Below are 230686 nucleotides of genomic sequence, written 5' to 3'. Positions count from 1 at the left end.
GACCGCATCGCCCGTGACCTGCACGATCTGGTGGTGCAGCGGCTGTTCGCCACCGGCATGATGCTGGAGTCCACGCAGCGCCGCCCCGGTGCCGACGACGTCCGCGACATCCTCGGCCGGGCGGTGGACGAGCTGCGCTCCACGGTCCAGGAGGTCCGCACCACCATCTTCGCGCTGCGGCAGCCCCCGGCCGAACCGCCGGCCGGACTGCGCGTCCGGGTGCTGCGCGAGACCGCGTCGGCCGCCGCCCGGCTCGGTGCCGCGCCCTCCACGCACTTCCGGGGCGCCGTCGACACCCGGGTGCCCGACCGGGTCGCCGACCGCCTCCTCACCGCCCTCCGCGACGCCCTGGCCGACGCGTCCGCGCGTCCGGGCGTCTCCCGCGTCGAGGTCACCGTGGAGACGCCCGCCACGTCGCCGGAGGGCCGGGAGGGCGTGCGCCTGAGGGTCGCCGACGACGGCGAGGGCGGCGGGGACGAGGGACGGGGCACGACGGTCACCTGGTGGGCGCCGCTGTAACGGATGGTGGCAGCGTCCCGGACGGGGTACTCGGCCCGCGACCCGACCGGCAGGAGGAGGCACCACCATGAGCGAGCCCACCCCGTCCCAGGCCGAGGGCGAACGCGACGACGAACTCGAACCGGACGCCCCCGACGTGCCGCACACCACGCCCTCGCAGGCGGAAGGCGAACGCGACGACGAAGTCGAGAACATCGGGGAGGAACCGGAAGGCCGGGAACAGGCCTGACCGGTTCGCGCGCGCCGCAGGTGAGAACGTTCCTGCGGCGAAGCGCATGAGTGGGGCGGGTGGGACTCGAACCCACGGCCGACGGATTATGAGTCCGCTGCTCTAACCGGCTGAGCTACCGCCCCAAAGCGGCGTGTCGCGTACATGTGTGCGCGCCGTCTGCCGCAGCATAGCCGCTCATACGATCTCCTGCCTCGGATGGTCGGCTTCCACGGCTGCCTTCATGACCTTGAGGACTCCGCAGCGTGCCGCGTGGTTCCCGGGACTTGAGAACACATGAGGGGCACATGAAAAAGGACCCCGAAGGGTCCTCGTTCACGGTGCTCCCCCGACTGGACTCGAACCAGTAACCTGCCGGTTAACAGCCGGCTGCTCTGCCAATTGAGCTACGGAGGACCGAGCTCCCCGGACTGGACTCGAACCAGTAACCTGCCGGTTAACAGCCGGCTGCTCTGCCAATTGAGCTACCGAGGAATGTCGGTGTCGCATCGAACGCGTCTGCCTGGGTATTCGCCAGGGGGCGCGCGCTCGCTGCGACACATACATTAGCGCAAGCAGGGGGGTGCTCCGCCAATCGGTACTCTCCAGCACCCCGGAGCCAGTGAAGGGAAGGGTGGCCGCCATGCGTTACCGGCTCACGTTCGTCGTCGGACTAGCGGTGGGTTACGTGCTCGGCACGAAGGCCGGGCGAGAGCGTTACGAGCAGTTGCGGAAGTCCGCGCAGCAGGTCGCGCAGAACCCGGCCGTGCGCAACACCGCGGAGTCCGCGGCCCAGCAGGGCAGGCACTTCGCCGACAAGGCGTACCACGTGGTGAGCGACAAGGTCGGTGACCGGATGCCCGACTCGGTGGCCCACCGGGTCCGCTCGCTGCGGGAGCGCGGCACGAACGGCAGCGGTCCGGACGACTGGGGCACCAGCAACACCTGAGGTCCCGGTACGGCCACCGCACCCGGTGCGGCAGAATTTCGGGTATGGCAATAGTCGCCGGGTTGGACAGTTCGCCCGATTTCACTCGTATCGTCGTCTGCGATTCGGACACGGGTGCCGTGCTGCGCCAGGGCTACGCGCCGCACCCGCTGGAGAGCCCCGAGGGCGGGGGCCGGCCCGCGGACGTCGATCCGCAGGCCTGGCTGCTGTCCCTCGGGGATGCGGCCGGCGGCGGGCTCCTCGAGGGTGTGCAGGCCATCGGCGTGTCGGCGCAGGCCAACTCGGTCGTTCCGCTGGACGCGCAGGGCAACACCGTGCGCCCGGCCCTGGTCGGCGGCGACAAACGCTCGCAGGTCGCGGCGGCCGATCTGATCGACGCGCTCGGCGGGCGTGAGGCGTGGGCGCAGGCCGTGGGCTCGGTGCCGCAGACCGCGCAGCCGGTGACGAAGCTGCGCTGGCTGGCACGGAGCGAGCCGGAGGCCGCCGCGCGGACCGCCGTACTGCTCCAGGCCCACGACTGGCTGGTGTGGCAGCTGCTCGGGCGGCCGGCGCGGCGGACCACCGACCGGGGCGGGGCGTCCGGCACCGGGTACTGGTCGGCGGCGACCGGCGCCTACCGGCCCGACCTGGTCGAGCTGGCGCTCGGCCACCAGGTGATGCTGCCCGAGGTGATCGGCCCGGCCGAGGCGGCCGGTACGACGCCCGAGGGGCTGCTGATCTCCGCCGGGACCGGCGAGACCCAGGCCGCCGCCTTCGGGCTCGGGATCGGCCTCGGCGACGCGGTGGTGTCGCTGGGCGCCTCCGGGTCCGTGATGGCCGTGCACACCGAGCCGCTCGTCGACCAGTCCGGGATGATCACCGCCCTCGCGGACGCCACCGGCATGCACCTGCCGGTCGTCACCACCCTGAACGCCGTACGGGCCCTGCGCGGTACCGCCGAGCTGCTCGGCGTGCCGGACCTGGAGAGCCTGTCCGAGCTGGCGATGAAGTCGACGCCCGGATCGCACGGCCTGGTGCTGCTCCCCTACCTGGAGGGCGAGCGGACGCCGAACCTGCCGCACACCGCCGGCACGCTCGCCGGCCTGCGGCGCGAGTCGATGAAGCCCGAGCACCTGGCGCGGGCCGCGTTCGAGGGCATGCTGTGCGGTCTCGCGGACGCCCTGGACGTGCTGCGGGTCCGCGGTGTGGACGTACGGCGGGTCTTCCTGCTGGGCGCGGCGGCCGAGCTGCCGGCCGTGCAGGCGGCGGCGCCCGCGCTGTTCGGGACGCAGGTCGTCGTGCCGCAGCCGGCGGACTACGCGGCGATCGGCTCGGCCCGGCAGGCGGCCTGGGCGCTGGGCGTGTCCCAGGGCACGCTGGACCCGCGCACTCCCCCGGTCTGGCAGGGCGCGGTGGCGCAGGTGCTGGAGCCGGGCGAGGAGCTGGCGGTGGGGCAGGCCGTGCGGCAGCAGTTCGTGTCGGTGCGCGAGCAGACGCACCCGGGCGCGCTCTGACGCCGGGGGCTTGCCGCCCATAGGCCGGAATTTGCCGCGCTCTTGGGTTAATCGGTTGAGGTAACGCGGGTGGAGTGTTCGACGATAGGGGCCAGGGGCAACCAACCGCGGCCCCTGTCGCCGACTCCGAGAGACTCAGTGTGCTCATACGACTACTGCGGACCTATCTCAGGCCCTACAAGAAACCCATCGCCCTGCTGGTGGCGCTGCAGTTCCTGCAGACCTGCGCCTCCCTCTACCTGCCGACCCTGAACGCGGACATCATCGACGACGGTGTCGTGAAGGGTGACTCGGGCTACATCCTGAGCTACGGCGCTGTGATGATCGGCATCTCGCTGGCCCAGGTGGTCTGCAACATCGGTGCCGTCTTCTACGGCGCGCGCACGGCCGCCGCCCTCGGCCGGGACGTGCGCGGTGCCGTCTTCGACCGGGTGCAGTCCTTCTCGGCGCGCGAGGTGGGCCACTTCGGCGCGCCCTCGCTGATCACCCGGACCACCAACGACGTGCAGCAGGTCCAGATGCTGGCCCTGATGACGTTCACGCTGATGGTGTCGGCGCCGATCATGTGCGTGGGCGGCATCGTGATGGCGCTCGGCCTGGACGTGCCGCTGTCCGGGGTGCTGCTCGGGGTCGTGCCGGTGCTGGCGATCTGCGTGACGCTGATCGTGCGGAAGCTGCGCCCGCTGTTCCGGGCCATGCAGAAGCGTCTGGACACGGTGAACCGGGTGCTGCGCGAGCAGATCACCGGCAACCGCGTCATCCGCGCCTTCGTGCGCGACGAGTACGAGCAGCAGCGCTTCCGGAAGGCCAACACCGAGCTGACCGAGGTGGCCCTCGGCACCGGCAACCTGCTCGCGCTGATGTTCCCGGTGGTCATGACGGTGGTGAACCTGTCGTCGATCGCGGTGGTGTGGTTCGGCGCCCACCGGATCGACAGCGGCGGGATGCAGATCGGCGACCTGACGGCGTTCCTCGCCTACCTCATGCAGATCGTCATGTCCGTGATGATGGCCACCTTCATGTTCATGATGGTGCCGCGCGCGGAGGTGTGCGCCGAGCGCATCCAGGAGGTCCTGGAGACCGAGAGCAGCGTGGTGCCGCCTCTGGCACCGGTCACCGAACTGCGCCGGCACGGGCACCTGGAGATCCGGGGGGCGGGCTTCCGCTACCCCGGTGCCGAGGAGCCGGTGCTCAGGAACATCGACCTGGTGGCCAGGCCGGGCGAGACGACCGCCGTCATCGGCTCGACCGGCAGCGGCAAGTCGACGCTGCTGGGGCTGGTCCCGCGGCTCTTCGACGCCACCGACGGCCAGGTGCTGGTCGACGGGGTGGACGTGCGGACCGTCGACCCGAAGAAGCTGGCCAAGGTCGTGAGCCTGGTGCCGCAGAAGCCGTACCTCTTCGCCGGCACCGTCGCGACCAATCTGCGCTACGGCAATCCGGACGCCACGGACGAGGAGCTGTGGCACGCGCTGAAGGTGGCGCAGGCCAAGGACTTCGTCTCCGAGCTGGAGGGCGGGCTCGACGCACCGATCGCACAGGGCGGCACCAACGTGTCGGGCGGTCAGCGGCAGCGGCTCGCGATCGCCCGGACGCTGGTCCAGCGCCCGGAGATCTACCTCTTCGACGACTCCTTCTCCGCCCTCGACTACGCCACCGACGCGGCGCTGCGGGCCGAGCTGAGCCGGGAGACGGCCGAGGCGACCGTGGTGATCGTGGCGCAGCGGGTGGCGACCATCCGGGACGCGGACCGGATCATCGTGCTGGACGAGGGGCGGGTGGTCGGCGTGGGCCGGCACCACGAGCTGATGGCGGACAACGAAACCTACCGGGAGATCGTGCTCTCCCAGCTGACGGAAGCGGAGGCCGCCTGATGGCCGGGCCTGCGGGTCGCATGATGGCCGGGGCCGGCCGCCCCGACCAGCGTTCGATGGACTTCAAGGGGTCGAGCAAGCGGCTCGTCGCCCAGTTCCGGCCGGAACGGGCGACGCTGTTCACGCTGCTTGCGTGCGTGGTCGTCAGCGTCGGCCTCAACGTGGTCGGGCCGAAGATCCTCGGCCGGGCCACCGACCTGGTCTTCGCGGGCATCGTCGGACGGGACATGCCGTCCGGGGCCACGAAGGAGCAGGTGCTGGACTCCATGCGCGAGCGCGGTGACGGCAACGTCGCCGACATGCTCCGCAGCACGGACTTCACCCCGGGCCAGGGCATCGACTTCGGCGCGGTGGGCGAGGTGCTGCTGCTTGCGCTGGGGACGTTCGCGGTGGCCGGACTGCTCATGGCGGTGGCCACGCGCCTGGTGAACCGGGCGGTCAACCGGACGATGTTCCGGCTGCGCGAGGACGTGCAGACGAAGCTGTCCCGGCTGCCGCTGTCGTACTTCGACAAACGCCAGCGCGGCGAGGTGCTCAGCCGCGCCACCAACGACATCGACAACATCGGGCAGACGCTCCAGCAGTCGATGGGCCAGCTGATCAACTCATTGCTCACCATCATCGGCGTGCTGGCGATGATGTTCTACGTCTCCTGGATCCTGGCGCTGGTCGCCCTGGTGACCGTGCCGCTGTCGTTCGTGGTGGCCACGCGGGTGGGCAAGCGGTCGCAGCCGCAGTTCGTGCAGCAGTGGCGCTCCACGGGGCAGCTGAACGCGCACATCGAGGAGATGTACACCGGGCACGCGCTGGTGAAGGTGTTCGGACGGCAGGAGGAGTCGGCGAAGCAGTTCGCCGAGCAGAACGACGCGCTGTACGAGGCCGGGTTCAAGGCGCAGTTCAACAGCGGGATCATGCAGCCGCTGATGATGTTCGTGTCCAACCTGAACTACGTGCTGGTCGCGGTGGTCGGCGGGCTGCGGGTGGCCTCGGGCCAGCTGTCCATCGGCGACGTGCAGGCCTTCATCCAGTACTCCCGGCAGTTCTCGATGCCGCTGACGCAGGTCGCGTCCATGGCGAACCTGGTGCAGTCGGGCGTGGCGTCGGCGGAGCGGATCTTCGAGCTGCTCGACGCCGAGGAGCAGTCGGCGGACCCGATCCCGGGCGCCCGGCCCGAGGACCTGCGCGGGCGGGTGGAACTGGACCACGTGTCCTTCCGCTACGACCCCGAGAAGCCGCTGATCGAGGATCTGTCGCTGAAGGTGGAGCCGGGGCACACGGTCGCCATCGTGGGGCCGACCGGTGCCGGCAAGACGACCCTGGTCAACCTGCTGATGCGGTTCTACGAGGTCTCCGGCGGGCGGATCACCCTGGACGGCGTCGACATAGCGAAGATGTCCCGGGACGAGCTGCGGGCCGGCATCGGCATGGTGCTCCAGGACACCTGGCTGTTCGGCGGCACCATCGCGGAGAACATCGCGTACGGGGCGTCGCGGGAGGTAACCCGCGGCGAGATCGAGGAGGCCGCGCGGGCCGCGCACGCCGACCGGTTCGTACGGACGCTGCCCGACGGCTACGACACGGTGATCGACGACGAGGGCACGGGGGTGAGCGCGGGTGAGAAGCAGCTGATCACCATCGCGCGGGCGTTCCTGTCCGACCCGGTGATCCTGGTGCTCGACGAGGCGACGTCGTCCGTGGACACGCGGACCGAGGTGCTGATCCAGAAGGCGATGGCGAAGCTGGCGCACGGGCGGACGTCGTTCGTGATCGCGCACCGGCTGTCGACGATCCGGGACGCGGACACGATTCTGGTGATGGAGAACGGGGCGATCGTGGAGCAGGGGGCGCACTCCGAACTGCTGGCGGCCGACGGGGCGTATGCGCGGTTGTACAAGGCGCAGTTCGCGCAGGCCGTGGCCGAGGTGAATTGACGGGTTGCCCGGCGGCGGGGTGCCTCCCCAGGCGGGGGCACCCCCGGCGCCTCAGTCCAGGTAGCCCCTCAGCTGGTCCGCGTAGGCGTGGTCGCGGAGTTTGTTGAGGGTCTTGGACTCGATCTGGCGGATGCGTTCGCGGGTCACGCCGAAGAGGCGGCCTATCTCCTCCAGAGTGCGGGGGCGGCCGTCGACCAGGCCGTAGCGGAGCTGGACGACCTTGCGTTCGCGTTCGCCGAGGGTGGAGAGCACCGCGTCCAGGTGCTGGCGCAGCAGCAGGAACGCGGCCGACTCGACGGGGCTGGCCGCGTCGCCGTCCTCTATCAGGTCACCGAGGGCGACGTCGTCCTCCTCGCCGACCGGGGCGTACAGCGACACCGGCTCCTGGGCCAGGCGCAGCACCTCGCCGACGCGTTCGGGGGGCAGGTCCAGGTGGGCGGCGACCTCCTGCGGGGTCGGCTCGTAGCCGCGTTCCTGGAGCATGCGGCGCTGGACGCGGACGACCCGGTTGATCAGCTCCACGACGTGGACGGGGACGCGGATGGTGCGGGCCTGGTCGGCCAGGGCGCGGGACATGGCCTGGCGGATCCACCAGGTGGCGTAGGTCGAGAACTTGTAGCCCCGGGCGTAGTCGAACTTCTCGACCGCCCGGATCAGGCCCAGGTTCCCCTCCTGGACCAGGTCCAGCATGGTCAGCCCGCGCCCGACGTACCGCTTGGCCACCGACACCACGAGCCGCAGGTTGGCCTCGATCAGGCGGCGCTTGGCGAGGCGGCCCATGACGACGAGCCGGTCGAGGTCGAGGGCGAGGCGGCTGTCCAGGTCGGGGGTGCGCCGCAGTTTCTCCTCGGCGAACAGCCCGGCCTCCACCCGCCGGGCGAGGTCGACCTCCTCGGCCGCGGAGAGCAGCGGGATCCGGCCGATCTCGCGCAGGTACTGCCGGAACAGGTCGGAGGAGGGCCCGCCGGACTCCGTACGGGTGGGCGGCGGCGGTTCGGCGGGCTCGGGGGCGTCCGCGGGGCCGCCGGGGTGGTACACGGCCGGCCCGGCACCGGGCTGCGCGGGCATCGCGACGAGCATGCCGCGCTCCGCGCCCGGCTCCGCACGGCCGGTACCGGTGTCGGTCTGGGTGAGGGTCTGGGTCTGCACGGGGGCGACCTCCAGGATGGACGCGGCCGGCGGGGGCCGGCGGCGGTACGACGGGGGCGGAGTCGGCTCGCTCGCCGCCGTCCGCCTCGCACGCGTGCACTCAGGTACCGCCCCCAGTGTGGGGTACGACACATCGCCGCCACGAGGGGCGTGCGGTGACTTTTTGCGTCCGGGCCGTGACCGACGGGTTACCCGCCGGTGTTCCCGGGCCTGTCCTAGAGGGCGGCGGCGCCGTGTTCGCGCAGGTTCTGGTCGTACTGCTGGAGGATCCACAGCTCGTTCTGCACGGCGGCCAGTTCGGCGGGGTCGCCGTGGCCGGAGAGGCGGGCGAGGCGGCCGGTGATGTCGCGGATACGGCGCTCCACGGCCCGGCGGCGGACCGTGACCAGCTGGGCGCCCGCGTAGACCTCGTCGACGCCCTTCACGCCCCGGTGCAGCATGATCGCCTCGACCGCGAGTTCGGTGACCATGGCGCGGACGGCGTCGTCGGGGGCGGCCTCGCGGACCCGGACCAGGTAGTCCTGCGGGTCCTGGACGCCGAACTCGGCGCCGCCCGCCTCCATGATCGCCTCGCGTACGGCGGCGTAGGGCGGGGCGGTGAACTCGTCGACGCCGTACGCGTCGAAGGCCGGGGAGACCAGCTCGGGGCGCTGGAGGGCGAGCTTGAGCAGCTCGCGTTCGGTGGCGAAGACCGGGTTGCGGAGGTTGAGGGCGGGGCCGCGGGGGTGGGTCCGGGTGGGCCCGGCCTGCTGCTGCGGGCCGGTGCCGCGCTGCCGCTGGTCGGGGGCGGGGCCCTTGCCGCCGCGGTCGCGGGCCCAGCGGGCCAGCTGGGCGATCCGCTTGACCACGAACTGGGTGTCGAGGATGCCGAGCATGCCGGCGAGCTGCACGGCGACCTCGTGCTGGGCGCCGCTGTTCTTGATCCGGGCGACGACGGGGGCGGCCTCGTCCAGCGCCGAGGCGCGGCCGGCCGGGGTGTCCAGGTCGTAGCGGGAGACGATCTGGCGCAGCGCGAACTCGAAGAGCGGGGTGCGCGGCTCGACCAGGTCGGCGACCGCGTCGTCGCCCTTGGCCAGGCGCAGGTCGCAGGGGTCCATGCCGTCGGGGGCGATGGCGATGTAGGTCTCGGCGGCGAACTTCTGGTCGTCCTCGAAGGCGCGCAGGGCCGCCTTCTGGCCGGCCGCGTCGCCGTCGAAGGTGAAGATGACGCGGGCCGAGCCGTTGTCCATGAGCAGCCGGCGCAGGATCTTGATGTGGTCGCCGCCGAAGGCGGTGCCGCAGGTGGCGATGGCGGTGGTGACGCCGGCGAGGTGGCAGGCCATGACGTCGGTGTAGCCCTCGACGACGACGGCGCGGGACGCCTTCGCGATGTCCTTCTTGGCGAGGTCGATGCCGTAGAGGACCTGGGACTTCTTGTAGATCGCGGTGTCGGGGGTGTTCAGGTACTTCGGGCCGTTGTCCGCCTCGTAGAGCTTGCGGGCGCCGAAGCCGACGACGTCGCCGCCGATGTCGCGGATGGGCCACATCAGCCGGCCGCGGAAGCGGTCGATGGGGCCGCGGCGGCCCTCCTGGGCGAGGCCGGAGAGCAGCAGTTCCTTGTCGCTGAAGCCCTTGCCGCGCAGGAAGCGGGTGAGGTGGTCCCAGCCCTGGGGGCTGTAGCCGACGCCGAAGTGCTCGGCGGCGGCCTGGTCGAAGCCGCGGTCGGCGAGGAAGGCGCGGCCGGTGTCCGCCTCGGGGCCGGTGGCGAGCTGCTCCGCGTACCACTGGGCGGCGATCTTGTGGGCCTCGACCAGGCGGATGCGCTCACCGCGCTGGTGGGAGGGGTTGTAGCCGCCCTCCTCGTAGCGCAGCGTGATGCCCGCCTGGCCGGCCAGGCGCTCGACCGCCTCCGAGAAGGTGAGGTGGTCGATCTTCATCACGAACGTGATGGTGTCGCCGCCCTCCTGGCAGCCGAAGCAGTGGAAGAACCCCTTGCTCGGGCTGACCTGGAAGGACGGGGACTTCTCGTCGTGGAAGGGGCACAGCCCCTTCAGGTTGCCGCCGCCCGCGCCTCGCAGCTGGAGGTACTCCGAGACGACGGCGTCGATCGGGACCGCGTCCCGTACCGCCTTCACGTCCTCGTCGTTGATCCGTCCTGCCACGCGTGAAGTCTACGTGGGAGGACCGACAGCTATGCGATGAGGCTTTCGAGGGATACGTGCGGGTTCGCCAGGGCCTCCGTGTCCACCCGGGCCTTCGAGCGGATCAGCTGCTGGATCGGCTCCGTGACGTCCCACACGTTGACGTTCATCCCGGCCAGCACGCGGCCCTCCTTCACCCAGAAGGCGATGAACTCGCGCTTCGCCGCGTCCCCGCGGATCACCACCTGGTCGTAGGACCCGGCCGGCGCCCAGCCGGAGTACTCCATGCCCAGGTCGTACTGGTCGGTGAAGAAGTAGGGCACGCGGTCGTGGGCGAGTCCCTTGCCGAGCATCGCGCGGGCCGCGGCCGGTCCGCCGTTGAGGGCGTTGGCCCAGTGCTCCACGCGCAGGCTGGTGTCGAAGAGGGCGTGGTGGAAGGAGGCCACGTCACCGGCCGCGTGGACGTCGGGGTCGGAGGTGCGCAGGTTCTCGTCGACGACGATGCCGCCGCCGTGGGCACGGTCGGCGATCTCCAGCCCGGCGGCCTGGGCGAGCGCGGTGCGCGGGGCGGCGCCGATCGCGGCGAGCACGTCGTGCGCGGGGTGCTCCTCGCCGTCGTCGGTGCGGGCGGCCAGCACCATGCCGTCCTGGCCGACGATCTCGGTCAGCTTCACGCCGAAGCGGAAGCGGACGCCGCGCGACTCGTGCAGCTCGGCGAAGACGGCGCCCAGCTCGGGGCCGAGGACGCCGTGCAGCGGGGTCGGGGAGGGCTCGATGACGGTGACCTCCGCCCCGTACTCGCGGGCCGCGGCCGCGACCTCCAGGCCGATCCAGCCCGCGCCGGCGATCACGAGGTGGCCGTTGTCCCGGCCGAGGGAGGTGAGGACGCCCTTGAGGCGCTCGGCGTGGGCCAGGCGGCGCAGATGGTGGACGCCGGCCAGGTCGGTGCCGGGGACGTCGAGGCGGCGGGGCTCGGCGCCGGTCGCCAGGAGCAGCTTGTCGTACCTGACGTGGGTGCCGTCGTCGCCGTAGTGGACGGTCTTGGCGGCCCGGTCGATCGCGACGACGGTCTGGCCGAGGTGCAGCTCGATGTCGTGCTGCGCGTACCAGGCGGGCTCGTGCACGAAGACGCTGTCGCGCTCCTCCTTGCCGAGGAGGTAGCCCTTGGACAGCGGCGGGCGCTCGTAGGGGTGGTCGCGTTCGTCGCAGACGAGGATCACCCGGCCGGTGAAGCCCTCCGTGCGGAGCGTCTCGGCCGCCTTCGCGCCCGCCAGGCCGCCTCCGACGATGACGAATGTCTGATCCGCGTCGACCACTTGTCTGCCTCCTCGTCAGGGTGCCGCCACATGCGAGCGTCCCGCACGTGGCGTGGTGCGGGAAGGGCAGTGACCCGATCAGGCCATGGAATGCCGCGTTTCGGGCGCCCGGACACCGCGTTCCGGGCGCCCGGGGCATGCCGGATCACACCCGTCCCGCCGCCAGTCTCATGGATGCCCCGTCAGGCGGGCGTGAAGCGAGCGGGCCGAGGCATCGGTGAGGGAGGCGATCTGGTCGACGATCACCCGTTTGCGCGCCCGGTCGTCGGCGGCCCGGTCGAAGAGGGCGCGGAACTGGGGGTCGAGCCCGTCGGGCGCGCGGGCGGTGAGCGCCTCGGCCAGCTCGGCGACGACGATCCGCTGGTCGGCGCGGAGCCGCTCCTGCTCGGTGCGCTGCATGACGTACCGGACGGCGACCGCCTTGAGGACGGCGCACTCCATGCGGGTCTCGCGGGGCACGACCAGCTCGGCGGTGTACCGGGTGAGCCGGCCGTCCCCGTACGCGGCCCGGGTGGCGGCCTCGGCGGCCAGGCAGAAGCGGCCGATGAGCTGGCTGGTGGCGTCCTTCAGCCGGGCCTGGGCGACCGCCGAGCCGTCGTAGCCGTGCGGCCACCAGTCCTGGGCGAGGAGCCGGTCGAGGGCGGCGGCCAGCTCGGCGTGGTCGGTGCCGGCGGGCACGTACCGCCCCACGGCCGCCGCGAAGACCGCCTCGCGTTCGGGGTCGGCGAGCAGGCAGTTCGGGTCGATGTGGCCGGCGTGCAGGCCGTCCTCGACGTCGTGCACGGAGTACGCCACGTCGTCGGCCCAGTCCATGACCTGGGCCTCGAAGCAGGTGCGGGCGCCGGGGGCGTCCTTGCGGAGCCACTCGAAGACGGGCCGGTCGTCGTCGTACACGCCGAACTTGGGCGAGAGCGGGTCGCGGGGATGGGCACCGCGCGGCCAGGGGTACTTGGTGGCGGCGTCGAGCGTGGCGCGGGTGAGGTTGAGGCCGACGGAGCCGTCCTCGGTGAACCGCTTGGGCTCGATGCGGGTGAGGAGCCTGAGCGACTGGGCGTTGCCCTCGAAGCCGCCGCAGTCCTCGGCGAAGGCGTTGAGGGCCTGCTCGCCGTTGTGCCCGAAGGGCGGGTGGCCCAGGTCGTGCGCGAGGCAGGCCGCCTCGACGAGGTCCGGGTCGCAGCCGAGGGCGGCGCCCAGCTCCCGGCCGACCTGGGCGCACTCCAGGGAGTGCGTGAGGCGGGTACGGGGGCTGGCGTCCCAGACGGGACTGCCCTCCCCCGGCGCGACGACCTGCGTCTTTCCGGCGAGGCGGCGCAGCGCGGCGGAGTGCAGGATGCGGGCGCGGTCGCGCTGGAAGGCGGTGCGGCCGGGGCGTTTGTCCGGCTCGGGGGCGTAGCGGGCCGCTGACGTGGGGTCGTACGGGGGTGGGGGTTCGGTGCCTTCCATGTCATGAACAGTATGCGGAAGGTGTGACAGTTGGGGGCCCGTGCGTCTGCCGGGTTCCGCAGTCGCGCGGCTGCGGGCCGTCCGTGGCCGGTCGCGCCCACGCGGTGGAGCCGCACATCGAGACAGTCCCGCGCCCCTCAGGGGGTTGCCGGCGCCCTGGACGTCAAGCCGCTGCCCGTCTTCACCGCCTCGTCGTAGCGGTGGAGCAGGAGGCGGGCCATCGACGGGTGGGTGCCCAGGGGAGCCGACGCGATCCACGGGGCCCGGGCCGCGCACTCCGTCGCGAAGCGGCCCGGGGCGGTGAAGCAGGAGGCGATGGCGGTGCGGTGGTGGCCCCGCGCCGTCAGGGTGCGGACCGCGTCCGGGACCGTCGGGGCCGCCGCCGAGGCGTACGCGGGGACGACCGGGACGCCCAGGCGGGTGGCGAGGAGTGCTGCCGTGCGGGCCGTGTCCGCGCGGGAGGCCGGGGCGCGGGAGCCCGCGGAGGCGAGGACGACTGCGTGGTCCGGGCCCGCGTGGGCAGGCCAGCCGGACTCCAGGAGGCGGTCGTGCAGGGCGTCCACGAGGAGGGGGTGCGGGCCGAGCGGGGCGGCCACGCGGGTGCGGGCCGGGGAGGCGGCGGCCATGTCGGGGATGTCCCGTTCGACGTGGTGGCCGCGGCTGAGGAGGAGTGGGACGAGGACCGCCTCCCCGTCGCCGAGCGCGGCCAGTGTGCCGGGCAGCGGGGGCTCGTTCAGCTCGAGGTGACCGAGGCGCACCGGCAGGGCGGGGCGCAGGGCGCGGACCCGGCCGAGGAGCGCCCGTACGGTGCTCAGGGCGCGCGGGTCGCGGCTGCCGTGGGCGACGACGACCAGGGCGGGGGTGCCGCCGGGGGTTCCCGTGCTCGTCGTGCTGCCCGTCGGTCCCGTCATTGTCGTCGCCGTCATGCGTCGAGGGTGACGGCCGGACGTTGCCTTCCCGTTGCACGGGTGTCACAGGGGTTTTCCGTCGGTTCACACGGCGCCGGGGCGTCCGTGTGAGCGGGCGGCGAACCGGACGGCCCGCGCGGGCGTCCCTGGGGGCAGGAACCGACCGGGGAGGGAACCCGTCCGATGCTCCGCCCGAGACTCCGCAGACCGCGTCTGCCACGCACCCGTGCCGGGCAGCGGCGGCTGATCCAGCTGGTCGTGGCCGGGTGCGTGCTGGCGCTGCTGCCGAGCGCGTGGCTGCGCGTCGTGACGGACGACCGGCTGCGCACCACCGCCGACGTGCCGCGCACCGAGGTCGCGGTCGTCTTCGGCGCCGGGCTGTGGGACGGGGAGCCGTCGCCGTACCTCGCGCACCGGCTGGACGCGGCGGCCGGGCTGTACCGGGCGGGGCGGATCGAGGTGGTGCTCGTGACCGGGGACAACAGCCGTGCGGAGTACGACGAGCCGGACGCCATGCGCGCCTACCTGGTCCGGCACGGGGTGCCCGACGGGCGGATCGTCAGCGACTACGCGGGCTTCGACACCTGGGACTCCTGCGTCCGCGCGAAGAAGATCTTCGGCGTGGACCGGGCCGTGCTGATCAGCCAGGGCTTCCACATCCGGCGGGCGGTGGCCCTGTGCCAGGAGGCGGGGGTCGCGTCGTACGGCGTCGGGGTCGACGACAAGCACGACGTGACCTGGTACTACGGGGGCGCGCGGGAGGTCCTGGCGGCGGGCAAGGCGGCGCTGGACGCGGTCTTCGAGCCGGATCCGCACTTCCTCGGGCCGAGGGAGCCGGGGGTGGCACGGGCCCTGGCCGACGCCGGGTGACGCGTTCCTCACCACGGCCCCGCCGCTGCGGGGAGGCCGCCGTCCCGGCGGTGTAACAGAGCGCCGACCGGTGGCGTAACACGCGCGTCGCACGCTGGCCGCATGCAGAACACCACCACCCCCACGCACTGCCCGTACTGCGCCCTGCAGTGCGGGATGAATCTGACGCCCGTCGAGGGCGGGACCGTCGAGGTGTCCGAGCGCGTGGACTTCCCCGTCAACCGGGGCGCGCTGTGCGGCAAGGGGCGTACGGCGCCGGAGGTGCTCGCGTCGGGGGCGCGGCTGGCCTCGCCGTTGGTGCGGGCCGCCGACGGGACCCTGGCACCGGCCGGCTGGGACGAGGCGCTGGACCGGATCGCCGGGAACCTGGCGCGCACGCGGGCGGAGTACGGGGCGGACGCGCTCGGGGTGTTCGGCGGGGGCGGGCTGACCAACGAGAAGGCGTACGCGCTGGGCAAGTTCGCCCGGGTGGTGCTGGGCACCTCGCAGATCGACTACAACGGGCGGTTCTGCATGTCGTCGGCCGCGGCGGCCGGGACACGGGCCTTCGGGCTCGACCGGGGGCTGCCGTTCCCGCTGGAGGACGTCCCGAGGACCGGGTGCGTGATCCTCGTCGGGTCGAACCCGGCGGAGACGATGCCGCCGTCCCTGCGCTACTTCACCGAACTGCGGGAGAACGGCGGCACGCTGATCGTCGTCGACCCGCGCCGCACGAGGACCGCCGAACAGGCCGACCTGCACCTCGCGCCCCGCCCCGGCACCGATCTGGCCCTCGCGCTGGGCCTGCTGCACCTCGTGATCGCCGAGGGGCGGGTCGACGGGGCCTACGTCGAGGAGCGCACGTCCGGCTGGGAGGAGGCGCGGGCGGCGGCGATGGCGCACTGGCCGGAGTACGTGGAGCGGATCACGGGGGTGTCCGTTCCCGAACTGCGGGAGGCGGTGCGGCTGTTCTGCGCGCCCGAGGCGGCGATGGTGCTGACCGCGCGCGGGCCCGAGCAGCAGGCCAAGGGCACGGACACGGTGGGCGCGTGGATCAACCTGTGCCTGGCCACGGGGCGGGTCGGGCGGCCGCTGTCGGGGTACGGCTGTCTGACCGGGCAGGGCAACGGACAGGGCGGGCGCGAACACGGGCAGAAGGCCGACCAGTTGCCGGGGTACCGCAAGCTGACCGACCCGGTGGCGCGGCGGCACGTGGCCGAGGTGTGGGGCGTGGCCCCGGACTCGCTGCCGGGGCCGGGGCGCAGCGCGTACGAGTTGCTGGACGCGCTGGGGACCGACATCAGGTCGCTGCTGGTGATGGGCTCCAACCCGGTCGTCTCCGCGCCCCGCGCCGCGCACGTCGAGGAGCGGCTGCGGTCGCTGGACTTCCTGGCCGTGTGCGACGTGGTGCTCTCCGAGACGGCGGAACTGGCGGACGTGGTGCTGCCGGTGACGCAGTGGGCGGAGGAGACGGGGACCACGACGAGCCTGGAGGGGCGGGTGCTGCTGCGGCGGCGCGCGATCACACCGCCGGAGGGGGTGCGCGGCGACCTGGAGGTGCTGCACGGGCTGGCCGCGCGGCTCGGCGTCGAGAAGGGTTTCCCGACGGAGCCCGAGGAGGTCTTCGAGGAGCTGCGGCGGGCGAGCGCGGGCGGCCCGGCGGACTACTCCGGGATCGACTACCGGCGGCTGGCGGAGGAGGGCGGCGTCTTCTGGCCGTGCCCGGCGCCGCCCGCGGACGACGGCGCGGACGACGACACGGACCCCGTGCCCCACCCGGGCACCCCGCGCCTCTTCCTCGACCGCTTCGCCACCGACGACGGCCGGGCCCGCTTCGCGCCCGTCGCGCACCGTCCGAGCGCCGAGGAGCCGGACGAGGAGTACCCGGTGCTGCTGACCACGGGACGGGTCGTGGCGCAGTACCAGTCCGGGGCGCAGACCCGACGGGTGGCCGAGCTGAACGCCGCCGCGCCGGGCCCCTTCGTTCAGCTGCACCCGCGGCTGGCGGCGCGGCTCGGGGCGGCCGAGGGCGACCCGTTGGCGGTCGTGTCCCGGCGGGGGCGGGAGGTGGCACCGGCCCGCATCACCACCGGCATCCGGCCCGACACCGTGTTCATGCCCTTCCACTGGCCGGGCGAGGGCCGCGCCAACACGCTGACCAACCCGGCCCTGGACCCGACCTCGCGGATGCCGGAGTTCAAGGTGTGCGCGGTGCGGGTGGAAACGGTGACGTCTTAGCGGCGTCATCCTCTCCTCTCATGATCTCCACGCAAGCGCTATGGACATGTCATGTCTCGGGTCCTTGAATCCGAGTCAGCACCAGCGCCCGCAAGCGCCGAAAGGCGCGCCTGTCCCGAGGAGATCGATGAGCCGAATACGGCACGTCAGAGGTTCCCGTCTCGTCATGGCCGGTACCGCGGCCACCACCGCGACCCTCCTGGTCGCCGCTCTCGCCCCCGGCGCCACGGCCGCCGACCGCCCGTCCCCGGCCGCCGCCCTCGACCACGCGGCGGCCGCCCTGTCGGACCACGCCGCCGCCCTGGACCTGACGGACGCCCAGGACACCGAGGCCCGCGACGTCATCGTCGACGAGGACGGCACCCAGCACGTCCGCTACGACCGCAGCTACCGCGGGCTCCCGGTCCTGGGCGGCGACTTCGTCGTCCACCTCGCGCCCGACGGCGGTTTCCGGGGCGCCGACCGCGCGACGGACGCCGCCCTTTCCCTGCCCACCGTCACCCCGAAGCTGTCGGGACCCAAGGCCGCCGACCTGGCCGCGCACGCACTGCGCGCCGCCAACCCGGGCGAGCTGCTGAAGAAGCTCACGGCCAAGCCGGAGCTGGTCGTCGACGCCCTGCACGGCATCCCGAAGCTGGCCTGGCGGACCAACGCCGCGGCGCTGGACTCCCTCGGCAACCCGGTCGCGCGCACCGTGCTGACCGACGCGGGCACGGGCGCCCGCATCGACGCCTGGGACACCATCGAGTCGGCGTCCGGCGACGGCAAGTCGCTGTACGGGGGCACGGTCCCGCTGGAGACGACGCAGTCGGGGCCGTCGTACCAGCTCAAGGACCCGACGCGCGGCGGCACGTACACGGGTGACGCGGAGAACCAGACCGACCTGTGTTTCCTCACCATCTGCCTGGTACGGGCGCCCGCGACGCTGTTCACCGACGCCGACAACCACTGGGGCACGGGGAACGCGGACGACCGCGCCTCGGCCGCGGTGGACGCGCAGTACGGCACCGACGCCACCTGGGACTACTACGCGGACGTCCACGGGCGCAGCGGAATCGCGGGCGACGGCAAGGGCTCGTACAACCGCGTGCACTACGGCACCCGGTACAACAACGCCTTCTGGGACGACAGTTGCTTCTGCATGACGTACGGCGACGGTGACGGGACGACCTTCGGGCCGCTGGTCTCGCTGGACGTCGCCGCGCACGAGATGTCGCACGGGGTGACGTCGAAGACGGCGGCGCTGACGTACTCGGGCGAGTCCGGCGGCCTCAACGAGGCGACCTCCGACATCTTCGGCACCCTGGTGGAGTGGCACGCGGGCAACTCCGCCGACCCCGGGGACTACCTGATCGGCGAGAACGTCGTCCGGGACGGTTTCGGCCGCGAGGCGCTGCGCTTCATGGACAGGCCGAGCAGGGACGGCAGTTCGGCCGACTGCTGGAGCACCTCGGTGGGCGACATGGACGTCCACTACTCCTCCGGCGTCGCCAACCACTTCGCCTACCTGCTGGCCGAGGGCAGCGGCGCGCGCACCGTGGGCGGCGTGGCCTACGACTCGCCCACCTGCGACGGCTCCACGGTCTCGGGGATCGGCCGGGACAAGCTCGGCGACATCTGGTACCGGGCACTGACGGTGTACATGACCTCGTCGACCGACTACGCGGGCGCCCGCGCCGCCACCCTGAGCGCGGCCGGTGACCTGTACGGCGCCGACAGCGCCGAGTACGCCGCGGTCGGCGCGGCGTGGAGCGCGGTGAGCGTGGCCTGACGGCCCCTCGCCTCTCGCCCGTCTCGCCCTCGCCCGTCTCGCCCCTCACCCCTCGCTCCCGTGCTCGCTTACGCTTGCGAGCGAGACCACGAGCGAGGAGTGACGGAGCCGATGAGCCTGAGGCAGTTCGAGTACGCCCTGGCCGTCGCCGAGGAGGGCTCGGTGACGGCCGCGGCGGAGGCGCTGCGCGTCGCCCAGCCCTCGGTGTCCCAGCAGATCCGCGGCCTGGAGCGGGACCTCGGCGTGGAGCTGTTCTCCCGCACCCCGACCGGCCTGGTGCCCACCGTGGCCGGCCGCTCCTTCCTGCGGGAGGCGGAGATCGCGGTGAACGCGGCGCGCCGGGCGCGGGCCACGGCACGGGCCGGCGCCGACGAGCTGGTGGGCGAGCTGGTGGTCGCGGTGCAGATGGGCCTGGGCACGCGGCAGCTGCCGGGCGCCCTGAGCGCACTGCGCCGCCGCTTCCCGCGGCTCGAGGTCACCGTCTTCGAGGAGCCGAACCCGACCGAGCTGGAGCGGCTGGCCCGCGGGGGCGTACTGGACCTCGCCATCATGGCCGGACCGTGCGAGGAGGGCCTGTACGACGGCCACCACCTCGGCGACGAGGAGTTCGTGGTGGTGCTGGCGGCCGGGCACCCGCAGCTCGCCGCGGACCGGGTCGAACTGCGGGACCTGGAGCGGGAGCCGTGGGTGCGGTTCGACCCCGCCAGCGCTCTCGACGGCGTACTGGTGGACGTGCTGCGGGACAACGGACTCGCCCCGACCACGGTCGCCCGCGTCTCCCAGACGGCGACGGCCGTGCGCTGGGCCGCCCACGGACTGGGGGTGACGTTCGTCCCGGCCTCCGCGGTGCCGCCCGGACACGAGCACCTGGTCCGCCCGGTGACCCCGGCCGTGTCCCAGCCCGTCGTCGCCGCGGTCCGGCCCGGCGCGGGCCCGGCGGAGACCGCGCTGCTTGAGTTCCTGCGGCAGGAGACCTGGTACCGGTTCGGTCAGAGCTGGGTGGCGCCGCCGTCCACGGCCAGCTCGGCGCCGGTCGTGTAGGTCGCGTCGAAGGCGAGGAAGGCGGCGGCCCTCGCGACCTCCTCGGGGGTGCCGAAGCGCCGCATGGGGTTGTCCGCGACCCGCTCCGCCTTGAACCGCTCGGCCTCCGCCGCGCTCATCGTGGCGTCCAGGGCTCCCGTGTCGACCGGGCCGGGACTGACCGCGTTGACCCGGATCCCGCGGGGCAGCAGCTCACGGGAGAAGTTCCGCGCCATCGAGCGCAGCGCCGCCTTCCCGGCCGCGTAGACGCTGGTGTCCGCCATACCGATGACATTGGCGACCGAGGTGGTGAGGACGACGCCGGCGCCCGTGGTCAGCAACGGGGCGAGCTTCTGCACGGTGAACCAGGCGCCCTTGACGTTGATCGAGAACAGTTCGTCGTACGCCTCCTCGGTCGTCGACTCCAGGGGCGTGAGGGCTGCGACGCCGGCGTTGACGAACAGGGCGTCGACCGTGCCCAGTTCGGTCTTCACCCGGTCGGCCAGGGTGTCCAGGTCGGTCAGGGAGGCCACGTCGCCCGGCACCGTCACCGCGTTCGCGCCGAGCCGCTCACGGGCGGCGTCGAGCGTGGCCCGGGAACGTCCGGTGATCACGACGCGGGCTCCGCCGTCCACCAGTATTTTCGCCATCGCGAAACCCATACCGCTTCCGCCGCCCGTGATCACGGCGTTCTTGCCGCTGTACTCACCCATTCCCAGGGACCCCTTTTCCTTTCCGGCCCTCATTTTCGGCCTTCTCTCTGTTCCGGAATTCCACGGGGTGTCAGCCCCGCGGGAATTCCCCGCCGTCCACGACGAGGTTGGTCCCGGTCACCCAGCCCGCCCGGCCGGAGGCGAGGAACAGCACCGCCTCGGCGATGTCCTCGGGCCGGCCGTCGCGTCCCAGCGGTGCGGTGCCGGTCGGTCCCGGTCCCGCGTTCAGGCTCGCCCAGTTCTCCCGGGTCTCCTCCCCGCCGGGGGTGGAGGTCCGGCCGGGGCTCACCGTGTTGACCCGGACGCCGGAGGGGGCCAGCACCGAGGCCAGTCCCCGGCTGTAGGTCTCCAGTGCCGCCTTCGCCGCCTGGTAGTGCAGGAACGGGGGCACCGGCGGGACCACCGCGGCCGACGAGATGTGCACGATCGCCCCCGAGCGGCGCCCCCGCATGCTCGGTGCCAGCAGCGAGTCCAGCCGGACCGCCGCGAGGAGGTTCAGGTCCAGCGCGTCCCGCCACTCCTCGTCCGGGACGGCCAGACCGTCCTTGTGCGGCCGCGCCCCGCCCGCGTTGTGGACCAGGACGTCCACCCCGCCGAGCAGCTCCTGCGCGGCCGTGGCGAGCGCCTCCGCCCCGGCCGGGGTGCGCACGTCGGCCGGCACGAACGCGGCCCCCTCCGGCGCCGTGCCGGCCGCCGACCTGGCGGTGGTGATCACCTCGGCGCCCGCCGCCAGGAGCCGGCGTACGACGGCCGCTCCGATCCCCCGGGTGCCGCCCGTGACGAGGGCCCGTTTTCCGGCGAATTCCCGATTTTCCGATGCGTTTTCGTTCGCAGTCATTCCACTGCCCTTTCCGTAATCTCGTGATGACGCACTCACGGTAGATCCGGGAAAGAACCAGGAGCAAAGACGAAATTGCAGCGGGCGCCATAGGAAGTTCCTATGACGTCCCTACGGCGTCTTACGCGCCGCCATAGGGCCGCTTCTCCTTCGCCTCCCGCAGGGCCTGCCCCCACCACACCAGCTGGTCGAGCATCGTCTTGGCCGCCGCGTCCGGCCCCGACGGGTCCTTGAGCCTGCCCTCGTCGTCGAAGGACGCACCCGCGTTGTGGAAGGAGACGGTGTCGCGGACGGTGACGGCGTGCAGTTCGGCGAAGACCTGGCGCAGGTGCTCCGCGGCCCGCAGGCCGCCGGCCAGGCCGCCGTAGGAGACCAGGCCGACGGGCTTGGCCCGCCACTCGGTGAAGTGCCAGTCGATGACGTTCTTCAGACCCGCCGGGAACGAGTGGTTGTACTCGGGGGTCAGCACGACGAACGCCTCGGCGTGCGCCAGTTTCGGGGTGATCTCCGCCAGTGCGGCGGTCGCTTCCGGGGTCGGGGCGAAGGTCGTGGGCAGGTCGGTCCCGGCGACGTCCACCACCTCGGGAACCAAGTCGTCGTGGGCCCGCAGGTGGTCCAGGAGCCAGTCGGCGACGACGGGGCCGAAGCGGCCGTGGCGGTTGCTGCCGACGAGCAGGGTCACGCGGAGCGGTGCGGTCGTTGTGTTCATGTGGGAGAGCCTCGTACCTCAAGCTTTCTTGAGGTCAAGCCGCGTCACTCTTCGGGCCCGTTCGGAGGCACCGGTCACCCGTTCACACCGCTCGGGGGGCGGGCCGGGCCCGGTGCCACTTTCCTCGGTAGGGCAGGGGCCACCGAAGAGCTCAAAGGAGCACCGATGCGACGTACCGCCCGCCTGCTGACCGGTACCGCGCTCGCCGCCGCGGCCGTCGGTCTGACCACCGCGGCCCCGGTGTACGCCGGTCAGGCCGTCGCCGGTGGCGGCCTGACGGTGTATCCGTCCTCGGTCGTGCCGGGCGAGCGGGCCGTGGTGACGACCGCGGCGTGCGGAAAGGGCGGCTCGGCGGCGGGTGACGCCAGCGCGGTCGGCGCGGGCGCGTTCCCGCTGGCGCCGGGTACGGGCGAGGGCGAGGCGACGGGGCACTTCGAGGTGCCGCCGAGCGCGCAGCCGGGGACGTACGAGATCGTCGCGACCTGTGGGGACGACGAGCGGCGGGTGACGGGGGACCTCGTGGTCACGCTGACCTCGGCCGCCGAGCGGGTGTACCCCAGAGGAAGCGTGAAGACGGGGGTCGGCGGCGCTCTTGGCCCCGATCCCGTGCAGACCGCGGCCGGCGTGGCGGCTCTCGCCGTCGCCGCCGCGGGCGGTACCTGGCTCCTGCATCGCCGGGCGAGAGGCGACGGGATCTGACGGGCACCCTCCGCTGCCCGTCCGCCGGTACCGCACTTCCCCACCCCCTCCGGGTCCGACGCCCCTCGCGGCCCGGAGGGGGCCGGGTTCCAGGGATCCGAGGGAGAGGGGACGTCATGCGCAGGGTCAAGGACACCGCGATAGCGGCCGTCACCGCGGTCGCCCTCTGCTCAGGGGGGTGGCTGCTGCTCGGCGGCGCCCGCACCGACGCCCCGCCGCAGCCCTCGGCCGCGCAGTCAGGCACCACCGGTGAGGCCGACCGGACCGGCCGGGGCGCCGCCGCACCGGCGCTGCCGCCCTCCCCGCCGGACCGCGTCCGCATCCCGGCGATCGGCGTGGACGCCCCGCTGACGGGCCTCGGCCTGACCGGGACGGGCAGCCTGGACGTGCCGCCCGCCGAGAGGAAGAACCTCGCCGGCTGGTACGAGGCCGGCACCACCCCCGGCGAGACGGGCACCGCGATCGTCGCCGGGCACGTCGACAACGCCGAGGGCCCCGCCGTGTTCTACAGGCTCGGCGCCCTGAAGAAGGGCTCGACGATCGAGGTCGACCGGCGCGACGGCGGCGTCGCCGTCTTCACGGTGGACGCGGTGGAGGTCTACGCCGCCGACGCCTTCCCCGACGACAAGGTCTACGGCGCGGCCGACCGTCCCGAACTGCGGGTCATCACCTGCGGCGGCGCCTACTCACGCAGCACCGGGTACCAGGGGAACGTGGTCGTCTTCGCGCACCTGACCGGGAGCCGGTGAGAGCGAAGCGCCGTCCCCGCCCGCAAGGGCTACGCCACCCACTGCTCGTACGCCAGGTTCGCCACCAGGGCGAAGACGACCGTCAGCAGGACGACGCGGACGAAGCCGCTGCCCTTCTTCAGGGCCGTGTGGGCGCCGAACATGCCGCCGGCCAGGTTGAAGACGGCCATCAGGGCGGCCAGCTGCCACAGCACCGCGCCCTGCCAGGCGAACGTGGCGAGGGCGCCCGCGTTGGTGCAGCAGTTGACGATCTTGGCCGTGGCGGACGCGGTCACCAGGTCCAGGTGGAGCAGGGCGGTGAGGGCCAGGACCAGGAAGGTTCCCGTGCCGGGGCCGATGAGGCCGTCGTAGAAGCCGATGCCGAGGCCCGCGAGGCCGATCGCGGCGAGGATCCGGCGGCGGGTGGCCGGGCCGGTGGCGGGCGCGGTGCCGAAGGCGGGGCGCAGGATCACGAAGGCCGCGACCGCGAGCAGCACCACCATGATCACCGGCTTCAGGACCTCGGTGCTCATCCCGGCCGCGAAGAAGGCACCGCCCGACGACCCGGCCAGCGCCGCCAGACCGATGCGTACGGCGGTGCGCACGTCCACCGGCGCCTTGCGGGCGTACGTCACCGCCGCGCCCGTGGTGCCGACGATGGCGACCGCCTTGTTGGTGCCGAGCGCGTGCGCGGCCGGGGTGCCGGAGGGCAGGCCGAGCAGCAGGGCGGGCAGGAGCAGGAGGCCGCCACCGCCGACCACGGCGTCGATCCAGCCGGCCGCGAGCGCGGCGAGGCAGAGCAGGACGACCGTGGTCAGCGATATGTCGGGCATGATCGCGACCCTATGGACGGGATGGATGTGCGGTCCATCGAGATGAGGGACTTCTGAGGTTCCCGCCCCCCTCACAGGGACCGGCCGCCCCCGCTGAGGGCAGCGTTCCCCGTGGGAAACAGAAGGGATGCGGCCGGGTAACACCCGCGTCGCACGCTCGGTGCCATGACCTCGAAGACGCGTGTGGTGGTGATCGGCGCCGGGCTCGCGGGCGTGACGCTCGCCCGGCGGCTCGGTGAGCTGGGCACGCCCGCGCTGCTGGTCGGCGACGAGGAGCACCGCCCGTACAACCGGGTGCTGCTCGCCGAGGTGCTGGCCGGACGGTACGGCCCCGAGGTGACCGCCCTGCCGGCGCCCGCCGGGCTGCTGCGCGGCCGGGTCACCGGCATCGACCGGGCCGGGCGGACCGTGCGCTGCGCCGACGGATCCGTGATCGCGTACGACACGCTGGTCCTGGCCACCGGCTCCAACGCCGTGCTGCCGCCCCTGCGCGGCCTGTTCACCCCGGACCACGGGCTGCCCGAGGGCGTGCACGCGTTCCGGACCATGGACGACTGCCTGGGCCTGTCGAAGGCGGTACGGCCGGGGACGAGGGTCGTCGTCGTCGGCGGCGGGCTCCTCGGTGTGTCCGCCGCCCGTGCGCTGGCCGTGCGCGGCGCCCAGGTCGTCCTCGCCCAGCAGTCCGAGCGGCTGATGGAGCGGCAGCTCGACCCGGCGGCCTCGGCGCTGGTGCGGCGGCACCTGGAGGGCCTCGGCGTGGAGGTGCACACCGAGTGCCGGGTACGGGACGTGCGCAGCGTCGGCGGGGCGGTGCGGTCCGTGGAGATGGGCGACGGGTACGCCCTCGGCGCCGACCTGGTCGTGCTCGCCTGCGGGGTCCGCCCCCGGGTCGGGCTCGCGCGGGAGGCGGGGCTCGAGGTCGGCGAGGGCGTCCTCGTGGACGACGAGCTGCGCACCTCGGACCCGCACATCCGCGCCGTCGGCGACTGCGCCCAGCACGGGGGACGCGTGTACGGGCTGGCCGCGCCCGCCCTCGAACAGGCCGGCGTGCTGGCCGAGCTGCTCGCGGAGGGCGGGGCCGCTCCCCGGTACTACACCGGCACCCGCGCGCTGACCCGGCTCACCCTCACCGGGTCCGACAGCCCCTTCGACCCCCTCGACCTCGCCGCGTTCGGCGAGACCGACCCCCGCCCCGGGGACGACGTCGTGCAGCTCGCCGACGCCACCCGGGGCACCTACCGCAAGGTCGTCGTCCGCGGTGACCGGCTGGTCGGCGGGGTCCTGGTCGGCGAACTCGGCACCGTCGGCGCGCTGGCGCGCGCCTGGGAGGGAGCAGAGCCGCTCCCCTCCGACGGCGGCCCCCTGCTCCACCTGCTCACCCAAGACGGAGGCTCCTGATGACCGCCACCCCGGGGCACACCCCGACGATCGTGCTGGTCGGCCACGGCATGGTCGGCCAGCGCTTCCTGGAGGCCCTCGCCGAGCGCGGCCTGACCCGCACGCACCGCGTGGTCGTCCTGTGCGAGGAGCCGCGCCCCGCCTACGACCGCGTCCACCTCACCTCGTACTTCTCGGGGAAGACCCCCGAGGACCTGTCGATGACCGACCTCGCCTTCCTCGACGAGCACGGCATCGAGCTGCGCGTCGGGGACCCGGCGGAGACCGTCGACCGGGAGGCGCGCAAGGTGACCGCCCGCTCGGGGCTGGTCGTCGACTACGACGTCCTCGTCCTGGCCACAGGCTCCTACCCGTTCGTGCCGCCGGTGCCCGGCAAGGACGCCGAGGGCTGCTTCGTCTACCGGACGATCGAGGACCTCCTCGCCATCGAGGAGTACGCGAAGACGCGGGCGGCGACCGGTGCCGTGGTCGGCGGCGGGCTGCTCGGCCTGGAGGCGGCCGGTGCGCTCAAGGGGCTCGGGCTCACCTCGCACATCGTGGAGTTCGCGCCGCGCCTGATGCCGGTGCAGGTCGACGAGGGCGGCGGCGCGGCGCTGCTGCGCACCATCGAGGAGATGGGGCTGTCCGTCCACACGGGCGTCGGGACGCAAGAGGTCGTGGTGGGCGAGGACGGCGCCGTCACCGGCATGCAGCTGTCCGACGGCTCCGAACTCGCCACCGACCTCGTGGTGTTCAGCGCCGGTGTCCGGCCCCGCGACCAGCTGGCCCGGGACTGCGGGCTCGCGGTCGGCGAGCGCGGCGGGATCAGCGTCGACGAGCAGTGCCGCACGGTCACCGATCCGCACGTGTTCGCGATCGGCGAGTGCGCGCTGGCGGCCGACGGCCGGGTCTACGGGCTGGTGGCGCCCGGGTACGAGCAGGCCGAGACAGCGGCCGCCACGATCGCCGACGACGAGGCGTCCTTCACCGGCGCCGACCTGTCCACCAAGCTGAAGCTGCTCGGCGTGGACGTGGCGTCCTTCGGCGACGCGCACGGCACCGCCGAGGACTGCCTGGACGTCGTCTACTCCGACTCCCGCACGGGCCTGTACAAGAAGCTGGTCGTCGGCCGCGACGGCACGCTGCTCGGCGGCATCCTGGTCGGCGACGCGGAGGCGTACGGCACCCTGCGCGCCTTCACCGGCTCGGTCCCGCCGGTCTCCCCCGAGTCCCTGGTACTGCCCGCCGGTGCCGGTGCCCCGGCCCAGCTGGGCCCGGCCGCGCTGCCCGACGACGCGGTGATCTGCTCCTGCCACAACGTCACCAAGGGCACCATCCGCGGCGCGGTGACGGAGCACTCCTGCACGACCGTGCCCGAGGTGAAGAAGTGCACCAGGGCCGGCACCGGCTGCGGCTCCTGCGTCAAGGTGCTCGGCCAGCTGGTCACCGCCGAGCTGGAGGCGAGCGGCGTCGAGGTCGACAAGGGGCTGTGCGGCTGCTTCGCGCAGACCCGCGAGGAGCTGTACGAGATCGTCCGCGCCCTGCGGATCACCTCCTACCGCGAGCTGCTGGACCGGCACGGCCGGGAGGGTGCGCGGGGCGGTGAGGGCTGCGAGGTGTGCAAGCCGGCGGTCGGCTCGATCATCGCCTCGCTGGCCCCGGCGATCGGGGCGAGCGGCTACGTCCTGGAGGGCGAGCAGGCCGCGCTCCAGGACACCAACGACCACTTCCTGGCCAACCTCCAGCGCAACGGCTCGTACTCCGTCGTGCCGCGCATCCCCGGCGGTGAGATCGCCCCGGAGAAGCTGATCGTCATCGGCGAGATCGCCCGGGACTTCGGGCTCTACACCAAGATCACCGGCGGTCAGCGCATCGACATGTTCGGCGCCCGCGTCGAGCAGCTGCCGCTGATCTGGGCGCGGCTGGTGGACGCCGGCTTCGAGTCGGGGCACGCGTACGGCAAGTCGCTGCGCACGGTGAAGTCCTGCGTGGGGCAGACCTGGTGCCGCTACGGCGTCCAGGACTCGGTGCGCATGGCCATCGACCTGGAGCTGCGCTACCGGGGCCTCAGGTCCCCGCACAAGCTGAAGTCGGCGGTCTCCGGGTGCGCCCGCGAGTGCGCCGAGGCCCAGTCGAAGGACTTCGGCGTGATCGCCACCTCCAACGGCTGGAACCTGTACGTCGGCGGCAACGGCGGCGCCACCCCGCGCCACGCGGACCTCCTCGCGCAGGACCTCTCGGACGCCGAACTGGTCCGCCTGATCGACCGGTTCCTGATGTTCTACATCCGCACCGCCGACAGGCTGGAGCGCACCTCCACCTGGCTGGAGCGCATCCCGGGCGGCCTGGACCACGTACGGGACGTCGTCGTGCACGACTCGCTCGGCATCTGCGACGAGCTGGAGTCCCTGATGTCCGCCCACGTCTCGCACTACCGGGACGAGTGGGCGGAGACCATCCACGACCCGGAAAGACTGGCCCGGTTCGTGTCCTTCGTGAACGCGCCAGACACCCCGGACCCGGTCGTGGGCTTCGTGCCCGAGCGCGACCAGATGAAGCCCGACCTGCCGCTGCTGGACATCGGCCTGCGGCGCCCCTCGGAAGACGACCTCCTGGAAGGAAGCACCCGGCGATGACCCTGGCATCCGAGACCCTCGCGCCCGAGACGACCGACCTGAAGGTCCGGCTCCGGCTGGCGGACGACTGGTTCACGGCCTGCGACCTCGGCGCCCTGCTCCCGGGCCGGGGCGTGGCGGCCCTGCTGCCGGACGGCGGCCAGGTGGCCCTGTTCCGCGACCGGGACGGCGGGCTGTACGCCATCGACAACCGGGACCCGTTCACCGGCGCGGCGGTCCTCTCCCGCGGCCTGACCGGCACCCACCGGGGCCGCCCGTTCGTCGCCTCCCCGCTGCTCAAACAACGCTTCGACCTCACGACCGGGGAGTGCCTGGACGACGAGGCGATCCGGGTGGAGACGTACGAGGTGAAGGCCGCCTGACTGAAGGCCGCCCGACGCGGCCCCTGCGCGGCCTCGGGACGCTCAGGGCACTCAGGGCACTCAGAGCACTCAGGGCAGCAACGGTTTGTAGACGACCCCCGTCAGCCGCTCGGAGGCGGCCCACAGCCGCTCCCCCATCGCGTCGTCGGTGGTCCAGGGCGCCCGCCAGGACGGTGCGGGCGCCCCGCGCCACATCGCGAAGGACGGGCCGGTGAAGGAGTCGGAGGGGACGCCGGGCGCGGTCGCCGCGTACAGGACGGGCAGCGCGCCGGCCTCGGCCGACTGGGCGACGACCCGGTTCCCGAGCCGTGCCAGCCGCTCGGCGAGCCGGCGCCCCTCGGCACGGGGTCCGGCGGTCTGGAGACCGGTCTCGGCGTAGCCGGGGTGGGCGGCGACGGCGCGTACGTCCGAGGCGCCCTCGCGTGCCGCGAGCCGGCGCGCCAGCTCGTGGGTGAAGAGCAGGTTGGCGGACTTCGAACGGGCGTAGGCGGTCCAGCGCCCGTACCGCCGCACGCTGTTGAGGTCGCGCGGATCGACCTTGGCCAGCACGTGCAGGAAGCTGGAGACGGTCACGATCCGGGCCCCGGGCGCGGCGAGCAGGGAGGGCAGCAGCAGCCCGGTGAGGGCGAAGTGGCCCAGGTGGTTGACGCCGAACTGCGTCTCGAAGCCGTCCGCCGTCGTCCCGTGGGGCAGCGCCATCACCCCGGCGTTGTTGACGAGGAGGTCGACCCGCTCGTACGGCAGCCCGTAGGCGAACTCCCGGACCGATCCCAGGTCGCCGAGGTCCAGCCGCGCCGGTTCCACGGCGGCGGAGGGCACCTCGCCGAGGAGACGCTCCACGGCCGCGCTCCCCCGCGCCTCGTTCCGGCAGGCGAGCACGACGGTGGCGCCCTTGCGCGCCAGCTCCCGGGCGATGACGTAGCCGAGGCCGCCGTTGGCGCCGGTGACTACGGCGACGCGCCCGTCCAGGTCGGGGATGTCACTCGTGTTCCAGCCGGTCATCCGCGGCTCCTTCGCTGGTCCGGACCCGCCCCACCGTACGCGCTCGGCGCCTCTGAGCGGAGAGCTACCGTCCGGTCACGTCACGTTCTCGTCACGACTCCTTCATATCCCCACCACATCTCGCGCACCTCAATAGCTTCGTCACTTCATATCCGCTCCTCCACACCAACGACACCACTTCCGGGACTCCTGATGAAGCTGCTCCGCAAGCCCGCCGCCGTGACCGTCGCCGCACTGGCCCTGGCCGCCCTGCCGGCCGCCGCCGCCCAGGCGCACGACGGCACCCACCCGTTCAAGAACTGCTCCGAGGCGTACGAGAACGGCTACTCCAACATCAAGAAGGGCGACGCGCACTACGGCGAGCGCCTGGACCGCGACAAGGACGGCGTCGGCTGCGACAAGCCGCCGGCCGACTTCGTGCCCGCGAGCGACAAGGACACCGACGACGCGGCGGGCACCGGGAGCGGAGAGGACTCCGGGAGCGGGACGGACTCCGGGAGCGAGGCGGGCGGCGGGGACGAGGCCGCCGGGCAGCAGGGCACCGACCTGGCCGAGACCGGTGGCGACGACAGCACGCCGTACATCGCGGCGGGCGGCGCGGTCGTCGTGCTCGCCGGCGGCGGACTGCTGCTGGCCGTGCGCCGGCGCCGCGGCGACGGCGGCGCGGCCTGACCCCCGGCCCGGCCCCGCTTCACGCGTCCTCGGAGCCCCGTCCGTTCAGCGGCGGGGCTCCGGGGCCTTGAGGCTGAAGGCGGCGCTGCTCAGCCAGCGCCGTGCGGCCCTGGCCACCGGGCGCTCGACGAACCGCTGCACGACGTACGACAGCGCGACCAGCGCGGCGACGGTGACGCAGACCAGGGCCCAGGCGTCGGCCCGGCCGCCGAAGCGGTGCAGGACGTTGACGCCGATGGCGTCGTGCAGCAGGTACAGCGGGAAGGTCAGCGTGCCCGCCACGGTCAGTCCGCCCCAGCGGACGCGGCTGGTCCAGCCGAGGGCGACGGCGGCGATCAGCAGGAAGAACACCGTGATCACCAGGACCAGCCAGGCGCGGTTCGGCTGCCACGAGTCCCAGTTGAGGCGGCCCCCGTCGGGCGTCAGCAGGTAGTGCAGCGCCACCAGCCACGACATGGCGACGATGCCCCACAGCAGCGGCGTCGGCCGGTAGCGGTACATGAGGTAGAAGGCCATGCCGGCGATGAAGTACGGGGCGGACGGCGGATTCACCAGCAGCGTCAGCAGGTGGATGTCGGCACTGGGCGCGAGCACGGCGGCGACGGTCCACAGCCCGCAGTAGATCACCACGCGCTGGTAGGTCAGGCCCTTCCACACCACGACCGCGAAGGTCAGGTAGAAGCACAGCTCGGGCCAGAGCGTCCAGTAGACGGAGTCGAGGTTCTCCACGCCGAGCGGGGTCTGGAGCATCGTCAGGTTGGCGAACAGCACGCGCGGGTGCGGTTGTCCGAACGGGTTGTCGGCGAAGTAGACGACGCAGGCCGTGATCGCGATGGCCGCCCAGTACATCGGGTACAGCCGGGTGACGCGGGAGATGAAGAAGTCGCGCGGGGTGCGGCCCCACGCGCTCATGCAGATGACGAAACCGCTGATCAGGAAGAAGAGTTCGACGCCGAGCCGGCCGTAGGCGAAGTAGCCGTGGGCCTCGGGGAAGACGGTGTCGACGGGGCGGTCCCAGATGGTCTCCATCGTGGAGGGCACCTGCCCGACGAAGTGGAAGAAGACCACGGACAGCGCCGCCAGGAACCGCAGTCCGTCCAGGGCCGCGAGCCGGTTCCTGCGAACGGGAGGCCCGGCCTCGGGGACCCGCTCCTGCGCGCCGGCCCGGGGGCTGGGCACCGCGTCGGCGGTTCTGTCCCCGCTTCCGCCCCGGTCGGTCGTGCCGGCCGGTTCCCTGTGCTCCGTCTGCGTCATCCAACCACCGTTCCGGGTGCCGGCCGCTGTCCGCTGCCAGGGCGCTCCAATTCTGCTGACAGCTTGCTGCTGCTCAGCACACGGGAATTCACACCGTTGAACGCGTCACAAAAGGCGGCCGTACGTGAACGTGCCGCACGAGGCGGCCGGACGGCGCGCGAAAGGCGGCACCCCCGCACGGGTGCCGCCTTTTCTCGTGGTCCGGAGCCGCCGCCGATCGGTGAGGGTGGTCGGGTGACAGACGGCGGCTCCGGGGCTCGATGCCCCTCCGGGGGTTACCGGTGGTCGCTGCCCTTCGACTGCGACGCCGCCCGGCCCGCCTCCAGACGGGCCACGGGGATCCGGAACGGGGAGCAGGAGACGTAGTCCAGACCCACCTCGTGGAAGAAGTGCACCGACTCCGGGTCGCCGCCGTGCTCGCCGCAGACGCCGAGCTTCAGGTCGGGACGCGTGGCGCGGCCGGCCGTCGCGGCGGCGGCGACCAGGGAGCCGACGCCGTCCTTGTCGATGGTCTCGAACGGGGAGACGCCGAAGATGCCCTTCTCCAGGTAGGCCGTGAAGAAGCTGGCCTCGACGTCGTCGCGGCTGAAGCCCCACACGGTCTGGGTCAGGTCGTTGGTGCCGAAGGAGAAGAACTCCGCGGCCTCGGCGATCTGGCCGGCGGTCAGCGCGGCGCGCGGCAGCTCGATCATCGTGCCGATCGACAGCTTGAGCTTGGCGCCGGTGGCCGCCTCGACCTCGGCGATGACCTGGTCGGCCTCCTCGCGGACGATCTCCAGCTCCTGGACGGTGCCGACCAGCGGGATCATGATCTCGGCGCGCGGGTCGCCCTTGGCAGCCTTGCGCTCGGCGGCGGCCTCGGCGATGGCGCGGACCTGCATGGTGAACAGGCCGGGGATGACCAGGCCGAGGCGGACGCCGCGCAGGCCCAGCATCGGGTTCTGCTCGTGCAGCCGGTGCACGGCCTGGAGCAGCCGCAGCTCGTTCTCGTGCGGCTCCTGACGGGACTCGGCGAGCGCCACGCGGACCGAGAGCTCGGTGATGTCGGGCAGGAACTCGTGCAGCGGCGGGTCGAGGAGGCGGACGGTGACCGGCAGGCCGTCCATCGACTCGAAGAGCTGGACGAAGTCCTGCTTCTGGAGCGGCAGCAGCTCCTTCAGGGACTCCTCGCGCACGGCCTCGGTGTCGGCCAGGATCAGCCGCTCCACCAGCTCGCGCCGGTCGCCGAGGAACATGTGCTCGGTGCGGCACAGGCCGATGCCCTGGGCGCCGAACCGGCGGGCGCGCAGCGCGTCCTCGGCGTTGTCGGCGTTGGCGCGCACCCGCAGCCGGCGCTTGCGGTCGGCGAAGGCCATGATGCGGTGCACGGCCTCGACCAGTTCGTCGGCGTCCTCGGCGCCCGCGTGCATGCGGCCCTCGAAGTACTCGACGACCGGGGACGGCACGACCGGCACCTCGCCGAGGTAGACCTTGCCGGAGGAGCCGTCGATGGAGACGACGTCGCCCTCCTCGACGACGTGCCCGCCGGGCACGGTCATCCGGCGGCGCTTGGTGTCGACCTCCAGCTCCTCCGCGCCGCAGACACAGGTCTTGCCCATGCCGCGCGCGACCACGGCCGCGTGGGAGGTCTTGCCGCCGCGCGAGGTGAGGATGCCCTCGGCGGCGATCATGCCGTCCAGGTCGTCGGGGTTGGTCTCGCGGCGGATCAGAATGACCTTCTCGCCGGAACGGGACCACTTGACGGCCGTGTACGAGTCGAAGACGGCCTTGCCGACGGCCGCGCCCGGCGAGGCGGCGATGCCGCGGCCGACCTGCTCGACCTTCGCCTCGTCGTCGAAGCGCGGGAACATCAGCTGGGCGAGCTGGGCGCCGTTGACCCGCTGGAGTGCCTCGGCCTCGTCGATGAGGCCCTGGTCGACGAGCTGGGTGGCGATGCGGAAGGCGGCGCCCGCCGTGCGCTTGCCGACGCGGGTCTGGAGCATCCACAGCTGACCGCGCTCGATGGTGAACTCGATGTCGCACAGGTCCAGGTAGTGGTTCTCCAGCGTCTCCATGATCTGCATCAGCTGGTCGTACGACTTCTTGTCGATCTGCTCCAGCTCCGCCAGCGCGACGGTGTTGCGGATGCCGGCGACGACGTCCTCGCCCTGGGCGTTCTGCAGGTAGTCGCCGTACACGCCCTGGTGTCCCGAGGCGGGGTCGCGGGTGAAGGCGACGCCGGTGCCGGAGTCGGGGCCGAGGTTGCCGAAGACCATGGAGCAGACGTTGACGGCGGTGCCGAGGTCGTGCGGGATGCGCTCCTGGCGGCGGTAGAGCTTGGCGCGCTCGCCGTTCCAGGAGTCGAAGACCGCCTTGATGGCGAGGTCCATCTGCTCGCGCGGGTCCTGCGGGAAGTCCCGGCCGGCCTCGGTCTTGACGATCTTCTTGAACTTGGTGACGAGCTTCTTGAGGTCGGCGGCCTCCAGCTCGGTGTCGACCGTGACCTTCTTGGCCGTCTTCGCCGCCTCCAGCGCCTCCTCGAAGAGGTCGCCGTCGACGCCGAGGACGGTCTTGCCGAACATCTGGATCAGGCGGCGGTAGGAGTCCCACGCGAACCGGTCGTCGCCGGCCTGCTTGGCCAGGCCCTGCACCGACTTGTCGGACAGGCCGATGTTGAGGACGGTGTCCATCATGCCGGGCATGGAGAACTTGGCCCCGGAACGCACCGACACGAGGAGGGGGTCGTCGGCCTGGCCGAGCTTCTTGCCCATCTTCTCTTCGAGGGCGTCGAGGTGCGCACTCACCTCGTCACGCAGTGCCGCGGGCTCCTCGCCGCTGTCGAGGTAGGTCTTGCAGGCCTCGGTGGTGATCGTGAAGCCGGGAGGGACCGGGAGACCCAGGTTGGTCATCTCGGCGAGGTTGGCGCCCTTGCCGCCGAGGAGGTCCTTGAGGTCCTTGTTGCCCTCGGTGAAGTCGTAAACGAACTTCGGCGCGTTCGCTACCTGGGGATCTTTGTTTTCCGACACGGGTCTCGACTCCTCGAGGACGCGGTGGCTGCCCTGACGGCGAGGAATGTACCCAGATCAAAGGCGCCTGGGTACGTCCACTTGCGCGTCGTACGCCCGTAACCACTCGTCCGCCACCGGATCGAAAGTCAAGGCTTGGCAAGCGACCGACCGCTTGTGTTTTCACTTCTTGAACGTACGGACTCACGAACACCCAGGTTGAGCGCTCACCTGAGCGTCATTCTCCACGTTTGAGTTCGATCGATGAACGATCAAGGCATGGCACTCAGTGCCACACCTTGGAGAAGTGGAGTCGCCCAAGATCCGCTCATCTGAGCGCCGCTTCTATCAGAGGTGGCGAGAATCACGCTGCCACAGGCCGCCGGATTTCACCATGCGGACCGGTGAACGGACCGCTCCCGCCGGACGTACGAGAGTGCGGCGGGCCCCCGGCCCCCTCGCCGGGGCCCGCCGTCCACCGGGTTTCGCACGGAAGGACCTTCGGGTGCCCGTCATCACGCCTTTCCGCCGGCCGCCGCAGACCGCCGACGACGACCCCGACACACCCGGCGCACCCGGACCGGCCCTGCTGGAGACCCTCAGGGCCCGCCTCGCCCACTGGCGCGCACGGCGCACCCGGCACCCGCGCGCCGCCCTCGTCCTCCGCCGGGTCACGACGGCCTTTTCGGCCATTCTCGTGCTCGGGGCGCTCCTGCTGCCGAACACCCTCGTCGCCCTGGAGCCGAACCGCTTCGCGCGGATCCCGGCGGAGGCGGTCGTCGCGGCGGTGCTGCTGCTCTGCCTGCCCCGGGTGCCGCGGCTGGTGGCGGCGGCGCTGTTCGGGACCGCCCTCGGCGCGCTGACCGTGCTGAACCTGCTCGACATGGGCTTCACCGAGTACCTGGGACGGAGCTTCAACGTCGTCCTGGACTGGGGTCTGCTCGACGACGCCCAGTCGTTCGTGGCGGACTCGATGGGCGGGGCGGCGGGGACCTGGGCGGCCGTGGGCGCGGTCGCGCTGGCCGTGCTGCTGCTGGTGCTCATGGCGCTGGCGGCGGTCCGGCTCGGCGAGCTGCTCGCCGCGCACCGGGAACGGGCGGCGCGGGGCGCGCTGATGGCGGCCACCGTGTGGATGACGTGCGCGGCGCTGGGCGTGCAGACCTTCGGTGTTCCGGTCGCCACCACGAGCGCCTCCAGGGCCGCCGAGGCGCAGGCGCACCGGGTGATGGACACGCTGCGGGACGAGGCGGCCTTCGCGAAGGAGGCGAAGGCGGACCGCTTCGGAGCCACGCCCGGCGCGCAGCTGGTGCCCGACCTGCGCGGCAAGGACATGATCTTCACGTTCATCGAGAGCTACGGCCGCAGCGCGATCGAGGACCCGGTGATGGCACCGGGTGTCGGCCGGACGCTGGACGCGAGCACCGAGGCGCTGGCGAAGGCGGGCTTCCACGCCCGCAGCGGCTGGCTGACCTCGGCGACGTACGGCGGCAGCAGCTGGCTCGGCCACTCCACCTTCCTGTCCGGCCTGTGGGTGGACAACCAGCAGCGCTACCGCACCGTCACCGCCGGCGACCACCTCACCCTCACCAAGGCGTTCCAGAGGACCGGCGACTGGGACACGGTCGGGGTCATGCCGGGCGTGCAGAAGGCCTGGCCCGAGTCGGACTGGTACGGCCTCGACAAGGTCTACGACGCGTTCGACGTGGGCTACCGGGGGCCGAAGTTCAGCTGGTCGACGATGCCGGACCAGTACGCATTGGAGGCCTTCCAGCGCCTGGAGCACGGCAGGAAGCGGGACAAGCCGCTGATGGCGGAGGTCATCCTCACCTCCAGCCACCAGCCCTGGGCGCCGATCCCGAGGACGGTCGGCTGGGACGAGGTCGGCGACGGGTCGGTGTACGACGGCATCGAGGCGGCGGGCGTGAAGGCGTCCGACATCATCACCGACTCCGCCCGCTCGAAGGAGGAGTACGGCAAGTCGATCCAGTACTCGGTCACCAGCCTCGCCCAGTGGCTGGAGCGCTACGGCACCGCCGACACCGTCCTCGTCTTCCTCGGCGACCACCAGCCGCTCGCCCGCGTCAGCGGGAACCACGCGAGCCGGGACGTCCCGGTGTCGGTCGTCGCCAAGGACCCGAAGGTGCTGGACGCGCTCGACGGCTGGAACTGGACGGAGGGGCTGAAACCCGCCCACGACGCCCCGGTGTGGAAGATGAGTTCCTTCCGCGACCGCTTCCTGACGGCGTACGGCTCCACCCCGCACCCCACCGGGGGCTGATCAGCCGCCGGAGGTGTCCAGCTCCGCGTCCTCGCCGACGCCCGCGCAGTCGTACGGGTCCTTCAGCCAGCCGTCGGGCAGGACCACCCGGTTGTTGCCGGAGGTGCGGCCGCGGGGGCCGTCGGCGCCGGTGGGCCAGGGCTGGTCGAGGTCGAGTTCGTCGAGGCCGGCGCGCAGCGCCTCCAGGGAGGAGGTGATCGCGAGCCGCTTGCGCATCTCGGAGCCGACGGCGAAGCCCTTGAGGTACCAGGCGACGTGCTTGCGGAAGTCGATGACGCCGCGCGCCTCGTCGCCGATCCACTCGCCGAGCAGCGTGGCGTGCCGGACCATCACGTCGGCGACCTCGCGCAGGGAGGGCCGCACACTGCACCCATCAGTGCCTGCGGCACGGTCGTCGGTGCGCCCCTCGCAGGCGGCGACCAGGTCGGCGAAGAGCCACGGCCTCCCGAGGCACCCACGTCCGACCACGACGCCGTCGCAGCCCGTCTCCCGCACCATCCGCAGCGCGTCCTCGGCGGACCAGATGTCGCCGTTGCCGAGGACGGGGATCTCCGGGACGTGCTCCTTGAGGCGGGCGATGGCGTCCCAGTCGGCGGTGCCGCCGTAGTGCTGGGCGGTAGTGCGGCCGTGCAGGGCGATCGCGGTGACGCCCTCCTCGACGGCGATGCGGCCGGCGTCGAGGTAGGTGAGGTGGTCGTCGTCGAGGCCCTTGCGCATCTTCATGGTGACGGGCAGGTCACCGGCGCCGGTGACGGCCTCGCGGACGATGGCGCGCAGCAGGTTCCGCTTGTACGGCAGCGCCGAGCCGCCGCCCTTGCGGGTCACCTTCGGCACCGGGCAGCCGAAGTTCAGGTCGATGTGGTCGGCCAGGTCCTCCTCCGCGATCATGCGGACGGCCTTGCCGACGGTCACCGGGTCGACGCCGTACAGCTGGATCGAGCGCGGGGTCTCGGTCGCGTCGAAGTGGATCAGCTGCATGGTCTTCTCGTTGCGCTCGACCAGCGCCCGGGTGGTGATCATCTCGCTCACGAACAGGCCCTTGCCACCACTGAACTCCCGGCACAGGGTGCGGAACGGCGCGTTGGTGATCCCGGCCATCGGTGCCAGCACCACGGGCGGCGCGACGGTGTGCGGGCCGATCCGCAACGGTGCGGCGGTGGTGCCGGGGGCGGGCGTGGTGAGCGTGGACATTCCCCCATTGTCACGCACGCGCGGCGGTGCCCGTCGCGCCCTGTGGACGAAGATCGTGCATCAGTCATTAGTTAGCCGCACTATTGAAATGAGCGTACGATGGAGGTCATGCCCGAGCTCACCCATCGCCGCCGCATGCTCGTGCTCGCCATCTGCTGCATGAGTCTGCTGATCGTGAGTATCGACAACACGATTCTCAACGTCGCCCTCCCCTCCATGCAGCGCGACCTCCACGCGAGCACGTCGGGCCTGCAGTGGGCGATCGACGCGTACACGCTGGTGCTGGCCGCGCTGCTGATGCTCTCCGGCTCCACGGCCGACCGGATCGGCCGCAAGCGGGTCTTCATGACCGGCCTGGTGATCTTCACCCTCGGCTCGCTGCTGTGCTCGCTGGCCCCCGGTCTGTCCTCGCTGATCGTCTTCCGGATGATGCAGGCGGTGGGCGGTTCGATGCTCAACCCGGTCGCGATGTCGATCATCACCAACACCTTCACCGACCCGCGCGAACGCGCCCGCGCCATCGGCGTCTGGGGCGCCGTGGTCGGCATATCCATGGCCGCCGGTCCGCTGGTGGGCGGGGTGCTCGTGGAGTCGGTCGGCTGGCGCTCGATCTTCTGGGTCAACCTTCCGGTGGGCCTGGCCGCCCTCCTCCTCACCCTCCGCTTCGTCCCCGAGTCCCGTGCGCCGAAGGCCCGCCGCCCCGACCCGCTGGGCCAGCTGATGGTGATCGTGCTGTTCGGTTCCCTGACGTACGCGATCATCGAGGCGCCGAACGCCGGGTTCACGACCGTGCTGCCCTTCGCCGTGCTGGCGCTCGCCGCGCTGATCGGCCTGCTCGTCCACGAGCCGCGCCGCGCCGACCCCCTCATCGAGCTGCGCTTCTTCCGGTCGGCGCCGTTCAGCGGGGCCACCGTCATCGCGATCAGCGCGTTCGCCGCGCTGGGCGGCTTCCTGTTCCTGTCCACGCTGTACCTGCAGAACGTGCGCGGGCTGAGCGCCCTCGAGGCCGGCCTGTGGATGCTGCCGATGGCCGTGCCGACCTTCCTGTGCGCCCCGCTCGCCGGGCGGCTGGTCGGCAGCCGGGGGTCGCGCCTGCCGCTGCTGATCGCGGGCGGTGCGCTGACCGTGAGCGGGACGCTGTTCGCCGCCTTCGAGGCCGAGACCTCCGACGTCACGCTCTTCATCGGCTACGTGCTGTTCGGCATCGGCTTCGGCTTCGTCAACGCGCCCATCACCAACACCGCGGTCTCCGGCATGCCCCGGGCCCAGGCCGGGGTCGCGGCGGCCGTCGCCTCGACCAGTCGCCAGCTGGGTCAGACGCTCGGCGTGGCGGTGGTCGGCGCGGTGCTGGCGGCGGGCGTGGGCGCGTCGTCGTACCGCGACACCTTCGTCTCCGCCGCCCGCCCCGGCTGGTGGATCCTGGCCGCCTGCGGCCTCGCGGTCCTCGTCCTCGGCGCCGTCACGAGCGGCCGGTGGGCCCACCGCACGGCGGAGCGGACGGCCGAGCGTCTGCAGTCGCCGGAGGTGCGGGAGGCGGCGCGGACGGGGGTGTGACGGCGCCTCACACGTAGTCGACGTACCTGTTGCCCCGGACCGGCCGCATGTCCTCGTCGGGGTCGGCCGTCGTACGCGTCGGGGCCGGGCCGTCGTACGGCTCCAGCAGGCGCTCGAGCGGGACGAGGACGCACCCCGCCCCCTGACAGACCTCGTCCAGCCGCCTCGCGAACCCCTCGCTCAGGCCCGCCGCGGAGTCCGCGGTCCAGTCGGCGCCGGGCCGCTGCCGTCCGCGGGGACCGGGTACCTGCCGGACGGCGTCACCGCACCGCCTGCGGCAACCGCTCCGCCACCTTCGGCCAGTACTTCACGATCGCGTCCTCCACCCCCGGCAGGGCCCGCTGCCCCGCCAGCGCCAGCGCGATCGCCGCGGCCACCCCCGTCCAGGCGACCGGGCCGAGCGGGGTGCAGCCGAAGAGGCGGCTGACGCCCGGGGTCTGGACGAGGGCGACCAGGGCGGCGGCGGAGCCGAGGGACGTGACCTGGACCAGGCGGCTGTCGCGGCGGTCGGCGAGGGTCTGGGCGAGCTGGGTGCCGACGACCGCGCACAGGGCCATGGTCGTCGAGCGCCGCTCCGTACCCGGCGTGAAGCGGCCCAGCAGCCAGGCCGCGGTCGCCCCGAGTGCCGTGGTCAGGGCCCGGTGCCGGATCTGCCGGATCAGGGGCTCGCCGAGCACCGCCGTGCCGAGCGGAGCGCCCGCGTCGGCGGCCTCCTGCTCCGGGTCCCCCGTCTTCGTCACCGCGACGGCCATCGCGGGGAACAGGTCGGTGAAGAGGTTGACCAGCAGCATCTGGCGGGTGGACAGCGGGGCGGCGCCGCCCAGCACCGTGCCGAGGATGCCGAAGCCGACCTCGCCCGCGTTGCCGCCGATCAGGATGGCGATGGCGTCGGCGACGCTGTGCCACAGCGCCCTGCCCTCCCGCACCGCCTCCACCAGGACCAGCAGGTCGTCGCCCGTGACGACCAGGTCGGCGGCGTTGCGGGCGGCGGCCGAGCCGCGGGCGCTGATGCCGACGCCGATGTCGGCGGCCCGGATCGCGGCGGCGTCGTTGGCCCCGTCGCCGACCATGCCGACGACGCGTCCGGCGTCCCGCAGGGACTCGACGACCTGGAGCTTCTGCTCGGGCGCCACCCGGGCCACGACGTCCGCGTCGCGCAGCATCCGGGAGCGGGCGGTGCGGTCGGCGGCGGCGAGTTCGTCGCCGGTGACCACGACCGCGTCCTCGGGCCAGCCCAGGTCGACGGCGATGGCGTGGGCGGTCTGCGGATGGTCGCCGGTCAGCACCACGGGCCGTACACCCGCCTCGCGCAGCCCGCGCACCAGTGCCGGGGAGGTCTCGCGGGCCACGTCGGCCAGCGCGAGCAGCCCGGTGAACTCCAGCTTCGACGGCTGCTGTTCGAGGACGTCGGCCGCGTTCTCCCCCCGGCCCAGCGGCCGGCAGGCCACCGCGATGATGCGCAGCCCGCCACCGGCCAGGCGCTTGGCCACCTCGGTGGTGTGGGCGGGCAGGTCGGCGCAGGCGGGCAGCACCGTCTCCGGGGCGCCCTTGACCACCAGCACCGCGGGGCCGGAACCGCCCTCGCGTCCGACGGCGGCGGCGTAACCGCGGGACGTCTCGAAGGGCAGGCCCTCCTCCTGCGTCCACTCGGGATCGTCCCCGGCCGCGTCCAGGACGGCCTCGTCGGTGGCGTGGGTGGGGCGGGCACCGTCGCCGTTCAGCCGGGGGCAGGCGCGCGCGGCGACCCGTACGGCGTCGGCGGTCTCCGGGTCGCCCACCCGGCGGACCGTGCCGTCGGTGCCCGCGACCCGCGACAGCCGCAGCTTGTTCTCGGTGAGGGTGCCCGTCTTGTCGAAGCAGACGGTGTCCATCCGGCCGAGCGCCTCCAGCGTGCGCGGAGTGCGCACCAGGACGCCCCGGCGGCTCAGCCGGCGGGCGGCCGCGAGCTGGGCCACCGTCGCCACCAGCGGCAGCCCCTCGGGCACGGCGGCCACCGCCACCGACACGCCACCGGCGACGGCCTGCCGGATCGGCGCCCCGCGCAGCAGCGAGAGACCGGTCACCGCGGCCCCGCCCGCCAGGGTGAGCGGCAGCGCCTTGCGGGTCAGCTCCTGGAGCCTGGCCTGCACTCCGGCCGCCGACGGCGTACGGGCCGCCAGCGCCACCGCACGCGCCGCCTCGGTGTGCTCGCCGGTGTCGACGACGACGGCGCGGGCCCGCCCGGCCACCACGGTCGTGCCCTCGAAGACCATGCAGTACCGCTCCGCCACGGGGGCGCGGGGCGCCGGGTCCACGCACTTGTCCACCGGCAGCGACTCACCGGTCAGCGCGGACTCGTCCACCTCCAGCCCGTCCTCCCACAGCAGCCGGGCGTCGGCGGGCACCACGTCGTCCGCCTTCAGCTCGATCACGTGGCCGGGGTGCAGCTTGGCCGCGTCCACGATCCGCGGCTCGCCGTCCGTGGCCGGCTCCCCGGCGGCTTCCCAGGGCCCCTCCCCGTCCGGCACCTCGTCCCGGGCGGTCCCTGCTGTCCCGGCGGTCGGCGACATCCCCGCGGCCGGGACCGAGGCCGGCCCGCTCGCCCGCGCGGGGCTCTCCGCAAGGCGGGCCTTCTGCTTCTGCTCCGCCAGCAGCCCGGACAGCGCCCGCTCGGCGCGCAGCCGCTGGAAGCCGCCGACCAGCGCGTTCAGGTCGAGGGCGCCGACCACGAGCAGCGCGTCCACGACCGAGCCGAGGATCGCGGAGGCGGCCGAGCCGACCGCCAGTACCGGGGTGAGCGGATCGTCCAGCTCCCCGCGTACGGCGCGGGCCAGCTGCCACGACCAGCGGACCGGGGCCAGCACCGGCACCCGGCCCGCCCGGTCGGCGGCCGCCCGCAGCCGGGCGGTGGCCTGCTCCACGACGGTCGGCTCGGGTTCGCGCTCCCGCTCCAGCCGCTCCCGTACGTCGTCCGGGTCCAGCGCGTGCCAGGCCACCCGTGGCCGGGGGTGCGGGGCACGGGCCATCGCCACCCCGATCGCGGCCCGGGTCCCGGACAGCAGGGCCACCGCCGCGCTCGCGTCCACCGGCGCGTGCCGCATCCCCAGCAGCGACGACACGCCGCCCCGGCTCCTGCCGCGCGCCTCTCCGACCGCCACCAGCAGTCCGGACAGCGCGGCCCCGGACCGGGCCAGCGTCTGCGACCGGCTCCCGATCCCACGGGCCGCCGGCACCGCCCGCAGCACCCGCCACACGTCGGCGAGGCCCTGCGGCGCGAGCACGTCCGCGCCCCAGGCCACCGGGCAGTCCGCGTCGGCCAGCGCGACGGCCACGTCCCCGGCGAGCAGTCCGGCCGACACGGTCCCGTCGTCGCCGGGCAGCGGCCGTACGACGGTGATGACGCCGCCCTCGGCGCGCAGTTCGCTCACCACGTCCGCGAGCGGGCGCCGGGCGGAGACGACCTGGTCGGCGAGGCCGGTGAAGTCGGCCAGCGCCGGATCCTCGACCATGACCACGCGCAGTCCCGCGCGCCGCGCCGCGTCCAGCACGTCCTCGGTCCACGGGTCCGCGCCCGCGTCCGGCGCCCGCAGCGCGCTGGGGTGCAGCACGACCGTGCGGGCCATCTCCAGCTGCCGCAGCCGCCCGGGGTCGCGCACGAGCACACCGGTACGGGACAGCGCGGCGCTCAGTACGGCGTGGAAGGCGGCGGGACCGTAGCGCGCGGCCTTGGGCGACCCGGCGAGCACCGCCTCCGCCGCCTCGGTCATGTCGTGCTTGACCAGCAGGGTCGCGGCGGCGCCCGCCACACTGCCCGCCGAGGCGTGGGCGGCGTAGTCCTGGGCCGGTGAGGTGCGCGGCGGCGGGCGCAGGGCACCCGCGGCGGGCAGGCTGCCCCGGCCGGGGACGCACAACTGGTCGTGCACGATCTCGAAGGCGGCCCCCCGCGCCACCGCGTCCGTCAACTGGCAGACGCGCAGCGCCCCGTCGAGCACCAGCGAGGTGGGGCTCTGCCCGGCGCCGTGGACGGCGGCGTTGGCGGCGGCGAGGGCCACGTCCATGCGGTGGTCGCCGAGCCGCTCGCGCAGCCAGGCGCGGAACGTCGGGTTCTCGCGCAGCAGCGTCGCGACGGCGGTGACCAGGCGGGGCGAGGCCGGCAGCCTCAGGCGCGCACCGGTCACGGCGGCGGCGATGCCCAGCACGTCGGCCCCGAGCGCGGTCGCCGCGACGCGCACCGCGGCCGGGTCGCCTGGGTGGTCCGGCTCGTCCACCAGGTCTGCGGGGCCGCCCTGGTCCGCCGGGCCGCCCTGGTCCCCGGGGTCGGCCTGGTCCGCCCGGGTGAGTCCGTGGCGTTCGGCGAGTTCGGCGGCGCGGTCCACGACGCGGTCGGTGAGCGTGTCCTCGGTCGCGGTCACCACCAGTCTGGCCAGACCGGTGTCCCAGTAGGCGAGCAGCACGTCCGGGTGCTCGGCCAGGGCCGCCGCCACCCGCCGCGCCACGCGCTCCGTACCGCCCGCCCGGCGCACCTCGTCCGTCGCGGCCGGCCGCAGCGCGAGGTGCGCCCGCGGTCCGGCCCGCCAGTCCCGCGACCCGCCGGGCAGCGCCGCGCGGGCCACCCGTGCCGCCCGCGCCGCGAAGTCGGCGCCGCGCACACCGGCCCGTGCGGTGCCCGCCGCCGCACCGGCCGCGGCGCCCACGGCGGGCGCGGTGCCGCGCGCGAGCAGCCGGGGCCCGGCCAGTACGAACCCCGTCACGGCGTCCTGGGAACGCGTCAGCAGTCCGCCGACCATCACACTCCCTCAGCCGGACTTACGGGTGCGCGACGCGGCGGCCGTCTTGCGGCCGCGGCTCCCACCCGTGGTGGAGGGCCGGCTCGAGGACGCCTTGTTCCCCGACTGGCTCTTGCTCCGCGTGGGGGACGCGGTCTTCTTCGCGGTCGACTTCTTGGCGGCGGACTTCTTGGCGGCGGCGGACTTGGCGGTCGTCGACTTGGCGGCGGTGGACCTGGCGGCTGCGGACTTGGCGGTCGTGGACTTGGCGGCCGTGGACCTGGCGGCGGTCTTCTTGGCGCCGGTGGTCCTCTTCGCCGCAGCCGTCTTCGCCTCACTGCTGCCCGTACCGCCGGTGCTGCCTGCGCTGCCTGCGCTGCCTGCGCCGCCGGTGCTGCTCGTACGGCCCGCCCCGGCCGTCTTCGTCGCGGCCGCCCTGGCGGTGGTCTTCCTGGCCGGCGTCCGGGCGGGCTGCGTACCGGCGGCACCCTGGGCCCCTGCCCCCGCCTCCTCGCCGCCCTTCGCCGCGTTCCCGTTCCCGCCCTGCCGGTCCTGCCCGTTCCGCCCACGCGGCTGCGTCAGCCAGGCCACCGCCGCACCGGTGACCGCCACCGGCCACTCCACCAGTCCGGCGACACCCAGCACACCGGCGCCCGTGTAGACGAGCACGCGACGCCCGCGTGGCGACACCGCCCCGATCCTGTCCAGCGCGCCCTCGGCCGCCCTGCCCACCGTCCCGGCACCCGGCACCTTCCGCACCGCCGAAGCGGCCGCGTGCAACGGCCGCGGGAGTGTCCGCGCCGACTTCTGCTCAGCCATGACTGTTCGTCCTCGCCCTGTCCGTGCTGTGGGAACCCAGGGCAGTGGAAACCCTGGGAACATCACCTTCCGCATTTCCCCGGGTTCCCGCACTTCGGGCGCTCATCCCGACGGAGTCGGCTCCCGCTCCAGGGCGATCGCGTGCAGCTTCTCCAGCCGCTCCCGGGAAACCTCGTCGGCCGGTGCGTACGTCACCATCCGGGGCCCGGGTTCCGGTCCGAGCCACAGGTCGGTGTGGTCGACGCGGATGCGGCCGACGTGCCGGTTGAGGAACTCCTTGCGCTTGCCGCGGTGCGCGACGACCTCGTGCCGCTCCCAGGCCTCGCGGAAGTCGGGCGACTGGGTGCGCAGCCGCTTGAGCAGCATCTTCCAGGCGGGCTCGGCGAGATGACCGGCCATCGTGGCGCGGAACCGGGCCGCCATCAGCCGCTGGGTCTCCTCCAGATGGACGATGGAGGACCGCCAGTCCTCGTGGGTGAAGGAGAGGATCATGCAGTTGCGGTCCTCGGGCGGCACCGCCTCCAGGTCGCACAGCAGCAGCCCGTACGTCCGGTTGTGGGCGAGGATGTCGTACCGGCTGTTCTGCACACAGGCGGGGTAGGGCTCGAACTGCTCCAGCAGGGCGCGCACCGCCGGTGTGATGGCCGGGCAGACCGTCGCGGGCGTCGGGTCGACGGCCCCCGCCAGCTGGAAGAGGTGGGCGCGCTCGGTCGGGTCGAGCAGCAGCGCGCGGGCGAGGGCGTCGAGGACCTGTACGGAGACCTGGATGTCCCGGGCCTGCTCCAGCCACGTGTACCAGGTGACGCCGACCGCCGAGAGCTGGGCGACCTCCTCGCGCCGCAGCCCCGGGGTCCGGCGCCGACGACCGCGGGGCAGTCCGACCTGCTCGGGGGCGATGCGTTCGCGGCGGCTGCGCAGGAAGGCGGCGAGTTCGTGCCGCCGGATCTCCGAGCCGGTCTCCCGGGGCGCGGGCTGCGCGGCCGCCTCCCGGACCCGAGCCTGTTCCTGAGCCCCTTCCCGGGCCTGAACCTGAGCCGTCATCGTGGTCATGCCTCCAGCATGCCGCGCCCGCGCGCCGCACGGACCCTGTTGCCGGGTACTCCCGCTACCAGGACAAAGAGACTCTGGTACCACCTTGAAGACGGTCGCAGGCTCGACCACGTGACCGAAACCATCACTTCACGTCCCGTCCGTACGGGCGCCCCGGAGGGGCCACCCGCGCTGAGCGGCATCGGACTCTTCACGGTGCTGCTGGCCGCGGCGCTCCCGCTCGTCGACTTCTTCATCGTCAACGTCGCCCTGCCCACCATCGGCGCGGACCTGTCCGCGAGCGAGGCGGTCCTGGAACTCGTCGTCGCCGGATACGGGGTGGCGTACGCCGTCCTGCTCGTCCTCGGCGGCCGGCTCGGCGACCTGTTCGGCCGGCGCCGCCTGTTCCTGGGCGGCATGGCGGCCTTCGGGCTGACCTCGCTGGCCTGCGGTCTCGCCCCCGACGCCTGGTCCCTGGTGGCGGCGCGGGTGGCGCAGGGCGCCTCGGCCGCCGCGATGCTGCCGCAGGTGCTGGCGACCATCCAGGCGACCACGGCCGGTCCCCGGCGCGCGAAGGCCATGGGCCTGTACGGGGCGACGGCCGGCCTGTCCATGGTCGCCGGCCAGATCCTGGGCGGCGTACTCGTGGCCGCCGACATCGCGGGCACCGGCTGGCGTTCCGTCTTCCTGGTCAACGTGCCGGTCGTCCTCGTGGGCCTGTTCCTGGCCGGCCGCGCGGTCCCGGAGACCCGCTCCGCGCGGCCCGAGCCGGTGGACGTCCCCGGCACCTTCCTGCTGGCCGCCTCGATCCTGACCCTGCTGGTCCCGCTCACCGAGGGCCGGGCCGCGGGCTGGCCGCTGTGGACGTGGCTGTCGCTGGCGGCGTTCCCGTTCGCGGTGGCGGCGTTCTACGCGGTGGAGCGCCGGGCGGACCGCGCGGGCCGTACTCCGCTGGTCCCGCCGAGCCTGTTCGCGATCGTCTCGCTGCGCCGCGGCCTGCTGCTGATCGTGCCGTTCTCGATCGGCTTCAGCGGCTTCATGTTCGTCATCGCGGTGGCGTTGCAGCAGGGTGCGGGCCTGGGCCCGGTGGCCGCGGGCCTGTCCCTCGCCCCGCTCGCGGTGGTGTTCTTCCTCTTCTCCGTCGCCGGCCCCCGGCTGGTCGCCCGCTACGGCACCCGTGTCGTGCCCACCGGCGCCGCCCTCCAGGGGCTGGGACTGGCCCTGATGACGCTGGCCGCGTGGCGCTCCTGGCCCGACCTCGGTCTGGTCGAACTGCTGCCGGGCGCGGCGGTGGCCGGTGCGGGCCAGGCGCTCCAACTCCCCGTCGTCTTCCGGGTCGTCCTGTCGGAGGTACCGGCCGAGCGCGCGGGCGTGGGCGGCGGCGTCATGATCACCACCCAGCAGTCGTCCCTGGCCCTGGGGGTGGCCACCCTGGGCAGCCTGTTCCTGTCGCTGATCCCGGGCATGGGCATGCGGGACGCCCTGGTGACGACGCTGCTGGTCCAGTTGGCGGCGGTGGCACTGACCGGCCTGCTGAGCCTGCGCCTGCCGCGGACGATCGACTGACCGCACCCGCTTCTTGGTCCAGACCTCTTGACGAAAGGTCTGGACCACAGCACTGTCATGCCTACGACATACGAACTCCCTCACCGAACCCCCACCGGGAGGCCCGGCATGATCCGCCGCACGTTCCGTCTACTGGCCGCAGCACTGGCGGCCACCGTTCTGGTCCCCCTGGGTGTCGCCACGGCGTCCGCCGCCCCCACGAACGCGGCCGCCGACACCTGCGCCGTGAAGTCGAAGCCCGCCGGCAAGGTCCTCCAGGGCTACTGGGAGAACTGGGACGGCGCCGCCAACGGCGTCCACCCGCCCTTCGGCTGGACCCCGATCACCGACTCCCGCATCGCCGCGCACGGCTACAACGTCCTCAACGCGGCCTTCCCGGTGATCCTCTCCGACGGGACGGCGCTGTGGGAGGACGGCATGGACGCGGGCGTGAAGGTGGCCACGCCCGCCGAGATGTGCGCGGCCAAGGCGTCCGGGCAGACGCTCCTGCTCTCCATCGGCGGCGCGACCGCCGGCATCGACCTCAACTCGACGGCGGTCGCGGACCGTTTCGTCGACACGATCGTGCCGATCCTTCAGGAGTACAACTTCGACGGCATCGACATCGACATCGAGACCGGCCTGACCGGCAGCGGCAACATCAACCAGCTCTCCACGTCCCAGGCCAACCTGATCCGCATCATCGACGGTGTACTGGCCCGCATGCCCGCCGGCTTCGGCCTCACGATGGCCCCGGAGACGGCGTACGTCACCGGCGGCAGTGTCGTCTACGGCTCGATCTGGGGCGCGTACCTGCCGATCATCAAGAAGTACGCGGACAACGGCCGCCTGTGGTGGCTGAACATGCAGTACTACAACGGCAGCATGTACGGCTGTTCCGGCGACTCCTACTCGGCCGGCACGGTGCAGGGCTTCACCGCGCAGACCGACTGCCTGGACAAGGGCCTGGTCATCCAGGGCACGACGATCCGGGTGCCCTACGACAAGCAGGTCCCGGGCCTGCCCGCCCAGCCCGGCGCGGGCGGCGGCCACATGTCACCGTCCCTGGTCTCCCAGGCCTGGAACCACTACAACGGCTCCCTCAAGGGCCTGATGACCTGGTCCCTCAACTGGGACGGCTCGAAGAACTGGACCTTCGGCGACAACGTGAAGGTCCTGCAGGGCCGCCGAGCCGGGGGCTGAACCTGGAATCCAGGCCCCCGAAAACCCGAAACGCCCACCCCTCACCCGACCGACTCGGGTGGCGGGTGGGCACAGGCCCGGGGGCCCAGGGGGCGAAGCCCCCTGGCACCTCAACCGGAACGGACGTTCAGCAGCCGACGAGCCTGGAGGCGAGGTACCCCTCGATCTGGTCCAGCGACACGCGTTCCTGCTTCATCGTGTCCCGCTCCCGCACGGTCACCGCGTTGTCGTCCAGCGTGTCGAAGTCCACCGTCACACAGAACGGCGTCCCGATCTCGTCCTGGCGCCGGTACCGGCGCCCGATCGCACCGGCGTCGTCGAACTCGATGTTCCAGTGCTGCCGCAGCGCCTGCGCCAGCCCCTTCGCCTTCGGCGACAGGTCCGGGTTGCGGGACAGCGGCAGCACGGCGACCTTCACCGGGGACAGCCGCGGGTCGAGGCGCAGCACGGTGCGCTTCTCCAGCTTGCCCTTGGCGTTCGGGGCCTCGTCCTCGATGTACGCGTCGAGCAGGAAGGCGAGCATCGCCCGGCCGACACCGGCCGCCGGCTCGATGACGTACGGCGTCCAGCGTTCCTGGGCCTCCTGGTCGTAGTAGGAGAGGTCCTGGCCGGAGGCCTTGGCGTGCGAGGAGAGGTCGTAGTCGGTCCGGTTGGCGACACCCTCCAGCTCGCCCCACTCACTGCCGCCGAACTGGAAGCGGTACTCGATGTCGGCGGTGCGCTTGGAGTAGTGGGAGAGCTTCTCGGCCGGGTGCTCGTACCAGCGCATGTTCTCCTCGCGGAGGCCAAGGCCCGTGTACCAGTTCCAGCGCTGCTCCATCCAGTACTCCTGCCACTTCTCGTCCTCGCCCGGCTTGACGAAGAACTCCATCTCCATCTGCTCGAACTCGCGGGTGCGGAAGATGAAGTTGCCGGGCGTGATCTCGTTGCGGAAGGACTTGCCCATCTGGGCGATGCCGAACGGCGGCTTGCGGCGCGAAGTGGTCTGCACCTGGGCGAAGTTGGTGAAGATGCCCTGGGCGGTCTCGGGCCGCAGGTAGGCGACGGAGCCGCTGTCCTGCGTCGGGCCGAGGTGGGTGGAGAGCAGGCCGGAGAACTGCTTGGGCTCGGTGAAGGTGCCCTTGTTGCCACAGTTGGGGCAGTTGAGGTCGGCGAGCCCGTTCTCCGGGGCCTTGCCCTTCTTCTCCTCGTACGCCTCCTCCAGGTGGTCCGCGCGGAACCGCTTGTGGCAGGAGGTGCACTCGGTCAGCGGGTCCGTGAAGGTGGCGACGTGACCGGAGGCGACCCAGACCTCGGGGGCCAGGATCACGGAGGAGTCGAGACCGACGACGTCCTCGCGCGAGGTGACCATGTAGCGCCACCACTGGCGCTTGAGGTTCTCCTTGAGCTCGACACCCAGCGGACCGTAGTCCCAGGCGGCGCGCTGACCGCCGTAGATCTCACTGCAGGGGAATACGAAGCCACGGCGCTTGCTCAGGCTGACGATGGTGTCGATCTTGTCGGCGGCCACGGTGCTCTCTTCATTACGACGACGGGCGACGAAGCGAGATGCTTCCAGAGAATGCTTCAGGTTACCGGCGCGGGTCACCCCTCGGCCAAATCGGGGCCTCCCATCTGCGGAGTCGACCGCTTGTTGACAACGGTTTCCATATTTGTTGAAAATGAGTGTCATGAACGTACGACGACGCCGCATATCCGGCATAGCAGTCACCGCGGCCACCGCGCTCGGCCTCGGGACCCTCTCCGCCTGCTCCAGCGACAGCTCGGCGGCGGGTACCGCGGGCAATACCGACAAGTTCGACGTCGTCGCGTCGTTCTACCCGATGGAGTACCTCGCCGAGCAGATCGGCGGGGACCACGTGAACGTCACCACGCTCACCGAGCCCGGCCAGGAGCCGCACGACCTGGAGCTGAGCGCCAAGCAGACCGCCCAGATGGGTGAGGCGGACGCGGTGCTCCACCTCAAGTCCCTCCAGCCCGCCGTGGACGAGGCGATCGCCCAGTCCGACGTGAAGACCAAGATCGACGCGGCCACGCTGACGAAGCTCGAGGACCACGGGAACGTCGAGCACGACCACGGCGGCGAGGAGCACGCGGACGAGCACGCCGAGGAGGAGCACTCCGAGGGCGGGGAGCACGCCCTCGACCCGCACGTCTGGCTGGACCCGGTGAAGTACGCCGAGATCGCCCAGGGCGTCGCCCAGGCCTTCGAGAAGGCCGACCCGGACCACGCCGACGACTACCGCAAGAACGCCGAGGCGCTGGCGAAGAAGCTGGGCGGCCTGGACACGGCGTTCAAGAACGGCCTGGCGAAGACCGACAGCAAGGTCTTCTTCACCAACCACGCCGCCTTCGGCTACCTCGCCGAGCGCTACGGCCTCACCCAGGAAGCCATCAACGGCCTCGACCCGGAGAGCGAGCCCAGCCCCGCCCGGATCAAGGAGCTCCAGGAGGAGGCCAAGGCCGACGGCGTGACCACCGTCTTCTACGAGACACTGGTGTCCGACAAGACCGCGAAGACCCTCGCCAAGGACGCGGGCCTGAAGACGGACGTCCTCGATCCGCTGGAGGGCATCACCGACAAGTCCAAGGGCGAGGACTACGTCGGCGTCATGGAGTCCAACCTCAAGGCACTCGAAACCGCCCTCGGCGCCAAGTAAGCAGCTGGGCCGGCGGCCCGACCAGGCAGCTCGACCCGTTCGATCGTTACGGAGGACATCGTGAGCGACGAGTCCGTCATATCCCTGCGCGGCGTCCGCGCCGAGCTGGGCTCACGCCCCGTCCTGCGCGGCATCGACCTCACCGTGCGGCGCGGCCAGGTGGTCGCGCTGCTCGGCGCCAACGGCTCGGGCAAGTCCACGGCCGTGCGCACGATCATCGGCCAGGTACCGGTGACGGCCGGCGAGATCGAGCTGTTCGGCACCCCGCGGCGCCGCTTCCGCGACTGGGCGCGCGTGGGCTACGTCCCGCAGCGCACCACGGCCGCGGGCGGCGTCCCCGCCACGGTGACCGAGGTCGTCTCCTCGGGCCGGCTCTCCCGGGCCCGCTTCGGCGTCCTGCGCAAGGCCGACCACGAGGCCGTACGCCGCGCCCTCGACCTGGTCGGCATGGCGGACCGCGCCAAGGACTCGGTGAACGCCCTCTCCGGCGGCCAGCACCAGCGCGTGCTGATCGCCCGCGCGCTCGCCGCCGAACCCGAACTGCTGATCATGGACGAGCCGATGGCGGGCGTCGACCTGGCCAGCCAGGAGGTGCTGGCGGCGACCCTGCGGAAGCAGGTCGCGGCCGGCACCACCGTCCTCCTCGTCCTGCACGAGCTGGGCCCCCTGGAGCCGCTGATCGACCGGGCCGTGGTGCTCCGCGACGGCTGCGTCCTGCACGACGGCCCGCCGCCCGAGGCGGTCGGCCAGCACGCGCTGCCCGGCCACGACCACGTCCACCCGCACGCACCCGCGGGCACCGAACCGATCCGTACGGGACTGCTGAGCTGATGGAAATCCTGAACTACGCCTTCATGCAGCGGGCGCTGCTCGCCGCCGTCCTGGTCGGCATCACCGCCCCGGCCATCGGCATCTACCTGGTCCAGCGCCGCCAGGCCCTCATGGGCGACGGCATCGGCCACGTGGCGATGACCGGCGTCGGCCTCGGCTTCCTGCTCTCCTGGTCCCCGGTGTGGATGGCGACCCTCGTCTCCGTCCTCGGCGCGGTCCTCATGGAGCTGATCCGCTGGTACGGCAAGACCCGCGGCGACATCGCCCTCGCCATGCTCTTCTACGGCGGCATGGCGGGCGGCGTGATGTTCATCAATCTCGCGCCCGGCGGCTCCAACGCCAACCTCACCTCGTACCTCTTCGGCTCCCTGTCGACGGTCTCCGAGTCCGACGTCACCGCGATCTGCCTGCTGGCCGCCTTCGTGGTCCTCGTCACGGTCGGCCTGCGCCGCCAGCTGTTCGCCGTCAGCCAGGACGAGGAGTTCGCCCGGGTCACCGGCCTGCCGGTGCGCGCCCTGAATCTGCTGACGGCCGTCACGGCGGCGGTCACGGTGACGGTCGCGATGCGCGTCGTCGGGCTGCTGCTGGTGTCGGCGCTGATGGTGGTCCCGGTGGCCGCCGCGCAGCAGCTCACCCGCAGCTTCGCCGCCACCTTCGCGATCGCCGTCGCGCTCGGCGTGAGCGTGACGATCGGCGGCACCGTCACGTCGTACTACCAGGACGTGCCGCCCGGCGCGACGATCGTGCTGCTCACCATCGGCGCGTTCATCGTGCTGAGCGTGCTGGCCGCCCCGCTGGCCAGGCGACGCGCGCGGGCACTCGCCGCCGCGCAGCCCGCCGCGGATCCGGCGGAGTGCAAGATTCCGGCCACCAGGGGGGCCGCCGACGAGGTCGGCGTCTGACCGCGGGCGTACCGGGCTGGCACAATGGCCCGGCAAGCCGCGAAGACGTGAGGAGGAATCCAGTGACCACCGCTGGACCGCCCGTGAAGGGCCGCGCCACCCGGCAGCGGGCTGCCGTGTCGGCCGCCCTCCAGGAGGTCGAGGAGTTCCGCAGCGCGCAGGAGCTCCACGACATGCTCAAGCACAAGGGCGACGCGGTCGGGCTCACCACCGTCTACCGCACCCTGCAGTCCCTCGCCGACGCCGGCGAGGTCGACGTCCTGCGCACCGCCGAGGGCGAGTCCGTCTACCGTCGCTGCTCCACCGGCGACCATCACCACCACCTGGTCTGCCGCGCCTGCGGCAAGGCCGTCGAGGTGGAGGGCCCCGCGGTGGAGAAGTGGGCCGAGGCCATCGCCGCGGAGCACGGCTACGTCAACGTCGCGCACACCGTGGAGATCTTCGGCACGTGCGCCGACTGCGCGGGTGCCTCCGGCGGCTGAGCCGCTGGGGCCGGGGCTGCGCCCCGGCCCCGCTGTTTCGGCCTGAACGGCCTCGTCCTCAAGCGCCGGACGGGCTGATTTTGCCCTCCATGGCCAGAAGCTCCTCGTTGGGGATGGCCCCGCCGAACCGCCGGTCGCGGGAGGCGAACTCCAGGCACGCGCGCCACAGGTCGCGCCGGTCGAAGTCCGGCCACAGGACGTCCTGGAAGACCATCTCGGCGTACGCGCTCTGCCAGATCAGGTAGTTCGACGTCCGCTGCTCCCCGCTCGGCCGCAGGAACACGTCCACGTCCGGCATGTCCGGGTAGTACAGGTACTTCGCGAGCGTCTTCTCGTTCACCTTCGACGGATCGAGCTTCCCGGCCCGCACGTCCTCGGCGAGGGCCTGCGCCGCGTCGGCGATCTCGGCACGCCCGCCGTAGTTCATGCAGAAGTACAGCGTGAGCCGGTCGTTGTCCTTGGTCTGCTCCTGCGCGACCTGGAGCTCCTTGGCCACCGACTTCCACAGCCTGGGCATCCGCCCCGCCCAGCGCACCCGCACCCCGAGCCCGTCGAGGGTGTCGCGGGACTTGCGGATGAAGTCGCGGTTGAAGTTCATCAGGAAGCGCACCTCCTCCGGCGAGCGCTTCCAGTTCTCGGTGGAGAAGGCGTACAGGGAGATGTTCCCGACACCCATCTCGATCGCGCCCTGCAGGACGTCCATGACCTGCTCGGCACCGACCTTGTGCCCCTCGGTGCGCGGCAGCCCGCGCTCCTTGGCCCAGCGGCCGTTGCCGTCCATGACGATCGCCACATGCTCCGGGACCAGATCACCGAGCTTCGGCGGACGCGCGCCGGACGGGTGCGGCTCCGGCGTCCTGTACTCCCGGCGCTGCCGCCCCAGGATCCCGCGTACGGCCATGTGTCTCTCGTCTCCTCGTACTGTTCTTTCTAGGACTTCTCGACGTACCGCAGGGAGCGCAGGCCGCGCTCCAGGTGCCAGTGCAGGTACGCGGACACCAGCCCGCTCCCCTCCCGGACGTACCGCGGCTCGCACGCGTCCGCCGTCCCCCAGTCCCCCGCGAGCAGCGCCCCGAGCAGTTCCAGGGCCTGCGGCGAGGGTACGACGCTGCCGGGCACCCGGCAGTCGACGCAGACGGAGCCGCCCGAGCCGACCGAGAAGAACCGGTTCGGACCGGGCATGCCGCACTTCGCGCAGTCCCCGAAGGTCGGGGCGTACCCGTTGACGGCCAGCGAGCGCAGCAGGAACGCGTCGAGCACCAGGTTCGGCGCGTGTTCACCCCGGGCGAGGGTTCTGAGCGCGCCGACGAGCAGCAGGTACTGCTGCACCGCCGGCTCACCCTCGTGGTCGGTGAACCGTTCGGCCGTCTCCAGCATGGCGGTCCCCGCGGTGTACCGCGCGTAGTCGGTGACGATCCCGCCACCGTACGGGGCGATCGTCTCGCTCTGGGTGCACAGCGGCAGCCCGCGTCCGACCAGCTCGCTGCCCTTCGAGAAGAACTGCACGTCCACATGCGAGAACGGCTCCAGCCGCGCCCCGAACTTCGACTTCGTGCGCCGCACCCCGCGCGCCACGGCGCGTACGCGGCCGTGACCGCGCGTGAGCATGGTGATGATCCGGTCCGCCTCACCCAGCTTCTGGGTGCGCAGCACGATGCCGTCGTCGCGGAACAGACTCATGCCGCCCATTCTCGCGCATGCTTCAAGGCACCTCGCCACGGCTTCGGGCGTTGGTGTACGCCATCGCCGCGCTGAGCCGCTCGGACGCGGTGGCGTGGCGTACGTCACCCGGTTCGGCGTCCCACTCCCGTCCTCCGCCGTACGGCCGCAGCTGCACGTACGGACCCTCGTGGCCCATGACGATCCCGACCCGTCCACTGCGGGTGTCCACGGCGCAGACCCCGACGGGCGGCGTCGTCGTCATCGCAGTACCGCCGCGAGGCGCTGCGCGGTCTCGACGGAACACCGGCCCAATTCGACGAGCGGGCAGGGCGCCTCCCGCACGAGACTCACCGGGTCGAGCCCGAGTGAGGGCAGAGTAATTCCTGCCTCCGCGAGCGCCGCGCGCAATTCTTTCACCGTGTCCTCCGCTCCTTCGACGCAGAGCGCCGAGTGTCGTGCTTCCACCGCGTTCCCTTCCCTTTACGTTTTCACTCTTCGTGTCCCCAGAATGCCGCGACGTGCCTACACTCGGCAGGAGTACGTGCACTACAAGTGCGGGTCAGCGCATGGGGGGTTGGTTATGGCCAATGGTTCACGGCAGGCCGCGTGGGAGTTCTTCGGGACGGAACTGAAACGACGGCGGGAGGACGCCGGAATCACCCAAGTAGAGCTGGGGGCACGGGTTTTCGTCTCGGGTGGCTACATCGGCCAGTTCGAACAGGCAATTCGGAAACCACAGCTGGATGTGGCGCAGAGGATTGACGAGGCGTTACAAACCGACGGTATTTTCGAGCGACTGTGCCGGAAGCTGATTGATGATCCGCGGTATGCGAGTTACTTCGCCAAGGTGGCGGAACTGGAGGGGCTGGCGACAACGATCTGCGAGTTCGCTCCGGCGCTGGTACCGGGACTGCTGCAGACCGCGGACTACGCGCGAGCGGTCACACTCGCCATGAACCCCTTCGCGCCGGACGAGTACATCGAGGAGAAGGTGTCCGGCCGCATCGATCGGGCAAAAATCCTCGCAGACGCTACACGGCCCGTGTATTGGGTGGTGCTGCACGAGAGCGTGCTGCAAATCCCCGTCGGCGGTCCGTTGGCCATGGCCGAGCAACTGGAGCACGTCGCCGCGCTGGCACGGGCGCGTACGGTGCTGGTGCAGGTGCTGCCGCTGGCGGCTGGAGCGCACCCGGCCATGACGGGATCGCTGAAGCTCATGGATTTCGAGGACGCTCCCCCAACGGCCTATACAGAAGCCGTGTATTCGGGGACCCTGCTGGACGATCCGCCCGTGGTGCAGCGTATCCGCTCGGCATACGATCTGATCAGGGCCGCTGCGCTGTCACCTGAGGCGTCCCTGTCCAGGATCAAGTCGGCGGTGGAGGACCACAGACGATGCGCGAGTACGAGCTGAGCCACGCACGCTGGCGCAAGAGCAGTTACAGCGACGGCAACGGCGGCGACTGCGTCGAGGTCGCCCACGGCGTCCCGGGGGTCATACCCGTCCGGGACAGCAAGGTGGACGGCGGCCCAGTGATCGTCGTCGGGCCGGCGGCCTGGACGGAGTTCGTACGCACCGTGGGGGCCACTCGCTTCCTTGCCAGTGTCGTGCCTCCACGACCCGAGTAAAGGGCGCTGCGCGTCGGCTCCGCCGATGGCCCTGCGGGCCACCCTTGACCCGGCTCGCTCCAGCACGAGGGAGAAGCGAGCGAGCGGCCCGGAAAGGCGGGTGGCCGAGGCCCGCCGGTCCCTCGGGCCGGCCACCCAGTCCCCGGCACGAGGGAACGCGTCAGCACCTCGCACGCACGCCGGGCCGCCTCAGCGTCCGACGGCCGGTGGGTGGTTCCGTCTCGGCACGAAAGCCCTCGGGCGGGACCCCTCTCAAAAACCGAGGACAAAAACGCGATTTTGTCCTCGGTTTTTCGAAGGGGTCCCCCACCCACCGGGCGGCAGACGCCGAGCCCACCCGGCGTGCCGGCGAGGCGCCGACGCGCCCCTCACGCCGGGTGACCGGGCAACCCGCCCAAGGGACCGGCCCACCCGGGACACCCACCCTCCCCCGGCCGCCCGCACGCTTCTCACCCGTGCTGGAGCGAGCCGGGTCAAGGGTGACCCGAAGGGTCATCGCCGAAGGCGACGCGCAGCGACAGCGGAGCGCCCTTGACGCGGATCGCGGAAGCACGACACTGACCAAGAAGCGGGCGGCCCCACGGCCACTCCTCCAACACGCGCCGCCTCCGGCCAGCCAGAGTTGCCCCAGCGAGTCACGATGGAGGAGGCACACCATGTCGTACCCGGAGCCGCGCTATCTCGGTGAGAAGGGCGAGATCAACGCCGTGTTCAGGCCGGCCGGCACCCCGCCGGACATCGTCTCCCCCGGCGGCACGACCACCCACTACCTCGCGAGCCACGCCTCCACCGGGGGTGAGTTCGGGCTGTACAAGGTGGACATGGGGCCCAAGGCGCCCGGTGCGAAGACGCACTTCCACCGGGGCATCTCCGAGTCCTTCTACGTCCTGTCGGGAGAGGTGGAGCTCTACAACGGCGAGCGCTGGGTCACCGGCCGCGCAGGCGACTTCCTGTACGTCCCGGTCGGCGGGCTGCACGCCTTCAAGAACGACAGCGACGACCCGTTGTCCATGCTGATGCTCTTCTCGCCGGGCGCCCCGCGCGAGGAGTACTTCGAGCGCGTCGCCGAGTTCGCGCAGCGTGGCGGCGAGGAACTGCGGGAGTTCCAGGTTCGGCACGACAGCTTCTTCGTCGAAGACTGATGGTCGAGTACAACCTGGCCGACGCCCCGCGGCGCACCGTCTCCGCCGTGCTCTTCGACGTCGACGGAGTCCTGCTGGACTCGGCGGCCGCTCCCCGCAGGGTGTGGGACTCCTGGGCGCTGTCCCGTGGCCTGGATGCCGAGAAGGTGTGGCGGCTCACCTTCGGTCGGCGCCCGGAGGACACCGTGCGGGACGCCGCCGCCCACCTGGACCCGACGCTGGAAAGACAGGCGCTCGACGAGCTGTTGGCCAGTGAGAGGGACGGCATCCTGCCGGTCGACGGAGCCGCGGAGCTGCTGCGGGCCCTGCCCGGGAGTGCCTGGGCGACGTGACCTCCGGCGACCGGGCCTTCGTCGAGGCCCGTTTCGCGGCGACCGGGCTCCCCCTGCCCGCCGTACGGGTCTACGGCAGCGACGTCGAGCACGCGAAGCCCGCCCCGGACTGCTTCGCGCTGGCCGCGGCCCGGCTCGGCGTGGACCCGTCGGCGTGCGTGGTCGTGGAGGACGCACCGGCGGGCATACGTGCCGCGGTGGCGGCCGGGTGCACCGCGATCGGCCTGACGACGACCCACGCGGCGACGGCACTCGGCCAGGCCCACATGTGCGCGGCGTCCCTCGGGGAGGTGCACGAACTTCTCATCGCGCGGGGGCTCTTGGGTGGCTCGTGACCTACTGCCAGGGACGGCGCCGGCCTGCCGTCCACCGCCGTCCGGTCCTTGAGCGGAGATCTGGGGACCGTTGTTCAGTCCTGCGAACCGGGTGCCTGAACAACCCGTCGGGCGCTTGAGTCGTGGATGCAACCACCCTGGCCGCCCTGTGGCCGGGGCCTCACGCCACGGCCGCACCGAGACGGGACCCCATGATCACGCACCGATGTGCCATCGCCCTGTCCGCAGCTGTCACGACGATCCTGACACTGTCCGCCTGCGGCGGCGGTGACGGGAAAACGGCCGACGAGCGGAAACCGGCCCGGGCGTCTTCCTCCACCCCTTCGGACTCGGGGCAGCCGTCGGGAGCCGACCCTTCCGACGACCCCAGGACCCCGGCGGAGATGATGCCGATCTACAAGATCGCCTACGGCGTGAGCGGGTCCCCGATGTGCAGCCGCGTCGCCTGGGACGACGCCGGGTGCGGAGAGGACCTCACTGCGGCCGGGGAGCTCGCCGACGCCATGGCCGAGAAGATCGAGCGGGACTTCCCCGGCGGTGAGTACACCGACGCCGAGAAGTCCGCAGGCCAGGTGGTGAAGGCGGTGAACACCATCCGCAAGCTCGGCTGCTACCGGATGGGTTCCACGCCACCCAAGACCGACTCGGCCAAACTCCGGGAGCTGTGCCCCTCGCTCAGCACTGTCGCATCCCTGAGCTGGCTCAACTTCGAAAGCAACGTGAGCTCCTTCTAGCGTCTACTGCCGCTGACCACCCGTTCCCGGCGCCACCAGGCCAGACTCGTAGGCCACGATCACCAGTTGCGCCCGGTCCCTCGCCCCCAGCTTGCCCATGATGCGGCTGACGTGGGTCTTCGCGGTGAGCGGGCTCAGGCCCAGGGCGTCGGCGATCTCCGTGTTGTTGAGGCCCCGGGCCACCAGGGTGAGGACCTGGCGTTCTCGGTCCGAAAGGCAGTCGGGGCCCGATCCGGCCGTCTGCAGGGCCGAGGGGCTGCGCAGGAAGCGCTCGATCAGGCGGGCCGTCGGGCCGGGTGAGAGGAGGGCGTCGCCCGCCGTCACCGTGCGGATGGCGTCCAGGAGTTCGGCCGGCCTGGTGTCCTTGACCAGGAACCCGGAGGCGCCCGCGCGCAGCGCCTCCACGATGTTCTCGTCAGTGTCGTATGTGGTGAGGACCAGCACCTTCACACCCGCCAGGTCATCGTCGGCCGCGATCAGCCGGGTCGCCTCGATGCCGTCCAGGTCGGGCATGCGCACGTCCATGACGACGAGGTCGGCGCGTTCGGCGCGGGCCAGTTCCACGGCCTCGCGGCCGGTGGCGGCCTCGCCGACGACCTCCATGTCGGGGGCCGACGCCACGAGCAGGGCGAACGCCGCGCGGACGAGATTCTGGTCGTCCGCCAGCAGTACGCGTATCGTCATCCGGCTCTCTCCGAGGTCAGGGTTGTCCGGGGCGTGGCGGGGGTCGGCAGTACGGCCGTCACCTGGAAGCCGTCGGCGCCCTCTCGCGGTCCGGCGTCGAGTGTGCCACCCACGCTGCGGGCCCGCTCCCGCATGCCGACGAGGCCGAAGCCGGGGGTGCCCGCCGGGTCGGGGCCGGTGCCGTCGTCGGTGACGGCCAGGCGCAGGGTGCCGGGCTCGGCGTGCACCTCGACGCGGACGGACGGTTTCGGCCCCGCGTGGCGTACGACGTTGGTCAGCGCCTCCTGTGTGATGCGGTAGACGGCGGCGCCGACCGCCGGCGGGACGTCGGCAGCCCGGACCGACAGGTCGACGTGGGCTCCGGCGACGCGGGCGCTCTCCGCCAGGTCGGGCAGCCCGCCCAGGCCGGGCAGCGGGCCGCGGGCGTCGGGGACGCCCGCGGTGTCCTGTGCCCGCAGGACCTCCAAGGTGGTGCGCAGTTCGCCGCGTGCGGTGCGGCAGGTCTCGGCGATGTCGTCGAGGGCCTTCGCGACGGCCGTCCGGTCCAGGCGATCGGGGTCGGCGGTCAGGACGTGCGCGGCGACCGAGGTCTGCACGCCGATGAGGGTGATGCTGTGCGCGAGCAGGTCGTGCAGGTCGCGGGCGACGCGCAGGCGTTCCTCGGCGACGCGGCGCCGGGCCTCCTCCTCGCGGGTGCGCTCGGCGCGTTCGGCGCGCTCCACGATGGAGGCGACGTACTGACGGTAGTAGCGGATGTCGATGCCGCAGAAGAGGATGGCGATCACCCAGCCGGAGATGCGGAGCAGTTCGAGGGCCTGGTGGGTGTTGACGGTGAGCATGATGCTCACGGACACCGTGAGGACCGCGATGCCGGCCACGATCGTGCGCAGGGGGCGGCCGGTGACGGCCAGGGTGTACAGGGCCACGTAGGAGGCGGGGCTCACCGCGGTGTGGTTGTTGTCCATCGCGTGGTACGGCGCGACCAGGACGACCAGCGCCGCGAGCGCCAGCAGCGGGCGGCGTCGCCGCCACACGATCGGGACGTGGGCTGCGACCAGCAGCGTCCAGCCGAGGGCGTCCGGGCGCTGGGCCTCGTGGGTGAGGAGCGCCAGGCAGACGGCGACGACGAGGAAAACCGCGGCGAGCACGGCGTCGTTGCGGGTGCCGTGCGGGGCGGTGCGCGGGTCGCGGTTGATGGCGGCGATGATCCGCTCGCCGACGCGGGGGCGGGACGCTGCCTCGGTGGTTGCCTGCACGCGTCCATACTCCGCGACCCGCGCGCCCCACCGGGAGGGGAGGGGCGCGCTCCGGTCGTCGGGCACCTCAGACACCGACGGGTTCCCGCACGTCGTCCGGCGAGGACGGTCCGGGCTCCCGGGACAGCCGGCCCGGCCACCACACCCGGCGGCGCAGGGCGACGCTCGCGCTGGTGACCAGGTAGGTGCGGACGAGGAAGGTGTCGAGCAGGACACCGACCGCGATGACGAACCCCAGCTCGACCAGTTGCACCATGGGCATGCTGGTGAGCACGGCGAAGGTTGCCGCGAGGACCAGCCCGGCGGAGGCGATGACGCCGCCGGTGGTGCGCAGCGCGGAGAGCGCCGCCTGGGTGGGTCCGGCGCCCCGCAGGGCCTCCTCGCGCATCCGGTGCATCAGGAAGATGCCGTAGTCGACGCCGAGGGCGACCAGGAAGACGAAGGAGAGCAGGCCGAGCCCGGGGTCGGTGCCCTCGAAGCCGAAGAGGGGCTCGAAGACGAGTCCGGCGATGCCGAGGGCCGCGCCCCACACGGCGACGACGGCGGCTACCAGGATCAGCGGCGCGACCAGCGAGCGCAGCAGCACCGTGAGGATCAGCAGCACCGACAGCAGCACGATCGGTACGACGATGACGGTGTCCCGGGCGTTGGTGTCCTCCAGGTCGATCTGCTGGGCGCTGGGGCCGCCGACGTAGGAGCCGTCGAGCTTGTCGCGCAGGTCCTCGATGGTGGCGGTCTCGGCGGCCGACTGGGGCGGGGTGGAGGCCAGTACGGTCAGCTCGGTCCAGCCGCCGCCGCTGCGGCCGGCCTCGGCGCTCTCGACGCCCTCGGTGGCGCGGATCTCGGCGAGCGCGGTGCCGGCGCGGTCGGTGGGGCTGATGACGCTGATCGGCTGGGTGCCGGACTCCGGGAAGGCGTCGGCCAGGGTCTCCATGGCGGCGATCGCGTCGGGGCGGGTGGTGAAGGAGTCCTCCTGCTTGATGCTGCCGGGCAGGGCGAACGTGCCGAGCGCGAGCGCGCCCAGCAGGACGGCGCCGCCCACCAGGACGGTGCGGGGCCGGCGTTCGGCGGAGCTGCCCATCGCGGCGAACAGCGACCTGCGGGCCTTGGGGGTGCTGCCGTAGCGGGGCACGAGCGGCCAGAAGACGCGGCGGCCGAGCAGGACCAGCAGCGCGGGCAGCAGGGTCAGCATGGCGGCCAGCGCGCACAGCACGCCGACGGTGCCCAGCGGGCCCATGCCCCGGCTGGAGTTGAGGTCGGCGGCGAGCAGGCACAGCAGTCCGGCGGCGACGGTGCCCGAGGAGGCGAGCACGGCGGGGCCGCAGCCGCGCAGGGCGGCGAGCATGGCGTCGTACGGCCGCTCGACGCGGCGCAGTTCCTCGCGGTAGCGGGAGACCAGCAGCAGCGCGTAGTCGGTGCCGACGCCGAAGACGAGGATGGTCATGATGCCGCTGCTCTGGCCGGAAACGGCGGTGCCGAACCACTGGTTGAGGCCGTAGGCGACGCCCATGGAGAGGTAGTCGGCGAGTCCTGCGACGGCGAGCGGGACGAGCCACAGGAAGGGGCTGCGGTAGATGAGGATCAGCAGGAGGGCGACCACTGCCGCGGTGGTGTAGAGCAGGGGGCCGTCGAGGGAGTTGTAGACCTCGGCGGAGTCGGTGGCGAGCGCGCCCGCACCGCCGACCTGGACGCTGAGCCCGTCGCCGCCCCGGGCGACGTCCCGTACGTCGTTGACGAGTGCGTCGCGCGCCTTCTCGTCCGTGCCGGGCTCGGTGGAGGCGACCGGGTACATGAGGGTGGTGCCGTCCTTGGACGGGATGCCCGCCGGGCGGCCGGTGAGTTCGTGTGCGCCGGCGATCTCGGCGACCTGCTCGGCGGCGGTGGCCCGGTCGGCGGCGGTCAGTCCTGCGTCGCGGTGGTAGACGAGGACCATCTCGGTGGCCTCGCCGCCCGGCAGCCGTTCCTGGATCTCGGCGACCTGGGTCGAGTCGGCGCTCGCCGGCAGGTAGTCGACGGCCCGGTCCCGCTGCACGTCCCCGAGCTTCGCCGCGAACGGCGAGGCGATCGCCAGCACGGCGACCCACAGCCCGATCACCAGCCAGGGCACGGCCCGCCGCCGCCCCCCGCCTGTCGTTGTGGCCCCCATCTGACGGGCCTCCCTCCGGTGAATGTCTGGATCACCCTCCAGACTTCCGCCACCCGCACACCGACGCGTCGGGCGTGAGACCGACCCTGCGGCTACTGCCCGGGGTGACGTGGGGCGTTCGTTACTCCCCCGGGAGTACGGCGGGCGGTCGGGCCCGGTCGGCCATCCGCTCAGTCAGGGAGCCGGTTCCACCTACCGGTGGTCGACGCTGCTCCCTGGTCTCCGTGGCTGAAGGGACCCTCGCAGACCCGTGTCGATCGGTAACATGCGGGGCCTGGGACCTCGAGCTGACCGGAACGGACGAACATGCCTGCATGGTCCACCAGGAAAGCCGACCCTTCCGACAGGGCCCGACTGCACTCTCTGCTCATCGACTCGTGTGCCGCGGCGGCCATCCCTTCCTCGGACTGCCTGGACACCGCCGTGGCCCGCGGCCTGGTGCGAGTCGCGGAAATCGACGGCGCGTTGACGGGGTGTCTCGTGGCCGAGGCACCGTCACAGGGGCATGTGCGCCTGTCCGTGATAGCGGTTCGCCCGACGTCGCGCCGGCGGGGCATCGCCGCCCGACTGCTGACCGACGCCGTGAAGGAACTCTCCCACCAGCAGTCCGAACCACCGCTCATATCCGTTTTGGCCGACCCGCGGGACACGGCACTGTCGCGGCTCTTCCTCTCGTGCGGCTTCCTGGGCACCCGGCTCATGCGCACCGGCGGTCCGGAGGAAGAAATACGCATTCACTACCAGCACAAGCCACGTATCGCGTATGTGGACCCGGATGCGCGGCATCTCGTGCCGGTGGAGGACAGGGAGCAACTCGCCGAGTCTTTGGCCCCGTCCGACCACGCGGTGACGGCGCTGGTGCCCCTGGGCGACGGATCGGCGTTCGAAGTGGCCAGATTCGAGCAGGACGACCCGGCCACGCTTCAGTCCGGGGAGGCAGCGGCGGGCATCGCGTTCGCGGGATCCATTCTCGCCGCCATCACCTTCCTCCTCGGCTTCGCCTTCTCATCAACCCGCTTCCCTGATGACGTACGCCTGCTCCTCATCGGGGCGACGTTCAGCACGGTGCTCTCCCTGATCGTGTACGCGAGTGCTTCCGGCGAGCTCGCCCGCATCCGCTCCAACTCGTTCGGCAAGGTCATGAAGTGGGGCAACGTGCTGTCCGAGTACGGTGGCGTACTCCCCTTCCTGATCTCTCTTCCCGTGACCTACGCACAGGCCAGCGGGAACCTCTGGACAACGATGGTTCTGGCCGTCGCGCTCAGTGCCGCCATCGCCTGGTACGAACGGTCCGAGTTCTCCATCGCCCGCCGCTTCCGACGGAGCCTGGGTGAACAGGCGTTGATGGTGCTCACCGCGGCTTCACCGGCAGTCGGCGCCGGCCTGGTGGCCGCCGATGCCACAAGCTGGCCGTGGACCACCGCTCTGGTCCTCACCCTTTCGGCACGCACATGGCTGTACCTCTTCCGCAGGGGGGCCGAGGCCGACATCGCGGAGCGTCGGCAGTGGCGCATCAGTTAGTCACGCGGCTGCCCTGCACCCGTTCCACCACTTCTTGCGCACAGCCCCAGGAGAGGGTCACTCCGGCCCCGCCGTGGCCGTAGTTGTGCACCAGCAGCGCGTCCTTGTGCCGCTCCTCCGTCAGCCGGACGCGCTTGCGCACCGGTCTCAGGCCCACGCGGTGTTCGAGGATGCGGGCTCCGGCGAGGGACGGTTCCACGGCAACGCACCGATGGACGATCTGATCGGCGGCCCTGTCGTCGGGCGTCACGTCCCAGTCGTCCCGGTCCGACGTTCCGCCGAGCACCACGGTTTCGGAGTGCGGGTAGACGTAGGTGAGTTCGTCTGCTCCCGGAGTGTCGTCGCAGAAGAACGACTCGATGCCGGGGTTCTCCACCACGACGAGTTGACCGCGCACCGCCTCGACCTCGGGGTCTCCCGCCAGAGCTCGCGCTCCGGAACCGGAGCAGTTGACGACCACGGGTGCCTCACGCATCGCCTCCGCCACCGTCTCGTAGCGATGACGGCGGAACGATCCTCCCGCCTGAGCGAATCGCCGGGCGAGGTAACCCAGGTAACGAGGCATGTCGACGACAGGAGCACGGTATCGCCATCCGGTGACGAAGCCGTGCCTGAGTTCTTCCGGCGTGCACTGACGCGCCCCCACGGCGCTGCCCCATGCGGGCAGGGGGCAAGGTGTCCTGGACTCCTGGGTCCCTTCCACCATACGGATGCCCGTGTCCTTGTCGGAGCTCAGGGCGGTGAGTTCCGACAGAGTCGTCCGGGCCCAGCGCTCCACCAGGTCCCGGGGCTCGGCGAGGTACGGATCCCACATCGCGCCGGCGGCCGCCGAGGTTGTCTCACCGGGGGCGAGGTCGGCGTCCACCCTCACCTTCATTCCCGACTCCGCGAGACACACCGCTGTCGTCAGGCCTGCGACTCCGGCACCGATCACCACCGCGTTGGCCGACACTGCTCGCCTCCGTCATGAGCGCAGTCGAAACCGGCCGGGTCGGAACCGGTTCCCTGGTCGTCGAGGCTAACCGAACCAGGTCCCTCGACAGCGAACTGCCCAACGGATCGGCGCACCGCTCCGCGATCCGACCGCCTTCACACCCTGTCAGGACGGCGTCCCCGCCGACTCCAGGAGGCGGGTGACGTCGTCGGAGCAGATGGTCAGGGCCGCGCCGACGGTGGCCAGGGCGTCGCGTTCGGCGGGGGTGTAGGGGCCGTCGGCCAGGGCGATGCGGGCGCCCTGGAGCAGGATCGACTCGCGGCCGACGGCGGCGAGGTGGGGGGCCAGCGGGTCCAGCGCCTCGTGCAGTTCTATCGCCAGGCCCGGCACGCAGGGTTCGCCGCGGACCCGGCCCGTGTCCGCCTCCAGCGCCTCGACGAGCGCGTTCAGCTGGTCCTCGGTGCAGTCCTCGAAGCCGGCCGCGCGCACCGCGACGGCGGCGGTCTCCAGCGAGGTGCGGGAGCAGGTGCCGCCCGCGGTCAGGACCGCGAGGGCGACGGTGTGGACGGCGTCGCGGAGCATCGCGGAGAAGCGGGTGGTGGTCGGGTGGTCGAGGACGTCGGTGCCGTAGTGGCGGCGGCAGGCGGCGCACTCGACGGCCGGCGCGGACTCGCCGCGGGGCAGCACGGGCACGCCGAGCACCGTGAAGCGGCGGTGGCCGGTGAGCCGGGTGTAGTTGCGGTCGCCGCCGCAGCCGGGGCAGAAGAACTCGCCGTCGCCGACGGGTGTCCACGCGGTGCGGGTGCCCAGGATGCGTGGCAGCCGGGCAGCTCGGCTGGTTCGTCCCCGTCCAGGCAGCACGTCGCACCTCCATAACGGCGCGACAGCATCGTCGCGCTGGCGTGATGTTAGCCACATCACCGACGTGGAGTCAGTACCCAGGAAGAGACCTTTCCGTGACCATCACAGATATATGGCCGGTATATGACGGGGCCCCGCCCGCCGATTTCCGGCGAGCGGGGCCCCAAACCACCGATTCGGCTGGTCAGCGCGCCGCGCGGTTGACGGCGGAGACGATGGCCTTCAGCGAGGCGCGCGTGGTGTTCGCGTCGATTCCGATGCCCCACAGCACCTTGTCGCCGATGGCGCACTCGATGTAGGAGGCGGCCTGCGCGGAGGCGCCTTCGCTCATCGTGTGCTCCTGGTAGTCCAGCAGCCGTACGTCGATGCCGACGCCCTGCAGCGCGTGGAAGAACGCCGAGATCGGGCCGTTGCCGGTGCCGACCAGGGTGGTCTCCTCGCCGTCGACCGTGGCGTCCACGGTGAGGGTGTCGACGCCGTCGCGGTCGGTCGTGGTCTGCCCGTTGGCCACCTGGATGCGGCCCCAGGGGTTGTCCGGGTTGGGCAGGTACTCGTCCTGGAAGACGTCCCAGATCGCGGTCGGCGTGATCTCGCCGCCCTCGGCGTCCGTCTTGGCCTGGATGAGCTTCGAGAACTCGATCTGCATCCGGCGCGGCAGGTCCAGGCTGTGGTCGTTCTTCAGGACGTAGGCGATACCGCCCTTGCCGGACTGCGAGTTGACGCGGATGACCGCCTCGTAGGAACGGCCGACGTCCTTGGGGTCGATGGGCAGGTACGGGACGGCCCACTCGATGTCGTCGACGGTGACGCCCCTGGCGGCCGCGTCGGCCTCCATCGCGTCGAAGCCCTTCTTGATGGCGTCCTGGTGGGAGCCGGAGAAGGACGTGTAGACCAGGTCGCCCACGTAGGGGTGGCGCGGGTGGACCTCCATCTGGTTGCAGTACTCCCACGTGCGACGGATCTCGTCGATGTCGGAGAAGTCGATCTGCGGGTCGACGCCCTGGGAGAACAGGTTCATGCCCAGGGTGACCAGGTCGACGTTGCCGGTGCGCTCGCCCTGCCCGAACAGGCAGCCCTCGACGCGGTCGGCGCCGGCCATGACCGCCAGCTCGGCCGCCGCCACCGCCGTACCGCGGTCGTTGTGCGGGTGGACGGACAGGCAGACGTGCTCGCGGCGGGACAGGTTGCGGCCCATCCACTCGAAGCGGTCGGCGTGCGTGGACGGCGTGGAACGCTCCACGGTGGCGGGCAGGTTGAGGATGATCTCGCGGCCGGGACCGGGCTGGTAGGTGTCCATCACCGCCTCGCAGACCTCCAGGGCGAAGTCCAGCTCGGTGTCGGTGAAGATCTCCGGCGAGTACTGGTAGCCGAACTCCGTCTCGGGGCCCAGCAGCTTCTCGGCGTACTCCATGACCAGCCGGGTGCCGTCGACCGCGATCTGCTTGATGTCGTCCTTGGAGCCGCGGAAGACGACCCGGCGGAAGACGGGGGCGGTCGCGTTGTACAGGTGGACGGTGGCCCGCCTGGCGCCCTTCAGGGACTCCACCGTGCGCTCGATCAGGTCCTCGCGGGCCTGGGTCAGTACGGAGATGGTGACGTCGTCCGGGATGGCGGCCGGGTCCTCGATGATGGACCGTACGAAGTCGAAGTCGGTCTGGCCGGAGGCCGGGAAGCCGACCTCGATCTCCTTGTAGCCCATCTTGACCAGCAGGTCGAACATGGCGCGCTTGCGGACGGGCGACATGGGGTCGATCAGGGCCTGGTTGCCGTCGCGCAGGTCGGTGGAGAGCCAGCGGGGGGCGGTGGTGATCCGCTGGTTCGGCCAGGTGCGGTCGGCGATGTCGACCTGGTCGTAGCCGCGGTACTTGGCGGTCGGCATGGGGCTGGGCTGCTGGCGGTTGGCCATGATGGCGTGGGCTCCTCGTGATGTCCGCGGTGTCAGCGGGTGACGGCGGTGTCACCGACCTCAGCGTGTGACGTCCGCGTGTCCGGAAGGACGGCCGACGGCACCACCAAGCTCCGCGGGGAGGGAGTCGGCCTCTACAGGCCCTCGCCGCGGCAGCTAAGGAGAAGCAGCCCGAATCGCATGATGCCCAGCACCTTAGCCGAGTCACGCGGGTCACGCGGGTCCGTATCAGTATGCGGGACCGAGGGGGGAACCGGGACAAAAAGTGCCGTATACCACTCGCGGCCGGATCACGGAGTCGTCTTGGTGCCGCTGTGCACCGATCGTGGTTGCGGGTAGTGACAGGGTGGTCACCCAGTGCGAAAGTGCCGGACATGACTGCATACGGGGGCTTCCAGCCCGTCTTCTGCACCATCGTGCCGCCCCACGTCCTCGACCGACTCTCCCGGAACGCGGATCCCGTGCTCTCCGGGCCCGCCCGCCGCACCCTCCAGCGCGACGCCCTGGAGCGCACCCGTCGCGGTCTCACCACGGTCATCGGCGCTCCCGCCGTGGCCCCGCGCGCCGGTGCCGAGCCCGAGCAGCCGCAGCGCACGATCTACGACGCCCGGCACGGCACCGACCTGCCGGGCCGCGAGGTGCGCGGCGAGGGCGAGGAGCCCGGCCGGGACGCCACCGTGAACCGCGCCTACGCGGGCCTGGGCGCCACCTTCGAGCACTACCTCAAGGTCTACCGGCGCAACTCCATCGACGGCCAGGGCCTGCCGCTGGACGCGACCGTGCACTACGACCGCGAGTACAACAACGCGTTCTGGAACGGCGAGCAGATGGTCTTCGGCGACGGGGACGGCGAGATCTTCCTCGACTTCACCATCGCCCTGGACGTGATCGGCCACGAGCTGACCCACGGCGTCACCCAGCACACCGCCAACCTGACCTACTACGGCCAGCCCGGCGCCCTCAACGAGTCGGTGTCCGACGTCTTCGGCTCCCTCATCAAGCAGTACGCGCAGGGCCAGAGTGCCGCCGAGGCCGACTGGCTGATCGGCGCCGGACTGCTCGCCCCGCGCGTGACGGGCGAGGCGCTGCGCTCCATGAAGGCGCCGGGCACGGCCTACGACGACGACGTGCTCGGCAAGGACCCGCAGCCCGCGACGATGGACGGCTTCGTACGCACCGGCCGCGACAACGGCGGCGTCCACATCAACTCCGGCATCCCCAACCACGCCTTCTACCTCCTGGCCACCGCGCTCGGCGGCCACGCCTGGGAGCGGGCCGGGCAGATCTGGTACGACGTGCTGACCGGCGGCGAGCTGGCCGAGGACGCGCTGTTCGCGGACTTCGCGACGCTGACGGTGAAGGCCGCCCGGGAGCGCTACGGCGACGCGGACGAGCTGGAGGCGGTCGGCAAGGCCTGGGAGCAGGTCGGGGTGCGGACGCTGTAGTTCCGTACTAGACACGGGTCCATGCGGATTCAGGTGAGGCGCACAGGAGGCTTCGCGGGCATCGAACGCCACGCGGAGGTCGAGACCGCGGGACGCCCCGACGCGGACGAGTGGCACGCGCTGGCCGAGCGGGCGGTCGCCGACGGCCGCAGCACCCCGCCGGTCGGCGTGCCGGACGGGTTCAGCTACCAGCTCACCGTGGACGGGAGGACGGTGTACGCCGCCGATCCCCGGCTGACGGACGAGCAGCGCGCGCTGATCTCGCGGGTACTGAAGGAAGGGGCGTAAGTCGGTCTAGTCGGTTGTCGCGCACGGGCGTTGACTTCCCTTACCGGGGGTACGGATGATCCGCGCATGGCGACTGACGACGCGATGCCGACGAAGCCGATGCCGCGGTTCCCGGACGGCTTCCTGTGGGGCGTGTCCACGTCCGCGCACCAGATCGAGGGTGCGGCCGAGCTGCGGGGGCCGTCCGTGTGGGACGCCTTCACGGCCGGACCCGGGCGGGTGAAGGACGGCTCGACGGCGGCGGTGGCCTGCGACCACTACCACCGCTACCGCGAGGACGTGGCCCTGCTCGCGGACCTCGGCGTGGACGCGTACCGCTTCTCGGTCTCCTGGCCCCGGGTGGACTCCCCCGGCGGCATCGACTTCTACGACCGCCTGGTGGACGAGCTGTGCGCGGCGGGCGTACGGCCGGTGCCGACGCTGTTCCACTGGGACCTGCCGGCGGGCCTGGACTGGCTGGAGCGGGACACGGCGGCCCGGTTCGCCGAGTACGTGTCGGTCGTCGCGCGGCGGCTCGGCGACCGGGTCGGCAAGTGGATCACCCTCAACGAGCCCGCCGAGCACACCCTGCTCGGCCACGCCCTGGGCGTCCACGCCCCCGGCCGGAAGCTGCTGTTCGACGCGCTTCCGGTCGCCCACCACCAGCTGCTGGGGCACGGTCTGGCCGTGCGGGCCCTGCGCGCGGCCGGTGCCGCGGACGTCGGCATCGCCAACTCGCACGGCCCGACCTGGCCCGCCTCGGACGATCCGGCCGACCGGGAGGCGGCGGAGTTCTACGACCTCCTGCTGAACCGCATGTTCGCCGACCCGATCCTCACCGGGCGGTACCCGGAGGGCATCGGCGAGCTGATGCCGGGCTCCGCCGAAAGGGTGGACGCCGATCTGAGGATCATCGCCGAGCCGCTGGACTGGTACGGCGTGAACTACTACGCGCCGACGCGGGTGGGCGCCCCGCGGGGCGCGGAGATCGAGTTCGGCGGGGTGACGCTCCCGGCGGAACTGCCCTTCTCGGTGCGCGAGATCGAGGGCCGGCCGCTGACGGACTTCGGCTGGCCGGTCGTCCCGGAGGGGCTGACGGAGCTGCTCACCGGCTTCGGCGACCGCTACGGCGACCGGCTCCCGCCGGTCGTCATCACGGAGAACGGCTGCTCCTACGAGGGCCTCGACGACCGGGAGCGCATCGCCTACCTCGACGGGCACGTGCGTGCCCTGCACCGGGCGGTCGAGGCGGGCGTGGACGTGCGTGGCTACTTCGTGTGGTCGCTGCTCGACAACTTCGAGTGGGCCGAGGGGTACGCCCGCCGCTTCGGACTGGTCCACGTGGACTTCACGACGCTCGAACGCACGCCCAAGGCGTCGTACGGCTGGTTCCGTGACCTGCTCGCCGAGCAGCGGCGGGCGCCGGTCGGATAAACGACTCGGTGCTGTCGGCGGGGAGTCGTACGCTGGATACAGCAGACACACCCGTCACGCGGCGCACGCCGCAGAGGAGGACGAGCAGGCCTAGAGCGCCGGCCCATGACTCAGACACCCTCAGCCCACAGCCCCGCGCAGGGGCAGGCGAGCGCACGGATCACCGTCCCCGCCCAGCACCCCATGGTGACCGTACTGGGCTCCGGAGATTCCCTCCTGCGCGTGATCGAGAAGGCCTTCCCGGCGGCCGACATCCATGTCCGGGGCAATGAGATCAGCGCCGTCGGCGACACCCATGAGGTCGCCCTCGTGCAGCGCGTATTCGACGAGATGATGCTGGTGCTGCGCACGGGGCAGCCGATGACGGAGGACGCAGTGGAACGCTCGATCGCCATGCTCAAGGCGAGCGAGAACGGGGAGAGCGACGGCCAGGAGACCCCGGCCGAGGTGCTCACGCAGAACATCCTGTCCTCGCGCGGCCGTACGATCCGCCCCAAGACGCTGAACCAGAAGCGGTACGTCGACGCGATCGACAAGCACACCATCGTCTTCGGCATCGGCCCCGCGGGCACCGGCAAGACCTACCTGGCGATGGCCAAGGCGGTGCAGGCCCTGCAGTCCAAGCAGGTCAACCGCATCATCCTGACCCGTCCCGCGGTCGAGGCCGGCGAGCGGCTCGGCTTCCTGCCGGGCACGCTGTACGAGAAGATCGACCCGTACCTGCGCCCGCTGTACGACGCGCTGCACGACATGCTCGACCCCGACTCGATCCCGCGGCTGATGGCGGCGGGCACGATCGAGGTCGCGCCGCTGGCGTACATGCGCGGCCGCACGCTGAACGACGCCTTCATCATCCTGGACGAGGCCCAGAACACCAGCCCCGAGCAGATGAAGATGTTCCTGACCCGCCTCGGTTTCGACTCGAAGATCGTGATCACGGGTGACGTGACCCAGGTCGACCTGCCCGGCGGCACGAAGTCGGGTCTGCGGCAGGTGCAGGACATCCTGGAGGGCGTCGAGGACGTCCACTTCTCCCGGCTCACGTCCCACGACGTCGTCCGGCACAAGCTGGTGGGCCGTATCGTCGACGCCTACGAGCAGTACGACAGCAGGAACGGCACCGAGAACGGCGGCCACAACGGCGGCCGGACACCGAGAACCGGTGCCAAGGCCAAGGGGAAGTAGACCAGCACGACCATGTCGATCGACGTCAACAACGAGTCCGGAACCGAGGTCGACGAGCAGGCGATCCTCGACATCGCCCGCTACGCGCTCGCGCGGATGCGCATCCACCCGCTCTCCGAGCTCTCGGTGATCGTCGTGGACGCCGGCGCCATGGAGCAGCTGCACATCCAGTGGATGGACCTGCCCGGCCCCACCGACGTGATGTCCTTCCCGATGGACGAGCTGCGTCCGCCGTCCAAGGACGAGGAGGAGCCGCCGCAGGGGCTGCTCGGCGACATCGTGCTCTGCCCGGAGGTCGCCGCCAAGCAGGGCACCGAGGCCGAAACGCAGCACTCCATGGACGAGGAGCTCCAGCTCCTGACCGTCCACGGGGTGCTGCACCTGCTCGGGTACGACCACGAGGAGCCGGACGAGAAGGCCGAGATGTTCGGTCTGCAGGCCGCCATCGTGGACGGCTGGCGTGCGGAGAAGGGCCTGACCGGCCCGTCCCCGGCCCCGACGGTCTCATGAGCCTCCCGCTCGTCGCCGGCGCCGTCGCCCTGGTGGTGGTCGCCTGGCTCGCCGCGTGCGCGGAGGCGGGGCTCGCGAGGGTCTCCAGCTTCCGCGCCGAGGAGGCGGTACGGTCCGGGCGGCGCGGCGGCGAGAAGCTCGCCCAGGTCGCCGCGGACCCGACGCGCTACCTCAACGTGGCGCTGCTGGTCCGCGTCGCCTGCGAGATGGCGGCCGCCGCGCTGGTCACGTACGGCTGCCTGCGGCAGTTCGACGGCACCGGCGAGGCGCTGATCATCGCCATCGCGGTGATGGTGCTGCTCTCCTACGTCGCCGTCGGGGTGTCGCCGCGCACCATCGGGCGCCAGCACCCGCTGAACACGGCGACCGCCGCGGCGTACGTGCTGCTGCCGCTGGCCCGGATCATGGGCCCGATCCCGTCGCTGCTGATCCTCATCGGCAACGCGCTCACCCCCGGCAAGGGCTTCCGCCGGGGCCCCTTCGCCTCGGAGGCGGAGCTGCGGGCGCTGGTGGACTACGCGGAGAAGGAGTCCCTGATCGAGGCCGAGGAGCGCCGCATGGTGCACTCGGTGTTCGAGCTGGGCGACACGCTCGTGCGGGAGGTCATGGTGCCGCGCACCGACCTCGTCGTCATCGAGCGCTACAAGACCATCCGGCAGGCCCTCACCCTCGCCCTGCGCTCCGGTTTCTCCCGGATACCGGTGACCGGCGACAGCGAGGACGACATCGTCGGCATCGTGTACCTGAAGGACCTGGTCCGCAGGACGCACATCAGCCGGGACGCGGAGAGCGACCTCGTCTCCACCGCGATGCGCCCGGCGTCCTTCGTGCCCGACACCAAGAACGCCGGTGACCTGCTGCGCGAGATGCAGAAGGAGCGCAACCACGTCGCCGTCGTCATCGACGAGTACGGCGGCACGGCCGGCATCGTCACCATCGAGGACATCCTCGAGGAGATCGTCGGCGAGATCACCGACGAGTACGACCGGGAGCTGCCGCCGGTGGAGGAGCTGGGCGGGGACCGTTTCCGGGTCACCGCACGTCTCGACATCGGCGACCTGGGCGAGCTGTACGGCCTGGACGAGTACGACGACGAGGACGTGGAGACGGTCGGCGGTCTGCTGGCGAAGGCGCTGGGCCGGGTCCCGATCGCCGGTGCCTCGTCCATCGTCGAGCTGCCGGACGGCCGTGAGCTGCGGCTGACGGCGGAGGCCGCCGCGGGCCGCCGGAACAAGATCGTGACGGTGCTGGTGGAGCCGGTCGCCGCGGCGAAGCCGGCCGAGGAGGCCGTGTCGGAGTGACCCCCGGGGAGCTGCGCGACCTCTGTCTGTCCTTCAACGCCGCGGTGGAGGACTTCCCCTTCGGTCCGGAGACCTCGGTCTTCAAGGTGCTGGGGAAGATGTTCGCGCTCACCTCGCTGGACGGGCGTCCGCTCACCGTCAACCTCAAGTGCGACCCGGACGACGCGATCCGGCTGCGCCGCGAGCATCCGGGCCTGATCGTCCCGGGCTGGCACATGAACAAACGGCACTGGAACACGGTGACGGTGGACGGCGGACCCGACGGGCGACCCGACGGCGGGCTCCCGGACCGTGTCGTCCGGGAGCTGGTCGAGGATTCGTACGACCTGGTGGTCGCCGGCCTGCCGCGCGCGGAGCGGCTCCGCCTCGACCGTCCCTGAGCCCGCCCGGGCCACCGGGGGTCCCGCGCGGGCGGGTGCCCGACGGGGCTCCGTATGCTCGCCTCATGACCGAGACTCCCGACCTCGACCCCGAGGACCGCAAGATCGTCACGCTGGCCCGCTCCGCCCGCGCCCGCAACAGCGTGCCCGAGGGCGCGGCCGTACGCGACGAGACCGGCCGCACGTACGTCGCCGGCACGGTCGCCCTGGACTCCCTGCGGCTCAGCGCGCTGCGCACGGCGGTGGCGATGGCGGTGGCGTCCGGCGCGAAGTCGCTGGAGGCGGCGGCCGTGGTGACCGAGTCGGAGGCGGCGTCGGAGGAGGACCGGGCGGCGGTACGGGATCTGGGCGGGCCCGGGACGCCGGTGCTGGTGGCGGGACCGGACGGGACGGTCCGTGCCACGGTGAGCGCGGGCTGACGGCCGCGGGCCCGGCGGACGACCGTGGTACGGCGGGGCTTCGTGGATCAGGGACAATGGGCGCCATGAGCGTTCGTACCCAGTCATCCGAAGAACCGGCCGAGGCTGTTCACCGGGCCGGCTTCGCCTGCTTCGTGGGCCGCCCCAACGCGGGCAAGTCCACCCTCACGAACGCTCTGGTCGGGCAGAAGGTGGCGATCACCTCGAACCGTCCGCAGACCACGCGGCACACCGTGCGGGGCATCGTGCACCGCGAGGACGCCCAGCTGATCCTGGTGGACACCCCGGGGCTGCACAAGCCGCGCACGCTGCTGGGCGAGCGGCTCAACGACGTGGTGCGCACCACGTGGGCCGAGGTGGACGTCATCGGCTTCTGCCTGCCGGCCAACGAGAAGCTGGGCCCCGGTGACCGCTTCATCGCCAAGGAGCTGGCCGGGATCAAGAAGACCCCGAAGGTCGCGATCGTCACCAAGACCGACCTGGTGGACTCCAAGACCCTGGCCGAGCAGCTGATCGCGATCGACCAGCTCGGTCAGGAGCTGGGGATCACCTGGGCGGAGATCGTCCCGGTGTCGGCGACCGCGGGCCAGCAGGTGGGCCTGCTGGCCGATCTCCTCACCCCGCTGCTGCCCGAGGGCCCCGCGCTCTACCCCGAGGGCGACCTGACCGACGAGCCCGAGCAGGTCATGGTCGCGGAGCTGATCCGGGAGGCCGCGCTGGAGGGCGTACGCGACGAGCTGCCGCACTCCATCGCGGTGGTCGTCGAGGAGATGCTCCCGCGCGAGGACCGCCCCGCCGACAAGCCCCTGCTGGACATCCACGCCAACGTTTTCATCGAGCGCCCCAGCCAGAAGGGCATCATCATCGGCCCCAAGGGCAAGCGCCTGAAGGACGTCGGTATCAAGTCCCGCAAGCAGATCGAGGCCCTCCTCGGCACCCCGGTCTTCCTGGACCTGCACGTGAAGGTCGCCAAGGACTGGCAGCGCGACCCGAAGCAGCTGCGGCGGCTCGGGTTCTGAGGCCCCGGGGCCGCTCCCGCGGTCAGGCCGTCGGGCGGCGGAAACCGATGGTCGGGACGGCTCGGCGCAGCGGCCAGGAGCCGGGCAGGTCGTCGGGGACGAGGTCGGCCAGGAAGGCGTAGCGGCGCAGGGCCGTAGGGTCCTGGCCCTCGACGGACTGGACCTTGCGCCACCAGGTGGCGATCTCGCCCCAGCCGGGCGCCGACAGCGAGCCGCCGAACTCCTGGACGGAGAGCGCTGCGGTCAGGCCGGCGAAGGCCAGGCGGTCGGCCAGCGGCCAGTCGGCCAGGGTGCCGGTGACGAAGCCGGCCACGAAGACGTCCCCCGCGCCGGTCGGGTCCAAGGCCTCCACCTCGATGGCCGGGACCTCGGCGCTCTCCCCCGTGCGCCGGTCCACCGCGTAGGCGCCGTCCGCGCCGAGGGTGACCACCGCGAGCGGCACGTGCTCGGTCAGGGCGTGCGCGGCGGCGCGCGGGCAGCCGGCGCCGGTGTAGCGCATGGCCTCCTCCGCGTTCGGCAGGAAGGCCTCGCAGTGCGCGAGGTCGGGCAGCCCCGCCAGGTCCCAGGCGCCGGTGTCGTCCCAGCCGACGTCGGCGAAGACGCGGGTGCCGCGGGCGGCGGCCTGGGCGATCCAGGGGGCGCGGACGCCGGGCGTGAGCGAGGCGACGGCGGCACGGGCGCGGGGCGGGCAGTCGGGGGTCGGTTCCTCCGGCGGCGGCTCGTGGCCGTGGGAGACCATCGTGCGCTCTCCCTCGTACGCCATCGAGACCGTCACCGGCGAGTGCCAGCCGGGCACGGTGCGGGACGGGGACAGGTCGATGCCCTCGCCCTGGGCGAGCGCGTCCCAGCAGTAGTCGCCGTAGTGGTCGTCGCCGAAGGCGGCGGCCAGCGAGGTGCGCAGGCCGAGGCGGGCCAGCGCGGTCGCCATGTTCGCCACTCCGCCGGGGCTCGACCCCATGCCTCGGGCCCAGGACTCGGTGCCGCGCACCGGGGCGGAGTCGAGCCCGGTGAAGACGACGTCGAGGAAGACGGTGCCCGTCAGGTACACGTCCCAGGGCGGGTCCTGCGGGGTGCGCAGGGCGGCGAGGGGATCGACCTCGGGCCGGCGGTGCGATCCCTCGCCCTGGGTGTGGCGGTGTGTCCTCTCGTCGGCCGGCACGACGGGCATGGCGGGCACGTCGGACGCCGTCGGCACGGGCATGGCGGGCACGTCGGACGCCGTCGGCACGGGCCTGGTGGACACGGACGCGGTGGACACAGTGGACACGGTGGAGGCTGTCACGGTGCGCTCCCTGGCATGGTGCGGATCAGGCCAGTGTGCACCACGCCGCCGGCAACCCGGCGGAGGAGGCGGAACCGTCGGTCACCAGCGCGGCATGGACGGGGTGACCCACGCGGGGTCGGCGATCCGCATCGCGGCCGCGTCGTCGCGGTCCCGCAGGGCGCCGTCGTCGTCGAGCCAGCGCCGGTGCAGGAACGCCAGCCGGTCACGGTCGAGTTCGACGCCGAGGCCGGGGGCGTCGGAGACGGTGACGCGGCCGCCGTCGAAGGTGAGCCGTTCGGTGAGCACGTCCTCGGACTGCCAGGGGTAGTGGGAGTCGCAGGCGTGGTGGAGGTTCGGCACGGTGGCCGCCACGTGGGTCATGGCGGCGAGGCTGATGCCCAGGTGGGTGTTGGAGTGCATGGAGACGCCGACGCCGAAGGTGCGGCAGACGGCGGCGAGTTGCTGGGTGTTGCGCAGCCCGCCCCAGTAGTGGTGGTCGGAGAGCACGACCTGGACGGCGCCCTCGGTGAACGCCTCCTGGATCTCGGCGAACGTCGTGACGCACATGTTGGTCGCGAGCGGCACCCCGGTCCGGGCGGCGACCTCGGCCATGGCCGGGGTGCCGAGCGCGGGGTCCTCCAGGTACTCCAGGACGTCCCCGAGTTCCTCGGCGACCCTCAGCGAGGTCTCCACGGACCAGGCGCCGTTGGGGTCCAGGCGCAGTGGGTGTCCGGGGAAGGCCTCGGCGAGGGCCTTGACGGCGGCGATCTCCTCGTCGGGCGGGAAGACGCCGCCCTTGAGCTTGAAGGAGGTGAAGCCGTACCGCTCGGTGAAGACGCGGGCCTGCTCGACCACGCCGGCCGGGTCGACGGCGGCATCCCAGTCGTCCTTCTCGCAGGCCACGCCCTCGGGGTGGCCGGCCCACTTGTAGAAGAGGTAGGCGCTGTACTCGACGGCATCGCGGACCTTGCCGCCGAGCAGCGTGTGCACGGGCAGGCCGAGCGTCTTGCCGAGGGCGTCGAGGCAGGCGACCTCGAAGCCGGAGAGGACGGACAGGCGCAGTTTGTCGGCCGTCTGGACACCGCGCAGCCCGCCGACGTCGACCTGTCCGGAGACCCGGGAGGAGTCGACGGCGACCTCGTCGGCGAGGGCGAACAGGCCGTTGAGGTCGCCGACCCGGCGGCCCACCAGCTTGTCGGCGAACGGGCGGGCGAGTTCGAGGTACTTGGTGTCGCCGTAGGTCTCGCCGACGCCGGTGATCCCTTCGGCGGTCTCGACCTCGACGATCAGGCGGGGGGTGTACGGCTGGTGCACGCCCTGGGTGTTGAGCAGCGGCGGGTCGGCGACGAGGATCGGCGTGAGGCGGACGGCCGTGATGGTGAGGTCGGCGGTCACAGGGCGGCTCCTACGAGGTCGAGTCCGGTGGCGAGCAGGGTCTTCAGGTCGGCCAGTTCGGCGGCCGTGGGGTCGGTGAGCGGGGCGCGCACGGGGCCGACCGGGCAGCCGCGCAGCCGGGCCGCCGCCTTCACCAGGGACACGCCGTATCCGGGGACCCGGTCGCGCAGTTCCACGAAGGGGACGTAGAAGTCGCGCAGCAGCGTGTCGGCCGTGCGGTGGTCGTCGGCGCGCAGGGCGGCGAGGAAGGCGTGCGCGATCTCGGGGGCGAAGGCGTGCACGGCGGAGGAGTAGGCGGGGACGCCGACGGCGGCGTAGGCGCGGGCCTGGATCTCGGCGGTGGCGGCGCCGTTGAAGAACAGGAAGTCGTCGGGTGCGGCGAGGACCGTGCGCTGGAGGCGGTCCAGGTCGCTGTGGCCGTCCTTGAGGCCGATGACGCCGGGGACGGTGGCCAGGCGCCGGACGGACTCGGCGGTGTAGGCGACCTGGCCGCGCTGGTAGGCGATGAGCGGGAGCCGGGTGCCGGCGGCGATCCGCTCCACGTGGGCGACCAGACCGTCCTGCGGGGCGGCGGTGAGGTAGTGCGGCATGACGAGGAGGCCGTCGGCACCGGCGTCCTCGGCGATACGGGCGAACCGCAGGGCCTGCGCCCAGCCGTAGCCGGTCCCGGCGACGACCGGTACCCGCCCGGCCGTCTCCTCGACGGCGATGGTGACGACCTGCCGGTACTCGTCCTCGTCCAGGGAGAAGAACTCGCCGGTGCCGCAGGCGGGGAAGAGGGCGCCGGGCCCGGCGGCGAGGCGTGCGGCGACGTGGGTCCGGTAGCCGTCGGGGTCGAGGGAGCCGTCGTCGCGGAAGCTGGTCAGCGGGAAGGACAGGACGCCGGCCGCCATGCCCTCCCGCAGCCGTCGGACCACGGCCGAGTGATCGGTGCCCGTATCGAGGCTCACCCTGGCTCATCTCCCCATGTAGATGTTATCCATGTATGAGAATGGAGATTAGGTAAGTGAATGGATGACGTCAATGGGCGGCGCAGCGGGTGGCGTCCGTGACGCGCCGGCGCCCGCCTACGATCGGCTCATGTCGGAGACCGGGGACGCGACAGGCGGCGTCCGTGAGGTGAAGTCCGCGGCGCGCACGGTGGAACTGCTGGAGGTGCTGGCCGCACGCGGTGACCGTCCGGCACGCCTCCAGGAGCTGGCGGACGAGCTGGGGGTGCCGCGCAGCTCGATGTACGCGCTGCTGCAGACGCTCATCTCGCGCGGCTGGGTCCGCACCGACGTCACCGGGTCCCTCTACGGCATCGGCATCCACGCCCTGCTGACCGGCACCAGCTACCTCGACTCGGACCCGCGGGTGCGGGCGGCGCGGCCGTTCCTCGACGAGGCGTCCCAGGCGCTGGGCGAGACGATCCACCTGGGGCGGCTGGACGGGCGCGACGTGGCCTATCTGGCGACGCGCGAGTCGCACGAGTACCTGCGCACGATCAGCCGGGTGGGACGCCGGCTGCCCGCCCACGTGGGCGCGCTGGGCAAGGCGCTGCTGGCGGAGCGGCCGGACGCGGAACTGCCGGACGGGCCGTACGAGGCGCTGACCCCCAACACCCGCACCACCAGGGAGTCCCTGGCGGCCGACCTGGCCCTGACCCGGGAGCGCGGCTACTCCGTCGACCGCGAGGAGGGCGTGACGGGCATCGTCGGTTTCGGCTTCGCGCTGCGCTACGAGGTCCCGGCGCTGGACGCGGTCAGCTGCTCGGTGCCGGTGGCCCGCCTGACGCCGGATCACGAGGCGCGGATCGTGGCGGTGATGCGGGAGACCAGGGCCAAACTGGAGGCGACGGTTCCGGCCGGGAGCGGCTCGATCCACTGGCGTTAGCGCGCACTGCTACCCAGCTTCGAAACACCCAAACGAATATGTGACCTAGAACACGCCGGGTCGCCTGTTTCACGCCTCCCCGCGCTTGATACAAATTGCCCGCGCGTTCCTGTCAGTCGACGGTCGTCGCTCCCTCTCTTCCCACCGTCCCTTTCGCATGCCCCGGGAACGCCCGTGTTCGCCCCCCGCACCACTCCCTGGCCCCTCGTCGCCCTTTTCACGGCCGGGTACCTGCCTCCGTATCTGCTGCCCACCACCGTCGGCAGACTCGACACCAGCCTTCCGCTGTCCACCACGCAGGCGGGCGCCGTCGGCAGCGCGCTGCTGCTGAGTTCGGCGACCGCGGGCTTCCTGCTGGCCTCCCGGGTCCAGCGGGCCGGCGCGCGGACACCGGCCCGCTTCGGGCTCGCGCTGGCCGTCCTCGGCTACGGCGCCGCCGCGCTCACCACCGTCGTCCCGGCCGTCGTCGTCGGCGCGGTCGTGGGCGGTTTCGGGTCGGGGACCGCCATGACGGTCGCCGCCACCCGGATCGCCGCCGAGCGTGATCCCCACCGGGCCTCCACGATGGGCCTGCTGAGCGTGTCCGCGCTGGCCGGCGCGGTGTATCTGACGGTGCCCCACCTCGGCCGGGCGCACGGGCTGCCGCTGGCCGCGATCGCCCTGACCGCGCTGGTGGTGTGGCCGCTGACCGGCCGCCTGCCGGGCGCGGCGGCCGACGCCCCGGCCACGCACGGCACCGACACCACCACCCCGCTCCCCCGCCGCCGTTCGGGACTGGTCCTCGCCGTCACGGTGCTGTGCTGGTCCCTGGCGCAGAACTCCCTGTGGGGCGTCAGCGGCCGGATCGGGCTGACGCAGGCCGGCCTGGGCGACGCCGCCCTGGGGCTCGTCTTCGCCGTCGCGCTGGGCGCCGGGCTGGTGGGCGTGCTGGTGGCCGGCGCGCTCGGGCCGCGGCTGGGGCGGGCGATGCCCGTCGGCGCCGGCACGGTGCTCATCGCCGGCTGCATCGCGGTGAGCGCGTCCGCGACCACCCCGGCGACCTTCGCGACCGGCGAGATCGCCTGGAACACCGTCTACCCGGTCGTCCTGTCGTACCTGATCGGCCTCGCCGCCTCGCTCGACCCGCGCGGCCGGTGGGCGGTGCTCGTCGGCTCGGCGTCCTCGCTGGGCACGGCGGCCGGGCCGCTGACCGGCAGTGTGCTGTCGGCGCAGGCCGGCTACCCCGTCATGGGCCTGGTGCTCGGCGCCGGACTGCTGCTGGTCGCCGCGCCGATGACCGCCGTCGCCCTGCACACCGGCGGGCGGCCGCTGCTGCCCGGCGCGATCCGCCGCCGCGGCGGCACCCCGGCCGCGCTGGTCGCCGCCGCCACGGGGACGCCGAGCGGTGCGGTGCCGGAGGTCGGCGCCGTGGAGCAGCCGGTGGTGGAGATCGACGTGGAGGCCCCGGCCGTGGCCGTGCAGGGCGCCTACGACACGGCGGGACCCCGGCAGGCGGCGGCCACACCGGGGTCCGGGACGGGCTGAGTCGCCCGGCGTCGGGTCACGCGCCGGCTCACCCGGCGGGGAACTCGTACGCCTCGACTTCCGCGAGGTACCGCGCCCGCAGCTCCTCGTCGTCCTCCAGGAAGGAGGCGAGGAAGGAGTTGCGGGCCAGCTCCCGCAGCCGCTGCTCGGTGAGGCCGAGGGCCTGGCGCACGGCGTCGAAGTTGTCTCCCGCGTAGCCGCCGAAGTAGGCCGGGTCGTCGGAGTTGACGGTGCACATGAGGCCCGCGTCGAGCATCGCGGGCAGCGGGTGGCCGGCGAGGGTGTCGACCGTGCGCAGCCGCACGTTGGACAGCGGACACAGGGTGAGCGGGACACGCTCGCGCACCAGCCGCTCGACCAGCGCCGGGTCCTCCACCGAGCGCAGCCCGTGGTCGATCCGCTCGACGCCGAGGACGTCGAGGGCCTCGACGACGTACTCGGGCGGCCCCTCCTCGCCCGCGTGCGCGACCCGGCGCAGCCCGAGGGCGGCGGCGGCCTCGTACACCTCGCGGAACTTGACCGGCGGGTGGCCGACCTCGGCGGAGTCCAGCCCGACACCGGTGATGCGGTCCAGGTACGGCTTGGCGGCGTCCAGGGTCTCCAGCGCCGACTCGGCGGACTCGTCGCGCAGGAAGCAGAGGATCAGCCGGGTGGAGACACCGTGGTTCTCACGACTGGCGCCCAGTGCCCGCCACAGCCCCTCCACCACCGTGCCCATCTCCACGCCCCGGGCGAGGTGGGCCTGCGGGTCGAAGAAGATCTCGGCGTGCCGGACGCCCTGCGCGGCGGCGCGGGCGAGGTAGGCGTTCGCGAGGTCCTCGAAGTCCCGCTCGGTGCGCAGGACGGCCATCAGCTCGTAGTACAGGTTCAGGAAGGACTGGAGGTCCTCGAAGCGGTACGCCTCGCGCAGGGCGTCCTCGTCCGCGTACGGGAGCGCGACACCGTTGCGGGCGGCCAGCGAGAAGGCCAGCTCGGGTTCCAGGGTGCCTTCGATGTGGAGGTGCAGTTCAGCTTTGGGCAGGGGCATCAGAGCATCGTACGACCGTATTACCGGCGTTTCGGAACCGGGACGCGGGTGAGGTCGCGGGCCACGGTCAGCTCGCCCGCGTAGCCGGCCGCCCGCGCCTGTCGCTCGAACTCCTCGGGGTCCGAGTAGCGCTGGCTGAAGTGGGTCAGGACCAGGTGGCGGACGCCCGCGTCCCGGGCGACCCGCGCCGCCTGCCCGGCGGTGAGGTGACCGTGGTCGGTGGCGAGCGTCTCGTCCTCGTCGAGGAACGTCGACTCGATGACCAGCAGGTCGCAGCCCTCGGCGAGCGCGTGCACGCCCTCGCACAGCCGGGTGTCCATGACGAACGCGAACCGCTGGCCGCGGCGGACTTCGCTGACCTCGTCGAGCGGGACGCCGTTCAGCGAGCCCTCGCGCTGGATGCGGCCGACGTCGGGGCCCTCGATGCCGTGCGCGGCGAGGCGGTCGGGCAGCATGCGGCGGCCGTCGGGCTCGGTGAGCCGGTAGCCGTACGACTCGACGGGGTGGGACAGCTTGCGGGCGTCCAGGGTGTAGCCGGGGGCGACCGCGAGGGGCCCGTCCACGGCGACCGGGGCCTCGGTGAGGGCGACGGTCTCGCGGTAGGCGGTGGCGTACCGCAGCCGTTCGAAGAACCGCTGCCCGGAGCGCGGGTAGTGGGCGGTGATCTCGTGCGGCACCTGGTCGAGGTTGATGCGCTGGATGACGCCGGCCAGGCCCAGGCTGTGGTCGCCGTGGAAGTGCGTGACGCAGATCCGGTTCAGGTCGTGGGCGGCGACCCCGGCGCGCAGCATCTGGCGCTGCGTGCCCTCGCCGGGGTCGAACAGGATGCCCTCGCCGTCCCAGCGGAGCAGGTAGCCGTTGTGGTTGCGGTGCCGGGTCGGGACCTGGCTGGCGGTGCCGAGGACGACGAGTTCACGTACGGACACGGTGCCTGTCCAGGCCTATCCGGGCGGCCATTCGAGGCCGCGGCCGCCGAGCACGTGGGCGTGGGCGTGCCAGACGGTCTGTCCGGCGCCGGTGCCGGTGTTGAAGACCGTGCGGTAGCTCTCCAGCTGCTCGTCGTCGGCGACGGCCTGGGTCTCGCGCAGGACGTCGGCGGCGAGCTGCGGGGCGTCGGCGGCGAGGGCGGCGGCGTCCTTGTGGTGGGCCTTGGGGATCACCAGGACGTGGGTGGGGGCCTGGGGGTTGATGTCCCGGAACGCGACGGTCGTGTCCGTCTCGCGGACGATCGTCGCGGGGATCTGCCCTGCGACGATCTTGCAGAACAGGCAGTCGTCCTGTGGCTCGCCCGTCATCTGGCTCTCCTCACGCCGGTGATCTTCCAGGGGGCATCGTATCCGCCGCCGTGGCTGCGGGCAGTCGTGCCGCCGGGCGGCACGACTGCCCGCAGCTACGGGAGCGTGGGCGGCGTCTTCGCCGGGGATTCCTCCAGTGCGGCCAGCGCCAGCGCGATCGCCTCGTCCAGTTGGGGATCACGGCCCGCCGCGTGATCCTGCGGACGCTGCGGCACCTCCACGTCCGGATCGACGCCGTGGTTCTCCACGCCCCAGCCGTAACCCTCCAGCCAGAACGCGTACTTCGGCTGTGTGATCAGCGTGCCGTCCACCAGCCGGTAGCGGCTGTCGATGCCGATGACGCCGCCCCAGGTGCGGACACCGACGACCGGCCCGATCCCCAGCGCCTTGATCGCCGCGTTGACGATGTCGCCGTCCGAGCCGGAGAACTCGTTGGCGACGGCGACGACCGGCCCGCGGGGCGCGTCCTGCGGATAGCTGGTCGGCCGCATGCCGCGCGGCAGGTCCCAGCCGACGATGCGCCGGGCCAGCTTCTCCACGACCAGCTGGGAGGTGTGCCCGCCGCGGTTCTCGCGGACGTCGACGACCAGGCCCTCCCGGGCCACCTCGACCCGCAGGTCGCGGTGGATCTGGGCCCAGCCGGGCGCCTGCATGTCGGGGACGTGGAGGTAGCCGAGCCGGCCGCCGGACTTCTCGTGGACGTAGGCACGGCGGTCGGCGACCCAGGCGTGGTAGCGCAGCGGCTCCTCGTCGGCGAGCGGGACGACGACGGCGTGCCGCACCTCTCCGCCGCCGGACGGGGAGACGGTCAGCTCGACCGGCTTGCCCGCCGTGCCGACGAGCAGAGGGCCGGGTCCGGTGACCGGGTCGACGGCCTGGCCGGCGACCGCGACGACGGCGTCCCCGGCGCGCACGGCGACACCGGGCGCGGCGAGCGGGGAGCGGGCGTCGGGGTCGGAGGTCTCCGAGGGCAGGACGCGGTCGATGCGCCAGGTGCCGTCCTCGTGCCGGGAGAGGTCGGCGCCGAGCAGGCCCTGCCGGGCGCCGGAGCCGGCGCCGCCGCGCGGGGTGACGTAGGCGTGCGAGGTGCCGAGTTCTCCGTGCACCTCCCACAGGAGGTCGACCAGGTCGTCGTGGGTGGCGACGCGGTCCAGGACGGGCCGGTAGCGGTCGAGCACGCCGTCCCAGTCGACGCCGTTCATGTCGGCCCGCCAGAAGTGGTCGCGCATGATGCGGCCGGTCTCGTCGAACATCTGCCGCCACTCGGCGGCCGGTTCGACGGTCTGCCGGACCCGCCCCAGGTCGACGCTGATGTTGGTGTCACTGTCCTCGTCGCCGGAGGCCCGCCGGTCGCTGGGTACGACCTTGAGCCGGCCGTCGGTCCACAGCAGCACCCGCTTGCCGTCGCCGCTGACCTCGAAGTGGTCGGCGTCGCCGCCGAGGTGCTCGACGCGCTGCTGGGCGAGGTCGTACCGCTCCAGCTCGGTGTTGGGGTCGGGGTCCTCCGGGGTGGCGCGGGAGGCGCCGAGGACACCGGTGAGCGGGTGGCGCAGCCACAGGACGCCGTCCTTGGCGGCGCGCAGCCGGGAGTAGCGGGCGGCCTCCACCGGGAAGGGCACGATGCGGTCGGCGAGGCCCTCGATGTCGATCCGGGTGGTGGGGGTGCCCTCGCTGTCGGGGGTCTCCTCGCGGTCCGGCGTCTCGAAGGGGCGGCCGTGGCGCTGCGGGCCGAAGGGCGAGGGGGTGGTCGCCGCGAGGGTGATCAGGTAGGGCCGGGCGCCCTCGACGAAGGCCAGGTCGAAGACGTGCTCGTCGTAGACCGGGTCGAAGGAGCGGGTGGAGAGGAAGGCGAGGTGCTTGCCGTCCAGGGTGAAGGCCGGCGAGTAGTCCTTGAAGCGCAGCGGGGTCGCCTCGCTCACCGACAGATCGGTGGTGTTGGCGAGTTTGAGCTGGCGCAGCGGTTCCGGTCCCGGGTGGGACCAGGCGAGCCAGGCGGAGTCGGGCGAGAAGACCAGGCCGGAGGCGTCGCCGTCCTCGCTGCGGTCGACCTCGCGGACCTCGCCGCTCTCGCGCTCGACGAGCAGGACCCGCCCGTCGTGCGAGGCGACGGCGACGCGGCTGCCGTCGGGGGCCACGGCGAGGTGCAGCACCCGGCCGAGCTGCCCGGCGGCCAGGCGCCGCGGGGTGGCGCCGGGGGCGAGTCCGGTGGCGGGTGCGAACTCCAGGGCGTCGTCGCCCTCGGCGTCCGTCACCCACACCACCCACTCCTCGCCGTCGGTGCGGAAGGTGCGCGGCAGCCGGGTGCGGACGCCGGGCATGGCCGCGAGGGCGCGGGCCGGTCCGGCACGGTGGGTGACCCAGTGCACGCCGCCGCGTACGGCGACGGCGCTGCCGCGCGCGGTGTGGTCGGGGGACGCGGAGCCGAACCAGCGGGCGGCGTTGACCGGGTACGGCTGGAGGTCGACGCGGGCGCCGCCGAGCCGGATGTCCAGGCGGCGCGGCTCGGCGCCGTCGAGGTCGTCCAGCGTCCACAGTTCACCGGCGGAGGAGTAGACGACGCGGGTGCCGTCGGTGGCGGCGTGCCGGGCGTAGAAGCCGTCGACCGGTGTGTGGCGGCGCAGGTCGGAGCCGTCGGCGAGGGAGGAGTAGAGGGCGCCGGTGCCCTCGTGGTCGGAGAGGAAGGCGATCCGGTCGCCGACCCAGAAGGGGTACTCGATGTTGCCGTCGAGATCGGCGTGCAGGCGCACGAACTCGCCGTCGTCCTCGCGGTCGATCCACAGCTTGCCGGCCGTGCCGCCCCGGTAGCGCTTCCACCAGGCGGCCTCGCGGCCCATCGGCGCGGACAGCAGCACGGTGTGCGGGCCGTGGGCGACGTCGCCGACGGGCCCGTACGGCAGGGTGGTGGCCGGTCCGCCGTCGAGCGGGACGGCGCGGGCCCAGCTGCGGCGCAGGCTGGCCTCGCCGTAGGTGCTCAGGGCGAGGACGCGGCCCTCGGCGGTCCAGCCGCGGACCTGGGTCCTGATGCTGCCCCAGTGGGTGAGGCGCTTGGCGGGTCCGCCGTCGACGGGCGCGACGTGCACCTCGGGGGCGCCGTCGCGGGTGGAGGTCCAGGCGACCGTGGTGCCGTCGGGCGAGATCCGCGGGTGGTTCACCGGTACGTTGTCGGCGCTGACCCGCCAGGCGCGGCCGCCGTCGAGCGGGGCGAGCCACACGTCGTCCTCGGCGGTGAAGGCGACCAACTCGCCGTGCGGGTGCGGAAAGCGGAGGTAGGCAGGCGCTGCGGGCTGAGTCACCCCCTCACCCTATGCAGGGGTGCGGCCCGCCGACAGAGGTTTGGATCACTTACCGGCCGAGGAGCCCGTCCGGCTACTTGCCCTCCACCGGGCGGCAGTGCGGGTCGTCCGGGCACCAGATGGTCCGGGTGACGGTCACGGTGGGCCCCGGCCCGTTCCGGGAGGGCCCGTTGGCGGGCGGAGCGCTGGTGGCGTCGCAGTTGCCCAGCCCCTTCACCCGGAACCACTCCTTGCCGTCCACCTTCGCGGTCAGGTTCCCGCGCACGCAGGCGCCGTTGACGACCCGGGTGACCTTGCCGTCGACGGTGATGTCCTTGCCGTCGTCGGTCCTGCCCTCGCAGTGCACGGAGGCGACCGCGTTCTCGCTCGCCGGGGCGGTGGTGCCCTTGTCGCCGTAGGAGGCGGTGCAGGTGAGCCAGCGCACCTCCGCCTTCTGCCGCTGCAGTTCGCGGGTCACGGTCTGGTCGGTCGTGTAGGCGACCGTCGCGGAGCCGAGCCCGCCCGGCTCGCACGCGACGACCCCGCCGACGGCGACGGCCGCGCCGACGACCACCGGAGCCATGCGCCGGATCCGCCTCATTGCCCACATGAAGGGCAGCGTCCCACCGCCCGGGGGCCGGGGGTAGGGCGCATACGGCCACTCCTCACTACCGTGGGCGCCATGGGCAACGACCGCAGGCAGCGCAGGCTCGTCATGGACGAACGCACCACCTGGCTGTGGAGTCACCGGCAGAAGCGGGGGCGCGACGGCGTCTGGCGGGACGCGCTGACGCTCTACCGGGACGGGCTCCGGGTCCGGTTCGTCTTCCTCGCGGGCGCGCCCGACTCCGGCCGGTACACCTCGGAGGGCGACTACTGGTGCGAGGGCTGTGTGGCGGACGGTCGCGGCAACCTGCTCAACCTGCGCGAACCCGGTGTCGTACGGGCGCTGGTCGAGGAGGCCGGGCGGCGGGCGCTGCTGCCCGGACCCGGGGGCCGGCCGGTGGAGCTGGACGGCTGGGAGCTGTTCCCCGCCGTGGCCGCCGCCACCGACGGCTGACCGGGGCCGTCACAGGACCGGACCCGGCACCGTCTAGAAGCCGGCTTTCGGCGCCGTCAGGACCAGCGGCCGGTGCGTGCCAGGAGTACGGCGGTCGCGGCGGTGCCCGCGGTGGAGGTGCGCAGGACACTGCGGCCCAGGCGGAAGGGGCTCGCACCGGCCTCGGCGAAGAGCGCCAACTCCTCCGGGGACACGCCCCCTTCGGGGCCCACGACCAGCACGATGGCGCCGGTGGCGGGGAGTTCGGCGGCGGACAGGGGCGCGTCGCCGCTCTCGTGGAGTACGGCGGCGAAGTCGGCCTCGGCCAGAAGTGAGGCAACCTGCTTGCTCGTCGCCGCGTCCGCGACGTCGGGGAAGCGGACCCGGCGGGACTGCTTGCCGGCCTCCCGGGCCGTCGCCCGCCACTTGCCGAGTGCCTTCAGGCCGCGCTCGCCCTTCCACTGCGTGATGCACCGGGACGCCGCCCAGGGCACGATCGCGTCGACGCCGACCTCGGTCATCGTCTCGACGGCCAGCTCGCCGCGGTCGCCCTTGGGCAGGGCCTGCACGACGGTGATACTCGGCTGCTCGGCCGGCTCCTCGCGCACCCCGTCCGGGACGGTGACGACCAGGCGGTCCTTGCCCTCGGCGGCCTTCACCACGCCCTCGGCCCAACGGCCGCTCCCGTCGGTGAGGACGACGTCCTCGCCCGCCCGCAGCCGCTTCACGGAGACGGCGTGCCGCCCCTCGGGGCCGTCGAGGACGTACTCGCCCGCGGGCAGGTCCTGGGGCCGCAGGGAGTCGACCACGAACACCGGTGCCGTCATCGTGCGCCGCCTCCCGTCGCGTAGCCCGACAACGCTGTCCCGGCGGCGGCGAGTTCGGCCGCCAGCACCTCCACGAGCTGTCCGGCGGGCAGCTCCCGGGCCATCCGGTGGCCCTGTCCCGCCCACAGCGCCAGGCCCTGCGCGTCGCCCGCCTTCGCCGCCGCCTTGCGCACCGGCGAGGTGAGGTGGTGCACCTCGGGGTAGGCGGCGGGGGCGTAGGGGCCGTGCTCGCGCAGGAAGCGGTTGACCAGGGCGCGGGCGGGGCGGCCGGAGAAGGCGCGGGTGAGTTCGGTGCGGACGAACAGCGGGTTGGTAAGCGCCTGCTTGTGCAAATCGTGCGCGCCGGACTCGGGGGTGGCGAGGAAGGCGGTGCCGAGCTGGGCCGCGCTCGCGCCGGCCGCGAGGACCGCGGCGATCTGGCCGCCGCGCATGATGCCGCCGGCGGCGACGATCGGCAGGCCGACCGTCTCCCGGACCTGGGCGACCAGCGACAGCAGCCCGGTGCCCGCGCCGCCGGTCTCCGGGTTGTCCCGGTGGGTGCCCTGGTGCCCGCCGGCCTCGGCGCCCTGCGCGATCACCGCGTCGGCGCCGGACTGCTCGACGGCCCGGGCCTCGTCCGCGGTGGTCGCGCTGACCAGGGCGAAGGTGCCCACGCGGTGCAGGGAGTCGACGACCTCACGGCTGGGCACGCCGAAGTGGAAGGACACCACCGGTACGGGGTTGTCCAGCAGTACGGCGAGCTTGGTGTCGTAGCCGTCGTCCCGGCCGCAGTCGGGGTCGCCCAGCTCCGTCTCGTACCAGGCGGCCTCGCCGGCCAGCTGGTGGGCGTAGACGTCGACGGCGGCGGGGTCGGCCGTCTCCGGCTGCGGGAGGAAGAGGTTGACGCCGAAGGGGCGGCTCGTCAGTCCCCGCAGATGCTTGATCTCCTGGTACATCCCGTCCGCGGTCTTGTACCCGGCGGCCAGGAAGCCCAGCCCGCCCGCCTCGCACACCGCGGCCGCGAGCTGCGGCACGGAGACGCCGCCCGCCATGGGCGCCTGCACGATCGGGTAGGGGAAGAGATCGGTCAGTGCGGAGGACATGACGGCATGTTGTCACGTCCTCCGCACAAGTCCGAATCCGGGCTTCCGTTGGCATACGCCAGGAGCATCCGCATCCCCGGAGGTGCTTTCAGCGCCCGTCGAAGGCCCGTCAGCGCCCGTTGAAGGCGTCCTTCAACCGGGAGAACAGCCCCTGCTGCCCCGGCTGGAACTGCCCCGTCGGGCGTTCCTCGCCGCGGAGCTTGGCCAGCTCGCGCAGGAGGCGTTCCTGCTCGGGGTCGAGCTTGCCCGGGGTGGTGACCTCGACGTGGACGATGAGGTCGCCGCGGCCGCCACCGCGCAGGTGGGTGACGCCCCGGCCGTGCTTCGGGATCGACTGGCCGGACTGGGTGCCCGGGCGGATGTCGACCTCCTCCATGCCGTCGAGGGTCTCCAGCGGCACCTTCGTGCCGAGGGCCGCCGCCGTCATCGGGATGGTGACCGTGCAGTGCAGGTCGTCTCCGCGACGCTGGAACGTGGAGTGCGGCAGCTCGTGGATCTCGACGTACAGGTCACCGGCGGGGCCGCCGCCGGGGCCGACCTCGCCCTCGCCCGCGAGCTGGATCCGGGTGCCGTTGTCCACACCGGCCGGGATCTTCACGGTGAGGGTGCGCCGGGAGCGGACCCGGCCGTCGCCCGCGCACTCGGGGCACGGGGTCGGGACCACGGTGCCGAAGCCCTGGCACTGCGGACAGGGTCGGGAGGTCATGACCTGGCCCAGGAAGGACCGGGTGACCTGCGAGACCTCACCGCGGCCGCGGCACATGTCACACGTCTGGGCCGACGTGCCGGGCGCCGCGCCCTCGCCGTTGCAGGTGTTGCAGACGACCGCGGTGTCGACCTGGATGTCCTTGGTCGTACCGAAGGCGGCCTCGTCCAGCTCGACCTCGATGCGGATCATCGCGTCCTGGCCGCGGCGGGTGCGCGAGCGCGGCCCGCGCTGCGACGCCGTACCGAAGAACGCGTCCATGATGTCCGAGAAGTTCCCGAAGCCACCCGCGCCGAAGCCGCCGGCCCCGCCGCCGCCCGCCTGCGAGAGCGGGTCGCCGCCGAGGTCGTAGACCTGCTTCTTCTGCGGGTCCGACAGCACCTCGTAGGCGGCGTTGATCTCCTTGAACCGCTCCTGGGTCTTCGGATCGGGGTTGACGTCCGGGTGCAGCTCGCGCGCGAGCCTCCGGAACGCCTTCTTGATCTCGTCCTGAGACGCGTCGCGGCGCACGCCGAGTACGGCGTAGTAGTCCGTGGCCACCTACGACTCCGCCAGGATCTGTCCGACGTACCGTGCCACTGCGCGTACCGCTCCCATCGTTCCCGGGTAGTCCATGCGGGTCGGTCCGACCACGCCGAGCTTGGCAACCGCCTCGCCGCCCGAACCGTAGCCGACCGACACGACGGACGTTGAGTTGAGTCCCTCGTGGGCGTTCTCATGACCGATCCGTACGGTCACGCCCGGATCCTTCGCCTCGCCGAGCAGCTTGAGGAGCACGACCTGCTCCTCCAGCGCCTCCAGCACCGGCCGGATCACCAAGGGGAAGTCGTGCCCGAAGCGGGTCAGATTGGCGGTGCCGCCGATCATCAGCCGCTCCTCGTTCTCCTCGACCAGCGTCTCCAGGAGAGTGGAGAGCACGGTGGAGACCGTACCGCGATCCTCGGCCTCGAACGCCTCCGCCAGATCTTCCACCAGAGACGGCACGTCCGTGAAACGGCGTCCCGCGACCCGGCTGTTGAGCCGCGCCCGCAGATCGGCCAGCGAAGCCTCGCCGAACGGCGCCGGGCAGTCGACCATCCGCTGCTCGACCCGGCCGGTGTCCGTGATCAGCACGAGCATCAGACGCGCGGGCGCGAGCGAGAGCAGCTCCACGTGCCGCACGGTCGAGCGGGTCAGCGACGGGTACTGCACGACGGCGACCTGCCGGGTGAGCTGCGCGAGCAGCCGCACCGTGCGGGCCACCACGTCGTCGAGGTCGACGGCGCCCTCCAGGAAGTTCTGGATGGCACGCCGCTCGGGCGCGGTCATCGGCTTGACGCCCGCCAGCTTGTCGACGAAGAGCCGGTAGCCCTTGTCGGTCGGGATGCGCCCGGCGCTGGTGTGCGGCTGGGCGATGAACCCCTCGTCCTCCAGTGCCGCCATGTCATTGCGCACGGTGGCCGGGGAGACGCCGAGGTTGTGCCGCTCGGTGAGGGCCTTGGAACCGACCGGTTCCTCGGTGCCGACGTAGTCCTGGACGATGGCGCGCAGCACCTGAAGCCTGCGTTCACTGAGCATTCGGCGCGCACCTCCAGCTGTCGTCCGCCCGTTTCGGCCTGTCTGACCTGTCTGTCCTGGCACTCATGGCTCGCGAGTGCCAGACTTCCCCGGGCCAGTGTACGGCCGTCGGGTACGCACCCGGCAAGGCCGTGACGATGCCGTTAGCGTCGTCGCCGTGAAGGTGACTTGGGAAGAGCTGGGCTGGGAGCGGCTGGCGGACGGGGTGGGGCGGTGCCGGCTGCCGGGGTGGGACTGCACGGCGGGGCTGGTGCTCGGCGCGGACACGGCGTTGATGGTGGACGCGGGGTCGAGCCTGGAGGAGGGCACCCGGCTGCACGAGGCGGCGCGGCGGCTCGCCGGCCGCCGTGTGACACATCTCGCGCTGACCCACCCGCATTTCGACCACGTCTTCGGCGCCGCGGCGTTCGCGGGCGCGGAGGTGTACGGCGCTGCGGGTACGGGCGCGCTGTTCGCGCCGGGCGGACAGGGGCGTGAGGCGCTGCGCGCGGACGCGGTGGCGGAGGGGCTGGACGCGCGGGCGGCGCGGGCGGCGGCCGACGCCCTCGTCCCCGTCCCGCGCGAGGTCGGCGGCGAGTGCGTGCTCGGCCTGGGCGCCGGGAGGCGGGTGCTGCTGGCCGACGTGGGACCGGGGCACACCGGACAGGACCTGGCGGTGCTGGTGCCGGGCTCCCCGGCGGTCGTCTTCTGCGGCGACCTGGTCGAGGAGTCGGGCGAACCGCAGGCGGGCCCCGACGCCGTACCGGCGCGCTGGCCCGCGGCCCTGGACCGGCTGCTGGAGCTGGGCGGCGCGGACGCGCTGTACGTACCCGGTCACGGAGCGGTGGTGGACGCGGCGTTCGTCCGTGCCCAACGCGACGCGCTGGCCGCCCGGTTCGGCGTGTCGCGCTGATCACGGGGCGGGCGTTCCTCGTATCGTCGGCAGAATGCGCCAGTACTCCGCCGACCTGACCCCTCCGTGGAAGAAACCGCAGCCCGTTCCCGAGGTACCGGCCGATCCCGGCCTGGTGGTCGAGGAGCCCGGCACCGGGTTCTGCGGCGCGGTGATCGGCTGCGAGGCGGGCACGGTGACCCTGGAGGACCGCTTCGGCAAGCACCGCGTCTTCCCGCTGGAACCGCGCGGCTTCCTGCTCGAGGGGCGCGTGGTGACGCTGGTCCGCCCGTCCTCCTCCGGTCCGGCGCGGCCCTCCCGTACGGCGTCCGGGTCGGTCGCCGTCCCCGGCGCACGCGCGCGGGTGGCGCGCGCCGGGCGCATCTACGTCGAGGGGCGGCACGACGCCGAGCTGGTCGAGAAGGTCTGGGGCGACGACCTGCGCGTCGAGGGCGTCGTCGTGGAGTACCTGGGCGGCGTGGACGACCTGCCGTCGATCATCGCCGACTTCGCCCCCGGCCCCGACGCACGGCTGGGCGTCCTGGTGGACCACCTGGTCCCGGGCTCGAAGGAGTGGCGGATCGCGGAGGCGGTGACGAGCGAGCACGCGCTGGTCGTGGGCCACCCGTACATCGACATCTGGGAGGCGGTGAAGCCGGCGTCGGTGGGGATCGAGGGGTGGCCCAGGGTGCCTCGCGGTCAGGACTGGAAGACGGGGGTCTGCCGGGCGCTGGGGTGGCCGTCGGAGAACACGGGCGCGGTGTGGCAGGCGATTCTGGCGCGGGTGGGGTCGTACAAGGACCTGGAGCCGGAGCTGCTGGGCAGTGTGGAACGACTCATCGATCACGTGACCATGTCCTGAACGTCGCCCGGTCGTTGACAGACCGGGCCTGGTGGTCTGCTCTCCGCCCCTGCGGAGATGGTCCGTCGATCAGCTCGTCCTCACGGCCGAGCAGTTCCTGCTCCCCGCCGAACCGGGGATGACCCCTCAGTCCACCAGGTCCCGCACCACCGCGTCCGCCAGCAACCGCCCGCGCAGCGTCAGCACCGCGCTCCCCGCCTCGTACGGCCCCTCCTCCAGCAGTCCGTCGGACAGCGCCCGCCGCGACGCCCCGAGCCCCGCCTCCCGCAGCAGCGACAGCGGGACGCCCTCCCGCAGGCGCAGCTCCAGCAGGATGCGCTCCACGCGCCGGTCCTCCTCCGTCAGGATCTCGCGCCCCGCGCCCGGCGACTTCCCCGCCGCCAGCGCCCCCGCGTACGCCCCCGGGTGCTTCACGTTCCACCACCGCACCCCGCCCACGTGGGAGTGGGCTCCGGGTCCCGCGCCCCACCAGTCGGCGCCCCGCCAGTACAGCTCGTTGTGCAGGCACCGCCCGGCGTCGGAGGTGGCCCAGTTCGACACCTCGTACCAGTCGAAGCCCGCGGCCGCGAGGGTCTCCTCGGCGATCAGGTAGCGGTCGGCGTGCACGTCGTCGTCGGTCATGGGGACCTCGCCGCGCCGGATGCGCCGGGCCAGCCGGGTGCCCTCCTCGACGATCAGGGCGTACGCCGAGACGTGGTCGGGGCCGGCGCCGAGCGCGGCGTCCAGGGAGGCGCGCCAGTCGTCGTCGGACTCCCCCGGGGTGCCGTAGATCAGGTCGAGGTTGACGTGGTCGAAGCCGGCCGCGCGGGCCTCGGCGACGCAGGCCTCGGGGCGGCCGGGGGTGTGGGTGCGGTCCAGGATCTTCAGGACGTGCTGCTTGGCGCTCTGCATGCCGAAGGAGATCCGGTTGAAGCCGCCCTCGCGGAGGGTGGCGAGGTACGCCGGGTCGACCGACTCCGGGTTGGCCTCCGTCGTGATCTCCGCGTCCGGCGCCAGGCCGAACTCGTCGCGGATCGCGCCCAGCATCCGCACCAGGTCACCGGCGGCCAGCAGGGTGGGCGTACCACCGCCGACGAAGACCGTACGGACCTCGCGGGGGTCGTCGCCGAGGACCTTGCGGGCCAGGCGGACCTCGTCGACGAGGGTGTCGGCGTAGTTGTCGCGGGAGGCGAGGACTCCGCCGGTGCCGCGCAGCTCGGTGGCGGTGTAGGTGTTGAAGTCGCAGTAGCCGCAGCGGGTCGCGCAGTACGGCACGTGCAGGTAGAAGCCGAGGGGACGGCCGGCGGCCCCGGCGAGCGCGGACGCGGGCAGGGCGCCGTCGGCGGGGACGGGTTCGCCGTCGGGGAGTGCGGAGGGCATGCGTTCCATTGTCCCGCACCCGGCGGGATCCCCCTGCCCGGCCGGATCCCCTGTCCGCCCGCTCACTCCGCCTGGAGCACCAGCAGCGCCAGGTCGTCTTCCGGCGGCCGGGGCCCGAACTCGTGCACCAGTCGCCTGATGCGCTCGGCGACCAGCCCGGCGTCCAGGCCCGTGCACCCGGCCAGCGCCGCGGCGAGCCCGTCGCCGTCGTCGAACTGACGGGAGCCGCTGCGCCGCTCCGTGACCCCGTCCGTGACGCACAGCAGGGTGTCGCCGGAGCGCAGCTCGAAGGTCTCGCTGACGTACGTCGCGTCCTCGACGACGCCGAGGAGGGTCTGCGGGCACGCCACGGTGGACACGGTGCCGTCGGGCCCGAGGAGCAGCGGCAGCGGGTGTCCGGCGGACGCGAGGGTGCAGCGGACGCCGCCTTCGAAGGGGACCAGTTCGCCGTAGAGCAGGGAGAGGAAGCGGGTCTGCGGTCCGTCGCCCGGGGCAACCGGTGGGCCGCCCGCGGCGACCAGGGCGCGGGCGGCGGCGTCGGCGGCCTCGGTGGCGTCGTCGAGGAGGAGCTGGTTGAGGCGGTCGAGGACGTCGGGGACGCCGTACTGCTCGCGGGCCAGCAGCCGCAGCCAGGGACGGGCGAGCCCGATGACGACGGCGGCCTCGGGCCCCTTGCCCTGGACGTCGCCCACGGCGAAGCACCAGCGGCCGTCGCCGGCCGGGAAGAGGTCGTAGAAGTCACCGCTGGGGCCGCCCTTGTCGCGCGGTTCGTAGACGAGGGCGCTGCGCACGCCGGGGATCTCCGCGACGGCGCCGGGCAGCAGGCCGCGCTGGAGTACGGCGCTGATGGTGGCCTGCCGGGCGTACTGGCGGGCGGCGCCGATGGCGAGCGCCACCCGGCGGCTGAGGTCCTCGACCAGCCCGGTGATCTCGTCCGGGAAGCCGGGAGAGCCGGGGAAGCCGCTGCTGTCACGGGTGTCCGGGCTGCCCGCGGTGTCCGAGGCGCCCGAGGTGTCCGGGGGGTCGGCCCGTCCGATGACCAGGCTGCCCAGTGGCCGGCCGCCGGCGACCAGGCGGTAGGCGAGCGCGGTGCCGTGCGTGCCGAGCGCCTCGCCGGGCCAGGGGTGGCCGACGGGACCGGAGCGCCACGGGTCGCGCGGGCGGGGCGGCTCCTTCTCCAGGGCCGCGCGCAGCTCGTCGAGGTGACCCTCGCCGGCGTGCCACACGCGGGCCAGCCGGGCGCCGACGGCCGCACCGGAGTCGTCGCTCCAGGCGCCCCGGCCCAGGGTCTCGTCCTCCAGCCACACCCCGCACCAGTCGGCGAGCCGGGGCACGATCAGCTGGCCGGTGAGGGAGGCGACCAGGTCCTCGTCGAGCTGTCCGGCCAGGAGGTCGGAGGCCTCGGCGAGGAAGGACAGGGCGCCGCGGCCCAGCCATTCCCGGTCGCGGGGGCGGCGGCGTCCGGGCCTTCCGGGCGCACCGGAGGCGCTGTCCGCACCGTCGGGGGCTCCCCCCGGCTCCTCCGCGCCCGTGGGCAGCGTTCCGTGAGGGCCCCCGGCGTACGCCGCGTGCCCGGGGGGCTCGACGGCCTCGACGCCCGGCCGCGCGGCCGGGGTCTCGACGGCCCCGGCGCCCGCCCCGGCACCGTCTGCGGGCTCCGCACCGCCGGCCGGCAGCCGCGCCCACACCGTCTTGGTGCCCGGGCGGTACGTGACGCCCCAGGCCTCCGCGAGCGCGGCGACGAGGTGCAGGCCGCGCCCGTACTCGGCGGGCTCGTGCGGTGTCTCGTGGTCGCCGCCCCTCGGGGCCCGGGAAGGGTGCTGGTCCGCGACCTCGACGACGAGGGTGCCGGTCTCCTCCACCTGGAGACCCACCTCGACGTCGGTGCCGGCGTGCACGACGGCGTTGGTGACCAGCTCGCTGACGACGACCAGGGCGTCGGCGGCGAGGTGCTCGGTCAGGTGTTCCGTGCCGGGCAGGCACAGCGCGGACCAGTCGGTGAGCGCGGCCCGCACCATCGCGCGGGCGGCGCCCGGTGCCAAGGAGCTGCCCAGCAGGGTCACGCGCGCCCGCGCGCACTCCTCGAAGCCCTCGGCGGATGCCTCAGCGGATGCCTCAGCGGATGCCTCGGCGGATGCCTCATCGGTGTGCGCGGGCGCCGCGCTGGCGCGGGAGACGGTCTCCCGCTGCGTCGGAATGGCCCCCATGGACGTCTCCCCGGGCAGTTCGTGCGATTTCCTCGCAGTCGATGCCGACAGAGTGACAGACCGACCCCGCCCATAAGCACGGAGTTACCGAAGTGGGCCGCGATGGGTGAGAACCGTGCTAGGCGTATGTTCGAAGACGGCCGGAAACCGACCGGAAACCGGACATCTTCGAACATCTGCCGCACGGGCAGCGACACCCCTCGGGCGCTGCGTCAGGGACCGCGACCCCTTGCGGCCCGCGACGCGCCGCGCGCTACGCCTCGCGCGAGCCCTCGTACATCTCCTCGATCAGGTTCTTGTACTCCCGCTCCACCACCGGCCGCTTCAGCTTGAGGCTCGGGGTGATCTCGCCGTGCTCGACGTCGAGGTCGCGGGGCAGCAGGCGGAACTTCTTGATGGTCTGCCAGCGCTGCAGGCCCTCGTTGAGCTGCTTGACGTAGCCGTCGACCATCTCCACGGTCGCGGGCGCCGCGACGATCTCCTCGTACGGCTTGCCCTCCAGGCCGTTCTCCTTCGCCCACTCCGTGATCGCGGCCTCGTCGAGGGCGATGAGCGCGGTGCAGAAGTTCCGGTCGGCGCCGTGGACCAGGATGTTGGAGACGTAGGGGCAGACCGCCTTGAACTGGCCCTCGACCTCGGCGGGCGCGATGTACTTGCCGCCGGACGTCTTGATGAGGTCCTTCTTGCGGTCGGTGATGCGCAGGTAGCCGTCGGGCGAGAGCTCGCCGATGTCGCCGGTGTGGAACCAGCCGTCGGACTCCAGGACCTCGGCGGTCTTCTCGGGCAGCTTGTGGTAGCCCTCCATGATGCCGGGGCCGCGCAGCAGGATCTCGCCGTCGTCCGCGATGCGCACCTCGGTGCCGGGCAGCGGCTTGCCGACGGTGCCGGTGCGGTAGGCCTCGCCGGGGTTGACGAAGGAGGCGGCGGAGGACTCGGTGAGGCCGTAGCCCTCCAGGATGTGGATGCCGGCGCCGGCGAAGAAGTAACCGATCTCGGGCGCGAGGGCGGCCGAGCCCGACACGCAGGCGCGCAGTCGGCCGCCGAATGCCTCGCGGATCTTGGCGTAGACGAGCTTGTCTGCGACGGCGTGCTTGGTGCGCAGGCCGGCGGGGGCGCTCGCGGTGCCGGTGCGCTTGAAGTTGTCCTGGGTGACCTTGGCGTACTCGCGGGCGACCCCGGCGGCCCACTGGAAGATCTTGTACTTGGCCCCGCCGCCCGCGCGGGCCTTGGCGGCGACGCCGTTGTAGACCTTCTCGAAGATGCGGGGCACGGCCGCCATGTAGGTCGGCTGGACGACCGGCAGGTTCTCGATGATCTTGTCGACGCGGCCGTCGACGGCGGTGACGTGACCGGCCTCGATCTGGCCGGAGGTCAGCACCTTGCCGAAGACGTGCGCGAGCGGCAGCCACAGGTACTGCACGTCGTCCTTGGTGACCAGGCCGGTCGCGGCGATCGCCTTGGCCATGTACGACCAGCAGTCGTGCGGAAGGCGGACGCCCTTGGGCCGGCCGGTGGTGCCGGAGGTGTAGATGAGGGTGGCGAGCTGGTCCTTGGTGAGCGCGCCGACCCGCTCCTTGATCAGCTGCGCGTCCTTCTCCAGGCGGGCCGCGCCCCTGCGCTCCAGCTCGTCGAGGGTGAGGATCCACTCCTCGGTGATGTCGGCACCGGCCGCGTCGATCACGACCACGTGGGTGAGGTCGGGCAGCTCCGCCCGCTTCTCCTTCGCCTTGGCCAGCTGCGCGGCGTCCTCCGCGACCAGTACCCGGCTCTCGGAGTCGGAGAGGATGTACGCCGACTCGTCGGCGTTGGTCTGCGGGTAGACGGTGGTCGTGGCCGCGCCCGCGCACATGATGCCGAGGTCGGCGAGGATCCACTCGAGGCGGGTGGAGGAGGCCAGCGCCACCCGCTGCTCCGGCTGCACGCCCAGCTCGATCAGTCCGGCCGCGATCGCGTAGACCCGCTCGGCGGCCTGCGCCCAGGTCAGCGACTTCCAGTCGTCGGGGCCCTCGCCCGCGGCCGGCGGCACCGGGTAGCGGTACGCCTCGGCGTCCGGCGTGGCCGCCACCCGCTCCAGGAAGAGTCCCGCCACGGAGGGCGGGCGGTTCTCGATCAGTGTCTGTGTGTCGCTCACGACATCCTCCGGGCCCGCGACGGTGCGGCTGGCTCGTTGCGGCTGGCTCAGGTGTGGCTGGTTCACTCTCCGGGACGTTGCCCGATCACTTGTTTAACTCACGAGTAACTACCGGGCAGGCATCAGAGTAAAGGGCGACCGGCCCCCGCGTAAGAGCCCGCGCCCTGTCACTTCCTACAGATGCGCGCCCGTGACATGCGAAGGGACCCGCCGCACTTTCGTACGACGGGCCCCTTGGTGTCCGTTTTGACCGGACTCGACGTGCGGTGCTGCGGTTACTTCTTGCCCTTGCCCGACCCCGCGCTGTCGTCACTGGACAGGACCGCGATGAAGGCCTCCTGCGGAACCTCCACGGAACCCACCATCTTCATCCGCTTCTTGCCTTCCTTCTGCTTCTCCAGCAGCTTCCGCTTGCGGGAGATGTCGCCGCCGTAGCACTTGGCGAGGACGTCCTTGCGGATGGCGCGGATGGTCTCGCGGGCGATCACCCGGGAGCCGATGGCGGCCTGGATGGGCACCTCGAAGGCCTGGCGCGGGATCAGCTCGCGCAGCTTGGCGACGAGCCGCACGCCGTACGCGTACGCCGCGTCCTTGTGGGTGATCGCCGAGAACGCGTCCACCTTGTCGCCGTGCAGCAGGATGTCGACCTTGACCAGGCTGGAGGTCTGCTCGCCGGTGGGCTCGTAGTCGAGGGACGCGTAACCGCGCGTCTTGGACTTCAGCTGGTCGAAGAAGTCGAAGACGATCTCCGCGAGGGGGAGGGTGTAGCGGATCTCCACCCGGTCCTCGGAGAGGTAGTCCATGCCGAGCAGGGTGCCGCGCCGGGTCTGGCACAGCTCCATGATCGAGCCGATGAACTCGGTCGGCGCGAGGATCGTGGCGCGCACGACCGGCTCGTAGACCTCGTTGATCTTGCCCTCGGGGAACTCGCTCGGGTTGGTGACGGTGTGCTCGGTGCCGTCCTCCATGATCACGCGGTAGACCACGTTGGGCGCGGTGGCGATGAGGTCGAGGCCGAACTCGCGCTCCAGGCGCTCCCGGATCACGTCCAGGTGGAGCAGGCCGAGGAAGCCGACGCGGAAGCCGAAGCCGAGGGCGGCGGAGGTCTCCGGCTCGTAGACCAGGGCGGCGTCGTTGAGCTGGAGCTTGTCCAGTGCCTCGCGCAGCTCGGGGTAGTCGGAGCCGTCCAGCGGGTACAGGCCGGAGAAGACCATGGGCCTGGGGTCCTTGTAGCCGCCGAGCGCCTCCTCGGCGCCCTTGTGCTGGCTGGTGACGGTGTCGCCGACCTTGGACTGGCGGACGTCCTTCACGCCGGTGATCAGGTACCCCACCTCGCCGACGCCGAGCCCGTCGGCGGAGAGCATCTCCGGCGAGTTGGTGCCGATCTCCAGCAGCTCGTGCGTGGCGCCGGTGGACATCATGCGGATGCGCTCGCGCTTGTTGAGCTGGCCGTCGATGACACGGACGTACGTCACGACACCGCGGTAGGAGTCGTAGACGGAGTCGAAGATCATCGCGCGGGCGGGGGCGTCCTTGACGCCGACCGGTGCCGGGATCTCGGCGACGACCTTGTCGAGCAGCGCGTCGACGCCGAGACCGGTCTTGGCGGAGACCTTGAGCACGTCGTCGGGGTCGCAGCCGACCAGGTTGGCCAGCTCCTCGGCGAACTTCTCGGGCTGCGCGGCCGGCAGGTCGATCTTGTTCAGGACGGGGATGATCGTGAGGTCGTTCTCCATCGCCAGGTAGAGGTTGGCGAGGGTCTGGGCCTCGATGCCCTGGGCGGCGTCGACGAGGAGGATGGTGCCCTCGCACGCGGCCAGCGAGCGCGACACCTCGTAGGTGAAGTCGACGTGCCCCGGGGTGTCGATCATGTTGAGGATGTGCGTGGCGCCCTTGTCGTGGGTCGGGGCCCACGGCAACCGCACCGCCTGGGACTTGATCGTGATGCCGCGCTCGCGCTCGATGTCCATGCGGTCGAGGTACTGGGCGCGCATCTGCCGCTGCTCGACCACACCGGTCAGCTGGAGCATCCGGTCGGCGAGCGTGGACTTGCCGTGGTCGATGTGCGCGATGATGCAGAAGTTGCGGATCAGCGCGGGGTCGGTACGGCTCGGCTCGGGCACATGGCTGGGGATCGCGGGCACGCAGGGTCCTGATTCTTGAGGCGTCCGCAGTCTCTGCGGTCTCGGGTCTCGGGTCGGATCGATACGTAGCCTCCATGGTCCCACGGGTGGGGACCCGGTATGGGTTTGGGACCCTCGACGACCCGCTGGTAGTGTGGGTGGCTGTGTCTCTTGCCCTCTCAGCGTGAGGCACTCCTTCAAGAAATCATCGGCACGGGACCCTCGCGGCCTCGTGCCTGAACCTGCAAAGGCTCATTCGTGGCGAACATCAAGTCCCAGATCAAGCGGAACAAGACCAACGAGAAGGCCCGGCTGCGCAACAAGTCGGTCAAGTCCTCTCTGAAGACCGCGATCCGCAAGGCCCGCGAGGCCGCCGCCGCGGGTGACGTGGAGAAGGCCACCGAGTTCCAGCGCGTCGCTTCGCGCGAGCTCGACAAGGCCGTCTCCAAGGGCGTCATCCACAAGAACCAGGCTGCCAACAAGAAGTCGGCGCTGGCGCAGAAGGTCGGCGCTCTCAAGGGCTGAACCCCTTATCTGGTCTGATCGCCGGAGGGACCCCGAGCGGGCCCTCTCTCATCCGCTCCCGTCCGGCACTTAAGGATCCGTGCGCGGCCTGCGTTCGCCACGCGGGCATGGATCCGCGAGCTTGATCCGAAGGCCCCGGTGGCCGTCCTTCCCCAGGACGGACGCCGGGGCCTTCGGTGTGCGCGTGTTCGGTGAGAACGTGTTCGGTGAGAAGGTGTTCGGTGTGAGCGCGGCTGTCTGCCGTCTGCCCGGGGGTTACGACCGTCCCCGCGAGCGTGCCGCGCGGGCGATGGTCACCACGGCCTTCTCCAGGGCGTACCCGGGATCGTCCCCGCCGCCCTTCACCCCCGCGTCCGCCTCGGCCACCGCGCGCAGGGCCACCGAGACGGCGTCCGGGGTCCAGCCGCGCATCTGCTGCCGGACGCGGTCGATCTTCCAGGGGGGCATCCCCAGCTCGCGAGCGAGGTCGGCGGGGCGTCCGCCGCGGGCGGAGGACAGCTTGCCGATGGCCCGCACGCCCTGCGCCAGGGCACTCGTGATCAGCACCGGTGCCACCCCGGTAGCCAGCGACCAGCGCAGCGCCTCCAGCGCCTCCGCCGCACGTCCCTCGACCGCCCGGTCGGCGACCGTGAAGCTGGAGGCCTCCGCCCGTCCGGTGTAGTACCGCCCGACGACCGCCTCGTCGACGGTCCCCTCGATGTCGGCGGTCAGCTGGGACACCGCCGAGGCCAGCTCCCGCAGGTCGCTGCCGATCGCGTCGACCAGGGCCTGGCACGCCTCGGGCGTCGCCGACCGCCCGGCCGTACGGAACTCCGAGCGCACGAAGGCCAGCCGGTCGGCGGGCCTCGTCATCTTCGGGCACGCCACCTCGCGCGCCCCCGCCTTGCGGCCGGCGTCGAGCACGCCCTTGCCCTTGGCGCCGCCCGCGTGCAGCAGGACGAGGGTGATCTCCTCGGCGGGGGCTGCGATGTAGGCCTTGACGTCCTTGACGGTGTCGGCAGACAGGTCCTGCGCATTGCGTACGACCACGACTTTGCGCTCGGCGAAGAGCGAGGGGCTGGTGAGCTCGGCGAGGGTGCCGGGCTGCAGCTGGTCGGGGGTGAGGTCGCGTACGTCCGTGTCGGCGTCGGCGGCCTTCGCGGCGGCCACCACCTCCTGCACGGCACGGTCGAGCAGGAGGTCCTCCTGGCCCACGGCAAGGGTCACCGGGGCGAGAGGGTCGTCGTTCGCAGTCTTCCTGGCCATCGCGACAAGCATCGCACGCACCACTGACAACGCCGGACGAGCGTTGCCGGTCCGGCGCTGCCGGTCGGGCGCTGCCGGTCGGGCGCTACGGCTCCTCGCGCCAGCCCTCCCACTCCTCCGCGAACGCGTCCAGCTCGCCGGGGTCCAGCGACTCCCGCTCGTCCCGCAGGACGACCAGCCACTGGGCGTCCTCGGCGTCGTCCTCGCCGGCCAGGGCGTCCCGGAGGATCCGGGGCTCCTCATCGATCCCGAACCGCTCTCCGAGCGCCTGGGCCGCCTCCTCCGCGGCGTCGCGGTCGGGCAGTACCAGTACATGTCTCACGTCGCTCACGGGAGCCATTGTCGGTCAGCCCTTGGGCACGATCTGCACGTCGAGGTCGATGCGGATACTGGGGCCGACCACGGCGATGCCGCGGGCCAGCATCGTCTGCCAGCTCACGGTGAAGTCGTCGCGGTGCAGCTCGGTGGTGGCGCGGCAGGCGGCCCGCGTCTCGCCCTCCATGCCGTTGCCGAGACCGAGGTACTCCGTGTCCAGCGTGACCGTGCGCGTCACACCGTGCAGGGACAGCGCCCCGGTGACGGCCCAGCGGTTGCCGCCGCGGTGGGTGAACCGGTCGCTGTAGAACTCCAGGGTCGGAAACCGCTGTACGTCCAGGAAGTCGGCCGACCGCAGGTGGTCGTCGCGCATCTTCACGTTGGTGTCGATGGACGCCGCGCCGATCACGACGTGCATCGCCGACTGCTCCATGTCGTCGGCGATCCGCACCGCGCCCGCGAAGGAGTTGAACCGGCCGTGGATCCGGGCCAGCCCGATGTGCCGCGCGGTGAACGCGATAGAGGAGTGCGCCGGCTCGATCTCCCAGTCGCCCGACGCTGGCAGCTCCGGCGGCTGGGCCACCTGGAGCGTCACGTCGCCGAGCGAGGCCAGCGTGTCCTCGACGACCGTCGCGGAGGCGCGGTACGGGGTGTAGCCCTCGGCGGACACGGCGAGCCGGTACTCCCCCGCGGGCACCGTCGCCACGAACGACCCGAAGGGGTCCGTACCGCCGCCGACCACCTTGCGCCCCATGGTGTCGCTGACCGTGAACTCCGCGTTCGGTACCGGATCGTTGACGGGGTCGAGGACGCGGCAGCTCAGCACTCCCGCGTCCGGCGGGGTGCGCACCGCCGCCAGGGGACCCGTCCGTTGCATCCGCTTCGTTCGGCTTCCCAGCAAGCGGCCGATCATTTGCGACACCCTCTGTACGACATGAGAAAACCAGTTGACGGAGAAACATTCGATCACCGATGTGGCTTTCGAGGCAACACGGGACCACATCACAGGAAACCGTCGCATGTGCTGGGAGTGGGTATGAGTAGCCCCGTGTGATCTGGTTTCACCACACCGGACGGGATTTCTCACAGCGGGGACACAGATGGCCCGGCGGCCGACACGGCTGAGCCGACCGTCCCCGAGCCGGATTCTCGTCACGCCTCCCAGTACGGGCCGCGGATCTTCGCACTCGTGACCGTGATCGGGGCCCGGTCGCCGGAGTCGGCCGGGTAGCAGACGAACTCGAAGCGCAGCCGTTCGTCGGCGACGATCGAGCCGGTCGGTGGGGCGTCCGTCGACGAGCCCGTCGTGGTGAAGTCGGCGCCGGCCGGATGGCTTTCGAGCCCCTGAGGTGTGGGGGGTGCGACCGTGGCCGGGCGCGTAGGCTGCACGGCACGGTGACGTCTTCCGCGCCTCCTTCCGTGCCGGACTGGAAATTCCCGGTGCCCGCCCGGCCTACGCCTCCCAGGGCACAGCGGAGACCGGAACGGCTCGCGATCCGGCCAGTACCGGGCCTCTGCGATCCGGTGAGTGCCGGCGCGGCGGACGCGAACGGTCCGCCGTCCGCCCTCAGTCACCCGCCACCCGCAACTCCTTCCCCGTACCGGCGACCGCCAGCGCCCCGTCCCGGTCCGTGCGAAGCACCGTCGCGCCCTGGGCGCGCAGGGCCGCGACCGTGCCGGGGGCTGGGTGACCGTAGCTGTTGTCCTCGCCGCAGCTGATGAGGGCCAGGCGTGGGGCAACCCGACGGAGGAATGCGAAGTCCTGGTGCGCCGAGCCGTGGTGGGCCACCTTCAACACGTCGACACCGTTCAACGCCGCTGCCGCCGGGGAGCGGGCCAGCTCCCGCTGGGCCGGGGGTTCCAGGTCGCCGAGGAGGAGCAGGCGTATGCCCGCCGTCCGGACCAGGAGGGTGACGCTGGCGTCGTTGGGGCCGCTTTCCGTGCCCGGTGCCGTGCCTGGTGCCGTGCCTGGTGCCGTGGTTGTCGGTGGGCTCGGCGGGGGCCACACCACCTGCCAGGACAGCGGGCCGGAGCGTCGCTGTTCTCCGGCGGCGGCTGGCCGCAGAGGGATGCGTCGGTCCGCTGCCTGTCTGCGGACGAACTCGGCCTGGTCCGCGGGATCTTCGAGAGCGGTGGTCTCGATCGCGCCCACCGAGCGGCCCCGCAGCACCCCAGGGAGCCCGGCCACGTGGTCGGCGTGGAAGTGGGTCAGCAGCACGAGGGGGACCCGGGTGATGCCGAGGGAGCGCAGGCAGTGGTCGACCAGGGCGGGATCGGGGCCCGTGTCCACCACCACGGCCGTCCCCTCTCCCGCCGCGAGGACCAGCGCGTCGCCCTGGCCCACGTCGCACATCACCATCCGCCAGTTCGGTGGGGGCCAGCCCTTGATCACCCGGGCCAGCGGGGGCGGCTGCACCACCACGAGGAGCAACAGCAGCGCGCAGACGCCGCACCACCACGGGTGCCGCAACAGGCGCCGGCCTGCCAGCAGCACGCCCACCGTGGCGAGGGCGAGCAGCGCAGCGCCGGTCCAGCTGCCTGGCCAGTCCACTCCCGCGCCCGGCAGCCGGGCACCGGTGCGGGCGATTCCCGCGATCCACTCGGCCGGCCAGCCTCCGCACCAGGCCAGGCTCTTGGCCAGCGGCATCGCCGCCGGCGCCGTCGCCAGTGCCGCGAAGCCGAGCACGGTGGCCGGGGCCACCGCGAACTCCGCCAGCAGGTTGCACGGCACCCCCACCAGGCTCACCCGCGCCGACAGCACCGCGACGACCGGCGCGCACAAGGCCTGCGCGGCACCCGCGGCGGCCAGCGCCTCCGCGAGCCTGGGCGGCACCCCGCGCCGGCGCAACGCCGCGCTCCACCGTGGGGCGATCGTGAGCAACGCCCCCGTGGCCAGCACGGAGAGCAGGAAGCCGTAACTGCGGGCCAGCCAGGGGTCGTACAGCACCAGCAGCAGTACCGCCGTCGCCAGAGCCGGGAGGAGTGATCTGCGGCGTCCGGTGGCCAGGGCGAGCAGGGCGACGGATCCGCAGGCCGCTGCCCGCAGCACGCTCGGGTCGGGCCGGCACACGACGACGAAGGCGAGCGCGAGCAGTCCGCCGAGCAGGGCGGTCGTCCGCAGGTGCAGGCCGAGACGGGGGGCGAGCCCCCGGCGCTCGCTGCGCTGGGCCAGGCCCGGCGGGCCGAGGAGCAGGGCGAGCACGATCGTGAAGTTGGCACCGGACACGGCAAGGGTGTGTGTCAGGTCGGTCTCCTTGAAAGCTTCCTCCAGCTCCGGCGTGACTCGCGAGGTGTCGCCGACGACCAAGCCCGGCAGCAGTGCCCTCGCGTCCGTCGGCAGGTCCTCGGTCGCCTCGCGCAGGCCGGTCCGCAAGCGGCCCGCGAGCCGTTGCGCCGTCGAAGGCTCCGACGTCAACTCCGGTGCCTGCCGGCCCGCCTGCACACGCAGCACCGCGGCGATCCGGTCGCCGCGTTCCCTCGGGGGTGACAGCCGGGCGGAGACGCGGAGCCGGGTGGTCGGCAGCAGGTTCAGCCAGCGGGAACGTGTGGGCTGTGTGCTCGACTGCTCGTCCTCCTCGCCGACGTCCACGAGTACGAGGACCGGCGTCCGGGTTGTCACCGACGTCCCGTCCGTCTCGCTCACCCGCCGCACGTCGGCCTCGATCAGCACCGTGGGCGGCACGGCACGGTCGCCCCGGACGCGCGGCCGGGTGAGGCGGGGGTCGGCCGTGACCTCCACCTCCGCTGTGACGGTGGCGTACTGCCGCGCCAGCTCCGGCACGGGCCCCCTGCGCAGGTCCGCGCCGTGCAGTGCGGCCGAGGCGGCGGACGCGGCGACGCAGAGCAACAGGGCGGCGGCCACCGGTGCGTGGGGCCGTCCGCGCGTCGGCCCCAGCAGCAGTGCCCCGGTCAGGAGCAGCGCGCCCGTGACCACGCCCATCGCCCAGTCGGCCGGCGCCTCCAGCACCAGTGCCGCCGTCGCCCACGCCGCCAGGGCGGGTGGTACCAGGCGCAGGTCCGCGGGGCCCTCCTGCTGGGGGTGGGCCGCACCCAGCCGGTGGCCGGATGCGGCGTGCACGGCAGCGCGCGGGGGCCTCGTACGTCGCTCCCCCGGTCCGTCGAGCCCGTCGAGCCCGTCGAGCCCGTCGAGCCCGTCCGGCCGGTCAAGCCGGCCCGGCCCGTCTACTCCGGTCACGTCCGTGTTCATGGCCGTACGAGGTCCCGCAGGTCGGCGAAGCGGCTCTCGCCGATGCCGTTGACCTCGCGCAGTTCGTCCACCGAGCGGAAACCGCCGTGCTGGGTGCGGTAGTCGATGATGTGCTGGGCGAGGACCGGGCCGACGCCCGGGAGGGTGTCTAGCTGGTCGATGGTGGCTGTGTTGAGGGAGACCGGTGCCGCGGGCGCAGCTCCCGCCGGTCCACTCGGGGCGGGACCTGCTCCGGCTGGGGGCGCGGGCGCCCCGACGATCACCTGCTCGCCGTCCACCAGGAAGCGGGCCCGGTTCAGCCCGTCGGTCTTCGTGCCGGGCCGCACCCCTCCGGCGGCTCGCAGGGCATCCGCGACGCGTGAACCGGCCGGGAGGCTGTGGACGCCGGGTTTGCGGACCTTGCCGCCGACGTCCACCACGATCTCGGTCCCGGCCGTGGCCGTGGGCGCGGCCTTGGACTCGGGCTCGCCGGTGGTGGCGCGGTCCCCGGCCGCCGGCCCCGGTTTCCCCGCTCCGTACGCCGCCGCCTGCCGCACCACCTCGGGTGCCGCCACCGGCTGGGTGCGGCCGGACCAGAAGTGCTGCACCGCGAAGACCGCCGCGACGACGAGCAGCACCGAGACCGCGGCCACGCTGCGCCGCTCCAGCCCGCACCGTGTCTGCAGCCACAGCGGCATCCGCTCCCGCAGCGCCTGCCCGGTCCGCTCCCGCCAGGTCGTCCCGGCGCCGTCGGAGAGAGGGAGGGCGGTGTCGGAGAGGGGGACCGCGGTGTCGGCACCGGCAGGGGCATCGGGACCGGCGGTACCGGCAGGAGCGACGGGGCCGGGCAACGGCGGCCCCTTCCCCGGCCTCCCCTGCGGCCCGTCGTGTCCTGCGCGGTCGAATCCTTCGGCGCGGTCGGCGAACAGCGCCTCCGCCCTCCGCCGCAGTTCCTCCGGCGGCGCGTGCCGGCGGCCGTGCCTGGCGTGCGGGCGGGAGCGCGCGTGGGTGCGGGAGCCGGGTGCGCGGCGGTGGACGACACGGCCGTCGGAGGCCGGGGCGCGGCCCGGGCCGCTGGTCGCGGACGTGATGCGTGAGCGTGAACGAAGAGCCATGCGACGAGGATCGGGCCCCTCGGCGTCCTCGCGATGATCATGGTCAATTCCCGGGGACTACCCACGGGTTGTGGAAAACTCCGGCCCCCTCACGGGTGACCCGCCGGCACACACCACGACCCTCGCCACGCCGCGCGATACCACGCCACCCGGCAGCCAGCCCTCACCGCGACGAGACCACAACCCCCAACAAGCCCGGCCCCGTATGCGCGCCGATCACCGCACCGACCTCGCTCACATGCAGGTCCGCCAGCCCGGGCACCCGCTCCCGCAGGCGGTCCGCCAGGGCCGACGCCCGGTCCGGGGCGGCGAGATGGTGGACGGCGATGTCGACGGGTGCGCTGCCCGCCCGGTCGGCGGCGATCTCCTCCAGCCGGGCGATGGCCTTGGACGCCGTCCGGACCTTCTCCAGGGGTTCGATACGGCCGCCCTCCAGCTGCAGCAGCGGTTTCACGGCGAGCGCGGAGCCGAACAGCGCCTGGGCCGCCCCGATCCGGCCGCCGCGGCGCAGATAGTCGAGGGTGTCGACGTAGAAGTAGGCGGAGGTGCCCGCGGCCCGCTTCTCTGCGGCCGTGACGGCCTCGTCCACCGTGCCGCCCGCCTCCGCCGTCTCCGCGGCGGCGAGCGCGCAGAACCCGAGGGCCATCGCGATCATCCCCGTGTCCACGACCCGTACCGGGATCGACGCCTCGCGCGCCGCGACGACGGCCGCGTCGTGCGTGCCGGACAGTTCGGCGGACAGGTGGAGGGAGACGATGCCGTCGGCGCCGGATTCGGCGATCCTGCGGTAGGTCTCGGCGAAGAGCTCGGGGCTGGGGCGGGAGGTGGTGACCGGCCGGCGTTTCTGCAGGGCCTGGGCCAGGGAACGGGTCGAGATCTCGGTGCCCTCCTCCAGGGCCCGGTCGCCCAGGACCACGGTCAGGGGTACCGCGGTGATGCCGTGCCGCTCCATCGTCCGGGCCGGGAGGTAGGCCGTTGAATCCGTGACGATAGCGACATGGCGGGACATGAGCTGGAGGTTACCTGGCGTAGTGCCCGTACGGCAGTCCGGCCCCGACGACGGGGCGTTCACGGGACCGCGACCGGGTCGGTCGGCCGAGTCGGCCGGTCGGGTCGTCGCGTCGCCTCGGTCGAGTCGGTCGGTCGGGTCGTCGAGTCGGTCGGTCGGTCGGTCGAGTCGGCCAGCCGATCGAGTCAGTCGGTCAGCCGATCGAGTCAGTCGGTCAGCCGCTCGGTCAGGTCGTGCTCTCCGGGCGGGCCTTCTTCTGCCAGGGGTACACCGGGCTCGCGGCGGGCGGGGTGATGGCGGGCCGGGCGGAGTCCCCCTTCGCCGGCTCCTGCGCCGGGGAGCCCGGCCAGGTCTGCCGGGCGGACGCGGCGTCGGCGGGCGGGGCCTCGGGCCAGGACGGCGACGCGGCGGCCGGTCCCGCCCCCGGCCCTGTCCCGGTCTCCGTCTCCGTCGCCTCCGTCCAGTGCCGCAGTGCACCGGCCTCCACGTCGATCTGCGCGCTCAGCGAGTCCAGGTCGTCGTCCGCGAAGCGGCGGGCGCGGTCGCGGGCCGCCCAGCGCAGTGCGTCCGCCGACCGGGTGATGCGCTCGGTGCGCTCACGCAGTCCGGGCAGGCGCTCGGCGAGGGTGGCGCGGTCGGGCTCGGACTCCAGCCGCCGCAGCTCGCCGTCCAGCTCGAAGCCGTGCGCGCTGAGCCGCTCGAAGAGGGCCAGGGACTCCTTGAGGGATTCGTCCTCGGCCACGCGCGCGTGCAGGGCGTCCTGCGTGGCCCGCATGGAGGTGCGCAGCGTCAGCCGCAGCTGTGCCAGCTCGCCCGCCGGCCCCACCTGGACGAAGGACTTGGCCCGCAGGGTGTGGTCCTCGACGGTGCGGCGGGCCTGGGTGATGCCGCGGTCCACGCTGCGCTTGGCGGCACCGACGGCCTTCACCGTGGCGTAGACACCCAGCACGACGGCGAGCAGGAAGAGCAGGGCGAACACTGTGAGCGCTGCTTCCACGAGGCTCCTCCTTCGGACGTCCGGCCCGCGCACCGGCGGTCCACGGCACGTGTCGCGCCGCTCTTCCACGGTAAACGCAACGGGCAGGCCCAGGGTTCCGCAAGAACCCGGAACCTGCCCGTACCGGACCCGGCACCAGCCCCTAGGGGACGCCCCGAAGCGCCTCCCGACCAGCCCCGGACACCGCCTACGCCGGCACGATGTTCACCAGCTTCGGCGCCCGCACGATCACCTTGCGGATCCCGGCCCCGCCCAGCGCGGCCACGACCTTCTCGTCGGCCAGCGCGGCCTTCTCCAGGTCGTCGCCGGAGATGGAGGGGGCGACCTCCAGCCGCGCCTTGACCTTGCCCTTGATCTGGACGACGCAGGTCACGGTCTCGTCGACGACGTAGGCCGGGTCGGCGACCGGGAAGTCCTCGTGGACGACCGAGGACTCGTGTCCCAGCTTGCGCCACAGCTCCTCGGCGACGTGCGGGGCCAGCGGCGCGACCAGCAGCACCAGGCGCTCGGCGACCGACCGCGGGACCGGGCCGCCGGCCTTGGTCAGGTGGTTGTTCAGCTCGGTGACCTTGGCGATGGCGGTGTTGAACCGCATGCCCTCCAGGTCCTGCCGCACGCCGTCGACGGCCTTGTGCAGGGCGCGCAGGGTGTCGGCGTCGATGTCGCTCTCCGCGACGTCCGCCACGGACAGCTCGCCGGTGTTCTCGTCGACGACGTTGCGCCACAGCCGCTGCAGCAGCCGGAACTGGCCGACCACCGCGCGGGTGTCCCACGGCCGGGAGACGTCCAGGGGGCCCATCGCCATCTCGTACAGGCGCAGCGTGTCGGCGCCGTACTCGGCGCAGATCTCGTCGGGGGTGACCGCGTTCTTCAGGGACTTGCCCATCTTGCCCAGCAGTCGGGAGACCTTCTCGCCCTGGTAGTAGTAGGCGCCGTCGCGCTCCTCGACCTCGGCGGCCGGCACCGCGATGCCGCGGCTGTCGCGGTAGACGTAGGCCTGGATCATGCCCTGGTTGAACAGCTTGTGGAACGGTTCGGCCGAGGAGACGTGCCCCAGGTCGAACAGGACCTTGGACCAGAAGCGCGCGTACAGCAGGTGCAGCACGGCGTGCTCGGCGCCGCCGACGTACAGGTCGACGCCGCCGTGCGGCAGGCCCTCGCGCGGGCCCATCCAGTACTGCTCGATCTCGGGGTCGACCAGCCGCTCGCTGTTGTGCGGGTCCAGGTAGCGCAGCTCGTACCAGCAGGAACCGGCCCAGTTGGGCATCGTGTTGGTCTCGCGGCGGTACTTGCGCGGGCCGCGGCCGTCGCCCAGGTCCAGGGTGACGTTGACCCAGTCCTCGTTGCGGGACAGCGGGGTCTCGGGCCTGGTATCGGCGTCGTCCGGGTCGAAGGTCCGCGGGGAGTAGTCCTCGACCTCGGGCAGCTCCAGCGGCAGCATCGACTCGGGCAGGGCGTGGGCGATGCCGTCCTCGTCGTAGACGATCGGGAAGGGCTCGCCCCAGTAGCGCTGGCGGCTGAACAGCCAGTCGCGCAGGCGGAAGTTGACGGTGCCCTCACCGGCGCCGGTGCGCTCCAGCCACTCGGTGATGCGCTCCTTGGCCTCGACGACGGGCAGGCCGTCCAGGGTGACCTCGTCGTTGGACGAGTTCATGATCTTCGCGTCGTACGACGAGAAGGCGTCCTCCCACGTCGCCGGGTCGGTGCCGCGGCCGTCGGTCGGCTCGACGATGCAGCGGATCGGCAGCTCGAAGGCGCGGGCGAACTCGAAGTCGCGCTGGTCGCCCGCCGGGACGGCCATGATCGCGCCGGTGCCGTAGCCCATCAGCACGTAGTCGGCGATGAAGACCGGGACCTGCTCGCCGTTGACCGGGTTGGTGGCGTACGCGCCGATGAAGACGCCGGTCTTGTCCTTGGCCTCGGCCTGCCGCTCGACGTCGGACTTCGAGGCGGCCTGCGCGCGGTAGGCGGCGACGGCCTCGGTCGGGGTGGCGTGACCGCCGGTCCAGGCGTCGTGCGTGCCCTCGGGCCAGGCGTCCGGGGTGAACTTCTCGACCAGCGGGTGTTCGGGCGCCAGCACCATGTAGGTCGCGCCGAACAGCGTGTCGGGGCGGGTGGTGAAGACGGTGATGCGCTCGCCGTCCACGGGGAAGTCGACGCGGGCGCCCTCGGAGCGGCCGATCCAGTTGCGCTGCTGCAGCTTGATGGCCTCGGGCCAGTCCAGCTGGTCCAGGTCGTCCAGCAGCCGGTCGGCGTAGGCGGTGATGCGCATGTTCCACTGGCGCAGCTTGGACTTGAAGACGGGGAAGTTGCCGCGCTCGGAGCGGCCGTCGGCGGTGACCTCCTCGTTGGCCAGCACGGTGCCCAGTCCGGGGCACCAGTTGACCGGCGCGTCGGAGGCGTAGGCCAGGCGGAACTCGCCCAGCACGTCGGCGCGCTCGGCCTCGCTCAGGGTGCTCCACGCGCGCCCGGGGTGGCCCGGGACCGCCCGCTCACCGGAGGCGAACTGGGCGACCAGGTCGGCGATCGGGCGAGCCTTCTTGGCCTCGTCGTCGTACCAGGAGTCGAAGATCTGCAGGAAGATCCACTGGGTCCACTTGTAGTACTCGGGGTCGATCGTGGCGAACGACCTGCGCTTGTCGTGACCCAGGCCCAGCCGGCGCAGCTGGGACTTCATGTTCTCCATGTTGGCTTCGGTGGACACGCGCGGGTGCGTGCCGGTCTGCACCGCGTACTGCTCGGCGGGCAGGCCGAAGGCGTCGAAGCCCAGGGTGTGCAGGACGTTGTGGCCGGTCATCCGCTGGAAGCGGGCGAAGACGTCGGTGGCGATGTAGCCCAGGGGGTGGCCGACGTGCAGGCCCGCACCGGACGGGTACGGGAACATGTCCATGATGAACTTCTTGGGCTTGGCGACCAGCTCGGGGTCGCCCGCCAGGTCACCCTTGGGGTTCGGCGCGGCGTACGTCCCCTCGGCGTCCCAGAAGTCCTGCCAGCGTGCCTCGATCTCGGCGGCCATGGCAGCCGTGTAGCGGTGCGGCGCGGCGTCCGCCGACACAGGGGCGGTCGCCGCGGGGTTCGTCTCGCTCATGATCCTCAAAGCTCCATCGATCGTCTCTGCCAGCGGCTGCGACCTTCATGACCAGCGGCTGCGATTGCCGGGAAATGAAAAATCCCCTCGCACAGGAGGGGACGCCGCGCCGATTCCGGCCACCGGACTACGACCGGGGTCGGGACTGATCAGCGCGGCTCGCTAAGCAGAAGGCGTACGGCACGCATGGCGTCAGGGTACCGCAGTCGCCGAGCGGGCCGCGACGGGCTTCCGGGGCACCGGAATCCGGGGCCCGGGTTCCGGAAACCGGGGGCGAACCTGAACCAAGGTCAAAGGTTACTTCGCGTAACGACTGCTAAGGGACACCAGCACGAGTGCGCAGTCATTTGATAACAACGCAATAACTCAAACCTCCTACCCACGGGTATGGCGCCACTTAGAGTGCGGCAGCGGGACCGCTTTCCCGAACCGCTCCGGAGTTGCCCCCATGAACCCTCCCCCGATCCACCCGCGCGGCACCAGCTCGCCGCCTCCCCTCACGTCCCTGACGTGGGGAGGTCCGTCGTCATGACGAACGACAGCACGATGGACGACACCTTCGCCCAGTTCCTGAACTTCGGCGCCGGCGTCCTCTCCCTCGTCTTCCTCAGCTGCTCGGTGATCTGGGGACTCCTCGCCCAGGACCGGATCGTCCTCGACACCCGGCAGCGGATCCTGGCCCAGGCGGTGCACCGGACCACCGCGGTCGCCTCGGTCGTGTTCCTTCTGGTGCACATCGTGGTCAAACTCGTCCTCGACCACACCACCTGGGTCGCCGCGGTCCTCCCGTTCGGGCTCCTGGCCACGGACGACGAGGCGTTCGGCGGCCGGGCCGTCCTCATCGGCTTCGGCACCCTGGCCAGCATGCTCATGATCTTCGTGGGGGTCACCGGAGCCCTGCGCAACCGCTTCGCGTCCCCGGCCCCGGTGGCGGCCCGCTGGCGGGCGATGCACATGCTGGCCTACCCGGCCTGGTGCCTGGCCCTGGTGCACGGGCTCTACGCGGGTCGAGCGGCGAAGCCGATCTTCATGATCCTCTACGCCCTGTCCGTGGTCGGCGTCATGGCGGCCCTGGCCCTGCGTGCGGCGCCCCGCCCGGTCAAGCGCAAGGTCGCCGACCGGATCACCGGCCTCCTCGGGTCCGGGGAGCGGCCCGCCCGCGAGGAGAGCGAGGAGGGGGCGGAGAGCCGGTCGAGGGGCTCCGCCGCCCTGCCGGGCTACGAGCGTGCCGCGGCGTCCGCGGCACGCGGCGCGTCCCCGTCCGCCCCGCTGTACGAATCCGCGGAGCGCCTCACTCCCCCGGAGCCCGCGGGCGGCTTCGCGGCGGCCTACCGCGCCGTGTCCGCTCCCTCGGGCGCGCGCCGGCCGCCGCTGACGGCCGACCCGGCCGCGTCCGGCGGGCCTGCGGACCTGCGGCCCACCGAGGCGATGCCCGTCGTGGACGGCGGCGGCAGCACCTCGGGCAGCTGGCCCATACCGTCGCCGCCCCCGGTCGGCGAGGCACCCCCGTCCGTCTACGACCCGCTCAACGACACGGGCCACACCATCCCGGTCTACGGCAGCACGGACGCGGCGGACCACTCCGCGAGCTACTCCGCGCAGTACTCCTCGGGCTACGGCTCGAGTGACGTGTACGACACCCGTGAGACGAACGCGGTCTACGACACGTACTACCCGGGCGACACGTACAACAGCGGTCCCGCCCCTGAACCACCCCCCGGTGCGCCGTCGTCGTCCTACGACTTCGACGCACCGGGTTCCGGCGAACCTTGGAACACGCCTTCCGGAGGCTTGAATTGAACGAGGCCCTGCCCGACGTCCCAGAGGTCCGGGTGGTCGGGCTTCCTCAGCTCACGTCGGGCTTCGACCTTGTCGAGCGCCTGGATCTGCCGATGCACCTCAAGGTGCACGGTCCGCTCGAACCGATGGGCGGGGAGCAGCTCGCGCAGCTCTCCGAACGCATCAACCTGAAGGGCCGCGGCGGCGCGGGCTTCCCCTTCCACAAGAAGCTGCGCTCGGTCGCCGAGGCGGCGATCAAGCGCGGCGTACGGCCGGTCGTGGTCGTCAACGGCAGCGAGGACGAGCCGGCCTGCCGCAAGGACACGGTGCTGATCAACCGTGCCCCGCACCTCATCCTGGACGGTGCGCTGCTGTGCGCCGAGGCCATGGGCGCCCGCACGCTGGTCATCGGGGTCACCCGCGAGTCCACGCAGCGCTCCATGGAGGCCGCGCTCGCCGAACGCGGGCTGAGCAACGGCCGCCGGTCCGCCCTCCGCGCGCGCGTGCAGCGCAATCCGGTACGCATGGTCACCGGCGCGGCGGCCTCGCTGATCCGCTCCATCGACGGCGGCCCGGCGATCCCGCCGGGCCGCAAGGTGAGCGCCTCCAGGAGCGGCGTCGGCGGCGCGCCGACCCTGCTGTCCAACGCCGAGACCTTCGCGCAGCTGGCGATCGCCGCCCGCATCGGCCCGGAGCGCTACGGCAACACCGGCCTGTACGACGAGCCGGGCACCGTGATGCTCACGGTCTCCGGCGCGGTGGCCCGCCCCATGGTGATCGAGGTCCCGACGGGCGTGCCGCTGCGCTACGTCCTCCAGCTGGCCGGCGCCCCGCCGGTACCGCAGGGCGTGCTGACCGGCGGCTACCACGGCAAGTGGATCGACGCGGCGACCGTCGACGAGGCGATCGTCTCCCGCAACTCGCTGCAGCAGGTGGGCGGCTCGCTCGGCGCGGGCGCGATCCTGCCGATCAGTCAGGACACCTGCCCGCTGGGCGAGTCGCTGCGGGTGGCGCAGTGGCTGGCCGAGGAGAGCGCGGGCCAGTGCGGCCCCTGCTACCTGGGCCTGCCGGCGGCCGCGCGGGGCCTGGAGGACATTCTCAACGGCGGTGGTCCGGCCGCTCTGGAGGCGGTCAAGCAGGTCGCGAAGAACGTGAAGCGGCGCGGCGCCTGCTCGCACCCGGACGGCTCGGCGATGTTCCTGGAGTCGACCGTCAAGGCGTTCACGGACGACCTGGCCGCCCATGTCCTCGGCAACGGCTGCGGACGGCCCGTGGAGGGCGTTCTGCCGCTCTTCGAGGGCGGCAGGGCCCCCACGGGCATCCCGGGCGGCGGCGGGGAGGAGAACGGCCCCAGCCGCCAGAAGATCTACGTCGACTGGACGCTGTGCCGGGGGCACGGGCTGTGCGCGGACATCCTGCCGGAGGTCTTCCAGCTCGGCGCCGACGGCTTCCCGACCGTCGCGCAGGCCGAGGTGCCGCGCTTCGCGGAGGCCAAGGCGGTGCGCGCGGTGCGCCGCTGCCCGGCGCTGGCGCTGCGCATCGAGGAGGACACCCGCGCGCAGGCGCCGTCCTCGCGCACCAACCTGCCGGTGCTGTCCCAGGGCCGCGGCCGCCGGGCGCTCGGCCGCTGAGGCACGGAGACGAACGAACCCCCCGGATCGAGGATCCGGGGGTTCGTCTGTGTGATGTGGAGCTAAGGAGAATTGAACTCCTGACCTCCTGCATGCCATGCAGGCGCTCTACCAACTGAGCTATAGCCCCTTGCCGTCTGCCGCCCGGTCTCCCCGGCGGCGACGCCAACATTACACGGTCGACCGGGCACAACACCAAATCGTTTCCGGTATGCCCGTTCCGTCCTCTTGTGGGGGTGTCAGGCCGTCACGAACGAGTAGAACCGCTTGAGCGTGCAGTGCTCCTCGAGGAGCCGGCCGTAGATCGGCTCGCCCTCGAGTTCGCGGTACGTCTCGATGGGGTCGCCTTTTATGATCAGCGCCCGCGCGCATTCCTCGCACCAGTACTGGTAGTCGGGGTTGACCGGTTCCATGTCGCGCACGATGGGCGTGCCCCTGCCGCACCAGTCGCACTTCCGCCTGTGTGCACCCATCGATCAGCTCCAGCTGTGGCCGCAGGCCGTGCACACGTAAGAGATTCCGCCGTTGTCGCCGAGGACTTGGGCCACGTGCCCAGAACCGCAGGAAGGGCAGCTGAGACGGGTGAGCGTGTTCCTCGCCACCGCTCCGCCGAGGAGGTGACCGACCTCCTCGAGGATGCTCCCAGGCATCGCCACTCCCTCCCGTCGGGCCGCGGTCCCCTTCCGGCCGTTTGATTCTGCCACGACCGGGCCGACCCGGTCAGCGACGCCTCAGTACCGGTCCGGACACGGAGTCCACAGACGTATACGCCTGTGGGACGCGTGTTGCTCAAGCGAGCGGAGACGAAAAATCCCGCCCCCCGAAGGGGACGGGATTCGTCCGTGGGCTGTGGAGCTAAGGAGAATTGAACTCCTGACCTCCTGCATGCCATGCAGGCGCTCTACCAACTGAGCTATAGCCCCTGGTGCCACGCGACCCGGGCCGCATGGTCCTTCACTTCGTCCGCTCCGCTCGGCGGGGCGAACAAGAAGAACTTTAGCCTGCGACCTGCCGGAAAGTGAAATCCGGGTCCCGGGCCCACCGGCCACGGCTGGAGGGCCGGCCGTCGTCGCTCAGACGTCGTCGCCGATCACCGGTTCCGGCAGCGTGCCGGCGTTGTGCTCCAGCAGGCGCCAGCCGCGGGCGCCCTCGCCGAGGACGGACCAGCAGCAGTTGGTCAGGCCGCCGAGGCTCTCCCAGCTGTGCGGCTCCAGGCCGAGCAGGCGGCCGATGGTGGTGCGGATCGTGCCGCCGTGGCTGACCACGACGAGGGTGCCGTCCTCGGGGAGCTTCTCGGCGTGCCGGAGCACCACGGGGGCGGCGCGGTCGGCGACCTCGGTCTCCAGCTCGCCGCCGCCGCGGCGCACGGGCTCGCCGCGCTTCCAGGCCGCGTACTCGTCGCCGTACCGGGCGATGATCTCCTCGTGGGTCAGGCCCTGCCAGACGCCCGCGTAGGTCTCCCGCAGGCCCTCCTCCAGGGTCACCTCGAGGCCGGTGAGGACGGACAGCTCGGCGGCCGTGTTCGCGGCGCGTGCGAGGTCGGAGGCGACGATCGCGTCGGGCCTGAGGTGCACGAGCAGTCCGGCCGCGCGGCGGGCCTGGGCGACGCCGGTCCCGGTCAGCTCGACGTCCGTGCTGCCCTGGAAGCGGCGCTCCACGTTCCACGCGGTCTGGCCGTGCCGCCAGAGGATGACGCGCCGGCCTCGGCCCGGCTTTCCCGCCGTCACCTCACCGGTGGCGCTCATCGCCAGTCCTCGTCGGTCCGCGTCGCCTCCTCGGCGGCCTGGAGCTTCGCGTGCTCCTCCGCCTTGCCGCGGGTCTCCTTGGCGTCGGCGGGCAGGTCCAGCTCGGGGCAGTCCTTCCACAGCCGCTCCAGGGCGTAGAAGACGCGCTCCTCGCTGTGCTGGACGTGGACGACGATGTCGACGTAGTCGAGCAGGACCCAGCGGGCCTCGCGGTCGCCCTCGCGGCGCACCGGCTTGGCGCCGAGTTCCTTGTTCAGCCGCTCCTCGATCTCGTCGACGATCGACTTGACCTGGCGGTCGTTGGGCGCGGAGGCCAGCAGGAAGGCGTCCGTGATCGACAGCACGTCGCTGACGTCGTAGGCGATGATGTCGTGCGCGAGCTTGTCGGCCGCTGCCTGGGCGGCGGCGTTGATGAGTTCGATGGAGCGGTCGGTCGCGGTCACTGCCTGGCTTTCGGGTCGGCGGTCGGTTGACCTCAAGGGTCTCACGACCGCCGGCACGGGCCCACGCGAAGAACCTGCGCCCCCTACGACGCCGGCTTGTAGTCCTGGCCGAGCACCACCGAGACCCGCGCGTTCGCGGAGACCTTCCCCTGGGATACGGAGCCGGTGGGCAGGCCCAGGGTCTTGGCGACCTGGACGGCGTTCTCCTTGTCGGCGGCCTCCGCGTAGACGACCTCCGACGTGGCCTCGGTGCCGGAGGCGGTGCCGCCCGACACGAAGGTGAAGCCGCCGTTGAGGAGGACGACGCGGGCCTTGCCGGTGCGGTCCTCGACGCCGGTGGCGTTGCGGACCGAGACGCTGACGGCCGCGTCCTTGTCGGGGCTCTTGGCGGTGCCGCCGAGGACGTCCTTGACGACGCTGTCACTGGCCTCGGCGCTGAGCCCGCCGCCGTCCTGGACGGGCAGCAGCGCGGTCTTGAAGTCGCCGCCCTTGGCGCGGTCGGAGAGCCCGGCGAGGAAGGTGCCGAGGTCCTTCTCGGTCAGCGGCGGGTCGAGGATCATCCCGAGGGTCTGGACGGTGGTCGTCGCGGCCTGCGGGTCGGAGGACAGCTTGCGCAGCACGCCCTGCATGACCTGCCCGAACCGCTGCAGCTGGGCATTGGCTTCCTCGCCCTTGCCGCTGTAGGTGGCGTAGGCGACGGCCATCTTGCCGCTGAGGGTCTGGCCCTCGCCCTTGTGCACGAGGGGCGCGGCGCCCTTGTCCTTGGACTCCGGGTCGGGGACGTCGGCGTCGGTGTCGACGTCGATGTTGCCGACCAGGTCGACGAGGATCTGGAGGTAGGGCGTGTCCAGGCGCCAGGTGCCCTCGATGTCGGTGCCGAGGGCGGAGTCGAGCGCGGTGCGGGTCGCGTCGGGGCCCTCGTCGTCGACGGACTTGGCGAGCGTGGTGGTGCTGCCGTCGTCGCCGGTCAGGGCGAGCGCGTTGGGCACCAGCACGGCGGTGCCCTGCTTGGTGGTGGTGTTGTTCACGAGCAGCGCGGTGGAGGTGCCGCCGCCCTTGGTGTCGTGCAGGTGGACGGCGATCACGTCGCGCTTCTGGGCACCCGCCGTCGTCGTACCGCCCGTCTTGTCGTCGGAGGAGGACAGTCCGGGCAGCTTCCCGGCGTACCAGAGGTAGCCGACGCCGCCGACCGCGACCAGCGCCAGGACGACGACCAGGGCGACGATGCGCGAGCGTGCGCGGCGTCGGGCCTCCTCGCGGCGTTCGGTGCGGTTCTCCGTGAACTTCATCCAGTCGATGACGTCCTCGGAGTCGCCGGTCGGCTCCTCGACGAAGGCGAACTGCTCGGTGCGGTAGTCCCCGCCGGAAGCGGGAGAGGGCTCGTCGGTGTCCGTCCACTCCCGCTCCTCGGGCGGGCCCGCCTGTTGCGGGATGTGGGCGGTCTGCTCGGCGACCCTGGGCTGCGGGCCGCTGGTCGCGGCCCGGCCGTAGGGGTCGTACGGCTGCTGCGGGGCCGGAGCGCCGCCGTGCGGACCGGTGGGGTGGCCGCCGTAGGCGCCGTAGCCGGGCGCGGGCGGCTGGGGCGGCTGCCGGCCGGTGTCGTAGCCGCCCTGGGCGCCGTAGGGGTCGTACGGCTGCTGGACGGGCTGCTGGGTGCCCGTGGCGTACGGGTCGTAGCCGTAGCCCTGCTGCCCGTACTCCTGTCCCTGCTGCCCGTACTGCTGCCCGTGCTGCCCCTGCTGCTGGGCGTACGGGTCGTACTGCTGCTGCCCGCCGGGCTGGGCCGGCACCTGGCCCTGGGTGTGGCCGTGGCCCTGGGTGTGCCCCTGGGCCTGGCGGTACACGGGGCGGCCGTACTCGTCGTAGCCGACCAGTTCGTACTGGTCGTCGCCGTATCCCGCGTCGTATCCGTCGTTCACCGGTGCCCCTCTCGGCTCACTCGCCGCGGTACAGCTGGCGTTTGTCGATATAGCGCACGACTCCGTCGGGCACCAGGTACCAGACGGGTTCGCCCTTGGCGACTCTCGCACGGCAGTCCGTGGAGGAGATGGCGAGGGCGGGGACCTCGACGAGCGAGACACCGCCCTTGGGGAGTCCGGCGTCCGTGAGGGTGTGGCCGGGCCGGGTGACGCCGATGAAGTGGGCGAGGGAGAACAGCTCCTCGCTGTCGCGCCAGGTGAGGATCTGGGCGAGGGCGTCGGCCCCGGTGATGAAGAACAGGTCCGCGTCCGGGTTGAGGGCGCGCAGGTCGCGCAGGGTGTCGACGGTGTAGGTGGGGCCGCCGCGGTCGATGTCGATGCGGCTGACCGAGAACTGCGGGTTCTCGACGGTCGCGACGACCGTCATCAGATAGCGGTCCTCGGCCGCGGAGACCTCGCGGTGGCTCTTCTGCCACGGCTGCCCGGTCGGCACGAACACCACCTCGTCGAGCTGGAACTGCGCGGCGACCTCACTGGCCGCCACGAGGTGACCGTGGTGGATCGGGTCGAAGGTGCCGCCCATGACGCCCAGGCGTCGCTTGCCCGACGGCGGGCCGCCGCCCGGACCGTTGACCGGGCCGGTGGCGCGGGCGGGCACCGCGTTCTGCGTGCCGCGCGCCGACGCGTGCGCCGGGCCGGTAGGCGTGTCGTGCTCTCCCATGCGAGCAGACCCTACCGGCCCGCCCGGAGCGACCCGGTCGCGCCCACGGAGCCGGGCGCTCAGCGGTCGCGGTTGAACCGGGTGGTGATCCACAGCAGGAACAGCAGGATGGCGAGCGCACCGAAGCCGGTGACGTAGGGGCTGAGGCTCTCGTGGTTGCCGCCGTGCTCCTCGCCGCCCTCGGCGGCGAGGGTGACGAACTGGGCGGCGCTGAGGGGAAGGCTCATCTTCGGCAGGACCTATCCGGTGTGGGCGGGACAAGACGTCCGCTCATCGTATGCGGGCGCCCCGCGGGCGATCACGCCGACTCCGCCGTTGGGGACGGGGCGACGCCGGGGCGCGGCGGGTCCGGGGGGAACCTTCGGATCTCCTCAGTCGTCCTTCTGCTTGTACCCCCGCAGCAGGAACCACGCGGTCAGCACACAGCCCACCACCATCACGATCAGGACGATCCGGAGCAGATTCCCCGGCCCCTGCTGCTCGGCGGCGGTCGCGGCCCCGGCGAGCCAGTCGGCGTGGGGGATGTGCTGCATGGTGTGGACTCCTTCGACGTACTGCCCGTCCACGGTATATCCACCTAGGCTGGACCCGGCTCCGGGGGCGCAAAGGACCGCACAAGGGTTCGTAAAGGCCAGACATACGTACAGGTCACACATACGCACATGGGGGAAGAGATGTCCGACGGCCACGACAACGGGCACGAGAACGTGCCGAGCAGGCAGCGCAGGCGCTTCCCCGGAATCTCCTCGCGTGCGTACGAGCATCCGGCCGACCGCAGCGCGCTGGTGGCGCTGCGCAAGCTCAGCGGCTTCGACACGGTCTTCAAGGCGCTGAGCGGCCTGCTGCCCGAGCGGAGCCTGAGGCTGCTGTTCCTGTCCGACTCGGTGCGCGTCTCGGACCGGCAGTTCGCCCATCTGAACGTCATGCTGCGCGACGCCTGCTACATCCTGGACCTGGAGAAGGTCCCCGCGATGTACGTCAAGCAGGACCCGGCCCCGAACGCGATGTGCATCGGCCTGGACGAGCCGATCATCGTCGTCACCACGGGCCTGGTCGAGCTCCTCGACGAGGAGGAGATGCGGGCGGTCGTCGGGCACGAGGTCGGCCACGCCCTGTCCGGGCACGCGGTCTACCGGACGATACTGCTCTTCCTGACCTCGCTGGCGGTCCGGGTCGCCTGGATCCCGCTGGGCAACGTGGCGATCATGGCGATCGTGACCGCGCTGCGCGAGTGGTTCCGCAAGTCGGAGCTGTCCGCCGACCGCGCGGGCCTGCTGGTCGGCCAGGACCTGCAGGCCTCCATGCGGGGCCTGATGAAGATCGCGGGCGGCAACCACCTGCACGAGATGAACGTGGACGCGTTCCTGGAGCAGGCCGAGGAGTACGAGGCCAGTGGCGACCTGCGCGACTCCGTGCTGAAGATCCTCAACGTGCTGCCCCGCTCGCACCCGTTCACCACGGTCCGGGCCGCCGAGCTGAAGAAGTGGGCGGCCTCCCGCGAGTACCAGCGGACCATGGACGGCCACTACCCGCGGCGCGACGAGGACAAGGACACCTCGGTCCGGGACTCCTTCCGGGAGTCGGCGTCCAGCTACGCCACGCATGTGCGCAACTCCAAGGACCCGCTGATGAAGCTGGTCAACGACATCGCGGGCGGCGCCGGTGACCTCGGCGACCGGATGCGGCGGGGCTTCGGCGGCTTCGCGGGCTCCCAGCCGAGGCCGCCCAAGGACGGGGGCGGGCCGGCGGAGGGGCCCGATGACGGTCCCCAGGGGCCTGAGGGGCCTGGGGAGCCCGAGGGCGGCGCTCCCGAGTCTCCGCGGGACGGCGCACCGCGCGACGGCGCCTGATCCCGCCCCGCTCACACCTTCGGCTGGGCACCCTCGGCGAGGCTGCCGCACAGGGCCGTGGCGTTGTCCGTGGTGTACGGGTCGGTGCCGGCGGGGACGCCGGCCCCGGCCTCCTGGCCGGCCAGCAGCGGGCGCAGGTGGTTCGCCGAGTCCTCGGCGCAGGACAGCGGCCCGGCCTGGACGTAGGAGGCGACGAGCCGGGTCTGGTGCAGCCGGAGGTCGTCCCGGTCGAAGCGGAAGTGCAGCTCGCGCCGGACGGTGAACAGCGACTCCTCGGCCCGGGCGTCGCCGGCCGGCCGCAGCGCGTAGACCATGGTGTGGTCGGCGGTGACCTCCAGGGTGGACGCGTCGCTCTCCACGATCCGCAGGCTGCCGTCCACCCGGATCTCGGGATCGGCCAGCTCGGCCCGGGCGGGGTCGAAGCGGATCAGCCATCCGGTGGGCGCGTGCCGGCCGTCCGCGGCGGGAGCGTCGAAGCTCTCGTCGAACTGCCGGAGCTGGTCCGGATCCAGCAGCACCCGCACCGAGCGGGCCTGGCCGCCGCCGAGCACGTCCGGGTCGAGCGCCGAGCGCACGATGTAGTTCTTGGCGGTGGTGAGCGCGTTGAGCACCTGGTCCTCGGAGAAGTGCGCCGTGCGCCGGGCCCCCGGCAGCGGGACGCCCTCGGCCGCGGTCCGGAAGTGCGCGGCGGGGCTGTGCGCGTACAGGAACGCGGCGTCGTCGGCGCCGGGCACCCGGTCCCGCGGGGCGAGCGGGACGAGGGTCATCCGCGCCGGCTCGGCGGCCCGCTCCCCTGCGGGGCTCTGGTACGGGTGCCGTACGCCCATGTAGATGGCGGTGCCGAAGGCGACGGCGATCAGCAGGACGAGGATCAGTGCCTGCCGGGACAGTCCGGCCCGGCGCAGGGGCGGGCGGCGGCGTACGGCGGGCGCGTGGTCGGTGATGCGCTCCTGGGCGGAGAGCTCCTGGAGCCGGGCAGCGCGCACGAACGATTCGTCGAAGACGACGGATCGGTACTCGTCCTCTCCGCCTCCGGGGGCGCCGTCGGGCGTTCCTCCGGGCGGACCGCCAAGCCCTGCCATACCTTCAGAGTGAGTCTGCGCAGGGGCGCGTAAACGCGCCGGTGCCAGTCAAGTTGGGACAGCTTGGCGCCGTCCGAGGGGCAGGTCAGGGGCTGCGCGGAATCACCGACACGGCCGGCTGGGAGTAGTCGGCGGAGGCCGAGGGCGTCACGGTGCCGCCCTGTTCGGGGCCGGTCGAGGCGGGCGGCGGCACCTGCTGCGGGCCGCTGCCCGAGGAGGCGCCCCGGTAGACGGCCACGAAGGCCAGCGCGACCATGCCGATGCCCATCGCCAGGGCGAGCAGCCAGGCGACGGGCCGGTGCCAGCGGACCTGCTTGCCGTAGGCCGCGGGAGCGCCGTACGGGCGGTCGAGGAGGTCGCGGTCGTCGTCCGGGTCGTCGAGGTCGGGATCATGGCCGAAATCGCCGTACCCGTCGTCGTAGCGCTCGGCTCTGCTGCGGCCGCGGCGGGCCGCTTCCGCCTCGGTGGCCTCGGCTCTCGCCTCAGCGGCGGCCAGGAGGCGTTCGACGGCGGTCGGCTCGTGCACCGCGGCCGCCTGTACGAAGGCCTCGTTGAAGACCACGGAGGCGAACTCTTCGTCCGACACCCCGCGGTCGTGGTCGTCGTCGGGCTCCCTGCCGTCCGGGAACGGCGTGCCCCCCACGTCCTCCGGCACGGGACCAGACTAGACCTGGGGGGTCGTTTTGGGCAGACGGCGGGGAAATTCATCCGGTGGGTGAGATGCCCCGATCGGTGCGCCTGCCGCCGGCCGTCAGCGGCGTACGTGTCCGTCACCGGTGACGATGTACTTGGTGCTGGTCAGCTCCGGCAGCCCCATCGGGCCCCTGGCGTGCAGCTTCTGCGTGGAGATGCCGATCTCGGCGCCGAAGCCGAACTGACCGCCGTCGGTGAAGCGGGTGGAGGTGTTCACCGCGACGGTGGTGGAGTCGACCAGCTGGGTGAAGCGCCGGGCGGCCTGCTGCGAGGTGGTCACGATGGCCTCGGTGTGGCCGGAGGTCCACAGCCGGATGTGCTCGACGGCCCGGTCCAGGGAGTCGACGACGGCGGCCGCGATGTCGTACGACAGGTACTCGGTCTCCCAGTCCTCGGGGGTCGCCTCGACGACGGTCGCGCCGGAGTCCTTGGCGTAGGCCATCACGCGTTCGTCGGCGTGCACGGTGACCCCGGCCTCGGCGAGGGCGTCCAGCGCGCGGGGCAGGAAGTCGGCGGCGATGTCCTGGTGGACCAGGAGGGTCTCGGCGGCGTTGCAGACGCTGACGCGCTGGGCCTTGGAGTTGATCAGGATGTCGACGGCCATGTCGAGGTCGGCCTGCGCGTCGACGTAGACGTGGCAGTTGCCGGTGCCGGTCTCGATGACGGGGACGGTGGACTCCTGGACGACCGTGTTGATCAGCGAGGCGCCGCCGCGCGGGATGAGCACGTCGACCAGGCCGCGGGCCCGCATCAGCTCGCGCACGCTGTCACGGCTCTCGCCGGGCACCAGCTGCACGGCGTCGGCGGGCAGCCCAGCACCGCCCACGGCGTCGCGGACCACCCGGACCAGCGCGGTGTTGGACTGGTAGGCGGAGGAGGAGCCGCGCAGCAGCACCGCGTTGCCGGACTTCAGGCACAGGGCGGCGGCGTCGACCGTCACGTTGGGCCGGCCCTCGTAGATGATGCCGACCACGCCGAGCGGCACCCGGACCTGGCGCAGGTCGATGCCGTTGGGCAGGGTGGAGCCGCGCACGACCTCGCCGACCGGGTCGGGCAGCGCGACGACGTCGCGCACGTCGGAGGCGATGGCGCGGACCCGCTCCGGGGTGAGGGTGAGCCGGTCGATGATGGCCTCGCTGGTACCGGCGGCGCGGGCCTTGGCCACGTCCTGGGCATTGGCCTCGACGATCTCGCTGGTACGGACCTCGAGCGCGTCCGCGACGGCGAGCAGCGCGTCGTCCTTGGCGGCCCGCGGCAGCGGCGCGAGGTCGGCCGCGGCGGACTTGGCCCGGTAGGCGGCCCGGGCGACGGGTGACATCGAGTCGTACGGCGAGAGCGTGGTCATGGGGGAAAGCGTAATGGGCCGGGCAGGGACGCCCACGGGTCGTTCCGAAGCCCGAGACACACGCCTTCCGCGACCGAACCGGCGCCGCACCCTCAGGCGAGCCGCTCCGCGTAATGACTGGGCAACCAGTGGTCGCGGGTCCGTGATCAGCCGGGGACGACGCACACACCGGACCGTGATCAGTGGGTGCCCCCCCGGAGGCGCCGACGATCCGGATCAGCCACGCCCCGCCGATGCCGGGAGCGGTCGGGGACGGTCGGCCGGGCCCGTCTTGGCCGCGGCGTCGTCCGTCAGACCACTCGCCGGCGACCTCAGCAGCAGCTTCTCACCGGTGGTGAGCCCTTCCCCGGATCGCGCGTTGCCCGAGGGGACGGCGGTCTCCCATGCCTGGAAGAACCGTGCGCACAGCGTTGCGACGACCGCCGGCCCACGCGTGCACAGGGCGCCACGGCGGGTGTTCTCGGGATCGAGCGGCACCACGGCAACCTGACGGTCGCAGACCAGGAAGCGGAGCAACGGCCTCGCCTCGCCTCCCGCACCGAAATCGGCACCGGCGGCTGGTGAGACGCCCTAGAACGGATGCACCCCGACGGGCGTCGCAGGTGCCGGTCCGTACCCCGCCGCGATGCGCTGGTGGTACGTGGCCCGGTCGATGACCTCCAGGCCGACGATCTCCCAGGGCGGCAGTCCCGCGGTCTGCCGGTGCTCGCCCCACAGGCGCAGGGCGACGGCGGCGGCGTCGTGCAGGTCGCGGGCCTCCTCCCAGTACCGGATTTCCGCGTGGTCGTCGGCGTACCGGCTGGTCAGCAGGAAGGGGTGGTCGTGCGCGAGCTGTTCGAGCGCCCGGCGCACCTCGGTGAGCGGGGCGCGGGCGCCGGAGACGCTGAGGGTGACGTGCCACAGGCGCGGGGTGTGCTCGGGCTCCTCGCCGCGGAACCGGTCGCCGGCGGCGACGCTGGTGAGGGCACGCTCCTCGCCCGGCGCCCGGTTGGCACCCCGGGCGCCGCCGGGGCGCGCGCCGGTGGCGCCGCGGGCGCCCGCACCACCGCGGGAGGCGGTACCACCGCGGGGTGCCGCCGTCCCAGGGCGTACTCCGCTCACGACGGCCTCCTTCACGCACACGGCTCGGCCCGGTGGTCGGCCGGGCTTGTCCCTGAGGAAAGTTGAGCAGGCCGCGCGAGATCGCGGGGCGGTTTTGCGGAACGTCCACCGCCGATTCGGGGACGTTTCGACCCATTACGGGTGCAGGATCACCAGATCGTCCCTGTGTACGACCTCGCGTTCGTACGCGGGTCCGAGTTCGCGCGCCAGTTCCCGGGTCGAGCGGCCGATCAGCCGGGGCATCTCCTTGGCGTCGAAGTTGACCAGTCCCCGGGCCACCGCCCGGCCCGTGCCGTCCCGCAGCTCGACGGGGTCGCCCGCGGCGAAGTCTCCTTCGACGCCCGCGATACCGGCCGGCAGCAGCGACTTGCGGCCCTCCACGACCGCCCGTACGGCACCGTCGTCGAGGACGAGCGCCCCCTGCGGGGCGGAGGCGTGCTGCAGCCACAGCAGCCGGTCGGCGAAGCGCCTGCCGGTGGCGTGGAAGTACGTGCCGGTGTCACCGCCGGTCAGGGCGTCGGCCGCGTGGACCGCGCTGGTCAGCACCACGGGGATGCCGGCGGCGGCGGCGATCCGGGCCGCCTCGACCTTGGTGACCATGCCGCCGGTGCCGACGCCCGCCTTGCCCGCGCTGCCGATGTCGACGCCCGCGAGGTCGGCCATGTCCCGCACTTCGGCCAGCCGCGACGTGCCGGGCCTGCTCGGGTCGCCGTCGTACACGCCGTCCACGTCGGACAGCAGCACCAGCAGGTCGGCGCGGACCAGGTGGGCGACGAGGGCGGCGAGGCGGTCGTTGTCGCCGAAGCGGATCTCGTCGGTGGCGACGGTGTCGTTCTCGTTGACGATCGGGAAGGCGCCCATCGCCAGCAGCTTGTCGAGGGTGCGGGAGGCGTTGCGGTGGTGGGCGCGGCGGCTCATGTCGTCGCTGGTCAGCAGCACCTGGCCGACGCGGACGCCGTAGCGGGCGAAGGAGGCGGTGTAACGGGCGACCAGCAGCCCCTGGCCGACGCTGGCGGCGGCCTGCTGGCGGGCCAGGTCCCTCGGGCGGCGGCGCAGGCCCAGCGGGGCGAGGCCCGCGGCGATGGCGCCGGAGGAGACGAGGACGATCTCCTTGTCGGTTCCGCGCACCTTGGCCAGCACGTCGACGAGCGCGTCGACCCGGTCGGCGTCCAGGCCGCCCGCGGCGGTGGTCAGCGAGGAGGAACCGACCTTGACGACGATCCTGCGGGCCTCGCCCACGGCCTGCCTTGTCCCCGGCCTTGCCCCTGCCACGGCCCCGTCCGCCTCTCCCGTCGACACGCGCCGATCCCTGCGCTCGCCAGGCAATCTACGCGAAGGGGAACGCGCGCCGCACCACAGTTCAGGCTGCGGACAGGGGGCATGAAATCCGTCGCGTCCCGGTCCGTGCTCCCGCCGTGCGTCTCCGCCTGCCGAGGGGAAAGGTCAACACGCGCGTGTCGTCGGGCGGTCACCGGGCGTTAACCCGGTTGTCCGATGCGCGACGAGCCTGGAGCGACCGCAGTGCCCACGACCCCGCCCCGCCGCCGTCTCCCCCGCCTGCCCCACCCGCCCCGCCTGCCCCGGCCTCCCCGCCTCGGCCTGCCCGGGCGGCGCACCGCCGTGAAGCTGCTGGTCCTCGGCGTGCTGGCGGCCGCCTTCGCCGCACAGGCCCTGGGCGCGCTGCTGCCGCACGTGCCGCTGCTGCTCGCGGCGAGCGCCGGTTCGCTGGCCGCCGAGGGGGCGCTGCACCGATGGCAGCGGGGCATGGTGTCGCTGTTCGCCAAGTCGCACGCCGACGTCACGGTCCGGCACGTGCTGCGGGACCTGCTGCTCGTGGTGGGCCTGCTGCGCCTCGGCGAGCAGCACCGGGAGGGCGCCTACGCCCCGCTCGTCGCCGGGCTGCTCGTCTTCTACGCGCTGCACTGGGCGATCCAGGCGGTCTCCGTCCTGGTCCGGCGCACCCGCACGCTGCCCGTGGTGACCCGGAACATCGACGCCTCGGCGCTGCGGCTGACCCCGGCACCCACGGTGCTGCTGCGCCGCCCCGGGCACCGGCTGGCGGCCTTCGGGCTGCCCGCGACGGCCGGGCTGCTGGTGACGGCGGCGACCGACGCGCCGGTGTACGGGGCGGCCGGGCTCACGCTGTCCCTGGCGGCGGCGCTGACGGGCCTGGGCGCGCTGCTGCTGCGGCTGCTGCCGGGGCGCCGGCCCGCCGGTGAGCAGGAGGTGCTCGACTGGTTCGACGCGTGGCTGGCCCGGTACCGGCCCACCGTCGGCCTGTACTTCTCGGGCGGGGCTTCCTCGGCGTACCAGGCGAACATGTGGCTGGAGCCGCTGGCCGGGCTGGACGGACGGCCGGTGATCGTGCTGCGGGAGCGGCACATGGTGCAGCGGATCGCGGCGACCGACATCCCGGTGGTGTGCCTGCCGAAGGTGTCCACGCTGATGCGCCTGGAGCACTCGACGCTCCGTGTCCTCCTCCACCCGTCCAACTCCGGGAAGACCTCGCAGGTCCTGCGCATCCCGACCATCAAGCACGCCTTCGTGAACCACGGGGAGAGCGACAAGCTGTCCTCGTGCAACCCGTACGCGAAGGCGTACGACGAGGTGTGGGTGGCGGGCCCCGCGGCGCGCGAGCGGTACGCGCTTGCGGAGGTCGGCGTCGAGGACAAGGACGTGGTGGAGATCGGCCGCCCGCAGCTGGACGCCGTACGGCCGTACGCGGGGCCGCCCGCGCCCGGGGCGTTCACGACCGTCCTGTACGCGCCGACCTGGGAGGGCTGGGACGGCAACCCCGGCAACACATCGGTGGTCGCGGCCGGGGAGAACCTGGTGCGGGCGCTGCTGGCGGACCCGGGCGTACGGCTGCTGTACAAGCCGCATCCGCTGACGGGGTCGGTGGATCCGCGCGCCCGGGCCGCAGATCTGCGCATCCGGGAGCTGGTGCGGGCGGCGAACCGGGAGCGGGGCGGACCCCGGCCCGACGCCTCGGCCGCCACGTGCCTGTCCCGGCGGACGGCGGAGCTGGACCGGCTCACCGCGGCCGGTTTCCGGTCGGCGGCGGACCAGGCGGAGCGGATGCTGCGGCAGCCGGCGCCGGAGCCCGGGCGGGCGGAGGCGGTACGGCGGGCGACGGACGCGTGGGAGGAGGCGTACTGGGCGTCGCTGCCCGAGTGGGAGCACCAGGTCGTCACGGACGCCCGGCCGCCGCTCTACGCCTGCTTCAACCGGGCCGACCTGCTGATCAGCGACGTGTCCAGCGTGATCAGCGACTTCCTGGCGAGCGGCAAGCCGTACGCGGTCGCCAACACCAGCGCGCTGGCCGAGGACGTGTTCCGCAAGTCGTTCCCGACGGTGGCGGCGGCGACCGTGCTGACGCCGGACGCGTCCGGTGTGCCGGCGCTGCTCGAGGCGGTGCGGCATCCGGAGCGGGATGAACTCGCCGGGGAGCGCGCCGTGTTGGCCCTGCGTCTGCTGGGTCCGGCCGAGCCGCCGTCCCGGGACCGTTTCGCCGGTGCGGTACGGGACCTGTGCGCGGCGGCGGTCCAGCACCGGGCCAGGATGGCGGAGCGGCTGTCCGCGGACCTCCCGCTCCCCGGCCCGCGCCGCGAACCCGCCCGGCCGTCCGCCCCCTCGGCGGCCCCTGAGCCGCACCGCCGCATCTGAGCCCGGCCGCCCCCGGCCCGGCCCACCTGGTCTCGACGCAGGGCCGGTGAGGTTCTCGATGTACACACCGCGCCTGTCACAGCATGGTCACGAATCACGCCCTCCAGGAGGGGTCGGCGCCGACGGGGGCAGGCCGCAGACATGACAAATCACCCTCACGTCGGCGTACACGACCACGTCGGCGTACACGACCACGCCTTCGCCGCCCTCGCACGCCTTCGCAGCACTCGGCCGGGGCGCGCAGCCCATGCGCGCCGCCGGATCCGGCTCCGCCCGTGACCTGCCAACTCACTCTCACGCCTTCCGGGCCTCCGTCGCCGCGTGCAGACTCGGTCATGGGTCACGGAAATCGAGTCGGGCACATGAGGCGGAACCCGACGCAAGTCGGTGAAGAGGACAGGGGGGCCGAATGTGAGGAAGTTCTCCTGCCGCCTCCGAGCGGCCCATTCGGGCAGCCGATCCGGCCATTTCCCGCTGTGCCCGCGCACAGATTGCCCGGCTACCGTGCCCACAGAAACTCCACTTGAATCCTCTACGCTGATGCGGCGGCGCACTCCATGCCCGAGCGGTGTCCGGAGCGCGTTCCGGTCCCAGCCCGCAGTCCCCTGGTCAGTTCTCGGAACAGGTTGTAAGGATGCCCAAATTCTCTCTCGTCGCCCCCGTGTACAAGGTTCAGGGTTATCTGCCGGAGTGCCTTGACTCGGTACTTGGTCAGGACTGCACGGACTTCGAGATCATCGCGGTCGACGACTGCTCGCCGGACGGGTCAGGGGCCATTCTCGACGAGTACGCGAAACGTGACTCCCGGATTCACGTGATTCACCTCACGGAAAACGTGGGCCTGGGGCGCGCACGCAACGCCGGACTGGACAAGGCCACCGGCGATTACGTGTTGTTCCTGGACAGTGACGACACGTTGTCCGACGGTGCCCTGTCTGCCATTCGGGACCGGCTCGAGGCCACGGGCGATCCCGAGATCCTTGTCTTCGACTACGCGCGCACCTACTGGGACGGCCGCGTCCGCCCGAACCTGCGGGCCGACCTGCTCAAGGAAAAGGGCCCGGACGCCTTCTCCCTCGCCGAGCGTCCCCAGTTGCTCGACCTGCTCCAGATCGTGTGGAACAAGGCCTACCGGCGCGACTTCATCACCCGGACCGGGCTCACCTTCCCGTCCGGGTACTACGAGGACGCCCCCTGGACGTTCTGTTCCCTGATCAGCGCCGAGCAGATCGCCGTGCTGGACCGGGTCTGCGTGCACTATCGGCAGCGGCGCGAGGGCGGCAACATCCTCAAGACGGTCAGCCGCAAGCACTTCGACGTCTTCGACCAGTACGGGCGGGTCTTCGACTACCTCGACGCGCACGAGGAACTCGCCGAGTGGCGCGGCCCGTTGTTCCGCAAGATGATCGACCACTACCTGACCGTCCTGGAGCGCCCGGGCCGCCTGCCGCAGAACGCGCGCGCAGAGTTCTTCCACCGTGCTTCGGCCGACTACCGCGCCCGCGTGCCGAAGGGCTTCACCCGGCCGGGCGGCGGTCGCGGCATCAAGTACGGGATGCTGGAGCGCGACGCCTACACGACGATGATGAGCGCCCTGAGGGCGGTGAAGCTCCGCCAGCAGGTCAAGACCCGCGTCCGCACCACGCTCAACCGGTCCAAGCGCGTCGCGATGGGCGCCTTCTACCGGTCGCAGCGCAGGCTGCCGCTGGACGAGAACCTGGTGCTGTTCTCCGCCTACTGGAGCCGCAGCGTCTCCTGCAACCCCGCCGCCATCGACGCCGAACTGGCCCGGCTGGCCCCGGACATGCGCCGCGTCTGGGCGGTTCGCGCGGAGAACGCGGACCGGGTGCCCAAGGGCGTGCGGGTCGTCCGTGTGGGCTCCCGCGAGTACTGGGCGGCGCTGGCCCGCGCCAAGTACCTCGTGAACAATGTGAACTTCGCGGACTCCGTGATCAAGCGCGAGGGCCAGATCCACGTGCAGACCCACCACGGCACGCCGCTGAAGACGATGGGCCTGGACCAGCAGAAGTACCCGGCCTCCACCGACATGGACTTCGAGAAGCTCCTGGAGCGGTGCGACCGCTGGGACTTCAGCATCAGCGCCAACCAGTTCTCGACCGTGATCTGGGAGCGGGTCTACCCCTGCTCGTACACCACGCTGGAGACCGGCTACCCGCGCAACGACGTCCTCGTGAGCGCCACGTCCGCGGACGTGCGCGCGGCCCGCGCCGCGCTCGGCCTGGCCGACGGCACCAAGGCCTTCCTGTACATGCCGACGCACCGCGAGTACCAGCCGGGCTTCACGCCCCCCTTGAACCTGGCCGTGTTCGCCCGCGAACTCGGGCCCGACGTGACCCTGCTGGTGCGCGGCCACTACTTCTACGGCAACTCCCCGCACGTCGACGAGTTGCGCCGCACCGGCCGCATCGTCGACGTCTCCGGGCACGCCCGGGTGGAGGAGCTGTACCTCGCGGCCGACGCCCTGATCACGGACTACTCCTCGGCGATGTTCGACTACGCCGTACTGGACCGCCCGATCATCAGCTACGTCCCCGACTGGGACGTCTACTCCGCGGTCCGCGGCACCTACTTCGACCTGCTCCAGGAACCGCCCGGCGCGGTGGCCACCACACAGGCGGAGCTGCTGCGGCTGCTCGCCTCCGGCGCGTACGACAGCCCGGAGACGACCGAGCGCCGTGACACGTTCCGCCGGCGTTTCTGTGAATTCGACGACGGGCACGCAGCGGAACGGGTCGTACGACGCGTCTTCCTCGGTGAGGAGAGCCTGCCGCCCGTCGTCCCCTTCGACGAACGCCGCCACGCCCCGACCCCCACCCAGGCTCTCGAACTGGTCGAGCGGGCCTGACCCCGAAAGGAGATCACCAAGCCATGGCCCCTCGGCTCAGTGTCATCGTCCCGATCTACAACGTCGAGCGTTACCTGCCGGCCTGCCTCGACTCGCTCGCCGCGCAGACCTTCCGGGACCTCGAGGTCCTGATGGTCGACGACGGTTCGCCCGACGGATCGGCCGCCATCGCCGCCGAGTACGCCGACCGCGACGCGCGGTTCCGGCTGATCCGCAAGGAGAACGGCGGACTCGGAGCCGCCCGCAACACGGGCATCTCTCACATATCGGCCGATTCGGAGTATCTGACCTTCGTCGACAGCGACGACGTGATCCCGCCGGACGCCTACCGGCTGATGGTCACCAGCCTCGACGAGTCCCGCTCGGACTTCGCCACCGGCAACGTCTTCCACCTCAAGGGCGAGAAGTCCTGGCAGGTGCCGCTGCTGCAGATGCTGGCCGGCGAGGCCCGCAAGCGCACGCACATATCGAAGAACCCCCGCCTGGTGGCCGACCGCATCGCCTGCAACAAGGTCTTCCGGCGCGCCTTCTGGGAGAAGCACCACTTCTCCTTCCCCGAGGGCATCCTGCACGAGGACATACCCGTGGTGCTGCCCGCCTACTACCGGGCCGAGGCCATCGACATCATCGGCGAGCCGACCTACTTCTGGCGGCTGCGCGAGGGCGAGTCCGCGCCGTCGATCACCCAGCGCCGCAAGGAACCCCAGGCGGTCCGCGACCGGGTCACCGCTGTGAGCATGGTCAGCGACTACCTGTCGCGGCAGCCGGGCACCGAGTTCACCGCGTACAAGAACCAGTACGACGACCGGGTGCTCCGCGACGACCTGCGGCTGTTCCTGCGGGTGCTGCCGGACGCGACGGCGGAGTTCCACGAAACCTTCCTGGAAGCCGCCAACCGCTACCTCGACACCGTCGACCCGAAGATCGTGATGGGTCTGCCGACGGATCTGCGGGTCCAGTGGCTGCTGGTGCGCAAGCACGCCATGCCCGAGCTGATCGCCCTGCTCGCCTCCCAGCGCCGCAAGGAGCCGGTCGAGGTGTCGGGTTCCTTCCGCAAGTACGCCAGCTACCGCACGCTGGAGGAGAGCGGTCTCGAACTGCCCAAGTCGGCACTGCGCATCGACGGCGACCTCGCGCTGCGCGCCCCGCTGCAGTCGGTGACCTGGCACGACGGCAAGCTCCGGCTGTCCGGCAACGCCTACATCGACAAGATAGACCTGCCGTCGAAGCGCAGCAGCGTCAAGGTCGTGCAGATCAAGCGGGAGGGCTCGCGCCGCCGCATGTACCTGCCGGCCAGGAACGTCCACCGTCCGGAGTGCACCACCGACTCCGGCCAGGAGCGCTACAACTACGACTGGGCCGGCTGGGAGCTGGAGCTCGACCCCGCCAAGCTGCGCAAGGGCGGCAGCTGGCAGGAAGGGCTCTGGCACGTCGGCATCAACGTCTACGCCTCCGGCCTGGTACGTCGCAGCGGTGTCTGGGCCCGCGGCGGCTCCGCCGCCAACTTCCCCCCGTACCAGTGGCTCGACGAGAACTTCCGGCTGCTGCCGACCGTCACGCGCGGCGCCCTCAAGCTGCGGATCGAGAAGGTCCGCGCCCTGATCACCGACCGAGGGCTCGACGGTGACTCGATCGCGGTGGCCGGTGAGATCCGGGTCCCGCTCAAGCCGGGCGAGACGCTGGCGCTTCGGCTGACGAACGCCAAGAGCGGCGAGGTCCGCAAGTACCCCGTCGCCGTGGCACAGCAGGGCACCCGGACCACCTTCGACGCCCGGGTGCCGCTGGCCGACGTCGCGCTGCTCGGTGACGACACCGTCGACGAGAACGCCCAGCTCGACCGTCGGCTCTGGAGCACGGCCCTGCTGGCCACCGCGGTGGACGGCACCGAGCGCCAGTTCGGCAGCGTCGTCAAGGACGGTCTCGAGGATCTCTCCTTCGACCTGCCCGCGTCCTTCGGTGAGCCCGGCGCACACCGGGAACTCGCCGTCGTCTCCGGCCACAACGGCTATCTGAAGATCTTCGGCCGGACCCGCCGGGCCACGATCACGGACGTCGCCCTGCGCGACGGCCGCATCGCGATCGAGGGCCGCACCAGCCCGAAGCTGGTCGGCTCCGAGCTGGTCCTCAAGGCCCGCAACCGCTACGACGAGCGCGCCACACCGGTCGACTGGTCCGACGACGGCAGCTTCCGCACGTCCTTCGACCCGTCGGTGATGGGCGGCTCCGGCGGGGTCCCGCTCAAGGCCGGCCGGTGGAATCTGCTGCTGCGCTCGGCGGACGCGGCCGTACCGGACACCGAGTTCGTCATCGACCGCCTGGCCGTGTCCCAGTTCCCGCTCCACGCGGAACTGAACGGTCGCCGCTACTGGTTCGAGAACCGCTGGGGTGACTTCCCGCAGCTCAACTGCCGCTCCGAGCTGAGCGACCTGGAGCGCGGACCGTACCGCCAGCTCCAGCACCGCCGCGAGGTCTACGAGCCCGCCCGGGAACTGCCGCTGCGCGACCAGGTCTTCTTCTTCAGCTACAACGGCAAGCAGTACTCGGACAGCCCGCGGGCGATGCACGAGGAGCTGCTGCGCCGCAACAGCGGCCTGAAGTACCTGTGGGCCGTGCGCGACGGCCAGGTCGTCCTGCCGCCGACCGCCGAGAAGGTCCGCATGTGGGGCCGGGAGTGGTTCGAGGCACTGGCCACCTCTCGCTACATCGTCACCAACGGACACCTGCCCGAGTGGGTCGTGCGCCGCCCGGGTCAGGTGATCGTGCAGACCTGGCACGGCACGATGCTGAAGAAGATCGGCCACGACATCGAGACCCTCCACTTCGACCGCGAGTACCAGAACCGCCTGGCCCTCGAGGCGAAGAACTGGAGCCTGCTCGTCTCGTCGAACCGCTTCTCCACGCCGATCCTGAAGCGCGCCTTCTCCTACGACGGTGAGATACAGGAGGCCGGTTACCCGCGCAACGACTACCTGTACTCCCCCGACCGGGACAAGATCGCCGCGCAGGTCAAGGAGACGCTGAAGCTGCCCGAGGGCAAGAAGGTCGTGCTGTACGCGCCGACCTGGCGCGACGACCAGTCCCACAGCGCCGGACAGTACCGGTTCGACCTGCGGATCGACCTGGAGGACGCGCGTCGCCGCCTCGGGGACGACCACGTCCTGCTCATCCGCCGCCACTCCAACGTGGTCGACCAGGTCCCTGGCGCGGGCAACGGCTTCGTGTTCGACGTCTCGGAGTACCCCGACATCGCCGACCTGTACCTCGCGGCGGACATCATGATCACGGACTACTCGTCGGTGATGTTCGACTACGCACACCTGAAGCGGCCGATGCTGTTCTTCACGTACGACCTGGAGCACTACCGGGACACACTGCGCGGGTTCTACTTCGACTTCGAGCAGGACTCACCCGGCCCGCTGATCGACAACTCCAAGGAACTGGTCGACGCGATCCGGGACATCGATCAGGTCCGGGCCAAGTACCAGGACCGGTTCGACCGCTTCCACCACTTGTTCTGCGACCTGGACGACGGTCATGCCTCCGCGCGCGTCGTCGACCGGATGCTGGAGCAGAGCCGGGAGCTGTGACCGGGGTCGCGTCCCGCACATAAGACGCTCGGGCCGCCGCGTGCTGCACGCGGCGGCCCGAGCGTCTTACGGAAGCCGAACAGGTTCGGTGGCCGGCCCGGGGGCGGAGCCGGCGCGACGGCCTCGGATCCCGCGGCGGCCGACGGCCAGGATTCTGGTGAGTGCGGAACGGCCCCGCGCCGGGCGCACGTTGATCGGGAGCCTGCCCGCGTCGGGCGCGGATTTCGTTGCCGCCGAGGCCGACGTCGGCGCCGCCTTCGGCGCGGTCGTCGGCGCGGTCGTCGGCGCGGCGTGCTGCTCCGTCGCGGGCTGCGGCCCGGAGTCCGCCTTGGGCTTGGGCGTGAGTCTGGGCTTGGGCTTGGGCTTGGGCTTGGGGACCAGAGTGGTCAGCGCGGTGAGCTGCTCAAGGCGTCCCTGGGAGATCAGCAGGCAGCGCAGAGCGGCCAGCGGCGGCAGCTGCGCGACCAGTTCCTCGGGGAAGAAGTCCCGCAGCAGCTCGTCGGCCAGCTTCACGTACAGCGCACGCGTCTCCTGCGGGAGCCCGGCGAAGCCGTTGCCGAAGCGGCCGAGCACCTCGAGGCTGAGCCAGCGGTACAGGAGCGTGTTGCGCTTCTCGCCGGGCGGGACCTGTGCCGTGACGATGTTCAACACGTCGCGCACGTTGTCGTAGAACGGAACCGGGTCCGGGGTCTGCTGAGTCAGGTGCGGGAAGTCGTCACGGCGCACCAGGTAGTAGCAGTCGTAGTCCGAGACCACGGAGATCGACCGGGCGAGCAGATAGGCCGGCACGATGAACACCTGTTCCTCGGCCAGGCGAAGGCCCTCCGCGAACCGCAGCCCGTGCTCCATGACCAGGGAGCGCCGGAAGATCTTGTGCGCGGTCAGCGTCCAGACGGCCTTGGTGGTGAAGATGTCACCCCCCTCGACGTTCTCCCGGAACGGCGTGACGGGGGCCTTGCGGCCCACGCCCTTGATCTTTCCGAGCACCACGTCGGAGTCGTTGCGCTCGGCGGCGGCCACCATGCGCTCCAACGCCTCGGTGCCCAGGTAGTCGTCGGGGTCGGCGAAGAACAGGAACTCGCCCTCGGCCATCTCGATGGCCCGGTTGCGGGGCCCGCCCGGCGCACCGGAGTTCGCCTGATGCGTCACCCGGATCCGTCCGGGATACCGCTCGGCCCACGCGTCGAGCACGGCACCGCTGCCGTCCGTGGACCCGTCGTCGACCGCGACGACCTCGATGTTCGCGAAGCCGATCGTCTGGTCGACGATCGACTGCAGGCATTCCGGCAGATGGTCGACCGCGTTGTAGACCGGGATGACAACCGACACTTTGACCGGGTCAGCCATGGACCGACGTGAGGGCGCAAAGCCCATATGTCTCCCCCCAGAGAACACAACAAATAGATGAGATCACTTTATCTGCGCTTCCGGGGGGATTAAGTCTCACCGGACCAACAGTCTACGCAAGATCATGTAACGGCCGGATCAGGTCCTGGAGCGGTTCGAAGCCGTCGAACTCACCGAGCCGTTGAGCCGACCAGCGACCGCCAGGTGGGCGGATCCGCCCACCTGTGTTCTCGCCGGCGATGCGCGAAAAGGACCCATGGCAACTACGTACTGTTCATGGGTGGTGACAAAACGCTGTCCCCTGTCCCGCTCTGCGAACGCCGCCTCGCCCACTGCATCGGTCCAGCCACTCAAAGGTGAAAAGCGGGAGTAATCGCCCGCGATGCGCACTCGGCGAACACGCGTGGCTACTGGCACCGGGCCGGGGCAGTACGCTGGCCCGGTAAGGCGGCAAGCCGGTTCAACGCGTCGACTTCACGATCCGTTCGTCCTAGACAAACGAAGGTCGTTACACGAGGCGTGCCGGCTCGATCAGCGGCCGGACTTCACCGACGATCCGGGGGTCAGCACGGCCCGGGGCAGCCCAGTCAATACGCTATGCTCCCTCAGTCGCCCAACCTGGCGCGGGCAGGCTCCGGACCCGGCGCGCAGGCCTCACGACTACGCGACGGTTCACGGACGGAAGGACAACGATGGCACGTTGCTCAATAGCGGCGATTAACTGGGAGCGTGTACACCTTTCTCTCACCGCGGTCGTCTCGGGTTTCAGTGGAGATCCTAGTACTCTCCGTTTCCTGATCGTCGACGGTGAGCGCGAATTCCCGGTGAACTCTCGGCAAATAGATGCCGAACAACACCGTTTGGATATCAACGTCACCAACTTCGAGAACCGTCGCCATGTTCCCAACGGCACTTGGCGAATCGTTCCGGTGGCCGGCGACGAGCGGCTGCCGGCCGCCGACTTCGATCTCACGGCCGTGGACCGCCTCGACGTCGACTCCCGAAGCTTCCTCTACGACCGCAACCGCACCGTGTACGTCATCAACTTCGGCATCTCGGACGACGACGAGCACCCCGAGTTCCTCATGCGGACCTATCAGCTGTTCCGCAGCGCCGGGGGAGGCAAGAAGGGCAAGAAGGGTCCGAAGAAGCCGCTCGGCACCCGAATAGGCCTGCGAATACTGCCGCGAGCCAGGCGCCGCAAGCTGGCCAACCGCGTCTACTCGCTCTCACGTCGCCTGAACCCGCCGCGCGGCAACCGGATCCTGTTCGCCTCCGAGATGCGCACCGCCCTCGGCGGCAACCTGGTACGCGTTCACGACCGGATGATCGAGCGGGGTCTCGACAAGAAGTACTCGCTCCGCTACTCGTTCCGAATACCGAGCACGGCCAACAAGTGGAGCACGCTCCGCCTCATCTACCTGCTCGCAACGTCGGACGTCGTTCTGATGGACGACTACTTCGGTCTCCTCGCGCAGTTGGGCATCTCCCCCAAGACCAAGATCATCCAGCTCTGGCATGCCGGAAGCGGATTCAAGTCCGTCGGCTACAGCCGGTTCGGACGGTACGGCTCGCCGAAGCTGACCAACGCCCACCGCAAGTACACGTACGTGATCACCGGCTCCCAGCACCTTGTACCGGTGTACGCCGAAGCCTTCGGCATCGAGGAGTCGGCCGTCGTGCCGACCGGTCTGCCGCGAATAGACACGTTTCTCGACAAGGAGCACTCCCGCAAGGTCGTCGACGACTTCTTCGTCGACAACCCCAAGCTCAAGGGCAAGAAGGTCGTGCTGTTCGCGCCGACCTTCCGCGGGAAGAGCATCGGCGACGCGCACTACGACTACAACCGCATCGACTTCGAAAGGCTTTACGAGGCCTGCGGTGACAAGTACGTCGTGCTCTTCCGGATGCACCACTTCATCACGGAACCCGTGCCGATTCCCGAGGAATACTCCGACCGGTTGCTGGACTTCGCGTCGTTCCCGGACACCAACGACCTGCTGCACGTCACCGACGTGCTCATCACGGACTACTCGTCGATCATTTACGAGTACACGCTGCTCGACAGGCCGATCCTGTTCTACGCGTACGACAAGGACACCTACTCGGTGATCCGCGGATTCCACCGCGACTACGACTCCGTGGCGCCCGGCAAGATCTGCGTGACCTTCGACGACTTGCTCAAGGCCCTGCAGAACGAGGACTTCGACCTCTCGAAGGTCGAGGAGTTCCGGCGCGAGAACTTCGACTTCGTCGACACCAACTCGGCGGACCGGGTCATCGACTGGCTCGTGGTCGGCGATCCCCATGACAGAGATACGAGCGGCGATCACCGGTGGCTCGATCTCACCCCGGACGACACGGCGGTGGGCGACCAACCGCTCAGCGACCAGTCGGAGGTATAACCGTGAACATCGCGTTGCTTTTCGCCGGTGGAATCGGCTCACGCATGAACTCCCGCGCTCTGCCGAAGCAGTTCCTGGAGATCCACGGCAAGCCGATCATCATCCACACCCTCGAGCACTTCGAGGCGCACCCCGATGTCGACGCCATCGCCATCGCCATCCTTCCCGAGTACCGCGAGCACATGACGAAGCTGCTCAAGCGGTATGAGATCGAGAAGGTCCGCTGGGTGGTCGACGGCGGCAAGACCGGGCAGGAGTCGCGGCACAACGCGCTCAAGGCGGTCGCCGCGGAGTGCCCCGAGGACAGCATCGTCCTCATCCATGACGGTGTACGGCCGCTGATCGACGCGAAGCTGATCAGCGCCAACATCGAGACCGTCAAGGAGCACGGCTCCGCCATCACCTGCACCAAGTTCAACGAGACCGTGGTGGCGAGCGAGCACGAGCACATCGACGATGTGATCCCACGCGACCACATCTACGCCGCGCAGGCCCCACAGAGCTTCCGGCTCGACGAGATCCTCTCGATGTACGACCGGGCGGTCTCCGAGGGCGAGCACGACAGCATCGACTCCTGCTCGCTCATGCACCGGTACGGGCACAAGCTCTACCGGGTGGTCGGCCCCCGCTCGAACATAAAGATCACGACGTCCGAGGACTTCTACCTGTGCCGGACGTTCTTCGAGATCATCGAGAACCAGCAGATCGTAGGTGCGTGAGCTCAGTGACCACCGTCTCCAGCCCGGTCGTGAAGCACGACCTTGACGAGATCCTCGGCCGCGACCTGCCGTGGAGTGAGCTGTCCGGCCGCTCCGTGCTGGTCACCGGCGCGAGTGGCATGCTGCCGTCGTACGCCGTCTACACCCTCCTCGCGCTCAACGACCGGCACGGGCTGGGCATCACCGTGCACGGTCTGGTGCGCAACGAGGAGAAGGCCAGGCGTCTGCTCGCGGACGTGCTCGACCGCCCCGACTTCCACCTCGTCGTCCAGGACGTGTCGGCTCCGCTCGAGCTGGACGGCCCCGTCGACTACGTGATCCACGGGGCGAGCGCCGCGCGGCCCGCCCTGCACGGCAGCCAGCCCGTCATGACGATCAAGGCCAATCTGCTGGGCAGCTTCAACCTGCTCGACCTGTGTGTGGCGAAGGGCAGCCGTGGGTTCGTCCTGATGTCCTCGGCCGAGGTCTACGGAGCCCAGCCTCCGGAGACCGAGCTCATCGACGAGCGCAGCTACGGCGGCTTCGACATCCTCAACCCGAGGGCCTGCTACGCCGAGGGCAAGCGCGCAGCGGAGACGATCTGCGCCAGCTACCAGGCTCAGTACGGCATCGACTGCCGTGTCGTCAGGTTCGGGCACATCTACGGCCCGGGAATGGCGCTCGACGACGGCCGCGTGCAGGCCGACTTCGCGGCCAACGTGGTGGCCGGCAAGGACATCGTGCTCAACAGCGACGGTTCCGGCGTGCGGACCTACACGTACGTGGCCGACGCCATCGCGGGGATGTTCTACACGCTGCTCCGCGGTGATGAGGTGGCCTACAACGTCGCGGACCCGGACGGCCTCGTCTCCATCCGACGGCTGGCCGAGCTGTTCACCGAGGTGCGCCCCGAGCGCGGGTTGCAGCTGCGATTCACCAACGAGTCCGACGCGCGCTCCTACAGCCTGACCAAGAAGCAGGGCCTGGACAGCGCACGGCTGTCAGCTCTGGGCTGGCAGCCGGCGGTCGCTCTGCCGACGGGGCTGAACCGGATGGTGACCCATCTGGAGTCGGTCGCCGGGGCGCTCTGACAGTCGCTCCAGCATCCGGGTACCGCTCGACAGCAGATCGCCTCGGCACGGACTTTCCAGTCCGTGCCGAGGCGATCTGCTGTCGAGGCGATGTCTTCCGCCACCCGCCAGGTGCGACTTTCGCGGATGGCGGTCGCGTCAGCCCTTGCGCGAGGGCAGCATCTTCCGGCCCAGCCGTCGTACCGGGGCCGGGAGACACCGGGCCAGTCGCCGCCACAGCGCCACCTTGGGCCGCGACCGCACCACGGGCTTGTCCGGTGTCGCCGACTCGTCGGTAAGGTTCCAGTACTTGGGGGACTTCTCGCCCTTGCGCGGATACTGCTCGTTCGGGCGGCGCCCGACGACCTCGGGGCGCTCCCAGGCGATGTTCCGCCGCACCACCCGCGCCGGAGCTCCGACCGCGACGCAGTTGTTCGGAATGTTCGAGGTGACGATGGAGCGGAAGCCGATCACCGAGCCATTTCCGATGGTGACGCCACCCATCACGACCGCGTGCTTCGCGATCCAGACGTGCTCGCCCACGACGATCGCCTGGGACGGGTTCGCACGCTTCTCGGTGCGCACGTCGAAGATCGGGTGGGTGTCGTCGCCACGCACCTCGATGTTCTTGGCGAACATCACGTCGGCACCGATCGACACCGACACACCTTCGACGGCGGATATGAAGGTGCGGCCGGCGCAGCCCACGTTCTCGCCTATCCGGATTTGGGACTCGTGCCCGCAGCGCAGTTCGAAGCGGAGACCCGCCCGCTTTTTCGTGGTCGGACCGATCTCGATCCTTCCATTGTCTCCCGTGAAGGTGATGAGCAGATCCTTGATGTCCGCCTGGGGACTGATGACGAGCGTGTTGTTCGACCCCTTGAACCGGATATCGATCTTGGTCTCACGGATCTCTCCGTCGTAGACGATCTCGTTCCCCTGATCGTCCTTGTAACGCTCGAGCTTAAGCAGTTGCAGCATCGTCTCTGAGGGTGTGTCCCCGGCCGGTTCGGGCCGGACGGGCCAGTCCCTCGCACCTCCATTCCGGCCTGCGAGTTCGCGTTTAAGCTATCAGATCACTCCATTGCCCAACGTTCACCAGAACGCCGCGATCGCCGATCACGACATCGATTGCCGGAGCGAAAGCATTCACTGCAAAAAGGATGAGGATCTCCGGCCACGTGCGAATTGCGGCATATAGGCCGCATGGCAGAAAAGCCGTCATGCCCTACCACGACAAAACGACGCGCCGTGACCAGCTCCTAGAACGGCTCGAAGCCGTCGAACTCCTGCTGGGCCTCGTCCCGTTCGGCCTCGCGGTCCCGGCGGCGCTGCGCGGCGGGGCGGGGTTCCTCGAAACGGTGGTCCTCACCGCGGCGGCCGAGCATCTCGGCACCGGCCGACATCGACGGCTCCCAGTCGAAGACGACCGCGTTGTCCTCGGGGCCGATGGCGACGCCGTCGCCGCCGCGGGCGCCCGCCTTCACCAACCGCTCCTCGACACCGAGGCGGTTGAGCCGGTCGGCGAGGTAGCCGACGGCCTCGTCGTTGTTGAAGTCGGTCTGGCGCACCCAGCGTTCGGGCTTCTCGCCGCGCACCCGGAACAGGCCGTCCTCCTCGCGGGTGACGGTGAAGCCGGCGTCGTCCACGGCCTTGGGCCGGATGACGATCCGCGTCGCCTCCTCCTTGGGGCGGGCGGCACGCGCCTTGGCGACCAGTTCGGCCAGCGCGAAGGACAGCTCCTTGAGACCCATGTGGGCCACGGCCGACACCTCGAAGACCCGGTAGCCGCGCGCCTCCAGCTCCGGCCGGACCATCTCGGCGAGGTCCTTGCCGTCGGGCACGTCGATCTTGTTGAGGACGACGATCCGGGGCCGGTTGTCCAGGCCGCCGTACTCGCGCAGCTCGGCCTCGATGATGTCCAGGTCGGAGAGCGGGTCGCGCTCGGACTCCAGCGTCGCCGTGTCCAGGACGTGCACCAGCACGCTGCACCGCTCCACGTGCCGCAGGAACTCCAGGCCGAGGCCCTTGCCCTGGCTGGCGCCCGGGATGAGGCCGGGGACGTCGGCGACGGTGTACACGGTCGATCCGGCCGTCACCACGCCCAGGTTCGGGACGAGCGTCGTGAAGGGATAGTCGGCGATCTTCGGCTTGGCCGCGCTCAGCACGGAGATCAGCGAGGACTTGCCGGCGCTCGGGTAGCCGACCAGCGCCACGTCGGCGACGGTCTTCAGCTCCAGGTGGATGTCCTGGAGGTCGCCGGGCTCGCCGAGCAGCGCGAAGCCGGGAGCCTTGCGGCGCGCGGACGCCAGCGCCGCGTTGCCGAGGCCGCCCCGGCCGCCCTGCGCGGCGACGTAGGAGGTGCCGTGGCCGACCAGGTCGGCGAGCACGTTGCCCGCCTTGTCGAGGACCACGGTGCCGTCGGGCACGGGCAGCACCAGGTCCTGGCCGTCCTTGCCGGAGCGGTTGCCGCCCTCGCCGGGCTTGCCGTTGGTGGCCTTGCGGTGCGGGGAGTGGTGGTAGTCGAGGAGCGTGGTCACCGACTGGTCCACGGTGAGGATCACGTCGCCGCCCCGGCCGCCGTTGCCGCCGTCCGGGCCGCCGAGCGGCTTGAACTTCTCACGGTGGACGGAGGCACAGCCGTGGCCTCCGCTACCCGCGGCGACGTGCAGTTCGACGCGGTCCACGAAGGTGGTCATGGGATGTGCCTCCAGTTACTGCTTACTACGAGAGTGTCTCTTGGGTAACACGCGAAAGGCGGACCCGCTTCCCGTGGGGGAAGTGAGGCCCGCCTCGCGAAAGTGTCCGGTCAGGCGACCGGGACGATGTTCACGACCTTGCGGCCACGGTGGGTGCCGAACTGCACCGCACCGGCCTGCAGGGCGAACAGCGTGTCGTCGCCGCCACGGCCGACGCCGGCGCCCGGGTGGAAGTGGGTGCCACGCTGGCGGACCAGGATCTCACCCGCGTTGACGGCCTGACCGCCGAAGCGCTTCACGCCGAGCCGCTGGGCATTCGAGTCGCGACCGTTCCGGGTGGACGATGCGCCCTTCTTGTGTGCCATGTCTCCTCAGTCCCTTACTTCGCAGCCGCGGGGATCTCAGTGACCTTGATCGCCGTGTACTGCTGGCGGTGGCCCTGACGACGGCGGTAGCCGGTCTTGTTCTTGTAGCGCAGAATGTCGATCTTCTGGCCCTTGTGGTGGTCCACGACCTCGGCCTGGACCTTGATGCCGGCCAGCACCCACGGGTCGCTGGTCACAGCGTCGCCGTCGACGACGAGCAGGGTCGAGAGCTCGACCGTGTCGCCGACCTGGGCGGTGGAAATCTTGTCAACCTCAACGATGTCGCCGACAGCAACCTTGTGCTGGCGACCACCGCTGCGCACGATGGCGTACACGCGGATCTCACTCTCTCGCTCTGGAACGGCACCCCCGCAGTCCAGCCACCCGGTGACACACGGGTAGCCTCTCCCGGCCGGAGCCCGCGAGGGCGCACACCCGGAAGGAAAGAGGTTTACGGGGATGTGACGCGTCAGTCGACACGCCGACGGTCAAGATTACGGGGCCGCACGACAGGGGTCAAACCGGGCCCCGCGCCGCATGCGACGCCTCAGCCGCCGACCGCGGCGACGTACTCGGCGTACGCCTCGCCCGCCCGCGCGGGCGACAGGCCGAGGTGCTCCAGGATCGTGTACCGGCCGGGCCGGGTCTGCGGCGCGAACTCCACGGCCCGCACGAACTCCTCGTCGCCGAACCCGATCTCCCGGGCCACCACGGGCAGCCCGTGCCGGCGCAGCGTGTCCGCCATCAGCAGGGAGCCCTCCCGGTCGCCGCGCAGGTAGGTCGCGAAGGCCGCGCCGATGCCCACCTGCTCGCCGTGGCTGGCCGCGCGCCCGGGGAACAGCAGGTCGAGGGCGTGGCTGATCTCGTGGCAGGCACCGGACGAGGGACGGGTGTGCCCGGCGATGGTCATGGCGATGCCGGACAGCACCAGGCCCTCGGTCAGCACGGTCAGGAACCCGTCGTCGCCGCAGCCCCCGGGGTGGCGCAGCACGGCCTCGCCGGCCTGCCGGGCGAGGGCGGCGGCGAGGCCGTCGACCTTCTCGCCGTTCACCCGGTGGGCCAGCTCCCAGTCGGCCACCGCGGAGACGTTGGAGACGGCGTCTCCGATGCCGGAGCGCACGAAGCGGATCGGCGCCTCGCGGATCACCGCGAGGTCGACGACGAGCGCGATGGGCGTCGGGACGCCGTACGAACCGCGGCCCGCGTCGTTGTCGAGGATCGAGACCGGCGAGCAGATGCCGTCGTGGGACAGGTTGGTGGCCACCGCGACCATGGGCAGCCCCACCCGGGCCGCGGCGAACTTGGCGCAGTCGATGACCTTGCCGCCGCCGAGACCGACGACCGCGTCGTAGCGCCCCGACTTCATGCCGTCGGCCAGCCGCACCGCGTCGTCGATCGTGCCGCCGCCGACCTCGAACCAGTCGGCGCCGGGCAGGGACGGCTCCAGCCGCCTGCGCAGCCGCGCCCCCGAGCCGTCGGAGATCGCCACGGCCAGCTTCCCGGACTGCGAGATCCGCTGGTCCGCGAGGACGCTCGCCAGGTCGTCCAGGGCGCCCGGCCTCACGTCCACGACGAGCGGCGAGGGGATGAGCCTCGTCAGTACCGGCACGTGATCTCCTCTCCTCGCCGGGGCGCCCCGGCTGTCGTTGATGATGCGCCCGAGGGCGGCCGGGGAAACGTGCGGCCCCGTCCGAACGGAATCCGAACGGACGGGGCCACACGTTTTGCGACAGGTGCCGGATCAGCCCTCGTCGGTGGCTGCCGTGACCGACGACGGTGCCTGCTGGGCGGCCGCCGCGGTCTTCTTCGACGCCGTCTTCTTGGCGGTCGTCTTCTTGGCGGTCGTCGTCTTGGCCGCCTTCTTCGCCGTGGCCTTCTTGGCGGTCGTCGTCTTCTTGGCCGCGGTCTTCTTGGTGGCGGCCTTCTTCGCCGTCGCCTTCTTGGCCGTCTTGCGGGCCGCCGCCTTCTTGGCCGGGGCCGCCTCCTCGGCGCCCTCCGCCTCCGAAGCGTCGCCCGGCTGTCCGGCCGGCTCCTCCGCCGCGGCCGACGGGACGACCACGACGGCCGCCTCCTCGGACGCGGTGGACGTGGTGGGCTTGCGCACCGCGCGGCGCCGCGGGCGGGCCGGGGCCGCGCTCTCGGCCGCCTCGGCGGCGGCCGGGGCCTGCGGTGCCTGCTCGGGCTCGGGCTGCTCGGACACCGTGGACGTGGTCTCCGGGACCGTCAGTACGGCGGCCTCGGCCCCCTCGGGCGAACCGGCCGGTGCGGACACCTTCCGGGTGGCCCGACGGCGGGTACGGCCCTTGGGCGCGGCCTCCTCCGACGCGGGCGCCGGGGACTCGACCGGAGCCGGGGCGCCGGAGACCGCGTCCTCGACGGCGGCGGGCTCGGCCAGCACCTCGGCGGCGGGCTCGCGCCGCACGGGACGCTCGACCTCCTCCTTCGCCGTGACGTCCTGCGCCGTCGGCACCTCGGCGGGCGCGGCCTCGGCCTTCGCCTCCTCGGTCTTCGCCGCCTCGCCCTTCGCGGCCCTGGGCGCACCCGCCGGAGCGGACGCCCGACGGCTCGCGCGACGCCGGCCGCGACCGCGCGTGGCGGCGGCCTCGGCCTCGGCGGCGCTGCTGTACAGCTCCTCGTCCGCGCTGAAGTCGGGCGCCGGGAGGGCGACCGGCTCGGCCACCTCGGCGGCCACCTCGGCCTCGGACTCGGTGTCCGCCTCCTGCTCCGGCGTCGGACCGGTCTCGACCCCGGCGACGGCCTCGTGCTCGTGCGGCTGGTCGGCCCCGGCCCGCGCCCGCTTGCGACGCTTGCCACCGCCGCCGCCACCGGCCGCGGACGGCTGGTCGAGGTGGACGATGACACCGCGGCCGTTGCAGTGGACGCAGGTCTCCGAGAACGACTCCAGCAGGCCCTGGCCGACCCGCTTGCGGGTCATCTGGACCAGGCCCAGCGAGGTCACCTCGGCGACCTGGTGCTTGGTCCGGTCCCGGCCCAGGCACTCCAGCAGGCGCCGCAGCACCAGGTCCCGGTTGGACTCGAGGACCATGTCGATGAAGTCGATGACGATGATGCCCCCGAGGTCGCGCAGCCTGAGCTGGCGCACGATCTCCTCGGCCGCCTCCAGGTTGTTCCTGGTGACCGTCTCCTCGAGGTTGCCGCCCTGACCGGTGAACTTGCCGGTGTTGACGTCGACGACGACCATCGCCTCGGTCCGGTCGATCACCAGCGAACCGCCGCTGGGCAGCCAGACCTTGCGGTCCAGCGCCTTGGCGAGCTGCTCGTCGATCCGGTACGTGGCGAAGACGTCGACCTCGCTGGTCCACTTGGACAGCCGCTCGGCGAGGTCCGGCGCCACGTGGGACACGTAGCCGTGGATGGTCTGCCAGGCGTCGTCGCCGCTGACGACGACCTTGGAGAAGTCCTCGTTGAAGATGTCGCGCACGACCCGGACGGTCATGTCCGGCTCGCCGTACAGCAGCGTGGGCGCGCTGGAGCTGCCGCCCTTGGCCTTCTTCTGGATGTCCTCCCACTGCGCCTGGAGCCGCTCGACGTCGCGGCGCAGCTCGTCCTCGCTGGCGCCCTCGGCGGCGGTGCGCACGATGACGCCCGCGTCCTCGGGGACGATCTTCTTCAGGATCGTCTTCAGGCGGGAGCGCTCGGTGTCGGGCAGCTTGCGGCTGATGCCGGTCATCGAGCCCTCGGGCACGTAGACCAGGTACCGGCCGGGCAGCGAGACCTGGCTGGTCAGACGGGCACCCTTGTGGCCGATCGGGTCCTTGGTGACCTGCACCAGGACCGACTGACCGGACTTGAGGGCGGACTCGATGCGGCGCGGGCCGTTGGCCATGCCCAGCGCCTCGAAGTTGACCTCACCGGCGTACAGGACGGCGTTGCGGCCCTTGCCGATGTCGATGAAGGCGGCCTCCATCGACGGCAGCACGTTCTGCACCTTGCCGAGGTAGACGTTGCCGACGTACGAGGTGGCCTGCTCCTTGTTGACGTAGTGCTCGACGAGCACCCCGTCCTCCAGGACGCCGATCTGGGTGCGCTCGCCGTGCTGGCGGACGACCATGACGCGCTCGACGGCCTCGCGGCGGGCCAGGAACTCGGCCTCGGTGATGATCGGCACGCGCCGACGGCCCTGCTCGCGGCCCTCCCGGCGGCGCTGCTTCTTGGCCTCCAGACGGGTCGAGCCCTTGATGGACTGCACCTCGTCGGACGGCTCGCTCTTCTCCCGCGCCGGCCGCGGCTCGCGGACCTTGACGACGGTGCGCTCGGGGTCGTCGGCGGAGGAATCGACCTCGCCGGAGCCGTCCCCGGCCCGGCGGCGACGGCGACGGCGCCGACGGCTGCTGCTGGAACCACCGTTCTCGCCGGAGGCGTCCTCGCCTTCCTCGGCGTCCTCCTCCGCCTGCTCTGCGGTGTCCTCGGCGTCCTGGGCGGCCTGCTCGGCGGCGGTGTGCTCGACCTCGCCGTCCGTCAGGTCGCCGTCGGCGGCGTCACCCCGGCGACGGCGACGGCCGCCCCGGCGACGGCGACGGCGTGAGCCGGACTCCTCGTAGCCGTCGGCGTCGTCGTGGTCGTCGCCCGACCCGTCGGTCTCGGCCTCGGTCTCCGAGTCGGCCTTGGAGTCGGCGTCGGTCCCGGCCTCGGGCTCTTCCCGGGTGACGGCGGCGGTGGCCCGCTCCTCGGCGGCCTCCTCGGCGGCGGCACCCCGACGCTTGCGGCGGCGGCGCGAACCGGCGGGCTGCTCCTCCGGGGACTCCACGCTCTCCTCGACCGGCTTCGCCGGCTCGGCACCGGCCGCCTCCGCGGCGGCCTCGGCAGCGGCCCGCTCGGGCGTCTGGAACTGGGGCTCGGCGAACACGGGCGCCTGGAACACGGCGACCGCGGGACGCGACGGGCGCTTGGGCGCGTCCGCCTCGTCGGACGCCGCGGCGGCGGTCTGCGCCGGGGCGGCGAAACCGGAGGCGGCCTTACGGGTGGACCGGCGGCGCGCACGACGCGGAGCGGCGTCCTCGCCGGACTCGGCCGGCGTGGCGGAGGCGGCGGGGGCGGCGGGCTCCGTGGTCTTCGCGGGCTCGGGGGCCGCGGCGGCCTCGGGCTCGCCCGCTTCGGCGGCGGCCTCTACGGGCGCCTCGGCCGGGGCGGACACGCGGCGCGTGGCACGCCGACGGGTCCGGCCCTTGGGCGCGGCGCTCTCGGCCTCGGCCTGAGCCTCGGCCTGGGTTTCCTCCGCGGCGGGCGCCGGCGCCTCGACGGGCTCCGGGGCCTCGGCGGCGGCCGGCTCGGCGGCCGAGGTCACGCTGCGCGTGGCACGACGCCGGGTACGCCCCTTGGGCGCGGCGCTCTCGGTGGCCTCGGCGGTCCGGGCGGCCTCAGCGGTCTCGGCGGCCTCTTCGCCCTCTTCGGCCTGCGTCGGCGTCTCGGCGGCGGGGGCCGCGGGCACGACGGTCTCGGCCGCCTCCGCCGCCGCGGGAGTCCCGGCGGGCGCGGAGGCACGGCGTACGGCACGACGCCGCGGCCGGGCGGGGGCTGCGGGCTCCGGAGCCGGCTCGAGGGCCTCGGCCACCTCGGCGGGGGCCGCCTCGGCCGGCGCGACGGTCTCCGCCGGCGCCTCGGAGCCACCGGACGGCGGACCCGCCGGGCGGGACGCGGCCCTGCGCCGACGGCGCGGCGGCAGGGTGTCGCTGGGGGTGTTCGATTCGGAGTCCGTCGAAGTGGTCGACGACTCGGTGGGTTCGGTCGGTTCGAGCATGCGGGGGTTTCTCCCGTCAGGCTCCCGGGCGCCGCGCCTGGTCCGGCATCGACCATGTCGACCGCCGGTGACGTCCGCGGCTCGCGCGGTGCGCGGTCGCCGCCGTCCGGGGCGCGGGCGCCGCTCGGAAGCTCTCCGTGTCTTGTCTCGCCGGTTCCGTACCCCTTGTCGTGCACGGCCTGGCGAAAGTCTTGTGGTCGGTGCGCTGCCCGACCCAGGTGGCTCCCGAGTTCGAGGGCGGCGCTACGACGTCGTCCCTGGCGGAACCTTCCTTACGCCGGCGCCTTCGCGGCGGCGGAAGCGGCGGCCGGATGCGGCTCGGGCGCTTCTGCCTCGCGGTCGGGCGCGAGCGGGTCGGTCACCGCACCGGTCTCTTCATCGAACAGCCCCTGCGCCAGCCTGGTCACCGCTGCGGGGACCGGCGGCGCCAGGTCGGCCACGGCGCGAAGACCGGACAGGACGTCGTCGGGTCGTACGGCAGGCGTCACGTGCCGAACAACCAGCCGCAGTATCGCACAGGGCCGGTCGGTCGGCCTATCAGCCGGTGAATCGTGCGTGGTGACGCACTCGAGGTGCGCGACGGCGGAGCGGGTGTCGAAGGTTCGGACGCCGTTCTTCGTACGGCGCTGGACCTCCACCGCCGGGGCCGCGTTGAACGCCGCGACGGCGGCTTCGGCCTCGGCGGACTCCACACCGTCCAGCCGCAGCTCCCACACGGAGGCCGTCAGCCGGTCGGCGAGCCCGGAGGTCCGGGCCTCGACCGCGTCGACGATGTCGAGCCCGGCGGGCAGCGACTCGTCGAGGAGCAGCCTCAGCCGCTCCGGGTCCCGCGCTTCGGTGAGCGCGATCTCCAGATACTCCGCCTCACTGCCCGTGCCGGTGGGTGCGGCATTGGCGTACGACACCTTCGGGTGCGGGGTGAACCCCGCCGAGTACGCCATCGGCACCTCGGCGCGGCGCAGCGCACGCTCGAAGGCGCGCTGGAAGTCACGGTGGCTGGTGAACCGGAGGCGGCCGCGCTTGGTGTAGCGCAGTCGGATGCGCTGCACCGCGGGAACGGGCGGCGGGCCTACGGGCTGTCGCTTGCCCAGTGTCGTTCAGTCCTTCGTGAGAGCGGTCGTACTGCTACCAAGAGTACGTGCCTCCGCGGCGGATGGTTCCCGCCGGGCCACCGGCTGCCGCTCGGCGGGCGCACCGAACAGCATCCGGCGCACGTCGGCACGGGCCTGCCGTACGGAGAGCCGGGCCGAGGCCAGCGCCTGCCGGGCCGCCCGCCCCGCACTGCGCCCGGCCTCGGCGAGTGGCCGCAGAACGGTGTCCCGCACGGCATGCCCCACCGGCGTCAGCACACTCCGGTACACCCATCGCACCGGTTCCACCACGGTCCACCGCAGGAGGGCGCCGAGGAACCCCCCGACGGCGCGCGAGACGTGCCCGGCGATCCGCCAGGCGTGCCCGAGGGCGTCCACGACCTCCCGTCCGACGACGGCGAGGACCCGGCCGACCGGAGCGAGCACCCACCGCCACACGGCGAGGGCCGGCAGCACCAGCAGCACCCGAACGGTCCAGTACAGGACGAACCCGACACCGGTGACGACCAGCCCCACACCCCGCGCCACCTGCCTGCCGCACCACACCAGCCCCCTGCCGCACCAGGCGAGCACGTGCCCGACGGGGGTGAGCACCCAGGTGTAGAGCCACACCGCCGGCACGACGACCAGGTACCGCACGAGCCACGCCGCCGGCACGAGGACCAGATACCGCACGAGCCACGCCAGACCGGCGTACAACCCGCGCCCGATCGCCGCGAGCACCTCGCCCACCCGCGTGAAGAACCAGACGACCGCGTGCCCGACCGGCGTCAGCACCCACCGGTACAGCCACACCACCGGCACCACGAGCAGCACGTTCCCCAGCCACCCCACGCCCTTGGCGAGCGGCACGACGGCATACCGCCACAGCCCGACCAGCGGCCACACGAAGACGGCCCGCCCGAGCCACGCCAGCGCCCGTCCGACGGGACGCAGCACCGTGTCCCGCAGGAACCGCCCCGCGACGACCAGCGCGTCCCACACCATGCGCACCGGCACGACCAGCACCAGCACCACGATCCGCACCGGAATCCGGACCGCCACGGCAAGACACCCCTCGGCGTCCGACCGCCGCACCGGCTCCTCCCGCGGGCCCACGTCGGGCACCTTCTCCAAATCCACCATGCTCATGAGGACGCCGCGGGACCCGGATCGGATCCCGCGGCGTCCTTCGGACGGCATTCAGGTTCCGGTGACCGGTACAAGCGTCAGATACGCGATGCCGAGGACGCTGCGGTAGCCGTTGACCCAGGACGACCGCTGCCCGTCGACTCGTTCGCGGGTCTCGGCCGCGAGGGGGTGGTCCGGGCAGCTGGCGAGCCAGAGCTCTGTGTCATGGCGGTAACCGGACTCGAACTCCTCCCACTCCTCACGGCTCGCCGACTCGATCCAGGCCGGCCGGAAGCCCGACTCGACAGCGAGGTCGACGAGCGGTCCGAGCCCGAGATGGTCGCCTGCGCGCGCCCCGGGCCACATCCCCGCGAGTTCCTCGTCCGTCGGGGTGCGCTCCCAGAAGCCCTCGCCGAGAACGACACGTCCGCCCGGGCGGACCAGGCGGCGCAGCTCGCGCAGCACGACACCGGGGTCGTACGGCTGCCCGGGATCGCACAGCGCCTGGCCGGCTCCGAGGCAGAGCACCGCGTCCACGGGTCCACGTGACGTGCCGAGGGCCGACTCCTCCACGAACTCGACCCGCTCGGCGAGTCCGCGCTCCTTCGCGAGGCCCCTGCCCCTGGCCAGGTCTTCGGCGTTGACGTCGAGGCCGACTCCCGTCGCGCCCGGGACGGACTCCAGAACGCGGAGCAGCAGTTCGCCCCAGCCGCACCCGATGTCGAGAACGGTGGCGGGCGACACGGCGGCGAGCCGCGCGACGATGCGCCCGGCGCGGTCCTCGGAGAGCGGCCCGTGGAAGGTCAGACTGCCGAGACGCGGGGGAAGATCGGAAGCTGTCATGGGGCGGACGCTAGCTCCTCCCGAGTGGCGTGCCGAGCGATTTAGTCGCAGCCCGTCCGCACCGGGCGCCCGCCTCCGGGTGCGGCCGGGCCCCCGCTTCAGCCGGTCGGTGCGGTGTTCTTGACCGTCAGCGGCAGCAGCTTCTTGCCGGTCGGGCCGACCTGGATCTCGGTGTCCATCGCCGGGCATATGGAAAAACGTCTAAAACTATCCGCGAACTGCGCCACGCTGTCTGACATGAGGAAACGAGGACAGCGGCGGCTCGCAGCAGACCGAGCGGCCTACAGCGTGGAAACCGAGTGGACCGAAGCCGACCTTGCCCTGTTGGAGGAGCTCAAACGGGCTGAGGCCCTACTCCCCCAGGACGCACCCCGGGCACTCTTATCCATCCGCCTGTCCGTACTGACGGACGACACGACGTCGCCGGTACGGCAGGAGCTCGATCTCCGCATCCTGGCCAGGGAGCGCGGGAGCCGAGTCGTCGGCGTCGCCTCCGACCTGAACGTGTCGGCGACGAAGGTCCCGCCGTGGAAGCGGAAGGAGCTCGGGGAGTGGCTGAACAACCGCTCCCCCGAGTTCGACGAGCTCTTGTTCTGGAAGCTCGACCGCTTCGTACGGCGCCTCTCCGATCTCTCGACGATGATCGAGTGGAGCCTGAAGCGCGGCAAGAACCTGGTCTCGAAGAACGACAGCCTTGACCTCACGACGACCGCCGGAAAGATCATGGTCACAATCATCGGCGGCATCGCCGAGATCGAGGCGGCCAACACTTCGACCCGCGTCGCGAGTCTGTGGGACTACACGAAGTCGCAGGAAGACTGGATCATCGGGAAGCCGGCGTACGGCTACGTCACGGACGAGGACGACACGGGGAAGGTCGTTCTCGTCATCGATCCCGAGGCGGCCAAGGCCCTGCACTGGGCCCGACGCATGGCGCTCCGGGGACGCTCCGCCGGGTTCATGGTGCGCTGCTTGAAGCGCTCCGGCCTGATGACCCAAGGGCTCACCGTGGCGACGCTCCACCGCCGTCTGCGCAACCCCGCGCTTCTCGGCTACCGGGTAGAAGAGGACAAGAACGGCGGGCAGCGACGATCGAAGCCGCTTCTCGGCAAGGACGGCAGGCCGATCAGAGTCGCCCCTCCCCTCTTTACAGAGGAGGAGTTCGAGACCCTCGGCGCCGCTCTCGACAAGCGCAAGAAGAACCAACCGCCGCGTCGTGTCGGAGGAGCGACACAGTTCCTCGGCGTCCTGCTGTGCGCCGACTGCAAGACCAACATGACCGTGCAGATCACGAACAACACGCACGGGACGTACCAGTACCTGCGGTGCCGCAACTGCAAGAGCGGCGGCCTCGGAGCGCCCAACCCCGAACGGGTCTACGAGCGCCTGGTGCAGGACGTACTCAAGGTCCTCGGAGACTTTCCCGTGCAGGTCCGCCAGTACGCCGAGGGTGCTGAGGCCCGCAAGGAGATCAAGCGCCTTAAAGAGACCATCGCGCTGTACATGAAGGATCTCGAACCCGGGGGCCGGTACACGAAGACGCGGTTCACGAAGGAGCAGGCAGAGGCGACCTTGGACAAGCTCATCAGTGAGCTCGAAGCGATCGACCCCGAGACGGCGAAGGATCGATGGGTCAACGTCCACGGCGGCAAGACGTTCCGTGAGCACTGGCAGGAAGGCGGTATGGAAGCCATGTCCGCGGACCTGTACCGGGTCGGGATCCGCTGCGAGGTGACCCGGACGAAGGTACCGAACGTCCGAGCCCCGAAGGTGCACCTCCGCCTACTGATCCCGAAGGACGTACGCGCGCGACTCGTGATCCGAGAGGACGACTTCGCGCAAGCCTTCTGATCCCAGGCCACACAGGAACGAAGCCGCCTTCCCTGCATCTGAGGGGGGCGGCTTCTTCGGTTACTCGAACCATGCAGCAGGGTCAAACGGTTCTTCCGCACCGTCCTCGCCCACGATCACGATCTCGCTGTCGATCAGAGGCATCGCTTCGCTGTGCGCAGGTTCAGGCTTGGGCAGAGGAGTTATCGACCCCACCCCCCGCTGGCGGGTCTGTCAAACGTGCGGTGTAACTGGGGTAGTTGGGGTTACTGGCGGGCTGCCGACAGGCGGCCGTCGAAGGTGATGTCGAAGGCGTTCAGCGCGGTCTTCCAGCGCATGGTCCAGCGGGCCTGGCCCTTGCCCGTGGGGTCGAGGGACATGATCGCCATGTAGACGCACTTCAATGCGGCCTGCTCGTTGGGGAAGTGTCCGCGGGCCTTGACCGCGCGGCGGATCCTGGCGTTCACCGACTCGATCGCGTTGGTGGTGCAGACGATGCGGCGGATCTCGGTGTCGAACCGCGGGAAAGGGGTGAACTCCTCCCACGCGTTCTCCCACAGTTTGACGATCGCCGGATACTTCCGGCCCCAGGCGTCAGCGAACTCGGCGAACCGCTCCAGAGCGGCCTCCTCGGTCGCCGCGGTGTAGACGGGCTTGAGGAGCTTGGCGATCTTGTCCCAGTCCTGGCGGGCGGCATAGCGGAAGGAGTTCCGCAGCAGATGCACCACGCAGGTCTGCACGATGGTCCGCGGCCAGACGGTCTCCACTGCCTCGGGCAGGCCCTTGAGCCCGTCGCAGACCAGCATGAGGACGTCGTTCACGCCGCGGTTTTTGATCTCGGTGAGGACGTGCAGCCAGTGCTTGGCGCCCTCGCCGCCGTCGCCGGCCCACAACCCGAGGATCTCCCGCCGGCCCTCGGTGGTGACGGCCAGGGCCACATAGATGGGCCGGTTGGCCACCGCGCCGTCGCGGATCTTCACGTGAATGGCGTCCATGAAGACCACCGGATAGACGGTGTCGAGGGGCCTGCTCTGCCGCTCGGCCATGCCCTCGAGCACCTTGTCGGTGATGGTGGAGATGGTCTGGCGGGAGACCTCGGCGCCATAGACCTCGGCCAGGTGGGCCTGGACCTCGCCGGTGGTCAGGCCCTTCGCGGCCAGCGAGATGACCATCTCGTCGACGCCTGTGCGGACTCCAGCAGCCGCTTGGTCAGCTGCTGGAGCAGCCCACCCTCGCCGGTCAGTTGCAGGCCCTCGGCCTGGGCCCGGCCCACCAGGTCATCGATCAGCTGGTCGTCAACGGCCTTGGGCGGCGCAGCCGCTGCCGCCTCGCCGGCCTCGTGCTCGGCCACGTTCTCACTGGCCATCGATGCATCCTCCATGATCGGGAGTTACACCGAACGATTTACAGCCCCGGACGAGGCTGGTGATGCGAGTCGTGGAACATCGCAGCTTGCGCAGGATCCGCCAGGCGCGACGACCCCGCTGAAGGCGGTCGCGAGCCGGCAGGTCGGCAATGACAACGACGAAAGGTGGATCAGCGCGCCGGCTCAGACGTGCCTCACGCCTGGTCGCGGCTGGCGACCACCAGGTATCCATCACTCTCGGGGTCGAAGGTGGTGGACTGCACCGTGAGCCCGACACTGCGCAACTGCGCCACGAGGTCCTCGTACCGGTAGGGCCAGATGGACAACCGCTCCGAGCAGGCTCGCACTGCCCCATCCGGCTCGATCTGGGCGACCACGATCTCGAGGAAGTGTTCCTGCTCCCAGCGCTGCTCGATCTGCCAGTAGTAGCTGACGACCGCATCGCGGTCGTTGCGGCGGATGAGTCGATCGCGGACGTCTACCCGTGAGCCGGCTGAGCGCACGAGCTCCCAGTTGCGTGAATGGAGCACAAGGCGTCCGCCCGGATTCAGCAGCCGCGACATCGCTTCCAGTGCGGTCAGGCGCCCGGCTGCGCCCTCGGCGTGCCCGAGCGAGTTACCGACGCAGAACACCAGATCGAACGTGGAGTCCTCCAGGTGGTCAGGCAATTCGTCCCAGCTCGCACGGATGGCTCGAAGCGAGACACCCTGCTCGTCGGCCGCCTTCTCGGTCCGGCGAACCATCCCATTGCTGGCGTCTGCGGCGACCACGTCAAGGCCAAGACTCGCGAGACCGACGGCGAGCTGGCCGGTTCCACACGCGCAGTCGAGGACGCGCGCGTTGGGCGGCAGAGAGCCCACGACATCGCTGTAGTAAACCGCGGCTGCCTTAGCGGGGGTCAACCTGTCGTCCCCGATCAGCCACTCGTATACGTCGGAAAGCGCCCCATAACCAGCCACCGCGATACCTCCATCACTCGACGGCACGCGGGCAAGACCGCGCCTGCGATTCGGACCTGCGCCTCGCACTGTGCCGCGCCGTGTCAGCGAAGCATTGAGCAGGACCCAACCACTTCCGGCCGCTGGGGCTCCACCGGATTTCGTGGGAAACCACGACGCGCCGCACCGACGCAGGTCCCCACTCCACCGGCGCCCCATCGGCCCGATGGGGGCCGCGGCCGGCAAGTGCGCGTTCAGGTGGTGTCTCCCTCGCCCTGCGGGCAGGGACACCGGACCGACTGATCCTGCTGTCAGGTCACCGCGGGCCCCTCTCCGGCCGTCACACCCATTCCACGTCCGCAGAGACGTCTGAAGAGGCATCAGTCGGCGGCAGTGGCGTTCTCAGCGCCTTCTTCGCCGGCTGCCGCCGATCCTTCTGCAAGCCGAGCGCGGTCAGCGCCGCCAGCGCATCCGACTCTGTGACGTCAGCCACAGCGTCAGCGATGCGGTGGAGCGGATCGCTCATCCCACACCCCGTTTCCGCTGGTCAGCCGGACTTCTTGACCGTCAGAGGCAGCAGCTTCTTGCCCGTCGGGCCCGTTTGTGGCCATGTGTCGAACTGGGGGCACACCCCGCAGTCGAAGCACGGCGTCCAGCGGCAGTCGTCGACCTCGGTCTCGTCGAGGGCGTCCTGCCAGTCCTCCCAGAGCCACTCCTTGTCGAGGCCGGAGTCGAGGTGGTCCCAGGGGAGGACCTCCTCGTAGCCGCGCTCGCGGGTGGTGTACCAGTCGACGTCGACGCCGGTCGGCTCCAGGGCCTTGTCGGCGCAGGCCATCCAGCGGTCGTAGGAGAAGTGCTCGCGCCAGCCGTCGAAGCGGCCGCCGTCGTCGTAGACGGCGCGGATGACGGCGCCGAGGCGGCGGTCGCCGCGGGAGAGGAGGCCCTCGACGATGCCGGGCTTGCCGTCGTGGTAGCGGAAGCCGATGGAGCGGCCGTACTTCTTGTCGCCGCGGATCTTGTCGCGCAGCTTCTGGAGGCGGGCGTCCGTCTCCTCCGCCGACAGTTGCGGGGCCCACTGGAAGGGGGTGTGGGGCTTGGGGACGAAGCCGCCGATCGAGACGGTGCAGCGGATGTCGCCGGAGCCGGAGACCTCGCGGCCCTTGGCGATGACCCGGGTGGCCATGTCGGCGATCTGGAGGACGTCGTCGTCGGTCTCGGTGGGCAGGCCGCACATGAAGTAGAGCTTCACCTGGCGCCAGCCGTTGCCGTAGGCCGTCGCGACGGTCCGGATGAGGTCGTCCTCCGAGACCATCTTGTTGATGACCTTGCGGATGCGCTCGGAGCCGCCCTCGGGGGCGAAGGTGAGGCCGGAGCGGCGGCCGTTGCGGGTCAGTTCGTTGGCCAGGTCGATGTTGAAGGCGTCGACGCGGGTGGAGGGGAGGGACAGGCCGATCTTGTCCTCCTCGTACCGGTCGGCGAGGCCCTTGGCGACGTCGGCGATCTCCGAGTGGTCGGCGGAGGAGAGGGAGAGGAGGCCGACCTCCTCGAAGCCGGTGGCCTTGAGGCCCTTGTCGACCATCTCGCCGATGCCGGTGATGGAGCGCTCGCGCACCGGGCGGGTGATCATGCCGGCCTGGCAGAAGCGGCAGCCGCGGGTGCAGCCGCGGAAGATCTCCACCGACATGCGCTCGTGGACGGTCTCGGCGAGCGGGACGAGGGGCTGCTTGGGGTAGGGCCACTCGTCGAGGTCCATGACGGTGTGCTTGCTGACGCGCCACGGGACGCCGGAGCGGTTGGGTACGACGCGGGCGATGCGGCCGTCGGAGAGGTACTCGACGTCGTAGAAGCCGGGGACGTAGACGCCGCCGGTCTTGGCGAGGCGGAGGAGGAGTTCCTCGCGGCCTCCCGGGCGGCCCTCGGCCTTCCAGGCGCGGATGATCGCGGTGACTTCCAGGACGGCCTGTTCGCCGTCGCCGATGACCGCGCAGTCGATGAAGTCAGCGATCGGCTCGGGGTTGAACGCGGCGTGGCCGCCGGCCAGGACGATCGGGTCGTCGATGCCGCGGTCCTTGGCCTCCAGCGGGATGCCCGCCAGGTCCAGGGCGGTGAGCATGTTGGTGTAGCCCAGCTCCGTGGAGAAGGAGAGGCCGAACACGTCGAAGGCGCCCACCGGGCGGTGGCTGTCGACCGTGAACTGCGGGACCGAGTGTTCCCGCATCAGCTCCTCGAGGTCCGGCCACACGCTGTAGGTGCGCTCGGCGAGGACGCCCTGCTGCTCGTTGAGTACCTCGTAGAGGATCATGACGCCCTGGTTGGGCAGGCCCACCTCGTACGCGTCGGGGTACATCAGGGCCCAGCGGACGTCGCAGGATTCCCACTCCTTGACCGTGGAGTTCAGCTCTCCGCCGACGTACTGGATCGGCTTCTGCACATGTGGCAGCAGGGCTTCGAGCTGCGGAAACACGGACTCGGCGGCCTGGGTGGCTTCGGCAGGCATCTCACGGGACCTTTGTGTGCTGACAAGGGGGACCATCCAGCCTAACCCGGCCGGACCGGTCCCCCTTACCGCGCACCCCACGGGTGCCGGGCTATGCCGACATCGGTCTCTGCACGGCGATGGACTGGAGCAGTCCGACCGCCATCCACACGGCGAACATGGAGGAGCCGCCGTAGGAGACGAAGGGCAGGGGCAGGCCGGTGACCGGCATGATGCCGAGGGTCATGCCGACGTTCTCGAAGGTCTGGAAGGCGAACCAGGCGACGATTCCGGCGGCGACGACCGTGCCGTACAGGTCGGGGGTGCCGCGGGCGATGCGGCAGGCGCGCCACAGGACCACGCCGAGCAGCGCGATGATGAGGCCCGCGCCGAGGAAGCCCAGTTCCTCGCCGGCGACGGTGAAGACGAAGTCGGTCTGCTGCTCGGGGACGAAGCGGCCGGTGGTCTGGGAGCCGTGGAAGAGGCCGGAGCCGGTGAGTCCGCCGGAGCCGATGGCGATGCGCGCCTGGTTGGTGTTGTAGCCGACGCCCGCGGGGTCGAGGGCCGGGTTGGCGAAGGCGGCGAAGCGGGCGATCTGGTAGTCGTCCAGGATGCCGAGCTGCCACACGGCGAGCGCCCCGGCGGTGCCGGCGCCGAGCAGTCCGAAGATCCAGCGGTTGCTGGCGCCGGAGGCGAGCAGGATGCCGAGCACGATGATGACCATGACCATGACCGATCCGAGGTCGGGCATGAGCATCACGATGAGCATCGGCACGGTGGCCAGGCCCAGAGCCTGGAGCACGGTGCGATGGTCGGGGTGGGGGCGGTCCCCCGCGTCGACGCGTGCGGCGAGCAGCATCGCCATGCCCAGGATGATCGTGAGCTTCACGAACTCCGAGGGCTGCAGGGAGAAGCCGCCGGGGAGCTTGATCCAGGAGTGGGCGCCGTTGATGGTCGAGCCGAGCGGGGTGAGCACCAGCAGGATCAGGAAGACGGATGCGCCGTAGAGGACGGGTACGGCGGTGCGCAGGGCGCGGTGGCCGAGCCAGACGACGCCGACCATCAGGGCGAGCCCGATGCCGGTGTTCAGGAGGTGCCGGGTGAGGAAGTAGTACTGGTCGCCCTGGTTGAGTTCGGTGCGGTTGCGGGTGGCGGAGTAGACGAGCAGCGAGCCCATCAGGGACAGGGCTACGGCGGCCAGCAGTATCGGCCAGTCGAGCCGCCGGGCCATCGAGTCCCGGGCGAAGAGGCGGGTCCAGCCGGCTTTCTCGGGGCCGTATCCGGAGACCTGGAAGCTGTTGCCGGTCATGCCCGTGCCCTCCGGCTTCTTCCGCTGCCGCCGCGCCGGGCGCCGCGCCGTGCGCCGCCGCGCCGTCGGTGGCGGCGGGTGTCGCGGTTCTCCCCGTTCTGGTTGGGGGTGGTCGCGGGCTGGTCGCCTTCCTCGACGGGGGCGTACTCCTCGTCCGGGGAGGCCTTCTCGTCGGGCTGGAGTTCCTTGACGACGTCCTTCGGCATCTTCGGGGAGAGGATGGTGCCGTCCGTCTTGATCTTCGGGAGGCTGGCCTGCGGCTTGGGCAGCAGGGCCTTCTTCGGGTCGATGTCGCCGTCGTCGGAGACGCCGTACAGCGCGTCGTAGATGTTGCGGACGGCGGGTCCCGAGGCGCCGGAGCCGGTGCCGCCCTGGGAGATCGTCATGACGATCGAGTAGTCCTTGGTGTACGTCGCGAACCAGGACGTGGTCTGCTTGCCGTAGACCTCGGCGGTACCGGTCTTGGCGTGCATCGGGATCTTGTCCTGCGGCCAGCCGACCTGGGCGAACCGCCAGGCGGCGGTGCCGCGGCTGGCGACGCCGGCGAGGGCCTCGTCCATCTTGGCCAGCGTGGTCTTGCTTATGGGCAGCTTGCCGTGCGCCGTGGGCTCGATCTGGCGGACGGTCTTGCCGTCGGGGCTGACGACGGCCTTGCCGATGCTCGGGTCGTAGAGGGTGCCGCCGTTGGAGATGGCCGCGTAGATGGTGGCCATCTGGATGGGGGTGACGAGGGTGTCGCCCTGGCCGATGGAGTAGTTGATGGAGTCACCGGCGCGCATCTTGTTGCCCTCGAGGCAGTTCTCGTACGCGATCTTCTCGACGTAGGAGCCGTCCTTCTTGCCGGACTTGCACCAGGCGTCCTTGTTGGCCTCCCAGTAGTCCTGCTTCCACTGGCGGTCGGGGACGCGGCCGGTGACCTCGTTGGGGAGGTCGATGCCGGTCTTGGCGCCGAGGCCGAACTGGTGGGCGGCCTTGTAGAAGTAGTCGTTGGGCTTCTTGGGGTTCATCCCGCCGTCCTTCTTCCACTCCTGGTGGGACAGGCGGTAGAAGACGGTGTCGCAGGAGAGCTCCAGGGCGCGGCCGATGGTGATCATGCCCTCGTTGGCCGACTCGAAGTTCTTGAAGACCTGGCCGCCGACGTCGTAGGCGCTGGAGCAGTCGTAGTTGCCGTCGAAGTCGTAGCCGGCCTCGACCGCGGCGGCCGAGGAAACCACCTTGAAGATGGAGCCGGGGGCGGCCTGGCCCTGGGTGGCGCGGTTGAGCAGCGGGTAGTTGGAGTCCTTGCCGGTGAGCTTCTTGTAGTCCTTGGCGGAGATGCCGCCGACCCAGGCGTTGGGGTCGTAGTCGGGGTTGGAGGCCATGGCGACGACGCGGCCGGTCTTGGCCTCCATCACCACGACGGCGCCGGCGTCGGCCTCGTAGGTCCGGTTGGTGTTGCGGTCCATCTCCTTGCGGGCGGCCTTCATCGCCTCGTTCAGCTCGTACTCGGCGACGCGCTGGACGCGGGAGTCGATGCTGGTGACGAGGTTGGAGCCGGGGGTGCCCGCGTCGGACTCGGCCTCGCCGATGACGCGGCCGAGGTTGTCGACCTCGTAGCGGGTGACGCCGGCCTTGCCGCGCAGCGCCTTGTCGTACTGGCGCTCCAGGCCGGAGCGGCCGACCTGGTCGGAGCGCAGGTAGGGCGAGTCGGTGTCCTGGGCCTGCTGCAGTTCCTCGTCGGTGACGGGCGAGAGGTAGCCGAGGACCTGGGCGGTGTTGGACTTGCCGGGGGCGGCGTAGCGGCGTACGGCCATGGGTTCGGCGGTGATGCCGGGGAAGTCCTCGGCGCGCTCGCGGATCTGCAGGGCCTGCTTGACGGTGGCCTCGTCGGTGACGGGGATCGGCTGGTAGGGCGAGCCGTTCCAGCAGGGCTGCGGGGTCTTGGCGTCGCAGAGCCGGACCTTTTCGATGACGTCCTGGGGCTTCATGCCGAGGACGTCGGCGAGCTTGGTGAGGACGGCCTTGCCGTCGTCCTTCATCTTCAGCAGGTCGGTGCGGGAGGCGGAGACGACGAGCCGGGTCTCGTTGTCGGCGAGGGCGACGCCGCGGGCGTCCAGGATGGAGCCGCGGGTGGCGGGCTGGACGACCTGCTGGACGTGGTTGCCGGAGGCCTCCGCGGCGTATTCGTCGCCCTGGCGGATCTGGAGGTACCAGAGCCGGCCGCCGAGGGTGGCGAGGAGGGAGAGGACGAGGATCTGGATGACGACGAGCCGGGTCTGGACGCGGGTGCTGCGGCCGGTCTCCGGAATGTTAGTCATGGGCGCGGCCCATCCGGTTGAGGGTGGTGGTGGGCGACGGGTGGGCGTTGGTCACTGCTGCCTCCCCCTGACGAAGTACGTACTGGTTTGCCGGCGTGCCGTCACAGCCGCTTGACCCCCTTGATGCGGCCGGCGCGGGCCGCCCGGGCCCGGGCCGTCTTCACCCGCAGTGCGCCCCGCTGTCTGCCGATGCGCAGGCCGGTGCCTCCGGAGAGCCATCCGGAGGAGATGTCGGGGCCCTGGGCGGCGGAGTTGGTGTCGGCCAGCGGGTCGTGCTCGGCGCGCCGGGCGAGCGCCATGATGCCGGGGACGACGAAGGGCGCGAGCAGCAGGTCGTACAGGGCGGCCGTGAACAGCAGGCTGGGCAGGCCGACATGGCGGGCGGCGGTGTCGCCGACGAGGGCGCCGACGCCCGCGTAGAGCAGGGTGGTGCCGATGGCGGCGGCGACCACGACGACCATGGGGCCGGTGGCCGAGCGGAGCCGTCCGTTGTCCGGTTTGGCGAGCCCGGCGAGGTAGCCGATGACGCAGAGCACGAGGGCGTAGCGGCCGGCGGCGTGGTCGGCGGGCGGGGCGAGGTCGGCGAGGAGTCCGGCGCCGAAGCCGACGAGGGCGCCGCCGACGTGGCCGTAGACCAGGGCGAGGCCGAGGACGGTGAGCAGCAGCAGGTCGGGGACGGCGCCGGGCAGGTGGAGGCGGGCGAGGACGCTCACCTGGATCACCAGGGCGACGACGACCAGGGCGACGGACAGCAGGATCCGGTTGACGCGCATGGGGTGAAGGCTCCTACGGCTCGGTCTGCTCGTTCTGCTGCTCTGTCTGGTCGTTCTGGCCGGTGGCATCGTCCTGGCCGGTCGCGTCGTTCTGCCCGGTCGCGTCGTCCTGCCCGGCCTCGTCGTTCTGGGCCTGGCCCTCGGGGTCGGCGCCGGGGGTGACGGTGACCGTCACGGTGGGCGTGGGCTTCGGCTGCTTCTTCTCCGGGAGCACCGTGTCGCGCGGATCCTTCTGCGGGGCCTGGACGACGACGCCGACGATGTCGAGCTTGGTGAAGCTGACGAACGGCGTGACGTCGAGGATGCGGGTGAGGTCGCCGCCGTTGGGGTCGACGCGGGTGATGGTGCCGACGGGCACGCCCGGCACGAAGGGCTTGTCGGCCTGGGAGCCGAAGGTGACGAGGCGGTCGCCCTTCTTGACGTCGGCCTTGCCGTTGAGGAGTTCGACGCGCAGGGGGCGGCTGCCCTGGCCGGAGGCGAAGCCGAGTTCGTCGCCGGACTCCATCCGGGTGCCGACGGTGAAGTCGGGGTCGTTGGCGAGCAGCACGGTGGCGGTGTTCGGGCCGACGGTGGTCACGCGTCCGACGAGGCCGTCGCCGTTGAGGACGGTCATGTCGCGCTTGACGCCGTCGTTGGCACCGGCGTCGATGGTGATGGTCCAGGAGAAGCCCTGGGCGGCTCCTATGGCGATGACCTGGGCGCCCTTGATGCCGTACTGCCCGGCTCCGGCGAGCCCCAGCATCTTGTCGAACTGCTTCAGCCGGCTGCGGCCGCGCTCGTCGCTGCCGAGTTTCGCCTTCAGGGCCGCGTTCTGCGTCTCCAGTTCGGCGAGCCGGTCGTGCCGGTCGCCGGAGTCGCGGATCGCGGAGACCGCGTTGCCGACCGGGTCGACCGCGGAGGAGACCCCGTTCTCGATCGGACCGAAGACGCCCGCCGCGGCCTGCCGGGCACCGTCGACCGGTGAGTCCTCCCCGCCGCGGATGTCCACCGTGATCAGTGCGAACGCGATGGCGATCAGCAGCACCAGGAGCAGCCGGCTCTCTTTCGTGTCCCTCACGTGCGGCGGCCGTGCCTTCCTCGTCGAAATTCGGGAATCTCGGAATGTACGTGGCGGTGTTCAGGAATTCAGGTGATTCGGTACTTCGGGCGTGTGCGGCGCATCGGGCACTTCACGCGCATCCGGTACCGCAACCCTCTATATCAACGATCCGCCGCACGAGAGGAGATCATCTCGTACGGCGGAACCGAAGTGTTACGTCATCTGCGGGGCGAGGCGTCCAGCACCTGCTGGAGTGCCTCGAACTCCTCGACGCACTTGCCGCTGCCGAGCGCGACGCTGTCGAGCGGGTCCTCGGCGATGTGGATGGGCATTCCGGTCTCCCGGCGCAGCCGTTCGTCCAGCCCGCGCAGCAGCGCGCCGCCGCCGGTCAGGACGATGCCCCGGTCCATGATGTCGCCGGACAGCTCCGGCGGACATTTGTCGAGGGTCGTCTTGACGGCGTCGACGATGGCGTTGACCGGCTCCTCGATCGCCTTGCGCACTTCGGCGGCGGAGATGACGACGGTCTTGGGCAGCCCGGAGACGAGGTCCCGGCCGCGGATTTCGGTGTGCTCGTCGGAGTCGAGGTCGTACGCCGAACCGATCGTGATCTTGATCTGTTCGGCCGTGCGCTCACCCAGCAGAAGGCTGTACTCCTTCTTCACGTGCTGGATGATCGCGTTGTCCAGCTCGTCACCCGCGACGCGGATGGACTGGGCGGTGACGATGCCGCCGAGCGAGATGACCGCGACCTCCGTGGTGCCGCCGCCGATGTCCACCACCATGTTGCCCGTGGCCTCGTGGACCGGCAGGCCGGAGCCGATGGCCGCGGCCATGGGCTCCTCGATGATGTGCACCTGTCGGGCGCCGGCCTGGGACGACGCCTCGATGACGGCGCGGCGCTCGACGCCGGTGATGCCCGAGGGCACACAGACGACGACCCGCGGACGAGCCAGATACCGCCGCTTGTGGATCTTCAGGATGAAGTAGCGGAGCATCCGCTCGGTGATCTCGAAGTCGGCGATGACGCCGTCCTTCAGCGGGCGCACGGCAACGATGTTGCCGGGCGTGCGCCCGATCATCTTCTTCGCTTCGGCGCCGACCGCGAGGATGCCACCGGTGTTGGTGTTGATCGCGACGACGGACGGCTCGTTGAGTACGATCCCGCGACCCCTGACGTACACCAGCGTGTTGGCGGTCCCGAGGTCGACAGCCATGTCACGGCCGATGAACGACATTGAGTTCCCCATCAGGATTCGACTGGCCTTCCCAGGAGCTTTTGAGGGCTTTTCAGGTAGGCGAAGTGGGTGCAGTGACGCGTGGAGGCTTCCATCGTAGACGCGCTTTCGCGAACACTGCGCGAGGGTCTTCGCCATTGTCAGCAGATGGCGCACCGCCTCGCTTGTGGAGACGGGCCAACGGTGGGATCCGTTCCCCCGAACAGGCGCGCATATGCCACAGGGCGGTCGCTTTTACGCGACCGCCCCGGCTTCGCCCGGTCCATTCGGCTGACGTGACGTCAGAAAAAAGGCGCTCCCGGCGTGTCCCGAAGGAGGATCAGACCCGGCCCGGGAAGAAGATCTTCAGCTCGCGCTCGGCGGACTCCTCGGAGTCGGAGGCGTGGATCAGGTTCTCGCGGACGATCACACCGAAGTCGCCCCGGATGGAGCCGGGCGCGGCGGCGATCGGGTCGGTCGGACCGGCCAGCGCGCGCACGCCCTCGATGACCCGCTCGCCCTCGACGACCATCGCGACGACCGGGCCGGACGCCATGAACTCGACCAGGGGCTCGTAGAACGGCTTGCCCTTGTGCTCGCCGTAGTGGGCTTCCAGCGTCTCGCTGTCCAGGGTGCGCAGTTCCAGCGCGGTGATCTGCCAGCCGGCCTTGCGCTCGATACGGCTGATGATCTCGCCGGTCAGGCCACGACGGACGGCGTCGGGCTTGAGGAGGACGAGGCTGCGCTGGGTCACGAGGGCTCCCTTGGAGATGTTCGAGATGTGCGGTCGTGCGGGTGATGACTGAGGTTACCGGGCGTGTCGCGACGCTTGTCACGCAGCGTCAGGGATACCGGGTCCGGCTGTCTCGCCGACCGCGTCCGCCGGGCTCCGGCACCGTCAGGCGGGGTCGGGCGCGGAGGCCTCGGCCTGAGCGGCGAACCTCGCCTTCGCCTCGTCGATCTTCCGCCCGTAGTGCACGGAGGCCCACCACAGGGCGGCGAAGATCGCGCCCAGGAAGTACATGGTCGGCACGACGAGACCGGAGGCGATCAGCGCGACCTGCAGCACCCAGCCCAGGACGACGCCGCCGGGGCGGGTGATGACCCCGCACAGCGCGACGCACAGGAACATCGCGACACCGCTGACCGTCCACACCGTCCCCATCGACAGGTCCGGGTCCTTCATGGCGACCAGGCCGGCGAAGCCGATCACGAAGAACTCGCCGATCAGCGTCGAAGCACAGAGCGTACGCACGGTTTCTCAGCCCCTCCTCAGGAGCAGTCGGGCCTCGCCGACGGTGATGACGGAACCGGTGACGAGCACACCGCCGCCCGCGAACTCGCCCTCCTCCTCGGCCAGCGTGATCGCGGCCTCCAGGGCGTCCGGCAGCCGCGGCTCGACCTGCACGCGGTCCTCGCCGAACACCTCGACGGCGATCGCGGCCAGCTCGTCGGCGTCCATCGCACGGTGGCTGGAGTTCTGGGTGACGACGACCTCGGCGAAGACCGGCTCGAAGGCCTCCAGCAGCCCCCGCACGTTCTTGTCGCCGCTGGCGCCGACCACGCCGATGAGCCGGCTGAACTGGAAGGCCTCCCCCACCGCCTCGGCGGTGACCCGGGCGCCGGCCGGGTTGTGCGCGGCGTCCAGCACCACGGTCGGCGAGCGCCGCACCACCTCCATCCGCCCCGGCGAGGCGACGGAGGCGAAGGCCTGACGCACGGTGTCGACGTCCAGCGGCTCGGGACGCTGGGCGCCGACGCCGAAGAACGCCTCGACGGCGGCCAGCGCGACCGCCGCGTTGTGCGCCTGGTGGGCGCCGTGCAGCGGCAGGTAGACCTCGGTGTACTCGCCGCCGAGCCCGCGCAGCGTCACCTGCTGCCCGCCGACGGCGACCTCGCGGGCGACGACGCCGAACTCCAGCCCCTCGCGGGCCACGGTGGCGTTGACGTCCACGGCCTTCTTGAGCATCACCTGCGCCGCGTCCACCGGCTGCTGGGCCAGGATCACGGTGGCGTCCTGCTTGATGATCCCGGCCTTCTCGACCGCGATCTCGCCGGGCGTCTCGCCGAGCCGGTCGGTGTGGTCCAGGTCGATGGGGGTGACGACGGCGACGTCCCCGTCGATGACGTTGGTGGCGTCCCAGGAGCCGCCCATCCCGACCTCGACGACGGCCACGTCCACGGGCGCGTCGGCGAAGGCCGCGTACGCCATGCCGGTCAGCACCTCGAAGAACGACAGCCGGTACTCCTGCTGCGCGTCGACCATCTCGACGTACGGCTTGACGTCCTGGTACGTCTCGACGAACCGCTCGGCGGAGATCGGCGCCCCGTCCAGGCTGATCCGCTCGGTGATCGACTGCACGTGCGGCGAGGTGTACCGCCCGGTGCGCAGTTCGAAGGCACCGAGCAGCGCCTCGATCATGCGGGCGGTGGAGGTCTTGCCGTTGGTCCCGGTGATGTGGATGGAGGGGTACGAGCGCTGCGGCTCGCCCAGTACGTCCATCAGCGCGGCGATCCTGGCGACGGACGGCTCCAGCTTGGTCTCGCCCCAGCGGGTCGCCAGCTCCGTCTCGACGGCGCGCAGGGCCGCGTCCACCTCGGGGTCCTCGGGGCGCCCGGGGATGTCGGCCTCCGGGGGGCCGCCCTGGGTGCGCAGGGTGCGGCTGCCGGCCTCGATGACGGCGAGGTCGGGGTCGCGGGTGGTCTCCGCGTCGATGATCTCGTCGAAGCTGTCGAGGGGGTCGGGCTGGTCGTTCTCGCCGGGGTTGTCGCTCACGGGGACCAGTCTACGTACCCCTTGCCGCCGCAGCCGCGGGCAGTCGTGCCGCTGGGGCGGCACGGGTGGGCGCAGCGGCACCCCGTGAGCGCCGGGCTGCGCGATTCCCTGCGGGGCGCCAGCGGAGGGGGCCGGCTTGGGTCTTGGGGCAAGTGCGGCGCCGTTGTGGCTGGTCGCGCAGTTCCCCGCGCCCCTGGGGAAGCGAAGGCACCCGGCGCTTGCAAGGGCCCCGGGTGCCTTCCTCAGGTATCGGCGGCTACGCCTCCGGCAGCTTCTCCAGCTGGGCGGTGATGCGGGCGATGTCCTCGTCCGCCTTGGTCAGGCGGCCCCGGATCTTGTCCACGACGTGATCCGGCGCCTTCGCCAGGAACGCCTCGTTGCCGAGCTTGGCGTTCGCCTGGGCCTTCTCCTTCTCCGCCGCGGCGAGGTCCTTCGCCAGCCGCTTGCGCTCCGCGGCGAAGTCGATGACCCCGGAGAGGTCGAGGGCGACCTCGACGCCCGCGACCGGCAGCGTCGCCGTCGCCGTGAAGGACTCGCCCTCCGGCTGGAGCCGCAGCAGCTGCCGGACCGCCGCCTCGTGGGCCGCGAGCGCGCTGCCCGCGAGGGTCAGCCGGGCCGGCACCCGCTGGCCGGGCTGCAGCCCCTGGTCGGCACGGAAGCGCCGGACCTCGGTGATCACCGACTGGACGGTCTCGATCTCCCGCTCGGCGTCGGCGTCCCGGAAGCCCGAGTCGGACGGCCACTCGGCGATGACGACCGACTCGCCGCCCGTGAGCGTCGTCCACAGCGTCTCGGTGACGAAGGGGACGACCGGGTGGAGGAGACGCAGCGTCACGTCCAGGACCTCGCCGAGGACACGCTTGGAGACCTCGGCGGCCTCGCCGCCCGCCTGGAAGGTGGTCTTGGACAGCTCGACGTACCAGTCGAAGACCTCGTCCCAGGCGAAGTGGAACAGCGCGTCCGAGAGCTTCGCGAACTGGTAGTCCTCGTAGTACGCGTCGACCTCGGCGACGACCGAGTTGAGCCGGGAGAGGATCCAGCGGTCGGTCGACGACATCTTCGACGCGTCCGGCAGCGGGCCCTCGACCGTCGCGCCGTTCATCAGCGCGAAGCGGGTGGCGTTCCAGATCTTGTTGGCGAAGTTCCGGGAGCCCTGGACCCAGTCCTCGCCGATCGGGACGTCGACGCCCGGGTTGGCGCCGCGCGCGAGGGTGAAGCGCAGGGCGTCGGAGCCGTACTTGTCCATCCAGTCCAGCGGGTTGACCACGTTCCCGAAGGACTTGGACATCTTCTTGCCGTTCTGGTCACGGACCATGCCGTGCAGGGCGATGGTGTGGAACGGCGGGGTGCCGTCCATCGCGTAGAGGCCGAACATCATCATCCGGGCGACCCAGAAGAAGAGGATGTCGTAGCCGGTGACCAGGACCGAGTTCGGGTAGAACTTCGCGAGCGACTCGGTCTGCTCGGGCCAGCCGAGCGTGGAGAAGGGCCACAGGCCGGAGGAGAACCAGGTGTCCAGGACGTCGGGGTCCTGCCGCCAGCCCTCGCCGCTCGGCGGCTCCTCGTCGGGGCCGACGCAGACGACCTCGCCCTCGGGGCCGTACCAGACGGGGATGCGGTGGCCCCACCACAGCTGGCGCGAGATGCACCAGTCGTGGAGGTTGTCGACCCAGTCGAAGTACCGCTTCTCCATCTCCTGCGGGTGGATCTTGACCTTGCCGTCGCGGACGGCGTCACCGGCGGCCTTCGCCAGCGGGCCGACCTTGACCCACCACTGCATGGACAGGCGCGGCTCGATGGTGGTCTTGCAGCGCGAGCAGTGGCCGACGGAGTGGACGTAGGGCCGCTTCTCGGCGACGATCCGGCCCTCGGCGCGCAGCGCGGCGACGATGGCGGAGCGGGCCTCGAGCCGGTCCAGGCCCTGGAAGGGACCGTGGGCGGTGATGACGGCGTGCTCGTCCATCACGGCGATGGAGGGCAGACCGTGCCGCTGGCCGATCTCGAAGTCGTTCGGGTCGTGGGCCGGCGTCACCTTGACGGCGCCGGTGCCGAACTCGGGGTCGACGTGCTCGTCGGCGACGACCGGGATGGAGCGGTCGGTCAGCGGCAGCTTGATGAGCTTGCCGACCAGGTGCTTGTACCGCTCGTCCTCGGGGTGGACGGCGACCGCCGTGTCACCGAGCATCGTCTCGGCACGGGTGGTGGCGACGACGATGGTCTCGTCCCCGTCCCCGTACTTCATGGAGACCAGCTCGCCGTCGTCGTCCTGGTACTCGACCTCGATGTCGGAGATCGCGGTCAGGCAGCGCGGGCACCAGTTGATGATGCGCTCGGCGCGGTAGATCAGCTCGTCGTCGTAGAGCCGCTTGAAGATGGTCTGGACGGCCTGGGACAGGCCCTCGTCCATCGTGAACCGCTCACGGGACCAGGCGACGGCGTCGCCGAGGCGGCGCATCTGGCCGGAAATCTGCCCACCGGACTCGCTCTTCCACTGCCAGACGCGCTCGACGAAGGCCTCCCGGCCGAGGTCGTGCCGGGACTTGCCCTCCTTGCCCAGCTCGCGCTCGACGACGTTCTGCGTGGCGATGCCGGCGTGGTCCATGCCGGGCTGCCACAGCGTCTCGTAGCCCTGCATGCGCTTGCGGCGGGTCAGGGCGTCGATGAGCGTGTGCTCGAAGGCGTGCCCGAGGTGCAGGCTGCCCGTGACGTTCGGCGGCGGAATGACGACGGTGTACGGCGGCTTGTCGCTGTCCGCGTCCGCCTCGAAGTAACCCCGTTCTACCCAGCGCTCGTACAGCTTCCCCTCTACCTCGGCCGGCGTGTACTGGGTCGGCAGTTCGGTGCTGGGTGCGGGCTGCGGCTGCTGAGAGTTCTCGGTCACGGGGGTCAGTTTACGGGCGTCACGGCCGTGTCCCGAAACGCGCTTCTTCTGTAACGGTGCGGCCCCCGGTGACCTGCGCACGCCAGGCTTGAGTCAGGATGTCAGAACCACGTAAAGCATCTGAGGGGGAACCCAGGAATGAGTCACAACCAGCCGGGCCCGTACGGCGGGCAGCCCCAGCAGCCCGGACCGTACGGCCAGCCGGGACCGTACGGCCAGCAGCCGCCGCAGGCCCCCCAGCCCGGCTACGGCTACCCCCAGCAGACGCCCCCGCCGCAGCCGGGCTACGGCTACCCGCAGCAGCCCCAGCAGGGCAGCGTCCCGCCGCAGGCTCCCCCCTACGGCCAGCAGCCTCCCTACGGCCAGCAGCCCCCGTACGGCCAGCAGCCTCCCGGTCAGCCGCCGTACGGCATGCCGCAGCCCCCGGCGCCGGGCGGTGGCAAGAAGAAGACCGGTCTGATCATCGGCGCGGTGGCGGTCGTGGCGGCGATCGGCGTGGGCGCGTACTTCGTGCTGGGCGGGGGCGGTGGCGCGGGCGGTGGTCTGGAGGACGACGGCGCGCACAAGCTGACGACGCCGGCGACGGTGCTCACCGACTACAAGCGCGCCAGCGACGAGGCCGCCGAGACCGACTCGGACACGGTCAAGGACCTCGAGAAGAGCGGGGTCGAGGACGGCACGAGCGTGACCGGCTTCTACACCACGGCCGACCTGACCGGTTACGACCCCTCCGACCCGAGCACCGCGCCCGACCCGACCGAGCTGGCGGCTGCCAAGGGCATCACCTTCCTCGGCGCCTACGGGAAGATCTCCGACCCGGAGGCCGTGCTCGACAAGTTCTTCGTCGAGTTCAAGAAGGAGTCCGAGGAGAACGCGTCCTCCTCGTCCGAGACCGGCGGTTCCGGCAAGGTGGTCGGTGAGCCGGAGTCGGTCGACATGGACGGCGCGGCCATGAAGTGCCAGGCCGTCGAGGGCACGAACCCGGTCACCAAAAAGGAGAAGACGGACTGGATCTGCGCTTGGGCGGACTACAGCACCATCGCCCTGGTCTCCCCCGGTGACGCCACCAAGGGCGTGACGAAGGACGTCGCCGTCGACATCACCACCAAGCTCCGCAAGGAGATCCGCGTCAAGGCCTGACGAGGCAATCGACAACGCGGGAGGGGCCCGGTCGACTCGACCGGGCCCCTCCCGTGTACGTGGTGCGTGACCGGCTACGCCGTCTTCTGCTCGCCGGAGCCGCGGCCGCGCGAATCCCGGGGGATCAGCGTCGGGTTGACGTTGGAGAGGACCACGTCCGCCGTGATGACGACGCGGGCGACGTCCTTGCGGGACGGGACCTCGTACATCACGCCCTGGAGGACTTCCTCCATGATGGCGCGCAGGCCGCGGGCGCCGGTCTGGCGGAGGATGGCCTGGTCGGCGATGGCCTCCAGCGCTTCGCGCTCGAAGTCCAGCTCGACGCCGTCGAGTTCGAAGAGGCGCTCGTACTGCTTGACGAGGGCGTTGCGCGGCTCGACCAGGATCTGGAGGAGCGCCTCGCGGTCGAGGTTGTGCACCGAGGTGATGACCGGGAGCCGGCCGATGAACTCGGGGATCATGCCGAACTTGACCAGGTCCTCCGGCATGACCTGCTCGAACTGGTCCTTGGACTCGATCTCCCGCTTGGAGCGGATCTGCGCGCCGAATCCGATGCCCTTGGCGCCGGCCCGGCCCTCGATGATCTTCTCCAGGCCCGCGAAGGCACCGCCCACGATGAACAGGACGTTCGTCGTGTCGATCTGGATGAACTCCTGGTGCGGGTGTTTGCGCCCGCCCTGGGGCGGGACCGAGGCCGTGGTGCCCTCCAGGATCTTCAGCAGGGCCTGCTGGACGCCCTCGCCCGAGACGTCGCGCGTGATGGAGGGGTTCTCGCTCTTCCGCGCGACCTTGTCGATCTCGTCGATGTAGATGATCCCGGTCTCGGCCTTCTTGACGTCGTAGTCAGCGGCCTGGATCAGCTTCAGCAGGATGTTCTCGACGTCCTCGCCGACGTACCCCGCCTCGGTGAGCGCCGTGGCGTCGGCGATCGCGAACGGGACGTTCAGCATGCGGGCGAGGGTCTGGGCGAGGAGGGTCTTGCCGGAGCCGGTGGGGCCCAGCAGGAGGATGTTGGACTTCGCCAACTCGATGGCGTCCTCGCGGCCTTGGGCGCCGCCGTTCTCGCCGGCCTGGACCCGCTTGTAGTGGTTGTACACCGCGACGGAGAGGGCCTTCTTGGCCGCTTCCTGGCCGACCACGTAGCTCTCGAGGAACTCGTAGATCTCGCGGGGCTTCGGGAGCTCCTCCCAGCGCACCTCGCTGGTCTCGGCCAGCTCCTCCTCGATGATCTCGTTGCAGAGGTCGATGCACTCGTCGCAGATGTACACACCGGGCCCTGCGATGAGCTTCTTGACCTGCTTCTGGCTCTTGCCGCAGAACGAGCACTTGAGCAGATCGCCGCCGTCACCGATGCGTGCCACGGTGTGCTTCCCCTTCGCCTGGGAGACTCCCGTACGTCGACGTCACGTCGACGGCGGGCGGACTCCTGGTGCTGCCTTATGTCCGACGGTACCTTGCCGGGCCCCTCGTCCGGGCCCCCCTTGGCACGGTTCCCTTTGACGTGAACCGCGTCAAACCGTGCCAAGGAGCGGCAGACGATACAGCCTCCCGCCTAGCGGAGAGAGGAGTTGTCCATCTTCCGGGTGGTGATGATCTGGTCGATCAGGCCGTAGCTCAGCGAGTCCTCGGCCGTGAGGATCTTGTCGCGCTCGATGTCCTCGCGGATCTTCTCGACCGGCGTGGTGGAGTGCTTGGCCAGCATCTCCTCCAGCTGCGAGCGCATCCGGAGGATCTCGTTGGCGGCGATCTCCAGGTCGGAGACCTGGCCGCGGCCGGTCTCGCTGTACGGCTGGTGGATCAGGACGCGGGCGTTCGGCAGCGCCATGCGCTTGCCCGGCGTACCGGCGGCCAGCAGGACGGCGGCGGCGGAGGCGGCCTGGCCCATGCACACCGTCTGGATGTCCGGCTTCACGTACTGCATCGTGTCGTAGATGGCCGTGAGCGCGGTGAAGGAGCCGCCGGGGCTGTTGATGTAGATCGAGATGTCCCGGTCGGGGTCCATCGACTCCAGGCACAGCAGCTGCGCCATGACGTCGTTGGCGGAGGCGTCGTCGATCTGGACGCCGAGGAAGATCACGCGCTCCTCGAAGAGCTTCGCGTACGGGTCGTACTCGCGCACGCCCTGCGAGGTGCGCTCGACGAAGCGCGGGATGACGTAGCGGGACTCGGCCTGCGGGCCGGTGTAGCGGCCCTGGGAGGCGGCGGCGCGCATGTCCTGCGTGGCCTGCGGGCGGTCGTACAGGCGGCTGCCGGGGAAGTCGTTCACAGTGTCTCCTGTAAAGAGGCTGAGGCGGTCGGCTCGGGGCGGGGGATGGCTCAGGCGCCCGTGCCGCCACCGCCCGGCATGCCGGCGGCCGTGGGGATGACGTCGTCGATGAGGCCGTACTCCTTGGCCTCGAACGCGTCGAACCAGCGGTCGCGGTCCGAGTCGCGGGTGATCTGCTCGACCGTCTGGCCGGTGTGCTGAGAGGTGAGCTCGGCCATGCGCTTCTTGGTGTGCAGCAGCCGCTCGGCGTGGATCTTGATGTCCGAGGCCGAACCGGCGAGGCCGGCGGAGGGCTGGTGGATGAGGATCTCGGCGTTCGGCAGCGCGAAGCGCTTGCCGGGGGTGCCCGCGCTGAGCAGGAACTGTCCCATGGAGGCGGCGAGACCCATCGCGATCGTCACCACGTCGTTCTTGATGAACTGCATGGTGTCGTAGATCGCCATACCGGCCGTGATCGAACCGCCCGGGCTGTTGATGTACAGGAAGATGTCCTTGTCCGGGTCGGCGGCAAGGAGCAGCAGCTGTGCGGTGATCTTGTTGGCGATGTCGTCGTCGACCGGCTGGCCGAGGAAGATGATCCGCTCGCCGAGCAGTCGGTTGTAGACCTGGTCGCCGAGGCCGCCACCGATGGAGGGCTCGCCGGCGGCTGAGGGCATCAGATTCGTCACGTATCCACCTGCTCGTCTTACGACGGCGCCGGGCCGTCTCACGTTTCCCTGCGGGGCTGGAGCCGCTTTCGGGGACTCCCCTGCCCTCGTATTCATGGACCCTAACGCGGTGACCGTGCGGTGCCATCCCGGTTCTGCGGGTGTTCGCCGGGGGCGTAGCGCTCCGCGGGGTGCGGATGCGGATGCGGCATACCGCCGTTGGGGTGCGAGCTCGTCGCCGGGTGCGGGTCCATTGTGGTTGCTCGCGCCCACGCGGCGGAGCCGCACATCGACACAGCCCCGAGCCCCTGGCGGGGGCACCCGGCCGTATGACGAAAGGGCCCCGGCGCTGATGTCCGGGGCCCGTTCTGCGTCCGTCTGGGGAGACGCGAGGGGATCAGCCCTCGGTCTTCTCCTCGGCCTTGTCGTCGGCCTTCTCGGCGTCGGACTCGGCGGACTCGGCGGCGGCCTCGGCGGCCTCCGTCTCCTCGTCCTCCTCGTCGTCCAGGTCGACGACCTCGCCGTTGGTGTCCTTGACCGTGGCCTTCTCGACCACGGCGGCCAGGGCCTTGCCGCGGGCGACCTCGCCGACGAGGAGCGGGACCTGGCCCTGCTCGACGACGGCCTGGGCGAACTGGTCGGGGGACATGCCGGAGGAGGCGGCGCGGCGCATGAGGTGCTCGGTCAGCTCTTCCTGGCTGACGTTGAGCTTCTCCTGCTTGACCAGCTCGTCGAGGACGAACTGGGTCTTGATGCCCTTGACCGCGGCCTCGCGGGTCTCGGTCTCGAACTCCTCGGCGGTCTTGCCCTGGAGCTCGAGGTACTTCTCGAGGTCGAGGCCCATCTGGCCGAGCTGGTGGTGCTCGAGGTTGTGCTTACGGGTGTTGATCTCGTCCTCGAGGAGCTTCTCGGGGACCGGGACCTCGACCAGCTCGAGCAGCTTGTCCAGGACGCGCTCCTGGGCCTGCGTGGCCTGGTCGTACTGCTTCATGTTGGCCAGGCGCTTGCGGCTGTCGGCCTGCAGCTCCTCCAGCGTGTCGAACTCCGACGCGAGCTGCGCGAAGTCGTCGTCCAGCTCGGGCAGCTCACGCGCGGCGACCTGGGTGACCTTGACGGTGACCTCGGCCTCCTTGCCGGCCGCCGAGCCGCCCTTGAGCTCGGAGGTGAAGGTGGCCTCGCCACCGGCCTCCAGGCCCTTCACGGCGTCGTCGATGCCGTCCAGCAGCTCGCCGGAGCCGATGGTGTAGGACACACCGTCGGCCACGCCGTCCTCGAGGACCTCGCCGTCGACCTTGGCCTGCAGGTCGATGGTGATCACGTCGCCCTCGGCGGCGGCGCGCTCGACCGGGGAGGTCGAGGCGAAGCGCTCGCGCAGCTGCTCCACCGACTTCTCGACGTCCTCGTCGCTGACCTCGACGGCGTCGACCTCGACCTCGATGCCGGAGTAGTCCGGGATCTCGATGGAGGGGCGGATGTCGACCTCGGCGGTGAAGTTCAGCGTCTCGCCGTCCTTCAGCTCCGTGATGTCGACCTCGGGCTGGCCGAGCGGGTTCAGCTCGGCCTCGTTGACCGCGTCGGTGTAGAACTTGGGAAGCGCGTCGTTGACCGCCTCCTCCAGAACCGCACCGCGGCCGAACCGCTGGTCGATGACCCGGGCCGGGATCTTGCCCTTGCGGAAGCCCTTCACCGTGACCTGCTGGTTGATCTTCTTGTACGCCGCGTCGAGGCTGTCCTTGAGCTCCTCGAAGGGCACCTCGACAGTGAGCCGAACCCGGGTCGGGTTCAGGGTCTCCACGGCGCTCTTCACGGTTCGGTCTCCTTGGTGGCTGACTTCTTGGGTTCTGCCGGATCCAGAGAGGATGCCCGGCAAATTTCGCCGCCCGGAGACTTCATACGCTGAGACACACGGGCGTGCAGCTTGCATAGTAACGGCAGCGACTACACGGCCCAAAAGGCGATCACTCGTACTCGTCGAGGAGGCCGGGACGATCGGCCGTTGGATCGACGGATGGATCGACGGATGCTGGTCGGGGTGGCGGGATTTGAACCCACGGCCTTCCGCTCCCAAAGCGGACGCGCTACCAAGCTGCGCCACACCCCGTCTGGTGCGAGACGTAGGGTACATGCCGCCAGGCACCGGGGACCGCAGAGTTTCCCGAGCGTCCGTGAAGGTCCGGCACGGACCGGAAGGGGTGTGCGGTGAGGGGCGGCGACCCGCTACGATGCCTGCAGTGCCGCGGTCACCGACCTGCGGCGCGTGCTGTGCGGGCGTAGCTCAATGGTAGAGCCCCAGTCTTCCAAACTGGCTACGCGGGTTCGATTCCCGTCGCCCGCTCCGAGAGGCCTCCGGCCCGGTCCCCCAGGGATCGGGCCGGAGGCCTTTGTGAGGTCCGGGGTCTAGAACTGGATCGAGTTGACCATGTCGGCTATCGAGTCCAGGAAGCGCTGGATGTCGTCGGCCATGCCGGTCGAGGCAAGGAAGAAGCCGAAGAGGACCGCGACGATCGCCGGCCCCGCCTTGATGGAGCCTCCCCGCAGCAGCACCACCAGGATGATCGCCAACAGCAGCACCACTGACAGCGAAATGGCCACAACTGATCACACCCTCGGTCGGTCCGCTCTCCCGGCCCGGAGGTGCGGCACCGCACACCCCCGCCAGAACCATCGTGCCACCAACCGGGCCCCGTCATGCGGCAGGTGACACATCGTCCGGCCGGTTCCGCCACCGCCACACTCCCCGCGCACGCGGGCGCACCCGACCTCCACCCCTCGTACGCAATTTCGACAGGTCGTCCGTACGGGGAATTACAGTCGCTTCGTTTCAATGCCCACACAACGCGTTCGCAGATATTTCGAATTGTCGCGGCGGACACATCGGCAGCGACTTCGGCGAGTACGTCGGCGAGTACGTCGGCGAGTGTGTCGACAGGGTCATCACAGGGAGATCACAGGGTCACCCGCCGACCCCGTAAGCGCATTGAAACGGACATTCCAGTGGAGTCGCCCGCCGGTCTTATGCGCTCTTTAGTCGTGATGTGTCATGACAAGTGGGGTGCTCCGGGCGGTGCTTCGATGTGCGGCGGCACCAGGGGACGTGGGGGCCGTCACGCGCCCGGAGAGGCCGAGTTCCCTAAATGCGGGGGTACTCGCACGGTACTCACACCGTACTCAGGACCCGAAATGCAGGAATGACGTCGAGGGTTTTACGGAATCACACGGAGAACGCTAGGGTGCCTCAGATGTTCTACGCTGCCTCGTCCCCCACCAGAGCAGCGAGGTCCTGTGACTACTCGCCGAGTTTTCGGCGGGGGGTGGCATGACTAGCTCGCTGCGACCTCACGGCGACCGGAATTCGCCGTCTTCATCGGACCAGCAGACACAGCAGGCCCGGCAGACCCCGCGGGCCCAGCCGAGCCGGCAGCGCGACGCGTTCTTCGACAACGCCAAGTACCTGGCGATCGTGCTGGTCGGTGTGGGCCACGCCTGGGGACAGATCCTGGACGGGAACCGGACCGTGGAGACCCTCTACCGGGTCCTGTACACGTTCCACATGCCGGCGTTCATCGTCATCTCCGGCTACTTCTCGCGCAGTTTCGACCTGAGCCCCAAGCGCGTCAAACGGCTGATCACCGGTGTCGCCGTCCCCTACCTGGTCTTCGAGGTCGCCTACACCCTGCACCGCCGCGTCAGCGAGGACCCGCAGAGCGACTTCAGCCTGCTGGACCCCACCTACCTTCTGTGGTTCCTGTGCGCGCTGTTCGTCTGGCGGCTGACCACCCCCATCTGGCAGACGGTCCGTTGGCCGCTCCCGATCGCCCTGGGCATCGCCGCGCTGGCCTCCGTGACGCCCACCGTCGACAACGACCTGAACATGCAGCGCGTACTGCAGTTCCTGCCGTGCTTCGTGCTGGGTCTGGTGCTGCGCCCCGAGCACTTCCAGCTGGTGCGGCGCCGCTCGGTGCGGATCTGGTCCGTGCCGGTGGTCGCGGCGGCGCTGGTGATCGGCTGGTGGTCGGTGCCGCGCATGGAGACCGGCTGGTTCTACCGCAACGCCGCCGTGCAGGACACGGGCGGCTCCTGGTGGTCCGGGCCGGTCCTGACGCTCGCGCTCTTCGGCTGCTCCGTGGTGCTGACCGCGTGCTTCTTCGCCTGGGTGCCCGGCCGGCGCATGTGGTTCACGGCACTGGGCGCCGGCACGATCTACGGCTACCTGCTGCACGGCTTCCTGGTGAAGGAGGGCAGCTACACCGGCTGGTTCCAGCAGTCCGTCCTGGACCAGCCGCTCGGCGAGATCGGTCTCACCGTCCTCGGCGCCACCGTCATCACCCTGCTGTGCACCAAGCCCGTCCAGCGGGTCATGCGGTACGTGGTCGAGCCGAGGATGGACTGGGCCTTCGAGCGGGATCCCGGCGACGCCGCCCGGGGCCGTGAGAAGCGGGACAAGGCCGGGAGCGGGGCACACGAGACGTCCACCGCGCCGGCCGCACCGAACGGCAGCGGCGAGAAGGTCTCCGTCTAGGGCCGGTCGTTCACCCCTGGTCCACGTGACCGAGGAGTGCGCGCATCCGCGTGTACTTCTCGGTCAGTCGTGTGCGGGTGGCCTCGTCGAGGACGGCGAGCCGCGCGGGGTCGGCGTTGTGCGCCAGGTCCGCCTCCTTGACCAGCGGCGCGCCCGGGGTGGCGAGGATCCGCGCGGCGTACGCCTCGGGCGGCTCCCCCGCCCGCTTGGTGAGGGCCAGGACGATGTCCTTGGTACGGCGGCTCAGCGGTGCCTCGTCCAGCCATCGCTCGGTCAGCGCGTCGTCCTCGACGGCGTCGTGCAGCCAGGCGGCCGCGATCTGCTCGTCGTCGCCGCCGCGTTGCCGTACGCCCTCGGCGACGGCCCGCAGGTGTTCGGCGTACGGCCGGCCCGCCTTGTCGGTCTGTCCGGCGTGGGCGGCGCGGGCGGTGGCCTCGACCTCGGCCAGGGAGAGGAGCGGGGCGGGTGAACCGGAGTCCTGGGGCATCGGTCCAGTATGTCGGTGTGTGCGCGGGTCCTCAGTCGGCGGGCGCCGCGGACTGGGCCGTCGGCCCCTCCCGGCAGATCAGCAGCAGCGCCCGGTCGTCGTTGACGTCCTTGGCCACCGCCTCGATCAGGTGCCAGGCCGCGCCGTGGAAGCCGCCCGCGACATAGCGGTCGGCCTCGCCGGTGAGGCGGTCGATGCCCTCGGCGATGTCCCGGTCGGAGGTCTCCACCAGGCCGTCCGTGAACAGCATCAGCACGTCTCCGGGCCGCAGTGTGCCCTTCACCTGGTCGAACTGCGCACCGTCGTACACGCCGAGCAGCGGTCCCTCGGCCGACTTCTCCTCCCAGCGGCCGGTGCCCGCGCTGAGCTGGAGGCCCGGCGGATGTCCGGCGGAGTACAGCTCGTAGTCGCCGGAGTCGAGGTCGAGGACGAGGTGGATGGAGGTGGCGAAGCCCTCGTCCCAGTCCTGGCGGAGGAGGTAGCCGTTGGCGGCCGGCAGGAAGGCGTGCGGGGGCAGGCTGCCCAGCAGACCGCCGAAGGCGCCCGACAGCAGCAGGGCGCGCGAGGCCGCGTCCATGCCCTTGCCGGAGACGTCGGTGAGGACGACCTCCAGTGTCCGGCCGCCGTTCGTGCGGGCCGCGACGACGAAGTCGCCGGAGAAGGACTGGCCGCCGGCCGGGCGCAGCGCCATCTCCCGGTGCCAGCCCTTGGGCAGCTGCGGCAGCTTGCTCTGGACGCGGATGCGTTCACGCAGGTCGAAGAGCATGGTGCCGCCGCGCCGCCAGGGCACGCCGACCCGGCTGCGGAACTGGGCGACGAGGAGCCCGAAGAAGCCGCAGGCCGCGACCACCAGGACCGCGCCCGGGGTGACGCGGGAGGGTCCCTCGGTGTACGGGCCAAGCTGCACCGACTCCACGATCAGTGCGGTGGCCGCCGCCGCGTACAGGCCGAGCAGGCTCGCCGGGCGCAGCAGGAGGCCGCCCGCGACGATCGGGATGACCAGCGCGGAGGGCGAGCACCACACGGAGTTGGCCATCGTGGTGGCCGCGATGACGGGGATCGTGAGCAGCAGTCCGGCGAGCGCGATCCAGTCCGAGCCGTCGCCGCGGAAGTAGTCGACGGCGGCTCGGCGCACGCCGACGCGGGCCCGGTGCCACTGCTTCTTCCACCGGGCCGTGAACGTCTCGGCCTCCGCGCGCCGCTGTCGTCCTGCTGCCATTAGTTCGGGACCCTATCCATCGGACCGGCCGCTTGGCACGGGAGGTCCCACTTGTCCCCCGTCCGGGGCCGGACTTCACAGTGAACTTCACGAACGGCTTCCGCGCCGCAACCCCGCGGAAATTGCCTCGCCCGTCTCGTGCGGTCCTGATACGCATGCTGCATGGGACGGTCGACGGGTGATGACGGCGGTGACGGTGTGACGACGACGGTGGCCGCGGAGCCACGGGCGCTGCGGCGCGAGGAGTGGGACACGTGGTACGGGACGCTGATCCGTGCCTTCGGCGGGATCGCGGGGCCGGCCGAGGAGCTGGAGCTGTTCCGGGAGCTGACGCAGGTCGACCGGTCGATCGGCGTGTGGGAGGGCGACGGGCCGGGCGAGGAGTGCGTCGGGACGGCGGGGGCGTTCGCCTTCCGGATGACCGTGCCGGGCGGCGCGCAGGTGCCCACCGCGGGCGTGACGATGGTGAGCGTCGCCGCCACGCACCGGCGCCGGGGTGTGCTGACGTCGATGATGCGGCGGCAGCTGGACGACGTACGGTCCTGGGGCGAGCCGCTGGCCGTGCTGACGGCCTCCGAGCCGGCGATCTACGGCCGGTTCGGCTACGGCGCCGCGACCTTCGAGCTCGGCGCTGAGATCGACACGAGCCGGGTCCGGCTGTCGGTGCCGCCCGGCACGGATGACGTACGGCTGCGGTACGCGGCGCCCGCCGACGTGGTCGACGCGTGCGAGGCGGTGTACGCGCGGCTGGTGCCGGCGCGGCCCGGGATGCTGGCCCGGCGGCCCGGCTGGGAGCGGCTGGGAGTGCTGGACCCGGAGAGCGGGCGGGACGGTGCCTCGCCCCTGCAGTGCGTGCTCGCCCGGCGGGGCGGCGAGGTCACCGGGTTCGCGCGGTTCCGGGTGCGGCCGGGCTGGGGGCCGGAGGGGCCCAGGGGCACGGTGGTCCTGGACGCCCTGGCCGGCCTGGACCCGGCGACCGAGGCGGCGTTGTGGCGCTTCCTGTACGACATCGACCTGACCTCCACGCTGACGGTGCGGGGGCGGCCGGTCGACGAGGCGTGGCAGCACCAGGTGTCGGACGTCCGGCGGTGCCGGCCGGCGCTGCGGGACGCGCTGTACGTACGGCTGGTGGACGTGGGGGCGGCGCTCGCGGCGCGGACCTACCAGGCGCCGGTGGACGTGGTGTTCGAGGTCGAGGACGCCTTCTGCCCCTGGAACGCGGGGCGTTGGCGGCTGAGCGGCGACGCGAAGGGGGCGTCGTGCGAGCGTACGACGGACGCGGCTGATCTCGTCCTGTCCGTACGGGAGTTGGGGGCGGCGTACCTCGGGGGTGTGCGTCTCGGATCGCTCGGTGCGGCCGGGCGGGTGCGGGAGGCGCGGGCCGGGGCGCTGGCGGAGGCGTCGGTGGGGTTCGGGTCGGACGTGGCGCCGTGGTTGCCGCACGGGTTCTGAGCGCGGGCTCCTACCGTTTCTGGCAGGTGGGGCACCAGAAGAGGTTGCGGGCGGCGAGGTCGGCGGTGCGGACCGGGCTGCCGCAGAGGTGGCAGGGCTGGTTCGCCCGGCGGTAGACGTAGACCTCGCCGCCGTGGTCGTCGACGCGGGGCGGGCGGCCCATGGCCTCGGGGGTGTGCTCGGGGCGGACGGTGTCGATGCGGTTGTTCCGTACGCCCTCGCGCATGAGGCCGGTGAGGTCCTGCCAGATCGCGTCCCACTCGGCGGGGGTGATGTCCTTGCCGGGGCGGTACGGGTCGATGCCGTGGCGGAAGAGGACTTCGGCGCGGTAGACGTTGCCGACGCCGGCGATGATCTTCTGGTCCATGAGCAGGGCGGCGATGGTGGTGCGGCTGCGGGAGATCCGGCGGCGGGCGGCCGCGGGGTCGGCGTCCGGGCGCAGGGGATCGGGGCCGAGGCGGTCGTGTATCGCCTGCTTCTCCGGGTCCGTGATCAGGGCGCAGGTGGTGGGGCCGCGGAGGTCGACGTAGGCCGTGTCGTTCACCAGGCGGAGGCGGACGGTGTCCGTGGGCGGGGGCGCGGGGGCCGGGCCGGAGGTGACCTTGCCGAAGAGGCCGAGGTGGATGTGGACCCAGGCGGGGACCTCGGCGGGGACCTCGGCGGGGTTGTCGGCCGGGTCCTCGGCTGCGTTCTCCGCTGCGTTCCCGGCTGCGCCGAAGCCGAGGAAGAGGTGCTTGCCGTGGGCGTCGGCGGTTCTCAGGACGGTGCCGTCGAGGAGGGCGGCGGAGTCGGCGAACTTGCCCTGGGGGCTGGTGACGCGGACTGCCGTCCGGGCGAAGGCGGCGGTGCAGTCCTGGGCCAGCCTGTGGATCGTGTGCCCCTCTGGCACGTGAGGTGTCCTTTCGCGGTCTTCTGCCCGCATGCCCGGCCGACTCGGTCGGTCGAGCGGCTCGGCCCGTCCCACGAGGGCTCCGCCTCCGATGCTCGCGCGCCGGAGGCGGCAGTGCGTACCGGGGTTTCTACTGCTGCGGGTGGTGGGCCGGGACCGGGGGGAGGTCGCCCGTGGTCTCGTAGGACGTGAGCATGTCGATGCGGCGGATGTGACGCTCGTCGCCGGAGAACGGGGTGGCGAGGAAGGTCTCGACGAACTTCGTCGCCTCGTCCTGCGTGTGCATGCGGGCGCCGACCGCGACGACGTTGGCGTCGTTGTGCTGGCGGCCCAGCGACGCCGTCTCCTCGCTCCAGGCCAGCGCCGCGCGCACGCCCTTCACCTTGTTCGCCGCGATCTGCTCGCCGTTGCCGGAGCCGCCGATCACGATGCCGAGGGCGCCCTGGTCCGCGGCCGTGCGCTCGGCGGCGCGCAGGCAGAAGGGCGGGTAGTCGTCCTGGGCGTCGTAGATGTGCGGGCCGCAGTCGACGGGCTCGTGTCCCGCCGCCTTGAGCCACTCGACGAGGTGGTTCTTGAGTTCGAAGCCCGCATGGTCCGAGCCGAGATACACGCGCATGCGTCGAGTGTGCCACGGGGGCCGGAAGGCGGACGCTGCGGGTCGCAGCTGGGGAAAGAACCCGTAAAACTTGGGAACCTCAGGGAAAGCTCAAGTAACGATCCGGATTCAAAGGTTCCTGAATTCGTTCGCCTCCGTTTCACTGGTCCGGCTCGTACACCGCTCGTACGGGAAAGTGCTCGACCGGCGCAAAGGAAACCCTCCCCCATGACTTCGCAGCCGACCATGACCAAGCCCGAGGAGGGGCCCGCGGGCCCCTCACAGCCCGGAGGCGGGCTTCAGGCCGGGCTCAAGAACCGCCACCTCTCGATGATCGCCATCGGCGGCGTCATCGGGGCCGGGCTGTTCGTGGGCTCCAGTTCCGGGATCGCCACCGCGGGACCCGGCATCCTTCTCTCGTACGCCCTCGTCGGCACGCTCGTGGTGCTGGTGATGCGGATGCTCGGGGAGATGTCGGCCGCCAACCCGACCTCGGGTTCCTTCTCCGCCCACGCCGACCGGGCGCTCGGCCCCTGGGCCGGGTTCTCCATCGGCTGGCTCTACTGGTTCTTCTGGGTCGTGGTGCTGGCCGTGGAGGCGACCGCCGGGGCCAAGATCCTGGAGGGGTGGATACCCGCCGTGCCGCAGTGGGGGTGGGCGCTGATCGTGATGGTCGTGCTGACGGCCACCAACCTCGCATCGGTCGGCTCATACGGCGAGTTCGAGTTCTGGTTCGCCGGGATCAAGGTCGTCGCCATCGCCGCGTTCATCGTCGTCGGCGGACTGGCCGTCTTCGGTGTGCTGCCCGGCGTGGACAGCGACCAGGCGGGGCTCGGCAATCTGACCGAGCACGGCGGATTCCTGCCGAACGGCGCCGGGGCCATCCTCACCGGCGTACTGCTCGTCGTGTTCTCCTTCATGGGCAGTGAGATCCCCACGCTGGCCGCCGGTGAGTCCGAGGACCCGCAGCGGGCCGTCACCAAGGCGACCAACAGCATCATCTGGCGCATCGCCGTCTTCTACCTCGGGTCCATCTTCGTCGTGGTCACGCTGCTGCCCTGGGACTCGCAGTCGATCGTCGACCAGGGCTCGTACGTCGCCGCGCTGGACTCGCTCGGGATCCCGAACGCCGGCGGGATCATGAACTTCATCGTGCTGACGTCCGTGCTGTCCTGTCTGAACTCCGGGCTCTACACCGCCTCCCGCATGGCGTTCTCGCTCGGGCAGCGCGGGGACGCGCCGAAGGCGTTCGCCCGGACCACCCGGCGCGGGGTGCCGCAGACGGCGATCCTGTCGTCCGTCGTCTTCGGCTTCGTCGCGGTCTTCTTCAACTACAAGTTCCCCGACACGGTCTTCCTCTTCCTGCTCAACTCCTCGGGCGCGGTGGCCCTCTTCGTCTGGCTGGCCATCTGCTTCTCGCAGCTGCGCCTGCGGAAGATCATCCAGGCCGAGGCGCCGGAGAAGCTGGTCGTGCGGATGTGGCTGTACCCGTACCTGACCTGGGCGGCCGCCGCGGTCATCGTCTTCGTGCTCGGCTACATGCTGACCGACACCGAGCACGACGGGCGCAGCACCGTCCTGCTGTCGCTGCTCGTCGCCGCGCTGGTTCTCGTCGTCGCCTTCGTCAAGCAGCGGATCACCGCGCGGAAGGCCGTCGCCGTCGCCGAGAAGGGCTGACCGCCGCCGGGGAAACGGAAGAGGCTCGCCGGGCGCCGCAGCGCTCCGGCGAGCCTCTTCGCGTGGGCCCGCGGCCTGTTACCGCTTGTCGGCGAGCTTCCACGCGGCGGGCAGGACACCCATCGCCAGTACGGCCTTCAGCGCGTCGCCGACCAGGAACGGGGTGAGGCCGGCCGCGATCGCGGCGGTGAGGGACATGTCGGCGGCGAGGGCCAGGTACGGCACGCCGACGGCGTAGATGACCGCCTCGCCGAGCAGCATCGTGCCGGCCGTGCGCAGCACCGAACGGTCGGCGCCGCGGCGGGCCAGGGCGCCCACGACCGTGGCGGCGATCAGCATGCCGAAGACGTAGCCGAGGGACGGGGCCGCGGTGCCGGAGCCGCCCTCCGCGAACCACGGCACGCCCGCCATGCCGACCAGGGCGTACAGCGCGAGCGAGAGGAGGCCGCGGCGGGCGCCGAGCGAGGTGCCGACGAGCAGCGCCGCGAAGGTCTGGCCGGTCACCGGGACCGGGGAGCCGGGCACGGGCACGGCGATCTGGGCCGCGATGCCGGTGAGCGCGGCGCCGCCCGCCACGAGCGCGACGTCCCGTACTCGGGAGGAGGGGATGAGGTCGGCGAGGACCTGCCCGGATCGGGCGGGGACGGCAGCGGTGCTCATGGGGACTCCGCGGTGGTGTGGACATGTCGGGACACCGCGACGCTATCCCAGTCCCCTGGAGCCGATCACCAGCAGCGCTCGACAAAGGCCCGCTCGTCGGCTTGGTGGGCTCCCGACAAAGGGCGTGGGATACACGTGAATACGGGTGACACCGGTCACCGCGGCGATGAGGCGGGCGTCACCGGCGAGCGAACGCCGTACCCATGCGATCACTGTGCGTGTCCGGCCCGTCCGTATCGTGGGCGGCCGCTGTCGCCGGGCGGCGTGAGACCGGAGACTGTGGGCGCTTTTGCCCTGCCCCAGCCCCACTCGCCCCCCACGCATTGGACGAGCCGCTCGATGTCCAACAGCACCACCAAGGCGCCCCAGCAGCCGACGGACGCCTCCCTCTCCCACGGTCTCAAGCAGCGCCACCTGTCGATGATCGCCCTCGGCGGCGTGATCGGCGCCGGACTGTTCGTCGGCTCCGGGGCCGGCATCGCCGCCGCCGGGCCCTCGATCGTCGTGGCCTACACCTGCTCCGGTCTCCTCGTGATGCTGGTGATGCGGATGCTCGGCGAGATGTCCGCCGCGTATCCCTCCTCGGGCTCCTTCTCCGCGCACGCCGAGCGGGCGATCGGCCCGTGGGCCGGTTTCACCGCGGGCTGGGCGTTCTGGGTGCTGCTGTGCACGGCCGTCGGCCTGGAGGGCATCGGCGCGGCGCAGATCGTGCACGGCTGGCTGCCCGGTACGCCCGAGTGGGCGTGGGTGGCGCTGTTCATGGTGGTGTTCTGCGGGACGAACCTGGCCGCCGTGAAGAACTTCGGCGAGTTCGAGTTCTGGTTCGCCGCCCTCAAGGTCGGCGCGATCTCGCTGTTCCTGGTGCTGGGCGTGCTGGCGATCTGCGGAGTCCTGCCGGGCACCGACTCGCCCGGCACCTCCCACCTGGGCGACTTCCTGCCGAACGGCGGCAACGGCCTGATCATCGGACTGCTCGCCTCGGTGTTCGCCTACGGCGGCCTGGAGACGGTGACCATCGCGGCCGCCGAGTCGGAGAACCCGGTCAAGGGTGTGGCGAGCGCCGTACGGACGGCGATGTGGCGCATCGCGCTGTTCTACATCGGGTCGATGGCGGTCATCGTGACCCTGGTCCCGTGGGACTCCCCCGAGGTCGTCGAGAAGGGCCCGTACGTCGCCGCCCTCGACGAGCTGGGCATCCCGGGCGCGGGTCAGCTCATGAACATCGTGGTCCTGGTCGCGCTGCTGAGCGCGATGAACGCCAACATCTACGGGGCCTCACGCATCGGCTACTCGCTGGTCGAGCGCGGCCAGGGGCCGAAGGTGCTGGGCCGGGTGTCGGGCGGGGTGCCGCGGATCGCGGTGCTGGTCTCCTCCCTCTTCGGCTTCGGCTGCGTACTGCTCAGCTACTGGCGGCCGGACGACGTCTTCTCCTGGCTGCTGAACATGATCGGCGCGGTCATCCTGGTCGTCTGGATCTTCATCGCCGCCTCGCAGCTGCGGCTGCGCCGCCGTCTGGAGCGGGAGGCGCCCGAGAAGCTGGTCGTGCGCATGTGGGGCTTCCCGTGGCTGACCTGGGTGGCGCTGGCGGGCATGGCGGCGGTGTTCGTCCTGATGGCCCGCGAGCCGGACACGCGGGTGCAGCTGTACTCGACGGGCGGGATGACGCTGGTCCTGGCGGCCGTCGGTTACGCCCGGCAGCGGCGGCAGGCCCGCCTCGGCTAGCCGGGACGCCCGATTCTCCCGAGGGCCTCCGCACGGTTGCGTGCGGAGGCCCTTTCGTGTGTCGCGGCGCGCCCCTCCGCGCCTTCCCGGTCTCTTGCTGTTAGCGTGCACTTGCAAGCCTTTTGCAATAAGAGGTCGGAGGGGATCCGCCATGTCCGTCTACACGCTTCCTGAACTGCCGTACGACTACTCCGCGCTGGCTCCCGTGATCAGCCCCGAGATCATCGAGCTGCACCACGACAAGCACCACGCGGCGTACGTCAAGGGCGCCAACGACACGCTGGAGCAGCTCGCCGAGGCGCGGGACAAGGAGACGTGGGGTTCGATCAACGGCCTGGAGAAGAACCTGGCGTTCCACCTCTCCGGCCACATCCTGCACTCGATCTACTGGCACAACATGACCGGTGACGGCGGCGGCGAGCCCCTGGACAAGGACGGCGTGGGCGAGCTGGCCGACGCGATCGCCGAGTCCTTCGGCTCCTTCGCCGGTTTCAGGGCGCAGCTCACCAAGGCCGCCGCGACCACCCAGGGCTCGGGCTGGGGCGTCCTGGCGTACGAGCCGCTGAGCGGCCGGCTGATCGTCGAGCAGGTCTACGACCACCAGGGCAACGTCGGTCAGGGCTCCACCCCGATCCTGGTCTTCGACGCCTGGGAGCACGCCTTCTACCTGCAGTACAAGAACCAGAAGGTCGACTTCATCGACGCCATGTGGGCCGTCGTCGACTGGCAGGACGTGGCCAGGCGCTACGAGGCCGCCAAGTCCCGCACCGACACGCTGCTGCTGGCGCCGTGAGAGTCGGCCCCCGATCGTCCTGCCTCGTGATCGTCTTCTCAGCCTTCACCGGGCAGGCGGAATGAGGGAAGCCCCCGCGAGGACGTGACTCGCGGGGGCTTCCTGTGCGTGCGGGCGGCGAAGGTGCCGGTCGCCTACAGGTTGCTGAAGTCCGGGCCTTTGGTGCGGGTCCGCTTGATCTCGTAGAAGCCCGGCACGGAGGCCACGGCGAGGGTGCCGTCCCAGAGCTTGGCGGCGTCCTCGCCCTTGGGGGCGGGGGTGACGACCGGGCCGAAGAAGGCGAGCTGTCCGCCGTCGGCGCCGGGCACGGCGATGACCGGGGTGCCGACCTCCTGGCCGACCTTGTCGATGCCCTCCTTGTGGGAGGCGCGCAGCTGGGGCTCGTAGGGGGTGTCGTCCCAGTGGTCCATGAGGGACTCGGGCAGGCCGACGTCCTTCAGGGCGGCGGCGATCGTCTCCCTGCCCGGGCCCTCGTCCTGGTTGTGGATGCGGGTGCCCAGCGCCGTGTAGAGGTCGCCGAGCACCTCGGCGCCGTGCTCCTGCTGGGCCGCGATGACGACGCGGACCGGTCCCCATGCCTTGACCTCGAGCATCTCGCGGTACTCCGCGGGCAGCTCGTCGAGCTTGTCCTCGTTGAGAACGGCGAGGCTCATCACGTGCCAGCGGACCTCGATGTCCCTGACCTTCTCCACCTCCAGGACCCAGCGGGAGGTCATCCAGGCCCAGGGGCACAGGGGATCGAACCAGAAGTCGACAGGCGTCTTCTCGGACATGTCTCTCCTCTTGAGGCGCGCGAGTAGGCGTTCGTCGGGGCAACCGCCCGGTCGGCCCGCCCATTCCCGGCTGCCGCGTGTCAGGGGCGCATGGCAGGATCGGTGCTGTCCGCATACTGAACACCACGCGTGTACCGAACACGATCCGAGGAGTGCCGCCCGTGCCCGGTGAGAATCTGTCCCGCGACGAGGCCCGGGAGCGGGCCGCACTGCTGTCCGTCGACGGGTACGAGGTGTCCCTCGACGTGCGCTCGGCCGTCGGTGACGCGCAGGACGGGGGTCCGCGCACGTTCCGGTCCGTCACCACGATCCGCTTCCGCTGCAACGAGCCCGGCGCGAGCAGCTTCGCCGACCTGATCGCGCCGAGCGTCACCGCCGTCTCGCTGAACGGCCGCGACCTCGACCCGAGCGAGGTCTTCGACGGCTCCCGGATCGTCCTGGAGGACCTGGCCGCCGACAACGAGCTGGTGGTCGACGCCCAGTGCGCGTACTCCCGCACCGGCGAGGGACTGCACCGCTTCGTCGACCCCGAGGACGGCGAGGTGTACCTGTACACCCAGTACGAGCCGGCCGACTCCCGCCGGGTGTTCGCGAACTTCGAGCAGCCGGACCTCAAGGCGCCCTTCCGCTTCGAGGTGCGCGCGCCCGAGGAGTGGACGGTGTGGAGCAACGGCGCGGGTGAGCGCGTCGACGGGGTCTGGCGGTTCGCGGAGACGAAGCCGATCTCGACGTACATCACCTGTGTCGTGGCGGGTCCGTACCACTACGTGACGGACTCCTACGAGCGCGTGTTCGAGGACGGCACCCGGCTGGAGATCCCGCTCGGCGCCCTGTGCCGCAAGGGCCTGGCGCCGCACTTCGACGCCGACGACGTCTTCCTGATCACCAAGCAGGGCTTCGACTTCTTCCACGACCACTTCGACTACCCGTACCCCTTCGGGAAGTACGACCAGGCGTTCGTGCCCGAGTACAACCTCGGCGCGATGGAGAACCCGGGGATGGTGACCTTCCGGGAGGAGTACATCTTCCGCGGGAAGGTGACGCGGGCGTCGTACGAGGGCCGCGCCAACACGATCCTGCACGAGATGGCGCACATGTGGTTCGGCGACCTGGTCACCATGGAGTGGTGGGACGACCTGTGGCTGAAGGAGTCCTTCGCCGACTTCATGGGCGCGTTCGCGAACGTCGGCGCGACCCGGTTCAAGGACGCCTGGATCACCTTCGCCAACCGCCGCAAGGCGTGGGCGTACCGCGCCGACCAGCTCCCCTCCACGCACCCGATCACGGCCGACATCCGTGACCTGGAGGACGCCAAGCTCAACTTCGACGGCATCACCTACGCCAAGGGCGCCTCCGCACTCAAGCAGCTGGTGGCGTACGTCGGGCAGGACGCGTTCCTGGAGGGCGCGCGGCGCTACTTCAAGCGGCACGCGTACGGCAACACGCGCCTCGGCGACCTGCTGTCGGTCCTCGAGGAGACCAGCGGACGGGACATGGCGGCCTGGGCCCGGTCCTGGCTCCAGACGGCCGGCGTCAACTCGCTGACCCCGCAGGTGCTGTTGAGCGCGGCGGGCACGGTCGACGAGCTGGCCGTGGTGCAGGAGGCCCCGGAATCGCACCCCGAACTGCGCCCGCACCGGGTGGCGGTGGGCCTGTACCGGCGTACGGCCGAGGGTGCCCTCGAGCGGTACGCGCGCGCCGAGGTGGACGTCGAGGGGCCGCGCACGGTGGTGGCGGAGCTGGCCGGTGCCGAGGCGCCCGAGCTGGTCCTGGTCAACGACGACGACCTCACGTACTGCAAGACGCGCTTCGACGACACCTCGCTGGCGACGCTGCGCGAGCACCTGGGCGCCGTGACCGATCCGCTGGCCCGTGCCCTGTGCTGGTCGGCGCTGTGGAACATGACGCGGGACGCGCTGCTGCCGGCCCGGGACTTCGCGGGGCTGGTGCTGCGGTTCGCGGGGCGCGAGTCGGACATCGGCGTCCTGCAGATGCTGCACGCCTGGACCGACTCGGCGCTGGTGCACTACGCCGCCCCGGACTGGCGGGAGACCGGCGGCCGGCTGCTCGGCGAGGGTGCGCTGCGCGAGCTGCGTCGGGCGGCGCCGGGCAGCGAGCAGCAGCTGGCGTGGGCGCGGTTCTTCGCGTCGGTGGCGTCCGAGGAGGCGGACCTGCTGTTGCTCCGGGGTCTGCTGGAGGGCTCCGAGAAGATCGACGGGCTCGATGTGGACCAGGAGCTGCGCTGGACCTTCCTCGCGCCGCTCGCGGCCCACGGCGCCGCCGACGAGGGCGTCCTGGCCGCCGAGCTGGCCCGCGACGACACGGCCTCCGGCAAGCGGCACCAGGTGCGCTGCCTGGCCTCGCGGCCGTCGGAGGCGGTGAAGGCGCAGGCCTGGGCGCAGGTGGTGGAGTCCGACGCCCTGTCGAACGCCCTGGTGGAGGCGACCATCGCCGGCTTCGCGCAGCCCTCGCAGCGGGACCTGCTCGCGCCGTACACCGAGAAGTACTTCGCGGCGATCGAGCGGGTGTGGGCCGAGCGGTCCATCCAGATCGGGATGGACGTGGTCCGGGGCCTGTTCCCGTCGCTGCGGGACTCCCAGGACACGCTGGACGCGACCGACGCGTGGCTGTCCGCGCACGAGGACGCGGCCCCGGCGCTGCGCCGGCTGGTGCTGGAGGCGCGGGACGACCTGGCGCGGGCGCTGCGGGCGCAGGCCTGTGACGCGGCGGCGGCCGCTCGGTGACTCCCGCCGGGAACACCCGATCTCTGGCCAACGATTAGGCGTTCCGTCATCGTTACACGATGCGTGCGCTGTCGGCCGTAACCCCTGGTCCCACCCGTTCGGACCAGGGGTTTCGGCATCCGAACACCCGTCCTTTAGAACGGGCTTGTCCCGGTTCGGCGATGGGCGTGTAACAGCGGTTAAGGGGCGGATCCGGCGCGGGAAATTGCCGGTCATGACGCACAACACCCCGCTCTCCCCCCGCCCCCGCCCGCTCCACGAACTGGCCGCCGGCCGGCGCCGGCTGATGACGGCCGCCCAGCTGCGGGCACACGGCGTCCTGGCCGCGGAGACCAACGAGCAGTGCCGGCCCGGCGGACCCTGGCAGCAACTCCTGCCGAACGTCGTCCTGCTGCACCCGGGCCCGCCGACCAGCGAGGAGCGCCTGCACGCGGTACTCCTCTACGCGGCGCGGGACCGCGGCCCGGGCACGGCGTCCGGTGCGGCGGCCGGCGTGACCGCCTCCGTGCCGGTCCAGCCGGGCGGAGAGCACCCGCCCGTTCCCGCCTACGCCGAGGCGGTGATCACGGGCCTGGCCGCGCTGACGCTGCACGGGTTCTCCGCCGCGCCCCCGCTGTCGTCCCTGGACCTCATCGATGTCCTGGTGCCGCGGCTGCGCCGGCTGCGTACGACGGGCTGCGCGCGCATCGTCCGCACGGCCGCGCTGCCGACCGCCGTGGAGCTGACCGGGGTTCCGGTGGCGCCGGTGGCGCGGGCCCTGGCGGACGCGGTGGCGGAGCTGACCGATCCGGGCACCGTCCGCCGGCTGCTGACGGAGGCGGTGCGCGGCGGGCACTGCGAACCGGCCGCGGTGGTACGGGAGCTGAACCGGGCCCGGCTGCTCAGCCGCCCGCACGTGGTGGACGCCGTGGACTCGCTGGTCGCCGAGGGGCGGGCGCTGGCCGAGCAGCGCCTGTACCGGATGGTGCGCGAGCACGCCCTGCCGGAGCCGGTCTGGAACGTCGACCTTCGCCTGCCCGGCGGCCCCCACCTGGGCGGCGTGGACGCCTTCTGGCCCGAGCAGGCGGTGGCGCTGGAGCTGGACACCCGGGCGCACCGGAAGCAGGAGGACGACGCCGCCTGGGCGGAGCACGCCCGCAAGCGCGAGCACCTGGAACGGCTCGGCATCACGGTCGTGCACCTCACCCCGCGCAAGCTGCGGGACTGCCCGGAGCACCAGGCGGCCGTCGTGCGCACGGCGTTGATGGCGGCCGGGGACCGGGAGCCCGCCGCGTACGTCGTGGTGCTGCCCCGGTAGTCGGCACCGGGGCGGGCCGTCGGGAGACGGGAGGCCAGGGAGGGGAGGCCGGGCACGGGAGGCCTGGGACGGAAAGGCCGGGGACGGAAGGCCAGGGAGGGGAGGCCGGGGACGGGAGGCCGGGGACGGGAGGCCGGGGACGGAAGGCCGGGGGCGGGAAACAGGATTGTCATGGACCGCCCCTTGTGTCCCCGATGGCGTATGGCGGAAGTACGCCATGGCTTCATCCCGTCCCGGACAGCTCTCCCCAATCAGTGATCCCTTGAGTAAAGCTGAGCGGTCGTCCGGGATCGGATTCCGGACTGCCTCGGCCAGGGCCGGTCGGCCTCGGTCGTGTCGCTCGTTCCTTCACCCCCAAGGGATGCCGATGACCAACAGCCCCCAGCGCGAACCGATACCGGGCGCGAGACGCGCGGCCCGCATGGCCGTCACCACGGGCCTCGTCGCCGCGCTCGCCGCGGTCGGGCCCGTGCCCGTGGCCCTCGCCGCCGACGGCCCGGCGACGACCGCGCCCCCGGTCGACGCCTCGGTCAAGTCCGCCCATGACAAGCTCGGTTCCGACGACGCGGACCTGCTCGCCGAGGCGAAGGCCGACGGCGAGAAGAACGTCACGATGATGGTCGCCACCGCGCCGGGCCGGACCGAGCAGGTGGCGAAGGAGCTGGACGCGGTCGCCGGCGGCACCGTCGGCCGCACCTACGACGAGCTGGGCTACGTCCGCGCCACCGTCCCCACCGCCAAGGCGGACTCGGCCATCGCGGCCGCCGCGAAGCTCTCCTCCGTGCACGGCATCGACCTGCGCGACGAGATCCCGCTGGACGACCCGACGCCGAGCGGGGACATGGCGAAGGGGGCCTCGCACAAGGGCCGTTCCTACCCGGCGCCGAACCGCTGGACGCCGGCCGAGAACCCGTACAACCCGTCCTTCGAGACGGGCGCCGTCGACTTCGTGAAGAAGTACCCGAAGTCGGACGGCCGCGGCGTCACCATCGGCATCCTCGACTCGGGCGTCGACCTCGGCCACCCGGCGCTGCAGAAGACCACCACGGGCGAGCGCAAGATCGTCGACTGGGTCACCGCCACCGACCCGGTCGTCGACGGCGACCGCACCTGGCGCCCGATGACCACCTCGGTCTCCGGGCCCGCCTTCACCTACGGCGGGCAGACGTGGACTGCGCCCGCGGGCTCGTACCAGGTGAGCACCTTCCTGGAGTCGTACACCACCGGCGGTGACGCCGCGGGCGACGCCAACCGGGACGGCGACACCACCGACTCCTGGGGCGTCCTGTACGACGCGAAGGCCGGCACGGTCCGCGTCGACCTGAACAACAACCACGACTTCTCCGACGACAAGCCGATGAAGCCCTACAAGGACGGCTTCCAGGTCGGGTACTTCGGCACCGACGACCCGAAGACGGACGTGGCCGAGCGCCAGCCCTTCGTCGTCGAGATCCGCAAGGACGTCGTCTACAACTCCGCCGGCGCCAAGGCCGACTTCGTCAACATCGGCGTCATCGAGTCCGAGCACGGCACCCACGTGGCCGGACTGACCGCCGCCAACGGCCTGTTCGGCGGCCGCATGGACGGCGCCGCGCCCGGCGCGAAGCTCGTGTCGTCCCGCGCGTGCACCTGGAGCGGCGGCTGCACCAACGTCGCGCTCACCGAGGGCATGATCGACCTCGTCGTCAACCGCGGCGTCGACATCGTCAACATGTCGATCGGCGGCCTGCCCGCCCTCAACGACGGCAACAACGCCCGCGCCGAGTTGTACACCCGCCTCATCGACACCTACGGCGTCCAGCTCGTCATCTCCGCGGGCAACTCGGGCCCCGGTGCCAACACCATCGGCGACCCCGGTCTCGCCGACAAGGTGATCTCGGTCGGCGCGTCCATCTCCCGCGAGACCTGGGCCGCCAACTACGGCTCCGCGGTGAAGACCAAGTACCAGATGATGCCGTTCTCCTCACGCGGCCCGCGTGAGGACGGCGGCTTCACGCCGACGCTGACGGCGCCCGGCGCCGCGATCAACTCCATCCAGACGTGGATGCCCGGCGCCCCGGTCCCCGAGGCGGGCTACGACCTGCCCGCCGGCTACGGCATGCTCCAGGGCACCTCGATGGCCTCCCCGCAGGCCGCCGGCGCCTCCGCGCTGCTGCTGTCGGCGGCGAAGCAGGCCCGCATCGACCTCACCCCGGCCAAGCTGCGCACGGCGCTGACCTCCACCGCCGACCACATCGAGGGCGTGCAGGCGTACGAGGAGGGCGCGGGCCTGATCAATATCCCCGACGCCTGGAAGTCGATCCGGCGCGGCGCCACCGCCCACGAGTACACGGTCAAGGCGCCGGTAGACACCGCGATCGACCAGTTCCTGAAGACGCCGGGCTACGGCACCGGCCTCTACGACCGCGAGGGCGGCCTGAAGGCCGGGCAGAAGAAGACGTACGAGATCACGCTCACGCGTACCTCCGGCGCCGACCAGGCGATCCGGCACGAGCTGCACTTCGAGAACAACGCCGGTCACACCTTCCGGATCGTCGGCCGGGACGAGGTGAAGCTGCCGCTGAACGAGCCGGTGACCGTCAAGGTCGAGGCGCGGCCCGGCTCGGCGGGTCTCAAGAGCGCGATCCTGGAGGTCGACGACCCGCGCACCGAGGGCGTCGACCAGCAGGTCCTGGCCACGGTCGTGGTCTCCGCCCCGCTGAAGTACGCCTACTCCGCGAAGAGTTCCGTGCAGCGCAACGCCACCAAGTCGTACTTCGTGACCGTCCCCGAGGGCGCGAAGGCGCTGGAGGTGGCGATCGGCGAGCTGAAGGGCGAGAGCCAGACCCGGTTCATCTCCATCCACCCCTACGGCGTCCCGGTCGACAACACCTCCACGCCGTACTGCTACAACAACTACCTCGACGGCAACGGCTGCCGCCCCGACGTGCGTGCGTACGCGGACCCGCAGCCCGGTGTCTGGGAGGTCGAGGTCGAGGCCCGGCGCACCTCGCCGCTGCTCGACAACCCCTACACGCTGGACGTCACCGTGCTCGGCGCGGCCTTCGACCCGGAGGTCGTCACCGTGCCCGAGGCCGAGGCCGGCACCCCTGCCGACGCCTCCTGGACGGTGACCAACAAGTACGCCGCTCTGGAGGGCAAGCTGGTCGGCGGCCCGCTCGGTTCCTCCGAGACGTCCCGCCCGACCATCGCGCAGGGCGAGACGGCCACCTCCACGGTCGAGGTGCCCGAGGGCGCCGAGTCGCTGGACGTCGCCATCGGGGGCGTCTCCGACGCCGCCTCCGACCTGGACCTGACGGTCTACGGAGAGGACGGCGCCGTCGTCGCCCAGTCCGCCGACGGCGACTCGGAGGAGTCGGTCTCCATCCCGAAGCCGGCCGCCGGTACGTACACCGTCGAGGTCGCGGGCTACTCGGTGCCGTCGGGCAGCACGGAGTACGACTACCGGGACGTGTACTTCGCCGCCGGCCTCGGCTCGGTCACCGTGGACGACTCGGCGGCGGTGAAGCTCGGCACGGGCGACTCGGCGACGGTGACGGGCAGCGTCACGGCGCTGGCCGCCGCCCCCGAGGGCCGCGAGTTCTTCGGCCGGGTCCAGCTGGTCAACGCCCACGGCACGGTCGCGGGCCTGGGCAGCGTGCGGATCGGGAAGGTCGTGCCGTAGTCCGGTGCGGTACGGGGAGGGGGCGGGCGCGCCGTGTCGGGCGCCCGCCCCTTCCGCGTGCTGCGGCTGCTTCGGCGCGGTCAGTCGCAGGTGAGGGTGCGGGACTCGGGGAGGGAGGCGGTGATCCAGCCGCGGGCGGTGCCGATGTTCCGGTCGCCGGTGATCACCGTGTCCGGGGTGGGCCGGTCCCGGAGGAGGCCGACCAGGACCCGGTCGCCGGGGGCGAGGCGGGCGAGGCTGTCGTCCAGGACGAACGTCGTCGTCGGCCCGGTGCTCCCCTCGGGTGCGTAGGCGTGCGTCACGCGGAGCGTGATCCGGTGCCGTGCGGTGCCCGGCACCGGTTCGGTGGCGGTCACCGTGCCCTCGGCGACCAGACGGGCGCAGGCCAGGTAGCGGGGGGTGCCGAAGACCACGGCGGTCTCCTGGCCCGCGGACGGGCTCTCCGACCGGGCTGCGGACCTGTCGGCCGCGCTGCCGCTCGCCGCGTCCTCGGAGGCACCGCTGCCGCTCTGCACGACCAGCCAGCCCAGGCCCGTGACGACGACCCCCGCGCAGGCCGCCGCGAGGACGCCCAGGGCGAGGCGGAAGGGACGGCGACGGCGTGCTGCCGGGACCTGGACCGGTGCCGGAGTCGGGTGCTCTTCGGGAAGGGCATCGCCCAGGGCGTCACCGAGCAGGGTCAGCTGTTCCCGCAGCAGCGCCACGTCGGCCGTCGCCGACCGGTACTCGCCGTGGGCGTCCGCCCCCGCGTCCGGCGGCAGCGGCTCGCCGGTGATCGCGGCCATCAGCGCGTCGTACCCACCGGGGTGCTGTTCGGCGGCCATCTCACACCACCTCGTCCTCGTGCAGGCGGGCGCGCAGGGCCCGTACCGCCGTGTGCAGCCTGCTCTTGACCGTGCCCTCGGGGATGCCCAGTTCCTCGGCGATGCCGCGCACCGGCAGGTCGGCGTAGAAGCGCAGGACGAGGACCTGGCGCTGGGCGTCCGGCAGCTCGTCCAGGCCCTGGGCGACGGCGAGGGACAGGACGCTGGTGTCCTCGTCCGAGGGATGCTCCGTCTGGCGCAGCGCGGCGAGGCGTTCCCCGAGCCGGTTCTGGCGGCGTCTGGCCCGGTGCCAGTCCATGGCCAGGTTGGAGGCGACGACCGCCGCCCAGGCGGACACGTCGCGCGGCGCCTCGCGGCCACTGGCCGTCCGCTCCAGCAGCCGCAGGCGGACCTGCTGCACCCCGTCCGGCAGGTCCGCCTGCGGCACGCCGCCCAGCGCGAGCACCGCCCGCACCCGGCGTTCCTGTGCCGCGTCCAGGGGGTCGTCGCGTACGTCGTCCCCCTGGCCGCGGCGGGCCTTTCTGCGCAGCAAAGCCACCCCTCCCCCGGCCACGTTTCCCTTACGACGCCCGAGGAGGCCGAAACGTTCGCCCGTGCGGTCGTCTTTTTTCGGCGCGAGGCGCACACATCGGCCAGAGGCGTACGTCACATCGTCGTGTGGGGTGGGAAGGGATGGGCAGGGGCGGAACAGCACAGCTTGCGGCGCGGGGGCGGGGCGACGGAATTTCTGCAGCTCAGCCGGGGTTCGTGCGCAAGGACCACACCCACTGTCCGAGTCGCCGCGTCCCAGTGTGCGGGCACACCGCGCAAAGGATTGGACAGGCGGGCCGGGCTTCGCCCCATGATGGAAAAGTCTCGGCCGAGCAAAGCGCGCGTGAAGACACGCGCACGAACGGAGAAGGAGTCACCGTGAGGGTCGGAATCGTCGGAGCCACCGGTCAGGTGGGCACGGTCATGCGCAGGATCCTCACGGAGCGGAACTTCCCGGTCACCGAGCTGCGCCTGTTCGCCTCGGCGCGCAGCGCCGGCAAGGAGCTGGACGGCGTAACGGTGGAGGACGCGGCCACCGCCGACTACTCCGGCCTGGACATCGTGCTCTTCTCGGCGGGCGGCGCCACCTCCAAGGCGCTGGCCGAAAAGGTCGCCTCGCAGGGCCCCGTCGTGATCGACAACTCCTCCGCCTGGCGCCGCGACCCCGAGGTCCCGCTCGTGGTGTCCGAGGTGAACCCGCACGCGATCGCCGACCGCCCCAAGGGCATCGTCGCCAACCCGAACTGCACCACGATGGCCGCGATGCCGGTGCTGCGTCCGCTGCACGCGGAGGCGGGCCTCGAGGCCCTCGTCGTCGCCACCTACCAGGCGGTCTCCGGCTCCGGCCTGGCCGGCGTGGACGAGCTGTTCGAGCAGGTCCAGAAGGTGGGCGCGGACGCCCCCAAGCTGACCCACGACGGTTCGGCCGCCGAGTTCCCGAAGCCGGAGAAGTACGTGGCGCCGATCGCGTACAACGTGCTGCCGCTGGCCGGTTCCATCGTCGACGACGGTCTGCACGAGACGGACGAGGAGCAGAAGCTCCGCAACGAGTCCCGCAAGATCCTGGAGATCCCGGAGCTGAAGGTGTCCGGCACCTGCGTGCGGGTGCCCGTCTTCAGCGGCCACTCCCTGCAGATCAACGCCCGTTTCGCCCGCCCGATCAGCGTGGAGCGCGCCAAGGAGCTGCTGGCCGGCGCCCCCGGTGTCGCCCTCACCGAGGTGCCGACCCCGCTGGAGGCGGCCGGCCAGGACCCGTCCTACGTGGGCCGCATCCGCCAGGACGAGACCGTGGACAACGGCCTCGCCCTGTTCGTCTCCAACGACAACCTGCGCAAGGGCGCGGCCCTGAACGCGGTGCAGATCGCGGAGCTGGTGGCGGCGGAGCTGAAGGGCTGACGACCCGGGGCTAGCCCCGCCTGACCTCGTAGAGGAAGCAGCCGTACTCGACGGCCCGGACGTGGACGAACGCCACGGCCGGGTCGTCGAACGCTTCCCGGAGGGCGGGCACGAAACCGTCGGGTTCGACCAGCTGTCCGCCCAGGATGCGTCCCTGGGCGGAGTAGCGGCGGACGGTGCGGTGCGCGTTGGTGAAGGCGAGTCCGTCGCCGTCCGGCCCCGCGCATTCCTCGGCGTGGATGAAGACGGGGCCCTGCTCGTCGTAGGCGCCGGGGTCGGCGCCCGTTTCCGCCGCCCAGCGGCGCAGCGGGGCGTAGGAGACGAGCGCGATCCGCTCACCGGCGCGGCTGCGGCGCAGGCAGCAGCGCAGGGGAGCGCCGCCCTCGTAGTCGGTCACGGGGGCGGGGACGCGGCCCGCGTCGTCGGTGGCGCGCAGTTCCTTGAGGGCGGCCGGGGGGACGGGATGTGCGGTGTAGCCGTTCATGCGGTCCAGGCTCGCGCGCGCGGGGCCCGGGCACCGGCGGGAAACGGACATCGCGTTGGGCGTGGGTCACGTGGAAGGATGGCGCAACCCACACATAACGAGGAGATGACCGCGTGCCTGGCACAAACCTGACTCGCGAAGAGGCGCGGCAGCGGGCGACGCTGCTGACCGTTGACTCGTACGAGATCGATCTCGACCTCACCGGCGCGCAGGAGGGCGGCACCTACCGGTCCGTGACCACGGTGCGCTTCGACGTCGCGGAGACCGGCGGCGAGGGTGGCGCCGAGTCCTTCATCGACCTGGTCGCGCCGACGGTCCACGAGGTGACGCTGAACGGCGACGCCCTCGACCCCGACGAGGTGTTCCAGGACTCCCGCATCGCCCTGCCGGGGCTGCTGCCGGGGCGCAACGTCCTGCGGGTGGCCGCCGACTGCGCGTACACCAACACCGGCGAGGGCCTGCACCGGTTCGTCGACCCGGTGGACGACCAGGCCTACCTGTACACCCAGTTCGAGGTGCCGGACGCGCGGCGGGTCTTCGCGAGCTTCGAGCAGCCGGACCTGAAGGCGACGTTCCAGTTCACCGTGAAGGCGCCCGAGGGCTGGACGGTCATCTCCAACTCGCCGACGCCCGAGCCGAAGGACAACGTCTGGGAGTTCGAACCGACCCCGCGCATCTCGTCGTACATCACGGCGCTGATCGTCGGCCCGTACCACTCGGTGCACAGCGTGTACGAGAAGGACGGCCAGTCCGTCCCGCTCGGCATCTACTGCCGCCCCTCGCTCGCCGAGCACCTCGACGCGGACGCGATCTTCGAGGTCACCCGGCAGGGCTTCGACTGGTTCCAGGAGAAGTTCGACTACCAGTACCCGTTCAAGAAGTACGACCAGCTCTTCGTGCCCGAGTTCAACGCGGGCGCGATGGAGAACGCGGGCGCGGTGACCATCCGCGACCAGTACGTGTTCCGTTCCAAGGTGACGGACGCCGCGTACGAGGTGCGGGCGGCGACGATCCTGCACGAGCTGGCGCACATGTGGTTCGGCGACCTGGTCACCATGGAGTGGTGGAACGACCTGTGGCTGAACGAGTCGTTCGCCACCTACGCCGAGGCCGCCTGCCAGGCCGACGCGCCGGGGTCGAAGTGGCCGCACTCGTGGACGACGTTCGCCAACCAGATGAAGACCTGGGCGTACCGGCAGGACCAGCTGCCGTCGACGCACCCGATCATGGCGGACATCAGCGACCTGGACGACGTGCTCGTCAACTTCGACGGCATCACGTACGCCAAGGGCGCGAGCGTGCTCAAGCAGCTCGTCGCGTACGTCGGTGAGGACGCGTTCTTCCGGGGCGTGCAGGCGTACTTCAAGCGGCACGCGTTCGGCAACACCCGCCTGTCCGACCTGCTGGGCGCGCTGGAGGAGACCTCGGGGCGCGACCTGAAGACCTGGTCGAAGGCGTGGCTGGAGACCGCCGGCATCAACGTGCTGCGCCCGGAGATCGAGACGGACGGGAACGGTGTCATCACGTCCTTCGCCGTCCGCCAGGAGGCCCCGGCCCTGCCCGCCGGTGCGAAGGGGGAGCCGACGCTGCGCCCGCACCGCATCGCGATCGGCGCCTACGACCTCGACGCCGACGGCAAGCTGGTGCGCGGCGACCGGGTCGAGCTGGACGTGGACGGCGAGCTGACGGACGTACCGCAGCTGGTCGGCAAGCCCCGCCCGGCGGTGCTCCTGCTCAACGACGACGACCTGTCGTACGCGAAGGTCCGCCTGGACGAGCAGTCCCTGGCCGTCGTCACCGAGCACCTCGGCGACTTCACCGAGTCGCTGCCGCGCGCCCTGTGCTGGGCGTCGGCGTGGGACATGACCCGGGACGCGGAGCTGGCGACCCGCGACTACCTCTCGCTGGTGCTGTCCGGCATCGGCAAGGAGTCCGACATCGGTGTCGTGCAGTCGCTGCACCGCCAGGTGAAGCTGGCCATCGACCAGTACGCCGCCCCGACCGCCCGCGAGGCGCTGCTCACCCGCTGGACCGAGGCCACGCTGGCCCACCTGCGGGCCGCGGAGGCGGGCAGCGACCACCAGCTGGCGTGGGCGCGGGCCTTCGCGGCGACGGCGCGGACGCCGGAGCAGCTGGACCTGCTCGACGCGCTGCTGGACGGCACGCAGACGATCGAGGGCCTGGCCGTCGACACCGAGCTGCGCTGGGCGTTCGTGCAGCGCCTCGCGGCCGTGGGCCGGTTCGGCGGGTCGGAGATCGCGGCCGAGTACGAGCGGGACAAGACCGCCGCCGGTGAGCGCCACGCGGCCACCGCGCGGGCGGCCCGCCCGACGGAGGCGGCGAAGGCGGAGGCCTGGGAGTCGGTCGTGGAGTCCGACAAGCTGCCGAACGCCGTGCAGGAGGCGGTCATCGCCGGCTTCGTGCAGACCGACCAGCGCGAGCTGCTGGCGGCGTACACGGAGCGGTACTTCGAGGCGCTGAAGGGCGTCTGGGAGTCCCGTTCGCACGAGATGGCCCAGCAGATCGCGGTCGGCCTGTACCCGGCGGTGCAGGTGTCGCAGGAGACCCTGGACCGCACGGACGCCTGGCTGGCCTCCGCCGAGCCGAACGCGGCCCTGCGCCGGCTGGTCTCGGAGTCCCGCTCGGGCGTCGAGCGCGCGCTGAAGGCCCAGGCGGCGGACGCGGCGGCGGCGGCCGAGTAGGCGGTCGTACGTTGTCGAGGGGGCGCCCGGTGTCGCACTGGGCGCCCCCTCTGCGTACCGCGTACCGCACGGGTCCGAACGACCTTGGCGTGTGCCCCGTACCGGACCCCCGGTGCGACTTCAAGCGGCGCGCCCCTCCGCCGCCGTGCGCAGGGCCGCCAGCACGGTGGCGACGGCGGCGCCCTCCTCCGCCCCCTTGCGCACGGCCGCGAGGACGTGCCGGACGGGGCGGTCGGCGCGCAGCTCGCGCATCACCACCCCGTCCCGGGGCACGGCCGCCATGCGCGGCACCAGGGCCACGCCCATGCCCGCCTCCACCATGGCGAGGATCGCCGGCCAGCCGGCCGCCGCGTGCCCCTGGTGCGGCCGGAACCCGGCGGCCTCGCAGGCACCGCGCGTGATGTCGGACCAGGGCCCGCTGCCGCCGAAGATCCACGGCTCGGCGGCGAGGTCGGCCAGCCGCAGCCGTTCCGCGCGGGCCAGCGGGTGGTCGCCGGGGAGCGCGACGTCCAGCGGGTCGGCGAGGAGCGGGACGCGGGTGAAGCGCGGGTCGACGGCGCTCGGCGCCTGCGCGGCCAGCGACAGCGCGAGGTCCACCTCGCCGGCGGCCAGCAGCTCGTACGCCTCCTGCGCCTCCGCCTCCCGCACCCGCACCGCGATCCCGGGGCTGTCGGCACGCAGGGCGGTGACGGCCGGGACGACGAGGGCGGGTACGGCGGTGGAGAACGCGCCGACCCGGACCTCGCCGGCCTCTCCCCGGATGTGGGCGGCCAACTCGGCGTCGGCGCGTTCCAGTTGCTCGAAGACAGCCTCGGCGTGCCGCAGCACCAGGCGCGCCGCGTCCGTCAGCCGCACCCTCCTGCCGTGCGCCCGGAGCAGCTCCACCCCGAGCTGTCCGGAGAGGTTCGTCAGCTGCTGGGACACGGCGGACGGCGTCATGTGCAGTGCCTCGGCCGTCGCGGTCACCGTGCCCCTCTCCCGCAGCGTCCGCAGGATCTGCAGCTTGCGGATGTCCCAGTCGGCCATGGCGGCAACCTACCGGCGGGCCCCCGCACCGAGGACGACGCCGCCGAGGATCAGCGCCATGCAGCCCGCCTGTGCCCAGCCGGTCGGCTCGGCGAGCAGGGCCCAGGACAGCAGGGCGACGCACACCGGCTGGAGGTAGTAGACGACGCCGGCGCGGGAGGGGCCGATCAGGGAGATCGCCTTGTTCCAGGCGAAGAAGGCGACGGCGGAGGAGGCGACGCCGACGTAGAGGAGCGGCCAGACGGTGTCCGGTGCCGGGTGGAAGCCGCCCTGGACGGCGAGGCTGACGCCCTGCGCGGGAAGCAGCAGGACCGTGCCGCACAGGAACGTGGTGAACAGGAACCCCGCGCCGTCCAGCCCGGCGGGCCTGCGGCGCAGCAGCGCGCTGTACGACCCGAAGCAGCAGGCGGCGGCGATCATCCACAGGTCGCCGGCCGAGAAGGACGCCCCGTCCCCTCCGACGAGCAGCAGGACGCCCGCGCAGGCGATGACCAGCCCGGCGATCCGGCGTGCCCCGAGCCGGACGCCGCCCGCACGTTCGTACAGGGCCATGAGCACGGGGGACGCCGCCATGATCATGCCCATGTTGGCGGCGGGGGTGGTGACACCGGCCTGGTTGACGAGGGTGTTGTATACGGTCACGCCGAGCAGGGAGGCGAGGGCCACGAAGCCGAGGTGACGCCGGATCAGAGCGCGCTGCCGCCAGGCGCGCCGGGCGCCGAAGGGGGTGACGACGGCGAGGGCCACCACCCAGCGCCAGAACGCGTGCTGGACCGGCGGCACGCTGTCGCCGAGGGCCCGTGAGGTGACGAAGCTGCCGGACCAGACGAGGGTGGCGAGGACGGCGAGCGCGAGCCCGAGGGCGACGGGCGCCGTCGGCCGCACCGGGCCGGTGGCCGGCGCGGCGGCTTCGGCGGGGTGGGCGGTGGTCCGGTGGACGGTGGTCCCGTGGGCGGTGTCCGTGCGGGCGGTGGTCCTCTCGGCGGCTGTGGCCACGAAGGTCCTTTCCTGGTCGGAGGCCTGACGGGCCTACCGTCGCAGGGCCGGACCCATCAGGTCCATCGAATCTTTTCGACCGTTCTTTGAAGAAGAACTGAACGGTTTGCCGGAAGAGCCAGTACGCCGGCGCCGTATTGGCCGACGCCAGGTCGAGGTAGCCGCCGGCAACTACGCTCGGAGGTAGCTTACTTCTAAGCAAGTTTCCGTCAGGCTACTTTCTTGCGGCCGACCGGCATCGCCTCGATACTCGTCCCATGACTGAGCACCCCAAGGACCCCGTCGACGTGATCATCGACCAGTGGGCGGTGGTGCGGCCCGACCTGGACACGGCCGGCATGGAGGTGTTCGGCCGGGTCTTCCGGCTGGCGCGGGCGATGGGCGACCGGATGGAGCAGGCGTACGCCCGCTTCGGCATCTCGCGCGGGGAGTTCGACGCCCTGGCCACCCTGCGCCGCTCCGGCGAGCCGTACACGCTCTCCCCCCGGCAGCTGTCGGCCACGCTGATGCTCACCACCGGCGGTATGACCGGCCGGCTGGACAAGCTGGAACGGGCGGGACTGCTGCGCCGCTCCCCCGACCCGCACGACCGCCGGGGACTGCAGGTCACCCTCACCGAGCGGGGACTGGAGCTGATCGACGAGGCGGTCGGCGCGGGCCTCGCCGCCCAGACCGAGGCACTGGCCTCCCTCGCCCCGGAACGGGCCGGTCAACTGGCCGACCTGCTGCGGGAGCTCCTCGCCGGTACCGAGAGGTAGGCGGGGGCGGGCGACTCCCCGGGGCGGCCCGCCTCAGCCCACGTGCGCGTGGAGCGCCGCCTCGGTCCGGGCGGCCCCGGCGTTCTCCGCCGCCCAGGCGACGTACCCGTCGGGCCGCACCAGCACGGTCGTACGGCGCCCGCTCACCCAGTGCGCCACCGCCAGCCGGTCCTCGCGGCCGGCCGCGGCACCGTACGCCTCCGCGTCCGGGTTCGGGGCCGCGTCCGGGGTCGGGTCGTGCGGGGTGATCAGCACGAAGCGTCCGCCGCGCAGCGCCTCGTACAGTCGCCCGCCGCCCGCGAGGGCCACGTCGGGCACGCGGGTGCCGGTCAGCCGGTGGGATCCGCGGGCGGCCGGGTAGCGGAACCCGACCCCGGTGATGTGGCCGGTCGCCCGGCGGCGGGCCGGGCCCACGTGGTCGAGGACGGTGGTGAGGGCCGCCCGCAGTGCCAGTGTCCAGGGGTGCTTGGCCATGGCGAGGCGGACGATGCCGCCGCTGCTGCGCAGGACCGACCTACCCACGGGGTGGCGTTCGGACTGGTAGGTGTCGAGCAGCCCGGGCCCGGCGTGCCCGTGCAGGACGGCCGCGAGCTTCCAGCTCAGGTTGGCCGCGTCCTGGAGGCCGGTGTTCATGCCCTGGCCGCCCGCCGGGGTGTGCACGTGCGCGGCGTCGCCGGCGAGGAAGACGCGGCCCACGCGGTAGGCGGGCACCTGCCGTTCGTCGCTGTGGAAGCGGGACAGCCAGCGGGGGTCGTGCATCCCGAAGTCCCGGCCCAGGGCGCGGCGGGTGATCTCCTTGACCTCGTCGAGGTCGAGCGGCTCGCTGTCGGGGACGTTCCGGTCGCGGTGCCAGCCGATCACGCGGTGGTACCCGTCGCCGAACGGCGCGAGGAACGCGAAGGCGTCCCCGACGGCGTTGACGCTCAGCAGCGTCTCCGGCTGCTCGGCGAGGCGCACGTCGGCGAGGACGACGGAACGGATGGCCGAACGCCCGGGGAACGGCAGGCCGACCGCCTCGCGCACGGTGCTGTGCATGCCGTCGGCGCCCACGACGTAGGCCGCCCGCAGCGCCTCCGTCTCCCCGCCCGGACCGCGGACCGCGACGGTCACGGTGTCCTGCGCCGGGTCCTGGCGCAGGCCGATCGTCTCGGTCTCGTGGCGGAATTCGACGCCGGCCGCCACCGCACGCCGCTCCAGCACCTTCTCGACCTCGTACTGCGGGAGGACCAGGAGGTGGCGGAAGCGGGAGGGCAGGTCGGCGAGGTCGACGGAGAGACGGCCGAAGAGGCGCAGCCGGTCCAGGGGCCGGCCCACGGCCTCCAGGTCGTCGGCGAGGGCGCGGGCGTCGAACAGTTCGAGGGTGCGGGCGTGCAGGACGAAGGCGCGGGAGAGGTTGCTGATCCGGCGCGGGCGCTTCTCTACGAGGGTGACGGGGATGCCGGCGGCGGCGAGGTCACCGGCCAGGAGCAGGCCGGTGGGGCCTGAGCCGACGACGATCACGGAGCCGGAGCCGGAGCCGGAGCCGGGGCGGGGGTTCGCGTGCTGGGTGCCGTTCATCTGGGCCTCCTTGCGATGCCAACGCTCGTTTGCCAACAACTGTTTGCCAACGCTCGTTGTCACCGTAGGGCGGCCCCACACATGAAGTCAACACTTGTTGGCCTACACATGTTGGCCTACGCTTGTGGGCATGTCTTCCAGACGCTCCGAGAGCACCCGCGCCGCCATTCTCGACGCGGCGCGCGAGCGCTTCGCCGCCGACGGCTACGAGCGGGCCACCATCCGCGCGATCGCCCGGGACGCGAGCATCGATCCGTCGATGGTGATGCGCTACTACGGCAACAAGGAGGGCCTGTTCGCGGCGGCCATGACGATCGACCTCGCGCTGCCCGACCTGACCGACCGCCCGCGCGAGGAGGTCGGGCGGGCCCTGGTGACCCACTTCCTCGCCAGGTGGGAGGAGGACGAGGTGCTCACGGCGCTGCTCCGGGTCGGGGTTACCAACCAGGCCGGGGCCGAGCGCATGCAGGGCATCTTCCGCGACCAGTTCCTGCCGGTCGCCCGCCGCGTGTGCCCGGACCCCGAGCAGGCTCCCGCGCGGGCCGCGCTCGTCGCGACGCAGGTGCTCGGCATGGCCCTCACCCGGTACGTACTGCGCATCCCGCCGGCCGTGGCGCTCCACCGCGAGGAGGTCGTGGCCTGGCTGGCGCCCACGCTCCAGCGCTACTTGACGGCACCGAGCCCCTGACCGCCGCGCGAGCCCCTGACCGCCGCGCGAACGCCGAAGGGCGCCGCCCCCGTCGGCGCACGGCTGACGCGCGTACGTGCGGCGGGGGGCGGCGCCCTCGGTGAAGCGGGGGGGGAGGTCAGGCCTTCGCGTCGGCCTTGACCTTGGCCTTGGTCTTCGTGCCGGGGGTCTTCACCAGGTGGTCCGGGTGGGACCGGTCCAGGACCATGATCAGGCCCGCGATGATCACGAACAGCGCGATCGGGGCCAGGACGTAGAGGCCCAGCGTCTCGACGACGCTCAGGCCGGTGCCGGGGTCGTCGCCGTCGTCGCGGGTCAGCGCGAGCGCGGGGGACGACATGAGCAGCATCATCAGCGTCGTACCGGCTGCCAGGGCGCCGGCGCGCAGGGCGTTCTTCTTGTCCACGGTGCCAAGTTAGCGAACGGTCCGAGCGACCGCGCGCCCGGGGTGCCCGTACGGGGTCCGCGGGCGTCCCGCTCAGCCGTCCCGGCCGCCGCCGCGCTCCCGTACGGCATCGCGTACGACGTCGATCAGGGCGTGCAGCCGGGGCGAGGCGGCCAGGTCCTCCAGGGTCACCGGGCGGCCCTCGGCGTCGGCGACGGGCAGGCGCCAGTTCGGGTACTGGTCCCAGGTGCCGGGGAGGTTCTGGGGGCGGCGGTCGCCGACGGCGTCGGGGAGCCAGATACCGACCATGCGGGCGGGGGTGCGCAGCAGGAAGCGGTGCACGGCCTGGATCCCGGCCTCCTCGGCGGGCGTTCCGGTGTCGCCGCCGGTCCCGTGCAGCAGCCCGAGCCGGGCCAGGACGTCCAGCCACTCCGACGTGTCCGCGGCCGCCTCGGCGCGCTCCTCCTCCGGCGGGCGGGTGAGCAGGCCGAGGCGGTCGCGGAGTTCGACGTGTTCGCCGGTGAGGCGGGCCGCGGTGGACGGCAGGTCGTGCGTGGTGGCGGTGGCCAGGCAGTCGGCGCGCCACCGCTCGGGCGGCAGGGGACGGCCGTCGCCGGTCCAGTCCCGTTCGAACCACAGCACCGAGGTGCCCAGCACCCCGCGCTCGCGCAGCGCCTCGCGCATCCCGGGCTCGACGGTGCCCAGGTCCTCGCCGATGACCACGGCACCGGCCCGGCCGGCCTCCAGGACGAGGACGGCGAGCATGGCCTCGGCGTCGTAGTGGACGTAGGTGCCCTCGGTGGGCGGGTGGCCCTCGGGCACCCACCAGAGCCGGAACAGGCCCATGACGTGGTCGACGCGCAGCGCCCCGGCGTACCGGAACAGGCCGCGCAGCAGCTCCCGGAACGGCGTGTACCCGGAGTCGGCCAGGCGGTCGGGGCGCCAGGGCGGCAGCCCCCAGTCCTGGCCGCGGGCGTTGAAGGCGTCCGGCGGCGCGCCCACCGACATGCCGACGGCGAAGTGCTCCTGCTGGGCCCAGGAGTCGGCGCCGCGCGGGTGCACGCCGACGGCGAGGTCGTGGACGATCCCGACCGGCATGCCGGCCTCGCGGGCGGTGCGCTGGGCGGCGGTCAGCTGGGTGTCGGTGAGCCAGGTGAGGCGCGAGTGGAAGTCGACGCGGTCCATCAGCTCGCCGCGGGCACGGTCGGTCGCGGCCGAGCGGGGGTCGCGCAGGCCCTCGGGCCACTGGTGCCAGTCGGAGCCGTGGACCTCGGCGAGTGCGCACCAGGTGGCGTGGTCCTCCAGGGCGGTGCCCTGTTCGGCGAGGTAGTCGCAGTAGGCGGCGCGGCGGCCGGGGCCGAGGGGGACCTCGTGGAGCAGTTCCAGGGCCTCCCGCTTCAGCTCCCACACGGCGTCCCGGTCGATGAGGGCGTCCTTCTCCAGTACGCCCTCGCGCAGCCGCCCGGCCCGTTCCCGCAGGACCCGGGTCCGCTCGTGGTCGGTGACGTACGCGAACTCGGGCACGTCCTCGATCCGCAGGTGCACGGGGTCGGGGAAGCGGCGCGAGGAGGGCCGGTAGGGGGAGGGGTCGGTGGGGGCGCCGAGGACGGCCGCGTGCAGCGGGTTGACCTGGACGAATCCGGCACCGAGGGCGCGTCCGGCCCAGGCGGCGAGTTCGCCGAGGTCGCCGAGGTCGCCCATGCCCCAGGAGCGGCGGGAGAGGAGGGAGTAGAGCTGGACGAGGAGCCCGTGGGTGCGGGCGGCGGGGGCGGGCAGCCGGGCGGGCGCGACGATCAGGTGGGCCTCGGCGGTCCGGCCGTCGGGCGCGGTGGCGGTCAGCCGGTGGACGCCGGGCGGGAGCCGCCCTGCGTCGTCGCGGCGCTCGCCCTGCTCGGTGTCGACACGCAGCCGGGTGCCCGGTGGCAGGGCGGCCAGCGCTGCCGGGGTGCCGCCGCCGTCCCAGCGGACGACGGTGGGCGGCAGCAGCCGTTCGCGCAGCTCGGTCTCGCGGGCGGTGAGCGCGGCCCGTACGGCTGCGGGGGTGCTCGTGTCCACGCCGAGGGCGGCCAGCGCGAGGGTGACGGCGGTGGCCGAGGCCTGGACGGTGCGGTCCGGGGAGGGGCGGTAGGAGGTGGCGACGCCGTGCAGGGCGGCGAGCCTGGTCAGATCCTCGGGAAGGTCCTCGGTGGGGGGCTCGGCCGGCCGGGCTGCGGGCATCTGCTTCCTCTACGACCTCGTGGGTTCCGGGACGGCGAAGGAGGGGCCGCCCTGCTCCGGCACGTCGGCCGTGAGTTCGGGCGAGGACTCGCTGGTCAGCGGTACGGCGTCGGCGAACGGCGACTCGCTGGTGAGGGGCTCGGCGTCGGGCAGCGGCGGTTCGCTGGTCAGCGGGGTCTCGGCGCTGCTGCCGGTGGCGCCGAAGACGCAGTAGTGCGGGGTGTCGGAGGCGGCGGAGGGCTCCGCCCAGGGGGTGGACGGCTCCGCCACGGGTTTGGAGGGGGCCGGCAGCAGAAGGGGCGCCAGTGCAGCCACGGGGGTCTCCTTTGGTTCAGGCTCTGGGTCGGACTCTGGAACAGGCTCTGGTTCGGGCTCTGGGTCGGGCGGTGTGTCGAGCACGCTTGTGGCGAGTTATGGCAGCCCCTACCCAGTCCGCGCGAGGACAGACACCCCGATACCGACAACGTGCTCCTGGTCACATCCGCCCCGTCCTGAATACGCACAGACCCGGCCAAAAAATCACCTAACCCGCGCGCGGATCGCCCAAACCGGTCACGTAGGCGCGCCTCGTCCCGAGAAACACCCTCCAGCTATTCACTCAGTACATGTACTCGGTGAATACTGATCCCCATGAGCACCCGTCACATCCTCCTGGGGCTGCTCGCTTCGGGGCCGAGCCACGGCTACGACCTCAAGCGGCGCCACGACGAACGCTTCCCCCAGGCCCGCCCGTTGGCGTACGGCCAGGTCTACACGACCCTGCAGCGCCTGGTCCGGGACGGGCTCGCCGAGGTCGACGGCACCGCGTCGGACGGCGGCCCCGAGCGGACCGCGTACCGCGCCACCGACGAGGGGACGCGCGAACTGGCGCGGTGGGCGGGCGAGATCGCACCGCCCGCGCCCTTCGTGACGAACGAGATCTTCGCCAAGGTCGTCGTCTCGATCCTCACCGGCGGCGACGCGGACGCCTATCTGCTGGCCCAGCGCGCCGCCCACATGGGCCGGATGCGGGAATTCACGGCGCTCAAGACGGCCCCGGGCACGGACCTCACGACCGTGCTCTCGGCCGACTACGCACTCAACCACCTCGACGCCGACCTCCGTTGGATGACCACCACGGCGGCCCGGCTCACCACCCTGACCAAGGAGGTCCGCACGGCATGACGCACGGGGACACGGCCACGGCCACGGATACGCGCGGGACCGCGGCGGCGCCGCTGCTGACGGCCCGCGAACTGACAAAGGCGCACGGCAGGACCGAGGCCCTGCGCGGCGCCTCCCTCGACCTCCGAGCCGGGGAGATCCTCGCCGTCACCGGGGCCAGCGGCAGCGGGAAGTCGACGCTGCTGCACTGTCTGGCCGGGATCGTCCGGCCGGACGCCGGTTCGGTGACGTACGGCGGCCTGCGGCTGGAGGAGCTGCCGGAGAAGCGGCTGAGCGAGCTGCGCCGCACCGATTTCGGCGTGGTCTTCCAGTTCGGGCAGCTGATCCCGGAGCTGACGGCACGGGACAACGTGGCGCTGCCGCTGCTGCTGGCCGGCACCGCCCGCGCCGAGGCCCGGGCACGGGCCGGGGAGTGGCTGGAACGGTTCGGGGTGCGCGGCCAGGAGGAGCTGCGGCCGGGCGAGATGAGCGGCGGGCAGGCGCAGCGGGCGGCGCTGGCCCGCGCGCTGGTCACCGGGCCGAAGGCGGTGTTCGCGGACGAGCCGACCGGCGCGCTGGACTCGCTGGCGACCGAGCAGGTGATGACGGCGCTGGCGCACACGGCCCGGGAGTCGGGCACCGCGGTGCTGCTGGTCACGCACGACGCCCAGGTGGCCGCGTACGCGGACCGCGAGGTACGGCTGCGGGACGGCGCCGTGTCCCCGCTGGAGGTGACGGCGTGAGCACGCTGACCTCCGACATCCGGCTGGCCCGGCAGCTCGTGCAGGGCTCGGACCGGCGGGAGTGGTGGCGGATCGCACTGACGGCGGCGGGCGCGGCGGCGGCGACGGGCTTCGCGCTGGCCGCGGTCACCCTCGCGTCGGTCCCGGACGGCTACACCGTCTCCCACTTCCACGGCCTGCTGACCGGTTCCGGCACCCGCAACGGGGTGATCAGCGGCCTGCTGCTGTTGCTGGTGCCGGTGCTGGCCTTCCTCGGCCAGTGCGCCCGGATCGGTGCCGTGCACCGCGACCGGCGGCTGGCCGGGCTGCGGCTGGCCGGAGCGACGCCGTGGCAGGTGCGCCGGATCGCCGCGCTGGAGACGGGGCTCGCCTGTCTGCTGGGCTCGGCGGTGGTGACGGTCTTCTCCGTCCTGTTCGTGCTGCGTCTGTGGAGCGGGCCGACGGCTGTGACCTGGGCGGGCTTCGCACTGGTCGCCGTCGGCGTACCGGTGCTGGGCGCGGTGGCGGGCGCGGTGGCCCTGCGCCGGGTGGTGGCCTCGCCGCTCGGTCGGGTGCGCCGGTCGGGGCAGAGGACCGGCCGTGGTCCGGGGCTGCTGTTCCTGAGCAGTCTGGTGATGCTGGTCGCGGTGGCTCCGCTCGCCCTGGACAGCGGCCAGGTCGCGGGCAACCGGTTCGAGTGGCGCACCCCGTTGGCCGTCTTCTGCCTCGTCGTGGGGCTCGGCGCGGGCGTGGTGTGGCTGGCCGGGGCCGCGGCCCGGGTGACCGGCCGGCTGCTCGCCGGGCGCGCCCGTACGGCGGCGCCGCTCCTCGCGGCGGAACGGCTGCGCGACGACCCGTGGGCCCCGGCCCGCACCCACGCCGCGGTCCTGCTGGTGACGGTCGCCGGCACGGCCTTCCTGTGCGTCCGGCACGCGCTGCTCACCGACCTGCGCACCACTGCTCCGGAGCACCGCGCCGCCGACTTGGCGTACTACACCACCGGCCTGGACCTGACCGGCGCGGCCGTCCTCGTCGCCCTGGCGATCGCCCTGTCCGGCCTCGCCGTGGGCACCGCCGAGTCCTTGGCCACCCGCCGCCGGACGCTGGCCGCCCAGGTCGCCGCCGGCGTCCCCCGCACGGTCCTGAACCGCGCCCTCCTTCTGGAGACCGCCCTCCCCCTGGCCCCCGCCCTGCTGCTGGCCGGCGCCGGGGGCATGGCGTTCGGCACCTGGTACTCCTCCGTCACCAGCGACGGCTCGCTCCCGTGGACGGCTCTCCTGGTCGCACCGGCGGTGTACACGTCCTGCCTGCTCGCGGCGGCAACGGCCCTGCCCCTGCTGGGCCGCTCGGTGCGGCCGGGGGAGCTGCGGTACGTCTGACGGTGCCGATGGCGGGATGCGAGTCTGCTCGGCATGACCGAACAGCGGGGCACCGGCCCGTCGGTGCGGCGGATACGGCAGGCGGCGCGCCGGTACCTGTCCCGGCGACCGGTGATCCTGGCGGGGCTGTGGGCAGGCCTGCCGCTGCTCACCGTGTTGTTCGTGCACGGCACCGGCGCCTCCGGTGCCCTCGTCGTGTACACGATGGGGATCGTGGCGTGGTGGACGGCGCGGTGCAGCGGATCCTCGTGGAAGAACCCCGAGCGGGTGAAGGCACTGATCGCCGAGGGCGGGAAGGTGCTGGCGGTGCTCCCGGTCCGCCACCCCCGGATTCCAGTGGCCCGGCGCCTGTTCCACGGCTGCTTCGTCGTCCTGACCGAGCGCCAGGTCCTCGTGTTCGCGTACAGCCGGCTTCGCGATGTCCCGACGGAACTCATGTGGGCGGCGGACCGGCACGAGGACGCTGTGGCGCTGCGCGACGGACGGACCCTCGTCCTGCCGACGCCCGGCGCCTCGACCGAGCTGGCACTTCCGCGCCGTCTCCGGCCGACCACGACGACCCGGTTGGCCGCGCTCCTGCGCAGACCGCCGCCTGCCCGGCAGCCGCCTCCGCCCTGGCGGGGGCGGGGGTCCTACTGAAAAGCGTGAGCATTTGGCGGGTAAGTGTCACTTTGGCGCTCAAATGAGCGGCTAGAGGACAGTGGGGGCACTAGTGCTCACAGCGTCAAGGAGGCACATGACGTCACGGCCGCATCGCGCATCGGCTCCTTCAGGCGCTCGACCGGTTCAACGCCGCTCACCCCTGGGACCACAACACCCACTACCACCGCTGGATCCCGCGGCAACTCCCCCGCCGGATCGGCAGCGCGCTGGACGTGGGGGCCGGCACCGGTGATCTTGCCCGCCTTCTCGCCGCCCGCGCCGCCTCCTCTTCTGGCGCTACACCCTCACCTGGCGCCGCCCCTGACCGGCCGGCCGCCCCAACTCCCCACGAACCGCGCCCACGCCTGCGGCGCGAGGCAGAGTATCGGCCCGTCAGCAGGATTCTTGGAGTCACGGACGGCCACGGTCGCGGACACATTGACGGCGACCTCGACGCATTCGCCGGAGGTGTTGCTGTAGCTGGACTTCACGTAGTCGAACTCGGACACCGGTCAAATCTCCTGTCGGATAGCGTCGATGAGCTGGACGGAGTCACGCTGAGCGAGGCTCCGTCGGGCAGTACGGTCGAAGAGATCGCTGTATTCGCTGCTCGCCGCCTCGTTCTCCACCCACACGCTGGACGCGATGGTGTCGGCCTGGATCACGTCCACCGCCTCGGTCTCGTTGAACGACAGGATGGTAAACGGGCCCGTGATGCACGGATGCCCTCCAGCGTGGAACGGCAGGACCTGTAGGCGGACGCTCTCCAGTTCGGCCACTTCCAGGAGCCGTTCCAACTGCCCTCGCATGATCGAGGAGCCTCCGATCAACTGCCGCAACGCCGCCTCCCAGACGACGGCGTACACCTCAAGCGGACGTTCCCCCGACAGACGCCCCTGCCGACGCATCCGGATGTCGACGACTCGCTCGATCTCTGCGGGGTCTTCCCACGGCCCGACGCCCTCACTGACCGCCAACGACCGGGCGTACTCAGGAGTCTGGAAGAGGCCCGGAACGAGCGACAGCTGCCAGGTGCGCACGCGACTGGCTGCGTCTTCCATGGCGATGAACTCGGTGAGCGCGCCAGGATGCGGGGAGTCCTGCCACCATCCCTTCGCCTTGCGCCTTTCACGGTCCAGCCTGGCCAGTTCCAGCAGTTGAGCGATGGCCCTTGTGTCCACCAACCCGTAGAACTCGCACAGCGCACGAATGTCCGGATCACGCATGGGCACCCAGCCGCGCTCCATTTTGACGATCTTCGAGTTGGTCGCGCTGATGACCTCGGCGGCCTGCTGCTGCGTCTTGGCCGCGGCGTCCCGCAGACGCAGGAGTTCACCACCGAGCCTGCGCCCGAGCACAGTTGATGTCCTGTTGCCGAGTTGCGTGGTTCGAGTCACCCCCACATGGTGCCGGACCCACATGGTGCCGGAGTCGACCCTCCAGACCTCAACCTCCGTCGCCAGCACCAGCCGCCCGTCGCCGTCCACGGCCACCGCCTCCCCCACGAGCGACCGGTCCCCCGGAAGCTCCGCCCGCACCATGCGCCCGAGCGAGACAAATGTCTCCGATCTAGTTGCACCAGAGACTATCGTGCCGCTTCGGTGTTCACCCGCTCACTCTGCGGCCCACCCCGGCGGAAGCGCACCGTCCTGCCCCACGCAGGCACGGCAGAGACACCGCCGCCCCCACTTGGAGGCACCGCCCCATGACAGAACCCGTGCCCTTGTCACCACTCCCCCACGAAGACCTGCTCGACTACACCCCCACCCAGTGCAGCGTCCCCCTCGCCCGGCGCAGAGCCGCACGGCTCGTCGCGGAGTGGGGGCAGCCGGGGCTCGCAGGAGACGCCGCCCTCGTCGTGTCGGAGCTGGTGACCAACGCCCTGCTGCACGGCAGCCTCCGGGGACGGCTCATTCGCGTCCACGTCACCCTCGGTCACCGGACCCTCCGGGTCGAAGTATGCGACCCGCGTGGCGAGCGGCTGCCGCGCCCACGCCCGGTCGCGGACGCCGACGAGCAGTTCGGGCGCGGACTCTTACTGGTGGGAGCACTGGCCACGCGGTGGGGATGGGAGCCGCGAAGTGTCGGCAAGACCGTGTTCGCCGAGTGGGACCTGCCCACCGCCGCAGTAGTGGGGGTCACGTGAGGGAGGAGGGACAGCTGGAGTTCCTCGGTGGACGCCTCGGCCGGAAGGTCTGGCCCGACGGATCCCGGGGGCGCGTCATCCAGTGGCTCACACGCGCCTGCCTGGTACAGCGGCCCGAGCTGTGGCTCGACTCCCAACAGGGACTGAGCGTCGAGCGCCGCCGCGAGGGCCGCGCCCGCCCCGACGGTTCGCTCGTCCCCAGTCACGCTTTCGCCGGCGCGGGCGAATGGGCCGACCCCGCCCCCGTCCTCATGGTCGTCGAGGTCACCTCGTACGACTCGGACACCGACCGGCGCGACCGCGTCGACAAGCCCCGGGCCTACGCCGAGACGGGTATCCCGGTCTACCTCCTGATCGACCGGGACACCTGCGAGGTCAAGGTGCACAGCCGCCCGGACGGGGGACGGTACGAGACCGTGCAGACGCTGCCCTTCGGCAAGGAGGTCGCGCTGCCCGAGCCGGTCGGCATCGCCCTGGACACCGAGCCGCTGAAGAACTGGGTGCGCTGACCCGGAGCAGACCGAGGCCCGGAGCGTCAGGCGGAAATGCCGTCGATCCGGGCCATGGCGTCCTCCGCGCCGTACGGCTGCAAGTACGGCAACCAGCGCGGGTCCCGATGCCCGGTGCCGATGATGCGCCAGGCCAGGCCGGTGGGCGGGGCCGGTTTGTGGCGCAGGCGCCAGCCCAGCTCGACCAGGTGGCGGTCGGCCTTGACGTGGTTGCAGCGGCGGCAGGACGCCACCACGTTGTCCCACGCGTGCAGGCCCCCGCGACTGCGCGGGACGACGTGGTCGACGCTGGTGGCGACGGCGCCGCAGTACATGCAGCGGCCCCCGTCGCGGGCGAAGAGGGCACGGCGGGTGAGCGGGACGGGGCCACGGTAGGGCACCCGCACGAATCGCTTGAGCCGGACCACGCTGGGTGCGGGCACGGTGACGGTCGCGCTGTGCAGATAGGCGCCGGACTCCTCGAGGCACACGGCCTTGTTCTCCAGGACGAGGACGAGCGCGCGGCGGAGCGGTACGACGCCGAGTGGCTCGTACGACGCGTTGAGGACCAGGACATGCGGCACGGGTGCCTCCTTGGGCGTCGGCGGCGCGTGGCTCGCGCCGGGACGATCTGGTTCAGTCTCCCCTCATGCCTGGTCGTAGCGCCACCATGTCCCGGTAACGGGCTGGGAGTGTTTTCGACCACACGGGGCCCGTGGTCGCGGGCGTGACCAGTTCAGGCGTGGGTGAGCAGTGTCTCGCCCGCCCGTTTCGGGCCGAACCGGGTCCGGTGCCCCGTTAGTGTGGTGCATCTGCCCGTCCGGTGACCATTCCGTGACCTTGGACCGGACCCAAGGACCGGACCGCGCAGGACGGGCCGCCGCACCTGGAGGTTTCCGCCGTGTCCCTGTCCGCCGCCGTCCTACTGGCCGCCGGTTCGTCCTCGCCCTCACCCTCGCCGTCCCCGACGGCTCCGACCGTGCCCTCGCTGAAGGAAGCCCACGAGAGCGCGACCAACGCCGCGGGCTGGGTCGAGGAGAACTGGTCGACATGGCTCGCGATCGGGCTGCGGGTGCTGCTGATCGTCGTGATCGCGCTGGTGCTGCGCGCCGTGGTGCGGCGGGCGATCACCAAGCTCATAGAGCGGATGAACCGCAGGACCGGGTCGTCGACCGGCACCGCGCTGAGCGGGCTGCTGGTCAACGCCGAGCGGCGCCGGCAGCGGTCGGAGGCCATCGGTTCCGTCCTGCGCTCGGTGGCCAGCTTCCTCATCCTCGGCACCGCGGCCCTGATGGTGCTGGGCACCTTCCAGATCAACCTGGCCCCGCTGCTGGCCTCCGCCGGTGTCGCGGGCGTCGCGATCGGCTTCGGTGCCCGGAACCTGGTCACCGACTTCCTGTCCGGCGTCTTCATGATCCTGGAGGACCAGTACGGCGTCGGCGACAGCATCGACGCGGGCGTGGCCTCCGGCGAGGTCATCGAGGTCGGGCTGCGGGTGACCAAGCTGCGCGGCGCCGACGGCGAGATCTGGTACGTCCGCAACGGCGAGGTCAAGCGCATCGGCAACCTCTCCCAGGGCTGGTCCACGGCCGGCGTGGACGTGACCGTCCGCTCCGACGAGGACCTGGACAAGGTGAAGGAGACCCTCACCGCGGTCGGCGAGCGGATGAGCAAGGAAGAGCCCTGGAACGAGATGCTCTGGGGCCCGATCGAGACCCTCGGCCTGGACTCCGTGCTGCTCGATTCCATGGTGGTGCGGGTCTCCGCGAAGACCATGCCCGGCAAGTCCCTCACCGTCGAGCGCGAGCTGCGCTGGCGCATCAAGCGGGCCTTCGACGCGGCCGGCATCGCGATCGTCGGCGGCGCCACCGTCCCGCTGGAGGGTGCCCCGGTCGCCGCCGACCCGACGGCGGGCGTCGCGGCGCCGTCGGCGTACGCGAGCACCGTCTCCCCGCAGTCCATCGCCGCGTCCCCGATCCCGCCGCCGAGCACCACCAAGTAGTCCGGGCAACCGGTCACGCGCCCACGCCCCCGCCCCGCCCCGCCCCGTCCCGCCCCGCCCCGCTCCGCCCCCGAGGTAACGACTGCGTTGCCTCGGGGGCGGTCTCTTGACGGCTCCTTGTGGGCGGGCCTACGTTCTCGGTCCAACAGGAAACTTTCCTAACAGACGCCCTGGCAGGCGTTTCCCGTGATCCGCGCGGTGGACTTCCCCCACCGCCCCCTGAAAAGCTGAGCGGTCGAGAGGCAGGTGTGGACACGCATGGCAGGAACCGCCGGCACGCCGGGCACCCCGCGCGTCCTGCGCGCCATGAACGACCGGGCCGCACTCGACCTCCTGCTGGAGCACGGGCCGCTGTCCCGGACCCGGATCGGCAAGCTGACCGGCCTGTCGAAGCCGACCGCCTCGCAGCTGCTGGCCCGCCTGGAGGCGGCGGGGCTTGTCCTCGCCGGGGGGACGACCGAGGGCCGCCCCGGACCCGGCGCCCAGCTCTACGAGGTCAACCCGGCCGCCGCGTACGCCGCCGGGCTCGACGTCACCCCGGACCGCATCCTGGCCGCGGTCGCCGACGTCACCGGGCGCACGGTCGGCCGGCACGAACTGCCCACGCCGGGCCGGCGCCCCGCCGCTCCCGTCGTCCAGCAGGTCACCGACGCCCTCGACGGCGCGGTGAAGGCGGCCGGGCTCGCCCGCGACGACGTCCACCGCCTCGTCATCGGCACGCCGGGCGCCTTCGACCCGGGCACCGGACGGCTGCGCTACGCCTCCCACCTGCCCGGCTGGCACTCCCCCACTCTCCTGGACGACCTCGCCGCCGCCCTGCCGATGCCGGTCGAGTACGAGAACGACGTGAACCTCGCCGCCGTGGCCGAGCAGCGCCTCGGTGCGGCCCGGGGGCACGACGACTTCGTCCTGCTGTGGAACCAGGAGGGCCTGGGCGCCGCCCTGGTCCTCGGCGGACGGCTGCACCGCGGCTGGACCGGCGGCGCCGGGGAGGTCGGTTTCCTGCCCGTGCCGGGCGCCCCGCTGGTCCGCAAGGTCAGCCGCACCGGCAGCGGCGGTTTCCAGGAGCTGGCCGGTTCCCAGGCCCTGGCGGGACTGGCCCGGGAGCTGGGGGTCACGGACCTGCCCTCGGGGCCGTATCCCGAGGTCGCCGCGGCCCTGGTCGCCCGCGCGGCGCGGGCCGACTCCGACGACGAACCGCACCGCCGGCTGCTCCAGACCTACGCCACCCGCCTGGCCACCGGCCTCGCCTCCCTCGTCTCGGTACTGGACCCCGAGCTGGTGGTCCTCAGCGGCACCTCCCTCACCGCGGGCGGCGAGGCGCTGCGCGACCTGGTCCGGGACGAGCTGGAGGAACTGGCCGCCTCGCGGCCCCGGCTCGCCGTCGGTGACGTGACCGAGCACCCCGTCCTGCGCGGCGCACTGGAGAGCGCGCTCGCGACCACCCGCGACGAGGTCTTCGACACCTCGCGCTGACCCACGCACCACCCCGCTTGCCCCACCCGTCCCACCCGTCTGCCCTCACCCTGCCCCTGGGAGCTTCGCCATGCCCCAAATATCCAGGAAAACGGCCTTCGCGGTCGCCGCCTCCGCCTCCCTCACCCTGCTCGCCACCGCCTGCACGGGCCAGTCCGAATCCGGCGCCTCCGACGACCCGAACGCCGAGACGACCATCACCTTCTGGCACGGCTGGAGCGCGCCCGCCGAGGTGAAGGCCGTACAGGCCAACGTGGACCGCTTCGAGAAGGCGCACCCCAACATCAAGGTGAAGGTCGTCGGCAACATCAACGACGACAAGCTCAACCAGGCGCTGCGCGCGGGCGGTTCGAGCGGCCCCGACGTGGTGTCCTCGTTCACCACCTCCAACATCGGCAAGTTCTGCTCCTCGGGCGCCTTCCTCGACCTGAAGCCGTTCGTCGAGAAGTCCGAGCTCGACCTGGACGCCCTCATCCCGAAGCCGATGCTGGACTACACGCAGTTCGAGGGGACGCGCTGCGCCCTGCCGCTGCTCGGCGACGCCTACGGCCTCTACTACAACAAGGACGCCTTCGAGGCGGCCGGGATCAAGGCACCGCCGAAGACCTGGTCGGAGTTCGCCGAGGTGGCGAAGAAGCTGACGAAGACCAAGGGCGACGGGTACGAGCAGCTCGGCTTCATGCCGAACTACCACGGTTACGAGACCGTCGTCGACCACTACATGTCCCAGTGGGACCACGCCTACTTCGACGAGGACGGCAAGTCCAGCGTCGCCAAGGACCCGGCGTTCGCCGAGATGTTCACGTACCAGAAGAAGCTCGTGGACGACCTCGGCGGCTTCGAGAAGCTGGAGAAGTACCGCAACACCTTCGGTGACGAGTGGGGTGCCAAGCATCCGTTCCAGACCGGCCAGGTGGCCATGCAGCTGGACGGCGAGTGGCGGCTCGGCATGGCGGAGGACGCCGGAGTCGACTTCGAGATCGGCACCGCGCCGATGCCCGTCGCCGACGACGAGGTGGACGAGTACGGCAAGGGCTTCCTGTCCGGCACCGTCATGGGCATCGCTCCGCAGAGCAAGAAGCAGAACGCGGCGTGGGAGCTGGTGAAGTACATGACGACCGACACCGAGGCCGTCGTCTCCTTCGCCAACGCCATCCGCAACGTGCCCTCCACCTTCCCGGCCCTCAAGTCCCCCGACCTGAAGACCGACCCGGCGTTCAAGACCTTCCTGGACATCGCCCAGCACCCCGAGTCGAACTCCCCGCCGGCTTCCGTCAACGGCGCCACGTACCAGCTGACGCTCCAGGACTTCGGCTACCAGTACGAGTCGGGCCAGGTGAAGGACTTGAAGGCCGGACTGGAGAAGACCGCCGCGCAGATCGACCGCGACATCGAGCAGACGAAGTAGCGGACATGACCACGTCCATGACCACGAACACCCTCCGCGCGAAGCGCCGGTCCTTGGCGCTGCGCACGGTGGCCTTCATGTCACCGTGGCTCGTCGGGTTCGGCGTCTTCTTCGCCTATCCCCTGGTGTCCACCGTGTACTTCTCGCTGATGAAGTACGACGGCTTCGGCGTCCCGGAGTTCCGGGGCCTGGAGAACTGGGCGTACGTCTTCCAGGACTACCCGCTGTTCTGGCCGGCGCTGCGCAACACCCTCTGGCTGGTCCTGGTGATGGTGACCTGCCGGGTGGTGTTCGGGCTCGGGGTCGGGCTGCTCATCACGAAGATCAAGACGGGGGCCGGCGTCTTCCGCACCCTCTTCTACCTGCCCTACCTCGCCCCGCCCGTCGCCGCGACGCTGGCCTTCGTCTTCCTCCTCAACCCCGGTACGGGGCCGGTCAACTCGGTCCTGGAGGGCCTCGGCGTACCGGCGCCCGGCTGGTTCACGGACTCCGCCTGGTCCAAGCCGGCGCTGACCGCGCTGGCGGTGTGGGGCGTGGGGGACCTGATGGTGATCTTCATGGCCGCGCTGCTCGACGTGCCGAAGGAGCAGTACGAGGCGGCCGAGCTGGACGGGGCGTCGGCTTGGCAGCGGTTCCGGTTCGTGACGCTGCCGAACATCTCGCCGATCGTGCTGTTCGCCGTGGTCACGGGCGTGATCCAGAGCATGCAGTACTACACGCAGCCACTGGTCGCCGGGAAGGTCGCCTCCGGGATCATCGGCGGCTCCGGGCAGTCCTTCGAACCCGGCTATCCCGACAAGTCCACCCTCACCCTCCCCCAGCTCGTCTACAACCTCGGCTTCCAGCGCTTCGACTACGGCGCCGCCTGCGTGGTCGCGCTCGTGCTGTTCGCGCTGGCCATGGCGTTCACGGCGCTGCTGATGCGCCGCCGGGGCGGTCTGATCCAGGCAGGTGACCGATGACCCAGGTATCGACGGCCCACGTACTGGACCGGCCCGTCCCGGCCGGTACGCCGCCCACCGAGGAGCGCGTCGCGCGCCGACGCGTCCTGCTGCACTGGATCGCCGTGCACTCCCTCGGCGTGGCCGCCGCCCTCTTCTTCACGCTGCCGTTCGTGTTCGTGGTCCTCACCTCGGTGATGAGCGACCAGCAGGCCCTCACCCGGGACCTGTGGCCGCACACCTGGGAGTGGGGCAACTACCGCGCGGTGCTGGACACGCCCGGCTTCCTCACCTGGTGGAAGAACACGCTGCTGTACGCGGGCCTCGGCACCGTGCTGACGGTGGCGTCGTCGATCCCGGTGGCGTACGCGCTGGCCAAGTTCCGCTTCCGGGGCCGGCATCTGTCCCTGATGCTGGTGATCTCGATGATGATGCTGCCCCCGCAGGTGATCGTCATCCCGATGTACCTGTTCTGGGCGAAGCAGCTGGACCTGTCCGGCACGCTGTGGCCGCTGATCATCCCGATGGCGTTCGGCGACGCCTTCTCCATCTTCCTGCTGCGCCAGTTCCTGCTGACCATCCCGGACGAGTACCTGGACGCGGCGAAGGTCGACGGCTGCGGGGAGCTGCGCACCCTGCTGAAGGTCGTCCTGCCGATGGCGAAGCCCGGCATCGCGGCCGTGGCCCTCTTCCAGTTCTTCTACGCCTGGAACGACTACTTCGGGCCCCAGATCTACGCCTCCGAGAACCCCGGCGCCTGGACGCTCTCCTACGGCCTGGAGTCCTTCAAGGGCGCCCACCACACCGACTGGAACCTCACCATGGCCGCGACCGTGCTGGTCATGGCCCCTGTGATCCTCGTGTTCTTCTTCGCGCAGAAGGCGTTCGTCGAGGGCGTCACACTGACCGGAGTAAAGGGTTGATGACTTCATGAAACTCACCGTGGTCGGCGGCGGTTCGACCTACACGCCCGAACTGATCGACGGCTTCGCCCGGTTGCGGGACACGCTGCCGGTGGAGGAGCTGGTCCTGGTGGATCCGGCCGCGGAACGGCTGGAGTTGGTCGGGGGCCTCGCCCGCCGCATCCTCGCCAGGCAGGGGCACGGTGGCCGCGTGGTCACCACCTCCGACCTGGACGCGGCCGTCGACGGCGCCGACGCCGTACTGCTCCAGTTGCGGGTCGGCGGCCAGGCAGCCAGGCAGCAGGACGAGACCTGGCCGCTGGAGTGCGGCTGCGTCGGCCAGGAGACGACCGGCGCGGGCGGGCTCGCCAAGGCGCTGCGCACGGTGCCGGTGGTGCTGGACATCGCCGAGCGGGTGCGCCGGGCCAACCCGGACGCCTGGATCATCGACTTCACCAACCCGGTCGGCATCGTCACCCGCGCCCTGCTCCAGGCCGGGCACCGCGCGGTCGGGCTGTGCAACGTGGCGATCGGGCTGCAGCGCAAGTTCGCCGCGCTGCTCGGGCTGGCGCCCGCCGACGTCCACCTGGACCACGTGGGCCTCAACCACCTCACCTGGGAGACCGGCGTCCGCCTCGGCGGCCCCGAGGGCGAGGACGCGCTGCCCCGGCTGCTCGCCGAGCACGGGGACACGGTCGCCGCCGACCTGCGCCTGCCCCGGCCGCTCCTGGACCGCCTGGGCGTCGTCCCCTCCTACTACCTGCGCTACTACTACGCGCACG

The 230686-nt window shown here is 71.7% G+C and carries 192 protein-coding genes, 7 tRNA genes and 2 pseudogenes (2 of these 201 cut by a window edge); 83 read left to right on the top strand and 118 right to left on the bottom strand.

The genetic code is table 11. The features are described from left to right. Both ABS735_RS05460 and ABS735_RS05455 read left to right on the top strand, forming a co-directional pair. Positions 1-519 carry the 3' end of a GAF domain-containing sensor histidine kinase gene (locus ABS735_RS05460; protein ID WP_373901694.1) on the top strand. Its footprint begins 906 nt before the window's first position, so only the last 519 of its 1425 coding nucleotides appear in the window; the start codon falls outside the window, past its left edge; it ends in the stop codon at positions 517-519. 67 nt (positions 520-586) lie between these two features. Next, positions 587-748, top strand: a complete 162-nt coding sequence (locus ABS735_RS05455) for a hypothetical protein (protein ID WP_373901693.1) — start codon at positions 587-589, stop codon at positions 746-748. A gap of 51 nt (positions 749-799) precedes the next feature. On the opposite strand, the gene ABS735_RS05450 is transcribed toward ABS735_RS05455, so the two are convergent. The 3 genes from ABS735_RS05450 to ABS735_RS05440 form a co-directional block, all read right to left on the bottom strand. Further along, positions 800-873: transfer RNA gene (locus ABS735_RS05450), tRNA-Ile, on the bottom strand. Positions 874-1071: 198 nt separating this feature from the next. Then, a tRNA-Asn gene (locus ABS735_RS05445) sits at positions 1072-1144 on the bottom strand. A 5-nt stretch (positions 1145-1149) separates the two neighbouring features. After that, a tRNA-Asn gene (locus tag ABS735_RS05440) sits at positions 1150-1222 on the bottom strand. Positions 1223-1370: 148 nt separating this feature from the next. On the opposite strand from ABS735_RS05440, the gene ABS735_RS05435 reads away from it, so the two are divergent. The 4 genes from ABS735_RS05435 (at position 1371) to ABS735_RS05420 (ending at position 6974) form a co-directional block, all read left to right on the top strand. Further along, positions 1371-1676 carry a YtxH domain-containing protein gene (locus tag ABS735_RS05435; RefSeq protein WP_164410265.1) on the top strand — a complete coding sequence of 102 codons (306 nt, stop codon included), beginning with the start codon at positions 1371-1373 and terminating at the stop codon, positions 1674-1676. A gap of 44 nt (positions 1677-1720) precedes the next feature. Beyond that, positions 1721-3169, top strand: a complete 1449-nt coding sequence (locus tag ABS735_RS05430) for an FGGY family carbohydrate kinase (RefSeq protein WP_373901692.1) — start codon at positions 1721-1723, stop codon at positions 3167-3169. Between the two features lie 140 nt (positions 3170-3309). Further along, positions 3310-5043, top strand: coding sequence for an ABC transporter ATP-binding protein (locus ABS735_RS05425; RefSeq protein ID WP_373901691.1), 1734 nt, complete (start codon positions 3310-3312; stop codon positions 5041-5043). After that, positions 5043-6974 (top strand): ABC transporter ATP-binding protein, encoded by a 1932-nt coding sequence (locus ABS735_RS05420; protein WP_373901690.1) that lies wholly within the window; start codon positions 5043-5045, stop codon positions 6972-6974. Before ABS735_RS05425 ends, ABS735_RS05420 begins: the two co-directional genes overlap by 1 nt. A gap of 51 nt (positions 6975-7025) precedes the next feature. On the opposite strand, the gene ABS735_RS05415 is transcribed toward ABS735_RS05420, so the two are convergent. The 5 genes from ABS735_RS05415 to ABS735_RS05395 form a co-directional block, all read right to left on the bottom strand. After that, positions 7026-8123 (bottom strand): RNA polymerase sigma factor, encoded by a 1098-nt coding sequence (locus ABS735_RS05415; RefSeq protein ID WP_373901689.1) that lies wholly within the window; start codon positions 8121-8123, stop codon positions 7026-7028. A 215-nt stretch (positions 8124-8338) separates the two neighbouring features. Then, a complete protein-coding gene (gene dnaG, locus ABS735_RS05410) occupies positions 8339-10264 on the bottom strand; it encodes a DNA primase (RefSeq protein WP_373901688.1) in 1926 nt (641 codons plus the stop codon). Positions 10265-10293: 29 nt separating this feature from the next. Next, a complete protein-coding gene (locus ABS735_RS05405) occupies positions 10294-11559 on the bottom strand; it encodes an NAD(P)/FAD-dependent oxidoreductase (RefSeq protein ID WP_373901687.1) in 1266 nt (421 codons plus the stop codon). Between the two features lie 168 nt (positions 11560-11727). Further along, positions 11728-13002: a deoxyguanosinetriphosphate triphosphohydrolase gene (locus tag ABS735_RS05400; RefSeq protein ID WP_373901686.1), complete on the bottom strand. Its 1275-nt coding sequence runs from the start codon at positions 13000-13002 to the stop codon at positions 11728-11730. A gap of 137 nt (positions 13003-13139) precedes the next feature. Continuing rightward, on the bottom strand, positions 13140-13928 hold the full coding sequence (locus ABS735_RS05395; RefSeq protein WP_373901685.1) for a sirohydrochlorin chelatase: 789 nt from the start codon (positions 13926-13928) through the stop codon (positions 13140-13142). A gap of 165 nt (positions 13929-14093) precedes the next feature. Between ABS735_RS05395 and ABS735_RS05390 the strand changes: the two genes are divergently transcribed. The 4 genes from ABS735_RS05390 to ABS735_RS05375 all read left to right on the top strand — a co-directional run bounded on the left by ABS735_RS05390 (position 14094) and on the right by ABS735_RS05375 (position 19809). Continuing rightward, positions 14094-14780 carry a SanA/YdcF family protein gene (locus ABS735_RS05390; protein ID WP_373901684.1) on the top strand — a complete coding sequence of 229 codons (687 nt, stop codon included), beginning with the start codon at positions 14094-14096 and terminating at the stop codon, positions 14778-14780. A gap of 102 nt (positions 14781-14882) precedes the next feature. Then, positions 14883-16997 (top strand): molybdopterin oxidoreductase family protein, encoded by a 2115-nt coding sequence (locus ABS735_RS05385; protein WP_373901683.1) that lies wholly within the window; start codon positions 14883-14885, stop codon positions 16995-16997. 127 nt (positions 16998-17124) lie between these two features. Continuing rightward, on the top strand, positions 17125-18768 hold the full coding sequence (locus ABS735_RS05380; RefSeq protein WP_373901682.1) for a M4 family metallopeptidase: 1644 nt from the start codon (positions 17125-17127) through the stop codon (positions 18766-18768). Between the two features lie 111 nt (positions 18769-18879). Beyond that, positions 18880-19809 carry a LysR family transcriptional regulator gene (locus ABS735_RS05375; protein WP_373901681.1) on the top strand — a complete coding sequence of 310 codons (930 nt, stop codon included), beginning with the start codon at positions 18880-18882 and terminating at the stop codon, positions 19807-19809. Here the strand turns inward: ABS735_RS05375 and ABS735_RS05370 are convergent. From ABS735_RS05370 to ABS735_RS05360, 3 genes are all read right to left on the bottom strand, one after another. Next, positions 19758-20501 carry an SDR family oxidoreductase gene (locus ABS735_RS05370; protein WP_373901680.1) on the bottom strand — a complete coding sequence of 248 codons (744 nt, stop codon included), beginning with the start codon at positions 20499-20501 and terminating at the stop codon, positions 19758-19760. The two genes, ABS735_RS05375 and ABS735_RS05370, sit on opposite strands and share 52 nt — an antisense overlap. A 70-nt stretch (positions 20502-20571) precedes the next feature. Beyond that, positions 20572-21339 carry an SDR family oxidoreductase gene (locus tag ABS735_RS05365; protein ID WP_373901679.1) on the bottom strand — a complete coding sequence of 256 codons (768 nt, stop codon included), beginning with the start codon at positions 21337-21339 and terminating at the stop codon, positions 20572-20574. Positions 21340-21460: 121 nt separating this feature from the next. Beyond that, positions 21461-22048 (bottom strand): NADPH-dependent FMN reductase, encoded by a 588-nt coding sequence (locus ABS735_RS05360; protein ID WP_373901678.1) that lies wholly within the window; start codon positions 22046-22048, stop codon positions 21461-21463. Between the two features lie 165 nt (positions 22049-22213). On the opposite strand from ABS735_RS05360, the gene ABS735_RS05355 reads away from it, so the two are divergent. Then, on the top strand, positions 22214-22747 hold the full coding sequence (locus tag ABS735_RS05355; protein WP_373901677.1) for a hypothetical protein: 534 nt from the start codon (positions 22214-22216) through the stop codon (positions 22745-22747). Positions 22748-22863: 116 nt separating this feature from the next. Next, entirely contained in the window at positions 22864-23496 is a 633-nt protein-coding gene (locus tag ABS735_RS05350) for a class F sortase (protein WP_373901676.1), read from the top strand. A 29-nt stretch (positions 23497-23525) separates the two neighbouring features. Here ABS735_RS05350 and ABS735_RS05345 read toward each other — a convergent pair whose 3' ends face one another. Beyond that, entirely contained in the window at positions 23526-24308 is a 783-nt protein-coding gene (locus tag ABS735_RS05345; protein WP_373901675.1) for a sulfite exporter TauE/SafE family protein, read from the bottom strand. A gap of 165 nt (positions 24309-24473) precedes the next feature. On the opposite strand from ABS735_RS05345, the gene ABS735_RS05340 reads away from it, so the two are divergent. The 3 genes from ABS735_RS05340 to nirD are packed head-to-tail and all read left to right on the top strand — an operon-like array spanning position 24474 to position 28683. Beyond that, entirely contained in the window at positions 24474-25706 is a 1233-nt protein-coding gene (locus tag ABS735_RS05340) for an NAD(P)/FAD-dependent oxidoreductase (protein WP_373901674.1), read from the top strand. Next, positions 25706-28321: a nitrite reductase large subunit NirB gene (gene nirB / locus ABS735_RS05335; RefSeq protein WP_373901673.1), complete on the top strand. Its 2616-nt coding sequence runs from the start codon at positions 25706-25708 to the stop codon at positions 28319-28321. Before ABS735_RS05340 ends, nirB begins: the two co-directional genes overlap by 1 nt. Further along, positions 28318-28683, top strand: a complete 366-nt coding sequence (nirD, locus tag ABS735_RS05330) for a nitrite reductase small subunit NirD (protein ID WP_373901672.1) — start codon at positions 28318-28320, stop codon at positions 28681-28683. Before nirB ends, nirD begins: the two co-directional genes overlap by 4 nt. A 69-nt stretch (positions 28684-28752) precedes the next feature. Here the strand turns inward: nirD and ABS735_RS05325 are convergent, their stop codons facing one another. Continuing rightward, positions 28753-29685, bottom strand: a complete 933-nt coding sequence (locus ABS735_RS05325) for an oxidoreductase (protein WP_373901671.1) — start codon at positions 29683-29685, stop codon at positions 28753-28755. A gap of 192 nt (positions 29686-29877) precedes the next feature. On the opposite strand from ABS735_RS05325, the gene ABS735_RS05320 reads away from it, so the two are divergent. Beyond that, positions 29878-30357, top strand: coding sequence for an LAETG motif-containing sortase-dependent surface protein (locus ABS735_RS05320; protein ID WP_373901670.1), 480 nt, complete (start codon positions 29878-29880; stop codon positions 30355-30357). Positions 30358-30402: 45 nt separating this feature from the next. On the opposite strand, the gene ABS735_RS05315 is transcribed toward ABS735_RS05320, so the two are convergent. Further along, positions 30403-31611: an acyltransferase family protein gene (locus ABS735_RS05315; protein WP_373901669.1), complete on the bottom strand. Its 1209-nt coding sequence runs from the start codon at positions 31609-31611 to the stop codon at positions 30403-30405. A 275-nt stretch (positions 31612-31886) separates the two neighbouring features. After that, the gene (ppdK, locus tag ABS735_RS05310; RefSeq protein WP_373901668.1) at positions 31887-34616 is read right to left on the bottom strand and encodes a pyruvate, phosphate dikinase; all 2730 of its coding nucleotides are present in this window, start codon (positions 34614-34616) and stop codon (positions 31887-31889) included. A 484-nt stretch (positions 34617-35100) separates the two neighbouring features. On the opposite strand from ppdK, the gene ABS735_RS05305 reads away from it, so the two are divergent. Beyond that, the gene (locus ABS735_RS05305; RefSeq protein WP_373901667.1) at positions 35101-36873 is read left to right on the top strand and encodes an alkaline phosphatase family protein; all 1773 of its coding nucleotides are present in this window, start codon (positions 35101-35103) and stop codon (positions 36871-36873) included. Here ABS735_RS05305 and dusB read toward each other — a convergent pair whose 3' ends face one another. Then, on the bottom strand, positions 36874-38064 hold the full coding sequence (gene dusB, locus ABS735_RS05300) for a tRNA dihydrouridine synthase DusB (RefSeq protein WP_373901666.1): 1191 nt from the start codon (positions 38062-38064) through the stop codon (positions 36874-36876). Between the two features lie 108 nt (positions 38065-38172). Here dusB and ABS735_RS05295 point away from each other — a divergent pair, with 108 nt between their 5' ends. Then, entirely contained in the window at positions 38173-39618 is a 1446-nt protein-coding gene (locus ABS735_RS05295) for an MFS transporter (protein WP_373901665.1), read from the top strand. A gap of 260 nt (positions 39619-39878) precedes the next feature. Here ABS735_RS05295 and ABS735_RS05290 read toward each other — a convergent pair whose 3' ends face one another. The 3 genes from ABS735_RS05290 to ABS735_RS05280 all read right to left on the bottom strand — a co-directional run bounded on the left by ABS735_RS05290 (position 39879) and on the right by ABS735_RS05280 (position 46232). Beyond that, positions 39879-44384 carry a cation-translocating P-type ATPase gene (locus ABS735_RS05290; protein WP_373901664.1) on the bottom strand — a complete coding sequence of 1502 codons (4506 nt, stop codon included), beginning with the start codon at positions 44382-44384 and terminating at the stop codon, positions 39879-39881. 9 nt (positions 44385-44393) lie between these two features. After that, the gene (locus ABS735_RS05285) at positions 44394-45182 is read right to left on the bottom strand and encodes a hypothetical protein (protein WP_373901663.1); all 789 of its coding nucleotides are present in this window, start codon (positions 45180-45182) and stop codon (positions 44394-44396) included. Positions 45183-45284: 102 nt separating this feature from the next. Then, entirely contained in the window at positions 45285-46232 is a 948-nt protein-coding gene (locus ABS735_RS05280) for an MmyB family transcriptional regulator (RefSeq protein WP_373901662.1), read from the bottom strand. Positions 46233-46343: 111 nt separating this feature from the next. Here ABS735_RS05280 and ABS735_RS05275 point away from each other — a divergent pair, with 111 nt between their 5' ends. Beyond that, entirely contained in the window at positions 46344-47777 is a 1434-nt protein-coding gene (locus tag ABS735_RS05275; RefSeq protein ID WP_373901661.1) for an MFS transporter, read from the top strand. A 108-nt stretch (positions 47778-47885) separates the two neighbouring features. Next, positions 47886-48959 carry a chitinase gene (locus ABS735_RS05270; protein ID WP_373901660.1) on the top strand — a complete coding sequence of 358 codons (1074 nt, stop codon included), beginning with the start codon at positions 47886-47888 and terminating at the stop codon, positions 48957-48959. 127 nt (positions 48960-49086) lie between these two features. Here ABS735_RS05270 and ABS735_RS05265 read toward each other — a convergent pair whose 3' ends face one another. Then, positions 49087-50469: a glycine--tRNA ligase gene (locus ABS735_RS05265; RefSeq protein WP_373901659.1), complete on the bottom strand. Its 1383-nt coding sequence runs from the start codon at positions 50467-50469 to the stop codon at positions 49087-49089. A 160-nt stretch (positions 50470-50629) separates the two neighbouring features. Here ABS735_RS05265 and ABS735_RS05260 point away from each other — a divergent pair, with 160 nt between their 5' ends. The 4 genes from ABS735_RS05260 to ABS735_RS05245 all read left to right on the top strand — a co-directional run bounded on the left by ABS735_RS05260 (position 50630) and on the right by ABS735_RS05245 (position 53834). Beyond that, positions 50630-51619, top strand: coding sequence for a zinc ABC transporter substrate-binding protein (locus ABS735_RS05260; protein ID WP_373901658.1), 990 nt, complete (start codon positions 50630-50632; stop codon positions 51617-51619). A 60-nt stretch (positions 51620-51679) separates the two neighbouring features. Continuing rightward, the gene (locus ABS735_RS05255) at positions 51680-52450 is read left to right on the top strand and encodes a metal ABC transporter ATP-binding protein (protein WP_373901657.1); all 771 of its coding nucleotides are present in this window, start codon (positions 51680-51682) and stop codon (positions 52448-52450) included. After that, a complete protein-coding gene (locus ABS735_RS05250; protein ID WP_373901656.1) occupies positions 52450-53352 on the top strand; it encodes a metal ABC transporter permease in 903 nt (300 codons plus the stop codon). Before ABS735_RS05255 ends, ABS735_RS05250 begins: the two co-directional genes overlap by 1 nt. A gap of 62 nt (positions 53353-53414) precedes the next feature. Continuing rightward, positions 53415-53834, top strand: a complete 420-nt coding sequence (locus tag ABS735_RS05245) for a Fur family transcriptional regulator (protein WP_007449657.1) — start codon at positions 53415-53417, stop codon at positions 53832-53834. 58 nt (positions 53835-53892) lie between these two features. Here ABS735_RS05245 and ABS735_RS05240 read toward each other — a convergent pair whose 3' ends face one another. The 4 genes from ABS735_RS05240 to ABS735_RS05225 are packed head-to-tail and all read right to left on the bottom strand — an operon-like array spanning position 53893 to position 55961. Then, positions 53893-54735, bottom strand: coding sequence for an isoprenyl transferase (locus ABS735_RS05240; RefSeq protein ID WP_373901655.1), 843 nt, complete (start codon positions 54733-54735; stop codon positions 53893-53895). A 29-nt stretch (positions 54736-54764) separates the two neighbouring features. Continuing rightward, positions 54765-55514: a DNA repair protein RecO gene (gene recO / locus ABS735_RS05235; protein WP_373901654.1), complete on the bottom strand. Its 750-nt coding sequence runs from the start codon at positions 55512-55514 to the stop codon at positions 54765-54767. A gap of 22 nt (positions 55515-55536) precedes the next feature. Next, positions 55537-55758 carry a hypothetical protein gene (locus tag ABS735_RS05230; protein WP_373901653.1) on the bottom strand — a complete coding sequence of 74 codons (222 nt, stop codon included), beginning with the start codon at positions 55756-55758 and terminating at the stop codon, positions 55537-55539. Further along, entirely contained in the window at positions 55755-55961 is a 207-nt protein-coding gene (locus tag ABS735_RS05225) for a hypothetical protein (RefSeq protein WP_373901652.1), read from the bottom strand. The genes ABS735_RS05230 and ABS735_RS05225 overlap by 4 nt, the downstream gene beginning before the upstream one ends. Positions 55962-56076: 115 nt before the next feature. On the opposite strand from ABS735_RS05225, the gene ABS735_RS05220 reads away from it, so the two are divergent. The 6 genes from ABS735_RS05220 (at position 56077) to ABS735_RS05195 (ending at position 59668) form a co-directional block, all read left to right on the top strand. After that, positions 56077-56910 (top strand): helix-turn-helix domain-containing protein, encoded by an 834-nt coding sequence (locus ABS735_RS05220; protein ID WP_373901651.1) that lies wholly within the window; start codon positions 56077-56079, stop codon positions 56908-56910. Further along, positions 56892-57125, top strand: a complete 234-nt coding sequence (locus ABS735_RS05215) for a DUF397 domain-containing protein (RefSeq protein ID WP_373901650.1) — start codon at positions 56892-56894, stop codon at positions 57123-57125. Before ABS735_RS05220 ends, ABS735_RS05215 begins: the two co-directional genes overlap by 19 nt. Before the next feature lie 656 nt (positions 57126-57781). After that, a complete protein-coding gene (locus ABS735_RS05210) occupies positions 57782-58267 on the top strand; it encodes a cupin domain-containing protein (protein WP_373900211.1) in 486 nt (161 codons plus the stop codon). Then, positions 58267-58599 carry an HAD family hydrolase gene (locus ABS735_RS05205; protein ID WP_373900210.1) on the top strand — a complete coding sequence of 111 codons (333 nt, stop codon included), beginning with the start codon at positions 58267-58269 and terminating at the stop codon, positions 58597-58599. The genes ABS735_RS05210 and ABS735_RS05205 overlap by 1 nt, the downstream gene beginning before the upstream one ends. Further along, on the top strand, positions 58596-58934 hold the full coding sequence (locus ABS735_RS05200; protein ID WP_373900209.1) for an HAD family hydrolase: 339 nt from the start codon (positions 58596-58598) through the stop codon (positions 58932-58934). The genes ABS735_RS05205 and ABS735_RS05200 overlap by 4 nt, the downstream gene beginning before the upstream one ends. 191 nt (positions 58935-59125) lie before the next feature. Continuing rightward, a complete protein-coding gene (locus tag ABS735_RS05195) occupies positions 59126-59668 on the top strand; it encodes a hypothetical protein (protein ID WP_373900208.1) in 543 nt (180 codons plus the stop codon). A 3-nt stretch (positions 59669-59671) separates the two neighbouring features. On the opposite strand, the gene ABS735_RS05190 is transcribed toward ABS735_RS05195, so the two are convergent. The 3 genes from ABS735_RS05190 to ABS735_RS05180 all read right to left on the bottom strand — a co-directional run bounded on the left by ABS735_RS05190 (position 59672) and on the right by ABS735_RS05180 (position 63754). Continuing rightward, positions 59672-60352 (bottom strand): response regulator transcription factor, encoded by a 681-nt coding sequence (locus ABS735_RS05190; RefSeq protein WP_373900207.1) that lies wholly within the window; start codon positions 60350-60352, stop codon positions 59672-59674. Then, positions 60349-61608 (bottom strand): sensor histidine kinase, encoded by a 1260-nt coding sequence (locus ABS735_RS05185; protein ID WP_373900206.1) that lies wholly within the window; start codon positions 61606-61608, stop codon positions 60349-60351. Before ABS735_RS05185 ends, ABS735_RS05190 begins: the two co-directional genes overlap by 4 nt. A gap of 67 nt (positions 61609-61675) precedes the next feature. Beyond that, positions 61676-63754, bottom strand: a complete 2079-nt coding sequence (locus tag ABS735_RS05180; RefSeq protein WP_373900205.1) for an MMPL family transporter — start codon at positions 63752-63754, stop codon at positions 61676-61678. A gap of 423 nt (positions 63755-64177) precedes the next feature. On the opposite strand from ABS735_RS05180, the gene ABS735_RS05175 reads away from it, so the two are divergent. Further along, complete coding sequence (locus ABS735_RS05175) at positions 64178-65275, top strand: GNAT family N-acetyltransferase (protein WP_373900204.1); 1098 nt, start codon at positions 64178-64180, stop codon at positions 65273-65275. On the opposite strand, the gene ABS735_RS05170 is transcribed toward ABS735_RS05175, so the two are convergent. The 3 genes from ABS735_RS05170 to leuA form a co-directional block, all read right to left on the bottom strand. Next, positions 65268-66209, bottom strand: coding sequence for an FAD-dependent oxidoreductase (locus ABS735_RS05170; RefSeq protein WP_373900231.1), 942 nt, complete (start codon positions 66207-66209; stop codon positions 65268-65270). The genes ABS735_RS05175 and ABS735_RS05170 overlap by 8 nt on opposite strands. A 165-nt stretch (positions 66210-66374) precedes the next feature. Further along, entirely contained in the window at positions 66375-67070 is a 696-nt protein-coding gene (locus ABS735_RS05165) for a TerB family tellurite resistance protein (protein ID WP_373900203.1), read from the bottom strand. A 184-nt stretch (positions 67071-67254) separates the two neighbouring features. Beyond that, positions 67255-68976, bottom strand: coding sequence for a 2-isopropylmalate synthase (leuA, locus tag ABS735_RS05160; protein ID WP_373900202.1), 1722 nt, complete (start codon positions 68974-68976; stop codon positions 67255-67257). A 374-nt stretch (positions 68977-69350) separates the two neighbouring features. On the opposite strand from leuA, the gene ABS735_RS05155 reads away from it, so the two are divergent. From ABS735_RS05155 to era, 9 genes are all read left to right on the top strand, one after another. Then, positions 69351-70421, top strand: coding sequence for a M4 family metallopeptidase (locus tag ABS735_RS05155; protein WP_373900201.1), 1071 nt, complete (start codon positions 69351-69353; stop codon positions 70419-70421). A 21-nt stretch (positions 70422-70442) separates the two neighbouring features. Continuing rightward, a complete protein-coding gene (locus tag ABS735_RS05150; RefSeq protein ID WP_003976273.1) occupies positions 70443-70709 on the top strand; it encodes a protealysin inhibitor emfourin in 267 nt (88 codons plus the stop codon). Between the two features lie 66 nt (positions 70710-70775). Then, positions 70776-72122: a GH1 family beta-glucosidase gene (locus ABS735_RS05145; protein WP_373900199.1), complete on the top strand. Its 1347-nt coding sequence runs from the start codon at positions 70776-70778 to the stop codon at positions 72120-72122. 105 nt (positions 72123-72227) lie between these two features. Beyond that, positions 72228-73307: a PhoH family protein gene (locus ABS735_RS05140; RefSeq protein ID WP_373900198.1), complete on the top strand. Its 1080-nt coding sequence runs from the start codon at positions 72228-72230 to the stop codon at positions 73305-73307. Positions 73308-73319: 12 nt separating this feature from the next. Beyond that, positions 73320-73817, top strand: a complete 498-nt coding sequence (ybeY, locus tag ABS735_RS05135) for an rRNA maturation RNase YbeY (protein WP_373900197.1) — start codon at positions 73320-73322, stop codon at positions 73815-73817. After that, a complete protein-coding gene (locus ABS735_RS05130) occupies positions 73814-75118 on the top strand; it encodes a hemolysin family protein (RefSeq protein WP_373900196.1) in 1305 nt (434 codons plus the stop codon). Before ybeY ends, ABS735_RS05130 begins: the two co-directional genes overlap by 4 nt. Next, positions 75115-75498 (top strand): MmcQ/YjbR family DNA-binding protein, encoded by a 384-nt coding sequence (locus tag ABS735_RS05125; protein ID WP_373900195.1) that lies wholly within the window; start codon positions 75115-75117, stop codon positions 75496-75498. The genes ABS735_RS05130 and ABS735_RS05125 overlap by 4 nt, the downstream gene beginning before the upstream one ends. A 65-nt stretch (positions 75499-75563) precedes the next feature. Continuing rightward, positions 75564-75917: a cytidine deaminase gene (locus tag ABS735_RS05120; RefSeq protein ID WP_373900194.1), complete on the top strand. Its 354-nt coding sequence runs from the start codon at positions 75564-75566 to the stop codon at positions 75915-75917. A 65-nt stretch (positions 75918-75982) separates the two neighbouring features. Continuing rightward, complete coding sequence (era, locus tag ABS735_RS05115; protein ID WP_373900193.1) at positions 75983-76936, top strand: GTPase Era; 954 nt, start codon at positions 75983-75985, stop codon at positions 76934-76936. Between the two features lie 22 nt (positions 76937-76958). On the opposite strand, the gene ABS735_RS05110 is transcribed toward era, so the two are convergent. The 3 genes from ABS735_RS05110 to ABS735_RS05100 form a co-directional block, all read right to left on the bottom strand. Beyond that, positions 76959-78104, bottom strand: a complete 1146-nt coding sequence (locus tag ABS735_RS05110) for a carbohydrate kinase family protein (protein WP_373900229.1) — start codon at positions 78102-78104, stop codon at positions 76959-76961. A 195-nt stretch (positions 78105-78299) separates the two neighbouring features. Then, positions 78300-79595: a glucarate dehydratase family protein gene (locus tag ABS735_RS05105; RefSeq protein ID WP_373900192.1), complete on the bottom strand. Its 1296-nt coding sequence runs from the start codon at positions 79593-79595 to the stop codon at positions 78300-78302. Next, positions 79592-80488: a 5-dehydro-4-deoxyglucarate dehydratase gene (locus ABS735_RS05100; protein ID WP_373900228.1), complete on the bottom strand. Its 897-nt coding sequence runs from the start codon at positions 80486-80488 to the stop codon at positions 79592-79594. Before ABS735_RS05100 ends, ABS735_RS05105 begins: the two co-directional genes overlap by 4 nt. A 187-nt stretch (positions 80489-80675) precedes the next feature. Between ABS735_RS05100 and ABS735_RS05095 the strand changes: the two genes are divergently transcribed. Together ABS735_RS05095 and ABS735_RS05090 are read left to right on the top strand one after the other, a co-directional pair. Further along, positions 80676-81470, top strand: a complete 795-nt coding sequence (locus ABS735_RS05095; RefSeq protein ID WP_373900191.1) for an IclR family transcriptional regulator — start codon at positions 80676-80678, stop codon at positions 81468-81470. Between the two features lie 174 nt (positions 81471-81644). Further along, on the top strand, positions 81645-82994 hold the full coding sequence (locus tag ABS735_RS05090) for an MFS transporter (protein WP_373900190.1): 1350 nt from the start codon (positions 81645-81647) through the stop codon (positions 82992-82994). A gap of 28 nt (positions 82995-83022) precedes the next feature. On the opposite strand, the gene ABS735_RS05085 is transcribed toward ABS735_RS05090, so the two are convergent. The 5 genes from ABS735_RS05085 to ABS735_RS05065 form a co-directional block, all read right to left on the bottom strand. Next, positions 83023-84021, bottom strand: coding sequence for an adenosine deaminase (locus ABS735_RS05085; protein WP_373900189.1), 999 nt, complete (start codon positions 84019-84021; stop codon positions 83023-83025). Positions 84022-84041: 20 nt separating this feature from the next. Then, entirely contained in the window at positions 84042-84947 is a 906-nt protein-coding gene (locus tag ABS735_RS05080) for a ribonuclease Z (protein WP_373900188.1), read from the bottom strand. A gap of 15 nt (positions 84948-84962) precedes the next feature. Next, a complete protein-coding gene (locus tag ABS735_RS05075; protein WP_373900187.1) occupies positions 84963-85316 on the bottom strand; it encodes a histidine triad nucleotide-binding protein in 354 nt (117 codons plus the stop codon). A gap of 95 nt (positions 85317-85411) precedes the next feature. Continuing rightward, the gene (locus ABS735_RS05070) at positions 85412-88609 is read right to left on the bottom strand and encodes a S41 family peptidase (protein ID WP_373900186.1); all 3198 of its coding nucleotides are present in this window, start codon (positions 88607-88609) and stop codon (positions 85412-85414) included. Between the two features lie 73 nt (positions 88610-88682). Next, the gene (locus tag ABS735_RS05065; protein ID WP_476755826.1) at positions 88683-89171 is read right to left on the bottom strand and encodes a hypothetical protein; all 489 of its coding nucleotides are present in this window, start codon (positions 89169-89171) and stop codon (positions 88683-88685) included. A gap of 99 nt (positions 89172-89270) precedes the next feature. Between ABS735_RS05065 and ABS735_RS05060 the strand changes: the two genes are divergently transcribed. Then, positions 89271-89648, top strand: coding sequence for a hypothetical protein (locus tag ABS735_RS05060; protein ID WP_373900184.1), 378 nt, complete (start codon positions 89271-89273; stop codon positions 89646-89648). 56 nt (positions 89649-89704) lie between these two features. Here ABS735_RS05060 and ABS735_RS05055 read toward each other — a convergent pair whose 3' ends face one another. The 4 genes from ABS735_RS05055 to hrcA all read right to left on the bottom strand — a co-directional run bounded on the left by ABS735_RS05055 (position 89705) and on the right by hrcA (position 93799). Next, positions 89705-90454: a 16S rRNA (uracil(1498)-N(3))-methyltransferase gene (locus ABS735_RS05055; protein ID WP_373900183.1), complete on the bottom strand. Its 750-nt coding sequence runs from the start codon at positions 90452-90454 to the stop codon at positions 89705-89707. Beyond that, positions 90451-91536 carry a nitronate monooxygenase gene (locus tag ABS735_RS05050; RefSeq protein WP_373900182.1) on the bottom strand — a complete coding sequence of 362 codons (1086 nt, stop codon included), beginning with the start codon at positions 91534-91536 and terminating at the stop codon, positions 90451-90453. The genes ABS735_RS05055 and ABS735_RS05050 overlap by 4 nt, the downstream gene beginning before the upstream one ends. A gap of 109 nt (positions 91537-91645) precedes the next feature. Continuing rightward, positions 91646-92782: a molecular chaperone DnaJ gene (gene dnaJ / locus ABS735_RS05045; protein ID WP_007388451.1), complete on the bottom strand. Its 1137-nt coding sequence runs from the start codon at positions 92780-92782 to the stop codon at positions 91646-91648. Beyond that, the gene (gene hrcA / locus ABS735_RS05040; RefSeq protein ID WP_373900181.1) at positions 92783-93799 is read right to left on the bottom strand and encodes a heat-inducible transcriptional repressor HrcA; all 1017 of its coding nucleotides are present in this window, start codon (positions 93797-93799) and stop codon (positions 92783-92785) included. Between the two features lie 157 nt (positions 93800-93956). On the opposite strand from hrcA, the gene ABS735_RS05035 reads away from it, so the two are divergent. Together ABS735_RS05035 and ABS735_RS05030 are read left to right on the top strand one after the other, a co-directional pair. Continuing rightward, positions 93957-94691: an MBL fold metallo-hydrolase gene (locus tag ABS735_RS05035; RefSeq protein WP_373900180.1), complete on the top strand. Its 735-nt coding sequence runs from the start codon at positions 93957-93959 to the stop codon at positions 94689-94691. A gap of 34 nt (positions 94692-94725) precedes the next feature. After that, positions 94726-95532 carry a DUF3097 domain-containing protein gene (locus ABS735_RS05030; RefSeq protein WP_373900179.1) on the top strand — a complete coding sequence of 269 codons (807 nt, stop codon included), beginning with the start codon at positions 94726-94728 and terminating at the stop codon, positions 95530-95532. Positions 95533-95658: 126 nt separating this feature from the next. Here ABS735_RS05030 and hemW read toward each other — a convergent pair whose 3' ends face one another. The 4 genes from hemW to lepA form a co-directional block, all read right to left on the bottom strand. Continuing rightward, on the bottom strand, positions 95659-96891 hold the full coding sequence (gene hemW / locus ABS735_RS05025; protein ID WP_373900178.1) for a radical SAM family heme chaperone HemW: 1233 nt from the start codon (positions 96889-96891) through the stop codon (positions 95659-95661). A 62-nt stretch (positions 96892-96953) separates the two neighbouring features. After that, positions 96954-99098 carry a SpoIIE family protein phosphatase gene (locus ABS735_RS05020; protein ID WP_373900177.1) on the bottom strand — a complete coding sequence of 715 codons (2145 nt, stop codon included), beginning with the start codon at positions 99096-99098 and terminating at the stop codon, positions 96954-96956. Between the two features lie 253 nt (positions 99099-99351). Beyond that, positions 99352-101229 carry an AMP-dependent synthetase/ligase gene (locus ABS735_RS05015; RefSeq protein WP_373900176.1) on the bottom strand — a complete coding sequence of 626 codons (1878 nt, stop codon included), beginning with the start codon at positions 101227-101229 and terminating at the stop codon, positions 99352-99354. 275 nt (positions 101230-101504) lie between these two features. Further along, positions 101505-103373, bottom strand: coding sequence for a translation elongation factor 4 (gene lepA / locus ABS735_RS05010; RefSeq protein ID WP_109032968.1), 1869 nt, complete (start codon positions 103371-103373; stop codon positions 101505-101507). A gap of 237 nt (positions 103374-103610) precedes the next feature. Between lepA and rpsT the strand changes: the two genes are divergently transcribed. Continuing rightward, a complete protein-coding gene (gene rpsT / locus ABS735_RS05005; RefSeq protein ID WP_003976241.1) occupies positions 103611-103877 on the top strand; it encodes a 30S ribosomal protein S20 in 267 nt (88 codons plus the stop codon). A gap of 255 nt (positions 103878-104132) precedes the next feature. Here rpsT and holA read toward each other — a convergent pair whose 3' ends face one another. From holA to leuS, 9 genes are all read right to left on the bottom strand, one after another. Further along, positions 104133-105122 (bottom strand): DNA polymerase III subunit delta, encoded by a 990-nt coding sequence (gene holA, locus ABS735_RS05000; RefSeq protein ID WP_373900175.1) that lies wholly within the window; start codon positions 105120-105122, stop codon positions 104133-104135. Between the two features lie 85 nt (positions 105123-105207). Further along, positions 105208-105453 carry a hypothetical protein gene (locus ABS735_RS04995; RefSeq protein ID WP_373900174.1) on the bottom strand — a complete coding sequence of 82 codons (246 nt, stop codon included), beginning with the start codon at positions 105451-105453 and terminating at the stop codon, positions 105208-105210. 15 nt (positions 105454-105468) lie between these two features. Next, complete coding sequence (locus ABS735_RS04990; protein WP_373900173.1) at positions 105469-106350, bottom strand: YceI family protein; 882 nt, start codon at positions 106348-106350, stop codon at positions 105469-105471. A gap of 239 nt (positions 106351-106589) precedes the next feature. Beyond that, positions 106590-106826: a hypothetical protein gene (locus ABS735_RS04985; RefSeq protein WP_373900172.1), complete on the bottom strand. Its 237-nt coding sequence runs from the start codon at positions 106824-106826 to the stop codon at positions 106590-106592. 178 nt (positions 106827-107004) lie between these two features. Next, a complete protein-coding gene (locus ABS735_RS04980) occupies positions 107005-109644 on the bottom strand; it encodes a ComEC/Rec2 family competence protein (protein WP_373900171.1) in 2640 nt (879 codons plus the stop codon). Continuing rightward, the gene (locus ABS735_RS04975; protein WP_373900170.1) at positions 109641-110738 is read right to left on the bottom strand and encodes a ComEA family DNA-binding protein; all 1098 of its coding nucleotides are present in this window, start codon (positions 110736-110738) and stop codon (positions 109641-109643) included. Before ABS735_RS04975 ends, ABS735_RS04980 begins: the two co-directional genes overlap by 4 nt. Before the next feature lie 163 nt (positions 110739-110901). After that, positions 110902-111747, bottom strand: a complete 846-nt coding sequence (locus tag ABS735_RS04970) for a DegV family protein (RefSeq protein WP_373900169.1) — start codon at positions 111745-111747, stop codon at positions 110902-110904. Positions 111748-111973: 226 nt separating this feature from the next. Next, positions 111974-112744 carry a hypothetical protein gene (locus ABS735_RS04965; protein WP_373900168.1) on the bottom strand — a complete coding sequence of 257 codons (771 nt, stop codon included), beginning with the start codon at positions 112742-112744 and terminating at the stop codon, positions 111974-111976. A 187-nt stretch (positions 112745-112931) separates the two neighbouring features. After that, positions 112932-115832, bottom strand: a complete 2901-nt coding sequence (gene leuS, locus ABS735_RS04960; RefSeq protein ID WP_373900167.1) for a leucine--tRNA ligase — start codon at positions 115830-115832, stop codon at positions 112932-112934. Positions 115833-116360: 528 nt separating this feature from the next. Here leuS and ABS735_RS04955 point away from each other — a divergent pair. Both ABS735_RS04955 and ABS735_RS04950 read left to right on the top strand, forming a co-directional pair. Continuing rightward, on the top strand, positions 116361-117632 hold the full coding sequence (locus ABS735_RS04955; protein WP_373900165.1) for a ferric reductase-like transmembrane domain-containing protein: 1272 nt from the start codon (positions 116361-116363) through the stop codon (positions 117630-117632). After that, on the top strand, positions 117629-119242 hold the full coding sequence (locus tag ABS735_RS04950) for an NADH-ubiquinone oxidoreductase-F iron-sulfur binding region domain-containing protein (RefSeq protein WP_373900164.1): 1614 nt from the start codon (positions 117629-117631) through the stop codon (positions 119240-119242). Before ABS735_RS04955 ends, ABS735_RS04950 begins: the two co-directional genes overlap by 4 nt. A 57-nt stretch (positions 119243-119299) precedes the next feature. Here the strand turns inward: ABS735_RS04950 and ABS735_RS04945 are convergent. The 9 genes from ABS735_RS04945 to ABS735_RS04905 form a co-directional block, all read right to left on the bottom strand. Then, positions 119300-119372, bottom strand: a tRNA-Ala gene (locus tag ABS735_RS04945). Between the two features lie 109 nt (positions 119373-119481). Continuing rightward, a complete protein-coding gene (locus ABS735_RS04940; RefSeq protein ID WP_055416877.1) occupies positions 119482-119715 on the bottom strand; it encodes a hypothetical protein in 234 nt (77 codons plus the stop codon). Between the two features lie 377 nt (positions 119716-120092). Beyond that, positions 120093-120165: transfer RNA gene (locus ABS735_RS04935), tRNA-Ala, on the bottom strand. A gap of 150 nt (positions 120166-120315) precedes the next feature. Further along, entirely contained in the window at positions 120316-120987 is a 672-nt protein-coding gene (locus ABS735_RS04930; protein WP_373900163.1) for a histidine phosphatase family protein, read from the bottom strand. After that, the gene (gene rsfS, locus ABS735_RS04925) at positions 120984-121430 is read right to left on the bottom strand and encodes a ribosome silencing factor (RefSeq protein WP_007449501.1); all 447 of its coding nucleotides are present in this window, start codon (positions 121428-121430) and stop codon (positions 120984-120986) included. Before rsfS ends, ABS735_RS04930 begins: the two co-directional genes overlap by 4 nt. 83 nt (positions 121431-121513) lie before the next feature. Continuing rightward, positions 121514-123349 (bottom strand): LCP family protein, encoded by a 1836-nt coding sequence (locus tag ABS735_RS04920; RefSeq protein ID WP_373900162.1) that lies wholly within the window; start codon positions 123347-123349, stop codon positions 121514-121516. 16 nt (positions 123350-123365) lie between these two features. Next, on the bottom strand, positions 123366-124070 hold the full coding sequence (gene nadD / locus ABS735_RS04915) for a nicotinate-nucleotide adenylyltransferase (protein ID WP_373900161.1): 705 nt from the start codon (positions 124068-124070) through the stop codon (positions 123366-123368). Positions 124071-124129: 59 nt separating this feature from the next. Next, complete coding sequence (locus ABS735_RS04910) at positions 124130-124297, bottom strand: hypothetical protein (protein ID WP_373900160.1); 168 nt, start codon at positions 124295-124297, stop codon at positions 124130-124132. 144 nt (positions 124298-124441) lie between these two features. Further along, positions 124442-124603 (bottom strand): hypothetical protein, encoded by a 162-nt coding sequence (locus tag ABS735_RS04905; RefSeq protein WP_205350983.1) that lies wholly within the window; start codon positions 124601-124603, stop codon positions 124442-124444. Between the two features lie 141 nt (positions 124604-124744). On the opposite strand from ABS735_RS04905, the gene ABS735_RS04900 reads away from it, so the two are divergent. After that, positions 124745-125920 carry a M48 family metallopeptidase gene (locus tag ABS735_RS04900; RefSeq protein ID WP_373900227.1) on the top strand — a complete coding sequence of 392 codons (1176 nt, stop codon included), beginning with the start codon at positions 124745-124747 and terminating at the stop codon, positions 125918-125920. Between the two features lie 11 nt (positions 125921-125931). Here ABS735_RS04900 and ABS735_RS04895 read toward each other — a convergent pair whose 3' ends face one another. The 5 genes from ABS735_RS04895 to proB all read right to left on the bottom strand — a co-directional run bounded on the left by ABS735_RS04895 (position 125932) and on the right by proB (position 131380). Further along, a complete protein-coding gene (locus ABS735_RS04895; RefSeq protein WP_373900159.1) occupies positions 125932-127002 on the bottom strand; it encodes an SCO2583 family membrane protein in 1071 nt (356 codons plus the stop codon). Positions 127003-127087: 85 nt separating this feature from the next. Beyond that, on the bottom strand, positions 127088-127657 hold the full coding sequence (locus ABS735_RS04890; RefSeq protein ID WP_373900158.1) for an SCO2584 family spore wall biosynthesis protein: 570 nt from the start codon (positions 127655-127657) through the stop codon (positions 127088-127090). 96 nt (positions 127658-127753) lie between these two features. Next, positions 127754-129040, bottom strand: coding sequence for a glutamate-5-semialdehyde dehydrogenase (locus ABS735_RS04885; RefSeq protein WP_373900157.1), 1287 nt, complete (start codon positions 129038-129040; stop codon positions 127754-127756). 570 nt (positions 129041-129610) lie between these two features. After that, positions 129611-130141, bottom strand: a complete 531-nt coding sequence (locus ABS735_RS04880; RefSeq protein ID WP_373900156.1) for a hypothetical protein — start codon at positions 130139-130141, stop codon at positions 129611-129613. Between the two features lie 135 nt (positions 130142-130276). Then, positions 130277-131380, bottom strand: a complete 1104-nt coding sequence (proB, locus tag ABS735_RS04875) for a glutamate 5-kinase (RefSeq protein WP_476755825.1) — start codon at positions 131378-131380, stop codon at positions 130277-130279. A 255-nt stretch (positions 131381-131635) separates the two neighbouring features. Here proB and ABS735_RS04870 point away from each other — a divergent pair, with 255 nt between their 5' ends. The 3 genes from ABS735_RS04870 to ABS735_RS04860 all read left to right on the top strand — a co-directional run bounded on the left by ABS735_RS04870 (position 131636) and on the right by ABS735_RS04860 (position 140260). Continuing rightward, positions 131636-133807 carry a hypothetical protein gene (locus ABS735_RS04870; protein ID WP_373900154.1) on the top strand — a complete coding sequence of 724 codons (2172 nt, stop codon included), beginning with the start codon at positions 131636-131638 and terminating at the stop codon, positions 133805-133807. Positions 133808-134441: 634 nt separating this feature from the next. Continuing rightward, entirely contained in the window at positions 134442-136673 is a 2232-nt protein-coding gene (locus ABS735_RS04865; RefSeq protein WP_373900153.1) for a bifunctional glycosyltransferase/CDP-glycerol:glycerophosphate glycerophosphotransferase, read from the top strand. 23 nt (positions 136674-136696) lie between these two features. Then, positions 136697-140260 (top strand): CDP-glycerol glycerophosphotransferase family protein, encoded by a 3564-nt coding sequence (locus ABS735_RS04860; RefSeq protein WP_373900152.1) that lies wholly within the window; start codon positions 136697-136699, stop codon positions 140258-140260. A 66-nt stretch (positions 140261-140326) separates the two neighbouring features. On the opposite strand, the gene ABS735_RS04855 is transcribed toward ABS735_RS04860, so the two are convergent. Further along, positions 140327-141607: a glycosyltransferase family 2 protein gene (locus ABS735_RS04855; protein WP_373900150.1), complete on the bottom strand. Its 1281-nt coding sequence runs from the start codon at positions 141605-141607 to the stop codon at positions 140327-140329. A gap of 860 nt (positions 141608-142467) precedes the next feature. On the opposite strand from ABS735_RS04855, the gene ABS735_RS04850 reads away from it, so the two are divergent. The 3 genes from ABS735_RS04850 to ABS735_RS04840 are packed head-to-tail and all read left to right on the top strand — an operon-like array spanning position 142468 to position 145801. Further along, on the top strand, positions 142468-144012 hold the full coding sequence (locus ABS735_RS04850; protein WP_373900149.1) for a CDP-glycerol glycerophosphotransferase family protein: 1545 nt from the start codon (positions 142468-142470) through the stop codon (positions 144010-144012). 2 nt (positions 144013-144014) lie between these two features. Further along, positions 144015-144731: an IspD/TarI family cytidylyltransferase gene (locus tag ABS735_RS04845; RefSeq protein ID WP_373900148.1), complete on the top strand. Its 717-nt coding sequence runs from the start codon at positions 144015-144017 to the stop codon at positions 144729-144731. Continuing rightward, positions 144728-145801: an NAD-dependent epimerase/dehydratase family protein gene (locus ABS735_RS04840; protein ID WP_373900147.1), complete on the top strand. Its 1074-nt coding sequence runs from the start codon at positions 144728-144730 to the stop codon at positions 145799-145801. The genes ABS735_RS04845 and ABS735_RS04840 overlap by 4 nt, the downstream gene beginning before the upstream one ends. A gap of 138 nt (positions 145802-145939) precedes the next feature. On the opposite strand, the gene ABS735_RS04835 is transcribed toward ABS735_RS04840, so the two are convergent. The 10 genes from ABS735_RS04835 to ABS735_RS04790 all read right to left on the bottom strand — a co-directional run bounded on the left by ABS735_RS04835 (position 145940) and on the right by ABS735_RS04790 (position 157885). After that, positions 145940-146761: an acyltransferase gene (locus ABS735_RS04835; RefSeq protein ID WP_373900146.1), complete on the bottom strand. Its 822-nt coding sequence runs from the start codon at positions 146759-146761 to the stop codon at positions 145940-145942. A gap of 281 nt (positions 146762-147042) precedes the next feature. Next, entirely contained in the window at positions 147043-148479 is a 1437-nt protein-coding gene (gene obgE / locus ABS735_RS04830; RefSeq protein WP_373900145.1) for a GTPase ObgE, read from the bottom strand. Between the two features lie 110 nt (positions 148480-148589). Next, complete coding sequence (gene rpmA, locus ABS735_RS04825) at positions 148590-148844, bottom strand: 50S ribosomal protein L27 (protein ID WP_003976205.1); 255 nt, start codon at positions 148842-148844, stop codon at positions 148590-148592. A 14-nt stretch (positions 148845-148858) separates the two neighbouring features. Next, positions 148859-149179, bottom strand: a complete 321-nt coding sequence (gene rplU, locus ABS735_RS04820; protein WP_007449531.1) for a 50S ribosomal protein L21 — start codon at positions 149177-149179, stop codon at positions 148859-148861. 212 nt (positions 149180-149391) lie between these two features. Then, positions 149392-150453, bottom strand: a complete 1062-nt coding sequence (locus ABS735_RS04815; protein ID WP_373900144.1) for an iron-containing alcohol dehydrogenase family protein — start codon at positions 150451-150453, stop codon at positions 149392-149394. Positions 150454-150585: 132 nt separating this feature from the next. Further along, positions 150586-154602, bottom strand: a complete 4017-nt coding sequence (locus ABS735_RS04810; protein WP_373900143.1) for an Rne/Rng family ribonuclease — start codon at positions 154600-154602, stop codon at positions 150586-150588. Between the two features lie 272 nt (positions 154603-154874). Further along, a complete protein-coding gene (locus tag ABS735_RS04805; RefSeq protein WP_373900142.1) occupies positions 154875-155651 on the bottom strand; it encodes a TIGR03936 family radical SAM-associated protein in 777 nt (258 codons plus the stop codon). 48 nt (positions 155652-155699) lie between these two features. Continuing rightward, the gene (locus tag ABS735_RS04800; protein WP_373900141.1) at positions 155700-156824 is read right to left on the bottom strand and encodes a hypothetical protein; all 1125 of its coding nucleotides are present in this window, start codon (positions 156822-156824) and stop codon (positions 155700-155702) included. A 51-nt stretch (positions 156825-156875) separates the two neighbouring features. Then, entirely contained in the window at positions 156876-157646 is a 771-nt protein-coding gene (locus ABS735_RS04795; RefSeq protein WP_373900140.1) for an SAM-dependent methyltransferase, read from the bottom strand. A gap of 98 nt (positions 157647-157744) precedes the next feature. Continuing rightward, positions 157745-157885 (bottom strand): hypothetical protein, encoded by a 141-nt coding sequence (locus tag ABS735_RS04790; protein ID WP_373900234.1) that lies wholly within the window; start codon positions 157883-157885, stop codon positions 157745-157747. 49 nt (positions 157886-157934) lie between these two features. Here ABS735_RS04790 and ABS735_RS04785 point away from each other — a divergent pair, with 49 nt between their 5' ends. After that, the gene (locus ABS735_RS04785) at positions 157935-159497 is read left to right on the top strand and encodes a recombinase family protein (protein WP_373900226.1); all 1563 of its coding nucleotides are present in this window, start codon (positions 157935-157937) and stop codon (positions 159495-159497) included. Between the two features lie 245 nt (positions 159498-159742). On the opposite strand, the pseudogene ABS735_RS04780 reads toward ABS735_RS04785, so the two are convergent. The 14 genes and pseudogenes from ABS735_RS04780 to ABS735_RS04715 form a co-directional block, all read right to left on the bottom strand. Next, positions 159743-160717 (bottom strand): annotated as a pseudogene (locus ABS735_RS04780) (IS256 family transposase); the annotation flags it as partial. Next, on the bottom strand, positions 160618-160842 hold the full coding sequence (locus tag ABS735_RS04775; protein ID WP_476755824.1) for a transposase: 225 nt from the start codon (positions 160840-160842) through the stop codon (positions 160618-160620). The gene ABS735_RS04775 and the pseudogene ABS735_RS04780, both read right to left, overlap by 100 nt. Positions 160843-161036: 194 nt before the next feature. After that, positions 161037-161801 carry a class I SAM-dependent methyltransferase gene (locus ABS735_RS04770; protein ID WP_373900138.1) on the bottom strand — a complete coding sequence of 255 codons (765 nt, stop codon included), beginning with the start codon at positions 161799-161801 and terminating at the stop codon, positions 161037-161039. Positions 161802-162120: 319 nt separating this feature from the next. After that, on the bottom strand, positions 162121-162306 hold the full coding sequence (locus ABS735_RS04765) for a hypothetical protein (protein WP_373900137.1): 186 nt from the start codon (positions 162304-162306) through the stop codon (positions 162121-162123). 21 nt (positions 162307-162327) lie between these two features. Next, positions 162328-164277 (bottom strand): TIGR03960 family B12-binding radical SAM protein, encoded by a 1950-nt coding sequence (locus tag ABS735_RS04760; RefSeq protein WP_373900135.1) that lies wholly within the window; start codon positions 164275-164277, stop codon positions 162328-162330. Positions 164278-164368: 91 nt separating this feature from the next. Beyond that, positions 164369-165565 (bottom strand): rod shape-determining protein RodA, encoded by a 1197-nt coding sequence (gene rodA / locus ABS735_RS04755; protein WP_373900133.1) that lies wholly within the window; start codon positions 165563-165565, stop codon positions 164369-164371. Continuing rightward, complete coding sequence (gene mrdA / locus ABS735_RS04750) at positions 165562-167862, bottom strand: penicillin-binding protein 2 (RefSeq protein ID WP_373900132.1); 2301 nt, start codon at positions 167860-167862, stop codon at positions 165562-165564. Before mrdA ends, rodA begins: the two co-directional genes overlap by 4 nt. 101 nt (positions 167863-167963) lie before the next feature. Next, complete coding sequence (mreD, locus tag ABS735_RS04745; protein WP_373900130.1) at positions 167964-168635, bottom strand: rod shape-determining protein MreD; 672 nt, start codon at positions 168633-168635, stop codon at positions 167964-167966. Between the two features lie 13 nt (positions 168636-168648). Continuing rightward, positions 168649-169692, bottom strand: coding sequence for a rod shape-determining protein MreC (mreC, locus tag ABS735_RS04740; RefSeq protein ID WP_373900129.1), 1044 nt, complete (start codon positions 169690-169692; stop codon positions 168649-168651). Positions 169693-169892: 200 nt separating this feature from the next. Further along, complete coding sequence (locus ABS735_RS04735; protein WP_007449816.1) at positions 169893-170912, bottom strand: rod shape-determining protein; 1020 nt, start codon at positions 170910-170912, stop codon at positions 169893-169895. 319 nt (positions 170913-171231) lie between these two features. Then, positions 171232-171645, bottom strand: coding sequence for a nucleoside-diphosphate kinase (gene ndk, locus ABS735_RS04730; protein WP_373900128.1), 414 nt, complete (start codon positions 171643-171645; stop codon positions 171232-171234). A gap of 144 nt (positions 171646-171789) precedes the next feature. Continuing rightward, complete coding sequence (locus ABS735_RS04725; RefSeq protein ID WP_373900127.1) at positions 171790-172146, bottom strand: DUF4233 domain-containing protein; 357 nt, start codon at positions 172144-172146, stop codon at positions 171790-171792. 6 nt (positions 172147-172152) lie between these two features. Continuing rightward, complete coding sequence (gene folC, locus ABS735_RS04720) at positions 172153-173667, bottom strand: bifunctional tetrahydrofolate synthase/dihydrofolate synthase (protein ID WP_373900126.1); 1515 nt, start codon at positions 173665-173667, stop codon at positions 172153-172155. Positions 173668-173923: 256 nt separating this feature from the next. Then, on the bottom strand, positions 173924-176548 hold the full coding sequence (locus tag ABS735_RS04715; RefSeq protein ID WP_373900125.1) for a valine--tRNA ligase: 2625 nt from the start codon (positions 176546-176548) through the stop codon (positions 173924-173926). 138 nt (positions 176549-176686) lie between these two features. Here ABS735_RS04715 and ABS735_RS04710 point away from each other — a divergent pair, with 138 nt between their 5' ends. After that, positions 176687-177688, top strand: a complete 1002-nt coding sequence (locus tag ABS735_RS04710) for a hypothetical protein (RefSeq protein WP_373900124.1) — start codon at positions 176687-176689, stop codon at positions 177686-177688. 74 nt (positions 177689-177762) lie between these two features. On the opposite strand, the gene clpX is transcribed toward ABS735_RS04710, so the two are convergent. The 5 genes from clpX to ABS735_RS04685 form a co-directional block, all read right to left on the bottom strand. Further along, positions 177763-179049, bottom strand: a complete 1287-nt coding sequence (clpX, locus tag ABS735_RS04705; protein WP_007449827.1) for an ATP-dependent Clp protease ATP-binding subunit ClpX — start codon at positions 179047-179049, stop codon at positions 177763-177765. 191 nt (positions 179050-179240) lie between these two features. Beyond that, positions 179241-179954 carry an ATP-dependent Clp protease proteolytic subunit gene (locus ABS735_RS04700; RefSeq protein ID WP_373900123.1) on the bottom strand — a complete coding sequence of 238 codons (714 nt, stop codon included), beginning with the start codon at positions 179952-179954 and terminating at the stop codon, positions 179241-179243. A gap of 50 nt (positions 179955-180004) precedes the next feature. After that, a complete protein-coding gene (locus ABS735_RS04695; protein WP_051005918.1) occupies positions 180005-180610 on the bottom strand; it encodes an ATP-dependent Clp protease proteolytic subunit in 606 nt (201 codons plus the stop codon). 388 nt (positions 180611-180998) lie between these two features. Then, entirely contained in the window at positions 180999-182408 is a 1410-nt protein-coding gene (gene tig / locus ABS735_RS04690; RefSeq protein WP_373900122.1) for a trigger factor, read from the bottom strand. A gap of 217 nt (positions 182409-182625) precedes the next feature. After that, positions 182626-182702 (bottom strand) — tRNA-Pro (locus tag ABS735_RS04685). 163 nt (positions 182703-182865) lie between these two features. On the opposite strand from ABS735_RS04685, the gene ABS735_RS04680 reads away from it, so the two are divergent. Further along, positions 182866-182936 (top strand) — tRNA-Gly (locus tag ABS735_RS04680). A 62-nt stretch (positions 182937-182998) separates the two neighbouring features. Here the strand turns inward: ABS735_RS04680 and ABS735_RS04675 are convergent. After that, a complete protein-coding gene (locus ABS735_RS04675) occupies positions 182999-183193 on the bottom strand; it encodes a hypothetical protein (protein ID WP_007449834.1) in 195 nt (64 codons plus the stop codon). A 724-nt stretch (positions 183194-183917) separates the two neighbouring features. On the opposite strand from ABS735_RS04675, the gene ABS735_RS04670 reads away from it, so the two are divergent. Next, positions 183918-185120, top strand: a complete 1203-nt coding sequence (locus ABS735_RS04670) for an acyltransferase family protein (protein WP_373900121.1) — start codon at positions 183918-183920, stop codon at positions 185118-185120. Positions 185121-185130: 10 nt separating this feature from the next. Here the strand turns inward: ABS735_RS04670 and ABS735_RS04665 are convergent, their stop codons facing one another. Continuing rightward, positions 185131-185607, bottom strand: coding sequence for an HD domain-containing protein (locus ABS735_RS04665; RefSeq protein WP_373900120.1), 477 nt, complete (start codon positions 185605-185607; stop codon positions 185131-185133). 31 nt (positions 185608-185638) lie between these two features. Then, on the bottom strand, positions 185639-186826 hold the full coding sequence (locus tag ABS735_RS04660; RefSeq protein ID WP_373900119.1) for a PP2C family protein-serine/threonine phosphatase: 1188 nt from the start codon (positions 186824-186826) through the stop codon (positions 185639-185641). Positions 186827-186988: 162 nt separating this feature from the next. Between ABS735_RS04660 and ABS735_RS04655 the strand changes: the two genes are divergently transcribed. After that, positions 186989-188278: a GNAT family N-acetyltransferase gene (locus ABS735_RS04655; RefSeq protein ID WP_373900118.1), complete on the top strand. Its 1290-nt coding sequence runs from the start codon at positions 186989-186991 to the stop codon at positions 188276-188278. Positions 188279-188288: 10 nt separating this feature from the next. On the opposite strand, the gene ABS735_RS04650 is transcribed toward ABS735_RS04655, so the two are convergent. Both ABS735_RS04650 and ABS735_RS04645 read right to left on the bottom strand, forming a co-directional pair. Beyond that, a complete protein-coding gene (locus tag ABS735_RS04650; protein ID WP_373900117.1) occupies positions 188289-189167 on the bottom strand; it encodes an Fpg/Nei family DNA glycosylase in 879 nt (292 codons plus the stop codon). A gap of 130 nt (positions 189168-189297) precedes the next feature. Beyond that, positions 189298-189783 carry a ribose-5-phosphate isomerase gene (locus ABS735_RS04645; RefSeq protein ID WP_373900116.1) on the bottom strand — a complete coding sequence of 162 codons (486 nt, stop codon included), beginning with the start codon at positions 189781-189783 and terminating at the stop codon, positions 189298-189300. Positions 189784-189990: 207 nt separating this feature from the next. Between ABS735_RS04645 and ABS735_RS04640 the strand changes: the two genes are divergently transcribed. Then, the gene (locus ABS735_RS04640; RefSeq protein ID WP_373900115.1) at positions 189991-191439 is read left to right on the top strand and encodes an amino acid permease; all 1449 of its coding nucleotides are present in this window, start codon (positions 189991-189993) and stop codon (positions 191437-191439) included. Between the two features lie 78 nt (positions 191440-191517). Here the strand turns inward: ABS735_RS04640 and ABS735_RS04635 are convergent, their stop codons facing one another. Next, the gene (locus ABS735_RS04635) at positions 191518-192099 is read right to left on the bottom strand and encodes a biotin transporter BioY (protein ID WP_373900114.1); all 582 of its coding nucleotides are present in this window, start codon (positions 192097-192099) and stop codon (positions 191518-191520) included. Between the two features lie 339 nt (positions 192100-192438). On the opposite strand from ABS735_RS04635, the gene ABS735_RS04630 reads away from it, so the two are divergent. Next, entirely contained in the window at positions 192439-193821 is a 1383-nt protein-coding gene (locus tag ABS735_RS04630) for an amino acid permease (RefSeq protein WP_373900113.1), read from the top strand. Positions 193822-193972: 151 nt separating this feature from the next. Beyond that, entirely contained in the window at positions 193973-194614 is a 642-nt protein-coding gene (locus ABS735_RS04625) for a superoxide dismutase (RefSeq protein WP_373900112.1), read from the top strand. A 134-nt stretch (positions 194615-194748) separates the two neighbouring features. On the opposite strand, the gene ABS735_RS04620 is transcribed toward ABS735_RS04625, so the two are convergent. Next, positions 194749-195387, bottom strand: a complete 639-nt coding sequence (locus ABS735_RS04620; protein ID WP_373900111.1) for a mycothiol-dependent nitroreductase Rv2466c family protein — start codon at positions 195385-195387, stop codon at positions 194749-194751. 161 nt (positions 195388-195548) lie between these two features. Here ABS735_RS04620 and pepN (ABS735_RS04615) point away from each other — a divergent pair, with 161 nt between their 5' ends. The 3 genes from pepN (ABS735_RS04615) (at position 195549) to ABS735_RS04605 (ending at position 203092) form a co-directional block, all read left to right on the top strand. Further along, positions 195549-198131 (top strand): aminopeptidase N, encoded by a 2583-nt coding sequence (gene pepN, locus ABS735_RS04615; RefSeq protein ID WP_373900110.1) that lies wholly within the window; start codon positions 195549-195551, stop codon positions 198129-198131. Positions 198132-198345: 214 nt separating this feature from the next. Next, a complete protein-coding gene (locus tag ABS735_RS04610) occupies positions 198346-199428 on the top strand; it encodes a hypothetical protein (RefSeq protein ID WP_373900109.1) in 1083 nt (360 codons plus the stop codon). Positions 199429-199795: 367 nt separating this feature from the next. Further along, a complete protein-coding gene (locus ABS735_RS04605) occupies positions 199796-203092 on the top strand; it encodes a S8 family serine peptidase (protein ID WP_373900108.1) in 3297 nt (1098 codons plus the stop codon). An 80-nt stretch (positions 203093-203172) separates the two neighbouring features. Here ABS735_RS04605 and ABS735_RS04600 read toward each other — a convergent pair whose 3' ends face one another. Continuing rightward, entirely contained in the window at positions 203173-203916 is a 744-nt protein-coding gene (locus ABS735_RS04600) for a hypothetical protein (protein WP_373900107.1), read from the bottom strand. A gap of 1 nt (position 203917) precedes the next feature. Further along, entirely contained in the window at positions 203918-204454 is a 537-nt protein-coding gene (locus ABS735_RS04595) for an RNA polymerase sigma factor (RefSeq protein ID WP_373900106.1), read from the bottom strand. Positions 204455-204825: 371 nt separating this feature from the next. Here ABS735_RS04595 and ABS735_RS04590 point away from each other — a divergent pair, with 371 nt between their 5' ends. Continuing rightward, the gene (locus ABS735_RS04590) at positions 204826-205842 is read left to right on the top strand and encodes an aspartate-semialdehyde dehydrogenase (RefSeq protein WP_373900105.1); all 1017 of its coding nucleotides are present in this window, start codon (positions 204826-204828) and stop codon (positions 205840-205842) included. Positions 205843-205852: 10 nt separating this feature from the next. Here the strand turns inward: ABS735_RS04590 and ABS735_RS04585 are convergent, their stop codons facing one another. Beyond that, positions 205853-206326, bottom strand: a complete 474-nt coding sequence (locus tag ABS735_RS04585) for a DUF1203 domain-containing protein (RefSeq protein ID WP_373900104.1) — start codon at positions 206324-206326, stop codon at positions 205853-205855. A 113-nt stretch (positions 206327-206439) separates the two neighbouring features. Here ABS735_RS04585 and pepN (ABS735_RS04580) point away from each other — a divergent pair, with 113 nt between their 5' ends. After that, entirely contained in the window at positions 206440-209028 is a 2589-nt protein-coding gene (gene pepN / locus ABS735_RS04580) for an aminopeptidase N (RefSeq protein WP_373900102.1), read from the top strand. Between the two features lie 120 nt (positions 209029-209148). Here pepN (ABS735_RS04580) and ABS735_RS04575 read toward each other — a convergent pair whose 3' ends face one another. Both ABS735_RS04575 and ABS735_RS04570 read right to left on the bottom strand, forming a co-directional pair. After that, positions 209149-210054, bottom strand: coding sequence for a LysR family transcriptional regulator (locus tag ABS735_RS04575; RefSeq protein ID WP_373900101.1), 906 nt, complete (start codon positions 210052-210054; stop codon positions 209149-209151). Positions 210055-210063: 9 nt separating this feature from the next. Next, positions 210064-211050 carry a DMT family transporter gene (locus tag ABS735_RS04570; protein ID WP_373900100.1) on the bottom strand — a complete coding sequence of 329 codons (987 nt, stop codon included), beginning with the start codon at positions 211048-211050 and terminating at the stop codon, positions 210064-210066. A gap of 257 nt (positions 211051-211307) precedes the next feature. Here ABS735_RS04570 and ABS735_RS04565 point away from each other — a divergent pair, with 257 nt between their 5' ends. Beyond that, the gene (locus tag ABS735_RS04565; RefSeq protein ID WP_373900099.1) at positions 211308-211808 is read left to right on the top strand and encodes a MarR family winged helix-turn-helix transcriptional regulator; all 501 of its coding nucleotides are present in this window, start codon (positions 211308-211310) and stop codon (positions 211806-211808) included. Positions 211809-211841: 33 nt separating this feature from the next. Here the strand turns inward: ABS735_RS04565 and ABS735_RS04560 are convergent, their stop codons facing one another. Beyond that, the gene (locus tag ABS735_RS04560; protein ID WP_373900098.1) at positions 211842-213365 is read right to left on the bottom strand and encodes an FAD-dependent monooxygenase; all 1524 of its coding nucleotides are present in this window, start codon (positions 213363-213365) and stop codon (positions 211842-211844) included. A 130-nt stretch (positions 213366-213495) separates the two neighbouring features. Here ABS735_RS04560 and ABS735_RS04555 point away from each other — a divergent pair, with 130 nt between their 5' ends. Further along, entirely contained in the window at positions 213496-214053 is a 558-nt protein-coding gene (locus tag ABS735_RS04555; RefSeq protein WP_373900097.1) for a TetR/AcrR family transcriptional regulator, read from the top strand. A gap of 118 nt (positions 214054-214171) precedes the next feature. Here the strand turns inward: ABS735_RS04555 and ABS735_RS04550 are convergent, their stop codons facing one another. The 3 genes from ABS735_RS04550 to ABS735_RS04540 all read right to left on the bottom strand — a co-directional run bounded on the left by ABS735_RS04550 (position 214172) and on the right by ABS735_RS04540 (position 216970). Beyond that, positions 214172-214459, bottom strand: coding sequence for a hypothetical protein (locus ABS735_RS04550; RefSeq protein WP_373900096.1), 288 nt, complete (start codon positions 214457-214459; stop codon positions 214172-214174). 72 nt (positions 214460-214531) lie between these two features. Beyond that, positions 214532-216655 (bottom strand): 4-alpha-glucanotransferase, encoded by a 2124-nt coding sequence (gene malQ, locus ABS735_RS04545; protein ID WP_373900095.1) that lies wholly within the window; start codon positions 216653-216655, stop codon positions 214532-214534. Positions 216656-216664: 9 nt separating this feature from the next. Beyond that, positions 216665-216970: a hypothetical protein gene (locus ABS735_RS04540; protein WP_373900094.1), complete on the bottom strand. Its 306-nt coding sequence runs from the start codon at positions 216968-216970 to the stop codon at positions 216665-216667. A 315-nt stretch (positions 216971-217285) separates the two neighbouring features. On the opposite strand from ABS735_RS04540, the gene ABS735_RS04535 reads away from it, so the two are divergent. From ABS735_RS04535 to ABS735_RS04515, 5 genes and pseudogenes are all read left to right on the top strand, one after another. Then, entirely contained in the window at positions 217286-217819 is a 534-nt protein-coding gene (locus ABS735_RS04535; protein WP_373900093.1) for a PadR family transcriptional regulator, read from the top strand. Continuing rightward, positions 217816-218541 carry an ABC transporter ATP-binding protein gene (locus tag ABS735_RS04530; RefSeq protein WP_373900092.1) on the top strand — a complete coding sequence of 242 codons (726 nt, stop codon included), beginning with the start codon at positions 217816-217818 and terminating at the stop codon, positions 218539-218541. The genes ABS735_RS04535 and ABS735_RS04530 overlap by 4 nt, the downstream gene beginning before the upstream one ends. Further along, positions 218538-219899 (top strand): FtsX-like permease family protein, encoded by a 1362-nt coding sequence (locus ABS735_RS04525; protein ID WP_373900091.1) that lies wholly within the window; start codon positions 218538-218540, stop codon positions 219897-219899. The genes ABS735_RS04530 and ABS735_RS04525 overlap by 4 nt, the downstream gene beginning before the upstream one ends. Positions 219900-219932: 33 nt before the next feature. Further along, a complete protein-coding gene (locus tag ABS735_RS04520) occupies positions 219933-220538 on the top strand; it encodes a hypothetical protein (RefSeq protein ID WP_373900090.1) in 606 nt (201 codons plus the stop codon). A gap of 113 nt (positions 220539-220651) precedes the next feature. Next, positions 220652-220823: pseudogene (locus ABS735_RS04515) on the top strand (SAM-dependent methyltransferase); the annotation flags it as partial. 23 nt (positions 220824-220846) lie between these two features. Here the strand turns inward: ABS735_RS04515 and ABS735_RS04510 are convergent. Then, on the bottom strand, positions 220847-221050 hold the full coding sequence (locus ABS735_RS04510; RefSeq protein WP_373900089.1) for a DUF397 domain-containing protein: 204 nt from the start codon (positions 221048-221050) through the stop codon (positions 220847-220849). 3 nt (positions 221051-221053) lie between these two features. Continuing rightward, positions 221054-222082 (bottom strand): DUF5753 domain-containing protein, encoded by a 1029-nt coding sequence (locus tag ABS735_RS04505; RefSeq protein ID WP_373900088.1) that lies wholly within the window; start codon positions 222080-222082, stop codon positions 221054-221056. Between the two features lie 164 nt (positions 222083-222246). Here ABS735_RS04505 and ABS735_RS04500 point away from each other — a divergent pair, with 164 nt between their 5' ends. Next, entirely contained in the window at positions 222247-222687 is a 441-nt protein-coding gene (locus ABS735_RS04500) for an ATP-binding protein (RefSeq protein ID WP_373900087.1), read from the top strand. Continuing rightward, positions 222684-223196 (top strand): Uma2 family endonuclease, encoded by a 513-nt coding sequence (locus tag ABS735_RS04495; RefSeq protein WP_373900086.1) that lies wholly within the window; start codon positions 222684-222686, stop codon positions 223194-223196. The genes ABS735_RS04500 and ABS735_RS04495 overlap by 4 nt, the downstream gene beginning before the upstream one ends. A 26-nt stretch (positions 223197-223222) precedes the next feature. On the opposite strand, the gene ABS735_RS04490 is transcribed toward ABS735_RS04495, so the two are convergent. Further along, positions 223223-223759, bottom strand: coding sequence for an HNH endonuclease (locus ABS735_RS04490; RefSeq protein WP_030399972.1), 537 nt, complete (start codon positions 223757-223759; stop codon positions 223223-223225). A 317-nt stretch (positions 223760-224076) separates the two neighbouring features. On the opposite strand from ABS735_RS04490, the gene ABS735_RS04485 reads away from it, so the two are divergent. The 6 genes from ABS735_RS04485 to ABS735_RS04460 form a co-directional block, all read left to right on the top strand. Continuing rightward, a complete protein-coding gene (locus ABS735_RS04485) occupies positions 224077-225177 on the top strand; it encodes a mechanosensitive ion channel family protein (protein ID WP_373900085.1) in 1101 nt (366 codons plus the stop codon). 258 nt (positions 225178-225435) lie between these two features. After that, complete coding sequence (locus ABS735_RS04480) at positions 225436-226653, top strand: ROK family transcriptional regulator (protein ID WP_373900084.1); 1218 nt, start codon at positions 225436-225438, stop codon at positions 226651-226653. Positions 226654-226723: 70 nt separating this feature from the next. Further along, positions 226724-228061 (top strand): ABC transporter substrate-binding protein, encoded by a 1338-nt coding sequence (locus tag ABS735_RS04475; RefSeq protein ID WP_373900083.1) that lies wholly within the window; start codon positions 226724-226726, stop codon positions 228059-228061. Between the two features lie 17 nt (positions 228062-228078). Then, positions 228079-229023 (top strand): carbohydrate ABC transporter permease, encoded by a 945-nt coding sequence (locus tag ABS735_RS04470; protein WP_373900082.1) that lies wholly within the window; start codon positions 228079-228081, stop codon positions 229021-229023. Further along, positions 229020-229925 carry a carbohydrate ABC transporter permease gene (locus tag ABS735_RS04465; protein WP_373900081.1) on the top strand — a complete coding sequence of 302 codons (906 nt, stop codon included), beginning with the start codon at positions 229020-229022 and terminating at the stop codon, positions 229923-229925. Before ABS735_RS04470 ends, ABS735_RS04465 begins: the two co-directional genes overlap by 4 nt. 7 nt (positions 229926-229932) lie before the next feature. Continuing rightward, positions 229933-230686, top strand: the 5' portion of a protein-coding gene (locus ABS735_RS04460; protein ID WP_373900080.1) for a 6-phospho-beta-glucosidase. 512 nt of this gene lie beyond the right edge of the window; 754 of the gene's 1266 nt are visible here — the first part of the coding sequence; it begins with the start codon at positions 229933-229935; the stop codon falls past the right edge of the window.

The organism is Streptomyces sp. MMCC 100 (assembly GCF_041538145.2).
Taxonomy (GTDB): Bacteria; Actinomycetota; Actinomycetes; order Streptomycetales; family Streptomycetaceae; genus Streptomyces.
The sequence above is the reverse complement of the archived record's forward strand: the minus strand, read 5'-3'. Positions and strand labels throughout refer to the sequence as shown.

What these genes read in the sequence shown, in the direction of transcription:
- ABS735_RS05220 (WP_373901651.1), top strand. Translation starts at nt 56,077, where the DNA reads ATGGCCAATGGTTCACGGCAGGCCGCGTGGGAGTTCTTCGGGACGGAA.
- ABS735_RS05315 (WP_373901669.1), bottom strand. Translation starts at nt 31,611, where the DNA reads ATGACGCAGACGGAGCACAGGGAACCGGCCGGCACGACCGACCGGGGC.
- rodA (WP_373900133.1), bottom strand. Translation starts at nt 165,565, where the DNA reads ATGACCGGCAACAGCTTCCAGGTCTCCGGATACGGCCCCGAGAAAGCC.
- ABS735_RS05075 (WP_373900187.1), bottom strand. Translation starts at nt 85,316, where the DNA reads ATGACGGGCGAGCCACAGGACGACTGCCTGTTCTGCAAGATCGTCGCA.
- ABS735_RS05020 (WP_373900177.1), bottom strand. Translation starts at nt 99,098, where the DNA reads ATGGGGGCCATTCCGACGCAGCGGGAGACCGTCTCCCGCGCCAGCGCG.
- nirD (WP_373901672.1), top strand. Translation starts at nt 28,318, where the DNA reads ATGACCCTGGCATCCGAGACCCTCGCGCCCGAGACGACCGACCTGAAG.
- ABS735_RS05290 (WP_373901664.1), bottom strand. Translation starts at nt 44,384, where the DNA reads ATGGTCGGCGGACTGCTGACGCGTTCCCAGGACGCCGTGACGGGGTTC.
- ABS735_RS05295 (WP_373901665.1), top strand. Translation starts at nt 38,173, where the DNA reads ATGCCCGAGCTCACCCATCGCCGCCGCATGCTCGTGCTCGCCATCTGC.
- ABS735_RS04480 (WP_373900084.1), top strand. Translation starts at nt 225,436, where the DNA reads ATGGCAGGAACCGCCGGCACGCCGGGCACCCCGCGCGTCCTGCGCGCC.
- ABS735_RS05320 (WP_373901670.1), top strand. Translation starts at nt 29,878, where the DNA reads ATGAAGCTGCTCCGCAAGCCCGCCGCCGTGACCGTCGCCGCACTGGCC.
- ABS735_RS05195 (WP_373900208.1), top strand. Translation starts at nt 59,126, where the DNA reads ATGATCACGCACCGATGTGCCATCGCCCTGTCCGCAGCTGTCACGACG.
- ABS735_RS05455 (WP_373901693.1), top strand. Translation starts at nt 587, where the DNA reads ATGAGCGAGCCCACCCCGTCCCAGGCCGAGGGCGAACGCGACGACGAA.
- ABS735_RS05190 (WP_373900207.1), bottom strand. Translation starts at nt 60,352, where the DNA reads ATGACGATACGCGTACTGCTGGCGGACGACCAGAATCTCGTCCGCGCG.
- ABS735_RS04665 (WP_373900120.1), bottom strand. Translation starts at nt 185,607, where the DNA reads ATGCCCCAGGACTCCGGTTCACCCGCCCCGCTCCTCTCCCTGGCCGAG.
- ABS735_RS05420 (WP_373901690.1), top strand. Translation starts at nt 5,043, where the DNA reads ATGGCCGGGCCTGCGGGTCGCATGATGGCCGGGGCCGGCCGCCCCGAC.
- ABS735_RS05435 (WP_164410265.1), top strand. Translation starts at nt 1,371, where the DNA reads ATGCGTTACCGGCTCACGTTCGTCGTCGGACTAGCGGTGGGTTACGTG.
- ABS735_RS04645 (WP_373900116.1), bottom strand. Translation starts at nt 189,783, where the DNA reads ATGCGCGTGTATCTCGGCTCGGACCATGCGGGCTTCGAACTCAAGAAC.
- ABS735_RS04905 (WP_205350983.1), bottom strand. Translation starts at nt 124,603, where the DNA reads ATGCAGCACATCCCCCACGCCGACTGGCTCGCCGGGGCCGCGACCGCC.
- ABS735_RS05355 (WP_373901677.1), top strand. Translation starts at nt 22,214, where the DNA reads ATGCGACGTACCGCCCGCCTGCTGACCGGTACCGCGCTCGCCGCCGCG.
- ABS735_RS04555 (WP_373900097.1), top strand. Translation starts at nt 213,496, where the DNA reads ATGTCTTCCAGACGCTCCGAGAGCACCCGCGCCGCCATTCTCGACGCG.
- ABS735_RS04760 (WP_373900135.1), bottom strand. Translation starts at nt 164,277, where the DNA reads ATGCCTGCCGAAGCCACCCAGGCCGCCGAGTCCGTGTTTCCGCAGCTC.
- ABS735_RS04620 (WP_373900111.1), bottom strand. Translation starts at nt 195,387, where the DNA reads ATGTCCGAGAAGACGCCTGTCGACTTCTGGTTCGATCCCCTGTGCCCC.
- ABS735_RS05350 (WP_373901676.1), top strand. Translation starts at nt 22,864, where the DNA reads ATGCGCAGGGTCAAGGACACCGCGATAGCGGCCGTCACCGCGGTCGCC.
- ABS735_RS04660 (WP_373900119.1), bottom strand. Translation starts at nt 186,826, where the DNA reads ATGGCAGCAGGACGACAGCGGCGCGCGGAGGCCGAGACGTTCACGGCC.
- ABS735_RS05140 (WP_373900198.1), top strand. Translation starts at nt 72,228, where the DNA reads ATGACTCAGACACCCTCAGCCCACAGCCCCGCGCAGGGGCAGGCGAGC.
- ABS735_RS04530 (WP_373900092.1), top strand. Translation starts at nt 217,816, where the DNA reads ATGACGCACGGGGACACGGCCACGGCCACGGATACGCGCGGGACCGCG.
- ABS735_RS04940 (WP_055416877.1), bottom strand. Translation starts at nt 119,715, where the DNA reads ATGGGTGCACACAGGCGGAAGTGCGACTGGTGCGGCAGGGGCACGCCC.
- ABS735_RS05215 (WP_373901650.1), top strand. Translation starts at nt 56,892, where the DNA reads ATGCGCGAGTACGAGCTGAGCCACGCACGCTGGCGCAAGAGCAGTTAC.
- ABS735_RS05155 (WP_373900201.1), top strand. Translation starts at nt 69,351, where the DNA reads ATGACTGCATACGGGGGCTTCCAGCCCGTCTTCTGCACCATCGTGCCG.
- ABS735_RS04775 (WP_476755824.1), bottom strand. Translation starts at nt 160,842, where the DNA reads ATGGCCAGTGAGAACGTGGCCGAGCACGAGGCCGGCGAGGCGGCAGCG.
- ABS735_RS05430 (WP_373901692.1), top strand. Translation starts at nt 1,721, where the DNA reads ATGGCAATAGTCGCCGGGTTGGACAGTTCGCCCGATTTCACTCGTATC.
- ABS735_RS04885 (WP_373900157.1), bottom strand. Translation starts at nt 129,040, where the DNA reads ATGACCACGCTCTCGCCGTACGACTCGATGTCACCCGTCGCCCGGGCC.
- ABS735_RS05360 (WP_373901678.1), bottom strand. Translation starts at nt 22,048, where the DNA reads ATGAACACAACGACCGCACCGCTCCGCGTGACCCTGCTCGTCGGCAGC.
- era (WP_373900193.1), top strand. Translation starts at nt 75,983, where the DNA reads ATGAGCGTTCGTACCCAGTCATCCGAAGAACCGGCCGAGGCTGTTCAC.
- ABS735_RS05110 (WP_373900229.1), bottom strand. Translation starts at nt 78,104, where the DNA reads ATGCCCGTCGTGCCGGCCGACGAGAGGACACACCGCCACACCCAGGGC.
- ABS735_RS04505 (WP_373900088.1), bottom strand. Translation starts at nt 222,082, where the DNA reads ATGGTGCGGGCGGAGCTTCCGGGGGACCGGTCGCTCGTGGGGGAGGCG.
- ABS735_RS05065 (WP_476755826.1), bottom strand. Translation starts at nt 89,171, where the DNA reads ATGGCTCCGGTGGTCGTCGGCGCGGCCGTCGCCGTCGGCGGGGTCGTC.
- ABS735_RS05120 (WP_373900194.1), top strand. Translation starts at nt 75,564, where the DNA reads ATGACCGAGACTCCCGACCTCGACCCCGAGGACCGCAAGATCGTCACG.
- ABS735_RS05100 (WP_373900228.1), bottom strand. Translation starts at nt 80,488, where the DNA reads ATGGCGGCCGGCGTCCTGTCCTTCCCGCTGACCAGCTTCCGCGACGAC.
- ABS735_RS04670 (WP_373900121.1), top strand. Translation starts at nt 183,918, where the DNA reads ATGACTAGCTCGCTGCGACCTCACGGCGACCGGAATTCGCCGTCTTCA.
- ABS735_RS05060 (WP_373900184.1), top strand. Translation starts at nt 89,271, where the DNA reads ATGGGCAACGACCGCAGGCAGCGCAGGCTCGTCATGGACGAACGCACC.
- ABS735_RS04585 (WP_373900104.1), bottom strand. Translation starts at nt 206,326, where the DNA reads ATGAACGGCTACACCGCACATCCCGTCCCCCCGGCCGCCCTCAAGGAA.
- ABS735_RS04695 (WP_051005918.1), bottom strand. Translation starts at nt 180,610, where the DNA reads ATGCCCTCAGCCGCCGGCGAGCCCTCCATCGGTGGCGGCCTCGGCGAC.
- recO (WP_373901654.1), bottom strand. Translation starts at nt 55,514, where the DNA reads ATGAGTCTGTTCCGCGACGACGGCATCGTGCTGCGCACCCAGAAGCTG.
- malQ (WP_373900095.1), bottom strand. Translation starts at nt 216,655, where the DNA reads ATGCCCGCAGCCCGGCCGGCCGAGCCCCCCACCGAGGACCTTCCCGAG.
- ABS735_RS05325 (WP_373901671.1), bottom strand. Translation starts at nt 29,685, where the DNA reads ATGACCGGCTGGAACACGAGTGACATCCCCGACCTGGACGGGCGCGTC.
- ABS735_RS05345 (WP_373901675.1), bottom strand. Translation starts at nt 24,308, where the DNA reads ATGCCCGACATATCGCTGACCACGGTCGTCCTGCTCTGCCTCGCCGCG.
- ABS735_RS05085 (WP_373900189.1), bottom strand. Translation starts at nt 84,021, where the DNA reads ATGCCCCTGCCCAAAGCTGAACTGCACCTCCACATCGAAGGCACCCTG.
- ABS735_RS04790 (WP_373900234.1), bottom strand. Translation starts at nt 157,885, where the DNA reads ATGTCAGACAGCGTGGCGCAGTTCGCGGATAGTTTTAGACGTTTTTCC.
- ABS735_RS05050 (WP_373900182.1), bottom strand. Translation starts at nt 91,536, where the DNA reads ATGTCCTCCGCACTGACCGATCTCTTCCCCTACCCGATCGTGCAGGCG.
- ABS735_RS04800 (WP_373900141.1), bottom strand. Translation starts at nt 156,824, where the DNA reads ATGAGCATGGTGGATTTGGAGAAGGTGCCCGACGTGGGCCCGCGGGAG.
- ABS735_RS04640 (WP_373900115.1), top strand. Translation starts at nt 189,991, where the DNA reads ATGACTTCGCAGCCGACCATGACCAAGCCCGAGGAGGGGCCCGCGGGC.
- ABS735_RS04955 (WP_373900165.1), top strand. Translation starts at nt 116,361, where the DNA reads ATGACGAACGACAGCACGATGGACGACACCTTCGCCCAGTTCCTGAAC.
- holA (WP_373900175.1), bottom strand. Translation starts at nt 105,122, where the DNA reads ATGGCCAGGAAGACTGCGAACGACGACCCTCTCGCCCCGGTGACCCTT.
- nirB (WP_373901673.1), top strand. Translation starts at nt 25,706, where the DNA reads ATGACCGCCACCCCGGGGCACACCCCGACGATCGTGCTGGTCGGCCAC.
- ABS735_RS04980 (WP_373900171.1), bottom strand. Translation starts at nt 109,644, where the DNA reads ATGAACACGGACGTGACCGGAGTAGACGGGCCGGGCCGGCTTGACCGG.
- ABS735_RS04600 (WP_373900107.1), bottom strand. Translation starts at nt 203,916, where the DNA reads ATGGCCGCCGAACAGCACCCCGGTGGGTACGACGCGCTGATGGCCGCG.
- ABS735_RS05385 (WP_373901683.1), top strand. Translation starts at nt 14,883, where the DNA reads ATGCAGAACACCACCACCCCCACGCACTGCCCGTACTGCGCCCTGCAG.
- nadD (WP_373900161.1), bottom strand. Translation starts at nt 124,070, where the DNA reads ATGGGAGAGCACGACACGCCTACCGGCCCGGCGCACGCGTCGGCGCGC.
- ABS735_RS04870 (WP_373900154.1), top strand. Translation starts at nt 131,636, where the DNA reads ATGCGCGACGAGCCTGGAGCGACCGCAGTGCCCACGACCCCGCCCCGC.
- ABS735_RS05030 (WP_373900179.1), top strand. Translation starts at nt 94,726, where the DNA reads ATGCGCCAGTACTCCGCCGACCTGACCCCTCCGTGGAAGAAACCGCAG.
- ABS735_RS04565 (WP_373900099.1), top strand. Translation starts at nt 211,308, where the DNA reads ATGACTGAGCACCCCAAGGACCCCGTCGACGTGATCATCGACCAGTGG.
- ABS735_RS04970 (WP_373900169.1), bottom strand. Translation starts at nt 111,747, where the DNA reads ATGTCCCGCCATGTCGCTATCGTCACGGATTCAACGGCCTACCTCCCG.
- ABS735_RS04735 (WP_007449816.1), bottom strand. Translation starts at nt 170,912, where the DNA reads ATGTCGTTCATCGGCCGTGACATGGCTGTCGACCTCGGGACCGCCAAC.
- mrdA (WP_373900132.1), bottom strand. Translation starts at nt 167,862, where the DNA reads ATGACTAACATTCCGGAGACCGGCCGCAGCACCCGCGTCCAGACCCGG.
- ABS735_RS04895 (WP_373900159.1), bottom strand. Translation starts at nt 127,002, where the DNA reads ATGGCAGGGCTTGGCGGTCCGCCCGGAGGAACGCCCGACGGCGCCCCC.
- ABS735_RS04625 (WP_373900112.1), top strand. Translation starts at nt 193,973, where the DNA reads ATGTCCGTCTACACGCTTCCTGAACTGCCGTACGACTACTCCGCGCTG.
- ABS735_RS04810 (WP_373900143.1), bottom strand. Translation starts at nt 154,602, where the DNA reads ATGCTCGAACCGACCGAACCCACCGAGTCGTCGACCACTTCGACGGAC.
- ABS735_RS04630 (WP_373900113.1), top strand. Translation starts at nt 192,439, where the DNA reads ATGTCCAACAGCACCACCAAGGCGCCCCAGCAGCCGACGGACGCCTCC.
- ABS735_RS05210 (WP_373900211.1), top strand. Translation starts at nt 57,782, where the DNA reads ATGTCGTACCCGGAGCCGCGCTATCTCGGTGAGAAGGGCGAGATCAAC.
- ABS735_RS05280 (WP_373901662.1), bottom strand. Translation starts at nt 46,232, where the DNA reads ATGACCACGATGACGGCTCAGGTTCAGGCCCGGGAAGGGGCTCAGGAA.
- ABS735_RS05205 (WP_373900210.1), top strand. Translation starts at nt 58,267, where the DNA reads ATGGTCGAGTACAACCTGGCCGACGCCCCGCGGCGCACCGTCTCCGCC.
- hrcA (WP_373900181.1), bottom strand. Translation starts at nt 93,799, where the DNA reads ATGCTCAGTGAACGCAGGCTTCAGGTGCTGCGCGCCATCGTCCAGGAC.
- ABS735_RS05095 (WP_373900191.1), top strand. Translation starts at nt 80,676, where the DNA reads ATGTCGGAGACCGGGGACGCGACAGGCGGCGTCCGTGAGGTGAAGTCC.
- ABS735_RS04655 (WP_373900118.1), top strand. Translation starts at nt 186,989, where the DNA reads ATGGGACGGTCGACGGGTGATGACGGCGGTGACGGTGTGACGACGACG.
- obgE (WP_373900145.1), bottom strand. Translation starts at nt 148,479, where the DNA reads ATGACCACCTTCGTGGACCGCGTCGAACTGCACGTCGCCGCGGGTAGC.
- ABS735_RS05250 (WP_373901656.1), top strand. Translation starts at nt 52,450, where the DNA reads ATGGAAATCCTGAACTACGCCTTCATGCAGCGGGCGCTGCTCGCCGCC.
- ABS735_RS05365 (WP_373901679.1), bottom strand. Translation starts at nt 21,339, where the DNA reads ATGACTGCGAACGAAAACGCATCGGAAAATCGGGAATTCGCCGGAAAA.
- ABS735_RS04535 (WP_373900093.1), top strand. Translation starts at nt 217,286, where the DNA reads ATGAGCACCCGTCACATCCTCCTGGGGCTGCTCGCTTCGGGGCCGAGC.
- ABS735_RS04470 (WP_373900082.1), top strand. Translation starts at nt 228,079, where the DNA reads ATGACCACGAACACCCTCCGCGCGAAGCGCCGGTCCTTGGCGCTGCGC.
- ABS735_RS04765 (WP_373900137.1), bottom strand. Translation starts at nt 162,306, where the DNA reads ATGAGCGATCCGCTCCACCGCATCGCTGACGCTGTGGCTGACGTCACA.
- hemW (WP_373900178.1), bottom strand. Translation starts at nt 96,891, where the DNA reads ATGCCCTCCGCACTCCCCGACGGCGAACCCGTCCCCGCCGACGGCGCC.
- ABS735_RS05370 (WP_373901680.1), bottom strand. Translation starts at nt 20,501, where the DNA reads ATGGGTGAGTACAGCGGCAAGAACGCCGTGATCACGGGCGGCGGAAGC.
- ABS735_RS04910 (WP_373900160.1), bottom strand. Translation starts at nt 124,297, where the DNA reads ATGAGCCTTCCCCTCAGCGCCGCCCAGTTCGTCACCCTCGCCGCCGAG.
- ABS735_RS04990 (WP_373900173.1), bottom strand. Translation starts at nt 106,350, where the DNA reads ATGATCGGCCGCTTGCTGGGAAGCCGAACGAAGCGGATGCAACGGACG.
- ABS735_RS04860 (WP_373900152.1), top strand. Translation starts at nt 136,697, where the DNA reads ATGGCCCCTCGGCTCAGTGTCATCGTCCCGATCTACAACGTCGAGCGT.
- ABS735_RS04610 (WP_373900109.1), top strand. Translation starts at nt 198,346, where the DNA reads ATGACGCACAACACCCCGCTCTCCCCCCGCCCCCGCCCGCTCCACGAA.
- ABS735_RS05260 (WP_373901658.1), top strand. Translation starts at nt 50,630, where the DNA reads ATGAACGTACGACGACGCCGCATATCCGGCATAGCAGTCACCGCGGCC.
- rpmA (WP_003976205.1), bottom strand. Translation starts at nt 148,844, where the DNA reads ATGGCACACAAGAAGGGCGCATCGTCCACCCGGAACGGTCGCGACTCG.
- ybeY (WP_373900197.1), top strand. Translation starts at nt 73,320, where the DNA reads ATGTCGATCGACGTCAACAACGAGTCCGGAACCGAGGTCGACGAGCAG.
- ABS735_RS05130 (WP_373900196.1), top strand. Translation starts at nt 73,814, where the DNA reads ATGAGCCTCCCGCTCGTCGCCGGCGCCGTCGCCCTGGTGGTGGTCGCC.
- ABS735_RS05150 (WP_003976273.1), top strand. Translation starts at nt 70,443, where the DNA reads ATGCGGATTCAGGTGAGGCGCACAGGAGGCTTCGCGGGCATCGAACGC.
- ABS735_RS05390 (WP_373901684.1), top strand. Translation starts at nt 14,094, where the DNA reads ATGCTCCGCCCGAGACTCCGCAGACCGCGTCTGCCACGCACCCGTGCC.
- ABS735_RS04475 (WP_373900083.1), top strand. Translation starts at nt 226,724, where the DNA reads ATGCCCCAAATATCCAGGAAAACGGCCTTCGCGGTCGCCGCCTCCGCC.
- ABS735_RS04520 (WP_373900090.1), top strand. Translation starts at nt 219,933, where the DNA reads ATGACCGAACAGCGGGGCACCGGCCCGTCGGTGCGGCGGATACGGCAG.
- ABS735_RS04975 (WP_373900170.1), bottom strand. Translation starts at nt 110,738, where the DNA reads ATGGCTCTTCGTTCACGCTCACGCATCACGTCCGCGACCAGCGGCCCG.
- ABS735_RS05400 (WP_373901686.1), bottom strand. Translation starts at nt 13,002, where the DNA reads ATGGAAGGCACCGAACCCCCACCCCCGTACGACCCCACGTCAGCGGCC.
- ABS735_RS05270 (WP_373901660.1), top strand. Translation starts at nt 47,886, where the DNA reads ATGATCCGCCGCACGTTCCGTCTACTGGCCGCAGCACTGGCGGCCACC.
- ABS735_RS04855 (WP_373900150.1), bottom strand. Translation starts at nt 141,607, where the DNA reads ATGGCTGACCCGGTCAAAGTGTCGGTTGTCATCCCGGTCTACAACGCG.
- ABS735_RS04710 (WP_373900124.1), top strand. Translation starts at nt 176,687, where the DNA reads ATGAGTCACAACCAGCCGGGCCCGTACGGCGGGCAGCCCCAGCAGCCC.
- ABS735_RS05180 (WP_373900205.1), bottom strand. Translation starts at nt 63,754, where the DNA reads ATGGGGGCCACAACGACAGGCGGGGGGCGGCGGCGGGCCGTGCCCTGG.
- ABS735_RS04900 (WP_373900227.1), top strand. Translation starts at nt 124,745, where the DNA reads ATGTCCGACGGCCACGACAACGGGCACGAGAACGTGCCGAGCAGGCAG.
- dusB (WP_373901666.1), bottom strand. Translation starts at nt 38,064, where the DNA reads ATGTCCACGCTCACCACGCCCGCCCCCGGCACCACCGCCGCACCGTTG.
- mreD (WP_373900130.1), bottom strand. Translation starts at nt 168,635, where the DNA reads ATGCGCGTCAACCGGATCCTGCTGTCCGTCGCCCTGGTCGTCGTCGCC.
- leuS (WP_373900167.1), bottom strand. Translation starts at nt 115,832, where the DNA reads ATGAGCGAGACGAACCCCGCGGCGACCGCCCCTGTGTCGGCGGACGCC.
- ABS735_RS04500 (WP_373900087.1), top strand. Translation starts at nt 222,247, where the DNA reads ATGACAGAACCCGTGCCCTTGTCACCACTCCCCCACGAAGACCTGCTC.
- ABS735_RS04635 (WP_373900114.1), bottom strand. Translation starts at nt 192,099, where the DNA reads ATGAGCACCGCTGCCGTCCCCGCCCGATCCGGGCAGGTCCTCGCCGAC.
- leuA (WP_373900202.1), bottom strand. Translation starts at nt 68,976, where the DNA reads ATGGCCAACCGCCAGCAGCCCAGCCCCATGCCGACCGCCAAGTACCGC.
- ABS735_RS05375 (WP_373901681.1), top strand. Translation starts at nt 18,880, where the DNA reads ATGAGCCTGAGGCAGTTCGAGTACGCCCTGGCCGTCGCCGAGGAGGGC.
- ABS735_RS05340 (WP_373901674.1), top strand. Translation starts at nt 24,474, where the DNA reads ATGACCTCGAAGACGCGTGTGGTGGTGATCGGCGCCGGGCTCGCGGGC.
- ABS735_RS04575 (WP_373900101.1), bottom strand. Translation starts at nt 210,054, where the DNA reads ATGGCCGACTGGGACATCCGCAAGCTGCAGATCCTGCGGACGCTGCGG.
- ABS735_RS04560 (WP_373900098.1), bottom strand. Translation starts at nt 213,365, where the DNA reads ATGAACGGCACCCAGCACGCGAACCCCCGCCCCGGCTCCGGCTCCGGC.
- ABS735_RS05380 (WP_373901682.1), top strand. Translation starts at nt 17,125, where the DNA reads ATGAGCCGAATACGGCACGTCAGAGGTTCCCGTCTCGTCATGGCCGGT.
- ABS735_RS04465 (WP_373900081.1), top strand. Translation starts at nt 229,020, where the DNA reads ATGACCCAGGTATCGACGGCCCACGTACTGGACCGGCCCGTCCCGGCC.
- ABS735_RS05055 (WP_373900183.1), bottom strand. Translation starts at nt 90,454, where the DNA reads ATGACGGCACCGGTGTTCGTGGTCGACTCCCTGCGGCCCCAGGACCTG.
- ABS735_RS04605 (WP_373900108.1), top strand. Translation starts at nt 199,796, where the DNA reads ATGACCAACAGCCCCCAGCGCGAACCGATACCGGGCGCGAGACGCGCG.
- ABS735_RS05230 (WP_373901653.1), bottom strand. Translation starts at nt 55,758, where the DNA reads ATGACGACGACGCCGCCCGTCGGGGTCTGCGCCGTGGACACCCGCAGT.
- ABS735_RS04835 (WP_373900146.1), bottom strand. Translation starts at nt 146,761, where the DNA reads ATGCTGCAACTGCTTAAGCTCGAGCGTTACAAGGACGATCAGGGGAAC.
- ABS735_RS04865 (WP_373900153.1), top strand. Translation starts at nt 134,442, where the DNA reads ATGCCCAAATTCTCTCTCGTCGCCCCCGTGTACAAGGTTCAGGGTTAT.
- ABS735_RS05285 (WP_373901663.1), bottom strand. Translation starts at nt 45,182, where the DNA reads ATGGCTGAGCAGAAGTCGGCGCGGACACTCCCGCGGCCGTTGCACGCG.
- ABS735_RS04795 (WP_373900140.1), bottom strand. Translation starts at nt 157,646, where the DNA reads ATGACAGCTTCCGATCTTCCCCCGCGTCTCGGCAGTCTGACCTTCCAC.
- ABS735_RS05395 (WP_373901685.1), bottom strand. Translation starts at nt 13,928, where the DNA reads ATGACGGCGACGACAATGACGGGACCGACGGGCAGCACGACGAGCACG.
- ABS735_RS05240 (WP_373901655.1), bottom strand. Translation starts at nt 54,735, where the DNA reads ATGGCCGTACGCGGGATCCTGGGGCGGCAGCGCCGGGAGTACAGGACG.
- ABS735_RS04930 (WP_373900163.1), bottom strand. Translation starts at nt 120,987, where the DNA reads ATGAGCGCCACCGGTGAGGTGACGGCGGGAAAGCCGGGCCGAGGCCGG.
- ABS735_RS05145 (WP_373900199.1), top strand. Translation starts at nt 70,776, where the DNA reads ATGGCGACTGACGACGCGATGCCGACGAAGCCGATGCCGCGGTTCCCG.